The 230,686-nt window shown below is 37.4% G+C and carries 220 protein-coding genes and 5 pseudogenes (2 of these 225 only partly in view); 44 read left to right on the forward strand and 181 right to left on the reverse strand.

Going from position 1 to position 230,686, the window contains the following annotated elements; all coding sequences use genetic code 11:
• The 3 genes from IGM04_RS07045 to IGM04_RS07055 all read right to left on the reverse strand — a co-directional run.
• Positions 1-378, reverse strand: the start of a protein-coding gene (locus tag IGM04_RS07045) for a ribonuclease HII (protein ID WP_002357481.1). 390 nt of this gene lie to the left of the window's left edge; 378 of the gene's 768 nt are visible here — the first part of the coding sequence; its start codon is at positions 376-378; its stop codon lies off the left edge, out of view.
• A 1-nt stretch (position 379) separates the two neighbouring features.
• Positions 380-1,231, reverse strand: coding sequence for a ribosome biogenesis GTPase YlqF (ylqF, locus tag IGM04_RS07050; protein ID WP_002357480.1), 852 nt, complete (start codon positions 1,229-1,231; stop codon positions 380-382).
• A 275-nt stretch (positions 1,232-1,506) separates the two neighbouring features.
• On the reverse strand, positions 1,507-2,448 hold the full coding sequence (locus tag IGM04_RS07055) for a 2-dehydropantoate 2-reductase (RefSeq protein ID WP_086317905.1): 942 nt from the start codon (positions 2,446-2,448) through the stop codon (positions 1,507-1,509).
• A 176-nt stretch (positions 2,449-2,624) separates the two neighbouring features.
• On the opposite strand from IGM04_RS07055, the gene IGM04_RS07060 reads away from it, so the two are divergent.
• The gene (locus IGM04_RS07060) at positions 2,625-3,515 is read left to right on the forward strand and encodes a LysR family transcriptional regulator (protein WP_002357478.1); all 891 of its coding nucleotides are present in this window, start codon (positions 2,625-2,627) and stop codon (positions 3,513-3,515) included.
• Positions 3,516-3,523: 8 nt separating this feature from the next.
• Here IGM04_RS07060 and IGM04_RS07065 read toward each other — a convergent pair whose 3' ends face one another.
• From IGM04_RS07065 to ptb, 8 genes and pseudogenes are all read right to left on the reverse strand, one after another.
• The gene (locus IGM04_RS07065; protein ID WP_002384478.1) at positions 3,524-4,576 is read right to left on the reverse strand and encodes a PTS sugar transporter subunit IIC; all 1,053 of its coding nucleotides are present in this window, start codon (positions 4,574-4,576) and stop codon (positions 3,524-3,526) included.
• A gap of 143 nt (positions 4,577-4,719) precedes the next feature.
• A pseudogene (locus IGM04_RS07070) lies at positions 4,720-5,655 on the reverse strand (dihydrolipoamide acetyltransferase family protein); the annotation flags it as partial.
• Positions 5,656-5,847: 192 nt separating this feature from the next.
• A pseudogene (locus IGM04_RS07075) lies at positions 5,848-6,018 on the reverse strand (biotin/lipoyl-containing protein); the annotation flags it as partial.
• Positions 6,019-6,041: 23 nt separating this feature from the next.
• Positions 6,042-7,028 carry an alpha-ketoacid dehydrogenase subunit beta gene (locus IGM04_RS07080; RefSeq protein ID WP_002357475.1) on the reverse strand — a complete coding sequence of 329 codons (987 nt, stop codon included), beginning with the start codon at positions 7,026-7,028 and terminating at the stop codon, positions 6,042-6,044.
• 21 nt (positions 7,029-7,049) lie between these two features.
• Positions 7,050-8,042, reverse strand: coding sequence for a thiamine pyrophosphate-dependent dehydrogenase E1 component subunit alpha (locus IGM04_RS07085; RefSeq protein WP_086317906.1), 993 nt, complete (start codon positions 8,040-8,042; stop codon positions 7,050-7,052).
• A 10-nt stretch (positions 8,043-8,052) separates the two neighbouring features.
• Positions 8,053-9,462, reverse strand: a complete 1,410-nt coding sequence (lpdA, locus tag IGM04_RS07090) for a dihydrolipoyl dehydrogenase (protein ID WP_086317907.1) — start codon at positions 9,460-9,462, stop codon at positions 8,053-8,055.
• 5 nt (positions 9,463-9,467) lie between these two features.
• A complete protein-coding gene (gene buk, locus IGM04_RS07095) occupies positions 9,468-10,550 on the reverse strand; it encodes a butyrate kinase (protein ID WP_010710313.1) in 1,083 nt (360 codons plus the stop codon).
• A gap of 18 nt (positions 10,551-10,568) precedes the next feature.
• Positions 10,569-11,390 carry a branched-chain phosphotransacylase gene (ptb, locus tag IGM04_RS07100; protein ID WP_086317908.1) on the reverse strand — a complete coding sequence of 274 codons (822 nt, stop codon included), beginning with the start codon at positions 11,388-11,390 and terminating at the stop codon, positions 10,569-10,571.
• A 282-nt stretch (positions 11,391-11,672) separates the two neighbouring features.
• Between ptb and IGM04_RS07105 the strand changes: the two genes are divergently transcribed.
• Positions 11,673-12,707: a YdcF family protein gene (locus IGM04_RS07105; RefSeq protein ID WP_086317909.1), complete on the forward strand. Its 1,035-nt coding sequence runs from the start codon at positions 11,673-11,675 to the stop codon at positions 12,705-12,707.
• Between the two features lie 59 nt (positions 12,708-12,766).
• Here IGM04_RS07105 and IGM04_RS07110 read toward each other — a convergent pair whose 3' ends face one another.
• The gene (locus tag IGM04_RS07110) at positions 12,767-13,489 is read right to left on the reverse strand and encodes a TraX family protein (protein WP_086317910.1); all 723 of its coding nucleotides are present in this window, start codon (positions 13,487-13,489) and stop codon (positions 12,767-12,769) included.
• A gap of 104 nt (positions 13,490-13,593) precedes the next feature.
• Positions 13,594-14,346: a DUF7006 family protein gene (locus IGM04_RS07115; RefSeq protein WP_002382359.1), complete on the reverse strand. Its 753-nt coding sequence runs from the start codon at positions 14,344-14,346 to the stop codon at positions 13,594-13,596.
• 196 nt (positions 14,347-14,542) lie between these two features.
• Here IGM04_RS07115 and IGM04_RS07120 point away from each other — a divergent pair, with 196 nt between their 5' ends.
• The 4 genes from IGM04_RS07120 to IGM04_RS07135 all read left to right on the forward strand — a co-directional run bounded on the left by IGM04_RS07120 (position 14,543) and on the right by IGM04_RS07135 (position 17,482).
• Positions 14,543-15,337, forward strand: a complete 795-nt coding sequence (locus IGM04_RS07120; RefSeq protein WP_002364009.1) for an SDR family NAD(P)-dependent oxidoreductase — start codon at positions 14,543-14,545, stop codon at positions 15,335-15,337.
• Between the two features lie 128 nt (positions 15,338-15,465).
• Complete coding sequence (locus IGM04_RS07125) at positions 15,466-15,894, forward strand: MarR family winged helix-turn-helix transcriptional regulator (RefSeq protein ID WP_002366740.1); 429 nt, start codon at positions 15,466-15,468, stop codon at positions 15,892-15,894.
• 10 nt (positions 15,895-15,904) lie between these two features.
• The gene (locus IGM04_RS07130) at positions 15,905-16,867 is read left to right on the forward strand and encodes a ring-cleaving dioxygenase (RefSeq protein ID WP_033601946.1); all 963 of its coding nucleotides are present in this window, start codon (positions 15,905-15,907) and stop codon (positions 16,865-16,867) included.
• Between the two features lie 12 nt (positions 16,868-16,879).
• Entirely contained in the window at positions 16,880-17,482 is a 603-nt protein-coding gene (locus tag IGM04_RS07135; protein ID WP_002378362.1) for an alpha/beta hydrolase, read from the forward strand.
• Between the two features lie 79 nt (positions 17,483-17,561).
• On the opposite strand, the gene IGM04_RS07140 is transcribed toward IGM04_RS07135, so the two are convergent.
• The 14 genes from IGM04_RS07140 to IGM04_RS07205 form a co-directional block, all read right to left on the reverse strand.
• Positions 17,562-18,530, reverse strand: coding sequence for an NADP-dependent oxidoreductase (locus IGM04_RS07140; RefSeq protein ID WP_002415541.1), 969 nt, complete (start codon positions 18,528-18,530; stop codon positions 17,562-17,564).
• A 90-nt stretch (positions 18,531-18,620) separates the two neighbouring features.
• The gene (locus tag IGM04_RS07145) at positions 18,621-19,904 is read right to left on the reverse strand and encodes an ABC transporter permease (protein WP_002378364.1); all 1,284 of its coding nucleotides are present in this window, start codon (positions 19,902-19,904) and stop codon (positions 18,621-18,623) included.
• Positions 19,905-20,585 (reverse strand): ABC transporter ATP-binding protein, encoded by a 681-nt coding sequence (locus IGM04_RS07150; protein ID WP_002357457.1) that lies wholly within the window; start codon positions 20,583-20,585, stop codon positions 19,905-19,907.
• Positions 20,586-20,777: 192 nt separating this feature from the next.
• Complete coding sequence (locus IGM04_RS07155) at positions 20,778-21,509, reverse strand: hypothetical protein (protein ID WP_002398322.1); 732 nt, start codon at positions 21,507-21,509, stop codon at positions 20,778-20,780.
• A 1-nt stretch (position 21,510) separates the two neighbouring features.
• A complete protein-coding gene (locus IGM04_RS07160; RefSeq protein WP_002409464.1) occupies positions 21,511-22,365 on the reverse strand; it encodes an ATP-binding cassette domain-containing protein in 855 nt (284 codons plus the stop codon).
• The gene (locus IGM04_RS07165; RefSeq protein WP_002357453.1) at positions 22,362-22,730 is read right to left on the reverse strand and encodes a GntR family transcriptional regulator; all 369 of its coding nucleotides are present in this window, start codon (positions 22,728-22,730) and stop codon (positions 22,362-22,364) included. Before IGM04_RS07165 ends, IGM04_RS07160 begins: the two co-directional genes overlap by 4 nt.
• 148 nt (positions 22,731-22,878) lie before the next feature.
• Positions 22,879-23,334, reverse strand: coding sequence for a hypothetical protein (locus tag IGM04_RS07170; protein ID WP_016616862.1), 456 nt, complete (start codon positions 23,332-23,334; stop codon positions 22,879-22,881).
• Positions 23,335-23,448: 114 nt separating this feature from the next.
• Complete coding sequence (lepB, locus tag IGM04_RS07175; protein WP_002382369.1) at positions 23,449-24,003, reverse strand: signal peptidase I; 555 nt, start codon at positions 24,001-24,003, stop codon at positions 23,449-23,451.
• 18 nt (positions 24,004-24,021) lie between these two features.
• Positions 24,022-25,464 (reverse strand): S41 family peptidase, encoded by a 1,443-nt coding sequence (locus tag IGM04_RS07180; RefSeq protein ID WP_002378365.1) that lies wholly within the window; start codon positions 25,462-25,464, stop codon positions 24,022-24,024.
• 87 nt (positions 25,465-25,551) lie between these two features.
• Complete coding sequence (locus IGM04_RS07185) at positions 25,552-25,770, reverse strand: YozE family protein (protein WP_002357449.1); 219 nt, start codon at positions 25,768-25,770, stop codon at positions 25,552-25,554.
• A 5-nt stretch (positions 25,771-25,775) separates the two neighbouring features.
• A complete protein-coding gene (gene msrA, locus IGM04_RS07190; RefSeq protein ID WP_002357448.1) occupies positions 25,776-26,291 on the reverse strand; it encodes a peptide-methionine (S)-S-oxide reductase MsrA in 516 nt (171 codons plus the stop codon).
• Between the two features lie 16 nt (positions 26,292-26,307).
• On the reverse strand, positions 26,308-26,961 hold the full coding sequence (locus tag IGM04_RS07195) for a YpmS family protein (protein WP_002357446.1): 654 nt from the start codon (positions 26,959-26,961) through the stop codon (positions 26,308-26,310).
• Positions 26,954-27,853 carry an SGNH/GDSL hydrolase family protein gene (locus IGM04_RS07200; RefSeq protein WP_002371086.1) on the reverse strand — a complete coding sequence of 300 codons (900 nt, stop codon included), beginning with the start codon at positions 27,851-27,853 and terminating at the stop codon, positions 26,954-26,956. The genes IGM04_RS07195 and IGM04_RS07200 overlap by 8 nt, the downstream gene beginning before the upstream one ends.
• A gap of 103 nt (positions 27,854-27,956) precedes the next feature.
• Positions 27,957-28,799 carry a DegV family protein gene (locus IGM04_RS07205; protein WP_002357444.1) on the reverse strand — a complete coding sequence of 281 codons (843 nt, stop codon included), beginning with the start codon at positions 28,797-28,799 and terminating at the stop codon, positions 27,957-27,959.
• A gap of 131 nt (positions 28,800-28,930) precedes the next feature.
• On the opposite strand from IGM04_RS07205, the gene trhA reads away from it, so the two are divergent.
• Together trhA and IGM04_RS07215 are read left to right on the forward strand one after the other, a co-directional pair.
• Complete coding sequence (gene trhA / locus IGM04_RS07210; protein WP_002357443.1) at positions 28,931-29,584, forward strand: PAQR family membrane homeostasis protein TrhA; 654 nt, start codon at positions 28,931-28,933, stop codon at positions 29,582-29,584.
• Between the two features lie 193 nt (positions 29,585-29,777).
• Positions 29,778-29,975, forward strand: coding sequence for a hypothetical protein (locus IGM04_RS07215; protein ID WP_002360203.1), 198 nt, complete (start codon positions 29,778-29,780; stop codon positions 29,973-29,975).
• A 106-nt stretch (positions 29,976-30,081) separates the two neighbouring features.
• Here IGM04_RS07215 and IGM04_RS07220 read toward each other — a convergent pair whose 3' ends face one another.
• From IGM04_RS07220 to IGM04_RS07260, 9 genes are all read right to left on the reverse strand, one after another.
• Positions 30,082-30,594 (reverse strand): adenine phosphoribosyltransferase, encoded by a 513-nt coding sequence (locus tag IGM04_RS07220; RefSeq protein WP_002357441.1) that lies wholly within the window; start codon positions 30,592-30,594, stop codon positions 30,082-30,084.
• Between the two features lie 2 nt (positions 30,595-30,596).
• On the reverse strand, positions 30,597-32,909 hold the full coding sequence (recJ, locus tag IGM04_RS07225; protein ID WP_002409460.1) for a single-stranded-DNA-specific exonuclease RecJ: 2,313 nt from the start codon (positions 32,907-32,909) through the stop codon (positions 30,597-30,599).
• A 154-nt stretch (positions 32,910-33,063) separates the two neighbouring features.
• The gene (locus IGM04_RS07230) at positions 33,064-33,531 is read right to left on the reverse strand and encodes a LapA family protein (protein WP_002357439.1); all 468 of its coding nucleotides are present in this window, start codon (positions 33,529-33,531) and stop codon (positions 33,064-33,066) included.
• Positions 33,532-33,547: 16 nt separating this feature from the next.
• Positions 33,548-34,336, reverse strand: coding sequence for an SDR family NAD(P)-dependent oxidoreductase (locus tag IGM04_RS07235; protein WP_002364028.1), 789 nt, complete (start codon positions 34,334-34,336; stop codon positions 33,548-33,550).
• Positions 34,337-35,278 carry a ribonuclease Z gene (rnz, locus tag IGM04_RS07240; RefSeq protein ID WP_002360200.1) on the reverse strand — a complete coding sequence of 314 codons (942 nt, stop codon included), beginning with the start codon at positions 35,276-35,278 and terminating at the stop codon, positions 34,337-34,339.
• 214 nt (positions 35,279-35,492) lie between these two features.
• The gene (locus IGM04_RS07245) at positions 35,493-36,059 is read right to left on the reverse strand and encodes a hypothetical protein (RefSeq protein ID WP_002357436.1); all 567 of its coding nucleotides are present in this window, start codon (positions 36,057-36,059) and stop codon (positions 35,493-35,495) included.
• A 120-nt stretch (positions 36,060-36,179) separates the two neighbouring features.
• Entirely contained in the window at positions 36,180-36,425 is a 246-nt protein-coding gene (locus IGM04_RS07250) for a KH domain-containing protein (protein ID WP_002357435.1), read from the reverse strand.
• Positions 36,426-36,436: 11 nt separating this feature from the next.
• A complete protein-coding gene (gene rpsP, locus IGM04_RS07255; RefSeq protein WP_002357434.1) occupies positions 36,437-36,712 on the reverse strand; it encodes a 30S ribosomal protein S16 in 276 nt (91 codons plus the stop codon).
• Between the two features lie 146 nt (positions 36,713-36,858).
• Complete coding sequence (locus tag IGM04_RS07260) at positions 36,859-37,662, reverse strand: GNAT family N-acetyltransferase (RefSeq protein WP_179189122.1); 804 nt, start codon at positions 37,660-37,662, stop codon at positions 36,859-36,861.
• 141 nt (positions 37,663-37,803) lie between these two features.
• On the opposite strand from IGM04_RS07260, the gene IGM04_RS07265 reads away from it, so the two are divergent.
• Both IGM04_RS07265 and IGM04_RS07270 read left to right on the forward strand, forming a co-directional pair.
• Positions 37,804-38,358 carry an NADPH-dependent FMN reductase gene (locus IGM04_RS07265; protein WP_002357432.1) on the forward strand — a complete coding sequence of 185 codons (555 nt, stop codon included), beginning with the start codon at positions 37,804-37,806 and terminating at the stop codon, positions 38,356-38,358.
• A gap of 117 nt (positions 38,359-38,475) precedes the next feature.
• A complete protein-coding gene (locus tag IGM04_RS07270; protein ID WP_002377293.1) occupies positions 38,476-39,231 on the forward strand; it encodes a MerR family transcriptional regulator in 756 nt (251 codons plus the stop codon).
• A gap of 73 nt (positions 39,232-39,304) precedes the next feature.
• Here the strand turns inward: IGM04_RS07270 and ffh are convergent, their stop codons facing one another.
• The 3 genes from ffh to IGM04_RS07285 all read right to left on the reverse strand — a co-directional run bounded on the left by ffh (position 39,305) and on the right by IGM04_RS07285 (position 41,614).
• Entirely contained in the window at positions 39,305-40,723 is a 1,419-nt protein-coding gene (gene ffh / locus IGM04_RS07275; protein ID WP_002360194.1) for a signal recognition particle protein, read from the reverse strand.
• Between the two features lie 4 nt (positions 40,724-40,727).
• On the reverse strand, positions 40,728-41,066 hold the full coding sequence (locus IGM04_RS07280; RefSeq protein WP_002357429.1) for a putative DNA-binding protein: 339 nt from the start codon (positions 41,064-41,066) through the stop codon (positions 40,728-40,730).
• 83 nt (positions 41,067-41,149) lie between these two features.
• Positions 41,150-41,614, reverse strand: a complete 465-nt coding sequence (locus IGM04_RS07285; protein WP_086317911.1) for a DUF523 domain-containing protein — start codon at positions 41,612-41,614, stop codon at positions 41,150-41,152.
• A gap of 162 nt (positions 41,615-41,776) precedes the next feature.
• Between IGM04_RS07285 and IGM04_RS07290 the strand changes: the two genes are divergently transcribed.
• Both IGM04_RS07290 and pnpS read left to right on the forward strand, forming a co-directional pair.
• Positions 41,777-42,487 carry a response regulator transcription factor gene (locus IGM04_RS07290; RefSeq protein WP_002360193.1) on the forward strand — a complete coding sequence of 237 codons (711 nt, stop codon included), beginning with the start codon at positions 41,777-41,779 and terminating at the stop codon, positions 42,485-42,487.
• Positions 42,484-44,259 (forward strand): two-component system histidine kinase PnpS, encoded by a 1,776-nt coding sequence (pnpS, locus tag IGM04_RS07295; protein ID WP_086317912.1) that lies wholly within the window; start codon positions 42,484-42,486, stop codon positions 44,257-44,259. The genes IGM04_RS07290 and pnpS overlap by 4 nt, the downstream gene beginning before the upstream one ends.
• Before the next feature lie 40 nt (positions 44,260-44,299).
• Here the strand turns inward: pnpS and IGM04_RS07300 are convergent, their stop codons facing one another.
• The 4 genes from IGM04_RS07300 to IGM04_RS07315 all read right to left on the reverse strand — a co-directional run bounded on the left by IGM04_RS07300 (position 44,300) and on the right by IGM04_RS07315 (position 50,632).
• A complete protein-coding gene (locus IGM04_RS07300; protein WP_002374731.1) occupies positions 44,300-45,190 on the reverse strand; it encodes a phosphate ABC transporter substrate-binding protein PstS family protein in 891 nt (296 codons plus the stop codon).
• Positions 45,191-45,300: 110 nt separating this feature from the next.
• Positions 45,301-46,479: a pyridoxal phosphate-dependent aminotransferase gene (locus IGM04_RS07305; RefSeq protein ID WP_002365726.1), complete on the reverse strand. Its 1,179-nt coding sequence runs from the start codon at positions 46,477-46,479 to the stop codon at positions 45,301-45,303.
• 161 nt (positions 46,480-46,640) lie between these two features.
• Complete coding sequence (locus IGM04_RS07310) at positions 46,641-49,331, reverse strand: alpha-mannosidase (protein ID WP_086317913.1); 2,691 nt, start codon at positions 49,329-49,331, stop codon at positions 46,641-46,643.
• A gap of 11 nt (positions 49,332-49,342) precedes the next feature.
• Positions 49,343-50,632 carry a glycoside hydrolase family 125 protein gene (locus IGM04_RS07315; RefSeq protein WP_002357422.1) on the reverse strand — a complete coding sequence of 430 codons (1,290 nt, stop codon included), beginning with the start codon at positions 50,630-50,632 and terminating at the stop codon, positions 49,343-49,345.
• Between the two features lie 156 nt (positions 50,633-50,788).
• On the opposite strand from IGM04_RS07315, the gene IGM04_RS07320 reads away from it, so the two are divergent.
• Complete coding sequence (locus IGM04_RS07320; protein ID WP_002374726.1) at positions 50,789-51,835, forward strand: GntR family transcriptional regulator; 1,047 nt, start codon at positions 50,789-50,791, stop codon at positions 51,833-51,835.
• Positions 51,836-52,023: 188 nt separating this feature from the next.
• Here the strand turns inward: IGM04_RS07320 and IGM04_RS07325 are convergent, their stop codons facing one another.
• The 16 genes and pseudogenes from IGM04_RS07325 to IGM04_RS07400 form a co-directional block, all read right to left on the reverse strand.
• Positions 52,024-52,953, reverse strand: coding sequence for a LysR family transcriptional regulator (locus tag IGM04_RS07325; protein ID WP_002361904.1), 930 nt, complete (start codon positions 52,951-52,953; stop codon positions 52,024-52,026).
• A gap of 18 nt (positions 52,954-52,971) precedes the next feature.
• Entirely contained in the window at positions 52,972-53,685 is a 714-nt protein-coding gene (locus IGM04_RS07330; protein ID WP_370684186.1) for a carbonic anhydrase, read from the reverse strand.
• A gap of 182 nt (positions 53,686-53,867) precedes the next feature.
• Positions 53,868-54,500, reverse strand: coding sequence for an orotate phosphoribosyltransferase (gene pyrE / locus IGM04_RS07335; RefSeq protein ID WP_002357418.1), 633 nt, complete (start codon positions 54,498-54,500; stop codon positions 53,868-53,870).
• 1 nt (position 54,501) lies between these two features.
• On the reverse strand, positions 54,502-55,215 hold the full coding sequence (gene pyrF / locus IGM04_RS07340) for an orotidine-5'-phosphate decarboxylase (RefSeq protein ID WP_086317915.1): 714 nt from the start codon (positions 55,213-55,215) through the stop codon (positions 54,502-54,504).
• Complete coding sequence (locus IGM04_RS07345; protein ID WP_002369312.1) at positions 55,205-56,143, reverse strand: dihydroorotate dehydrogenase; 939 nt, start codon at positions 56,141-56,143, stop codon at positions 55,205-55,207. The genes pyrF and IGM04_RS07345 overlap by 11 nt, the downstream gene beginning before the upstream one ends.
• Positions 56,140-56,931 carry a dihydroorotate dehydrogenase electron transfer subunit gene (locus IGM04_RS07350; protein WP_002365731.1) on the reverse strand — a complete coding sequence of 264 codons (792 nt, stop codon included), beginning with the start codon at positions 56,929-56,931 and terminating at the stop codon, positions 56,140-56,142. The genes IGM04_RS07345 and IGM04_RS07350 overlap by 4 nt, the downstream gene beginning before the upstream one ends.
• 107 nt (positions 56,932-57,038) lie before the next feature.
• Positions 57,039-60,221, reverse strand: a complete 3,183-nt coding sequence (gene carB / locus IGM04_RS07355; RefSeq protein ID WP_002379494.1) for a carbamoyl-phosphate synthase large subunit — start codon at positions 60,219-60,221, stop codon at positions 57,039-57,041.
• A complete protein-coding gene (locus IGM04_RS07360; protein ID WP_002360175.1) occupies positions 60,221-61,300 on the reverse strand; it encodes a carbamoyl phosphate synthase small subunit in 1,080 nt (359 codons plus the stop codon). The genes carB and IGM04_RS07360 overlap by 1 nt, the downstream gene beginning before the upstream one ends.
• Positions 61,301-61,302: 2 nt before the next feature.
• Positions 61,303-62,586 carry a dihydroorotase gene (locus IGM04_RS07365; protein WP_002357412.1) on the reverse strand — a complete coding sequence of 428 codons (1,284 nt, stop codon included), beginning with the start codon at positions 62,584-62,586 and terminating at the stop codon, positions 61,303-61,305.
• Positions 62,587-62,594: 8 nt separating this feature from the next.
• Entirely contained in the window at positions 62,595-63,521 is a 927-nt protein-coding gene (locus tag IGM04_RS07370) for an aspartate carbamoyltransferase catalytic subunit (protein ID WP_002357411.1), read from the reverse strand.
• A 13-nt stretch (positions 63,522-63,534) separates the two neighbouring features.
• Positions 63,535-64,815 carry a solute carrier family 23 protein gene (locus IGM04_RS07375; protein WP_002357410.1) on the reverse strand — a complete coding sequence of 427 codons (1,281 nt, stop codon included), beginning with the start codon at positions 64,813-64,815 and terminating at the stop codon, positions 63,535-63,537.
• Positions 64,816-64,831: 16 nt separating this feature from the next.
• Positions 64,832-65,371 carry a bifunctional pyr operon transcriptional regulator/uracil phosphoribosyltransferase PyrR gene (pyrR, locus tag IGM04_RS07380; RefSeq protein ID WP_301280621.1) on the reverse strand — a complete coding sequence of 180 codons (540 nt, stop codon included), beginning with the start codon at positions 65,369-65,371 and terminating at the stop codon, positions 64,832-64,834.
• Positions 65,372-65,709: 338 nt separating this feature from the next.
• Entirely contained in the window at positions 65,710-66,615 is a 906-nt protein-coding gene (locus IGM04_RS07385) for an RluA family pseudouridine synthase (protein WP_086317916.1), read from the reverse strand.
• Positions 66,602-67,078: a signal peptidase II gene (gene lspA / locus IGM04_RS07390; RefSeq protein ID WP_002360174.1), complete on the reverse strand. Its 477-nt coding sequence runs from the start codon at positions 67,076-67,078 to the stop codon at positions 66,602-66,604. The genes IGM04_RS07385 and lspA overlap by 14 nt, the downstream gene beginning before the upstream one ends.
• A gap of 5 nt (positions 67,079-67,083) precedes the next feature.
• Positions 67,084-67,788, reverse strand: a pseudogene (locus IGM04_RS07395) (CBS domain-containing protein).
• A 104-nt stretch (positions 67,789-67,892) separates the two neighbouring features.
• Positions 67,893-69,563: a formate--tetrahydrofolate ligase gene (locus tag IGM04_RS07400; protein WP_010824697.1), complete on the reverse strand. Its 1,671-nt coding sequence runs from the start codon at positions 69,561-69,563 to the stop codon at positions 67,893-67,895.
• Positions 69,564-69,741: 178 nt separating this feature from the next.
• Between IGM04_RS07400 and IGM04_RS07405 the strand changes: the two genes are divergently transcribed.
• Positions 69,742-69,948 carry a cold-shock protein gene (locus tag IGM04_RS07405; RefSeq protein ID WP_002357404.1) on the forward strand — a complete coding sequence of 69 codons (207 nt, stop codon included), beginning with the start codon at positions 69,742-69,744 and terminating at the stop codon, positions 69,946-69,948.
• Positions 69,949-70,052: 104 nt separating this feature from the next.
• On the opposite strand, the gene IGM04_RS07410 is transcribed toward IGM04_RS07405, so the two are convergent.
• Positions 70,053-70,514, reverse strand: a complete 462-nt coding sequence (locus tag IGM04_RS07410) for an EbsA family protein (protein ID WP_002357403.1) — start codon at positions 70,512-70,514, stop codon at positions 70,053-70,055.
• Between the two features lie 99 nt (positions 70,515-70,613).
• On the opposite strand from IGM04_RS07410, the gene IGM04_RS07415 reads away from it, so the two are divergent.
• Complete coding sequence (locus IGM04_RS07415) at positions 70,614-71,021, forward strand: ribonuclease HI family protein (RefSeq protein WP_086317917.1); 408 nt, start codon at positions 70,614-70,616, stop codon at positions 71,019-71,021.
• 124 nt (positions 71,022-71,145) lie between these two features.
• Here IGM04_RS07415 and ybaK read toward each other — a convergent pair whose 3' ends face one another.
• The 10 genes and pseudogenes from ybaK to tyrS all read right to left on the reverse strand — a co-directional run bounded on the left by ybaK (position 71,146) and on the right by tyrS (position 80,197).
• Complete coding sequence (ybaK, locus tag IGM04_RS07420) at positions 71,146-71,661, reverse strand: Cys-tRNA(Pro) deacylase (protein WP_002397353.1); 516 nt, start codon at positions 71,659-71,661, stop codon at positions 71,146-71,148.
• Positions 71,658-72,419 (reverse strand): type I 3-dehydroquinate dehydratase, encoded by a 762-nt coding sequence (gene aroD / locus IGM04_RS07425; RefSeq protein WP_080113882.1) that lies wholly within the window; start codon positions 72,417-72,419, stop codon positions 71,658-71,660. Before aroD ends, ybaK begins: the two co-directional genes overlap by 4 nt.
• Positions 72,420-72,574: 155 nt before the next feature.
• Positions 72,575-74,359: an ABC transporter ATP-binding protein gene (locus tag IGM04_RS07430; RefSeq protein WP_033917925.1), complete on the reverse strand. Its 1,785-nt coding sequence runs from the start codon at positions 74,357-74,359 to the stop codon at positions 72,575-72,577.
• Positions 74,359-76,110 (reverse strand): ABC transporter ATP-binding protein, encoded by a 1,752-nt coding sequence (locus IGM04_RS07435; RefSeq protein WP_086317918.1) that lies wholly within the window; start codon positions 76,108-76,110, stop codon positions 74,359-74,361. The genes IGM04_RS07430 and IGM04_RS07435 overlap by 1 nt, the downstream gene beginning before the upstream one ends.
• Positions 76,111-76,307: 197 nt before the next feature.
• The gene (locus IGM04_RS07440; RefSeq protein ID WP_002357397.1) at positions 76,308-76,526 is read right to left on the reverse strand and encodes a YneF family protein; all 219 of its coding nucleotides are present in this window, start codon (positions 76,524-76,526) and stop codon (positions 76,308-76,310) included.
• A 193-nt stretch (positions 76,527-76,719) separates the two neighbouring features.
• Positions 76,720-77,613, reverse strand: coding sequence for a deoxyribonuclease IV (locus tag IGM04_RS07445; protein ID WP_002357396.1), 894 nt, complete (start codon positions 77,611-77,613; stop codon positions 76,720-76,722).
• Between the two features lie 10 nt (positions 77,614-77,623).
• Positions 77,624-78,091 carry a DUF1801 domain-containing protein gene (locus IGM04_RS07450; RefSeq protein ID WP_002369299.1) on the reverse strand — a complete coding sequence of 156 codons (468 nt, stop codon included), beginning with the start codon at positions 78,089-78,091 and terminating at the stop codon, positions 77,624-77,626.
• Positions 78,091-78,753, reverse strand: coding sequence for a YdeI/OmpD-associated family protein (locus tag IGM04_RS07455; RefSeq protein ID WP_002371904.1), 663 nt, complete (start codon positions 78,751-78,753; stop codon positions 78,091-78,093). Before IGM04_RS07455 ends, IGM04_RS07450 begins: the two co-directional genes overlap by 1 nt.
• Positions 78,750-78,930: pseudogene (locus IGM04_RS07460) on the reverse strand (hypothetical protein). Before IGM04_RS07460 ends, IGM04_RS07455 begins: the two are co-directional and overlap by 4 nt.
• A 4-nt stretch (positions 78,931-78,934) precedes the next feature.
• Entirely contained in the window at positions 78,935-80,197 is a 1,263-nt protein-coding gene (gene tyrS, locus IGM04_RS07465; RefSeq protein WP_002357324.1) for a tyrosine--tRNA ligase, read from the reverse strand.
• A gap of 184 nt (positions 80,198-80,381) precedes the next feature.
• Between tyrS and IGM04_RS07470 the strand changes: the two genes are divergently transcribed.
• Entirely contained in the window at positions 80,382-82,787 is a 2,406-nt protein-coding gene (locus IGM04_RS07470; RefSeq protein WP_086317919.1) for a transglycosylase domain-containing protein, read from the forward strand.
• Between the two features lie 104 nt (positions 82,788-82,891).
• Here the strand turns inward: IGM04_RS07470 and ccpA are convergent, their stop codons facing one another.
• Entirely contained in the window at positions 82,892-83,893 is a 1,002-nt protein-coding gene (gene ccpA / locus IGM04_RS07475; RefSeq protein WP_002357319.1) for a catabolite control protein A, read from the reverse strand.
• Between the two features lie 214 nt (positions 83,894-84,107).
• Here ccpA and IGM04_RS07480 point away from each other — a divergent pair, with 214 nt between their 5' ends.
• Positions 84,108-85,211: an aminopeptidase P family protein gene (locus IGM04_RS07480; RefSeq protein WP_002361926.1), complete on the forward strand. Its 1,104-nt coding sequence runs from the start codon at positions 84,108-84,110 to the stop codon at positions 85,209-85,211.
• 120 nt (positions 85,212-85,331) lie between these two features.
• Here the strand turns inward: IGM04_RS07480 and IGM04_RS07485 are convergent, their stop codons facing one another.
• The 6 genes from IGM04_RS07485 to hprK form a co-directional block, all read right to left on the reverse strand.
• On the reverse strand, positions 85,332-85,919 hold the full coding sequence (locus IGM04_RS07485; protein ID WP_002381831.1) for a YtxH domain-containing protein: 588 nt from the start codon (positions 85,917-85,919) through the stop codon (positions 85,332-85,334).
• A gap of 15 nt (positions 85,920-85,934) precedes the next feature.
• Positions 85,935-86,366, reverse strand: a complete 432-nt coding sequence (locus IGM04_RS07490) for a DUF948 domain-containing protein (RefSeq protein WP_002357316.1) — start codon at positions 86,364-86,366, stop codon at positions 85,935-85,937.
• A gap of 177 nt (positions 86,367-86,543) precedes the next feature.
• Positions 86,544-87,440: a UTP--glucose-1-phosphate uridylyltransferase GalU gene (gene galU, locus IGM04_RS07495; protein ID WP_002357314.1), complete on the reverse strand. Its 897-nt coding sequence runs from the start codon at positions 87,438-87,440 to the stop codon at positions 86,544-86,546.
• Between the two features lie 11 nt (positions 87,441-87,451).
• Positions 87,452-88,474: an NAD(P)H-dependent glycerol-3-phosphate dehydrogenase gene (locus tag IGM04_RS07500; RefSeq protein WP_086317920.1), complete on the reverse strand. Its 1,023-nt coding sequence runs from the start codon at positions 88,472-88,474 to the stop codon at positions 87,452-87,454.
• Between the two features lie 68 nt (positions 88,475-88,542).
• Positions 88,543-89,376 carry a prolipoprotein diacylglyceryl transferase gene (lgt, locus tag IGM04_RS07505; protein WP_002381830.1) on the reverse strand — a complete coding sequence of 278 codons (834 nt, stop codon included), beginning with the start codon at positions 89,374-89,376 and terminating at the stop codon, positions 88,543-88,545.
• Positions 89,377-89,393: 17 nt separating this feature from the next.
• Positions 89,394-90,329, reverse strand: a complete 936-nt coding sequence (gene hprK, locus IGM04_RS07510) for an HPr(Ser) kinase/phosphatase (protein WP_002357309.1) — start codon at positions 90,327-90,329, stop codon at positions 89,394-89,396.
• Between the two features lie 209 nt (positions 90,330-90,538).
• Here hprK and IGM04_RS07515 point away from each other — a divergent pair, with 209 nt between their 5' ends.
• The gene (locus tag IGM04_RS07515) at positions 90,539-91,501 is read left to right on the forward strand and encodes a GIY-YIG nuclease family protein (RefSeq protein WP_086317921.1); all 963 of its coding nucleotides are present in this window, start codon (positions 90,539-90,541) and stop codon (positions 91,499-91,501) included.
• A 34-nt stretch (positions 91,502-91,535) separates the two neighbouring features.
• On the opposite strand, the gene IGM04_RS07520 is transcribed toward IGM04_RS07515, so the two are convergent.
• The 19 genes and pseudogenes from IGM04_RS07520 to IGM04_RS07610 form a co-directional block, all read right to left on the reverse strand.
• A complete protein-coding gene (locus IGM04_RS07520) occupies positions 91,536-91,892 on the reverse strand; it encodes a phage holin family protein (protein ID WP_002357307.1) in 357 nt (118 codons plus the stop codon).
• Positions 91,892-92,215 (reverse strand): PspC domain-containing protein, encoded by a 324-nt coding sequence (locus tag IGM04_RS07525; RefSeq protein WP_002357306.1) that lies wholly within the window; start codon positions 92,213-92,215, stop codon positions 91,892-91,894. The genes IGM04_RS07520 and IGM04_RS07525 overlap by 1 nt, the downstream gene beginning before the upstream one ends.
• Before the next feature lie 74 nt (positions 92,216-92,289).
• On the reverse strand, positions 92,290-93,891 hold the full coding sequence (gene liaX / locus IGM04_RS07530) for a daptomycin-sensing surface protein LiaX (protein WP_002360155.1): 1,602 nt from the start codon (positions 93,889-93,891) through the stop codon (positions 92,290-92,292).
• A 208-nt stretch (positions 93,892-94,099) separates the two neighbouring features.
• Positions 94,100-94,777, reverse strand: a complete 678-nt coding sequence (gene phoU / locus IGM04_RS07535; RefSeq protein WP_002357304.1) for a phosphate signaling complex protein PhoU — start codon at positions 94,775-94,777, stop codon at positions 94,100-94,102.
• A gap of 14 nt (positions 94,778-94,791) precedes the next feature.
• Entirely contained in the window at positions 94,792-95,550 is a 759-nt protein-coding gene (gene pstB, locus IGM04_RS07540) for a phosphate ABC transporter ATP-binding protein PstB (protein WP_002357303.1), read from the reverse strand.
• Between the two features lie 10 nt (positions 95,551-95,560).
• The gene (gene pstB, locus IGM04_RS07545; protein WP_002357302.1) at positions 95,561-96,370 is read right to left on the reverse strand and encodes a phosphate ABC transporter ATP-binding protein PstB; all 810 of its coding nucleotides are present in this window, start codon (positions 96,368-96,370) and stop codon (positions 95,561-95,563) included.
• Positions 96,371-96,386: 16 nt separating this feature from the next.
• Positions 96,387-97,271 carry a phosphate ABC transporter permease PstA gene (pstA, locus tag IGM04_RS07550; RefSeq protein WP_002357300.1) on the reverse strand — a complete coding sequence of 295 codons (885 nt, stop codon included), beginning with the start codon at positions 97,269-97,271 and terminating at the stop codon, positions 96,387-96,389.
• A complete protein-coding gene (gene pstC / locus IGM04_RS07555) occupies positions 97,271-98,191 on the reverse strand; it encodes a phosphate ABC transporter permease subunit PstC (RefSeq protein WP_002357299.1) in 921 nt (306 codons plus the stop codon). The genes pstA and pstC overlap by 1 nt, the downstream gene beginning before the upstream one ends.
• A gap of 122 nt (positions 98,192-98,313) precedes the next feature.
• The gene (locus IGM04_RS07560; protein WP_002357298.1) at positions 98,314-99,168 is read right to left on the reverse strand and encodes a phosphate ABC transporter substrate-binding protein PstS; all 855 of its coding nucleotides are present in this window, start codon (positions 99,166-99,168) and stop codon (positions 98,314-98,316) included.
• A 175-nt stretch (positions 99,169-99,343) separates the two neighbouring features.
• The gene (gene ftsX, locus IGM04_RS07565) at positions 99,344-100,228 is read right to left on the reverse strand and encodes a permease-like cell division protein FtsX (protein WP_002364071.1); all 885 of its coding nucleotides are present in this window, start codon (positions 100,226-100,228) and stop codon (positions 99,344-99,346) included.
• Positions 100,221-100,907 carry a cell division ATP-binding protein FtsE gene (gene ftsE / locus IGM04_RS07570; protein ID WP_002361935.1) on the reverse strand — a complete coding sequence of 229 codons (687 nt, stop codon included), beginning with the start codon at positions 100,905-100,907 and terminating at the stop codon, positions 100,221-100,223. The genes ftsX and ftsE overlap by 8 nt, the downstream gene beginning before the upstream one ends.
• Before the next feature lie 105 nt (positions 100,908-101,012).
• A protein-coding gene (gene prfB, locus IGM04_RS07575; protein WP_100068981.1) for a peptide chain release factor 2 occupies positions 101,013-102,114 on the reverse strand; the annotation gives its coding sequence in 2 pieces (ribosomal slippage) (positions 101,013-102,041 and positions 102,043-102,114; 1,101 coding nt in all).
• 76 nt (positions 102,115-102,190) lie between these two features.
• The gene (secA, locus tag IGM04_RS07580) at positions 102,191-104,728 is read right to left on the reverse strand and encodes a preprotein translocase subunit SecA (RefSeq protein ID WP_002381826.1); all 2,538 of its coding nucleotides are present in this window, start codon (positions 104,726-104,728) and stop codon (positions 102,191-102,193) included.
• 255 nt (positions 104,729-104,983) lie between these two features.
• The gene (hpf, locus tag IGM04_RS07585; RefSeq protein ID WP_002357293.1) at positions 104,984-105,535 is read right to left on the reverse strand and encodes a ribosome hibernation-promoting factor, HPF/YfiA family; all 552 of its coding nucleotides are present in this window, start codon (positions 105,533-105,535) and stop codon (positions 104,984-104,986) included.
• 138 nt (positions 105,536-105,673) lie between these two features.
• A complete protein-coding gene (locus IGM04_RS07590) occupies positions 105,674-106,360 on the reverse strand; it encodes a ComF family protein (protein WP_086317922.1) in 687 nt (228 codons plus the stop codon).
• Positions 106,350-107,665, reverse strand: a pseudogene (locus IGM04_RS07595) (DEAD/DEAH box helicase). Before IGM04_RS07595 ends, IGM04_RS07590 begins: the two are co-directional and overlap by 11 nt.
• A gap of 176 nt (positions 107,666-107,841) precedes the next feature.
• Entirely contained in the window at positions 107,842-108,297 is a 456-nt protein-coding gene (tnpA, locus tag IGM04_RS07600) for an IS200/IS605 family transposase (protein WP_086317923.1), read from the reverse strand.
• Between the two features lie 202 nt (positions 108,298-108,499).
• Complete coding sequence (locus tag IGM04_RS07605) at positions 108,500-108,835, reverse strand: PTS sugar transporter subunit IIB (RefSeq protein WP_002360150.1); 336 nt, start codon at positions 108,833-108,835, stop codon at positions 108,500-108,502.
• Between the two features lie 120 nt (positions 108,836-108,955).
• Complete coding sequence (locus IGM04_RS07610; protein ID WP_002357286.1) at positions 108,956-109,243, reverse strand: DUF7662 domain-containing protein; 288 nt, start codon at positions 109,241-109,243, stop codon at positions 108,956-108,958.
• 142 nt (positions 109,244-109,385) lie between these two features.
• On the opposite strand from IGM04_RS07610, the gene IGM04_RS07615 reads away from it, so the two are divergent.
• The 4 genes from IGM04_RS07615 (at position 109,386) to IGM04_RS07630 (ending at position 111,786) form a co-directional block, all read left to right on the forward strand.
• Positions 109,386-110,048: a YigZ family protein gene (locus IGM04_RS07615; RefSeq protein WP_010708717.1), complete on the forward strand. Its 663-nt coding sequence runs from the start codon at positions 109,386-109,388 to the stop codon at positions 110,046-110,048.
• Positions 110,038-110,271 (forward strand): DUF2829 domain-containing protein, encoded by a 234-nt coding sequence (locus tag IGM04_RS07620; RefSeq protein WP_002357284.1) that lies wholly within the window; start codon positions 110,038-110,040, stop codon positions 110,269-110,271. Before IGM04_RS07615 ends, IGM04_RS07620 begins: the two co-directional genes overlap by 11 nt.
• 62 nt (positions 110,272-110,333) lie before the next feature.
• Complete coding sequence (locus tag IGM04_RS07625; RefSeq protein ID WP_179189123.1) at positions 110,334-111,119, forward strand: 3-oxoacyl-ACP reductase; 786 nt, start codon at positions 110,334-110,336, stop codon at positions 111,117-111,119.
• A 145-nt stretch (positions 111,120-111,264) separates the two neighbouring features.
• A complete protein-coding gene (locus IGM04_RS07630) occupies positions 111,265-111,786 on the forward strand; it encodes a QueT transporter family protein (RefSeq protein WP_086317925.1) in 522 nt (173 codons plus the stop codon).
• 39 nt (positions 111,787-111,825) lie between these two features.
• Here the strand turns inward: IGM04_RS07630 and IGM04_RS07635 are convergent, their stop codons facing one another.
• From IGM04_RS07635 to IGM04_RS07700, 14 genes are all read right to left on the reverse strand, one after another.
• A complete protein-coding gene (locus tag IGM04_RS07635; RefSeq protein WP_086317926.1) occupies positions 111,826-112,560 on the reverse strand; it encodes a TIM44-like domain-containing protein in 735 nt (244 codons plus the stop codon).
• A gap of 20 nt (positions 112,561-112,580) precedes the next feature.
• Entirely contained in the window at positions 112,581-112,910 is a 330-nt protein-coding gene (locus IGM04_RS07640) for a DUF1648 domain-containing protein (protein WP_010707503.1), read from the reverse strand.
• A 128-nt stretch (positions 112,911-113,038) separates the two neighbouring features.
• Positions 113,039-114,286, reverse strand: coding sequence for a phosphoribosylamine--glycine ligase (gene purD / locus IGM04_RS07645; RefSeq protein WP_086317927.1), 1,248 nt, complete (start codon positions 114,284-114,286; stop codon positions 113,039-113,041).
• A gap of 18 nt (positions 114,287-114,304) precedes the next feature.
• On the reverse strand, positions 114,305-115,891 hold the full coding sequence (purH, locus tag IGM04_RS07650) for a bifunctional phosphoribosylaminoimidazolecarboxamide formyltransferase/IMP cyclohydrolase (RefSeq protein WP_370684187.1): 1,587 nt from the start codon (positions 115,889-115,891) through the stop codon (positions 114,305-114,307).
• Positions 115,843-116,415: a phosphoribosylglycinamide formyltransferase gene (purN, locus tag IGM04_RS07655; protein ID WP_002381817.1), complete on the reverse strand. Its 573-nt coding sequence runs from the start codon at positions 116,413-116,415 to the stop codon at positions 115,843-115,845. Before purN ends, purH begins: the two co-directional genes overlap by 49 nt.
• Entirely contained in the window at positions 116,412-117,443 is a 1,032-nt protein-coding gene (gene purM, locus IGM04_RS07660; protein ID WP_086317929.1) for a phosphoribosylformylglycinamidine cyclo-ligase, read from the reverse strand. The genes purN and purM overlap by 4 nt, the downstream gene beginning before the upstream one ends.
• Before the next feature lie 34 nt (positions 117,444-117,477).
• The gene (gene purF / locus IGM04_RS07665; RefSeq protein WP_086317930.1) at positions 117,478-118,884 is read right to left on the reverse strand and encodes an amidophosphoribosyltransferase; all 1,407 of its coding nucleotides are present in this window, start codon (positions 118,882-118,884) and stop codon (positions 117,478-117,480) included.
• Positions 118,860-121,079 (reverse strand): phosphoribosylformylglycinamidine synthase subunit PurL, encoded by a 2,220-nt coding sequence (gene purL, locus IGM04_RS07670; protein ID WP_086317931.1) that lies wholly within the window; start codon positions 121,077-121,079, stop codon positions 118,860-118,862. Before purL ends, purF begins: the two co-directional genes overlap by 25 nt.
• Complete coding sequence (purQ, locus tag IGM04_RS07675; RefSeq protein ID WP_086317932.1) at positions 121,076-121,750, reverse strand: phosphoribosylformylglycinamidine synthase subunit PurQ; 675 nt, start codon at positions 121,748-121,750, stop codon at positions 121,076-121,078. Before purQ ends, purL begins: the two co-directional genes overlap by 4 nt.
• Positions 121,751-122,002 (reverse strand): phosphoribosylformylglycinamidine synthase subunit PurS, encoded by a 252-nt coding sequence (gene purS / locus IGM04_RS07680; protein ID WP_002357271.1) that lies wholly within the window; start codon positions 122,000-122,002, stop codon positions 121,751-121,753.
• 13 nt (positions 122,003-122,015) lie between these two features.
• Positions 122,016-122,729 carry a phosphoribosylaminoimidazolesuccinocarboxamide synthase gene (gene purC / locus IGM04_RS07685; RefSeq protein ID WP_010824718.1) on the reverse strand — a complete coding sequence of 238 codons (714 nt, stop codon included), beginning with the start codon at positions 122,727-122,729 and terminating at the stop codon, positions 122,016-122,018.
• Positions 122,730-122,880: 151 nt separating this feature from the next.
• Positions 122,881-124,005, reverse strand: a complete 1,125-nt coding sequence (gene purK / locus IGM04_RS07690; RefSeq protein WP_002399033.1) for a 5-(carboxyamino)imidazole ribonucleotide synthase — start codon at positions 124,003-124,005, stop codon at positions 122,881-122,883.
• Positions 123,998-124,486: a 5-(carboxyamino)imidazole ribonucleotide mutase gene (gene purE / locus IGM04_RS07695; RefSeq protein WP_086317933.1), complete on the reverse strand. Its 489-nt coding sequence runs from the start codon at positions 124,484-124,486 to the stop codon at positions 123,998-124,000. Before purE ends, purK begins: the two co-directional genes overlap by 8 nt.
• 173 nt (positions 124,487-124,659) lie before the next feature.
• The gene (locus tag IGM04_RS07700) at positions 124,660-125,526 is read right to left on the reverse strand and encodes an SPFH domain-containing protein (protein WP_002357267.1); all 867 of its coding nucleotides are present in this window, start codon (positions 125,524-125,526) and stop codon (positions 124,660-124,662) included.
• 149 nt (positions 125,527-125,675) lie between these two features.
• Between IGM04_RS07700 and IGM04_RS07705 the strand changes: the two genes are divergently transcribed.
• Entirely contained in the window at positions 125,676-126,551 is an 876-nt protein-coding gene (locus IGM04_RS07705; RefSeq protein WP_086317934.1) for an NAD(P)H-hydrate dehydratase, read from the forward strand.
• 97 nt (positions 126,552-126,648) lie between these two features.
• On the opposite strand, the gene IGM04_RS07710 is transcribed toward IGM04_RS07705, so the two are convergent.
• From IGM04_RS07710 to IGM04_RS07725, 4 genes are all read right to left on the reverse strand, one after another.
• Positions 126,649-128,289 (reverse strand): peptide ABC transporter substrate-binding protein, encoded by a 1,641-nt coding sequence (locus IGM04_RS07710; RefSeq protein ID WP_047648940.1) that lies wholly within the window; start codon positions 128,287-128,289, stop codon positions 126,649-126,651.
• 62 nt (positions 128,290-128,351) lie between these two features.
• Positions 128,352-128,672: a cupin domain-containing protein gene (locus tag IGM04_RS07715; protein WP_002365769.1), complete on the reverse strand. Its 321-nt coding sequence runs from the start codon at positions 128,670-128,672 to the stop codon at positions 128,352-128,354.
• 134 nt (positions 128,673-128,806) lie between these two features.
• Complete coding sequence (locus IGM04_RS07720) at positions 128,807-129,826, reverse strand: branched-chain amino acid aminotransferase (RefSeq protein WP_086317935.1); 1,020 nt, start codon at positions 129,824-129,826, stop codon at positions 128,807-128,809.
• A 190-nt stretch (positions 129,827-130,016) separates the two neighbouring features.
• On the reverse strand, positions 130,017-130,469 hold the full coding sequence (locus IGM04_RS07725) for a DUF2188 domain-containing protein (protein WP_010709492.1): 453 nt from the start codon (positions 130,467-130,469) through the stop codon (positions 130,017-130,019).
• A gap of 216 nt (positions 130,470-130,685) precedes the next feature.
• Here IGM04_RS07725 and IGM04_RS07730 point away from each other — a divergent pair, with 216 nt between their 5' ends.
• The gene (locus IGM04_RS07730) at positions 130,686-131,255 is read left to right on the forward strand and encodes a hypothetical protein (RefSeq protein WP_086317936.1); all 570 of its coding nucleotides are present in this window, start codon (positions 130,686-130,688) and stop codon (positions 131,253-131,255) included.
• A 46-nt stretch (positions 131,256-131,301) separates the two neighbouring features.
• On the opposite strand, the gene IGM04_RS07735 is transcribed toward IGM04_RS07730, so the two are convergent.
• The 17 genes from IGM04_RS07735 to IGM04_RS07815 form a co-directional block, all read right to left on the reverse strand.
• A complete protein-coding gene (locus IGM04_RS07735; protein WP_086317937.1) occupies positions 131,302-131,946 on the reverse strand; it encodes a DUF998 domain-containing protein in 645 nt (214 codons plus the stop codon).
• Between the two features lie 120 nt (positions 131,947-132,066).
• Complete coding sequence (locus IGM04_RS07740) at positions 132,067-133,221, reverse strand: AI-2E family transporter (RefSeq protein ID WP_002386882.1); 1,155 nt, start codon at positions 133,219-133,221, stop codon at positions 132,067-132,069.
• Between the two features lie 739 nt (positions 133,222-133,960).
• On the reverse strand, positions 133,961-137,935 hold the full coding sequence (locus IGM04_RS07745) for an endo-alpha-N-acetylgalactosaminidase family protein (RefSeq protein ID WP_086317938.1): 3,975 nt from the start codon (positions 137,933-137,935) through the stop codon (positions 133,961-133,963).
• A gap of 149 nt (positions 137,936-138,084) precedes the next feature.
• A complete protein-coding gene (locus tag IGM04_RS07750; protein WP_002407777.1) occupies positions 138,085-138,492 on the reverse strand; it encodes a PTS sugar transporter subunit IIA in 408 nt (135 codons plus the stop codon).
• A gap of 19 nt (positions 138,493-138,511) precedes the next feature.
• Entirely contained in the window at positions 138,512-139,321 is an 810-nt protein-coding gene (locus IGM04_RS07755) for a PTS system mannose/fructose/sorbose family transporter subunit IID (protein ID WP_002357254.1), read from the reverse strand.
• On the reverse strand, positions 139,308-140,207 hold the full coding sequence (locus IGM04_RS07760) for a PTS mannose/fructose/sorbose/N-acetylgalactosamine transporter subunit IIC (protein ID WP_002357253.1): 900 nt from the start codon (positions 140,205-140,207) through the stop codon (positions 139,308-139,310). The genes IGM04_RS07755 and IGM04_RS07760 overlap by 14 nt, the downstream gene beginning before the upstream one ends.
• Before the next feature lie 13 nt (positions 140,208-140,220).
• Positions 140,221-140,700, reverse strand: a complete 480-nt coding sequence (locus IGM04_RS07765; RefSeq protein WP_002361968.1) for a PTS system mannose/fructose/N-acetylgalactosamine-transporter subunit IIB — start codon at positions 140,698-140,700, stop codon at positions 140,221-140,223.
• Positions 140,697-142,511 (reverse strand): glycoside hydrolase family 35 protein, encoded by a 1,815-nt coding sequence (locus IGM04_RS07770; protein ID WP_179189124.1) that lies wholly within the window; start codon positions 142,509-142,511, stop codon positions 140,697-140,699. Before IGM04_RS07770 ends, IGM04_RS07765 begins: the two co-directional genes overlap by 4 nt.
• 32 nt (positions 142,512-142,543) lie before the next feature.
• Positions 142,544-143,485: a hexose kinase gene (locus IGM04_RS07775; protein WP_080005031.1), complete on the reverse strand. Its 942-nt coding sequence runs from the start codon at positions 143,483-143,485 to the stop codon at positions 142,544-142,546.
• A gap of 15 nt (positions 143,486-143,500) precedes the next feature.
• Positions 143,501-144,496, reverse strand: a complete 996-nt coding sequence (gene lacD, locus IGM04_RS07780; protein ID WP_002357245.1) for a tagatose-bisphosphate aldolase — start codon at positions 144,494-144,496, stop codon at positions 143,501-143,503.
• Positions 144,497-144,518: 22 nt separating this feature from the next.
• Positions 144,519-145,691 (reverse strand): SIS domain-containing protein, encoded by a 1,173-nt coding sequence (gene agaS / locus IGM04_RS07785; RefSeq protein ID WP_086317940.1) that lies wholly within the window; start codon positions 145,689-145,691, stop codon positions 144,519-144,521.
• Positions 145,692-145,702: 11 nt separating this feature from the next.
• A complete protein-coding gene (locus IGM04_RS07790; protein WP_002360115.1) occupies positions 145,703-146,434 on the reverse strand; it encodes a GntR family transcriptional regulator in 732 nt (243 codons plus the stop codon).
• Positions 146,435-146,819: 385 nt separating this feature from the next.
• Positions 146,820-147,722 (reverse strand): glycosyltransferase family 8 protein, encoded by a 903-nt coding sequence (locus tag IGM04_RS07795; protein ID WP_010710277.1) that lies wholly within the window; start codon positions 147,720-147,722, stop codon positions 146,820-146,822.
• Positions 147,712-148,557, reverse strand: a complete 846-nt coding sequence (locus tag IGM04_RS07800) for a glycosyltransferase family 8 protein (protein ID WP_033598422.1) — start codon at positions 148,555-148,557, stop codon at positions 147,712-147,714. The genes IGM04_RS07795 and IGM04_RS07800 overlap by 11 nt, the downstream gene beginning before the upstream one ends.
• 500 nt (positions 148,558-149,057) lie before the next feature.
• Positions 149,058-151,118, reverse strand: a complete 2,061-nt coding sequence (locus IGM04_RS07805) for an LTA synthase family protein (protein ID WP_002361977.1) — start codon at positions 151,116-151,118, stop codon at positions 149,058-149,060.
• 41 nt (positions 151,119-151,159) lie between these two features.
• Entirely contained in the window at positions 151,160-152,548 is a 1,389-nt protein-coding gene (locus IGM04_RS07810; protein WP_256924916.1) for an MFS transporter, read from the reverse strand.
• Positions 152,549-152,929: 381 nt separating this feature from the next.
• Positions 152,930-153,784 carry a LysR family transcriptional regulator gene (locus IGM04_RS07815; protein ID WP_002361978.1) on the reverse strand — a complete coding sequence of 285 codons (855 nt, stop codon included), beginning with the start codon at positions 153,782-153,784 and terminating at the stop codon, positions 152,930-152,932.
• A 391-nt stretch (positions 153,785-154,175) separates the two neighbouring features.
• Between IGM04_RS07815 and IGM04_RS07820 the strand changes: the two genes are divergently transcribed.
• Complete coding sequence (locus IGM04_RS07820) at positions 154,176-155,006, forward strand: MBL fold metallo-hydrolase (protein ID WP_002369253.1); 831 nt, start codon at positions 154,176-154,178, stop codon at positions 155,004-155,006.
• Between the two features lie 147 nt (positions 155,007-155,153).
• Here IGM04_RS07820 and sprE read toward each other — a convergent pair whose 3' ends face one another.
• From sprE to IGM04_RS07885, 13 genes are all read right to left on the reverse strand, one after another.
• Complete coding sequence (gene sprE, locus IGM04_RS07825; protein WP_086317942.1) at positions 155,154-156,008, reverse strand: serine proteinase SprE; 855 nt, start codon at positions 156,006-156,008, stop codon at positions 155,154-155,156.
• Positions 156,009-156,056: 48 nt separating this feature from the next.
• Positions 156,057-157,589, reverse strand: a complete 1,533-nt coding sequence (gelE, locus tag IGM04_RS07830) for a gelatinase GelE (protein WP_086317943.1) — start codon at positions 157,587-157,589, stop codon at positions 156,057-156,059.
• A gap of 234 nt (positions 157,590-157,823) precedes the next feature.
• Positions 157,824-159,167 carry a sensor histidine kinase FsrC gene (fsrC, locus tag IGM04_RS07835; protein ID WP_086317944.1) on the reverse strand — a complete coding sequence of 448 codons (1,344 nt, stop codon included), beginning with the start codon at positions 159,165-159,167 and terminating at the stop codon, positions 157,824-157,826.
• Positions 159,164-159,892 (reverse strand): quorum-sensing system protein FsrB, encoded by a 729-nt coding sequence (fsrB, locus tag IGM04_RS07840; RefSeq protein ID WP_002371940.1) that lies wholly within the window; start codon positions 159,890-159,892, stop codon positions 159,164-159,166. The genes fsrC and fsrB overlap by 4 nt, the downstream gene beginning before the upstream one ends.
• Before the next feature lie 88 nt (positions 159,893-159,980).
• Positions 159,981-160,712, reverse strand: a complete 732-nt coding sequence (fsrA, locus tag IGM04_RS07845; protein WP_073340375.1) for a response regulator transcription factor FsrA — start codon at positions 160,710-160,712, stop codon at positions 159,981-159,983.
• Between the two features lie 418 nt (positions 160,713-161,130).
• Complete coding sequence (locus IGM04_RS07850) at positions 161,131-163,080, reverse strand: amidase domain-containing protein (RefSeq protein WP_086317945.1); 1,950 nt, start codon at positions 163,078-163,080, stop codon at positions 161,131-161,133.
• Between the two features lie 81 nt (positions 163,081-163,161).
• Positions 163,162-168,789 (reverse strand): TIM-barrel domain-containing protein, encoded by a 5,628-nt coding sequence (locus tag IGM04_RS07855; protein ID WP_179189126.1) that lies wholly within the window; start codon positions 168,787-168,789, stop codon positions 163,162-163,164.
• 504 nt (positions 168,790-169,293) lie between these two features.
• Positions 169,294-169,689 carry a hypothetical protein gene (locus IGM04_RS07860; RefSeq protein ID WP_025192817.1) on the reverse strand — a complete coding sequence of 132 codons (396 nt, stop codon included), beginning with the start codon at positions 169,687-169,689 and terminating at the stop codon, positions 169,294-169,296.
• Between the two features lie 47 nt (positions 169,690-169,736).
• Positions 169,737-170,753, reverse strand: a complete 1,017-nt coding sequence (adhP, locus tag IGM04_RS07865) for an alcohol dehydrogenase AdhP (protein ID WP_086317947.1) — start codon at positions 170,751-170,753, stop codon at positions 169,737-169,739.
• Positions 170,754-170,961: 208 nt separating this feature from the next.
• Entirely contained in the window at positions 170,962-171,942 is a 981-nt protein-coding gene (locus IGM04_RS07870) for a DUF916 and DUF3324 domain-containing protein (protein ID WP_086317948.1), read from the reverse strand.
• A gap of 98 nt (positions 171,943-172,040) precedes the next feature.
• On the reverse strand, positions 172,041-172,592 hold the full coding sequence (locus IGM04_RS07875; protein WP_086317949.1) for a WxL domain-containing protein: 552 nt from the start codon (positions 172,590-172,592) through the stop codon (positions 172,041-172,043).
• Positions 172,585-172,944: a hypothetical protein gene (locus tag IGM04_RS07880; protein WP_002401395.1), complete on the reverse strand. Its 360-nt coding sequence runs from the start codon at positions 172,942-172,944 to the stop codon at positions 172,585-172,587. The genes IGM04_RS07875 and IGM04_RS07880 overlap by 8 nt, the downstream gene beginning before the upstream one ends.
• The gene (locus IGM04_RS07885) at positions 172,920-175,592 is read right to left on the reverse strand and encodes a bacterial Ig-like domain-containing protein (protein WP_086317950.1); all 2,673 of its coding nucleotides are present in this window, start codon (positions 175,590-175,592) and stop codon (positions 172,920-172,922) included. The genes IGM04_RS07880 and IGM04_RS07885 overlap by 25 nt, the downstream gene beginning before the upstream one ends.
• A gap of 227 nt (positions 175,593-175,819) precedes the next feature.
• Between IGM04_RS07885 and IGM04_RS07890 the strand changes: the two genes are divergently transcribed.
• Entirely contained in the window at positions 175,820-177,277 is a 1,458-nt protein-coding gene (locus IGM04_RS07890) for a helix-turn-helix domain-containing protein (RefSeq protein ID WP_002394536.1), read from the forward strand.
• Positions 177,278-177,385: 108 nt separating this feature from the next.
• Positions 177,386-179,308 (forward strand): FUSC family protein, encoded by a 1,923-nt coding sequence (locus IGM04_RS07895; RefSeq protein WP_086317951.1) that lies wholly within the window; start codon positions 177,386-177,388, stop codon positions 179,306-179,308.
• A gap of 184 nt (positions 179,309-179,492) precedes the next feature.
• Here the strand turns inward: IGM04_RS07895 and larE are convergent, their stop codons facing one another.
• From larE to IGM04_RS07920, 5 genes are all read right to left on the reverse strand, one after another.
• Entirely contained in the window at positions 179,493-180,329 is an 837-nt protein-coding gene (gene larE / locus IGM04_RS07900) for an ATP-dependent sacrificial sulfur transferase LarE (protein WP_085443893.1), read from the reverse strand.
• Between the two features lie 105 nt (positions 180,330-180,434).
• Positions 180,435-181,148, reverse strand: coding sequence for an ABC transporter ATP-binding protein (locus IGM04_RS07905; RefSeq protein ID WP_086317952.1), 714 nt, complete (start codon positions 181,146-181,148; stop codon positions 180,435-180,437).
• Between the two features lies 1 nt (position 181,149).
• Complete coding sequence (locus tag IGM04_RS07910) at positions 181,150-181,935, reverse strand: energy-coupling factor transporter transmembrane component T family protein (protein ID WP_010819448.1); 786 nt, start codon at positions 181,933-181,935, stop codon at positions 181,150-181,152.
• Positions 181,935-182,921, reverse strand: a complete 987-nt coding sequence (gene cbiM, locus IGM04_RS07915) for a cobalt transporter CbiM (RefSeq protein ID WP_002361997.1) — start codon at positions 182,919-182,921, stop codon at positions 181,935-181,937. Before cbiM ends, IGM04_RS07910 begins: the two co-directional genes overlap by 1 nt.
• An 18-nt stretch (positions 182,922-182,939) precedes the next feature.
• The gene (locus IGM04_RS07920) at positions 182,940-183,596 is read right to left on the reverse strand and encodes a Crp/Fnr family transcriptional regulator (RefSeq protein ID WP_010710262.1); all 657 of its coding nucleotides are present in this window, start codon (positions 183,594-183,596) and stop codon (positions 182,940-182,942) included.
• Between the two features lie 159 nt (positions 183,597-183,755).
• On the opposite strand from IGM04_RS07920, the gene larA reads away from it, so the two are divergent.
• From larA to larD, 4 genes are read left to right on the forward strand one after another with little or no spacing between them, the layout of a single operon-like run.
• Positions 183,756-185,030, forward strand: a complete 1,275-nt coding sequence (larA, locus tag IGM04_RS07925) for a nickel-dependent lactate racemase (protein WP_002361999.1) — start codon at positions 183,756-183,758, stop codon at positions 185,028-185,030.
• 37 nt (positions 185,031-185,067) lie between these two features.
• Positions 185,068-185,811: a nickel pincer cofactor biosynthesis protein LarB gene (gene larB, locus IGM04_RS07930; RefSeq protein WP_002379543.1), complete on the forward strand. Its 744-nt coding sequence runs from the start codon at positions 185,068-185,070 to the stop codon at positions 185,809-185,811.
• Positions 185,808-187,082 (forward strand): nickel pincer cofactor biosynthesis protein LarC, encoded by a 1,275-nt coding sequence (gene larC / locus IGM04_RS07935; protein ID WP_086317953.1) that lies wholly within the window; start codon positions 185,808-185,810, stop codon positions 187,080-187,082. Before larB ends, larC begins: the two co-directional genes overlap by 4 nt.
• A gap of 14 nt (positions 187,083-187,096) precedes the next feature.
• Positions 187,097-187,807 (forward strand): D/L-lactic acid transporter LarD, encoded by a 711-nt coding sequence (larD, locus tag IGM04_RS07940; RefSeq protein WP_086317954.1) that lies wholly within the window; start codon positions 187,097-187,099, stop codon positions 187,805-187,807.
• Positions 187,808-188,010: 203 nt separating this feature from the next.
• Here the strand turns inward: larD and IGM04_RS07945 are convergent, their stop codons facing one another.
• From IGM04_RS07945 to IGM04_RS07960, 4 genes are read right to left on the reverse strand one after another with little or no spacing between them, the layout of a single operon-like run.
• On the reverse strand, positions 188,011-188,880 hold the full coding sequence (locus IGM04_RS07945; RefSeq protein WP_002401402.1) for a PTS system mannose/fructose/sorbose family transporter subunit IID: 870 nt from the start codon (positions 188,878-188,880) through the stop codon (positions 188,011-188,013).
• A complete protein-coding gene (locus IGM04_RS07950; protein ID WP_002357194.1) occupies positions 188,855-189,706 on the reverse strand; it encodes a PTS mannose/fructose/sorbose/N-acetylgalactosamine transporter subunit IIC in 852 nt (283 codons plus the stop codon). Before IGM04_RS07950 ends, IGM04_RS07945 begins: the two co-directional genes overlap by 26 nt.
• A 33-nt stretch (positions 189,707-189,739) precedes the next feature.
• Complete coding sequence (locus IGM04_RS07955; protein ID WP_086317955.1) at positions 189,740-190,237, reverse strand: PTS system mannose/fructose/N-acetylgalactosamine-transporter subunit IIB; 498 nt, start codon at positions 190,235-190,237, stop codon at positions 189,740-189,742.
• Positions 190,238-190,251: 14 nt separating this feature from the next.
• The gene (locus tag IGM04_RS07960; RefSeq protein ID WP_086317956.1) at positions 190,252-190,683 is read right to left on the reverse strand and encodes a PTS sugar transporter subunit IIA; all 432 of its coding nucleotides are present in this window, start codon (positions 190,681-190,683) and stop codon (positions 190,252-190,254) included.
• Positions 190,684-191,263: 580 nt separating this feature from the next.
• Here IGM04_RS07960 and IGM04_RS07965 point away from each other — a divergent pair.
• On the forward strand, positions 191,264-191,551 hold the full coding sequence (locus tag IGM04_RS07965) for a hypothetical protein (protein WP_086317957.1): 288 nt from the start codon (positions 191,264-191,266) through the stop codon (positions 191,549-191,551).
• Between the two features lie 245 nt (positions 191,552-191,796).
• Here the strand turns inward: IGM04_RS07965 and lacB are convergent, their stop codons facing one another.
• Complete coding sequence (gene lacB / locus IGM04_RS07970; protein WP_002374591.1) at positions 191,797-192,312, reverse strand: galactose-6-phosphate isomerase subunit LacB; 516 nt, start codon at positions 192,310-192,312, stop codon at positions 191,797-191,799.
• A 25-nt stretch (positions 192,313-192,337) separates the two neighbouring features.
• Positions 192,338-192,766, reverse strand: a complete 429-nt coding sequence (gene lacA / locus IGM04_RS07975; protein WP_002357188.1) for a galactose-6-phosphate isomerase subunit LacA — start codon at positions 192,764-192,766, stop codon at positions 192,338-192,340.
• Positions 192,767-192,988: 222 nt separating this feature from the next.
• Between lacA and IGM04_RS07980 the strand changes: the two genes are divergently transcribed.
• The 3 genes from IGM04_RS07980 to IGM04_RS07990 all read left to right on the forward strand — a co-directional run bounded on the left by IGM04_RS07980 (position 192,989) and on the right by IGM04_RS07990 (position 195,285).
• Positions 192,989-193,483 carry a PTS sugar transporter subunit IIA gene (locus IGM04_RS07980; RefSeq protein WP_086317958.1) on the forward strand — a complete coding sequence of 165 codons (495 nt, stop codon included), beginning with the start codon at positions 192,989-192,991 and terminating at the stop codon, positions 193,481-193,483.
• 1 nt (position 193,484) lies between these two features.
• Positions 193,485-193,787: a PTS fructose transporter subunit IIB gene (locus IGM04_RS07985; RefSeq protein WP_002357185.1), complete on the forward strand. Its 303-nt coding sequence runs from the start codon at positions 193,485-193,487 to the stop codon at positions 193,785-193,787.
• A gap of 94 nt (positions 193,788-193,881) precedes the next feature.
• Positions 193,882-195,285 (forward strand): PTS galactitol transporter subunit IIC, encoded by a 1,404-nt coding sequence (locus tag IGM04_RS07990; RefSeq protein WP_002357183.1) that lies wholly within the window; start codon positions 193,882-193,884, stop codon positions 195,283-195,285.
• Positions 195,286-195,325: 40 nt separating this feature from the next.
• On the opposite strand, the gene IGM04_RS07995 is transcribed toward IGM04_RS07990, so the two are convergent.
• The 3 genes from IGM04_RS07995 to yqeK form a co-directional block, all read right to left on the reverse strand.
• On the reverse strand, positions 195,326-196,078 hold the full coding sequence (locus IGM04_RS07995; RefSeq protein WP_002369238.1) for a DeoR/GlpR family DNA-binding transcription regulator: 753 nt from the start codon (positions 196,076-196,078) through the stop codon (positions 195,326-195,328).
• A 335-nt stretch (positions 196,079-196,413) separates the two neighbouring features.
• A complete protein-coding gene (locus IGM04_RS08000; protein ID WP_086317959.1) occupies positions 196,414-197,406 on the reverse strand; it encodes a DUF4767 domain-containing protein in 993 nt (330 codons plus the stop codon).
• 90 nt (positions 197,407-197,496) lie between these two features.
• Entirely contained in the window at positions 197,497-198,075 is a 579-nt protein-coding gene (yqeK, locus tag IGM04_RS08005) for a bis(5'-nucleosyl)-tetraphosphatase (symmetrical) YqeK (RefSeq protein ID WP_179189128.1), read from the reverse strand.
• A 223-nt stretch (positions 198,076-198,298) separates the two neighbouring features.
• Here yqeK and IGM04_RS08010 point away from each other — a divergent pair, with 223 nt between their 5' ends.
• Entirely contained in the window at positions 198,299-199,204 is a 906-nt protein-coding gene (locus IGM04_RS08010; protein WP_002378417.1) for a polysaccharide deacetylase family protein, read from the forward strand.
• Between the two features lie 121 nt (positions 199,205-199,325).
• On the opposite strand, the gene rplS is transcribed toward IGM04_RS08010, so the two are convergent.
• The 4 genes from rplS to IGM04_RS08030 form a co-directional block, all read right to left on the reverse strand.
• The gene (gene rplS, locus IGM04_RS08015; protein ID WP_002357176.1) at positions 199,326-199,673 is read right to left on the reverse strand and encodes a 50S ribosomal protein L19; all 348 of its coding nucleotides are present in this window, start codon (positions 199,671-199,673) and stop codon (positions 199,326-199,328) included.
• Between the two features lie 143 nt (positions 199,674-199,816).
• Positions 199,817-200,557, reverse strand: coding sequence for a tRNA (guanosine(37)-N1)-methyltransferase TrmD (trmD, locus tag IGM04_RS08020; protein WP_002381776.1), 741 nt, complete (start codon positions 200,555-200,557; stop codon positions 199,817-199,819).
• Positions 200,547-201,071 (reverse strand): ribosome maturation factor RimM, encoded by a 525-nt coding sequence (gene rimM / locus IGM04_RS08025; RefSeq protein WP_002360070.1) that lies wholly within the window; start codon positions 201,069-201,071, stop codon positions 200,547-200,549. The genes trmD and rimM overlap by 11 nt, the downstream gene beginning before the upstream one ends.
• A gap of 107 nt (positions 201,072-201,178) precedes the next feature.
• Entirely contained in the window at positions 201,179-202,540 is a 1,362-nt protein-coding gene (locus IGM04_RS08030; RefSeq protein ID WP_002360069.1) for an Nramp family divalent metal transporter, read from the reverse strand.
• Between the two features lie 197 nt (positions 202,541-202,737).
• On the opposite strand from IGM04_RS08030, the gene IGM04_RS08035 reads away from it, so the two are divergent.
• From IGM04_RS08035 to IGM04_RS08045, 3 genes are all read left to right on the forward strand, one after another.
• Positions 202,738-203,112, forward strand: a complete 375-nt coding sequence (locus IGM04_RS08035) for a VOC family protein (RefSeq protein ID WP_002381774.1) — start codon at positions 202,738-202,740, stop codon at positions 203,110-203,112.
• A gap of 221 nt (positions 203,113-203,333) precedes the next feature.
• Positions 203,334-203,942 carry a TVP38/TMEM64 family protein gene (locus IGM04_RS08040; RefSeq protein WP_002383106.1) on the forward strand — a complete coding sequence of 203 codons (609 nt, stop codon included), beginning with the start codon at positions 203,334-203,336 and terminating at the stop codon, positions 203,940-203,942.
• A gap of 100 nt (positions 203,943-204,042) precedes the next feature.
• The gene (locus IGM04_RS08045; RefSeq protein ID WP_002364138.1) at positions 204,043-205,845 is read left to right on the forward strand and encodes a glycerophosphoryl diester phosphodiesterase membrane domain-containing protein; all 1,803 of its coding nucleotides are present in this window, start codon (positions 204,043-204,045) and stop codon (positions 205,843-205,845) included.
• A gap of 45 nt (positions 205,846-205,890) precedes the next feature.
• Here IGM04_RS08045 and IGM04_RS08050 read toward each other — a convergent pair whose 3' ends face one another.
• The 5 genes from IGM04_RS08050 to IGM04_RS08070 form a co-directional block, all read right to left on the reverse strand.
• Positions 205,891-206,577 (reverse strand): Bax inhibitor-1/YccA family protein, encoded by a 687-nt coding sequence (locus IGM04_RS08050; RefSeq protein ID WP_002360066.1) that lies wholly within the window; start codon positions 206,575-206,577, stop codon positions 205,891-205,893.
• Positions 206,570-207,055: a MaoC/PaaZ C-terminal domain-containing protein gene (locus IGM04_RS08055; protein WP_002357164.1), complete on the reverse strand. Its 486-nt coding sequence runs from the start codon at positions 207,053-207,055 to the stop codon at positions 206,570-206,572. Before IGM04_RS08055 ends, IGM04_RS08050 begins: the two co-directional genes overlap by 8 nt.
• A gap of 198 nt (positions 207,056-207,253) precedes the next feature.
• The gene (gene murC, locus IGM04_RS08060) at positions 207,254-208,591 is read right to left on the reverse strand and encodes a UDP-N-acetylmuramate--L-alanine ligase (protein WP_002357163.1); all 1,338 of its coding nucleotides are present in this window, start codon (positions 208,589-208,591) and stop codon (positions 207,254-207,256) included.
• Positions 208,592-208,745: 154 nt separating this feature from the next.
• Positions 208,746-209,699, reverse strand: coding sequence for a hypothetical protein (locus tag IGM04_RS08065; protein ID WP_002360064.1), 954 nt, complete (start codon positions 209,697-209,699; stop codon positions 208,746-208,748).
• Positions 209,700-209,816: 117 nt separating this feature from the next.
• Positions 209,817-210,776, reverse strand: a complete 960-nt coding sequence (locus tag IGM04_RS08070; protein ID WP_048941571.1) for an aromatic acid exporter family protein — start codon at positions 210,774-210,776, stop codon at positions 209,817-209,819.
• 102 nt (positions 210,777-210,878) lie between these two features.
• Here IGM04_RS08070 and IGM04_RS08075 point away from each other — a divergent pair, with 102 nt between their 5' ends.
• Positions 210,879-211,490, forward strand: a complete 612-nt coding sequence (locus tag IGM04_RS08075) for an FUSC family protein (protein WP_086317961.1) — start codon at positions 210,879-210,881, stop codon at positions 211,488-211,490.
• Positions 211,491-211,530: 40 nt separating this feature from the next.
• On the opposite strand, the gene IGM04_RS08080 is transcribed toward IGM04_RS08075, so the two are convergent.
• Together IGM04_RS08080 and yidD are read right to left on the reverse strand one after the other, a co-directional pair.
• Positions 211,531-212,412 carry an ROK family protein gene (locus IGM04_RS08080; RefSeq protein ID WP_002365792.1) on the reverse strand — a complete coding sequence of 294 codons (882 nt, stop codon included), beginning with the start codon at positions 212,410-212,412 and terminating at the stop codon, positions 211,531-211,533.
• Between the two features lie 2 nt (positions 212,413-212,414).
• On the reverse strand, positions 212,415-212,717 hold the full coding sequence (yidD, locus tag IGM04_RS08085; RefSeq protein ID WP_002357157.1) for a membrane protein insertion efficiency factor YidD: 303 nt from the start codon (positions 212,715-212,717) through the stop codon (positions 212,415-212,417).
• A gap of 177 nt (positions 212,718-212,894) precedes the next feature.
• On the opposite strand from yidD, the gene IGM04_RS08090 reads away from it, so the two are divergent.
• Positions 212,895-213,047 (forward strand): SPJ_0845 family protein, encoded by a 153-nt coding sequence (locus IGM04_RS08090; protein ID WP_002362024.1) that lies wholly within the window; start codon positions 212,895-212,897, stop codon positions 213,045-213,047.
• Positions 213,048-213,063: 16 nt separating this feature from the next.
• On the opposite strand, the gene yihA is transcribed toward IGM04_RS08090, so the two are convergent.
• Positions 213,064-213,645, reverse strand: a complete 582-nt coding sequence (gene yihA, locus IGM04_RS08095; RefSeq protein ID WP_002357155.1) for a ribosome biogenesis GTP-binding protein YihA/YsxC — start codon at positions 213,643-213,645, stop codon at positions 213,064-213,066.
• Between the two features lie 97 nt (positions 213,646-213,742).
• The gene (clpX, locus tag IGM04_RS08100) at positions 213,743-214,996 is read right to left on the reverse strand and encodes an ATP-dependent Clp protease ATP-binding subunit ClpX (protein ID WP_002357154.1); all 1,254 of its coding nucleotides are present in this window, start codon (positions 214,994-214,996) and stop codon (positions 213,743-213,745) included.
• Positions 214,997-215,187: 191 nt separating this feature from the next.
• Between clpX and IGM04_RS08105 the strand changes: the two genes are divergently transcribed.
• A complete protein-coding gene (locus IGM04_RS08105; RefSeq protein WP_086317962.1) occupies positions 215,188-216,216 on the forward strand; it encodes a lactonase family protein in 1,029 nt (342 codons plus the stop codon).
• Between the two features lie 90 nt (positions 216,217-216,306).
• On the opposite strand, the gene IGM04_RS08110 is transcribed toward IGM04_RS08105, so the two are convergent.
• From IGM04_RS08110 to rihC, 3 genes are read right to left on the reverse strand one after another with little or no spacing between them, the layout of a single operon-like run.
• Positions 216,307-216,783: a GNAT family N-acetyltransferase gene (locus tag IGM04_RS08110; RefSeq protein ID WP_086317963.1), complete on the reverse strand. Its 477-nt coding sequence runs from the start codon at positions 216,781-216,783 to the stop codon at positions 216,307-216,309.
• Positions 216,784-216,794: 11 nt separating this feature from the next.
• Positions 216,795-218,168 (reverse strand): C4-dicarboxylate transporter DcuC, encoded by a 1,374-nt coding sequence (dcuC, locus tag IGM04_RS08115; protein WP_002360057.1) that lies wholly within the window; start codon positions 218,166-218,168, stop codon positions 216,795-216,797.
• 16 nt (positions 218,169-218,184) lie between these two features.
• Positions 218,185-219,138, reverse strand: coding sequence for a ribonucleoside hydrolase RihC (gene rihC, locus IGM04_RS08120; RefSeq protein WP_025190406.1), 954 nt, complete (start codon positions 219,136-219,138; stop codon positions 218,185-218,187).
• A gap of 146 nt (positions 219,139-219,284) precedes the next feature.
• Here rihC and IGM04_RS08125 point away from each other — a divergent pair, with 146 nt between their 5' ends.
• Together IGM04_RS08125 and IGM04_RS08130 are read left to right on the forward strand one after the other, a co-directional pair.
• Positions 219,285-221,198 (forward strand): PfkB family carbohydrate kinase, encoded by a 1,914-nt coding sequence (locus IGM04_RS08125; RefSeq protein WP_010822941.1) that lies wholly within the window; start codon positions 219,285-219,287, stop codon positions 221,196-221,198.
• A gap of 118 nt (positions 221,199-221,316) precedes the next feature.
• The gene (locus IGM04_RS08130) at positions 221,317-222,825 is read left to right on the forward strand and encodes a helix-turn-helix domain-containing protein (protein WP_179189129.1); all 1,509 of its coding nucleotides are present in this window, start codon (positions 221,317-221,319) and stop codon (positions 222,823-222,825) included.
• Positions 222,826-223,127: 302 nt separating this feature from the next.
• Here IGM04_RS08130 and IGM04_RS08135 read toward each other — a convergent pair whose 3' ends face one another.
• The 7 genes from IGM04_RS08135 to IGM04_RS08165 form a co-directional block, all read right to left on the reverse strand.
• A complete protein-coding gene (locus tag IGM04_RS08135) occupies positions 223,128-223,973 on the reverse strand; it encodes a hypothetical protein (protein WP_010822943.1) in 846 nt (281 codons plus the stop codon).
• The gene (locus IGM04_RS08140; RefSeq protein WP_179189139.1) at positions 223,966-224,493 is read right to left on the reverse strand and encodes a 5-bromo-4-chloroindolyl phosphate hydrolysis family protein; all 528 of its coding nucleotides are present in this window, start codon (positions 224,491-224,493) and stop codon (positions 223,966-223,968) included. Before IGM04_RS08140 ends, IGM04_RS08135 begins: the two co-directional genes overlap by 8 nt.
• A gap of 286 nt (positions 224,494-224,779) precedes the next feature.
• Positions 224,780-225,499: an MIP/aquaporin family protein gene (locus IGM04_RS08145; protein ID WP_002357140.1), complete on the reverse strand. Its 720-nt coding sequence runs from the start codon at positions 225,497-225,499 to the stop codon at positions 224,780-224,782.
• A 7-nt stretch (positions 225,500-225,506) separates the two neighbouring features.
• Positions 225,507-227,336 carry a type 1 glycerol-3-phosphate oxidase gene (gene glpO / locus IGM04_RS08150; RefSeq protein WP_002384386.1) on the reverse strand — a complete coding sequence of 610 codons (1,830 nt, stop codon included), beginning with the start codon at positions 227,334-227,336 and terminating at the stop codon, positions 225,507-225,509.
• Positions 227,337-227,356: 20 nt separating this feature from the next.
• The gene (gene glpK / locus IGM04_RS08155) at positions 227,357-228,862 is read right to left on the reverse strand and encodes a glycerol kinase GlpK (protein WP_002357138.1); all 1,506 of its coding nucleotides are present in this window, start codon (positions 228,860-228,862) and stop codon (positions 227,357-227,359) included.
• A gap of 276 nt (positions 228,863-229,138) precedes the next feature.
• Complete coding sequence (locus tag IGM04_RS08160; RefSeq protein WP_002389313.1) at positions 229,139-230,605, reverse strand: helix-turn-helix domain-containing protein; 1,467 nt, start codon at positions 230,603-230,605, stop codon at positions 229,139-229,141.
• Positions 230,595-230,686 carry the 3' portion of an FAD-dependent oxidoreductase gene (locus IGM04_RS08165; RefSeq protein WP_086317965.1) on the reverse strand. Its footprint extends 1,243 nt past the window's final position, so the window shows 92 of its 1,335 coding nt (coding positions 1,244-1,335); its start codon lies beyond the right edge, outside the window; it ends in the stop codon at positions 230,595-230,597. The genes IGM04_RS08160 and IGM04_RS08165 overlap by 11 nt, the downstream gene beginning before the upstream one ends.

Genomic DNA, 230,686 nt, shown 5'->3' on the forward strand with positions numbered 1-230,686 from the left:
CTGTTCTTGAATCTGGTTATATAACGTTTCCCGTTTTTTAGCAGATAGTTTTTTTGAATCATTTAAGCCTAATAACTGACAATCTTTCGGTAAAATAACTGCAGCTGTCACAACAGGGCCAGCTAATGGTCCGCGGCCTACTTCATCAATTCCCGCAATTAAACGATGGCCTTTTTTATAGGCCGCTTCCTCAAATTGACTCATTTCTTTAAAAAGTTGCCACTCTTTTTCTTTGGCTAACTGGCGACGTTCCCATTGTTTGATCGCTTGTTGCACTCCTGAACGTTCATCTTCTCGCCAGCTTGCTAATCGTTCATCGGTTGCATCAGTGACAGTTAACAACGCTTCTTTGATTGCCTGAATCGACTCTTTTGCCATGTTATTCGTCTCCTAGTTCTTCCCAGCGGTCCAAAGTATACGTACCTAATTTTCCACTGCGAATTTCTAAAATAATCATTTCGCTGGCTCGATTATAATCATCTCTAAAACCACGTTTTTGGCTAATTAACATCAACTGTTCTGGGGCAGGTAAAAATAGCTCTTCCTCTGTTAAACCATATCGTTCCGTCAAACGTTGCGGATAAAAACGTGCAAAAAATTCTAATCCATAAATCGCCAAATCATCTAAATGCAATAATTGATCTTTTATAGCGCCAGTTAAAGCTAATTTTTTTCCAATTTCTTCATCTTCAAATTTTGGCCAGAGAATCCCTGGTGTATCCAGTAATTCCAATTGGGAACCAGAGCGTAACCATTGTTGTCCTTTTGTCACACCTGGCTTGTTCCCAGTTTGCGCAATTTTTTTTCCGACTAAACGGTTCATTAAGGTTGACTTACCAACATTGGGGATCCCAATACACATTGCGCGAATCGCACGCGGTTTCAAACCTTTCGCCTGTTCACGAGCCAATTTTTCTTTTAACGCTTCCTTGGCTGCTGGCACAATTTTATTGATTCCTTTATTTTGTTGGGCATTGATAACTAGGGTTTGGTACCCTTTCTTTTGAAAGTAATGTTGCCATTTTTTATTTTGGTCGTTATCTGCTAAGTCCCCTTTATTTAAAAGGACTAATCGTGGTTTTTGTTGGACAATTTGGTCCATCATTGGGTTACGGGAAGAAAGCGGTAACCGCGCATCAACTAGTTCAAATACAATATCGACATATTTGATTTTTTCCGAAACTTCTCTTCTTGCTTTGGCCATATGGCCGGGAAACCATTGAATGGTCATAATCTGTTCAAATCCCTTCTTTAACACATTGTTTCTTTGATTCAATTCTTCAACGAGTCCTGTGTTCCGCGTAGATTCTTGCGAAAAAACACCTTCTCTAGTTTAACATATTTTTCACGGATTTGATTTATTTTCTGTAGTGTTCTTTAAAAAACAAAAAAGCTGAGACAAACTCACTTTGGATTTTGTCTCAGCCTTGTACACTGGCAAAGTATAGAAAGAAGTAGGTCAAGCTCTTCTCAAGACCGACTCAAGAGTATTTCTGTTTTTACTTGTTATTTAGCATGAAGTAAATTTTCTTTACAATGAATTAACTCTGTTAAAAACTGACAGTACGGTGTAGCAATCCCATAGGCTTTCCCTTTGCGAACAATTGCTCCATTGATATAATCAATTTCGGTTAAACGATGATTGGTTATTAAGTCCTGATACATCGATGGATGGTGCAAACCAATTGTTTCTCGATTATAACACGAGCGGATTTGTTGAAGAACTGCTTGTTTATCTAACGTAACTTGTTCCACTTCAGCGACTGCTAAAAATTCATTAACTATTTGTTGAACAATTTGATCTGCTTGCTCTGTTTCGCCAAAGTCTGCCATATTACAATCCAACAAAGTACATAAACCATTCATTGTTCCATTTACGCAAGCCTTCTTATAAATGGATGATAAAATATTCTCAGAATAACGTGCACTTAAGCCAGCGTTATTTAATACCTTAATGACTGCTTCTACTGCTTGTTCACTTTGCGCTCCTAAATTTTGTAAATCAATCGAACCATTGCCAAATAATTTTACTTTGCCAGGTCCTTCTAACCCAGCGGTCCACATTGTGTTTCCTAATAAAATATTTTCGTAAGGCACGTATTTTTTGATAATATCTTCGTGACCAATTCCATTTAACAAGCATAAAACTTTCGTATTTTTATTAAGGAAATGTTCTAATGCTTCAAGCATTCCTTCCAGTTGCATTGCTTTTGTAAATAGGATAACTAAGTCTGCTGTAAAATCGATGCTTGCTACTTCTGTCTGAGGATAAATAGGAATTTTAGCGGTCATCACTTCGCCATTAAAATCAGCAACTAACCCGTTTTTTCTTATTGCTTCAATATGTTCTGGCCAACCATCAACAAAAATAACGTCATTTCCTGCTTGATGTAACATTAGTCCAAAGCGACTGCCCATAGCGCCAGCACCTGCGATAATAATCTTCATTTCTTTTCCTCCGTTCAATTTTTTATTTTTAGGTAAAAATCTGCTAAGAAAATCTCTATCTCTTACTTTTATAACCATAAAAAGGCAATACATATGTTATATTATAAGTGATCTATTTGTTATTTTTTATCCAAGCGCATTTATGTAAGCGTTTTTAAAAAGAAAGGGAGTTTCTGATGAATATTCAGCTTTTAAAGTACTTCATTGAAATTGTTAATACCCGCAGTTTATCGGCGGCCGCTCGCAATTTATTTGTCACCCAACCAACACTTTCTTTAGCATTGAAAAAAATGGAATCTGAGTTAGGCACAGCGTTGTTTGATCATTCTGATCAACCGTTTCAATTAACCGATACAGGTGTTTATTTATATGAACATGGCCAAGAAGTTGTTTTTCAATTCGATCAATTGGTAACAGATATTCGTGAAATGAACCAGAAACCAGTTAAAAAGCAATTGCGTTTAGGCTTAACTACTTTATTTGCTGTACAATTTATGAAAGAAATTTCACGATTTTTAACAACCCATCCACATGTGAATTTAATATTACAGCAAGATGGCTCGCCAAAATTACAAACGATGTTAGCAAATAAAGAAATTGATATGGGACTAATTTCTTTCCCAAATACCTTACCTGAAATTATTCATATTGAACCTTTAGAAACGACTACCAAAGGCTACCATGTTTATGTCGTGGTACCAGAATCAAATCCTCTCTCCCAATATGAAAAATTAACTTTTAAAGATTTGAAAGATCAACGATTTTCATCGTTAAGTGATAATTTTATGATTGGTCGCCTACTACTAGATCGGACTCGGAGCTTCGGTTATGAGCCGAATATCATTTTGCATAACGATGATTTACAAGTACTTCTTTATAGTTTACAAAAAAATAATTCGATTTGTTTGCTGCCGATTGAATATTATGAAGTGGGAAAAAGTCAGGGACTGAAATGGATTCCTTTAAAAGATAAGTTTGACTATTTCCCCATCGGCATTGCTTTGCGCCGCGATTTTAGTATGACAGAAGATGTTAGAGATTTTATCCAAATCATTAAAGAAAATTAATGGATAATCTAGCCTTGATAAGCAAAGACGACTTTACTATCATAAAGTTTCAACACTTTTTCAAATAAGAATTTTGAGAATAAACCCGCGACAATTGGAACAACAAACCAAGAAAAGAGTAAGGGTAAGATCCCTAAGCCCGCATCCAATGAAGCAAGTGGTCCCACGAGTCCAACCAAGCCAAATCCAGCCGATTGTGGGGTTCCTGAAATGTTGAATAGAACCACAGGAATTGCTGAAATAGTCGCTGTAAATAAACAAGGAATTAAAATAATTGGGTATTTAAATAAGTTAGGCATCATCATTTTCATACCGCCCAAAGAGACAGCCAGTGTCACTCCTGATTGGTTGACATTCCAAGAATTAATCACAAGAACAACAGTTGTGGCTGCAATTCCCATTGCAGCAGCACCTGCAGACAAGCCATTCAACTGAATCGCCAAACCGATTGCCACAGTAGTGATTGGTGAAATAATCAGTGCAGCAAATGAACAAGCAATTAAAATACTCATGATAATTGGCTGGAAATCAGTAAAATTGTTAATCACTTTCCCAATGGCAACCGTGATTTGTGTCACATATGGGTAAATCAACATGCCAAACAAGCCTGCACCTACTCCAACAACGATCGGTAAAGCAATGATTTCCACTGAACCGAATTTTTTATCGATGACTAATAAAAGTAAGACTGCAACAGAAGCGGTAATCATAATATTAATGATGTCACCAGTGCCTGCACCAATAAAGCCTTTCACTTCTGAATTAAATTTAATCACGCCAGAGCCAGCAAATGCTGCACCGCCAGCAATCATCATTTTCTGTGGCGTTAAGCCAAATTGAAAAGCAATCAGTCCACCAATAATTAAAGGGGTGGCTAGTTGGAAAATTTGCGCCGCATGAATAATCATTTCGATAATCTTGTATTCTGCAAAATATTTTAAAATGGCTCCTAATACAGCATTGGGAATTAAGGCGATAATGGTGCCGGAAGCTGTTCCAGCTAACACTTTGTTAAAAAATATTCTTGGGGTTAATTGAGCATCCAGTTTATCAGTGGGCATTTTCAACACTCCTATTGATTATTTTTGTTTTTTTAAAAAAAGTTTGAGAATGATTGAACTTTCTGTTAGATAAAGAGCGGCCTCAAAGAAGAGCGCTTATTTCTTTGAGGCGCTTTTTATTTAACTAAAGCAAGGAACGATTTTTAATATACATCCGTATCCGCATTATATTTCGCTAAATTATCTTTAACATCTCGCAAGAACTTACCTGCTTGTTGTCCATCTAAAATTCGATGATCAATAGAAAGACATAAGTTAACCATATCTGCCACTTTAAAGCCTCCATCTGCGGTTGGCACAAGGCGTTTATTAATTGACTCTACTTGTAATATCGCAGCTTGTGGATGGTTAATAATTCCCATCGATTGGACGGAACCTAGTGTTCCAGTATTATTAAGAGTAAAGGTCCCTCCTTGCATTTCTTTGCTTGCTAGCGTTCCTTGTCGGACTTCTTGTGCCAAGCGATTGATTTCTTTAGCTAGCCCTGCAATCGAATAGTTATCCGCTTGTTGAATCACTGGCACGTAAAGATGCTCGTCTGTCGTTACAGCTATGGATAAATTAACATCTTTATGATAAATAATTGAGCCATCATCCCAAGATGTATTGATTTTTGGATTTTTCTTTAACGCTTGAATGACTGCTTTGGCAAAAAATGGGAAGAAGCTTAGAGACAGGCCTTCTTGTTGTTTAAATTCATCTTTTAATGAATTTCTAAGTTGGACTAAGTTGGTCACATCCGCTTCCACCATTAACCAAGCGTGAGGGATTTCGTTGACACTTTGAACCATTTTTTTAGCAATTGCTTTACGTACAGGATCTGCAGAGACAATTTTATCTGTGGTTGTTTCAGTTGGACTAGCTGTTGCGGCGCTTTCATTTTGCGAAGCAACTGGCTCCTCTGAAATTGAAGGGCTAGTTCCTGGACTCACTGTTTTCTCAGGTGTTCTTGCCTGTGTTGGTGTAAAGTTTGTAACATCTTTTCTAGTAATTCGACCATCACGACCTGTCCCTGTAACTTGTGTTAAATCAATCTTTTTTTCTTGGGCAATTTTAAGGACTGCTGGGGAATAACGACCATTATTTTTTTGATGGGACGTCGCAGTGCTTGTTGTTTCAACCGTTTCATGTTCTTGTGCTTGTTCCGCACTTGCTTCTTTCACTGGTGCTAAAGTAGCTTCTTCTGTTTTTTCGGTTGTTTCTTCTGTCTCTAACGTCATCACCGCTGTTCCGATGGGCACATCTGTATCTAGAGAAATCAGAAATTCTTTTACTACACCATCAAAATCTGATGGGACTTCCGTGGTGACTTTATCAGAAACGACTTCCATTAAGGGATCATAGCGTTTCACTGAATCTCCTGGTTTAACTAACCATTGGACAATGGCTGCCTCTGTGACACTTTCGCCTAGATGAGGCATTTTGATTTCTTTTGTGGCCATTTATTTTTTCCTCCTTGCTTCAATTAAAATTCTGCTAATTCTTTCATTGCTGCTAATACTTGCTCTTCATTGATTAAAAATTCTCTTTCTAAAGGTAATGCATAAGGCATGCTTGGACAATCAGGTCCTGCAAGTCGTTGAATCGGTGCATCTAAATCAAAGAGAGCATCTTCTGAAATCATTGCTGCAATTTCACTCATCACGCTGCCTTCTTTATTGTCTTCTGTTACGAGTAAGACCTTCCCTGTTTTCTTAGCTGCAGCCACTAATGTTTCGCGATCTAAAGGATATAATGAGCGAACATCGACGATTTCGGCATCAATTCCTTCAGCGGCTAGTTTTTCCGCCGCAGCTAAAGCTAATTGCAAGGTCATGCCGTAACTAATCACGGTTAAATCACTACCCGTTCTAACGACATTGGCTTTGTCAATTGGTACGATATAATCATCTGCAGGCACTTCATCTTTTAGTAGACGATATAAACGCTTATGTTCGTAAAAAATGACTGGATCATCGGAACGAATCGCTGCTTTAATCATCCCTTTTGCATCATAAGGATTAGAGGGGGTCACAACTCTTAATCCTGGTTGTCCACAAAAAACTTTTTCTGTAGACTGAGAATGATACAGCCCACCACGAACACCGCCGCCATAAGGTGTCCGATAAACGATTGGCGCAGTCCAATCGCCTTTTGTTCTATAGCGCATTGTCCGAGCCTCTGATAACAATTGATTGGTTGCAGGCAAAATGTAATCCGCAAATTGAAATTCACCAATTGCGCGATAGCCCATTAAACCTAAGCCGACAGCTAAACCACCAATTAAGCCTTCTGTTAACGGTGTATTAAAACAACGCTCGTCACCGTATTTAGCAGCTAAACCCTTTGTTACACCGAACACGCCGCCTTTGTCGCCGCCGACATCTTCTCCAAAAATAACTACTTTTTCATCACGAGCCATTTCTTCAGAAATTCCTAAGTTAATTGCTTCTAAATAAGTCATCTCAGCCATTATATTTCTTCTCCTCTTCTCTTATTTTGCATATACTTCTTCTAAAATTGATGTCGGTACAGGATCTGGCATTGCTTCTGCTTCATCCGTTGCTTGATTGATTTCTGCACGAATTTCTTCATCAATTTTGGCAATGTCTTCGTCTGTTAAATAGCCCTCTTCTAATAATTGTTTTTCAAAAAGCTTCACTGCATCGTTTTTTTTCATCTCTTCAATTTCTTCTTTTGAACGATAAACAGATTGATCATCGTCAGCGGAATGAGAAGTCAAGCGCGAAACCATTAATTCAATCAATTTTGGTCCTTTTTTCCCGCGAGCCGCTTTTACTGCTTCTTTAAATGCTAGATAGACTTCAGTAAAATCACTACCATCAACGGTCACACCTTCAAAGCCATAAGCTTTTGCGCGATCGGCCATTCGTTTATTGGCATACTGTTCTTCAATTGGGACAGAAATCGCATATTCATTATTTTCAACAACAAAAATGACTGGTAATTTTTTTACGCCTGCAAAGTTCATAGCTTCTTGGACTTCTCCTTGATTGGCAGAGCCTTCCCCAGTGGTGGTCAATGCAACAAAATCAGCTTTTTGAAGTTGCGCTGCATAACCAACACCTGTCGCTAATGGCATTTGTGTACTTACTGTTGAAGAGAAGGAAACAATATTATGCTCTTTTGAACCATAATGATTCGGCATTTGACGACCATGGGAAGAAGGATCCGCTTCTTTTCCAAAAGAACTCATTAAAATATCTTTGGAGGTCATGCCCCAAACCAAGCACGCGGTCATATCACGATAATACGGTAAAAAATAATCTTTTTGAGGATCAAAAGCCATCGCCATCGCTACTTGTGCAACTTCTGCCCCTTGACCAGAAATATTGAAAGAGGTCTTACCAATTCTTGTTAATTGCCACAACCGTTCGTCTAAACGACGTCCTCTTAGTACTTCACGATATGCCTGAATCAATTCTTCTTTTGATAAACCCGATTTTTTAAGCGTTTTCATTTTCATCAACCTTTCTCTATTTGTGAATCGCTAAGCCATAAGTATCTAAGGCTGCTTCTTGCAATACTTCTGTCATTGTTGGATGCGCATGGATTGCTTCACCAATTTCAATGGGCGCGGCATCTAAATACATGGCAGTACTTGCTTCGGCAATTAAATCCGTGACATGTGGCCCAATCATAGAAACCCCTAATAAATCATCGGTCTTCTTGTCACGAATTACTTCTATAAAGCCATCTGTTTCTCCATAAACAAGTGATTTACCATTACCATTAAAATTAAAGGTGCCAATTACTACTTCTTTTTCTGCTGGTAAAGTTTCTCTAGTATAGCCGACACTTGCTATTTCAGGATTTGTATAAACACCTCGAGGCACGTTTGTATAATTTAAAGGTTCAACTGTCTCGCCTAAAAGATGCTGAACAGCTAACTCTCCTTCTTTCATAGCCACATGTGCTAGTTGGAGTGTATCGATACAATCACCAATCGCATAAATATGTCCTTCTGTAGTTTGATAAAATTCATTTACTTCAATGCCTTTGTCAGTATATTTCACTGAGGTATTCTGTAACCCTAACTTATTGATATTGGGCTGACGTCCAATTGCTACCATGACTTTGTTAACGGTGAGGGTTTCTTGTCCTGCAACTTCTACTTGAACCTTCTGTCCGGTAACTTTCGCTTCTTGGACTTTGCTACCTAATAAAATGCTAATTCCTCGTTGCTCTAAACGTTTCTTTAATTCTTTAGAAATTGTTGCACTCTCATTTATAAGTAAACGATCCAAAAATTCAATGATAGTTACGTTGACACCTAAACTATTTAATAAAGAAGCCCACTCGACACCAATAACGCCACCACCAATAATTGCAATTGATTCTGGTAATTCTTCTAATTCAAGCATCCCATCAGAAGATAAGATAAATTCTTCATCCAGTGGCAAATTAGGTAACGTTTTAGGACTAGAGCCTGTCGCAATAATGACATTTTTAGGAACGATAATTTCTTCTTCCCGTGTTGGATCATTAAACGTAACTGCCACTGCGCCAGAGACTGGTGAAAAAATAGAGGGACCTAAAATTGCACCTTCGCCTGCTAAAATTTTGATTTTATTTTTCTTGCATAAGCCTTCAACACCTTTGTGTAACTGCTCAATAATTCCTTCTTTCCGTTGTTGTATTTTAGAAAAATCAATGGACGCTGCCTCTGTTTCAATCCCAAAAGAAGCCGCTTGTTTTAAGGTATCAAAAACCTCTGCGCTTCTTAATAAAGCTTTTGTAGGGATACAGCCTTTGTGCAAACAAGTGCCACCTAATTTGTATTTTTCAACAATTGTGACGTTTAGCCCTTTTTGTGCAGCTCGAATTGCTGCTACATAGCCTCCTGTTCCGCCACCTAAAATCAGTAAATCTGTTTGTTCCGCCATTTTGATCACTCCTGCTCAATTTTTGCTTCACTATAATTTAAAGCTTGTTCTTCCCCTGTTAATACTCGATTGACGCCTTCATATAAAGCAGCCATCTCCATTTCACCTGGGTAAACCTTAATTGGTGCAATCCAAGTGATTTTTTGACTAATTTCTTGAACAACGGTTTGCGAGTAGGCTGCGCCCCCTGTTAAAATAATTGCATCAATTGTGCCTTCAAGAACTACGGCCATCTCGCCAATACTTTTTGCGATTTGGTAACACATTCCTTTTAAATAGTAATTTGCTGTTTGATCACCTGCAGCTATTTGTGCTTGGATATGCCGTAAATCTGTTTCACCTAGGTATGATTTAAGACCGCTATTCCCCGCAATTAGCTTTTTCACTTGGCTAATCGTCAACTCCTGTTCAAGTATCCATTGCGCAAATTCAACGAGCGGTAAGGCGCCACTGCGTTCAGGCGTATAAGGACCTTCACCATCAAGCCCATTTACCACATCCACCATGCGGCCTTTTTGATGCGCCCCCAAGCTAATGCCCCCACCTAAATGAACAACGATAAAATTGCTTTGCTCATATGTTTTCCCTAAATCCTCAGCGATTTTTCGAGCGACCGCTTTTTGATTTAAGGCGTGACCAACGCTACGCCGGTGAATGCCTTTTAATCCGGAAATCCTGGCTAATGGCTGTAGCTCATCTACAACAACAGGATCGACAATAAAGGCTGGCACGTGATATTTTTCTGCAAACTCATTAGCTAAAATCGCCCCTAAATTTGAAGCATGGGTATTAAAGCGTTCTGTCCGCAAGTCTTCTAGCATTTGTTGATCGACAAGATACGTACCGCCAGGAATAGGCTTAAGCAAACCACCACGCCCTACGACAGCGGCTAATTGTGTGATGTTATGTGTTTCTAAAAATTCCGCGATCATTTGTTTTCGAAATGGTGTTTGACTGACAACATTTTCAAAAGGTGCCAATTCTTGGACGCTATGTCTAAGCGTTTCTTCCGCCAAGCAATCATGATTAGCAAAAAGCGCTAACTTCGTGGAGGTCGATCCAGGATTAATAACCAATACTGTTTCCATTGTTTTCTGCTCCTTTTTTTAAACTTGTCTCATGGCAAATCTTAATGAATGAAATTTGCTTTCTGTCGAATCACTTCTAGATGTTAAAACGACTGGGACTTTTGTGCCAACAATCGTTCCTCCCACCTTTGCGTGCCCAAACAAGGTTAATGATTTGTATAAACAATTTCCAACATCAATAGTTGGGACCACTAAAATATCTGCATCCCCCATGATAGGACCGCTGTAACGTTTATGCGCAACCGCTTCTTCAGAGGTCGCTAAATCAAGCGAAAGTGGACCAAAAACCGTAGCCTCTTGTTGATCATTAAAATGTGCCGTGACTTCTTTTGCTAGAACAGACGAAGGCATTTTAGGATTGAAATTTTCCGCTGCGCTTAACAAAGCAATTTTCGGGCGGTGCAGTCCCAATTTTTGGGCGACTTCTTTAGCATTTTCAACAATTTCAATGAGTGTCGCTTGAGTGGGGGCGATATTCATCGCACAATCGGTTAACAAGAAGGTTTTCCCCGCAGTCAGCTCCACCATTGCTACATGGGAAAGAATTGGTTTATTCTTTAATTGATGCTCACTTTTCAATATTTCTTTTAGTAATGTGTGGGTCTGAATAATTCCTTTCAATAAAATTTGTGCTTGACCGGTTGCAACTAGACTGACAGCTTCCCGTGCTACCGCGGCCTCATCTGAGCAATGAACATATTTCCAGAGATTTTCAGTATCAAGATTTTCGTTTGTATCAAATACAATAAACTGCAATGGTTGCTCGGCTTCTTTTAGTGCTTTTTTAACTAGCTGTAAAATCTCTGGTTGTGAACCTCCTGCAATTGAAACAGTGATCATTTTCTCACCTCATTTTTTCTTCTTTACACTTTAAATCTACCTCAGTATGTAAGCGCATACAAATTGTTAATTTTTATGTCCTTATTAATATTTTTTATAGAGAAGGAAAAGCTTAGTAAATCAAGCTTTTCTTTCTCTAAACAATTGTTATCTAATTTACTTTTCATGAAAAAACTTCTTTTCTAAGAATGAAAGGAAAACTTATGCTTCGGCACAGCTGTTTATTTATGTCAGATCCTAAAGCATGTTATACTTTAGATACTTATTTTTAGGAGGAATTAAATGGCACTACTACTATTCTTTTTGTTTATCGCCCTACTAGGATTTGGTATATTAAAAATTAATAACCGCAGTATCCTCGGCGGTATCACTCTGGCTTCTGGCACCTTATTGTCATTAGTCACCTTACTATTTATCGGACTAGACAAAATTTATTTACATTTTAAGAATGGCGACCTCATTACCTTGGCCATTGCTTATCTATTAATTCCCGCTGTGTTTATCGGCATTTGCCTTTACTTTATTTTTAACTCACGTACGATGCAAACGAAAGAAGGCAAAAGTGTCACGGCTAAATTGTCGGCGGGCTTAGGGTTGAACTTATTAATTGCTTTACCAGCCTTGCTATATTTATTATCAGTTGGCACAGCGCAAATACCTTATGTGCTTTTTCTGTTCTTACTTTTTCTATTGTTAATGGATCTTTTGCTGACCTTTCTATTTGCTGCTTACGTCTTGTATTCATGGATGTACCAAATGATTCCTTTAAAAAAAGCGGTTGATTATATCATTGTTTTAGGTTCGGGAATTCGTAGCGAGGAAGTACCTCCACTTTTGAAGAGTCGGTTAGATAAAGGAATTGAATATTATGAAAAAAATCCCACCGCTAAATTTGTAGTCAGCGGTGGTCAAGGTCCTGACGAACCTGTGGCCGAAGCTTTCGCAATGAAAAAATATTTGCTTTCACAAAATATTCCTGCAGAAGTAATTTTGATGGAGGACCAATCCACAACCACTTATGAAAATATGTTGTTTTCTAAAGCAATCATTCAGGCAGATTGGCAAAAGATGCCGTCTGATTCTAAACAACCCTCTGTTATTTTTTCAACAAATAACTATCATGTCTTACGAGGAGCTATGTATGCCCATCGTGTCGGCTTAAAAGCTGAAGGTGTCGGGGCGCCAACTGCCTTATATTTTTTACCAACTGCTCTAATCCGAGAATACATTGCCTTACTGGTTCATGATAAGCGAATTGTGCTTTTTGTTTTTCTACTTGTCACTCTTCTTTTAGGAATCAGTATCTTACCCATCTAAAAAAATAGCGACTCACATTTTTGTGAGTCGCTGTTTTTATTTTTTTAATATAAAAAGGTTTAATGAACGTAATTGGCTATCAATGCAATCAGCCATAAATGAAGCGGATAGAATCCGTAAAATAAATATTTGAAAAATGGTGCTTTGCTCCCTCTCTCACCATTGTAAAGCGATATAAATGGTAACACAGTGATAAACATAAAATCAGAATTATAAGCTAACATTTCAATTGTCGTTGGCCAATCTCCCAACCATTGAAAACTTGTAACTAAGAAAAAGAGCGCTAATGCACCATATAAACAGTTCCGTAAGACAAGTCTCTTTCTGGCAAGATACGTAATCAACATAAAAGGTAACATCACAACGCCACCTTCAGCAAACATTGCTCCTATTCCTAAAATGGCTAATATACTAATCAATAAAACAATTTTTAAACTGATTTTTGGCATCTCTAGCATCGCTTTTGTCACAATTAACATACTGACACCAAGGGCTAAGGTGAAGAAAATATTGTCGTGAACAGCGACAGCTGGATTATTCACTAAATGATTTAGCAGCGTATTTCCAACAAACATGATTGCTGCCCAAATATACAAACGACCATTGTAGCGATAAACATTCCGTGTATAGTTGAACCCTTCTACAGCCATGTAACCAAAAAACACACCGACACAACGAGTAATTACATGAAAAATCAGTGCCCATTCTGGCGGAACAAAATAACTAATATGGTCAAGAACCATTAACCCCATCATCAATAACTTTAAGCGATTTGCGTTCATGAATCGTCTCCTTTATTTTTTCTACAGAAACTATCATATCTTTTTATATAACAGAAAACAACGAACATTCTTGTTAGATTCAACCATTCTTTTTGTCACTTTTGTTAAACTTGGTACCGCAAAGATAAATCTTCAAATAAATAATGTTGGTATTTAAATTGTTCAAAATGAATTTTTCGAATTTCTTGCTTAATGGCTGTTAAGCATTCATCGACCGTCATCAATGATTCTTCTTTCAGAAGCGCCTCTTCTATTAATAATTTGCATTGGCAGTCAATCAATAAAAGTTGACTATAGAATGTGTAAAATGTTTCTTTATTTAATTTTTCAATCAAATTTTTAGCTTGATTCTGCAGCTTTTGATAACATTTGGTCAATTTTTGATAATCCATTAAATCAACTAACTGACCTTGTTTTAACATGTTACTAAAGTCTAAATCCCAAAGCATTTCTTTAGTCGGCTGTTGCAATAAATAATACATAGAATGACTACTAATAATTTCAGTGGTCGGTTCTTCAATTGTTTCATAAAAAGTCACAAAATATTCTCGCTCAATCACAGTAATAATTTCTTCTTCTGAAAGCTCACAATCTTCTAAATTTTGATAGAATATCAATAATTTAATCCGTTCATCTATTTTATTCAGCGAAGCGACTAATTCAGGAAAAAGAACCGACTGACAATTCTCTACTAATTCTCTTGCCTTATTTTGTTCATTTTTATAAAAGTTGTATAACTTTTTCCGCTGTTTTAACGAGTTTAATAAGTTATCGGGTATATTCCAGTAATATTGTTTCTTCATAGCATTCCCACTCTTCTTTTTTATGTACAATTTTACAAAATTGGTCTTAGCCAATTTCGTCTCTAGTTATTCTATCAAAAAAGTGACGCTTTTTTACTGACAATAATTACTCGTTTTACGCCCAAAAAGTGAAAACTCAGCTGTTAAGTAATTATTGGGGCTTGTTTCCCTAGGGCCGAAAAAACTTTTTCCTTTTAAAAGTCCAGAAAAAGACCTACACTAGAGATAGACAAACGTTGGAGGGATTTAAATGGATTTACACTTAACGAATAAATTAGCATTAATTACTGGTTCAACCAAAGGAATTGGCAAAGCAATTGCGATTGAAATGGCTCGTGAAGGGACCGATGTCATTATCAATGGGCGCAATGAAGCCGAAGTAACTAAAGTTGTTAAAGAAATACAAACAATGTTTCCAGACACTCATCCTCAAGCAGGGACTGCCGATATTTCCATTGAAAGTCAACGAGCTACTTTGCTTGAAAAATTCCCTAAAGTCGACATTTTAGTGAACAATATGGGGATTTTTGAGCCAATGGAATACTGGGACATCGATGACGCCACTTGGGAAAAATTTTTTACTGTGAACGTGTTGTCAGGCAATGCATTAGCAAAAGCTTATCTACCTAAAATGCTTGCACAAGATTTTGGTCGCATTATTTTCATCGCTAGCGAAGAAGCGGTGATGCCTTCTGGCGAAATGCCCCAATATAGCATGACAAAAACGATGAATCTTTCCTTAGCTAAAAGTTTATCCAACTTAACTGTTGGCACACATGTCACCGTTAACACGGTTATGCCTGGCTCAACCCTTACCGAAGGTGTAGAAAAAATGTTGGAAGATATGTACGCTGATTCAGACATTCCCAAAGAGGATTGGGAAAAAGATTTCATGAAAAATCATCGTTCTCGTTCACAAATCCAACGGCTCATTCGACCAGAAGAAATTGGTCGTTTTGTTACCTTTGTGGCCAGCCCAGATTCTTCTTCTTTCTCAGGAGAAGCCTTAAGAATCGATGGCGGCTTAGTTCCAACAATCTTCTAAAATAAACAAAAAAGACAGCCAGCAAAAATTCACATTTTTTGCTGGCTGTCTTTTTAAGCATATTAATTGATTACTTACCAAAAGTAAGTTATATTTATCTCGAATTCGAAATAAAAAGAGGTGAAACAATGAACCAACAGCAAGAAGCTTTAAAAGCCTATATCGGTTTATTAAGAACCAGCCATCGACTAGAGCAACTTGCCAAGCAAGATGTCACTTGTTATGACTTAAACATTACAGAATTTTCAGTATTAGAGCTGTTACTCCATAAAGGTCCTCAGACCATCCAAAAAATTAAGGAGAAAATTTTAATCGCTAGCAGTAGCACCACTTATGTTATTGACCAATTACATAAAAAAGGCTATGTAACGCGCACCCCCAGTGAAAAAGACCGACGCATTACTTACGTTGAATTAACAGAAGCTGGAAAAACATTAATTGAAGAAATTTTCCCGACGCATGCAAAGCGAATTGCAGAAGCATTTGAACAACTCTCTTCCGAAGAATTAACACTTCTTCAAAAAACTTTACGAAAAATAACAAATGAAACGAAATGAGGAAATAATGATGAAAAAAGAAGATCAATTATTAGGAATCCACCACGTTACAGCTATGACAAGTGATGCAGAAAAAAACTATCACTTCTTTACAGATGTTTTAGGGATGCGTTTAGTCAAAAAAACAGTGAATCAAGATGATATCTATACTTACCACACCTATTTTGCCGATGATTTGGGTACACCAGGTACAACCATGACCTTTTTCGATTTTCCCAATAACCCTAAAGGATTAAAAGGAACCAATACAATTTCAAGAACAGGGTTCCGGGTTCCTTCAGATGCAGCTTTGACTTATTATGAAAATCGCTTCAATGAATTTGCTGTCAAACACACAGGTATTTCTGAAGAATTCGGGAAAAAGGTCCTTCGCTTTTGGGATTTTGATGATCAAGCGTATCAATTAATCTCTGATGAATTAAATCAGGGCGTTGCAGCGGGCATCCCTTGGAAAAAAGGACCTGTTCCAACAGAATTTGCGATTTATGGCTTAGGACCTGTCGAAATAGCTATTTCCTATTTTCATGAATTCAAAGAAGTCTTTGAAGAAATTCTAGGCTTTCACGTAGTGGCACAAGAAGGCAATCGCTATTTACTAGAAGTTGGCCAAGGTGGCAATGGTGCTCAAGTCATTTTGGTAGACGATGATACTAGCTCACAAGCGCAACAAGGATATGGTGAAGTACATCACGTTGCATTCCGCCTAGCGGATCGTAAATCACTTGGGACTTGGCAAGCGCTCTTTGATCATTTAGGCTTACAAAACTCTGGCTATGTCGATCGTTATTACTTTGAATCATTGTATGTTCGCATTGGACATATTTTAGTCGAATTAGCCACCGATGAACCAGGATTTATGGGGGACGAACCTTACGAAACATTAGGAGAAAAGTTATCTCTTGCGCCATTTTTAGAAAACCGTCGTGAGTATATTGAGAGTGTTATCAAGCCGTTCAATACAAAACGAGCCTAAGGAGGAAAAAACATGCATTCAATTTTTAAAAAAGGACATCTTGAAGCACCTGTCTTTGTGCTACTTCACGGTACAGGTGGTGATGAAACAGCTCTCCTACCAATTGCTCAAGAACTAAATAAACAAGCTACTGTGCTAAGTATTCGTGGTGATGTTTCAGAAAATGGAATGAATCGTTATTTTAAGCGCCTAGCGGAAGGTCATTATGACTTAGAAGATCTAGAAAAACGCGGCGAGGCGCTTCATAAGTTTATTCAACAAGCCGCTAACGAGCATCAATTTTCATTGGATAAAATTATTTTTATTGGCTATTCAAATGGGGCCAATATCGCTATTCAATTATTGCTTACTCACCCCGACAGCTACCATCAAGCTGTCCTCTATCATCCCATGTTTCCTGTTGAATTGACCAATCAACCAGACTTGACCGACACTTCTGTTTTATTATCTCTAGGAGAGCATGACCCGATTGTCCCACTTCCTGAGAGTATGCGTGTGATTCAACTATTTCAGAATCATGGAGCAACCGTACAAGAGGTTTGGACACAAAGTCATCAATTAACTTATCAAGAAATTAAGGAAACACAAACTTGGTTGGCACATCTGTCCTCTTAACAAAAAAGTGGGTCCTAAGTCGAAATGACTTAGGACCCACTTTTTCTATTTTAAGATAATTCACTGTCTGAGCTTCTTTTTATTCTGCCATTTGAACAACTATTTTACCAACTGCATGGTGCGTTTCACTGAGTGCATGTGCATCATAAATCCCTTGTCTAGAAAAAGGGAAAACTTCACCAATAATTGATTTCACTTTTCCAGCTGCCATCAAATCAGCAATTTTTTGTAATTGTTCTCCATTTGGTTGAAGCCAAATACTTTCAGCAGTAATATTTTTTTCGGCTGCCAATTGTTTATCTTCAATGCCCACAATTGAAACAAGACGACCTGTGTTTGGTTTTAAGACGTCAAAACTATTTTTTTGAACCTCACCACCCATTGTATCAAAAACCAAATCAACATCAGCTAATACCTCTGCAAAATTCGTTGTATGATAATCAATCACTTCATCTGCACCAATTTTTTTCAGTAAGGCATGATTTTTTGCGCTAGCGGTCGTGATGACATGTGCGCCCGCTTCTTTTGCTAGTTGAATCGCATAAGTACCGACCCCACCTGCACCAGCATGAATTAAAACAGTTTCTCCTTCTTTAAGGTGACCATGATCAAACAATGCTTGCCAAGCGGTTAAACCAGCCAACGGAACGGCAGCCGCTTCTTCAAAACTAATTGTTTCAGGGATTTTTGCTAATAAATGATCATCCACAATCGTTACTTCTGCATAGGTACCAAAACGAGTAGTTTCAGGACGAGCAAAAACTTTATCGCCAACTTGCCAATCCGTTACTTGACTCCCCACCTCTGTAATCACACCAGCGACATCCCAACCAAGAATAATCGGAAAGGACCAATCAAACATCTGTTTTAAATATCCTTCACGCAATTTCCAATCAATCGGATTAATTGATGTCGCGTATTCTTTTACCAACACTTGATGTTCCGATAATTTCGGTAGTGTTACTTCTGCTTCTTCAAGTACCTCTTTACTTCCGTACTGATTAATCACAACAGCTTTCATAAACCAACTTCCTCTCATTTGTTTCATTTTTCACACTTTTAGTATACGCCTATTGCCTTCTTTTTATATAAGAATATGCTTTAGTTAAATTGAGAGAAAGTGGCTGTTTTTAGTCTATTATTCATAACGTAAAGATTCAATTGGATCTAATTTTGCTGCTCTTCGAGCTGGTAAAGTTCCTGCTAAAAAAGCAATAAACATAATAACTAAGATAATCGTTAGTGAAGATGGCAATGAAAATTGAATTAATTTAAATCCTGTTAAAGCCTTTAAAAAAGAATCCGTTGCTAAACGATTAACTAAATTTCCAACCCCAACAGCTCCTAAAATGCCTAATATTGAGCCAAAAAAGCCAATTAAAGCCGCCTCAACACTAAAAATTGTAAAGACTTTCCCGTTGCTAAGTCCCATGGCTTTCATTAAACCAATTTCTCGCGTTCTTTCTTGGACAGACATATACAGCGTGTTAATAATGCCAAAGCTTGCAGCTAACAAGGCAATTGCACCAAACATGGTTAAAACGCCAGTGATTGCATTGATTATATTACGAATCATGCCAATTTCATCTTCGACAGTAGTCGCTAAATAGCCAGCTTTGTCTAAATCTTTTTTGATGTCCTTAATCTGCTCTGGCGTGCTGTCTTTTTTAACTTCAGCAATAATCATCGCGTATTGATTTTTTAAATGTTCTGGAAGATCTGCTTGATTGATTGAGACAACTTTATCAATCAATGCTTTATTCATCAACGAGAGCCCATTTTGAATGACACTGGCATTTCTAACGCCAACAATTTTTGCTTCAATAACTTGCTCTTGTCCTTTCAAGGAACTTGAGATACCTAATTGAACTGTTTCTCCCACGGCAGCTTTACTAGATGTATAGCCGAGCGCTTTTACATATTCTGGTGACAAATTAATTTCGAAGTCCTGGCTCGTTTGCGAAACTTTACGGCCAGCCGCTAAATCAATGGTCATCTCATCTAGCGCAGAAGTAGCTGAAAATACATATTTATACTTATCTGCTCCTTTTATATAATCGATAGCAACGGATTTCATTGGTTCCACTGATGTAACATCCGAGATTTTTTTAATCTTCTCAATATCTTTTTCAGCAAGCATACTTTGTTGTTGAATCGTACTGGTTTTTTTCTCTGGATTATATTTACTTGGTTCTGTTCCGTTACCAACATTCATCTCCATTTTTGGCTGAATAAATAGCTGATTTGCACCACCGACACTGCCGACTTGTTTGTCAATATAATCATTTACACCAATATTGACTCCTGTAGTTAAAGCTATGGTAAATGCTCCAATAAAGATTGCAATAATGGTCAATACGGTTCGACCTTTATTACGCATTAAATTGGTACTAGCTGATTTTAAAATATCTCTAAATTTCATTTACTCATCTCCTCCTACAATCAAGCCGTCTCGAACATGAACTTGCCGATCACAACGTGCTGCTAAGTCTGGATCATGTGTCACAATAATTAAGGTAATTCCTTTATTTTTATTTAAATCAAATAACAATTCTTCAATTTTCTTCCCAGTGGCAGAATCTAAATTCCCTGTAGGTTCATCTGCAAAAATAATTTGCGGATTATTAACTAAAGCACGCGCTATACATACCCGTTGTTTTTGGCCACCAGATAAATTATTCGCTTTATTTTGAACTTTATCTTCCAAACCGACTGCTTTTAACGCATCTAAAGCCATCTTTTTCCTCTTGCTACCGGAAATCCCACCAATTTTTAATGGTAAAAGAACATTATTTAAAACTGTATCCTTGGCATTCATAAAGAATTGTTGAAAAACAAAACCAAATTCTTCATTTCTCGTTTTATTCAGCACTTTCTTTCTAATACTAGTAACATTTTTACCATTTAAATAAATATCTCCTGAAGTTGGTTGATCTAACAATGCCAAAATGTGCATAAATGTTGATTTCCCAGAGCCACTTTTACCAATTATGGCCACAGATTCACCTTTTTCAACTTTTAAATCAACACCTTTTAACGCATCAAATTTTGTTTCGTTCTTTCCATAACTTTTTTTAATATTTTTTGCTTCAATTACCGCCATGTTACCCCTCCATTTTTCATTCTTTGTCGTTTACTTATTTACAAAGTTTTTTACTCTTTTCATACTCCTTTCTTCTCTTTCTATTTTGACGGAAGCCCTTTCCTTTGTCATGGTACTTCCGATGTATCTCTCAATTAAAACAATAAGAACATGTTCCAAATTCACCTCATTGAACATGTTCTTATTAATTAGTTATGCATTTACGCGTTTAATTTCACGATGTTTATTCAATAAATAGGCCAAGCCAAGATTAATACCAACAAAGCAACTGATTGTCAGAAGAAGTGGCAGGACAGTAAAACCAGTGGATTGATAACCAACCATTGTTTGCAAGACATGGAGCATTCTCAGGCGCATTGGTGCCCCCCCTAATTGTGCAATCGTGCCCAGTAAAATAGGAATCATTAATAACAGCAATAAAACAATGAGTTTTTTTACGCCATCTATCCGATCATTAAAGACACCTGCTAACAAGCCAAGTGAGCCACTAAGCATTAGTAAGATAAAAAAGAGCAACCACGACATGAAAAAGTTTCCTTGCGCATAGACATCAATTAATTTCATTGATAATTGAAAATGAGAAATGAAATTGCCGCTAAATACTTTAATCAGTACAAGTACAGCCAAGGATCCAACCAAAGATAAAATAGCATTACTTACAAAATTCACCAAAAAAATCGTCCAGCGGGAAAGCCCGTTTTGAATAAACAGTTTAAAATCTGTGTTTACCCCTAAAAATGATAGTATCCCCATAAAAACCAGACAAGGAATTACTGCATCAGAGCTGACAGTATTCACGTCGTTAGAAAAGAGCAACCCAATAAGAGGAAAAAGAATGCCGAACAAAGCATAAAAGCCAAAATAAATTGCTAAGGAACGGACTTGATAAATAACACGATACTGCAAAGCTGTTTTAAATTTCATTTTACTTTTCCTTCTTTCTATTGGTTAATTGTACAAAATATGTTTGTAAATTTAGCGGCGCAATTTGAACCTCTGCTTTTTCAGTCGGCAAGTCGCCGTACACGTAAGCCGTAACTGCTCCACCTAAAGTGTCCATGCCTAAGATTTCCAATGACTGAGTATAGCGCTCTACTTGTTCTTTCGGCCCAGAAACAATGCGACCGTTTTTCAAAATTGTTTCAATAGATTCTGCGCGAATCAATTTTCCTTGATCAATGATGATAATATCTTCTAATAAATTCGCAATTTCTTCAATCAAATGGGTGGAAATCACAAACGTACGGGGACGTTCTTGGTATGTCTCAATTAAATAAGTATAAAATAATTCCCGATGATTGGCGTCTAAACCTAAGACTGGCTCATCTAAAAAAATATACTCACAGGGGACGGATAGCGCCACTATTAGTTTAGCAATACTCCGATAACCAGTTGATAATTTTTTGAATGTCTTTTTACTATCTAAACCAAAATCGCTTAACATTTGTTCGGCCAAAGACCAGTCAAAGGATCCATAAAAACCTTCAGTCGTTTTAAAAATATCTTTAATTTTTAACTGAGGAGGAAACAAATTATCTTCACTCATTAAGTAAATATGAGTCAAAGCAGCCTCATTATCGGTCACTGTTTCTCCCGCCAATTTAACGGAACCTGAAGTGGCAAAACTTCGATTATTAATGATATTTAATAACGTACTTTTACCAGCCCCGTTTCTGCCTAAGAGCCCATAAATCGTTTCTTTTTCAAAAGTAATTGAAATATTATCTAGTGCTTTTTTTTGATGATATTTTTTACTTACTGATTCCACCCGCAAACTCATGCGTCATACCCTCTTTCAATTAGTTGTTTTAATTGTTCAGCTGTAATCCCTAATTTTTTAGCTTCTGCGACAACTTCTAAGACTTCTTTATTTAAAAATTCTTCTTTCCGTGCACTTCTTACTCTCTCTTGAGCGCCTGGTAAAACAAACATGCCAATCCCCCGTTTCTTTTCAATCAACTGTCGTTCTACTAATAAATTCATTCCTTTTAAAACGGTGGCTGGATTGATTTGATAACTTTTTGATATTTCTGTGGTTGAGGGAATTTGTTCGCCTTCTAAGTAAGCGCCATTAAAAATTCCTTCGGCAATCTGATCGGCTACTTGCTGAAATAAAGGCTTTTCCCCCGAAAAATTAAATTCCATTTTTACACCTCGCTTAAATGGTTAACTACTTATGTAACTAACTGTATACCCTAGAAATTCTTTTGTCAATAAAAAAACCATTGTTTCCAAAGAAATTTTTCTTTGAAAACAATGGCGATACTTTTGAGTTTATTAAATGATTTCGTTCTTATAGGGTTCCATTGTATAACAATTCATCGGTTGTTTCGTTGACAATTTTTAAGCGATTTTGTTTTTTTATCAAAATACTTTTATAGGTCGTTCCTGTAGCCTTTTCTTCCATCACAAGAATGCGTTTATACTCATTATCAGTGACTTTCTTAATCGTTGTTTGATTTAAGGACGGGATTTTTTCTTTTAGCGTTTTTTCTTCCGCCAGACCTTTTAAGATTTCTGATTCTGTAGTGGAACTTGTGGATTTACTAGAATCGCTTGATACACCTTCGTTATTAGACGCACTTTCAGATGACTTGCGACTTGATTCGGTTACTTTAGGCTGTGATGATTCACTGGTATTGGTTGAATTCATTTGGGTTTGGGTTTGGGTTTGGTTTCCACATGCACCAATCAGTAACCCAACACCTAAGATAGAACTTGCTAAAATTGTTTTTCTAATCATTTGCATGACCTCCTACATCTATCATTACTTTAACCTTAACATTTTTCAGCTAAGAGAACAATTTTTCAGATTAGAAAAGACCACTAGTCGTTATTTAAATAAACGAACTAGTGGTCTTACTTATTTAGGAATGATCTTCATATGAGTGAGTGGGTAATAAACAAATTGTGCTTTCCCTAAGATTTGATCTGCATGTATTGCACCAAAAGAACGACTGTCTTTAGACATACGGCGATTATCACCAAGCACAAAATAGCTATCTTTAGGTAATTTTTCTTGCATTAACAATTCTTTTGAATCAAAATTCGTAGTATAAGGCATCGTTTCATGATCTTTTTTTCTGTTTTTAGTTAAATACGGTTCAGCGATTGGCTGATTATTGACATATAATTGATCGTTTTCGTAACGCACAGCTTCTCCTGGTAAACCAATCACACGTTTAATCAGAATCGATCCTGTGTCTGTTTTAAAGACCACCACATCAAACCGTTTAATTGCGGAGAATTTTTCCATCACAATCATATCTCCTTGATTCAAGGTTTTTTGCATGGAATGGCCATCCACCCGAACAGGAATCAGGAAAAATCCTCTTAAAATAAAAACGGCTACGATTGCTGGTACTAAAATTTTCAGAAAGTACATTAAATACCCAACATAATCACGTTTCTTCTTCAACTTCGTGCCACCTTTTTTCTAGTTTTTTTGAATTTCTTTGACTGCTGTATCGTAGGCAGCGTCATTTTCAAGAATTAATTTACCTAAAGTGGCTTCAATTTTTGTGGCTGTTTCATTGTCGATTTCTCCAGTTACAGGCAAGCCATTTTTCTGTTGAAGATCGCTAACCGCTGCTTTTGTTTCTGCGGTGTAGTTTGCATTGTTTTCATCAACAGGATACGCTAATACAGCTAAAATAGCATTTAAGTTCTGAATATCTTCAGATTGATCTCCTTCTTTTAGCGTTTTATCGCGAGGAATCAATTTTAAATAGGCATACTCGGGGTAATCAGCTTTGATGGTTGGTTCAATTCCTTTTTCGTTGATCCATTCGCCTTTTGGTGTTAACCATTTTAAAACAGTCAATTTTATTTCGGTTTGGTCATTTAAATCCTTCACCGTTTGGACCGTTCCTTTGCCAAATGTTTTCGTTCCAATTAATGGGACATTCGCAGATTCATGCAGTGCTGCAGCAAAAATTTCGGATGCACTGGCACTATTGCCATCAATGATAACTGCAACAGGTTCTTTTACTTTAAAGCCGTCGTCTAATTCTTTGGAAGCAACTTCTTTCATCGTACGACCTTTTTTGTCTTCAAATTGAACAATTGTTTCGCCATTTTTTAAAAACATACTGGCCATTCGCTCTGCTTGATCTAGCAGTCCACCAGGATTTTGGCGTACATCAATTACAAAGGATTTAGCTCCTTTGTCACGTAAATTCGTGATTGTTTCTTTCAATTCTTGATATGTTTTTTTACCAAAGGACGTAATTTTAATCGAGCCAATTTGTGCATCTTTTTTGTCTAACTCACCTGTCACTGTTTTAACGGGAATTTTCCCACGTTTGATTAAGATATTTTTAGTTTCTCCCTCTCTTTGGATAGTCAATTCAACGGAAGTTCCTTTTTTACCTCGGACTTTTGAGACGACTTCTGCTAGTTTCATCCCTTTTGTAGCTGTACCATCAACTTTTTCAATAATATCGCCTTCTTTGATTCCCGCTTTTTCAGCTGGGGAATCTGCTACAGGGGCCTCTGCTACAACTGGTTCGCCATCTTTCATTGTCATAGTGGCACCAATTCCTTCAAAATCGCCAGATAAGCTTTCGTTTAAATCATTGGCAGCAGATTCATTTAGATAAGTTGAGTATGGATCTCCAATGGCTTCAGACATGCCTTTTAAGGCGCCTTCAACTAATTCATTTTTATCTACTTCACCTACATAATTGGTACTAATTTCATTATATAAATCCTGCACTTTGCTTAAATCAGCATTGGTAATTGCCCCTTCTTGACTCATCTTTTTAACACGATGATCAAAATAAATATAACTACTTCCTCCAGCTAAAAATGCGACACAGAGGAGCGAAATAATATATTGATAAAAAGGAACAGTTCGTTTGTTCTTCATAGATTTCATCTCATTTCTAACAAATTCGTCACTACTTTTGTTTACTATAACATGAATGAAAAAAGAGGAAAAGCTTTGTTTGCTTTTCCTCTGGATTTATTTATTGTTTTCAAGGTACTTTTCCCATAACTCATCAAAGATGTCCATGTTGCTTAAATAGTCAGCATTCATTTCTAAATAAGAAGAAAGTTCATGATAATCCTCGGTTTGTTTTGGAAACTGAATATCTTTGGCCGCTTCATTGGCAAAATCAGTTTCAGGATCTTTAGCCGGACCTTTTAATGTCATTAAGTAATGGTAAAAGCTTCGTCTCATGTAAATTAATCACTCCATTTTTCTTCAATAAATTCACTTCTACGTTGATGGGACAATCCATAACGCAAAGCGTCTTTTTTATAAAAGTCTTGATGGTATTCTTCAGCAGGATAAAATGGTGCTGCTGGTTCGATGGTGGTAACAATTGGTTCTGTAAAACGGCCGCTATTAGCTAGACGTTCTTTACTTTTCTCAGCAATTTCTTTTTGTTCTTGAGAACGATAAAAAATAACTGGCCGATAATTATCGCCGCGGTCTTGAAACTGACCGAAAGCATCAGTAGGATCTGTTTGTTGCCAATAAATATCCACTAATTGTTCGTAAGAAATAATCGCTGGATCAAAAGTGATTTCTACTGCTTCCGTATGGCCTGTTGTGTGTGTTAGAACCTGTTCATATGTTGGATTAGGCACGTGCCCACCTGTATAACCCGAAACAACTGAGATAATTCCTGGTTGTGTATCAAAAGGCTGCACCATACACCAGAAACAGCCGCCTGCAAAAATTGCTTTTTCTTCCATCTCTAACACTCCTTTTTTATTTCTCTTTTGGCAAGTATATATTCATCCGAATGTCATCGTCAACTAAATTAATCTTTTCTGCTCGAACAAATAGACCATTTTGCATTCTAAACTGATCTAAACGTAATAAAACAGTTTGATCATCTGGATTGATTTCAACCCATTTAGGTAGTTTGTAAGAACGTTTAGCAAATTTCAATACTTCTTTAATTGGCAAGCCTAACGTTCCTATAGATAAACTTTTTGCTTTTAATTGTACATTACCATTCGCCATCACGTAAGGATCAAAATATAAGTAAAAAGGAATGTCATGCCCTAACACCTGAAATGTTCCATTTAATAAAGCATCATTTTCTAAATAAAATTTATATTTAATCTCCGAACCTTTTTGAAAATCGGCTAAATAAAAGTCAATCAGTTTGTTCACTTGTTGTTTTTTTGACTGAATGGTGACGACTGGCTCGCCTTCTTTTTCAACAATTGCTGGTATTTTCTTTAAATCTGGTTCGCGAACTTGTGTTGCTCGAAATGTCACGAAAGCTACACTACCAATGACTAAACCCACTAGAACAAGAAAAGCGATTTTCCAGGGATTTCGTTTAAGATTGGTTGGTTGTGTCTTTTTAATTGATTTACTTGTTTTTGGCTTTTCTTCATTCATTTTATTCACTACCTTCTGATTTGGTTATCCATTCTTTCTCTGTCTTGACCATTTCATCCCGGACAGCTCCGGCCATAATTTGGTAGCCAAGATTATTCGGATGGAAGCGATCTTCTTCATATAACAAATTGTTTAAATCCTCTTTGCTAGCACTACTTCCTGTAGTTTCTGAGTCACCACCAGTTACGCCAACTTCATCGCCACGACCTTTATAGAGTAAATCATTGATAGGAATGAAATAGGCTCGTTTTTGCTCTTGAACCATTTCTTCGGTTGCTTGATTCCAGTTATCAACGATTTCTTGCATTTCTGTAATTTCGGAAAAGTTTAAGTAGAAGGGATTGTAAATTCCTAAGACATAAATAGGGGCCTTCTCGTTGTACTCTCGGATTTCTTCAAGTAGTCGTCTTACTCGGCGTTGATAGGCTTTTTGTGGACGATTGAACGAGCTGACTTTCAAGTCGAAAATATTACTACTAATTACTTTCATTAAGTCATTTCCACCAACCGTTAGCGTAATCACGTCCGCAGAGGCAAGGCCCTTTTGAATTTCAGGTTTCTCTTTGATTCGTTTTAAAATTTGATCACTACGATCCCCATTTTTCCCAAAATTGTCTGTTTGAACACCGTTTAAGTTGTAGTGTTCTTTTAAATCATCTGCCACAATAGGAACAAAACCTCCACTATTCGTCAAATCGCCAATTCCTTCAGTTAAAGAATCACCGATAGCTGTATAATGAATGACTTCTTTTTGATTTTTTTGAGCAGTTGTGGCCACTTTCTCTTGCTTTAATAGTGGCTTTGCTTTGGGGATGGTCACACTTAACAATGTAAAAACACCTAGCGCAATGAGGATAGGTGTTAAGACGGTCAGCAAAATATGCTGTGTTTGTTTTTTCATCTTCGTCACTTCCTTTTAAATAAACCAACAAGAAATTTTCCTTTTCTTGTTAGAAAGAGGTTGCGTCTACTCATTTAAGAGCGAGACCCAACCTCGTTATTTCTTAGTCTGTATAGTACATAATAGCAAAGGCATTTTTTCCTGTATGTGTTGCAATGACTGGATTCGTATGTAATACGGGAATATCCATGTCTTTAAAGATTGCTTGTAATCCTTCTTTGAATCCATTTGCTAGTTCTAGCCCATCCGCATGAGAAATGCCAATTTGTCGAACATTTGGAATCTTACTTAATTCTGATTTCAATTCGTCAAACCATTTATTAAACGTTTTAACGCCTCGGCCTTTCGCTACAGGAATCAATTCCGTATTTTCAAAGTCCATGACAACTTTCATATTAAAAATGTTTGATAATAATCCTGTTGTACGGCTGATTCGTCCACCTTTAACCAAATTATCTAATGTTGAAATGCCAATGTATAATTTAGTATTTTGTTTGACGCGTTCAATTTCAGCTAAAATTTCTGGAACACCCGCTCCCGCTTGTGCCAATTTTGCTGCTTGAATGACTTGGAAAGACAAACCTTGGTCTGTAAAATCACTATCAATCACCGTTACTTTACTTGATGATAAGTTACTAGCTTGACGGGCCGCTTCAACCGTTCCACTTAAGCCTTTTGTCATGTGAATCGAAATTACTTCACTGCCATCTTCACCTAAGCGATCATATAATTCTACAAATTCACCAATTGGTGGTTGACTGGTTTTGGGTAAGGCCTTCGCATTAGCCATCATGTCCATAAATTTTTCGCCTGGCAAATGATCATCATCTGGATAAACAACGCCATCAACCATAATTGATAAAGGCATCATATGGATATTTAATTCATCTCTAAGACTTTTTTCCATCGTACATGAAGAATCCGTTACGATTTTAACGTTTGTCATAAATTTATCACTCTTTCTTTAAAAGGAACCTGTTTTCATGGTAGAATACCATTAAACGGTTAATTATCTAGTTATAGTATAACAGACACTGCCGAATTTTTCATCAAATTAAAATAAAGGAAGTGAATTTATTGGAAAAAACGCATTTCTCAAAAAAATACCTAATCGTGAACGAAGTCTTAAATGCAGTTACACATGGCATAGGCGCAGGTTTAAGTATTGCTGGCTTAGTCATTTTACTTGTTAAAGGAGCTCGTTTAGGCTCACCGATTCACGTGGTATCTTATGCTATTTATGGCTCCATGTTGATTCTACTTTTTTTATCTTCAACGTTATTTCATAGTTTAATTTTTACAAGAGCCAAAAAGGTCTTTCAGGTCTTCGATCATAGTTCTATTTTCTTATTGATTGCTGGTAGCTATACGCCATTTTGCTTAATTAGTATTGGCGGTTGGTTAGGTTGGACCTTATTTAGTTTAGTCTGGTTAATCGCCATCGTCGGTATTGTCTATAAATCCCTCACGTTGCATAAACAAGAAACAGTGAAAAACATTTCAACGATTATTTATATTGTTTTAGGTTGGCTCTGTATCATCGCTGCTCGTCCGTTATATGAATCTCTTGGGTTTACAGGAACAGCGTTATTGGTCGCAGGGGGTGTGTCTTACACATTAGGTGCAGCCTTCTATTCATTGAAAAATGTGCGGTTTATGCATGTGGTTTGGCACTTGTTCGTCATGCTTGCAGCGATCCTCATGTATTTTTCTGTTCTCTTTTATACGTAATCGCAGCACAATAAGAACACGATGCTCAAAGCATCGTGTTCTTTTATTGCCCTAAATCTCTTTATTATAAAGGATTATTCCTCTTTTCGAATTATTTTAACATAAATTAGTAGAAAAGACTTTACAAAACGAACGTACATTCGTATAATAACAATACGAACACTCGTTCGAATCAAATGAAGAGGTGATACACATGGAAGCAATTCGTCGTGTTGGATTTTTATTTTTTGTATTGGTTATAGGTATTTTTTTGGGAACATTAGGATTACGTCTTGCTTTTATGATCGTGACGCCGTTATTTATTCTTTGGTTTATGTCATGGGATGAGAAGCGTTATACACGTACACGTAAACAACAGCAAGCAAGATACGTTTATCGTAAGTTCCCTTAATAAATAATAAAACGGTGTGTTCCCCCCAAGCTATGCTCCGTTTTTATAAATATGTCAAAGAAAGAGCGAAGGATTAAATTCCTTCGCTCTTTCTAATTAAATTAGATTAGTATTCCATTAAGGTAACAATATCGTAGCCATCAATTTTATCACGGCCATGTAAATCCATTAATTCAATTAGGAACGCACAACCAACCACAATACCACCTAATTGTTCGACTAATTCGATGGTTGCTTTAATTGTACCACCAGTTGCTAACAAGTCATCACAAATCAAAACACGTTGACCTGGTGTGATGGCATCTTTGTGCAACGTTAATGTATCTGAACCATATTCTAAGTCATAAGTCACTTCGATGGTTTCACGAGGAAGTTTTCCTTTTTTACGAACCGGAGCAAAGCCAACCCCTAGTTCATAAGCCACTGGACAGCCGACAATAAAGCCACGAGCTTCCGGTCCTACAACCATATCAATTCTTTTTTCTTTCGCGTAATCCACGATTTGTTTCGTTGCTTCACGGTAGGCATCCCCATTAGCCATTAATGGAGAAATGTCACGGAACACGATCCCTTTCTCAGGATAATCTGGAATGCTTGCAATGTAATCTCTTAAATCCATTTTTATTTGTCCTCCTCATTCCACAGCCATTGTTGTATTGTTTGACAATCACTGTAAAGTAGAAATTCTTCTGTTTTTATTTTTTTCAATCGTTGTTGGTACACTTGACTTTCAGTCAATGGTCGATTGTCGGGTTTCTCAATACTGTTTAAAACACCGCTTTCTATTGTAACAAATCCTAAGTCAAAAAACACCTGTATCATGAAAATTAATAATTTTTCTTGGATATTTAAGTAATTTGCCACCTTCGATAGCTGGGAACGTAGATTTACTTCTTTTTGCTGCAAAATAAATTTATACAATGTTGCAAATTGTTCACGTGAAGCCATACCGTTTAAATAAGCTTCTTCTGGTGAAATAAACATCATGTATATACGTTGTATCTCAGTTGCTTCAACAATTTCTTTAACCGTGATTGCTTCCACAGGACAGTCGACAAAAACCAGTTGTTCGATTTGATTTTGAGAAACAGCTTCCACCAATTCTTCTTGGTTTGACCAAACAATAATATTAGCGGTTGGATCTGAAATGAATTTTTGATTTTTTTCATCAAACAAAAGATAAGCTGTTGCTTCTGAAGGAATTGGTTTCGTTTGATTATTTTTGCCACGAAAATCAAATAATTGTCTTCCCAATACAGCAAAATCAGTCACCATTAATTGTGGTTTCTTACGACCATTCCATTCATTGATGGAAAGTTGGCCTGCCACATCGGCGGTTCCTTGTGCTAGTTCATCCGCTTGAGGCCCCATTTGAAAAGCAATTGCATCCAATTGTGCCCCTTCTTGATTCATTTGAAATTTCAGATGTGCATTATCTGCACCAATTTGCCGAATTTGCGTAGGCGTGATTTCCTTAAATACAAAAGTTGGCACAGTATTATCAGTCCCAAAAGGCGCCAAAATACGCAATTGATCAATAAAAGTAGTCGTTGCCTGCGAAACCGCTAAGCTCTCACTAATGAGCAACTCTTGTCCATTAGCCATATCAATTTGATTTTTTTCAATAAAGTGTGCCAAATGTTCTTGAACAAAAGGAATATTTTCAACAGGTAAAGTCATTCCCGCTGCCATATGATGCCCACCAAAATGAGTGAATTGCTCACGCACTTCGTTCAACGCCTCATAGAGATTCAATGCGCTAATGCTACGTCCAGAGCCTTTAGCGGTCGTACCAGATTCATCTATTGCTAAAATAATGGTTGGTTTCCCCGTTTCTTGCATAATGCGGCCCGCGACAATCCCTAAGACGCCTTCATGCCAGCCTTGTTTCGCTAAAATATGGACCGGCGCATTCGGGTCGATTAAATCCAGGGCTTCTTTGGCAATCGTCGTTACAATGTCTTTTCGTTCATTGTTTTGTTGATCAATATATTTAGCGATTTCCAGCGCTTGTTCTTCATCAAATGTAGTCATCAATTCAACACCTGGTGCAGCTTCCCCTAATCGACCTAATGCGTTTAAACGAGGTCCAATGGTAAAGCCAATTGATTCTTCTGAAATAGCTTCCTTTTTCACACCCGCTTCTTGTAATAAAACGTCTAAACCAATTCGATCACCAGTTTGAATCATTTGAAGGCCCATTTTGACAAACGTTCTATTTTCATCGGTTAATGAAACCAAGTCAGCAATTGTCCCAATTGCTACCAAATCTAATAACTCAATTGGCAATTCACCAAGTAACGCAGTAGCGACTTTGAAAGCCACACCAACACCAGCTAAATCTCCAAAAGGATAGTCTCCTTGCGGATGTCTAGGGTGGACAATCGCATAGGCTTCTGGTAATTGTTCAGGCAATTCATGATGGTCAGTAACGATTACATCTACTCCTTGTGCCATAGCGTAGTTAATTGCTTCATGTCCGGCTACACCATTATCAACGGTTACAATTAATTGGACTCCTTGTTCAATTTGTTCAGCAAATACGTCTTTATTAGGCCCATATCCATGAACAAAACGATTCGGTAGAAAGTACTGAACCATGCCACCGACTAATTCGATTGCTTCTTTCATAACCGTGGTACTAGTGATGCCATCTGCATCATAATCCCCATAGACAAGGATTTGTTCACCCGCTTCGACGGCTTGCTGGATGCGGGCTACCGCTTTCTCCATATCATGCATTAAGAACGGATCATAAATATCTTCGATAGTCGGATGTAGAAACTTACGTAATGCTTCTTCTGTCCGGATATTGCGGTGCCATAAAAGTTGGCCAATTAATGGATTAATTTCTTCTTTTTTTAATTGTTCTATAAATTCTACAGGTAATTCTGTCTTTGTCTGTAACTGCCATTGATAGTTTGATTTTTTCACGACGTCACTCCTAACCAAGTAATTATAGCAAAATTTTTCCAAAAACTAAAGAAAGCATTTTTTTAAATCTGAGAAAAAAACTGTGATATCTGTTAGATAAATAGCAGATATCACAGTTTTATTTTAAAAGAAACTTAGTGATAAAGTCTCTTCCTTATTTTTGTTCCTCTTCATTCACACGAGGTTTCACATAACGATCAATACGACTACCTGACACAGGCGTTGCGTCTACTTCTGTGTTTGATGTTTGTTCGTTGACCACTGGTTCTGCGACTTGTGGTGCTGCCGCTTGTTTGGCTTGCAAATCAGCCAATTGATTATCAAAAGAACGTTGAACTTTTTCCGTTTCTTCTTTGACTAATTTATCCATATCATTTTTATAAATATCCAACTCTTTTTGTACAGCTTTTAATTCCTTACGTTGGTTCCAAATGGTGGTTGTGGAGGTTAGTAACCCAACTAGTGCGCCAATAATTGCAGAACCTAAAATAATTAAGATTAACGGTCCACTAATTTTAGTAAAACCAAAGTTTACTGGAACAGCTTGATTATTTAAAACAGCAAAAATAACAACAATTAAGACCAACACAAGGCCCAAAATAACACGCCATTGATTTTTCATGACTTGATCGACTCCTTTATTTTTTATTTAAAATATTTCCCGCTATGAAATCTCCTAAATGTGGAAACAATGTATAAAAGCGGGCAGCTGCTTCCATGACAAACGGACGATTAATCTCACGTCGAGAAGTCCCCATACTCCCAACCACTTCTTTCGCTAATTTCGTAGGGTCTAAAACAATTTTATCCACCGCAGCTAGATAAGTGCCTGTCGGGTCCGCCTTATCAAAGAATTCTGTTTGGATTGGTCCTGGATTGACAGTCGTTACTGCTACACCCAACGGTTTCAATTCTAAACGTAAAGCATTTGAAAAACCTAACACAGCAAATTTCGTTGCAGAATAAACGGTTGATTTAGCTGTAGCCATCTTCCCAGCCATTGAAGCAACGTTGATAATATGTCCTTGCCCAGCTTCAATCATTTTAATAGCTACTTTTTGAGTAAACGTCATCATTCCTAGAACGTTGACATCAAACATTTGGCGTGCAACAGCCAAGTCAATTTCAACAAAATTTTCAAACAAGCCAAAACCAGCATTGTTGACTAAAACATCTATAGGACCAACTTCTGCTGAAATAGCTTCAACCACACGTTCAACGCTTTCTGGATCGGCAATATCTAATTGATAAGAAAATGCTTCTCGTCCGCTCAAAGCAGCACACTGCTCGCGAACTTTACCAATCAAATTAATTCTGCGGGCGCAGACAACGACGACCGCCCCTTGTTTAGCTGCTTCATAACAAATTTGTTCACCTAAACCAGCTGAACCTCCAGTTACGACAACGACTTTATTTGTTAAATCCATCTAAGCTCCTCCTTCATTGGCAAATGGAATCTCAATGATATCCATATCTTTTACGATTTTTGTATTGGGGAAAATTTCTTGGGCTTCTTCTTGAAGCTGATAGGCCTCTTTGGTTAAATAACGGGCACTAATATGCGTTAAGATAAGTTGTTTTACTTGCGCTTCTTTTGCAACTTCAGCTGCTTGTTGACTGGTTGAGTGGAAGTAGGCTTTTGCCATTTTTGCTTCGTGTTTATTAAACGTACTTTCATGGACTAAAACATCCGCTCGTCGTGCTAAGGTTACACTATTTTTAGTTTTGCGAGTGTCTCCTAAAATCGTCACGATTCGTCCAGGTTTACGCTCTCCCACAAACGCTTGTCCATTAATTTCCTGTCCATCAAAAACAATCGTTTCACCACGTTTGAGTTTGCCATACAATGGCCCAGAAGGAATCCCTAAAGCTTGAAGTTTCTCTACTTGTAATTCTCCTTCATGCGCTGCTTCCTCAATTCGATAGCCAAAGCTCGTGATGCCATGGTCCAAGATATTACAGCGAACAGTGAATTGTTTATCTTTAAAAATAACGTCATTTTCTTTCGTTAATTCAATAAATTTCAGTGGATAGGACAACCGCGATTGCGAGACCCGTAAAGAAGTCTTGACAAAATCAGCAATCCCAACTGGTCCATAGATTTCTAAAGGTTCTGTCCCGCCCTGAAAAGAACGACTACTTAACAAACCAGGTAAACCAAAAATATGATCCCCATGTAAATGTGTAATAAAAATCTTTTCAATTTTTCTTGGGCGAATACTACTTTTTAAAATTTGCAATTGAGTCCCTTCCCCACAATCGAAGAGCCAAACTGCATTTCGTTCATCTAATAATTTCAACGCAATCCCTGTGACATTGCGATGTTTTGCTGGCACACCAGCGCCTGTTCCTAAAAATTGTATTTCCATCTGCTACCATACTTTCTTTTAAACTTCCTTTTTATTTTAGAAGAAGTTTGCTCCTTTAGCAAATAATAATTTATCTATTTTCTCAAAGTTTTCTTCTTAGTTTACCGTATTTTACGATAAAATAACAAAAAATTAGCAAACTACCATAAAAAACCGTGATTTCTTAGTATTTTAAAAGACTGTTTCCCTTTATTCAGAAAACAGTCTTTGATCCTTATTCTTCTTTCGATGTCGCTTCTTTGTGTTGTTCTTTTTTTGCTTGCCACGATTGTTTCGCTTCATTTGCAACTTCGTTCGCATCGTTAATTTCTTGTTGGACTTCCTCTAAATCAAGCCGCGTGATTTCGCCACCTAAGTCAAACATAACCAATTGGTTGAGCGGACGGTTGTCTTCTTCTTCTGCAATTAATAACAATCCCGTTTGTCCTTCATCAATCTTTTGAATCACATGTTCAAAAACTGTTTGTGCTTCTTGAATTTCTTTGGCGTCTTTGCTTGCACCATACATACTTCCAGCAAACCAGCCAAAAAGAATGCCCAGAGGACCACCTAATATGCCTACTAGCATCCCAATCATGCTATCTTTTGATGTATGATTGTTGCCTGTAAAATCGATAAAATCATTGATTTTAAATTGATGCTGGCCATCATTAACATGCGTAACAACCGCCATTTGCTCACCTTTAAGCTGTCTTTCTGCCTGCATCTTTTTTATTTCGGAAAATGCTTGGTACGATTTACTTTCAATATCAAAGTTCATAATGATAATTCGTTTTGCCATACAAATCACTCCTTTATTCTGGATACATCTATTTTAGCAAGAAAGGCCTGTCTCTAGCAATGAAAACTTTTTGGTTATGTATAAAAAAAGAAGATAGCTAGGCTACCTCCTTGTTAATGCTTATTTACCATCAAGAATATTTAAACGGACCTTTTTCGGACCATCGATACGTACACTATAAACAATTGTCCGAATTGCTTTTGCAACACGCCCTTGTTTACCAATGATACGTCCAATATCTTCTTTGGCCACAGTCAAATTATACTCGAGGAAATCAGTTGATTCCTCAATTTCTAATGAGACTGCTTCAGGTTGACTGACTAACGGACGGACAATAGTTAAAATTAACTCTTTCACATCTGCCATATTCAATCACCTTATTTCTTAACGTTTTTAGCTTCATGATGTTTTTTCATAACGCCTTCTTTTGAAAGGATGTTACGAACTGTATCAGAAGGTTGCGCACCTTTAGATAACCAATCTAAAACTAAATCTTCTTTTAAAACTACTTCTGCAGGGTCTTTCAAAGGGTTGTAAGTACCTACAGTTTCGATGAAACGTCCATCACGAGGAGAACGAGAATCAGCTACTACAATACGGTAAAAAGGACTCTTTTTAGAACCCATACGTTTTAAACGAATTTTAACTGCCATTATTAAATACACCTCCATTAACTTAATCACAAGAGTTAGTTTAACAGATTAACAACAACCTGTAAAGAGTTTTTTCTTGACACCTTTACTTTTTTTCAATTTTTTTAGCCAATTTGCAGGAAAACAAACGAAATAATGAAGAATTTTTACAAAATTTGATAATAGTTGTACTGGTTTCTCACTTGAAAGCCTTCTGTTTGATAGAGATGAAGCGCTGCTTGATTTTCTGTTTCAACTTCTAAAAAAATAGTCGCTGAGGCTGAATTTTCTAAAATCATTCGGAGCGCAGACTGTAACACTTGACGGCCAAGACCGCGACCTCGTTGCGTTTTTGTCACAACAAAGCCATAAATCCCCCATTCGTTTTCAAAATGATCCAAACGTAGCGTGGCTAAAAGTTGATTGTTTTCTTTATAAATAAGTGTTCGTTGAAGGTCTTCCGGCAAAGGCGTACCTTCGAGTAACCTAGCCAAGGAATGCAAATCAGCCACTTGTGGTCGGAGAAGTGTCAGCTTCGCCAACGCCTGTGAGTAAGTTTCTCTTTGAAAAACCAGATACTGTTCTGAAAAAGCTGGCACAATTCCTTGTCTATTAAAATAATTCAGACCAACAGATTGCTTGTCGTCCATCACGAGAAAGACTTCTTTCATTCCCCACAAAGCTGCTTGCTTTTCGAGTTCTTGAACAAGTTCTTCAAAAAATGGCCCTACATTTGGCGCAACAATCGTCGCTTCCAAGGTTTCCCCATCAAAACAATACCCTACGATATATGCTTGAATGGTTTGTTCCTTCCTGTATAAACCATAATAAGTATAAGCTGATTCCTCAGGAAATGTTTGTTCCAATTTATAAAAAGTTCCTTGTTTAATCATTTCCTTGTTTCTTAATTCAGTCAATGTTTGTTTCTCCAACGGTGTTAACTGTCGGCGCCAATTTATTTTTTTATTCAAGCAGTTGCTCCTTTACTCATCCTTTTACTAGCTATTATACGTGAAGTTACGAAGTTCAACAATGTACAAGGATAAAACGTTTGCGCTTTTTTTGAAAAAGTACTATCATAAAGTAAGTAAAAGAAAAATGGAGGGATTTACATGACAAAAAAAATTGGTATTTTTGTAGGGAGTTTAAGAAAAGATTCATTTAACAAATTGGTAGCAAAAACAATGGCGGACTTATTTCCAGCTGATTTCGAACCTGTTTTTATTAACATTGGTGATTTAGAATTATACAATCAAGATTTGGATGATGAAGGAACCCCCACCGAAGCTTGGACAACATTCCGTGAAGAAGTTAAACAAGTAGATGGCGTAATGTTTGTAACACCAGAATATAACCGTTCAGTACCAGCTGTTTTAAAAAATGCATTGGATGTCGGTTCACGTCCGTATGGCGAAAGCGTTTGGGATAAAAAACCAGGACTTGTGGTGAGTGTTTCACCAGGTGCAATTAGCGGATTTGGTGCGAACCATCATTTAAGACAATCATTAGTCTTCTTAAATGTTCCAACTTTACAACAACCTGAAGCCTATATTGGCGGTATTACGAACTTAATTGGTGAAGATGGTAAAATTATTGATGGCACTGTTGGTTTCTTACAATCAATTGTAGATGCTTACGTGGATTTCTTTAATCGCTTAACTGCCTAATTGAATCAATCGAGAAAAAGTGAGGCAACTTTTTACAGGTTGTCTCACTTTTTCTATTTTTTTGCTTGACCCTCTCGTTACGTAAAGGTTTATGATAGATTTTGTCAGGAGGAATGAATGATGGAATATACAATTAAAAAAATGGCTTCACTATCTGGCGTCAGTGCACGGACGTTAAGATATTATGATGAAATTGGTCTTCTTCAACCAGCCAGAATTAATTCTTCTGGTTATCGAATTTACGGGCAAGCCGAGGTGAATCGTTTGCAACAAATTCTTTTTTACCGTGAATTGGATCTGAAACTAGATGAAATTAAAGAAATTTTGGAGCAACCTGACTTTAATGTTGAACAGGCTTTATACGAGCATCAACAAAAACTATTGGAAAAGCGCAATGAAATTGATCGTCTTTTAGCCTCTGTTCAACAAACCTTACACCATTACAAAGGAGAGATAAACATGTCAGATCAGCAAAAATTCGAAGCATTCAAACAACAACGAGTTCAAGAAAACGAAGAAAAATATGGTAAAGAGATTCGGGAAAAATATGGCAACGAAACGATTGAACAAGCCAACAAAAAATATTTAAACTTGACGGAAAAAGACATGCAAGCAATGCAGAACGTGGAAAAAGATTTATTTTCTAAGTTAGCCATGTATCAAAAATCACCCAAGTTGACTAGTCAACTTGCGCAAGAAATTTTCCAATTACACAAAGATTGGTTAATGTACTCTTGGTCAAGCTATTCGCCAGAAGCACACAAAGGGTTAGGCCTTATGTATGTTGGCGATGAACGATTTACGTCATATTATGAACAACACGGTGCTGGTTTTGCCGAAGCGTTAAACGCAATTATCCAAAACTACGCTTAAACAGAAAGTGCGCCATCAGTCTCTTCGACTGATGGCGCACTTCTGTTTCTTACGATAATTAACTAAAGCCTGTTTATCTTTTTTTCTTTTTCTTCTTTTTGTTTTTCTTCATCATACGATTCATGGCCATTTTACCTAACTTGCCTTTAACACCGCCACCTAGCATTTGATCCATACCAGGAATGTTCATATCCCCTTTGGACATTTGTTGCATCATTTTTTTGGATTCTTTAAATTGTTTAATCATACGATTGACTTCAACCACACTATTTCCTGAACCAGCTGCAATTCTGCGGCGGCGACTAGGATTTAATAGATCAGGATTTTCACGTTCTGCAGGGGTCATTGATAAGACCATCGCCCGTTTCCGTGCCACATCTTTTGGATCGACTTTGACATTTTCAATACCAGGCATGTTACTCATTCCAGGGATCATTTTTAATAAGTCTTCAATCGGTCCCATGCCCATAACTTGATCCAATTGCTCAATGAAATCGTTAAAGTCAAAACTGTTTTCTTTCATTTTTTGAGCAAGTTCTTCTGCTTTTTTCTCATCGTAATCTTGTTGCGCTTTTTCAATTAGCGTCAACATGTCCCCCATACCTAGGATACGACTCGACATACGATCGGGATGGAAAATTTCTAAATCGGTTAATTTTTCACCAGAACCGACAAATTTAATCGGAGCGCCCGTTACTGCCCGAATTGACAGCGCAGCCCCCCCACGAGTATCGCCGTCCATTTTGGTAATAACAACCCCAGTAATTCCAAGCTGTTCATTAAAACTATCTGCAACGTTGACAGCATCTTGCCCCGTCATCGCATCAACAACTAACAGAATTTCATTGGGATTAGCCAACTCTTTAATTTGTTTCAATTCGTCCATTAAAGCTTCGTCAATGTGTAAACGGCCGGCCGTATCAATTAAGACATAATCATTTTTCTTTTCTTTTGCTAATGCTAACCCTTGACGAACAATTTCCACTGGATTAGCATCTGTTCCCATATCAAAAACGGGAACTTCTAATTGTTGACCTAAAACCTTCAACTGATCAATCGCTGCTGGACGATAAACGTCACCAGCGATTAAAAGCGGACGAGCGTTTTCAGTTTTCATTAAGTGTTTGGCTAATTTACCAGTAAAAGTTGTTTTACCAGCCCCTTGTAACCCTGTCATCATAATCACTGTCGGGATTTTTGGAGATTTATTCAGTTCAACCGTTTCTGAACCTAACGTTTTCGTTAATTCTTCATCAACAATTTTTACAATTTGTTGGGCTGGTGATAAGCTTTCTAATACTTCGACTCCTACTGCCCGTTCTCTGACACGTTTTGTGAAATCTTTGACCACTTGTAAATTAACGTCGGCTTCTAATAAAGCCAAACGGATTTCTCGCATCATTTCTTTTACGTCGGCTTCGGAAACTTTTCCCTTACGACGGATTTTACTCATTGCCTGTTGTAGGCGGTTTGTTAAACTCTCAAAAGCCATAGTTTCATTCCTCTATTTCTTGAATTTGTTCAATATATTTTTTGATTTCACTATCTTTGGGATAAGTTTCTTGAACATACTGCTGTAGTTGTTCAAGATATTCTTTCCGTACAACATAGTTTGAATAAAGATGTAACTTTTTTTCGTATTCTTCTAAAATTTTTTCGGTTCGTTTAATGTTATCATAAACCGCTTGGCGACTAACCTCATATTCTTCCGCAATTTCTCCTAAAGAAAAGTCATCAGCATAGTAAAGCTCCATATAATTCATCTGCTTTTCCGTTAATAATGTCGAATAAAATTCAAATAACGCATTCATGCGGTTTGTTTTTTCCATTTCCATGAGCCGTGCTCCCATCTTCAATCCCTTATAGGTTACCGATTTCATAGGGAATAGTCAATCTTTTTTTACTAAGTTTTTACCTTTTAAAAAGAAATGTCCGCAAGTTGCCATGCTTCTTCAGAATAAACGGTCATTCCTTGTTGAATAAAATAAGCAGTTGCGACTCCAACTCCAGCTTTTTTAATGCCAGAAAATTGTCCATCATAAATCAGCTGGCTGCCACAGCTGGGACTTTTTTCTTTCAAAATCAAGGTTGTAATTTGTTGGGCTTTTAATTTTTGATACGCGCGTTGTGCCCCTGCTTTAAATGCCACAGTCACATCTTCCCCGTTATCCGTATATACATAAGCAGTATTCGCCCAAACATCAAAGCCATCCCCGCCAATGATTTCTGCTGGCGGACGTGGAATAGGCAACTCTCCTAAAACTTCGGGACAAATCATTATTGCTTTTCCATTAGTTATAAGTTGTTTTAACGCTTCTTGTTCTTGAGATTTTCCATCGTAACGGCAACAAATCCCACCTAAGCAACTACTAATACCAATCATTCGCTTCTCCTCATTTCATTTCTCTATTATACCATGAGTTGACTTTTCTCAAAAGTAGCATTCTCGCTTACTTTAAAGTACGTTCTTCCTCTAAAAATATGTTAAACTAACAATAGTGAAATATACACTTATTTTCAGAAATTTCTTGAAGGAGTTATGTAAATGAAAAAAGTTCTTGTCGTCGATGATGAACCATCGATTTTAACTTTGTTAACCTTTAATTTGGAAAAAGAAGGCTATCAGGTGACTACTTCCGAAGATGGTAAAAACGGCTTCGAATTAGCTTTGTCTAATCAATATGATTTTATAATTTTAGATGTAATGCTTCCTGGTATGGATGGCTTAGAAATTACCAAAGCACTTCGTCGAGAAAAAATTGACACGCCTATTTTGATTTTAACTGCCAAAGATGAACAAGTAGATAAAATCATCGGCTTAGAAATTGGGGCAGATGATTATTTAACAAAACCTTTTAGTCCCAGAGAAGTCCTAGCACGCATGAAAGCTATTTTTCGTCGTTTAAAACCTACCACGACCGAACCGCTTCAAGAGGACACACCTAAAGCTCCGCTTGTGATTGGCGAGATTCGTGTGGATGAACAAAATTATGAAGTCTTTGTGCGCAATCAGCCCATTGAACTAACACCGAAAGAATTTGAATTACTCGTTTACTTCATGAAACGCAAAGATCGGGTCATTAATCGGGAAACCTTGTTGGAACGAATTTGGCAATATGACTTCGCTGGACAAAGTCGCATCGTCGATGTCCACATTAGTCATTTACGTGATAAAATCGAGCCCGATCCCAAACGGCCCGTTTACTTAGTAACTGTCCGTGGCTTTGGCTACCGTTTTCAGGAGCCAAAACGATGAAAAAGAGACTGCGGATTGAATATTTTTTAGTTGCGGCAGTCATGCTTTTATTATTTGTCGGGAGTATTGCAGCGACCAATTTTTTCTTTCAAAAAGAAATGGTTGCTCAGCAAGAAACCTATTTAAGAAGAAAAAATACCCTTTTAACAGACCAGTTGCCCCCTTCCGTTTTCGAAAAAGGGCAACTGACAAACCAACAACAACTCCTTGTCACCCATGCGTTAGATGATGCAGAAGAACGGGTAACTTTGTTGCAAAAAAATGGTACCGTCTTTTTTGACAGCAGCCAAAATGAACCGCTAGAGTCGCACAAAAAACGACCTGAAATCGCTGCGGTTCTATCAGGAGCTGCCTATGGTTCAGCCTTACGAAAGAGTAAAACGTTAAATAAAGAACTTCTGTACGTTGCCACGCCTGTTTTAAAATCAGGAGAAATCGTTGGCATTATTCGGATTTCGGAACAAACTGCGCTATTTTCTAAAAATATCCAATCTTTTCGTCGCTATATTATCTTTACATTTGGCATCTTGTTCCTACTAATTACCTTGTTTATCTTTTTACTGTTACGGCAAAAAAATCAACCGCTAGTGACTGTCTTACCGATTCTGAAACGAATGCTTAAACATCCAGATGAAAATCGATCCATTATCCAGCAATCTTCTGAATGGAATGAACTTTACGAAACTATTAACCTACTGAGTCAACAAGTAAGTCAAACGTATAAAGCGTATACGTCTGCGGATGAGCAATTTCACGAACTTTTAGATGAGTTGATGATTGGTGTCTTTATCATTGATACGCAAGGACGGCTTCGTCTGTTGAACCCTAAAATGCAGGAAATGTTAGGACTCTCTGCTAAAAATATGCAAAGCAATTATCTCGAAGTGATTCAAGACTCCGATTTGATTCATTTAATCCATCAAGTCGTTGCTGAAAAAAACAGTTTACATCAAGAAATCACTGTGACACAAGGACCCACACCTTTACGATTAGATCTTTCTCTTCGTTACTTGGATGATCAAAGCGCCAATGATTATCAAGTGTTAGGAATTGCCTATGATTTAACGCGCGTTCGCCAACTAGAAAAAATGCAAAAAGATTTTGTATCAAACGTGTCTCATGAATTAAAAACGCCTGTCACTTCTCTTTTAGGCTTTACCGAGACACTCATAGACGGCGCCAAAGAAGATCCGGAAGTCCTTAATCAATTTTTGCACATCATGCAAAAAGATGCCCAGCGTCTGCAACAATTAATTCAAGAAATTTTAGAACTTTCTCGGGGCAGCGCAACAATTCCTTATGCAGAACAAGAAATTACTTTAGAAAAATTTATTACAGAAATTCTCGGTTCTTATCAGCAACAATTGGCAGCAAAACAGCTTAAAACAGTCGTTCATGGTCTGCCAGAGAGCCAGTTTTTCACCAAATACGAATTGTTTTATCCAATCGTGAAGAATCTAATTGAAAATGCCATTCAGTATTCCCAAGAAAATGGTCAGATTACTATTTCTTATGCTATTGAAAATCAGCAATTACGTTTATCTGTTCAAGATACTGGCATTGGCATTAGTCAAAAAGACCAAGAACGGATCTTTGAACGGTTCTATCGTGTCGATAAAGCACGTAGCCGTCATTCTGGTGGCACCGGTCTAGGTCTAGCTATTGTCCAAAATTACACAGAATTATTAGGCGGTAAAATCGCCATTGATAGTCACTTAGGCTTAGGGACCACTTTTACAATCACCTTGCCTTTAACAAAAAAAGAAGCCTAAAAAAACTCAGCCAATCCTGTTTATTGGCTGAGTTTTTTGTTTATTTTTCAGTTACTTTTCCATTTACATCACGTTCTACTTGCATATCTGTGATGGCTAAATAACCTAAGTCTTTGACAATTGTTTTTTGAACATCATCGGTGACCATATAGTCTAAGAAGGCTTTTACATCTTTATTAGGCTCCCCTTTTGTATACATATGTTCATAAGACCAGATTTTCCATGAATTGTCTTTCACGTGTTCTTCTTTTGGTTCAACACCATCAATGCTTAAGGCAACAGTGGAATCATCCATATAAGAAAAAGCTAAATAGCTGATTGCTCCTGGTGTTTGTTCAACAATTTTACGAACTGTTCCCGAAGAATCTTGTTCTTGTGATTGAACTGGTTTAGCTCCATCTAAGCCCCATTTTTCAAATGTTGCTCGGGTGCCACTTCCGTTTGCGCGATTTATTACGACGATTTCTTGATCTTTGCCGCCCACTTCTTTCCAGTTTTTGACTTTGCCAGTAAAGACATCAATCAATTGTTGCTTCGTTAAATTCTTCACGCCGACTTCTTTGTTGACCACTGGTCCCATACCGACCACGGCCACCCGATGATCGACTAATTTAGAGGCATCCACGCCATCTTTCTCTTCGGCAAACACATCGGAATTTCCAATGGTCACTGCGCCATCTGCAACTTGCGAAAGTCCTGTTCCGCTGCCGCCACCTTGGACAGAAACTGTATAATTGGGATGTTCTTGTGTAAATTGATCTTTCGCAGCATCTACTAACGGTTGTAAAGCGGTGGAACCAACAGCGACAATTTTAACTGGTTTGTTACTATCCGCTTCGCTGGATTTTTCAGTTGTGCCTCCTTGAGCTCCGCACCCAGTTAATAATAACCCTAGACTCAGCATAGTTGCTGCAATTACACGTTTTTTCATCTTTGCACTTCCTTTTCAATTAGTTACAAGTTTAGTCTACCAAGACTCTGTTAATTCTGTTTCAATTAAATGTAAATAAAAGGTAAAGGTGTGTAAAGAATCTATAAAGGCTAGTGCGTTACGCGTTGTGTCGCCATGTAATGTGCAATTCGTTCCATGGCCGTTGTTAATTTATCCATATCGGACGCATAACTAATTCGGACGTATCCTTCTGCTTCTGGGCCAAAAGAAATACCTGGAATCAACGCTACTGCTTCTTTTTGCGCTAAATCAATACAAAATTTCATAGAATCTTGTTCATAACCAGTAGGAATCTTAGCAAAAATATAAAAGGCCCCATTTGGACGCGCAACCTCAAACCCCAATTGAGTCATCTGTTCATAAACAAAATCGCGCCGTTTCCGATACTCTTCTTTCATAATTTCAGCATCATGCATTCCTTCGATTAAGGCACGAACAGCCGCTTTTTGAGACACTGTTGCAGCTGCAGTAACTAAATACTGATGGACTTTAATGATCTCCGCTGTTAAAATCGCTGGTGCAAAAATAAAGCCAATCCGCCAGCCTGTCATGGCATGTGATTTCGACAAACCGTTAATTAAAATCGTTTGGTCACGTAACATTTCAGCAATCGAAACATGACTCTCATCATAAGTTAACTCACTATAAATTTCATCACTAATCACAAAAATGTCGTATTTTTTTAGAACATCAGCAATTGCTTGCAGCTCTTGGCGGTTATAGGTGACACCAGTTGGGTTGCTAGGATAATTTAAAATAATTGCTTTGACTTGTTCCCCATGCTCGGCCATTGCCGCTTCAATCATTTCAGGGGTCAAGACAAAATCATTGTCTCGTGTATCCAAATATACCGGTTCCGCCCCCGCCAATGTAATAATTGGTTCATACCCTGGGTAAATAGGTGCTGGCAATAGCACTTTGTCACCTTGTTCTAAAATTGCTAATAACGAAGCTGAAATCGCTTCTGTTGCTCCAACTGTTACTAAAATTTCTGTCGCAGGCTGGTAAGTCAAATGGTACTTTTCTTTCATAAAATAAGCGGCTGCTTCACGAACATCTAACAAACCAGACATCCCTGTATAATGAGAAAAATTCGCATCAATTGCTTCTTTGGCTGCTTTTTTGACATGCTCAGGTGTGTTAAAATCCGGCTCTCCTAGCGTTAATTTTAAAATACCTTCAATTCCTGAGACTTGTTCGTCAAATTGACGAATTAAAGAAACAGCAATTTTATTTACTTGACGATTAAAACGATTGGTTAAATCCATTTAGCTTCACTCCTTCAGTTGACGTTATAGTAGCACAAATTGACCGTAAAATGAATGATTTTCTCATTGTTTCGCTAGATTTTTATTATAAATATCTCAAAAAAACGACAGAGAAGAAAATAGGAGAACTTTGTCCTTTTCAACAAAGTTCTCCTATTTATTTATTTTTCGAAACGCCATGTCCGAATTTCAAACGGACGTAATGGTGTATCAACTTCTATCGCTGGTGTCAACGGTTCTTCTAATACATTTGTTAAACAAGTCGCTGGTTGTGTCTCTTTGTGAAGTTCACAAGGAATATTTTGCGCTGTTAGATTAAAGCCACGAACGACTAAATGATTCGTTTGCTCTTGACGTTTAACGGCTGTCCAACCAATCGGTCCTTCTGCCGTTGTCAAATAAACATGGTTCGGTGCTAGTTTACCTTCATGACGCGCAGTAGTAGCTGCAGTAAAAGGAATTTGTGCACTATAGGCTTGTTGATACGTAGCAAAGCGTTCTTCTGGTTTTCCATGCAATGACAAACCATATTTAAAGGTATATTCTCCTTGGCATTGTGCTTCTGGTGTCGCAAAATAGCCCCAATCACCTAGTTCGCCAACACAACGAATTAATGTGACAGCAATGGTTCCATCTGCTAAGACTTCATACTCATTTAAGCCTTCATTGAAGATAGTCACGCCTTTGTTTTGGTCATGAACATTCACAAACGCTTGTTGGTGCTGCGGGTTTGTTGGATTTTCCCATGTGTCGCTTACTTGATTTGGTCGTGTCACGACTTCATAAATACTATCCGCTTCATGTGTTTCTGTGACCATGCCAGTTGGGAAAAGCACGCGTAAACGATGATCTTTGATTTGATTATTAATGGTTGTTTCAAAGAACAATTGGTTACTTTCTTTGATCATTGTAACCACTGTCGTTATTTCGAACGGGCGAAGCGTCGTTGAACGTTGTGCTTGGCGTTCTCTAAACTCACGAACAGCCTTTTGTTCTTCTTCTAATCGTTCATCTGCTGAAACTGGTAACATGACGGTTTGTTTAATTTGATAACTTGCTTTTACAGGGGAATTTTCTTTATTCGTAATTTCAGCCATTACATTTTCGGTTGTAATTCCTTGGTCTTCGGTCGGTTTGAAAAAGATATATTCATTCCCAATGTCGCCAGTATCTTCAAATGTTAACAATTTTGAAAATGTTTCTCCTGTTTTTTTGTCAGCAATGGTTAAGCTACCATTGTTTTCAATTTTCACTTGAATAAATTCGTTTTCCATTTCATTTGTTGCTGGTTGAGCCAAAAGACTTCCTTCAAAAGCTTTCGTTTCTCCTTGAATCAATGCAAAGCTATCCCAAGAGAATGGCGCCATTTCTTTGACAGATAATTCGACCGTTAAGTATTTGGCCATGTACGGTTGACGGAAAGCATCTTTAGGTAAATCGTAACCAAAACGAACATCTTCTTTGACAATACGGCTTGCAACGGCTTTTCCAGTTGGATCAATCACTTGATAATCTGGGGTGGCTTTTTGTTTTAATTCATGATAAAGATCTTCAGGTTTTCCTGTATAAAATGGCAATCGTTCAATCTCCACTTCCACAGTGACAACCTCCGTTTTCTGATAGCCACTAGTATTAAATAAAACAAACGGGTGCGCTTTTTCTGGGAAAACACTTGTATCAATTGCTTCTGTTAATTGTCGTGTTGCTTCATCTGCTAAGAAATGCCCGACATCATTGGCATTTTCAAAGCGAGTCATCATGCCTCGGTGAACCTCGTCGACAGAACAGCCACAAATACTATCGTGCGGATGGTTTTGAAGCAATGTTTTCCAAGCATAATCAAATTGGTCATGTGGGTAGTCGCCAGTTACTTCGTAAGCCATTGCTGCTAAAGGTTCTGCGATATTTTCTAATTGGCGTTGGACTTTTGTGTTCCACTGTTTTAAATAGACGCGAGCAGAAGAAGTATTGGCTAATGTGTACCAGCCATCCGTTTCTTGACTCGTTAATTCACCTGTTACTGTTCCTAAATCTTCTGGTAACTCCTCTTGAACAGCTTTCAAATAGTCATCGAAATTGGAATGAATAAATTCATATTCTGGGAATAGTTCATTGGCTAAAGCGATGGCCTTAGTAATATCTCTTTGTACCGGTTGGTGGTCGACCCCATTCATCATCAATAAATGGTTTGTGGAAGCGTAACGTTCCACATCAGCCAATTTTTGTTTCCAAAAAGCGATTGCCGCTTCTTTTTCTGAAGGAATTTCGTTCCCATTACTATACCAGTTAGCAAAAAGCAAGCCGAAAATTTTCGTTTGATCAGGACCTTCCCACCACATTTCAGAATATTGTGAGCTATAGTCGCTTTCTAAGACTTGGTTATCAAAGCCAATCGGTTTCACCCCGCGTCCAAAGGCAGCCGCAGGCAGATTTGCTAATTGCATCATTTGAGGCGTTTGACCCATATTCCCAAATGTATCCGGGAAGTAACCTAATTGAACTGGTGCTCCCCATTTTTGACTTTCTAAATGCCCAATCAGCATGTTTCGAACATTGGATTCAGAGCTAATTAAAAAGTCATCTTGTAAAATATAAAATGGTCCGATTTTTAGTTTGCCTGCTTGGACAGCTTTTTTTACGGCTTCTTTTTTCTCTGGGCGAACTTGTAAATAGTCGTCTAAGATAATCGTTTGTCCATCTAAATGGAAACTGTTAAACTCTGGATCATTTTCAATTAAATCTAATACATTATCCACTAATTCAATTAAGCGCATATGATGTTCTTCATAAGGAAGATACCATTCACGATCCCAATGACTATGGGAAACAATATAGACTTTTTTCTTTGTCATCACTTTTCCTCCTATTTTTCCACTCGGATGTCAAAATAATCCATAACTAATTCACAAAACATCATATTAGCCCATGAAAACCATTCTCTTGTATAATTTTCAGGATTATCTACGTCAAAACCTTCATGCATCAAATGAGTCCCCGCATCTGTGGCAACTAATAAATCTAAAATTCGTTCTTTTTCTGCTTTATCTTTGGTTGTCATTCCTTCCATTGCTAAAGCAATCGGCCACACGTAATTTTCTGGTGTATGCGAGCTACCAATCCCTTTCGCGTATTTGCCTTCATAGAAGTAAGGATTTTCTTTACTTAATAAGGTTTGACGCGTTGTTAAATATTGTTCATCCTCTGTTGAACAATAGCCAAGATATGGAGCTGCTACTAAATTGGGAACATTACTGTCATCCATCACGCTTGCATTGCCTAAGCCATCCACTTCATACGCGTAAATCGTTTCGTTATTTTGATTTTTTGTTCGTCCAAATGTTTGGATGCCTTCTTCAATCTCTTCTTGTAATTTTTTAGCAATCGCCACAATCGTAGCATCTTCTAAAACATCAGAGAAAATTTCTTGAATATAGCCTAAAATTACGACTGCAAACATATTAGAAGGAACTAAGTAACCATATTGGCAGGCATCATCACTAGGACGGAAGCCTGACCATGTCATCCCTGTTTTGCCAACTGGTGTTCCTTTCCCTGCTTCAACCAACGTATCTTCTTGACGCCACGTATCTCGTTCAAATAAATAAGGTGACTGTGCGTGATCTTGTTCTGTTGTGAAAACGTTGAGAATTTTTTTGACGCCTTCCACAAAATCTGAATTAAATTGTTCGGTCATCCCAGTATTTTTATAAAGTAAATAGGCTAATTGGACCGGGTAACATAATGAATCAATTTCATATTTCCGTTCCCAAATCCAGCCATTCATTTCTGTCTTATCAGTTTGATGGCCTGCATGATTATCTGTTTCATTAAACGCATTGGCATAAGGATCAATGCAAATATAACGAAACTGGCGTTTAACCAAACCAGCAATCATTTGAGCAAGGTCTTCGTCTTCTTTCGCAATCACTAAATAGGGACGAACTTGTGCTGTTGAGTCTCTCAACCACATTGCTGGAATATCGCCTGTTAATAAAAAGGTAGTACCATCTTCTTGACGTTTCACTGTTGTTAGTAAAGTATTGGCAAAGGCCGCCTGAAAGTTTTTTGCCCAATCTTGATGTGCTTCACCGCATTTTTCTGTAATTGTCTCCATAAATGTTGCTACGGATTTTGGAACTTCTGTATAAACCATTCTCGTCACCTCTTAAATTTGATATATCATTTCACATTTGAATTATAGCGTTTACATTTCACTTTGTCTAGTGATTTCGATCATTTTTTTCATTTTAAAACCAATTAATTTATGGTAAACTATAAATAAGATATATCTTATTGTGAGGTGAAATGAATGAAGCAACCATTATATCAACAAATTATTGATTATTTACAAAATGAAATTGATTCAGGGCGATTGCCTGTTGGAGCGCAAGTGCCTACCGAAAAAGAATTATCGGCTCAGTTTAACGTCAGTAGAATTACGTCCAAACGAGCGCTAACTGAGTTGGAAACGCAAGGCGTAATCCAACGTCACCAAGGAAAAGGAAGTTTTGTTCAAGCGCCAAAGCATCCTCTTCATACCTCTTTAAATAAAGTTCTTTTTTTATTGCCTTTTGCAGACGATTTATCAGTAGGAAATTTCTATAGCGGTTTGGCCCCTACTATTCAAGCAGCTGGTTTAGAAGTCTTTATGACCTCGCCTAATTTTTTGAGAGAGAAAAATGCTGCGGACATTGTGAATGAGTTTGCCGGGCTTGTCTATTATGCTGCTACTAGTAATGACTACCTCGACTTATTGTTTGAGTTGGCTTTGATGAATTTTCCAGTCGTTGTCTTGGATAAAAAGATCCATGATTTACCTTTTGCAACCATTCAATCAGACAACTTTGCTGGTGGTAAAACAGCAACCGAACGCTTAATTGGCTTAGGACATACAAAAATTGGATATATCCTTTCAGGAAGTCCAGCCCTACAATCCGTTCGGCAACGTTATTTAGGTTATCTCCAAGCTTTAAAAGAAGCCAATCTGGCGTTCCATACAGCAATCACAGAAACCAATCTCTTAGATGAACACAACTTTAAACAGTATTTTGAGGCGCACCAACTCACAGCCGTGGTCTGCGATAATGACTTCAGCGCGTTACATTGTTTACGAAACTGTAAAAACCTAGGTATTCATGTGCCAGAAGAATTATCGATTATTGGTTTTGACGATATTCAAGCAGCAGCATTTGTCGAACCGCCATTAACAACCATGGCGCAAGACTTTAAAGAAATGGGAAAACTAGCTGGTGAAGTGTTATTACAAACGATGCAACAAGACCTTCAAATCATAGAAGACATTCAAGTGCCTGTAACATTAATTGAAAGAGAAACCATTTCTACTGTTTCAAAATGAGCCAAAAAAGAAGAGCGTGGGACAAAAATCACTTTGGATTTTTGCTCCACGCTCAAAAACTGATAAACGGCGGGAACAGAAGCAACTCCTTCGGAAATAAGCCGAAATTCTCCAAAAATTAAAGAACAATTTTCGGAAATTCCTTCTTATTTCTCGGAGTTAAACACTTCTGTCCCGACCTCTTCTTTTTATTCCTTAGTGCTAAACGTTTTGGTATCTACCTCTTTTTTAAACAACGCTTTTAGTTCTTTGATAAAGTAGCGACCAATCGGACTGATTTCCCGATTTTTGGGAAAGAGTAAACAAATACGATTTTCCAAGGCTGGCGCCAATGGTACTAACCGAATTTCTTTCTTCGTAAAACCCGTTACGACACCTGAACCAGAAGCATAAGCATTGGTTTCTACCAACAAATTCATTAAAGTTCCACGATCCGTAGTATGAATGACCGATTCCTGTTCAGGAATTTCAACTAAATCTTCAGAAAAATAGGAAAAATTGCTTCCTTCTTGATTAAAGCGAACTTGTGGATAGGGAACTAATTCCTCTAAATGAATTTCTTTTTGCTTGGCTAAAGGATGATGATTTCCTAAAAAAATGTGTGTATTAAAAGTACTAATTACCTCGTAGGCTAGATTAGCTTGTTCTAAATACCGTTCAATACTGACACTATTTTGTTCATTTAAATAAATAATCCCCAACTCACTGTGAAATCCTTTGACGTCTTCAATTACTTTTAAGGTTGTGGTTTCAAAGACACGAAAATCTTTATATTGATCCCCATACTTTTTAAGAACTTTGGCAATTACCTCACCTAAAAAATCGTAATGTTGCGAAGAGATGGAGAATCGTTCGCTGGTCACTGTCTCGCGATAGCGATTTTCCAATAACTCCATTTGAACTAAGACTTTCTCTGCTTGTTCTAAAAAAACCATTCCTTCTTCTGTTAAAAAAGCGCCCTTATTGGTACGTAAAAAGAGGGAAATCCCTAGTTCTTCTTCTAATTCTCGAATACTATTTGACAAGCTAGGTTGTGTAATAAATAGTTTTTTGGCTGCTTCCCGAAAACTCCCATTGTTAGCTATGGCAGCAACATACTTCATTTGTTGAATATTCAACCCTTTTTCCTCCACACACTAATCATTTGAAAAATAAATCTTACGCCCATTCAACGGCTGAAGGGGCCGATTGTTAAAGGCCAACATACCTTCCTTGATCTTATTTAAAAAGGCTTGATCCATTTTTTGAATGGTATCAAATACAAACCATTTCACTGGACCCTTAGTTGGCGGTGTTGTTAACGAGCCTACATAATGGTAGTGTAGACGCTCCTCTGGTAAAAAGATTGACGGATTAAACCATTGTTGGTGCGTGCCGTTTTCCCAGTCCATCGGATGATTCGCTTCTGAAAAACGATTTTCTTCCTCAGTGATGGTAAACAGGCAACCAACAACTAAATTTTCGCCAGCATCATTCATATGAACCAAATGGAATTCTAGCGGATACTGCTTTCCCGACAGCAAATGTTCGCTAGGCATATGAAAATGGATATCGGTTAAATGATACGCAACATTTTCAAACATTACGTAACTTTCCGTATTTGGTGGTACAAAATGAAACGTATTTTTGAATTCCTTTTCAGTGAATTCTTCTTTTTTATAATAAAACGTAATCTGAGAATTTACTGTCTCAGCACTTTCTTTTTCTAAAGCAATTGGCGATTGATAAGCAAACTTAGCACCTTCTGCAAACCAGTCACATAGCGTATGCCAATGTTCTGGTCCATCGTTGCCTGTATAGCTCCATTCAACGTCCATATTTTTTATTTTTTTCATACACTCTTCCTTCATTTCCACATAGTAATCAGGTAAAACTCATGTTAAAACTCTATCCTAACATCTTTTCTACGTCAAACAAAAGAACTTAGATCATTACGCTCCTCGGCAAATGACCTAAGTTCTCCTACCGTTAAATCTGGTTACTGAAAATGACACTAAAAATCAGACGACAAGAACTATCTTTAGTTCAACGGTTATTTGCCCCAGTTTTCAGGATCTTTTTTCCATTCTTGTAATAAGGTAACATCTTTTTCTTCGATATAATTTGCTTCTAATGCAGCATCAATTAAAGTTGAATAATTGGTTAACGTTAGTAACGTCATCTGTTTATCTGCAAAATTTGCCGTTCCTTTGGGTAACTCATAAGTGAAGATTGCCGCAACGCCTAAAACCGTTGCTCCTTCACGTTCCGCCGCTTCTGCCGCTTCTAACACGCTACCGCCGGTTGAAATTAAATCTTCGATAACTACCATTTTTTGTCCTTCAGAAATTCGGCCTTCAATTTGATTCCCTTTGCCGTGATCTTTGGCTTTACTGCGGATATAAACCATTGGTAATCCTAAAATATCGGCTACCCATGCTGCATGTGGAATCCCTGCGGTAGCCGTCCCAGCAATCACTTCGACTTCTGGGAAAGTTTCTTTAATTTTTGCCGCTAAGCCTTCTGCAATTTCTTTACGCACAGCAGGATAACTCATCGTGATACGGTTATCACAATAAATCGGGCTTTTTATGCCACTAGCCCAGGTAAACGGCTCATTAGGGTTTAAAAATACCGCTTCAATATCTAATAAATCTTTGGCAATCTTTTTTGCTACTTTTGTCATGTTACTTTCCGCTCCAGTCTTTTTTGATTTCTTGATAGGCTTCATAAGGATTTTCTGCTTGGGTAATAGGTCGGCCAACAACGATATATGTGGACCCGATTTCTCGAGCATGTTGCGGCGTAACGACCCGTTGTTGGTCACCTACTGCACTTCCTGCTGGACGAATACCAGGTGTTAAGCAAATAAACGTCTGCTTGGTTGCTTCTTGAATACCACGTGCTTCTAATGCTGAACAAACCACGCCATCCAGCCCCGCTTTTTCCGCACATTTAGCATAATGAATGACACTTGTCTCTAAAGGAACGTTGATTAATTGATCATGGTGCATCTCTTCTTCACTAGTAGAAGTCAACTGGGTTACAGCAATTAACTCAGGAACCTTAGCGCCTGGCTGAGTCCCTTTGATTAGACCTTCCTTAGCTGCTTGCATCATTCGAACGCCCCCTGCTGCATGGACATTGGTAATGGCAACGCCTAATTTTGCTAAATTTGTCATCGCTTTTTCCACAGTATTCGGAATATCATGTAATTTTAAATCCAAGAAAACATCATGTCCTTGTTCTTTAAGCCAGTGAACAATCGCTGGTCCTTCTGCGTAAAAAAGTTCCATCCCCACTTTAACAAACAAGGCTTCTTCCTTAGGAAATTTTTCTAAAAAAACAGCCACTTCTTTTTGCGTGGGAAAATCTAACGCAATAATTGGTCTATCGTGCATTTTGCTGCCCCTCTCTCACTTCTTTAATTAATTGTTCCAACGATTCAATGCCTAGCTCTTCCATTCGCTTAGGTAATCCGTCAATCAACTTCGGACAAATGTATGGATCTGTAAAGTTGGCCGTACCAACACCGACAGCGCTAGCACCTGCCATGAACATTTCCAAGACATCATCCACTGTTTGAACACCGCCCATTCCAATAATTGGCAACTGAGAAACACTGGCGACTTGTCGGATTAAGCGAATAGCAACAGGTTTAATGGCTGGTCCAGATAGTCCACCAGTTTGATTGGCTAAAATAGGTTTTCTCGTTTTTAAATCAATGCGCATCCCGAGCAATGTATTAATCATAGAAAAACCGTCTGCGCCCCCTGCTTCAATTGCTTGGGCGATCGGCACAATGTCCGTTACGTTTGGTGATAGTTTAACATAAATCGGAACAGATGCGACTTTTTTGACTGCTTGTGTTAATTGAAAAGCAACCTCTGGATCTGTACCAAAAGCTATGCCACCATGTTTCACATTAGGACAGGAAATATTCAATTCAATTGCTTTGACGTTAGGCGCTTGCCCAATTTTTGCGCAAACAGCCACATAGTCCTCTTCGCAAGCACCTGCAACATTTGCGATAATTGGTAAGTTAGGGTATTTTTCTAATTTCGGTAATTTTTCTTGCATAACCACTTCTAAACCTGGATTCTGCAATCCAATGGCATTTAGCATACCACTGGGTGTTTCAGCTACACGTGGTGTGGGATTTCCATATCGTGCTTGGGGCGTTGTCGCCTTAATCATAATTGAACCTAATTGATCAAGGTCATAATAGTTAGCATATTCTTCCCCGAACCCAAAGCAACCACTGGCGGGAATAATTGGATTTTTTAATGTTAAACCTGGAATTGAAACGGCTAAAGGATTTTTCATCATAAGATAACCTCACTTGCTTTAAAAATCGGACCTTCATCACAGACCTTGACACTTTTTGCTCCAGTAGTGTCTCCTTTTTTATGGCAAACGCAGGCATAGCAAGCCCCAATTCCACAGGCCATCCGTTCTTCTAAAGAAAGGTAAACGTGTGGATGTGTTGGAAATAAAGAATCAATTGCTTTTAACATACCATTCGCACCACAAGCATACACTGCATCAGGGATCCGTCCTTTTGCTAACGCTTCTGACAATAAACGGCCCACGTTGCCATGAGCGCCAAACGAGCCGTCATCTGTGGCAAAATGTGTTTCTCCTAATGCCATAAATTCTTGTTGGTAATAAGCAACCTCTTTTGATGCATAACCAAGAAAATGAATCACTTTCACGCCTTTTTCATTGAGTTGTTTTGATAATTCATACAATGGGGGAATCCCGATTCCTCCGCCAACGATAAAAGCAGTTTGACCAGCTGCTACGGTAGTTATATCAAAGCCGTTTCCTAAAGGACCTAAAATATCTAATTGTTCACCAGCCTTCATGGTGGCAAACACTTCCGTTCCAGCGCCTTCGACTCGATAAATCAAACGACAGGTTTCGTTCGAATGATCAATTTGGTTGATGCTAATCGGTCGCCGCAAAAGTAAATCTGCACGCGGAACCTTGATATGCACAAACTGTCCAGGTCGTGTCATCTCTTTCACTAACTCGCCTTGTAAGTCTAACTGATAAATCCGTGGCGCTAACTGTTTTTGAGCTACAATGGTCATCATTTCTTGCTTTCTCTGCATCAGTATCCTTCACTCCTTTATTCTCTGATTCCCCTATAAATGATTTTCTATTTCTTCGTAAAAGAATCTGGAACAGTCCTCCTCAGACGATTGTTCCAGATTTTTGCTTAAATGGCTTCTGTCGTAAAGGCTCTTGATTCTAAAACTTTTAAAATCGCATTTGCTGTGTCAAGTGAGGTAAACAATGGAATCCCATGTTCGACTGCTTCCCGACGGATTGAAAACCCATCTTGGTTGGCACTGGAACGATTTTTATCCATGGTATTGATTACCACTTGTGCATTCCCATTACGAATGACATCCAGCACGGTTTCCCCTTCAGGATTAGAAATTTTCGTCACTTTCTTAACAGGCAACTGATGCTTCGCTAAAAAGTCAGCGGTTCCTTCCGTTGCGACTAAACTATAGCCAATTGCTGAAAAACGCTTAGCAATTTCTAACGCCTCTTCTTTTGTTTCATCAGCAATGGTGAAAAGTACAGCCCCATAACTTGGCAAATGCAAGCCAGATGCTTCAAAGGCTTTATACAAGGCTTTTTCTAAATAATAATCACTACCCATAACTTCCCCAGTTGATTTCATTTCAGGCCCTAAGTACGTATCTACTTTTTGTAGTTTCGTAAAGGAGAATACAGGGGCTTTCACATGAACTTGTTTACTTTCAGGATATAATCCATCTTGATATCCTAGGTCAGTCAGTTTCTCACCAAGAATCGCTTTTGTAGCAACTTGGGCCATCGGAATCCCTGTGATTTTACTTAAGAAAGGAACTGTTCGACTCGCACGAGGATTCACTTCAATCACATAAACACGATTTTCATGAATAACAAATTGAATATTCATCATGCCTACACAGTTTAAACCAAGTGCCAGTTTTTTTGTATAATCGGCAATCGTTGCTTGAATTTCTTGAGAAAGATACTGCGGTGGATAAACCGCCATTGAATCACCAGAATGAACGCCAGCTCGTTCAATATGTTCCATAATCCCTGGAATTAGTACTGTTTCACCATCACAAATGGCATCAACTTCACATTCCTGTCCCAATAAATAGCTATCAACCAAGACAGGATGTTCTGGAGAAGCTTTGACTGCGTGTCGCATATAATCTTCCAAATCCTTTTGATTTTCGACAATTTCCATTGCACGACCACCTAAAACATAACTTGGACGCACTAAAACGGGATAGCCGATACGATCAGCAATCACGACTGCTTCTTCTGCACTTGTGGCTGTATCTCCTGGTGGTTGAGGAATCGCTAACTCTTGCAAAGCTTGTTCAAATAAATCACGATTTTCCGCACGATCTAAATCTTCAATCGTTGTTCCAAGAATTTTAACGCCTTGTTTTGTGAGCGGCTCAGCTAAATTAATCGCTGTTTGTCCACCAAATTGGACGATCACGCCAATCGGATTTTCTAAATCAATCACATTCATGACGTCTTCTAAAGTTAATGGCTCAAAGTATAATTTATCAGAAACAGAGAAATCTGTTGAAACTGTTTCAGGATTACTATTCATAATAATTGCTTCATAACCAGCCGCTTGGATCGCTTTGACAGAATGAACGGTTGCATAATCAAACTCGACCCCTTGACCAATGCGAATGGGGCCAGAACCTAATACTAGTACAGAAGGCTTTTTCGAAACATTGCTTTCGTTTTCCACTTCATACGTGCTATAAAAATAAGGCGTGTGTGATTCAAACTCTGCAGCACACGTATCCACCATTTTATAGACGGGCACAATTTGATTGGCTCTGCGGAAGTCAGCGATGGCTTGTTCTGTTTGTCCCCAAAGTGCTGCGATTTTCCGATCAGAAAAACCATTTTGTTTGGCTTCTTTCAAAACAGCTACGTTGTCCACGTGACTTTCAAGGGCTGTTTCAATTTCGATAATGTGTAAAAGTTTATCCAAGAAGAATAAATCAATTTTCGTTAAACTTTGTAATTCTTCGATGCTATATCCTCTGCGAATGGCTTCTGATAAGTAGAACAATCGATCATCTTGCGCATGGACCATTTTCTTCGTTAATTCTAAATCACTGACATGACTTAGTTCTTCTAACTCGTTGTGATAAGCACCAATTTCTAAAGAACGAACTGCTTTTAATAAGGATTCTTCAATATTGCGGCCAATTGCCATGACTTCCCCGGTTGCTTTCATTTGCGTTCCTAGTTCTCGAGCACCTTTTTCAAATTTGTCAAAAGGCCAACGAGGAATTTTGGAAACAACATAGTCCAAAGCCGGTTCAAATTCGGCATAAGTGGTTCCAGTAACTGGATTTTTCATTTCATCTAATGTTAAACCAACAGCAATTTTTGCGGCTAACTTCGCAATGGGATACCCTGTGGCTTTACTAGCAAGTGCAGATGAGCGAGAAACACGAGGATTCACTTCAATCACATAATAATTAAAGCTATGCGGGTCCAAAGCTAATTGAACATTACAGCCACCTTCAATTTTTAATGCACGAATAATTTTCAAGGACGCATCTCGCAACATTTGGTATTCATAATCTGATAAGGTTTGACTCGGAGCAAAAACAATCGAATCCCCAGTGTGAATGCCGACAGGATCAAAGTTTTCCATGTTACAAACCACAATCGCATTATCAGCCGAATCACGCATCACTTCATATTCAATTTCTTTAAAACCAGCAATACTTTTTTCAATTAAACATTGTGTAACTGGTGATAATTTCAGACCGTTTTCGGCAATCTGACGGAGTTCTTCTTCCGTATCACACATGCCGCCGCCTGTTCCACCTAAGGTAAATGCGGGACGAACGATAATTGGATAGCCAATTCGTTTGGCAAAAGCCACGGCTTGTTCCACCGTATTGACAATTTCACTTTCTGGAATCGGTTGTTCTAATTCTTCCATCAATTGTTTAAATAAATCACGGTCTTCCGCTTGGTCAATCGCACTGAGCTTTGTTCCTAGCAATTCTACATTTAGCTCATCTAAAATTCCTGATTCCGATAATTCCATCGCCATATTTAATCCAGTTTGACCACCTAATGTTGGTAGAAGAGCATCAGGACGTTCTTTTCGCAAAATTCTTGAAACAAATTCTAAAGTAATCGGTTCGATATAAACATGATCCGCGATTTCCTTATCGGTCATGATAGTCGCTGGATTTGAGTTTACTAAGACAACTTCATACCCTTCTTCTTTTAGCGCTAAACAGGCTTGTGTGCCTGCATAGTCAAATTCTGCTGCTTGTCCAATAATGATTGGTCCTGAACCAATCACCATGATTTTCTTGATGTCCGTTCGTTTTGGCATTAGTTTTGCTCCTTCCATGCATCCATTAATTCCATAAATTCGTCAAATAAATGAAGACCATCGTGCGGTCCTGGAGCCGCATCTGGGTGATATTGCACAGTAAAAGCAGGATAATCTCGATGACGCACGCCTTCAACCGTTCCATCATTGACTTCCACGTGGGTCACAAGTAATTTTTCTGGATCAATTGTTGCTTCATCCACGGCATATCCGTGATTTTGTGAAGTGAAATCAATGCGTCCTGTTGCAATTTCTCGTACAGGATGATTCAAACCGCGATGTCCAAACTTCATCTTATACGTATCCGCACCATTTGCTAATGAAAATAACTGATGACCTAAGCAGATGCCGAAAATTGGAACTTTTCCTTGGATTGCTTGAATCATTTCAATAGCTTCAGGCACATCTTTGGGATCTCCAGGCCCATTTGTCAACATGACACCATCGGGACTTAATTCTAAAATCTCTTCGGCCGTTGTATTATAAGGCAACACAGTTAAGTTGCATTGCCGTTTTGATAATTCTCGCAAAATACTATGTTTCAACCCGAAATCAACGACGACTACATTACGCCCAATACCTGGACTCGGATAAGGCTTAGTGGTGGAGACTTGTGCCACTTGATTTTTCGGCATGACTGTCGCTTTTAATTGATCAAACGCATGCGGCAAATCATCCACGGCATCAATGATGCTCCCTTTCATTGTTCCAGCTGATCGTAACTTACGAGTCAGCGCACGCGTATCAATTCCTGAAATTCCCGGAATCCCTTTGCGCTTTAAAAATTCATCCAAGGTCATTTGTTGACGCCAATTTGAAGCAACCCGCGCATGCTCTTTAACAATGACACCTTTACAGGTTGGTGCAATGGATTCATAATCATCTCGGTTGACCCCGTAATTTCCAACTAATGGATACGTAAAAGTAATCATTTGTCCATTAAAACTTTGGTCAGTAATTGCTTCTTGGTAACCTGTCATGCCAGTAGTAAAAACAACTTCTCCTACTACATTGCCTTCTGCACCAAACGCTTTTCCTTCAAATACTGTTCCGTCTTCTAAAATCAATAACCTTTTCAAACCTACTGCGCCTCCTCCGACCAAGCTAATGCTCCGTCAACAAATGTCATAAGTGTCTTTCCTTTGACTGTCCACCCTGTAAATGGTGTATTGACAGCCATTGATTCAAATGCTTCTGCATCAATTGGTGCAGCTGTTGCTAAGTCAAAAACTGCAATATCTGCTGGTGCACCAATTGTTAGTGTTCCTGCGTTTAATCCAAAAATTTCTGCCGGTTTCACTGCCATCCAATCAATCACTTGTTCTAATGTGAAAATGCCTGTTTCGACAAAGTTCGTATAAATCAATTGGAAGGCCGTTTCACTACCGACAATACCAAAAGGTGCGTTTAAAAATGATTGTTGTTTTTCTTCTAAACCATGGGGCGCATGGTCGGTAGCAATACAGTCAATCGTGCCATCTAACAAGCCATCAATCAATGCTTGTCGATCTGCTAAACCACGTAATGGCGGGTTCATTTTCCAAAACCCTTCGTCACCAGGAATATCCTCATCGACTAAAATTAAATGGTGTGGCGAAACTTCGGCTGTTACGTGAATCCCTGCTTTTTTAGCATCTCGAATAACGCGCACGCTTTCTTCTGTTGAAACATGACAAACATGATAATGAACGCCTGTTTCTTTTGCTAAAGTAATATCCCGAGCAATTTGTGAAGCTTCCGTTGCACTTAAAATCCCTGGTAGGCCTAATTTCTTAGAAACTTCTCCTTCATGCATCACACCACCAAATAATAAAGATTCATCTTCCGTGTGCGCAACAAGCGCCATATTTAATGCAGCCGCTTCTTTCATGGCTAAGTACATCGTTCCTGCCGTCTGGACACCAACACCATCATTCGTAAATGCAAAGGCGCCCGCTTCTTTTAAGGCCTTCTGATTGGTTAAAACTTCACTCCGTAGCTCTTCTGTAATGGGGGCATATTGTAAAACTTTCACGACTGCATCTTTTTGAATTAAGTCGTAAACCTCACTTAATTTTTCAGCCGTATCTGGTACTGGATTCAAATTGGGCATTGCGCAAACCGTAGTAAAACCACCGCGAGCAGCAGCTTTACTACCCGTTTTAATCGTTTCTTTATACGTAAAGCCTGGTTCTCTAAAGTGAACATGCACATCCACCAAGCCTGGCGTGATTAGTTGCCCGTTCGCATCAAACACTTGCTCAAAATCTGCTTCGTCAAACGATTCCCCGATTGCGTGAATCACACCATTTTCTAGCCAAAGTGCTGCCTCAATCAATTGATTCTCTTTTTTGATGATTTTTCCATTCTTAATTAACGTCTTCATTTCTCCACCTAGGCCTTTCCATGTAAAATTGCTTCCAAAATTGCCATGCGCATAAAGACTCCGTTACTCATTTGCGCGACGATTCTTGATTGCAGACTTTCCACTAATTCATCTGCCAGTTCAACATCCCGATTGACTGGCGCTGGATGCATAATAATTGCGTGTTTCTGTAAACGAGTTGCCCGTTCGTTGGTTAAACCATATTCCAAATGATAGCCTTCTTTTGAAAAACTTTCCTTACCATCATGACGTTCGTGCTGCACGCGAAGTAACATCATCACATCGACTTTTTCAACAATTTCATCTAGCGGCACATATTGTCCATAGACATCAAACTGATGATCGTACCACTCTTCTGGACCTGAAAAATAAATTTCAGCGCCTAAACGGTTTAATAACTGCATATTTGATTTAGCAACGCGAGAATGTGTAATATCTCCCACAATCGCCACTTTCAAGCCTTCAAATCCACCAAATTCTTCATAAATGGTCATCAGATCCAATAAACATTGTGTAGGGTGTTGTCCACTCCCGTCCCCACCGTTAATAATAGAACATTGAATCGTTTTACTTTGAATCAATTCATCGTAATAATTTTCTTTACCATGACGAATGACTGCTACATCTACACCAATTGCCGACATCGTTAGTACTGTGTCGTATAACGTTTCTCCTTTTTGAACAGAACTTCTACTTGCTTCAAACTCAATCACTTCTAAGCCTAATTTTTTCTCAGCTACCTCAAAACTTTTATGTGTTCGAGTACTATTTTCAAAAAACAAGTTTGTTGCAAAATATTGACGTTCTTCTGGGTGCCATTTTGCCCCCTGTTTAAATTCTCCTGCGCGACGGATTAACCCCATGACTTCACGGTCGGTTAAGGCCTCAGCAGTTAAAAGATGTTTTAAACTAATTCGTTCAGATGTAATAATCATTCGTCCAGTCCTCCTACTGTTCTTCGCTACGTGCGTTTTCCGGTAAAATTAAATTCAAAACAATTCCTAAGACGGTTGCTAATGCCATTGAAGACAATTCAAAGGTTCCTACTTTGAAGACTAAGCCACCAATGCCGATGACTAAAATTACTGAAGCAATCAATAAATTCTTTTTCTTATCAAAATTAATCTTATTATCGATTAAGATTTTCAAACCACTTGCGGCAATCACACCGAACAAGACGAAACTAATTCCTGAAATAACTGGTCCTGGGATACTTAGAATCAAGGCACTTAATTTTCCAACAAATCCTAAAGCTACAGCGAACACCGCGGCTCCACCAATCACGAAGACACTGTGTACTCTTGTAATTGCCAGCACGCCGATATTTTCACCATAACTTGTAACTGGTGGTCCACCAACAAAACCTGCTACAATTTGCGCTAAGCCATCTCCCATTAAAGTTTTAGATAAGCCTGGGTCTTGGAAAAAGTTGCGCTTGGTTAATTTATTCAAGACCATTAAATGACCAATATGTTCTGTCATTGTTACAAAAGCAATTGGTGCCATTGTTGTAATGGCATTTAAATACAATTTCGGTTCATATTGAACAAAAGGTACTTCAAAATTCGGTAAAGCAAACCAAGCAGCTTCTTTAATAGGGGTTAAGTCAATAATTCCGAAAGCTAAAGCGACTAGGTACCCACTAACAATTCCCAAAAGAATTGGAATTAATCCCAGGAAGCCTTTGAAAAACATGTTGTAAAAAATGGTTAAGCCTAAAGTAATTAAGGCTACGGCAATATATTTAAAATCATAAACGTTGTTGTTATACATTGCGTTATTTGCGGCGTTAGCAGCCAAGCCTAAACCGATAACCATCACGACAGGTCCTACAACGATAGGCGGTAAAATTTTATCCAACCAGTCGGAACCAATTTTTTTAATGATTAATGAAACGATTAGGTATACCAAGCCGGTTGTCATAGCACCTTGGGCAATGGCTGGATAACCATCACTCTTCATTAACATCTGCATCGCTGCAATAAAAGCAAAGCTACTGCCAAGATAGGCGGGGATTTTTCCTTTTGTAGTAATCAGATAGACCATTGTTCCTAATCCTGAACTGACTAACGCAATCCCTGGGTCAATTCCCACTAAGATTGGTACTAAAACCGTTGCACCAAACATCGTAAATAAATGTTGTAAACTTAGGCCAACCCAGTGAAAAGCTTGCGGTCTGTCTTTAATATCTAAGACTGCATCCTCATTTCGAAATTCTTTTTCTGACAACGTTGTTCACTCCTTTTTATTCGTTTCCTTTACTGATCATAATACGATCTGCACCGTCGCGCTCTTCCATTTCCACAATAATTTCCTCAGTTTTTGATGTTGGAATATTTTTTCCTACATAATCGGCACGAATCGGTAGTTCCCGATGTCCACGATCTACTAAGACTGCTAAAGAGATTTTTCTCGGACGACCTAAATCCATAACAGCGTCCATCGCAGCACGAATGGTCCGGCCAGTGTACAAGACATCATCCACTAAAATAACTTCTTTACCTTCAATTGAGACTGGTACGTCAGAAGAATGTAATTCAGGTTCCTCCATATCTTTCACATCATCACGATACAAAGTAATATCTAATTCACCAACTGGCACGTCAATATCTTCTAATTGTTTTAAGCGTTCGGCTAGACGTTGTGCAATGTATATCCCACGCGTTTTAATTCCTACTAAAACAATGTCTTGAATTCCTTTGTTTCTTTCAATAATTTCATACGAGATTCGAGTAAGCGCTCGTTTCATTGTGACTGCGTCAACAACTTCTTTCTTTGGCATAATAATTTCCTCCTCATTTCTTTTTTATCTACGTCCTCGCTGTCTTGGGGTCAGCGATTCTTCCTTCAATTGAGCAGCTGAAAAATAAGTGGATTTTTATTGAAATTGTCCTGTTATTTTTTCCAACAAAAAATCCTCCTACCCGTATGAGGATAGGAGGATGTTGGTTACAGTTTAAAAAGGTACAAGGGTACCATGTAGCCCACACAACTTACTAACTAAGCGCACCTAGTGTTCTTTTGCATGATTCCTTCTTAGCCTCACGGGACTAAACTTAAAGGTTACAGTTATTTAGTTATTTTTCTTCTTAAAAAAGAGTTTACCTCTTCTTCAGAAAAAAATCAATGATTATTTCTTAATTGGTGTAAAGTTTTTTCAAAAACTTCTGGTAAAGGTGCTTCAAAGACTAATTGCTCACCTGTAGTAGGATGTGTAAAGCCTAATAACTTCGCATGTAAAAATTGTCCATTGCCAGGCAATGTTTTTTTCGGTCCATATAATGGATCTCCAGCTAATGGATAACCGATATATTTCATGTGAACACGGATTTGATGTGTCCGGCCTGTTTCTAGTTGTAATTCAACTAAGGTAAATGCATCAAAACGCTCTAAAACAGTAAAATGCGTGACTGCTTCTTTACCGCCTTCAATGACCGCTTGCATTTTGCGGTCAACCTTGGAACGACCAATAGGCGCATTTATCTCTGCCTTATCGTGAGGAATAACACCGTGGACCAAGGCAACGTATTTACGTAACGATGTTTTTTCTTTTAGCTGTTTCGCTAATGATTCATGGGCTTGATCATTTTTAGCCACCATCAATAGCCCCGAAGTATCTTTATCAATTCGATGAACAATTCCGGGTCGCACCACATCATTAATCGCCGATAAGTGATCCGCATGATGAAGTAACGCGTTCACTAATGTACCCTTGGGATGCCCTGCCGAAGGATGAACGACCATGCCTTGAGGTTTGTTGACAACAATCACATCATTGTCTTCATAAACAATGGTCAAAGGAATATCCTCTGCTACCATATCTAGAACTTCTGGTTCAGGAATTGTTACAACAATTTCATCGCCTGCTGTAACTTTGTAATTTGCGCGGACCGTTTCACCGTTAACTGTTACGTGTTTTTCTTTTAACCATTGTTGAATTTGCGAGCGGGAATGATTGGGTAAATGTTCACTTAATACTTTGTCAATCCGGCCTTTTTCTGTTTGAATCGTTACGTTAATTTGTTCCATTTTTGCCTTCCTTTGCTGCTTTTTCATCTAAAATCAAATAAATAAATATACAAATAACGCCGACCACTAACGTACTATCTGCAACATTAAAAATAGGAAAATTCATAAAATCCGTTTGGAGCATGTCCACCACGTAGCCTAAACGTACACGATCAATAAAATTCCCAATGGCACCTGCTAAGACAAAAGATAAACCTACAGAATACCAGATACTTTTTTTATAATTCTTAATTAATAAATAAATAATCACGACACTAACAATTACTGTGATGACATAAAAGAATATCATCTTTCCTTCTAATAAGCTCCAAGCAGCTCCGGTATTTCTTAAATGGGTCAGCGACAAAAATCCAGGAATGAATTCTTTTGTTTCACCCAAAGAAATGTTTTGGACCGTCAAATATTTGCTCCATTGGTCAAGCCCTACTAATAAGGCACTGATTAAAAAATATACTACTAACAATCGCGTCATTCCTTTTCTCTATGAATACTTGCTAAATCTCTTGGTCGAACAATGCCTACTAACTCACCATTAGGATGGCCACTTTTACTAATAAGCACAGCTTCTAAGCGTGGCTGCTCCCGAAACATTTGTTCAACTTCAAAAACGGTTGCTTCAATTGAAACAAATTGATAGTTGCTGCGTTTATAATTTGATGCCAACAATTCTCGCACCGTTCGGTTGGCAATGTGAACTTCGCCTTTGGTGCTCTCAATGGCAAACTATACACCAATCCCTCGAACCGTGATTAATCCTTTAAATACACCTTTTTCATAAATCGGAAATTGAGAATATTGTTTTTTTGCAATAATCGTTAATAACGTTTCTAAAGAAGTGGTGATTTCAAAAGCTGTAACACGTTTCGCAAATTTAGGCACTACTTTTTCTGGTTTTGTTAAAGCTTGTTCAATCGTTTCAATTCGTTGAACTGCCCATTCGTTTGGCTCTGCAATTACAAAATCATCAGCAATTCGCTCATGAACGATGGCATTTCTTAACTGAGCCATTTGAAGCAAATCCTCTTCAAATTGAGCAATCTGTCCTTTTTCTTTTCGGGAAAGACGTCTTGTCATTTCACTGAATCCCATGTTGACAGGATTGTTCAGTCTCTCTCTCATCCACTTTTCAATGCGATTAAAGTGTGCTAAAAATGTATCTGCTCGTTCCCCCATAGTCGTTGCTCCTTATAATAAACTACGCAATAAATTTCCGTCATCATTTTTTATTGAGCTACTTTCAAGTATATACTAAAAATAGGTCTCAGGAAAGAGCGGCTTTAAAAGAGACCGCTCGCTTGACCCGTTTCGTCCACATCCATATTTAACGCAGCAGGAACTTTCGGCAAGCCAGGCATCGTTAAAATATCACCCGTTAACGCCACGATAAACCCTGCACCGATTTTTGGAACTAGTTCACGAATCGTAATAGTAAATCCTTCTGGCCGTCCTAATTTTTGAGGATCGTCAGAAAGTGAATACTGTGTCTTCGCCATGCAGATTGGTAATTGATCCCAACCATTTTTTGTAAAGTCTGCGATTTGTTTTTGCGCTTTCGGAGAAAAAATCGCCTGTTCCCCGCCGTAAATCGTTTGTACAATGGCTTGAATTTTTTCTTCAATAGTTTGGCGAGGATTATATAAAGGTTGAAACTGTTTTGTATTGGCTTCAATCTCTGCTACTACTGTTTCCGCTAGATTCGTGCCACCTGCGCCACCTTGCGCCCAAACACTTGTTAACTCGACGGGCACGCCTAACGCTTGGCAAGCTTCTTTCAACAGTTGAATTTCCTTCTCTGTATCCTGTGTAAACTCATTAATTGCAACAACTACTGGTACATCATAACGTTGCATGTTTTGAATATGTTTTTCTAAGTTGGTAAAGCCTTTTTGTAACGCTGGTAAATTTTCTTCTGCTAACTGATCTTTCGCCAAACCGCCATGCATTTTCAACGCGCGAATCGTTGCCACAATCACAACGGCATCGGGTGCTTTTCCTAAAGAAGGTACTTTAATATCTAAAAATTTTTCGCCACCCAAGTCACCACCAAAACCCGCTTCTGTTACGACATAATCCCCTAGATGCAAAGCCGTTTTTGTCGCTAAAATACTGTTACATCCATGAGCGATATTGGCAAAAGGACCACCGTGAACAAAAGCTGGAGTTCCTTCAATCGTTTGAACTAAATTAGGTTTTAAGGCGTCTTTTAATAATAAAGTCAGGGCACCTGCCACGTTTAAATCTTTAACCGTCACCGGCTCTCTTTGGTCATTATAGGCGACAATAATCCGACTTAAGCGTTCTTTTAAGTCCGTTAAATTTTGCGCTAAACAAAGAATCGCCATAATTTCGCTTGCCACAGTAATATCGAAACCGTCTTCTCTTGGTACACCTTGGAAAGGACCGCCTAAACCAACAACGACCTGTCTGAGCGCACGATCATTTAGATCCACTGCCCGTTTCCAAATCACCCGCCGAGAATCAATCTTTAATTCATTTCCTTGCTGTAAATGATTATCTAGTAACGCAGCTAAGGCATTATTGGCTGTCGTAATCGCATGCATATCACCAGTAAAATGCAAATTGATTTCTTCCATTGGTAATACTTGTGCGTAACCGCCACCTGTTGCGCCACCTTTAATCCCCATCACAGGACCTAATGATGGTTCTCTTAGGGCAATAACTGTTTTTTTATTGATTTGATTTAATGCATCTCCTAAACCAATGGTCACGGTTGACTTTCCTTCTCCTGCTGGCGTTGGATTAATCGACGTAACGAGGATTAATTTACCTTCTGGTTGCGCTTCTAAGGATTGAAGCGTTGGAAAATCTATTTTCGCTTTGTATTTCCCATAAAGTTCTAGCGAATCTTCTGAAAGACCGATTGTTTCGGCAATCTCTTGAATAGGTTTTAATGTTGCTGCTTGTGCAATGTTAATATCTGTCTTCATAACGGACCCCTTTTCAATTCTTTATCGTCTTTGTGACACATTGTTTCTTTTAAATTATAGCTTGTATTGAATAGAATGGCTAGAATAACCTTTTTTAAACAACCCAACCATTGACGTTTGGTAGCCTTTTCTCGTATAATGAAAGTGTCTTTACAAATCTAAAAGGAGCGTGAATTGGATGCAAAAAGGAATTGTCAAATGGTTCGATAACAGAAAAGGTTATGGTTTTATCGTTTACAACGAAGAAGATGAGATTTTTGTCCACTTCACTGCTATAGAAGGTGACGGATTCAAATCACTTGATGAGAATCAATCTGTAGAGTTCGAGATAATGGAAGGCAATCGTGGGCTACAAGCAGCACATGTCAAAAAAATAGATAACTAAAAAAGCTGAACCATCAACGCTTTGCTCCAAAAAGTAAGTAAACGTAGCGTTTGTTTCAGCTGATTCTTTTAAGATTTTGAGAGTGGGTCACCAGTCGTTTCGACTTATGACTCACTCTTGTTTTTTTCTTCTTTTTTATGAAGGCCCAAAGAATGATCTTCTGCTACCTTCAATTCAGGCTTTTTTACCTTAAGTGCCTCAAGAAATAACGGAATCGTTTTCTTTTTCATTAAAAAGACTTTTGAGCCTTCCTTAAATTCTGAGGAAAAAATTTCGATGCTTTTTTCATTGTAGGTTACTTTTTCTATCTGAGAAAGCGGAAGTGCTTTTTTGCGAAACCACAAAACATCTCTGACAATTAAAGATGTTTCTGTCATGTTAAAAGACCGCGCAATTCCTAGATAAGCAAACACAAAAAATGGAACCATCACCAGATTACTAATCAAGTAAGGACCATTATTTTCCAATGCTAAAATTAAACTAATAAATAATATACAAAATGTGCAAGACCAGTAAATAATTGTTGATGCTAATTCTGGCTGCCAATAAAATTTCTGTTTTTTCATAAAGTGCCCTCACTACTTCTGGATCAACGCCGCTAAATTTAATATGTTATAATAGTAACATACTTTTTTTAAGAACAAAAAGAAATTAGGAGTAATTTTATGTTAAGAATTTATGTAGATGCTGCAACAAAAGGCAATCCAGGTGAATCTGGCGGCGGTATCGTTTACCTCACCGACCAATCGCGGCAACAATTGCATGTGCCTTTAGGCATTGTTAGTAATCACGAAGCCGAATTTAAAGTGCTGATTGAAGCTTTAAAACAAGCGATTGCCAATGAAGACAATCAACAAACCGTTCTTCTCCACTCAGATAGTAAAATTGTTGTCCAAACAATTGAAAAAAACTATGCTAAAAATGAAAAGTACCAGCCTTATTTAGCAGAATATCAACAACTAGAAAAGAATTTTCCTTTGCTCTTAATCAAATGGCTACCTGAAAGTCAAAACAAAGCGGCCGATATGCTTGCACGGCAAGCATTACAAAAATTTTATCCCAATATAAAGTAGCACTGTTTACTTAATACTTTTCCTTTATTAATTTGATAGTTAAGCGTGGAGCAAAAATCACTAGGGATTTTTGCTCCACGCTTAAAAACAGATAAACGGTTCTGTCTCGACTTCTTATAGCCACTTATTCTTTTGTCGTTATTTCCGCAAATTGCCCATTGGTTAGCGAAAGGATTGCTTCAGGCGCTAATTCAATTTGCATGCCACGTTTGCCTGCAGAAACAATAATTGCAGAATATTGTTGAGCTTCTTCAGCCAAATAGGTGGGAAATTGTTTTTTCATCCCAATTGGTGAACAGCCCCCACGAATATAGCCTGTGGTTGCTTCTAAATCTTTTAAGTGAAGCATTTCTACCTTTTTGTTGCCACTAGCTTTCGCTAATTTTTTCAAATCTAATTCTTGATTACCAGGAATGACAGCCACGACTGGACCTGTTTTATTACCTACTGTAACCAAGGTTTTAAAAATTCGCCCTTTGTCAATACCTAAACTTTCAGCGACACTTTCTGCACTTAAATGATCTTCACTCCAAGCGAATTCATATTCTTTATATGGTACTTTATGTTGTTCTACCATGCGCATCGCATTCGTTTTTTGTTGTGTTTTTTTCTTTGCCACTTTTTTCACCTTCTGAATCACTTGTTTTGTTCGAATGTCTTTAAATAATTTCTTAATACTTGTACGGATAGTTGGCCTGGTGCAGACGCTTGCTGGGCGGAGCCAAAAGTTAGTGCCGATCCGAACAGTTGACCTGTTACGCGACTAATCATCCCTAACTGTCCCATTGACATAGTAACGATTGGGACGGATGCATAATGGGTGTACATTTCATTGGTTGCTGAAAGTAACGTAAGTACATCTGTCGCATCTTGTGGCATCACAGCTATTTTACAAATATCCGCCTGACGCATTTGCATTTGGCGTAACCGCGCGACAATCTCCTCTTGCGACGGTGTTTTCTGAAAGTCGTGATTACAGAGAACAATTTTAATCCCCGCCTTTTTAGCTTCATGAATTAACGTATCTGCCGCCAGTGGATTCGTAAATAATTCAATATCCAATAAATCCAACGCACCCTTTTTCACTAATTCATGATACAAAGCAAAATAATTTTCCTCGGAAAAAGCCATTTCGCCACCTTCTTTTTGTGTACGAAAAGTTAACAATAACGGTTTTTGCCCCAACCGTTCCATCACTTGTTGTGAAAGATTACATACATCGGAAAAATCAGCGACATTTTCATAATAGTCTAAACGCCATTCCACCAAATCACAATCTAGTGTTTGGCTCGCCGTTGCTTCGGCCAAAATATCCTCGGCTGTTGGAGCAACAATGGGCACCACAATTTTGGGATTCCCTTCACCTATTCGCACATTTTTGACTATAACTGGCTTCACAGTTCCACCTAACTTCCTCGTTTGTTTTTCTCTCTTCATATCATACCATTTCTCTTTTTTTTTGCAATTTAAAGAGCTACAAAGACACCTAGAATTAGGAATTTCCTAACACTAAATGCCTTTGTTTGAGTTATTTAACTCTTTCTGTTGTTACGTTAAACTTCCGTACTTTGTAACTGATACATATCCGCATAAAGGCCACCTTCTGCCAGTAACGTTTCGTGCGTTCCTCGTTCTACAATCTGCCCTTTGTCTAAAACTAAAATCAAGTTTGCATCACGAATCGTCGAAAGGCGATGCGCAATCGCAATTGTCGTTCTCCCTTGACGCATTTTGGCTAATCCTTCTTGAATCAATCCTTCTGTTTCTGTATCAATATTAGCGGTTGCTTCATCTAAAACTAAAATTTTGGGATCAGTCACAATCGTTCGTGCAAACGAAATTAATTGACGTTGTCCGCTAGAATAACTCGCTCCTCGTTCAATGACTTTCGCATGATAGGTATTGGGTAACGTGTGAATAAATTTATCCGCCTGTACAAATTCCGCAGCCTGTTTAATTTGTTCATCTGTGATAGTTGGATTCAGTAAACGGATATTTCCAGCAATATCTCCATAAAACATGAAAGCGTCCTGTAATACTAAGCCCATCTTTTCCCGTAATTCTGTCATGGGAAAATCACGAATATCACGATCATCAATTAAAATCTGCCCTTCATAAAATTCATAGAAACGCATGAGTACATTAATAATTGAACTTTTACCACTTCCTGTATGACCGACTAAAGCGACGGTTTCCCCGGGATTTGCGACAAAGCTAATATTTTTCAATACTTCGTTTTTGCCGTCATAAGAAAAAGTAACATTGCGAAATTCAATTTTCCCGCGAATAATTTCCCCATTCGCACCTACTGATTGTTGCGGCGTTAATTCTTCCGTATCCATAATTTTCAAAATACGGCTACCTGCGACAATCCCATCTGTAAAGATACTTAGGAAGTCCATCATTTGTGTCATCGGATTAAAAAAAGCTTGGACATACGTTACAAAAGCATAAATCATCCCCGCTTCTACAGGAGAATGTAAAGCATCGATGCCAAACATAGTTAAGGCCAATGCAATCGCCAACGTATACAACAAATTAATGATGGGACTTAATAATAACGAATTCATACGAATCATTGCTACACGTGTTTTTAAATAATCATCATTGGTTTCCTCAAATTCTTTTTCCAAACGCTTTTCTTGGCGAAATTGTTGAATGATTTGCATACCAGAGATGTATTCATTTAGTTTGGTGTTTAATTGACTTAATTTTTCCCGCATACTGCGATATAATTTTGAACTAAATTTTTGGTAATACCAAATCACAACTAATAAAATTGGCAAGAAAATTAGACAATAAAATGAGATTTCTGGACTGAGTTGAAACATTGCAAAAAATGACGAGATTACGGCAAAAATTCCTGTAATCACCATTAAGAATACATACCAGAATTCAAACAATGTTTCTGTGTCATTTGTAACACGAGACACCGTCGAACCCGCTGGTGTTTGATCAAAATAACGCATACCTAAAGTGTGTAATTTTTCAAATAATTTCACTCGTATATATTGATACGTTTTTAAAGAAGCCATCGAATACAAATACCATTGGAAAAACCAAACAATACTTTTGACAATGACACCAAAAAAATAAATAGCAGCAAAAGTTAGAATCACTTGCATTGTAGCAGTTTTAGGCGTTAAATAATTATCCATAAAAACTTGAATGACTCTAGGCAAAAGAATATTGATAATTGATAAGCCAAATGCAAAGAGAATAGCTGTGTAAAACATGCGTCGAAACGGTTTGGCAAAACGAAACAAACGCTGAACAATCGTTAATTGTTCTTTCAGCGGTAACTCTCTGGACCATTCGGATTGATACTTTTCTTCCATTAACTCTCACTCCCTTCAATTTTCGCTTCTAATTGCTGTTTTTCCCACATCCGCTGATACCAACCCTTCTCAGCCAGTAACTCTGGATGCGTCCCCCGTTCAATAATTTTCCCTTCATCCAACACTAAGATTTCTTTTGCATGCATGACACTACTTAAACGATGCGCTGTAATAATAGTGGTTTTTTCTTGGCGCGTTTCTTTTAGATTTGATAAAATCGCCTCTTCAGTCTTCGCATCGACTGCAGATAAGGCATCGTCTAAAATTAACAATTCTGGTTCAACAATCAAGGCCCGTGCAATAGAAATCCGTTGTTTTTGTCCTCCAGAAAGCGAAACGCCACGTTCCCCAACCATTGTGTCATAGCCTTCAGGGAATGCTTTAATTTCTTGGTTAATAAATGCTAATGCTGCCGCTTGTTCAACTGCTGCTTGTTCCAAGTGTGGTTTAGCAAAACGAATGTTATCTCGTACCGTCATGGAAAAGAGAAAATGGTCCTGTGGCACGTAACCCATTGCACCCATCAATGCATCTAATGTGTAATTTTTAATGTCATGTTTTCCAAAGGAAATCGTTCCTTGGTATTGGTCATATTCACGCATCAACAACTTCAAAATAGTGGTTTTACCAGCGCCTGTTTTGCCAACAATCCCCAAGGTTTCTCCTTCTTGCAACGAAAATTGGATATTTTCCAATGCCACCGTCTCTTCTTTTGGATAAGAAAAAGAATCAATCTTCATTGAAATTGTTCCTTGCGCCATTGTTTTGATGGCATCTTTTCGTTCGATAATATGCGTTTTTTCATGTAATAATTCGTTCACACGATCGTAACTAGCATTCCCACGTTCTAACACATTAAATAAGCGCCCAATTGCAAACATTGGCCAAACTAGCATCCCAATATAGGCAATGAAAGAGACCAACTGACCTAAACTAATCGTTCCTTCCATGATGAAACGACCACCAATAATAATTGTCAAAACATAAGAAACACCAATAATCAGCGTAATAAACGGATCAAACAGTGCATCTAAAAAGTTCGTTCGTTTATTTTTGACGATAGCATCATCAATTTTCTCTGTAAAATCAGCAAGATCTTCTTTTTCTTGCCCAAATGTTTTAATGACTTTAATTCCAGTGATACTTTCTTGTGTTTTATCATTAATCGCTGAAAAAGCAGCTTGTGAATCTCGAAAGGCATCATGCAACTTAGAACCTAGAACTCGTGAGGTGACCGCTAATAAAGGCAGCGGTAATAAAGCAATTAATGTTAAGCGCCAATCGACAAATAGAACCATTGCGATAATCGTTGTTCCTCCCGTAATCACAGAGTCAGCAAATGTTAAAATCCCAGCTCCAGCCACATTTTGGATGGCATTTAAATCATTGGTTGCATGCGCCATCAAGTCACCTGTCCGATATTTCTGATAAAAGATGCTATCCATTTTTGTGAAATGATGAAATAATTGAGTCCGTAGCTCTTTTTCCAAACGAGCGGCACTCCCCCAAATATGCATCCGCCAAATATAGCGAAAAAGATATTGGGCAAGCCCAGCACCAATCAAGAGTACAATCCACACGATAATTTTCGTTAAGCGAATTTCTTTGTTAACGATTTCATCTACAACGACGCCAATAACTTTGGGCGGGACTAATTGAACAAGAGCGACCATCATTAATGAGAAAACCCCAATAATATAACTTTTTTTCTCTTGCTTAAAAAACCAGCCTAATTTTTTGAATATGGACATTCAGTTGTCCCTCCTTTTACTTTGTTGTTCTACGAAGACTACTTTCGAGCTAGAAGGTTTCTTCGTTATTGTTGTTTTTGATTAAACGTCTCGCTCTTTTCCTCCTAGATTATCCTATTCTCCCGCAAAACAACAAAAAAACGGACTGAAAATCAGCCCGTTTTTACACTTATTCATGATTACCTGAATAACCTTTACTATTTTCCTTGGTTTTTCATTTGTTGCATCATTTGTCTAACCTTTTTCTCTGACGGTTTTTGACCCATTGATGCCATCATCATGCGTAACATATCCTCATTAACGGGAGGATTTTTTTTGAAATAATCTTGCATATATTTGCGTGCAAGGAAAAAGCCCCCTGCAGCGCCTACTAATAAAGCGATTACTGCGATTAATACTACCCAACCTGTTGCCATTGAAACTCTCTCCTCTCCGTATAGTTTTGCTCTCAATGAATTATTTTACTAGAAATAGCAAAAAAAGAAAAGTTCTTTTTGCGGGATTTCTCTTAAATAATGAAAAAAGTCTGATTTTTTTGCAAAATAGTGATTAAAAGTCAAAAATATACGCTCTTAAATGTCAATAGGACCTTTAAGAGCGATTGTTGCTTTAGTTTTGTCCTTGAATTTTTTCTAATAATTCTGGATCAAATGTTTGATTTTTTAACATCGCAATTTCAAAGCCGTAAGGGGCCTTTTTATTTTTTTTGTCTTCTCCGACATAAGGTGTTTCTAAAATTTTTGGTAAAGCAGTTAATTTTTCATGGTGAACCACACCGTTTAAAGCTTCAAAACCAATAGTGCCAAAGCCAATATTGGCATGACGATCTTTATGTGAGCCCATAGGATTTTTAGAATCATTCACATGAATAACTTTTAAACGATCCAATCCGATAATTTTATCAAATTCAACTAATACGCCATCAAAATCATCTTTTACATTATAACCTGCATCATTAATGTGGCAAGTATCCAGAGTGACAGAAAGTTTATCATTCAGCGTAACTCCGTCAATAATCGCAGCTAGTTCGTCAAATGTACGGCCGATTTCGGTCCCTTTACCAGCCATTGTTTCTAAAGCGATTTGAGGGATTTGCTCTTTCCACAAGACTTCGTTTAGACCTTTAACAATTTGTTTGATGCCGGCTTCTGGACCTGCGCCAACATGCGCACCTGGGTGTAACGTGATTTGCGTTGCTCCCAACGCTTGTGCTCGCTCAATTTCTTGTCGCAAAAAGTCTACGGCAAAACCGAAATTTTCCGTTTTAATTGTATTGCCTAAATTAATAATATACGGGGCATGAACGACGATATTACTTAAATTGTGTTCCTTCATAAACGCTTGCCCAGCTTCAATATTCATTTCTTCAATCGGTTTCCGGCGCGTGTTTTGTGGCGCACCTGTATAAATCATAAAGGTTGTTGAGCCATAACTAGCCGCTTCCTCGGCAGAGCCTAATAGCATTTTCTTGCCACTCATACTAACGTGTGATCCTAATAACATGTGGTTCCTCCTAATAATTCTTCTTTTTCTTTTGGTAGTGTTGATACTGTTGCAGCCATTCTTCAAGCGTGATTTTTGTTACTAATTCGCCAATTAGTTCATAGGGTATTCGCTTCGGATTAGTGAAGCGAAGACAACTTTTCCCCATGTTTAGCTTTGTTGACACTTGTTCCTGATAGGCTTCTTGAAACCAACTTCGGACGGCTTCATTTCCCATTAATCCCATGTGATATAAAGCTACTTGCCTTTTAGTAGCGCCTAAGCTGATAAATGGTAACGGTTCATCACCACGGTTAAGATAGCCTTCTGGAAATACTGAAAGCGGCACAACAAAGGTTGGCATGCCATATTGCATTGTTAATTCAAATCCTGCTGGCAAATTTTGCGAAACGACATCTAATACTTGCTGATAAGCAATTCGCCAGTTTGGTTCAACTGTTTCGATGTATGCTGTAACTGTTTCAATTGACTGCGCCATTATTTCTTCCTTTGCTGATAAAGCGCTTTGGTTTTATAGCCTTCTTTTAAAATGACTAACATTTCAGTTTGCCGCTTTTTCCGTGTCTCCGCTCGCTTTGCACTAAATACATACCGCGCCCACTCTTTTTGATAACCAGGCGTTAATGCAGCGAATGTCGCTGCAGCAGCTGGTTCTGTTTGTACCAACGCTTCAATTTCTGGTAAATATTGAACATAATCCCCAACAGCAGAACTGGTCTGATTCTTCGCTGGCTTTTTAAGAACATTCTTCATGCCGACAACCGTAAAAGTCTCATCTAAACTAACCATGCGATTAAATTTTAAGGTTGAGCCTTTAATATACCCATCTGCCTCGTTTACTTGTAATGTTGGAAAAATTTCATCTCGGTGGACAAAGGTTGGATACATTTTATTGCCTTTTTTCGGATAAGCCACATATAACAACCCATTTTCTACTAAATGTTGACCTTCAATCACCATTGAAACAATCTCTTGAAATTCCGCCATCGTTTTCACAAATGCAAAAATCAGCTCAACTGGTTCTGAGGGTAATTGCTGCGCGGCTGAAGCAAATTCAGATAGATACTCTCCCTGTGGTCTATTTAAAATAACTAGTTGCTGATACTTCGTTAAGTTTAACTTTTCAACAATTGATTTCATAACCTACTCCTTATAGCGACTGCACTTTTTATTCTAGCATAGCACAAGTTATCTGTAATTGAATATGCCCAATAGTAAAAAAGAGTTTTTTTGTAACAGAATTAATCCCAATTTATCTTTTTTAAAAGCGAAAGCTTGGAACCTGTTGTCTAAACGACCTTCGTCCCAAGCTTTCATTTTTTTAGTATTTTAACAAGAAATATTTTTTCTTACCGCGACGAATCACAGTAAATTGTCCTTCGATTTTATCAGTTTCTGTCAATTCAGCTGCTAAATCTTGTCTACGTTCTCCATTGACGTAAATCGCTCCATTTTGAACATCTTCACGGGCTTGACGTTTGGATGGTTCTATTTTTGAGGTAACTAATAAGTCGACTAAACTTAATTGATCCTCTGGTTGCACCTCATACGTTGGTACATCTTTAAAGCCTTGTTTAATTTCTTCTGCTGTTAAGCTTTGGATATCCCCGCTGAATAAAGCTTCTGAAATTTTAACCGCTTGATGATAGGCTGCTTCACCGTGGACTAAAGTAGTCACTTCTTTGGCTAACGCTTTTTGCGCAGCACGTTGACCTGGGTTCGCTGTAAATTCTTCTTCAATTGTTGCAATTTCATCCAATGTTAAGAAAGTAAAGTATTTCAAGAATTTCACGACATCACGATCATCTGTGTTAATCCAGAATTGATAAAATTCATATGGCGAAGTTTTTTCCGCATCTAGCCAAACTGCGTTTCCTTCTGTTTTACCAAATTTGGTACCATCTGCTTTTGTAATTAAAGGCATAGTTAAGCCAAATCCTTGAACTTCTTGTTCTCGGCGTAATAATTCAATCCCTGAAGTAATGTTTCCCCATTGATCACTGCCGCCTAATTGCAATAAACAGCCTTCTGTTTCGTACAATTTCAAGAAATCATACGCTTGTAATAATTGATACGCAAATTCAGTATAAGAAATTCCTGTTTCGATTCGGCGTTTCACGCTTTCTTTACTCATCATATAGTTAATTGTAAAATTTTTTCCAACATCACGTAAGAAATCAATTAACGAAAGTTCTCCAAGCCAATCATAGTTATTTGCTAGAATCGCTGGATTTTTTTCATCTTCAAAATCGATAAAACGTGACAACTGGCCCTTAATACTTTCAGACCAAGCTTTCACTGTATCAAGTGTGTTTAAACTACGTTCTGCATCTTTGAATGATGGATCACCAATCATGCCTGTTCCGCCACCAACTAAAGCAATGGGCACATGACCATTTTGTTGGAAACGACGTAACATAAGAATTGGCAGTAGATGCCCGATGTGTAAACTGTCTGCCGTTGGATCAAAGCCGATATATAATTTAACAGATTCTTCATTTAATTGTTTTTGTAAGGCTTCTTCATCTGTGACTTGGTAGACCAACCCACGGGCTTTTAATTCTTCAAAAAAAGCTGAATTCATGATTTTCCTCCTATAGTAAAACATAATAATAGATCAAATTCCCCTATTCATAGTAACCGATTCTGTCACACTTGAAAAGTCAAAAAATGAGATTTCCCTATTTTCTCTTAAGTTTTTTCAACAAAAAATGGCAATTGGTGTAGAAACTATTCATAGAAGCTTTTTTTTGCTATAATAACACAGAATGTATCATTTTATTGAGGTGAAGCTTTTGAAAAATAATTCAAGTAACAATAAGCAAAAACCAACGACCTCTTCTGGCGGCAATGTCTTTTTACTTATTTTAAATGTCATTATTCGCGTTTTTCAGTCATTAGTGGTTTTTGGGGTTATTCTGATTGTCTTAGGTGGCTCTCTTGGCTTAGGTATTGGAATGGGCTATTTTGCTTTTCTAGTTGAAGATACACAGCCCCCAACGAAGGAAGAATTGCAAAAAGAAATCAGTGATATTACCGAAGTTTCAAAAATGACTTACGCAGATGGTACTCCGATTGCTAACATCAAATCAGATTTAATTCGGACACGAATTAATGGCGATCAAATGTCTCCATTGCTAAAAAAAGCCATTATTTCAACAGAAGATGAATATTTTGAAGAACATCATGGGGTGGTACCAAAAGCGCTAGTTCGAGCGTTGATTTCTGATGCGACAGGTATCGGCGGTTCTTCTGGTGGTTCAACATTGACTCAGCAATTGGTCAAGCAACAGATTTTAACTGACGAAACGACTTTTAAACGGAAAGCCAACGAAATTTTATTAGCTTTACGTATTGAAAAATACTTTTCTAAGGACGAAATCGTGACAACTTATCTAAATGTCTCCCCTTTTGGTCGTAATAACAAAGGTGAAAATATTGCAGGCGTGGAAGAAGCAGCCAAAGGACTCTTTGGTAAAAGTGCCAAGGACTTGAATCTTCCTCAAGCGGCCTTTATCGCAGGACTTCCCCAAAGTCCCATTGTTTACACGCCCTATACTAACACTGGTGCCTTGAAAGACGATTTGTCTTTAGGAATGAAGAGAAAAGATTTTGTTCTTTTCAGTATGTACCGAGAAAAAGCTATTTCACAAAAGGAATATGAAGAAGCCAAATCTTACGACTTGAAAAAAGACTTTTTACCAACTGAACAGGCCAATGTCAATACAGAAGGCTATCTATACTATACGGTGTTAGATAAAGCAGTTGAGATTGTCATGGATTTAGATATGAAAAAAGCTAAAGTTAATCGTGATGATTTAGATCAAGTTGGTTTAGATCAATATGAAGAACAAGCACGTCACGAAATCCAGTCGCAAGGCTATACAATCCAATCGACCATTGATCAGAATATTTACAACACGATGCAAACCGCTGTCGCAAATTATGGTTATTTGCTTGATGATGGCACTGCAGATGTCAATGGGAATACAATGATTGAAACTGGCAATATTTTAATGGATAACGCTACCGGTCGTATCCTTGGTTTTATCGGCGGCAGAAACTTCGATATTAATCAAAACAACCATGCCTTTAATGCCGATCGTCAAGTTGGTTCTACGATTAAACCAATTTCTGTCTATGGTCCTGCGATTGATCAAGGACTCATTGGTTCTGAAAGTCGTCTGGCCAACTACCCAACGACTTATGCTGATGGTCGTGAATTTGTGAACTCAACAACTGTGGATTTAAATCAATTCGTGACTGTTCGGAATGCCTTGAATTGGTCTTTCAATATCCCTGTCGTTCATGTTAATAATGAGCTAAGGAAAAAAATGGGTGATGATAATTTTTCTTATAATCACTACTTAAGTAAAATGAACTATCCAGCTTCAGATGCTTGGGCTTACGAATCTGCACCTTTGGGTCCAGTAGAAACAAATGTTGTAACTCAAACAAACGGTTTCCAAGCACTTGCTAACAAAGGCAAATATCAAAAAGCCTACATGATTGAAAAAATTACAGACAATAGCGGACATGTGGTCTACGAACACAAAGATGAAGGAACGCAAGTTTATTCACCGGCGACCGCTTCTATTATGAATGACTTGTTGCGTTCAGTGGTGGATTCTGCGAATACGACAAAATTCAAACCAACGTTAGCTGGCTTGAATCCTCATTTAGCCAGTGCTGATTGGGTCGGAAAAACTGGGACAACTGATGAGTTTAAAGATTCATGGCTGATTGTCTCTACTCCAACTGTGACACTAAGTTCTTGGACGGGACATGATCTACCAGCGCCAATGACGACGACCAGCGGCGACAATAACGGGAATTATATGGCGAACTTAGCTAATGCGCTGTACTATGCGAATCCAGAATTGTTTGGCATTGGTCAAAAATTTGAATTAGATCCAAGTGTCATTAAATCAAAAGTTTCTGAATTTACTGGTGAAAAGCCTGGCTCAATTACCTATAATGGTGCCAAGTTCAATACACCTGGCAAAACAACGACTTCATACTATGCCAAAGATGGTGCACCACAAAGTACCTATAAATTTGGGATCGGTGGAACAGACAGCAATTACGCTTCTTACTGGGGAAATCTTGCTCCACGTGCCACTACAAATAATAACAACAATAAAAACAACGATAATAAAAAGAATGATAATTAACTCGCTAAAATGAGCCAGAAAAATACGTTTTCTGGCTCATTTTCAGGTATCAAAAAAAGGCTAAACTAAGAGTTACCGCTCTTTGTTTAGCCTTTTAATTCAATTTATTTTGTTGAACCTTTTTGATCAATTCCATAAGGTAAAACAACTGTTTTTTCTTCAATTTCTTCTTTGTTCATTAGTTTTGTTAATAAGCGCATTGACACGGCACCGATATCATATAAAGGTTGTGTAATACTTGATAGACGTGGACGAGAGACTTCTGTAAGCAATGAGTTATTGCTTGTAATGATTTCAAATTCTTCTGGAACTTTCACACCAGCATCTAGCATCCCATCTAATAAACCAATCGCTAGCTCATCGTCTGTAACAAAGGCAGCAGTTGCCCCACTATTACGGACACGCTCAGCCAAATTAATACCTGCTTTAAATTTATATTCAGATTCAAAAACTAAGCCTTCATTATAAGACAAGCCATTTTCCGCTAAGGCTTCTTTGTAGCCTTTCATTCGGTTTTGACCATTAATTGGATCGATTAATGCACCACTAACAAAAGCAATTTTTTTGTTCCCATTTTTCGCTAAAGTCGCTGTTGCATCTTTCGTTGCTTCTGTGTAATCAATATTAACGCTACCGACTTGTTCATCTGGATCAATTGAACCTGCTAAGACAACAGGTGTTTTTGAACGTGAAAATTCACCACGAATATCATCTGTAATGCGATGACCCATAAAGATAATCCCATCTACTTGCTTGGCAAGTAAATTGTTCAATACAGTAACTTCTTTTTGATCGTCTCCATCTGAATTAGCTAAAATGATATTATATTTATACATTGTAGCCACATCGTCAATGCCACGTGCTAATGAAGCAAAAAATGCATTACTAACATCTGGAATAATAACACCCACTGTTGTCGTTTTTTTACTTGCTAAACCACGTGCGACTGCGTTAGGACGGTAATCTAAGCGATCAATCACTTCTAAGACTTTTTTACGCGTTGCTGGTTTTACATTGGGATTACCATTGACAACACGAGAAACAGTAGCCATAGATACATTTGCCTCTCTAGCAACATCATAAATTGTAATTGTTTGTTTTTCCATGTTTCTTCTCCTATAAATATGAATTTGTTCTCATTTTCTGAAAACACTGTTTACATTTCTTTCCTAGCCTAGAATATCAAAATTCTTCTATTTTTGCAACCGTTTTATCGTTTTTTCATGAAAATTTACTTTCCATTTCAAAAGGAACTTTTTGTCATTTCATGTTATGATAGTACTGTGATTCACTTCAGAATAAAAGAAAGAAGGATGTTTTATGAATCAAGAAAAAATTGCCGATTTAAAAAATTGGATGCACCAAGAAAAGATTGACTTCACTTATATTAGTGATCCTGGTCATATCGCTTACTTTTCTGGTTACGAAAGCGAACCTCATGAACGCGTGTTAGCTTTGTTTATCGCTGCGGACGACCAATCATTTTTATTTACACCTGCATTAGAAGTCGAAGATGCCGAAAAGAGTAGTTGGACTTATCCCGTTTATGGTTATTTAGATAGCGAAAATCCTTGGGAAAAAATTGCGGCTTTATTAAATAAACGGACACAAGGCACGCCACGCTTTGCTTTAGAAAAACAAGCTCTTTCTTTAGCTCGTTTTGATCAATTGAAAACCTATTTTCCAGCTAGCGATTTTTCGCATGATGTTACGCCTTTAATTGAAAAACTTCAATTAATTAAAACAGAACCTGAAATTCAACGTTTACTAGAAGCTGGTAGTTGGGCTGATGTCGCTTTTGAGATTGGCTTCAAAGCAATTCAAGCAGGCGTTGCGGAACAAGAAATTGTTGCAGAAATCGAGTATCAATTAAAACGTCAAGGTATTCGCTCAATGAGTTTTGATACGTTAGTCTTAACAGGAAAAAACGGAGCTAGTCCTCACGGGGTACCTGGCGAAACAAAAATTGAGCCCCATGACTTAGTGTTATTTGATTTAGGTGTCGTTCATAATGGCTATTGTAGTGATGCCACACGAACAGTCAGCTACTTGGAACCTTCTGATTTCCAAAAAGAAATTTATGGAATTGTTTTAGAAGCACAATTAGCAGCAACTGAAGCAGTGAAACCTGGTGTTACAGCAGGCGAATTAGATGATATTGCTCGAGGTGTAATCACAAAAGCTGGTTATGGTGAATACTTTAACCATCGCTTAGGCCATGGCATTGGAACCACTGTCCATGAATACCCATCGCTGGTTCATGGCAATGATTTAGTCATTGAAGAAGGTATGTGTTTCTCTATTGAGCCCGGTATTTACATTCCTGGAAAAGTAGGCGTTCGTATTGAAGATTGTTTACACGTAACAAAAACAGGCTCCGAACCATTCACTAAGACAACCAAAGAATTGCAAATTATTCAATAGCATAAAAATAAAATGAGGCCATCAGTCAACCGGACTGATGGCCTCATTTCTAAATTTTAAGGTAAGCCGCTGAACAAAAGCAACACGATCCGTTGCTAACTTTCATAAGCTAAACGCTTGTTACCCTTTAAATTCTTTTTTTACGTCTTTCGCTGCATCTTTAACATCTTCTTTTGCTTCTGCAGCTTTTTCAGGAACATCTTTGGTGGTTTCTTTTGCTTCATCGACACCAGCAGAAACAGTTTCTTTGGCCGCTGCCGCAGAATCTTTAACGTCAATATAGATATCTTCTGCTGCATCTTCGGCAATTTCACCTAAATCTTCTGCGTGATCTTGAGCATCGTCAGCTGCTTTTTTAAATTGATCAGATAAATCACCTGTTTGTTTTTTAAAGTTATCAAGCATGTCGCCAGAAACACCTTGTGCCTTATCTAATGAATCTTTTGTTTTTTCTTTGACAGAACCTGCCAAATCAGAGGCTTGATCTGATAAAACGCCGGCTTTTTGTTTTGCGATTTCTGTTAATTCTGTTCCTTTTTGAACAGCATAATCTGTGTAATCTTGCGCTTTGTTTTTTAAATCATCTGTTTGATTTGATAAATCATCACGTAATTCTTTACCTGATTTTGGTGCAAGTAATAATGCGGCAACGGCTGCTGCTGTTCCACCAATTACTGCTCCTAAGAAAAATCCGCCTTTTTTAGCCATAAAAATCTCCTCCAATTAGTTATTTGTTTTTTTATTTTTTGAACGCATTGCTCTAAAAGCAGAACCGCCTACTTTACTCACTAAACCAGCTTTCGCTGTGCCTTTCCCTACGGTTCCTACCTTTGTAATCAAATGTTTACTTGAGGTGTTCAATTCAGAGACACTTTCGCTTAAATCAGCAACGGCCGTAAACAACGGATCAATCGTTGCCACTTTTTGATTCACATCTGTTAATAGTTCATTGCTTTTAACAAGCAAGCCTTCCACTTGGCGACTCAATACATTCACATCGCTAGTCACGACTTTGATTGTTGTATTTGTTTCATCAATTGTATCTTCAATTTTTGAAACAACTTGAGAAACTTTATATAACACAAGTACTAAAAAGATGACTAAAACAACAAATGCTACCGCTGCAATTAAGGCAGCAATTTCCCCACCTGACATATCATTACTCCCCTCTGAAATTTTATTTATAATCTTAGGATAACACCAACTTATATTTTTCACAACTCATAAAGCTAAGAATGACAATTTATTTTATAAAATTCTCATGCCCTTTTCTTTAAGAAAATAAGCGTAAAATTTCCTTCTAACGAATTGAAATTTTACGCTTATTTTTATTTATTTTTCTTTTGGTTGCTCTTTTTTCGCTAATTGAGCACCTAAATTAATAATGTATTCTCGTAAATTATCTTTTACTTCTGGATGAGTCAAACCATATTCAATGCTTGTTTTCATAAACCCAAATTTATCGCCAACGTCGTAACGTTCTCCTTTAAACTCACGAGCAAAAACGCGTTGTGTTTTATTTAAAGTGTCAATCGCATCTGTTAACTGAATTTCGTTACCAGCTCCTGGTTTTTGATTTTCAAGTACATCAAAAATTTCAGGGGTTAATAAATAACGGCCGATAATCGCTAAATCACTTGGTGCTTCCTCGGGTTTTGGTTTTTCAACAAAATTCTCGACATTGTATAGTCCTTTTTCGATTTCTTTTTCTGGGTTGATAATACCATATTTTGAAGTATCTTCATGGGGTACTTTCATTACCGCAATTGTCGAAGCATGTGTTTGTTCGTAATCATCCATTAATTGTTTCGTTAATGGCACTTTATCTTCCATTAAATCGTCGCCTAACATCACGACAAAAGGTTCATTGCCAACAAATGCTTTCGCTTGTAAAACAGCGTGTCCTAAGCCTTTCGGATGGGATTGACGAATAAAATGTAAATTAACATCCGTTGTTTCTTCGACTAATTTCAATAAATCGGTTTTATTTTTTTCTTTTAAGTTATTTTCTAGTTCAACATTTGAATCGAAATGATCTTCAATCGGACGTTTGGCTTTGCCTGTCACAATTAAAATATCTTCGATTCCTGAAGCTAGTGCTTCTTCTACAATAAATTGAATCGTTGGTTTATCAACAATCGGCAACATTTCTTTTGCCATCGCTTTAGTAGCCGGCAAGAAACGTGTTCCTAACCCAGCTGCTGGAATAACTGCCTTTTTAACTTTCATCTTTTTTCCTCCTAAAAATCAAGTGTAAATTCGTTTTCGGTTTTGCCATCGCGCAACATGATTTCTTTTGCTGCTTGTTGTACATCTTCGTCATTGTACAAGACATTGTAGATTGTTTCTGTGATTGGCATTTCGACTTCTAATTGTTGTGCCAATTCATAGGCTGCTTTAGTTGTTGAAACACCTTCCACAATCATGCCCATGTTTTCTAAGACTTCATCTAACTTATGGCCTTTTCCTAATAAATTACCCGCACGCCAATTTCGAGAATGGACACTTGTACAAGTAACAATTAAATCCCCAACACCACTTAAACCAATAAATGTTAATGGGTTTGCTCCCATCGCAACCCCTAAACGACTAATTTCTGCTAAACCACGAGTCATAATTGCCGCTTTGGCATTATCACCAAAGCCTAAGCCATGAATCGCTCCGGCGCCCAAAGCAATAATATTTTTTAAGGCCGCCCCTGTTTCTACACCAATCACATCATCATTCGTATAAATTCTAAAGTAATCATTCATAAACAACTCTTGCACATACACAGCGTCTGCTAAATTTTCGCTTGCTGCTGTAATGGTTGTAATGTCATGAACAGCGACTTCTTCTGCATGGCTTGGACCAGATAAAACCACAATCCCTTGCCGTTTTTCTGCTGGAATCTCTTCCGCTATCACTTCTGAAATCCGCTTATGTGTAACTTGTTCGAGCCCTTTACTTGCATGAATAATAATTGGTTTTGTTTTTAAATGTTGGGCCACTTCTTGTGCTACTGAACGAATGGCTTTAGTTGGTACCACAAACAGTACCGCATCCACATCTACTAAAGCAGTAGCTAAATCAGTGGTTGCCTGAATTGAAGTAGGTAAGATTAATTCTGGTAAATAATGTTTGTTGGTATATTTTGTATTTATTTCATCGATTTGCTCTGGTTTATTTCCCCAAATACAGACCTCGTGTCCATTTTCGGCTAATACTTGAGCTAAAGCTGTCCCCCAGGAACCTGGACCTAAAACAGCGACTTTTTGTTTCATCGGTGAAACTCTCCTTTCGCTAAACAACGTTACTTCTTTAGTTTACCATATTCTTCGATCAAGTTGGATTAAGAAGTTGTTATTTTTTTCTTTTGTTTCTCCCGATTGTAAAATTTCAAATTGGGATTTCTTCTACGAACGATCACAATAACAATTGCTGCCACGAACATCACTAAAGACAACAATTGTGAGACACGAATGTTACTAAACGCATACAAACTGTCCATCCGTAACCCTTCGATGAAGAAGCGGCCGAAAGAATACCATATTATATAACCTAAAAAGACTTCGCCTTCTTTTAAAAAGTGTGGCTTTTTGCGTAATAACACTAAAACGATAAACCCTAAAACATTCCAGACAGATTCATATAAAAATGTTGGTTGATGATACGTTCCGTTGATATTCATGTTATCAATGATAAACGTTGGTAAATGGAGATTTTCTAAAAATTGTCTGGTGGTCGCTGGCCCATAGGCTTCATGATTCATAAAGTTGCCCCAACGACCAATTGCTTGCGCTAAAATCACACTTGGTGCGGCAATATCTAAAAAAGTCCATGTAGAAATGAAACGATGACGCGTAAAGAAAAACAGCGCCAGTCCCCCACCAATAAGACCACCATAAATCGCTAAGCCACCATTTCGAGTAAAGAAAATTTCAATCGGATTGTCTACATAATCTTGCCATTGAAAAGCGACGTAATACAAGCGCGCGCCAACAATTGCTGCAGGTAATCCCCAGAGCATAAAGTCAAAGACATCATCTTCTTTTAAACCAACACGAACGGCTTCACGACTACTTAGCCAAACAGCTAAAGCAATCCCTGAAACAATAATAATTGCATACCAATAGACGGGAATACCGAAAAGGCGAAATGCAATTGAATTTACTTGAGCTAACATCATCACATCTTCTCCTTCTATTCTCCTGAATTTTCTTCAATTAAACGGGTTAAGCGCTCTTCAAACGTTTTTGTTGCATCATAGCCCATTGTTTTCGCGCGGAAGTTCATTGCTGCTACTTCAATGATAATGGCCACATTTCGGCCGGTCTTAACAGGAATACGAATCTGAGGGACATCAACGTTAGCTATTTCAACCATTGCATCATCACTACCAAGACGATCATATTTCTTGTCTTTTTCCCATGCCTCTAAATAAACGACCAATTGAACTTGCATAAAGCCGCGGACCGCACTAGCTCCAAACAGGTTCATGACGTCAATAATTCCGATACCACGAATTTCAATTAAATGCTGCAAAATTTTTGGTGGCTCTCCAACCACGGTTAATTCATCTTGCTGATAAACATCGACACGATCGTCTGCGATTAGCCGATGTCCACGTTTAATAAGCTCTAAAGCTGTTTCACTTTTACCAATACCGCTATCTCCTTGAATCAAAACACCAAGTCCATAAACATCAACTAAAACCCCATGGACACTTGTCCGAACAGCTAAACGGCCATCTAAATAACTGGATAGTTCCCCTAGTAAACGGGAAGTTGAAATCGGTGAACGTAATACAGAAACCCCATTTTCTTTTGCTGCTGTAATTAATTCTTCGGGGATTTCTAGTCCTCTGGATACTATAAAGGCTGGAGTATCTTTCGCACATAAACGGCGCATCACTAATAAACGCTCTTCAGGCATCATTCGTTCTGCAAAGGTAATTTCTTTGCTCCCAAATAATTGTAAACGGTCATGGGAATAATAATTAAAATACCCAGTTAATTCTAAACCTGGCCGGGAAATTTCACCAGTTTTAATTGTTCTATTTAAGCTTTCTTCATCTCCGTAGACTACTTCTAAAGAAAGATTTTCTACCAGTTGATAAATCTTTACCACTTCTGTCATATCGAATGTCAGTCCTTTCTGCTACTTGTTATATTTTATCATTTAAAAATACAAGTTTCTAGCTATTCACTAGATAATTCCTAGAATTATCATATTTCAAAAAAATGAAACTATTTTTCAATGAAATTATCTATGCTATTTCTGTTACTTGACTATTTCAGAAAACTTTGTATACTTGAAGCCGATCCTTTTAAGAAAAGAGGAAACTTATGAAAGAATATTTAAAGGAAAAAGCCCATCAATTACCGTTAACGCCGGGTGTTTATTTAATGAAAGACGCAACCGACACAATTATTTATGTGGGTAAAGCCAAAAAATTAAAAAATCGCGTGTCAAGCTATTTTATTAATAGTAATCAACATTCTCGAAAGACGATGCGCTTAGTCAAACAAATTATAGACTTCGATGTTCTCCATACTGACACAGAATTGGATGCGCTCCTCCTAGAATGTCAACTGATTCAACAGTATCGACCGCGTTACAATCGCCAAATGAATGCTTATGAACAATATTCTTATGTATCGGTAGCCGTTAATGAGCGGCAATTAGAGATTAAACTCTTAAATATTCCCACTAAAGAGAACTGTTTTGGTCCTTATTCGATTCGTCGAAAATTAAACCGTTTAAAAATAATTTTGGATAGTATCTACGATCTCGTCCCAACCAACTATTGGCATCAAACCTTTCAAAAAGAGAGTGCCATTCCGACCGAACTATTTCAACAAGAATTGTTCGACTTTTTCCATAATCAAGGACGAGAACCAATCAAACGAATTGCTCAACAAATGCAAGAAGCTGCTGAAAAACAAGCCTTCGAAAAAGCGGCAAAACTCAAAGAAGATTGGCTCTTTCTGACGCGCTTTGCAAACCAAAATCAACGAATTAGTCAAGCTAACCAACGAGATTGGCAACTGATGTGGTTACCTTGTCAGAAAAAAATCAAATACTATTTAATTTACCAAGGCTTGGTGGTAGCAACACGTGTTGTAACTAAACAAACGTTTCAAAAATATTCACCGCTTGAACTAGCAAAAAAAATCATGCCCAAAAAATCACCGAAAACAATTGAGCATTACTCGAAGCAACAAGTTGATTTTTTAAACATTTTATATGGCTATGTCAGCCGCCATCCAGAATGTCACCTAGAAAATTTAACCATCGAAAAAGCCTGAAGGACGCATTTTATGCTACGTTCTTCAGGCTTTTTTATTCATATTTAGATAAATTGTGATCCGTAACGATCGTATTGACAATTGACATAATTACAGCCATTAGCACCGCTGCCCAAAAACTTGAGAAGCCAAAGTTCATTTCCCCCACAAAAAACGAGGTCATTTGTAAAATCGCTGCATTGACAACAAAGCTAAATAGACCAAACGTTAATAAAGTAAATGGGAGCGACAAGATTGTTAAGACTGGTTTCACCAACATATTTAGGATTGAGAGAACAAAGGCGGCAATAATTGCAGGCATTATGCCTCTCACATGAATCATGCCAGGAAAAACAACTGATAAAGAAATGAATGTCAGTGTATTAACAACCAATCGCTGAAAATATGTCATTAAAAGTCACTCCATTCGTCATCATCAATTTTTTCCGCTTCTTTACGTTGCTTTTTATTGGCAGCATAAGGATTTTCATTGCGAACATTTCTATTATAAGGATTTTGATGGCCGTAGCCGCGATCGCTTCCTGTTCTTCCAGAAGGGATCAAGACTGCTAAGGCAATGTATAAGAGAATGCCTGGAAATCCTGCTGAGAAAAAGCTGAGCAAGACATAAACGACACGAATAATTGTTGGGTCAATTCCTAGCCAATCAGCAATCCCAGCTAAGCTTCCTGTTAAAACCACGTTATTCGGAGATTTTGTTAGTTTTCTTTTCATATGTTTTCACCTCGTCTACTAAATTTTACACTAGAAAGGCTGATTCGTCAGCCCATCTAGCTTAAAATTATTAATTATTTATCCGTATCTTTTAGGAAAATACTTCCCGTTGTTGTAGAAGCATTAATTTGAGCCATTGATTCTTCCAGTACACGTCTAAAATGTAATTGTTGATTGCCGCGATCTTTCTTTTCACGAACAACTTCAATATCTGTTAAACGGCTGTTAATACTACCTAAATTCGTTTTCACTTGCCCTTCAACACCTAAGTCATTTGGCAAGGCCAATTTGATATTCCCATTTGCAGAGCTTGCTTCAACACGGCGAAGCGTTTTTTCTTTAGCTGTAATGCGGATATCTCCATTAATCAGAGAAACACTTAGACTTTCTGGTGCCGCGGAAATAGACACATCACCATTGACTGTTTCAATAATGTTATCTAAAATCGTTCCTTCTAGGACTTTAATTTCACCATTCACGCCTTCAATTTCTAACATAGTTGCATCAATTTTTTTAAACGTAATCGTCCCATTCGTTGATTTTGTGTAAACATCTTTCGCTGTTAACTCTTCTACTAAGACATTTCCGTTTAATAATTTAACAGATACATGATCGTAAGTGCGTTTTGGTAAATAGAACGTTAAATCTGCTTTCACCCGTTTGTTTGGCACTTGGAAAGAAATTGTTTCATCATCCACATCAATGTCACTTCGTTCTAAGAAAGCTTCCATTGGTGAATCTCCTGCCATTTTACCATATAATTTGATTTTTGCTTCGACTTTCACATCTTCTTGATCCCAAGTTTTGAAAACCACGGTACCATTTGCTACCTTGACATCAATTAAACTTGCTTGTGGATTTGGATAATTAAACTCATGTTCAAACTTAGTTGTTGCCACACCAGGAACTTTCATTTTAATGTCTTTCCATTCCACATTATCATTCATGGTATCACTGAAAGAATTAAATGTTTTTTTCAAGAATTCTCCCACTTGGCCGCCAACTTCGGCAACTTTGCCGCCGACTTGGTTAAAGGTATCTGTGGCTTGATCTTTCCACTCTTCAGAGAATTGAGAAGAAACTTTTTCTTTTGTATCATTCCATTGACCTTTCCATTGTTCTTTACGAATGTTTTTTAGTTCTTCTTCCAGTGCTGTTTTTTCAGTACTTTGAGTCGCTAATTTTTCTTCTAATTGTGCAAGTAAAACGTGCAAGTCTTTTCGTTGAACTTGTTCATCTTCTGTCAATGCATCTAATTCTTCTTTTGTATCTAATGTTCCAATTTCTTCTGCGACTTCTTTAATTTCTTCTTTGATGCCGGCAATTTCTGCGTTGACTTCGTCCAATTCAGCCGAAGCACGATTGGCTTTTGTTGCTAACTCATCAAGAATTCTTTCTAAGTTTTCACGATCTTTTTCTGCACTGTCCTGTGTATTTTCTTCAAACGAATCAACAGTAGGTCCTTCTGATTCGCCTTTTTCTAATGCATCCATTAAATCTGCAACTTGATCTTCTTTATTTGTTGTTCCAATATTTTGTGTATCAACTTTTTCAGCAGCTTTTTCGATTTGTTTTTCATCTTTTTCAGTTGCCATATTTTCTAATAAAATTAACGCTTCTTCTGACGTTAGAATACCTTTTTTCACTAATTCTAATACGCGTTCTCTTTCTTTCATGGATATTGCCTCCTTAGCAAATTTTTCACTCAATAGTGTTTTCCTTACATGCATTATTATGCCTTGTTTTTGATCATTTGTCATAGGACTTAAGAACGATTTCTTCTCATTAGTAAGGACTAGTTTTATAAAATCAGCTCATTTTACGCTAAAAAAACTAGGAATTGGTCTAAAAAAGGCCGTCTCCTAGTTTTTTTATTTGTTTTTCTTAAAATTGTTCGTCACGATTACTATTCAATTCGGTAATTTTACCAGTTGCCAAGTAAACAATCCACTCACAAATATTTGTGACATAGTCGCCAATTCTTTCCAAGTATTGTGCCACATGTAGATAATCAGTTCCGCTAATGACCGTTTCTGGATTAGCTTTCATTGCTTCTACGGCATGTTTGTAAATACTATCGAAATATTCATTAGTACGATCATCCATTTGTGCAATCATTCGTGCATCTTTTTGATCCGTTTTAACATAGGCGATTAAAACATTATCCACCATTTTTTTCACATAATCAGACATATCTGAAATTTCTTTTTCAATTTCAGGAATACGTGTTTCTCCTTTTAAGCGAATCGTTGATTTAGCAATTGAAACGGCATGGTCCGCCATTCTTTCTAAATCCGAACTAGCTTTCATAACAGTGATAATCATACGTAAGTCTGTTGTCACTGGTTGTTGTAACGCAATCATTTCAAAACTCTTTTTCTCAAGTTTGACTTCCATATCATTAATTTCAATATCGCGATCAATCACTTCTTGAGCCAATTTTTTATCATGATTAATATATGCCTTCACGGATTTATGGACGGCACTACTAACCATCATACCCATTTCATAAAATTGATTGTGCAGATTTAATAGTTCTTCTTCAAATTGTGTCCGTAACATTCTTTTTCCCCCTTTTAACCAAATTTACCAGAAATGTAATCTTCTGTTTGTTTTTCTTTTGGATTTAAAAATACTTTTTTCGTGTCATTAAATTCAATTAAATCACCTTGTAAAAAGAAGGCCGTTTTATCAGAGATCCGTGATGCTTGCGACATATTATGTGTCACCATAATCATGGTATATTTCTCTTTTAATGTTAACAGCATGTTTTCAATTTTACCACTAGAAACTGGGTCCAAGGCGCTAGTTGGTTCATCTAATAAAATAATATCTGGTTCCACAGCTAAAACACGAGCGATACAAACCCGCTGTTGTTGTCCACCAGAAAGTGAAAGTGCACTTTTGTGAAGTTTATCTTTGACATCCTCCCAAACGGCAGCAGCTTTCAAACTGGTTTCAACTGCTTCATCTAAGACTTGCTTGTCTTTGACTCCTTTTAGGCGCAAGCCATAAATCACATTTTCATAAACTGAAAATGGAAATGGATTAGGTTGTTGGAAAACCATGCCAATTTCTTTACGTAATTCAACGTTATCTGTTTTCGGTCCATAAATATCTTTTCCTTTATAGACGACACTTCCAGTAATAGTTACGTCTGGGATTAAATCATTCATACGATTCAAGCAACGTAAATACGTTGACTTCCCGCAACCAGAAGGACCAATCATGGCAGTTAATTCTCCTTGATTAAAAGTTAAATCAATGCCTTTCAATGCTTCTTTTTTCCCGTAATATAAATGTAAATCTTTTGATGAAATAATTTCTTTGCCCATCTTGCTCCTCCTAACCAAAATGTCCTGAAACGTAGTCTTCCGTTGCTTGAATTTTTGGTCGTGTAAAGATTTTTCTTGTATGGTCGTATTCAATGACTTTACCCATATAGAAGAAAGCTGTATAGTCACTAATCCGCGCCGCTTGTTGCATGTTATGTGTCACAATGATGATCGTGTAATCATCTTTTAAATTCACTAACGTTTCTTCAACCGTTCCTGTTGAAATCGGATCTAACGCGCTTGCCGGTTCATCTAACAACAGAATATCTGGTTTCATCGCAATTGCCCGAGCGATACACAAACGTTGTTGTTGCCCACCAGACAGAGCTAAGGCGCTTTTGTTTAAGTTATCTTTCACTTGATCCCAAAGTGCGGCTTGCTTCAAACTTGTTTCAACGATTTCATCTAATTTTTTCTTATCCTTTTCACCATGCTGTTTCAATGCGAATGTGATATTTTCATAGATAGATTTACTAAATGGATTGGGCCGCTGAAAAACCATGCCAATGCGTTTTCTCATTTCGTAGACGTCAACTTCTTTCGTATTGACATCGACATCTTTATACATAATTTTTCCAGTAACACGTGAATTGGCAATGCCATCGTTCATACGATTTAGCGAACGTAAATACGTGGATTTACCGCAACCAGAAGGTCCAATTAAGGCGGTTATTTTGTTCTTTTCAAATTGTAAATCAACACCTTTGATAGCTTCATTGTCCCCGTAAAAGACATGTAAGTCTTCCGTGTGTAACGCAATCGGGTCTTTTTGGCTATCTAGTTGAAGTAAATGGGTATCATTTAAATTGTATTCTTTCATGCTAATTCCCCTAACATTAAGCTGATGTCATTCTCTTATAAAGACGGTTGCCGATAAAACGAGCGCCGAAATTGAAAAGTAAAACTACTAAAATTAACACAGCGGAGGCACCTGCTGAGACCGCAGCGCCATCTGGCATCGTTCCTTCGGTATTAATTTTCCAAATATGCACAGCCAACGTTTCCGCTTGACGGAAAATACTAATCGGACTTGAAACGCTCAATGGATTCCAATTACTGAAATCTAAGGCAGGTGCGCTTTGTCCTGCTGTATAAATTAGCGCAGCGGCTTCACCGAAAATCCGACCAGAACTCAAAATAACACCTGTCAAAATTCCTGGTAACGCTTCTGGCAAAATAACTTTTTTAACTGTTTCCCAACGTGAAAGACCTAAGGCTAACCCCGCTTCACGCTGTGTATAATGAATGGCTTTCAAAGATTCCTCAACATTTCTAGTCAATAATGGTAAGTTAAAAAATGTTAATGCTAACGCACCTGATAAGATTGAAAAACCATATCCGATTTGTACAACGAAAATCAAGAAGCCGAACAGCCCCACAACAACGGAAGGCAATGAACTCAAAATTTCAATCGAGGTACGAATTAAATCAGTTAACCAATTCTTTTTCGCATATTCCGATAAGTAAATTCCAGCACCCAATGAAATTGGAATACTAATAATCATTGTAATCAATAGTAAATATAGTGAGTTGAAAAGCTGAATACCAATCCCACCACCAACTTGATAGGCTCTGGATGGTTGTGTTAAAAATTCCCACGAAATATGAGGAATTCCTCTAGCTAAAATGTAAATCAGTAAGGCCGCCAAAATTAAAACAATGACGCCAGATACGGCATATAAGATACCTGTTGCGATTTTATCTGCTTTTTTTGCATTCATTATTTTAAGGCTCCTCTCTTACCGATAATTCGGATAACAATGTTGAATAGTAAAGACATCAACAATAGAATCAAAGCTAAAGACCAAAGAACGTTGTTTTCAACTGTTCCCATAATTGTATTCCCAATCCCCATTGTCAAAATACTTGTTAGTGTCGAAGCTGGTGTTGTCAAACTAGTTGGCATCACAGCTGCATTTCCGATTACCATTTGGATTGCTAAGGCTTCACCAAACGCACGAGCCATACCAAAGACAACCGCAGTTAAAATACCAGGCACAGCTGCCCGCAAGACAACTTTATAAATCGTTTGCCAACGCGTAGCACCAAGCGCCAACGACGCTTCACGATAATGTCGAGGCACAGCTTTTAATGCATCTACGGTCATCGTAGTAACCGTTGGTAAAATCATAACAAATAGCACAAACGTACCAGCTAAAATACCGAAGCCAGTTCCGCCAAAGATTGAACGGACAAAAGGAACAATGACAGATAAACCAATAAATCCATAAACAACAGAGGGAATCCCTACAAGTAATTCAATAACTGGTTGTAAAAATTTCGCTCCTTTTTTAGGTGAAATTTCTGTCATAAAAACAGCCGCTCCAATCGCAAATGGCGTCGCAACAATCGCTGACAAAAACGTTACAATAAAAGAACCCGCAATCATTGGTAAAGCCCCAACCATGGGTTTACCGTCCGCGCCGATATCACTTGGGTTCCAGTTTGTTCCAAATAAGAAATCAAACACGTTAATCTTATCTTTAAAGAATGTAGCAAGTCCTTTACTTGCAACAAAATAGAAAATTGAAACAACCACTGCTACAATTAAGGCAATACATAGGAAACTAATAAATTTCCCTCGTTGCTCCATCTTGGCTCTTTTCGATTTTGTTAATAATTTTTTCTGTACATCTTCCAAGAATATTTCCTCCTCAAACAATCCAACTTTTACAGATAAAAATAGTGTACCTTTTTTACATCAATTTGTTTTTAATAACATGTAAATTTTATGTTAATTTTGTAAATTTTGTGTTAAGAGAATTATTTAATGACATTTCCTTGCCAATCCCGTTCAATTTCCATTTTCGAAACAGGAATATACCCTAATTGACCAATCACACGTTCTTGGATATCATCTGACAACATAAAGTCTAAAAACTCTTTGGTTAAATCACTTGGATTTTTACGAGTGTACATGTGTTCATAAGACCAAATAATCCATTTATTGTTCATTACATTTTCATCTGTTGGCTGAACACCATCAATGCTTAACGTAGCTACTTCATCAGTAACATATGAAAATGCGGTATAACTAATCGCTCCTGGTGTATCAGAAACAATGGAACGAACCATGCCGCTGGAATCTTGTTCTTGCGCACGAATGGCTGTTTTATCTCCCAAGACCCACTTTTCAAAAGTCGCGCGCGTACCACTACCGGCCGCTCTATTCAAAATAACAATTTTTTGGTCTTTCCCGCCAAGTTCTTTCCAGTTTGTTACTTCACCTAAAAAGATTTTCTTTAAATTTTCCATTGAGATATCTTTGACACCGACATTTTTGTTAACGATTGGTGTAATCCCAACGACAGCAACTTTATGATCAATTAAGTCTTCCGCTTTGATGCCCTTTTTCTCTTCTGCAAATAAATCAGAATTACCAATGTCTACCGCACCAGATTGGACTTGACTCAGACCTGTTCCGCTTCCGCCACCTTGGACATTAATAAATCTTCCCGGATTTTGGCTTTGATATTCCTCACTCGCTGTCTCTACTAATGGTTGTAAAGCTGATGAGCCTACCGCTGTGATGGATTCACCACGATCAATCCATTTTGCACATCCTGTCAAAGTAAGTATACTTGCCAAACCAATAAATAATAGCAATCTTTTTTTCATCGATTCATTATTCCTCCAATTAATTTCAATCTATTCTATTTTACCATTATATGTAGGACTTGAAAATTATAAGTTATCAATTTGTTGGTACAACTGAGAAAACTCTTAAATTAAATAACAAGTATTTTAAAACTAAAACAAAAAAAGCTCTCCATTTTGGAGAGCTTTTTTTCGTTTAAATTTTCAAGAAACGACGCATTGAAATAACTGAACCTAGTGATCCAATAATCATTCCTGTTGCAATCATTAATAGATTGACTTTCCAGATAAAATCTTCTGGACGAATTAATGAATAATTCGAGCGCAATAACTGCGGATTGAACATGTTATAAACTTGATGGTAGCCTAACGTCATAATGATGACTGGCACGATTGCGCCAATCAAGCCAATCCAGGCACCTTCTAAGAAAAACGGCCAACGAATGAAACTGTTTTTCGCTCCTACAAGACGCATAATTTGGATTTCTTTTTGACGAGATAAAATCGTAATCCGAATGGTATTGGAAATTAAGAACACTGCAACGAATAAAAGTAATGCAGCAGCTGCTAGGCCCCAAGTTCGAACGGTTTGAGCGATTTTAAAGATTTTGTCTGAGTTTACACCACCGTAATCGGCTTTAAAAACACTTGGGAATTTAGCTGCTTGTTTCGCAATATCTTTCGTGTCTTCTGGTGTTTTCGCACGGACATAATACACATCGTATAATGGGTTACTGTCGCCTTCGAAAAGATTCCAAGCATCCCCCATTTGTTCTTGGATTTTTTTCAATTGTTGATCTTTGTTTGAATAAGAAATATCTTCAACATTGTCTAATCCTTTAAGTTGTTTTTCTAATGTTTTCATTTCATTTTGTTTTGTACCAATATCGACAAAAACTGACACTGTCACGTTTTTTTCGATATCATCAGCAAGTTTCGTTGCATTAAAAATAACGCCCATAAAAATACCAACTAAAACTAATGTAATTGTAACCGCACTTGCTGAGGCAACAGTCATCCAACCGTTCCGTTTTAAACTTTTGATACTTTCAAATAAATGAGAAAAGAATGTTCTAATCATCGTAGCCGTATTCTCCTTCCACTTGGTCACGGATAATGCGACCATTTTCAATGGCAATAACACGGTGACGAATCGTATTTACAATTGTACTATTATGCGTTGCCATCACGACTGTTGTTCCTTGTGCGTTAATCCGGTCCAACAATTTCATGATTTCCCATGAATTCTCTGGATCTAAGTTCCCAGTTGGTTCATCGGCAATTAAAACTTTCGGTGTATTTACGATTGCTCGTGCAATGGATACCCGTTGCTGTTCCCCACCAGAAAGTTCACTTGGAAAAACACGTACCTTATGTTTTAGACCGACTAAATCTAAAACTTCCATCACGCGTTTTTTGATTTCGCGAGGACGTCGTCCGATAACTTGCATCGCATAGGCCACATTCTCATACACAGTTTTCTTCGGTAATAGTTTATAGTCTTGGAAAACGATGCCGATTTCACGACGTAAATAAGGAACTTCTTTATTTTTTATTTTCATTAAATCATGACCTGCAACTGTCAAATTACCTTTTGTTGCTTTTTCTTCACGATACATTAATCTAATAAAGGTTGATTTCCCTGCACCTGAGGGACCAACCACATAGACGAACTCGCCTTGGTCAATCTCTACTGAAATATTCCGAATCGCTGTTGTACCATTCGAATATTTCTTCATTACATCTTTCATTTCAATCATGGCGTTCTCTCCATCTCTTTTTTCTTCAATCCTACTCATTATAACATGTCAATATTGCAAACTTCTTGCATTAAGTTACATTTTTATTTCAATTTAATGAAGAGCTTAACTTAAGCGCTGTTTTAAGTAGGCATCAATGAAACCATCAAGGTCTCCATCCATCACAGCTTGTACATTGCCGGTTTCGTAATTTGTCCGATGGTCTTTGACCATTGAATACGGATGGAACACGTAAGAACGGATTTGTGAGCCCCAGCCAATTTCCATTTGTTCACCACGTAAACTTGCTGCTTCTTGGGCTTTCTTTTCCATTTCCAATTGATATAATTTGGCTTTTAACATACTCATTGCTTGCTCACGGTTTTTTAATTGAGAACGTTGTGCTTGGCTTGCGACAACGGTGCCTGTTGGAATATGTGTGATTCGAACAGCCGATTCTGTTTTATTAATATGTTGACCACCGGCACCACTTGCTCGATAGGTATCAATTTTTAAGTCATCTGGATTGATCGCAATCTCTATTGTATCGTCTAATTCAGGCATTACATCAACTGAACAAAACGAAGTATGACGGCGTTTGGCGGAATCAAAGGGCGAAATCCGCACAAGACGATGGACACCTTTTTCAGATTTTAGGTAGCCATAAGCATTGTAACCTTTGATTAATAAGGTGACACTTTTAATCCCTGCTTCATCTCCAGCTTGGTAATCCAACGTTTCAACTTGGAAACCGTGACTTTCTGCCCAACGTGTATACATTCGTAAAAGCATACTTCCCCAGTCTTGTGACTCAGTACCACCGGCACCAGGGTGTAATTCAATTAGGGCGTTATTATGATCATATGGCTCATTTAGTAGTAAGGATAGCTCATACGTTGTTAAACGTTCTTGCAAGAGATGAATTCTTTCTTCCAATTCTTCTTGAATCTCTGTATCATATTCTTCTTGTTGTAATTCAAACATCACCGTTAATTCGTCAAGTTCCTCAGAGAGCTGATGAAATTGTTGATATTTTTCTTTCAAACTATTGGTTTCGTTAATTAGCTTTTGAGCCGTTTCTGTGTTGTCCCAAAAACCAGGTTCTCCCATCCGATTTTCCGCCTCGGCAATGTCTTCTTCTAACTGGTCTAAGTCAAAGAGACCTCCTGAAGCTAGTAATTTTTTGTGTCATTTCGTCTAATAATGTACGAATTTCTGGGTTTTCCAAAATGATTCCTTCTTTCTCTTTATTGTAAAAAGAGCAAAGGCGGGACAAATTGCCCCACCCTGCGTTTTTTCTTTAATTAAGCGTTTCTTCCATGACAATTTTTGAATTTTTTGCCACTTCCGCATGGGCATAAATCATTACGGCCCACTTTTTTATCTACACGCACAGGTTGACGCTTCGCACTTGTGTTGCTTTGTGCAGCTGCATCTTGTTCTGTTTCTGGATGTTCCGCTTGTCCTTGGGCTACTTGCTCACGTTGGACATTTTGGCGAATTTCCGATTTCATGAATAAACGTGTTACTTCATATTCGATTGAACCCACCATATTGTTATACATAGAATAACCTTCTGTTTGATATTCTACTAATGGGTTGTTTTGACCGTACGCACGTAAGCCGACAGATTGGCGTAATTGATCCATTGCATCAATGTGATCTGTCCATTTAGTATCGACAACACGCAAGATGACTACTTTTTCAAATTCTAGCAATTGTTCTTGGCCATTCAATTGTTGAGATTTTTCTTCAAATACTTCTTGCGCACGTGCCACTAAGTAGTCTTTGATTTCTTCAGCTGATTTATTTTCTAAATCTTTTTTAGAAATCGTATCTTCATGGACAAGTGTTGAGGCTGCAAAATCGACAATCCCATCTAAATTCCATTCTTCTTTTTCTAATTGTGTATGGCTATCCACCACTCGGCCAATCGTCCGTTTTACCATGCCCATTAATACATCAGACAAGTCATTTTCTTCCATAATTACTTCTTGTCGTTGCGCATAAATAACTTCACGTTGCTCGCGCATCACGTCATCGTATTGTAAGACATTTTTACGTGTGTCATAGTTATTTCCTTCCACACGTTTTTGAGCAGATTCTACTTGGCGAGTAAACATTTTACTTTGAATAACTGCATCTTCTTCTTGCACATTCATTCGTTCTAAGAATGTTTTAATTCGTTCTGAACCAAAGCGTTTCATCAAGTCATCTTCTAAAGATAAATAAAATTGTGAAACCCCTGGATCCCCTTGACGTCCTGCACGTCCACGCAACTGATTATCAATACGACGTGACTCATGACGTTCTGTCCCGATAACTGCTAGACCACCTAGTTCAAGTACACCTAAGCCAAGTTTAATATCCGTTCCACGACCAGCCATATTTGTTGCAATTGTAACTGCGCCTTTTTGACCGGCGTTCATAATGATTTCGGCTTCTTTAAAGTGATTTTTCGCATTTAATACTTCATGAGGAATTTTAGCTGCGTTTAATTTATCAGAAAGTAATTCTGACGTTTCTACCGCAACAGTCCCCACCAACACTGGTTGTCCTTTGTGGTAACGTTCTTTAATATCTTCCACCACTGCATTAAATTTACTTTCTAAGGTTGGATAAAGTAAATCTGGACGATCGTCACGGATAATTGGACGATTGGTTGGAATTTGAATGACTTGAATATTGTAAATTTCACGGAATTCTTCTTCTTCTGTTTTAGCAGTACCAGTCATCCCGGCTAGTTTTTTGTACATCCGGAAGTAGTTTTGGAACGTAATCGTCGCCATTGTTTTTGTTTCATCTTCAATTTCGACGCCTTCTTTTGCTTCAATCGCTTGATGCAAGCCATCAGAATAACGACGACCATCCATGATACGACCAGTAAATTGGTCAACAATTAAGACTTTATTGTCTTGAACCACGTAATCAATGTCTAGTAACATGATATAGTTTGCCCGTAACGCTTGATCTAAATGGTGCGTTAATGCTGTATTTTCAATATCGTAAAGGTTATCCAATCCAAAAGTTTGTTCCGCTTTTTCAATCCCTGCTTCTGTTAAACCAATTGTTTTAGACTGAATATCAATTTTGTAATCTTCGTCTTCTTTTAAGCGTTTGACAAAATTATCGGCACGCGTATAGAGTGCTGTCGATTTTTCAGCTTGTCCAGAAATAATTAATGGGGTTCTTGCTTCATCAATTAAGATTGAATCCACTTCATCGACAATTGCATAGTTTAATGGACGTTGAACCATTTGGCTGCGATAAACAACCATGTTATCACGCAAATAGTCAAATCCTAATTCGTTATTTGTACTATAAGTGATATCACAGTTATACGCTTCACGTTTTTCATCAGAAGATTTAGAGTTAATGTTTAAGCCAACGCTTAAGCCTAAGAAATTATATAATTCTCCCATTTCGTTAGAGTCACGGGTTGCTAAGTATTCATTAACTGTAACAACGTGTACTCCTTCGCCAGATAGTGCATTCAAGTATACAGGCATTGTGGCAGTCAAGGTTTTCCCTTCACCTGTTCTCATTTCAGGAATGTTCCCGTCATGAAGCACAATCCCACCCATTAATTGGACACGGTATGGGAATAAACCTAGTACTCGTTTAGCAGCTTCACGGACAACCGCAAACGCTTCTGGTAATAGTTCGTCTAAGGTTTCCCCTTTTTGATAACGGGCTTTAAATTCATCTGTTTTTTCACGTAATTGTTCATCGCTTAGTTGTTCCATTGCACTTGCATGTGCATCAATTTTATCGGCGATTTTTTCTAATCGTCTTAATTCTTTTTTATCGTTTTCAATCATTTTTTTCAAAAAATTTGCCATTGGTATCTGTGTTCCTTTCAATTACCTCTTTTTATTTTTGTATCCTTTTTGTACAAGAAGCACAATCTATCCATTTTATTTTATCATTACTTGACGAGAAAGAAAACCATTTCTCTCTATTTTACAGACATTTTCCTTTAAAAGATGAACTTTTAAAGTTATTTTATGTATTTCTTTATTTTTTCTTTACTCCGTGCTTTAAAGATGTTTAAAGAGCTGAAATGCACGAAGGCATTTCAGCTCTTATTTTAAGCTTTAGTCTGTTTCAATCAAGCCATATTTGCCATCTTTACGACGGTAAACAATGCTTGTTCCATTTGTTTCAGCATCTTCAAAAATAAAGAAGTTGTGTCCTAACATGTTCATTTGTAAAACAGCTTCTTCACTGTCCATCGGTTTTAATGATAGACGTTTTGTACGAACGATGTCTAATTCTGAAGGTGTTTCTTCTGTTTCTTCACCAACTAAGAAGACAGCGGCTTTTGTATTGTTACGTCCTGTTTCACGAGATTTTCTGTTGATTTTTGTTTTAAATTTACGAATTTGTCGTTCTAATTTATCGACAACCAAATCAATACTTGCGTATAAATCAGGTGACGTTTCTTCAGCTCGTAAAACTAGATAAGGAAGAGGAATAGTAACCTCGACTTTGGCTGTTTTTTCAGTGTACACTTTCAAATTCACGTGAACCGTTGCTTCAGGTGAATCGCTGAAATATCTTTCTAATTTACCGACTTTTTTCTCAACATAGTCTCGAATCGCTTCGGTTACCTCGATATTTTCTCCACGTACATTATATCTAAACATAACAATTACCCCTTTCATCTACCAGTAAAGAAAAGATTAAAGGACCACTCTTTAATTCCCTTCTTCTTAATTTCATTATATCGAATAATCTGGGTTTTGCCAACAAAATAGTTATCAAATTTATGAATTCTTTTCTTTTTACCGCGCGAGAGTAAACGTATTCAAACTTTTAGGATAACAGTCATTGATATCAGCAGCTGCGTGGAAAAGAGTTCGTCCAGTGGTATAGATGTCATCCACCAAAATAACAGAACAATTTTTTAATTTTTTTTGGTTTTCTTTTTGGATGGCAAATGGTTGTTGCAACTGCATCCTTTCCTTTCTAGTTTTTTTAGATTGCGGAACATTTTCCTCTTTTCTAATTAAAAAAGGGCTGTACGGAACATCAGCCGCTTCTAGTAAGCCAATTACTTGGTTGAAGCCTCGTTCTTGCATTCGTTTTTCGGATAAGGGCACCGGAATAATATAGTCCGCAGATTGTTGCTGAAAGTAAAAGTTGATTTCCTCGTTAAAACACATTCTTAAGCGATAGTCTCCTTGAAATTTATAGCGTTCCATCCACTCTTGCATTCCTTCATCATAATGAAACAACGCTGCATTATGAAAAGAATACTCTGGATAAAGCAGCTGCCACCTTTGACAATCAAAACAATAGCGCTCTTGGCTGACGCGACTACAGCCAAAACAAGTGCCTGTCATTGGCAGTTTCTGGAACTTTGCTTGGCAGTGCTGGCAAAGTGAAGGCCTCGCCCATTTTTTAAAACGTAAGAGCATTTTTAATGTTATCTCCAAACGAATGGGGCTTGCGCAATTTTTACAATCCATCTAACATCCCTTGTTTGCTAGCCAAGCGATTCATTTGCTTTATTTGCCGAATTGCCTCTTTCATGTCTCTTGTTTCCCCATCATGTAAAAATAAAACTTCGCCGTAATTGAATTCTTGTCTTCGATCGACTCGGCCCGCAATTTGGACAAGTGTTGAAGAAGTGAAGACTCGATGATTGGCACCATAAACAATAACTGAGACTGCATCAAAAGTCACACCACGTTCTAAAATGGTTGTAGTGATCAAAATATCCGTTTTCTGCTGACGCATTGCTTGAACTTTTTCTAGGCGAAGCTCATCACTACCATAAACGGCGACAACTTCTTTGTCGGAAAATCGCTCAGCTATTAATGCATGCAATTGGTGAATTAATGAAATGCTTGGGCAAAATAGTAAAACTGAATTACGCACCAATAAACGTTTCAAATGATGTGCAATGATTTTAATATTTTTGCTAGAAAGACGTTGCCACGACTGAACCCAAAATCGGCGTGGCACAGGTAATGGCCTACGATGATATCTTGCTGGCAAAATACTGGCTGCTAACTTTTTTGCTGTAAAAGCTTCCGCAATTCTTTCGTAGGCGTTGCTGTTAAGTACACCAAACTACTTCTTTTTTTTCGTGCGTTACGCACTCCATAATAAAGATGTTCGTTATTAACAAAAGGAAAAGAGTCGACTTCATCAACGATAAGTAAATCAAACGCTTGATGGAATTTCAATAATTGATGGGTGGTGCAAATCACTAGTTTCGTATAACGATACGATTCTTGACTGTTTCCGTGGAGTAAAGCAATTGCTTCATGAGGAAAAACCGCTTGGATTCTGGGAAACAGTTCTAAGCAAACATCGACACGCGGCGAAGCCAGCGCAATCCGCCCCCCTTCTTGTAAGGTTTGGTGTAAAACAGCAAATAACATTTCTGTTTTGCCTGCACCTGTAACTGCCCACACTAAGCGATTCTCTCTTATTTTTGCTGTCTCACAAAGTTCAACCGAGATCGCTTGCTGTCCCTTTGTTAATTGTCCAGACCACTCAAAAAAGACAGTTCTTGGGCTATTGGGCCTTTCTGGTAAATGACAAAATTTTTGACAAGAAGTCACACGGTCTAATTGAATGCATGCATGACAGTAGTATGCATTTATCGCCAATCTGTTTTCTTTTTTGGATACGACTTCCCCGCACCGCTGACATTGAATTGTTAGGGGGGAACGCTCTAACATTGTTGGTAAATAAACCAGTTTTGTCTGTATTGAAGGTTCTGTTTCTTCAATAATTATTTTACGTCCATGCAAATCTTCCATGTTAACCACCTCAATTATAAAATACGCATTTCTCTAGCTTTTTTGCGAAAAGTAAATATCCACCCGCATAGCGGGTGGCTTTTTAATAGCCCTAGAAGGGCTCGCTACCTGCTGCTCCCTTTAAGGGAGCTTTTTTAGAGACCGCCAACCGCTACCTTTCTATTCTTATCTAGCTGTTACTTCCTAAATGGATCTTTATACTCTCTTTTGTTTATACTATCCCTTACTCGATCTTCTGCTTCTTGTTCTCGTATACACTTTGCTATCGTTTTTTGGTTCAGTCCTACAGTGCTCACATAATAACCTTTTGACCAAAAGGATCGATTTCCATAATTGTATTTTAAATTCGCATGACGTTCATGAATGATTACTGCACTTCTTCCTTTTAAGAAACCCATAAAACCTGATACACTCAACTTCGGTGGAATTCTTACCAACATATGGATATGGTCGGGCATTGCATGCGCTCCAATGATTTCGACTTCTTTCATCTCACACAATTTTCTTAGTATTTTCCCTATATCTCGCTTCAATTGACCATAGATTACTTTTCTTCTATATTTTGGTGTAAACACAAGATGATACTTACAATTCCAACGAGTATGTGCTAAACTTTTATCGTCGTTCGACATTCAAAAACTCCTTTCGATTTGATAACGGTTGGTAGCCTTTATCTATTATATCGAAAGGAGTTTTTATCGCTAAAGCTCTGACCTCCACGCGCAGTACGCGTGGTTTTTTTGTCGAAATCTCTTTAGAGATTTCAACTGACTAAAGTCATTAAAAAAGACAAGTTGCTTTTTCGAAAATTCTCGAAAAAAACAACTTGTTTTTTCACTCTTTTTTATCTGCTTGTGCTAACAAACCCAAGGCTTGTTCCAACACTTTTTCCCCGTTCATTAAGCCGTAATCAGACATGCTAATGACATCTGTTGGGATACCTTTTGGTGATAGACGCTTTTCAAAATCACTCTTCATATAACGAACTTGTGGACCTAACAATAACACATCGACTGGATTATTTTCTAAATTTGTTTCTGCTTCCGATGCAGAAGCCGCAAATATATGGGCATCTAAGCCTTGATTAAATGCTGCTTTTTGCATTTTTGTAACAAGTAAACTAGTACTCATTCCTGCGGAGCAAACTAACATAATTGTTTTTTTTGACATTTTAACAGCCCCTTTTACCTTTGCCTTTTTCAATTTTCAACATTATCTATTAAAAATATTATAGTGTAAAGTTAATTTTTGTCAATCATTCTTGTTTTTTAAAGCGGATACAATCCTAGTTTAAACGTACCATGCTGACTTCAGCAATTTATTAAATACCACATATTCTTTTTCCAAATTCACTTGAACTACTTGGTAACTCGCATTCAACCAACCATAAGCGCCCTTTTCTGGATGCTTATAATCGTTCGCCCACCAATCGACATCTGTCTTAGCAGTTTTTGGTAAACCAGAATGAGGGAATAACAATTCATCAAACTGAGTAAAGGTCAAAGTAACTTGGGAACCGCCATTCGTTTTCAAATAATGAGTAATTGTATCATATTTTTTCTGTCGTGTATGTACCATTTTCCAGCGCCTCCCTTTTCTCTATCATACCTTATTATAACGTTTTTTTCCAAAAAATCTCACAAAAAAGATGAGAGAAAAAGTTGCTATTCAGTTGATTCTTTTTTATACTGACTTTATTACGAGAGAAAAGGATACCCATATGTTAGAAAGCTATATTACAGTCAAACAAGATGGTTTCAGCGAGATTGAAATCAAGAAATCGCGGTTTATCTGTTCTGTAAAGCGCGTAACATCAGAAGAAGAAGCAAAAGCCTTTATCGCCGCAATAAAAAAAGAACATTGGAAAGCCAATCATAATTGTAGTGCTTTTGTGATCGGCGAAAAAAATGACATTCAGCGGAGCAGCGATGACGGCGAACCTAGTGGTACTGCTGGTGTTCCAATGCTGGAAGTCTTAAAGAAAAAAGAGTTAATCAATGTAGTGGCTGTTGTCACTCGTTATTTTGGCGGAATAAAATTAGGCACTGGTGGTTTAATCCGAGCATATAGTCATGCTCTTTCCCACACTTTAGATGAAATTGGTTTAGTCATTGGCAAATTGCAACAAGAACTATTGATTACGATCGCCTATCCTTTATTAGGAAAAGCCCAAGCCTTTTTGGAACATAGTCCCTACACGCTTAAAGAAACTATTTACACAGAGTCTATTCAGTTAATTTGTTTAGTAGATGAACAAGCAACAGAAACATTTATAGCTGAAATGACGGATCTACTTAACGGTCAGTTGACAATTGAAAAAGGTGCAACGAGCTATCATGAACTACCATTTAACGAAAAAGGAGCACAATCAAATGACATTTGAAGAAGTATTGCCACAGATTAAAGCAGGAAAAAAAGCCGTACGTAAAGGCTGGAGCGGTTTTGAACTTTTTATTGAATTACGTGATGAAATTGGCACCTCCGAAGGTGAATTTTTACAAGTTACCCCGTATTTTTTAATCAAAACTTCTGATGAAGGCTACAGCATGTTTTCACCAACACCTTGTGATGTCTTAGCAGAAGATTGGGTGATTGTTGAAGCATAATTATACACATAAGGTCTGGCAGATTACGGCGATTGCTCGTTCTTCCAGACCTTAATTTTTAAATGTTTAAAGGAGTTTTTCTTATGCCAAAAGAATTTGAAACAAAACGGGTGCTTGTAACCGGTGCAGCTTCAGGGATTGGCCAAGCACAAGCAATTGCCTTTGCTGAGCAAGGTGCTGAGGTTATTGGCATCGACCTAGACGAAACGGGGTTAAAACAGACAGCCGCACTGGTTAATCCAGATTCTACTAAGCCATTTACTTATTTTGTCGGTGATGTGTCTTCTCCCGCATTTGTGCAAGCCACGATGAAACAAATTGTGAAAGACAACGGCCAAATTGATATTTTATTAAATACGGCAGGTATTTTAGATGATTATCGTCCTTCTCTAGAAACTTCGGAAGCTTTATGGGATCAAATTTTAGCAACTAATTTAAAAAGTGTCTTTTTAGTGACCAATGCTCTATTACCTTATTTCCTCCAACAAAAAAAAGGAGTAATCGTTAATATGGCATCTATCGCTGGCTTAGTGGCCGGGGGCGGCGGCGCAGCGTACACTGCCTCCAAACACGCAATCATCGGGTATACAAAACAACTTTCCTACGATTATGCCAAATTAGGCATTCGAGCAAATGCGATTGCGCCAGGTGCCATCCAAACACCCATGAACGCAGCTGATTTTGCAGGAGAAGGTGAAATGGCTACTTGGGTAGCACGTGAAACACCTGCGGGCCGTTGGGCACAGCCACAAGAAGTAGCAAAACTTTCATTATTTCTAGCTAGTGATAACGCTGATTATATCCACGGCACAGTTATGACCATTGATGGTGGTTGGACCATGAAATAAAAAGACTTTACAGAGTGTCTGTTCTTCAGTAACATGTAACACAGTGAGGCAACTCACACCATAACACTTCAGTTGGCTTTGCTGCCCTTCCTTTGGTTATGGTTATCACTAAAACACGTCGTTGTTTTATAAAGGAGAATCTTAAATGAATCATCCATCAAACCCACAAACCAGTACGTGGTCAGCTACGGCGTTGGCTAAAATGGCGCTGGTTACCGCTTTGTATGTCGTTGTCACTGTACTTCTCGCTCCGCTTAGTTTTGGTCCGATACAGCTTCGTCTTGCCGAATTATTTAATTATTTAGGCGTTTTTAACAAGCGATATATTTGGTCCATTACACTAGGTGTTGCAATTGCCAACACCGCTTCGCCTCTTGGTATCATCGATATAGTCATCGGTAGCGCTGGAACGTGCACAGTCTTATGGATTGCCTATTTTGCGACAAAAAATCAGCAAAATTTATTGATTAAACTAATGCTGACGGCCATTCTTTTTGCTTTGTCCATGTTCACTGTCGCCGGACCCTTAACGTTCTTTTATCAGTTACCTTTTTGGTACACATGGTTGACCGTTGGACTTGGTGAACTTCTTTCAATGACAGTCGGCGGTATCCTGATTTACGTATTAAATAAAAAAATACAGCTTGTAAAACGCATCGAAGAATAAAAAAGCGCTTGGGATTTAAACCCCAAGCGCTTTTTAGCACTATCCTTTAGGTTGAATGAAGTCTGCTTGCCATTTTCCAAGAGATGGATTGTAATCAAAATACCAAAGTTGTGAAAAATATTGTTTTTGATGCTTGTATCCCGATAAAACACGACCGCTTTGAGTATCTTCCTCGTAGTCAATACAAGAAAAATGAAGCATCAGTGAAAAACTGGTTTCACTAATAGGATGATAATTCGAAGCTGGCGCTACTTTCACTTTTTTCACATGATTTCTGATGCCCGCTTGTTGATTTGCTTGTAATACTGCAAGATGTTTTTGATAAAGTTTTTCTGTATAGTTATCTTTGACCACAGACAAGTTTTCTTGATCCCACGCTTGTTGTATTTCTAAAAACGTTTGTTGTATTTCTTTTAAGAGTGCTTTTTTTTCTTTTGATGTTCCAGGTAATGCTGCCCACATTTCTTGAAAAGCGCCTTCATCGACTGGTTGATTTCTACGGCGTCTTTGCCAAATCATCGCGCCCCCAAAAAGAACAAAAAACACTGTTGAAATTAAGCCTTCCAGTGGCGTTGTGTTGCTGGTCCCGGTCTCGTTATGATGAACATAACTTCTTGATCCGTCACCGCCTGGCGAAAAACCATTCGAGGGATTACCCCCGCTAGGACTTTCTACACGTCCGCCGCCATAGCCACCAGCTACAGCCGCCGATTGATTAGGCCATAAACAAAAGGCCATGGCACAACCCACAAAAACTAAAATTAACTTTCTCATTTTCTCACCTTTCGACCCCTTCAAACCAACAAATGAATAAATAGACGCAGAATACTAAACAAAGCGCCAAGATTAACAATGATTAATAATACCTTCAGCCATCTGCCATATGGTTGTACTGATTGATAACTTCGTTGATAAATACTCAAGCCAAACAGGACCGCTGGCCACATAAATATACTAGATCTTGGGCCAAACGAATTACCCTCGCCCCAAAAATTCACATGAATGGGCACATGAGCTGGTAAATCAGGATAAACCACCGCACTTAATAACAGTAAACTGACTGCCAAGACACTTGTAACAATAAATAACCCCTGACTAACTTTTTCAATCTGCTTCTCTCTCATTAATTTAGCTTTCTCCTCTAGTTTAATGATGGATATACTTTCAGTTTATGCCTCCCTATCTGAATTTGCAATAAAAAAAAGACAAGGAAACATTCGATTAAATGTCCTTGCCTCTGTTTTTAAAAATCCTAAATCAAGCCTTTCACACCTATATCTTTTCGATAGTACATTCCAGGAAATGAGTAATTATCCAATGTTTGATAAACTTTTTTGCGGGCTTCTTCAAGAGTCGAAGCAGTTGCTTCTGCTAAAAAGATTCGTCCGCCAGCCGAAACCAGAGCCTGTTCTGAACGAGTTACCCCTGCATAATAGATGGTTTCACCAGACATTTCGGGCAATGGTAGATTTGTCTTGTATTGATTAGGATAGCCTTCTGCAGCTACAACAACACCAACACTCGCTAACTCATTCCATGCAATCGTTGGTTGCTCTTTCGCCAGCAATGAAGAAATTATTTCTGAAAGAGGACTCTCTAAACGTGCCAACACAACTTGTGTTTCTGGATCCCCAAATCGAGCATTAAATTCAATAACCTTGGGGCCAGTTGCTGTTTGGATTAAACCAGCATATAAAATCCCTTGAAACGGACGTTTTTCAGCCACCATTCCTTTAGCAGTCGGTTTCAGGACTTGGCTAATGGCTTGCTGAACCGCTTCTTCTGGGATCTGAGGCACTGGTGTGTAAGCGCCCATTCCCCCTGTATTCGGCCCAGCATCCCCATCGAAAATCCGCTTATGATCTTGAGCAATCACCATCGGATATACCTTCTCATTAGAAACAAAAGCCATTAAGGAAAATTCTTCTCCTTGCAAAAATTCTTCGATTACAACCGTTTGACCGCTTGCTCCAAATTGTTGGTCCTCCATCATCGCAACTAGCGCACGTTTTGCGGCTGCTTTTGTTTCGGCAACTACTACTCCTTTTCCAGCTGCCAAACCATCCGCCTTAATAACAATTGGTACTCCTTGCTGTTCAATATATTCTAAGGCAGGTGCCAAACGTCGAAAGACCCGATATTCCGCCGTTGGAATCTGGTATTTTTGCATAAAATCTTTCGCAAAACTTTTTGAACCTTCAATTATTGCAGTTGCTTTTGTCGGACCAAAAATCAGTAATCCCGCTGCTTGAAAGGCGTCTACAATCCCTTCAATTAATGGCGTTTCGGGTCCGACGAATGTCCAATCAATCTGATTATCCTTCGCAAATTGAATTAGTTCCGTTTGCTGCTCTTCACTGATAGGTACAGTCCGAATATTATCACCACTCATACCAGGATTACCTGGTGCACAATAAACAGTCTTGACTTTGTTTTCTTGCTGTAATTTTTTGGCGATTGCATGTTCACGACCACCACGCCCAATCACTAATATATTCATCGGTTTCTCCTTTAAAAATTAATGTTTGAAATGACGAGTCCCAGTAAAAATCATCGCAATGCCATAATGATTCGCTAGATCGATTGATGCTTGGTCTTTAATGCTCCCGCCTGGCTGAATAATTGCTTGAATACCATGTTGTGCAGCATATTCCACGCTATCTGCCATGGGGAAAAAGGCATCACTTGCTAAGACGGCTCCTTGTAATTTTCCAGCTGCTTGGGCTTGATCAACTGCAATTTTTACTGAACCAATTCGATTCATTTGACCAGCGCCAATCCCCACCGTTTGGCTTTCATTGGCTAAAACAATAGCGTTTGATTTTACATGCTTGACTGCTTTCCAAGCAAAGTTCAATGCGTCTCTTTCGGCTGGTGTGGGTTGGCGCTCTGTAACAACTTGCCATGCTTGGTCATTTTCAACAACTGTATCCTGTTCTTGAATTAATAACCCGCCCATAACAGAAACTAATTCCGCCGCTTTTTTTTCTTGAGCATGAAAATCTAACGTTAACAAACGAAGATTCTTTTTCTGAGATAACAATGCCAGAGCTTCTTCCTCAAAACTAGGCGCAATAATTATCTCTAAAAAGATTTGATGCATTTCAGCCGCAGTCGCTTGATCCACTGGACGATTCAAAACAACAATGCCACCAAAAATTGAAACTGGATCTGCTTCAAATGCCTGACGATAGGCTGCCAAAATCGTTTTTCCTGTTCCAATTCCACATGGGTTCATATGTTTAACAGCGACAACCGTAGGTTCTGTAAACTCGCTAGCAATCCGGAGCGCTGCATCAGCATCTCGAATATTGTTATATGACAGTTCTTTGCCATGAAGTTGTCGAGCGGAAGCAACGGATAATGATACAGGTACAACGGATTGATAAAAGGTGGCCTGTTGATGGCTATTTTCACCATAGCGCAATGTTTGCTTGCGTTCATAAGTAAGCGTCTGTTTCTCTGGTTCAGTTTCACCCACTTGCGTCGTTAAATAGTCAGCGATAAGCGCGTCATAAGCAGCGGTATGACGAAAGACTTTTGCTGCTAATCTTTTTCTGGTGGCTAACTGGCTAGTTCCAGTGCTGCTAATTTCACTTAATACCTGTTCATAATCACTAGGATCAACCACTGCTGTTACGTCTTGATAATTTTTTGCCGCTGAACGTAACATGCTAGGACCGCCAATATCAATCATTTCAATCGCTTCTGCTTCAGAGATCACTGGTTTTAAAATTGTTTCTTTAAATGGATAAAGATTCACTACTACAAGGTCAATAAATTGAATGCCTTGTTCAGTCAGTGCTTTTTGATGCGCTTGGTTTCCCCTTTTTGCCAAAAGTCCGCCATGGATATTCGGATGTAACGTTTTGACACGGCCATCTAACATTTCTGGAAAGCCAGTGATGTCGTCAATAGCAAGTGTCGGTACCCCCGCTTCTTCTAAGACAGTCCTTGTTCCCCCAGTGGAGATAATTTCAAAGCCATTTGCAACTAAGCCTGCTGCAAATGTTGTCACTCCTGTTTTGTCTGAAACGCTAATCAATGCTCTTTTGGTCATTTCATTGTCTCCTTTACAATTTGTGAAATTATTTTTGGGTACCATTCGTGCTCAAGAGCATGAATTTTCTCTGTTAATGTGTCCAATGTATCTTCAGTATCAATTTTGGTGGTTGTTTGGAAAATAATCGGTCCTGTATCAACCCCAGAGTCAACATAATGGATAGTGATTCCTGTTATTTTCACTCCATAATGAAATGCCTCTTCAATTCCGTGAAGACCTGGAAAACTAGGTAACAGAGAAGGATGAATATTGACGATTCTCTTTGGATAAGCCTCCAGTAAAGTCTTGCCGATAATTCTCAAATAACCAGCTAACACGATTAAATCGATCTGATGCTCTTTTAAATGTTTCAATACTTGTTCTTCATACTGCCCACGAGATGGAAAATCAGATGGTGAAAAGCAAACAACGGGAATCTTGCGTTTTTTGGCACGGGTCAATACATAGGCTTCAGGCTGGTCACAAAAGACTAAGCTCAACTGCCCTGCGATTTTTTTTTGGGAAAAAGCTGCAGCAATCGCCTCAAAATTGCTACCATTGCCAGATGCAAAAACAGCTATCTTCATAAGGCTTCCTTAAAAATAACGGCTTTCGTTTTCCTAGGTACCAAACGACCAATTTCAAAAGCTTCTGGCAAAAGCTCCTGAACTTTTTTAACATGCTCTGGACTCACCGCTAAAATCATCCCTAAGCCCATATTGAAAATTTCATACATTTCTTCAGGTGGAATTTCACCATATTTTTGAAGCAATTTAAAAATTGGTAGCACTGGCCAACTATTTAATTGAATCTCTGCAGCTAATGAGGAAGAAAACATTCTTGGTAGATTTTCTAAAAACCCGCCGCCAGTAATATGCGCAGCCCCATGCACGAGTCCTGCTTTTAACAATGGCAATAATTCCTTCACATAAATTTTTGTTGGTGTTAATAATTCTTCCCCTAACGTTTTGGGTGCCAATTCTGGAAGCTTGTCCGTTGTTTTAAACGAATGTTTCTTAAAAAAAACATTTCTTACTAAAGAGTAACCATTAGAATGAAGACCACTTGAAGGAAGACCAATCAAGAAATCGCCTTCTTTTACGTTACTTGGAGTCAAGAGTTGACTTTTCTCAGCAATACCCACGGCAAAACCAGCCACGTCATAAGCATCTGCTTCATACATATCAGGCATTTCAGCTGTTTCGCCCCCAATTAAGGCTGCATTCGCCTCACAACAGCCAGCCGCAACACCCGCAACAATTGCTTCAACTTTAGCTGGATTAACGGTCCCTAACGCTAAATAATCTAAAAAATATAACGGTTCGGCGCCTTGTGCGACGACATCATTGACACACATTGCTACACAATCAATTCCGATTGTCTCGTGTTTCTGTTCTTCAATTGCCAAGAGTAACTTTGTGCCTACGCCATCCGTTCCTGATACCAAAACTGGTTCTTTAAGCTTGTAACTACTTAAATCAAAACAACCACCAAAACCACCAAGCATGCCCAACGTTCCCGTCCGTTGTGTCTTTTGGCTATGCTTTTGAATTCGTTCCACTACTTCGTATCCTGCCTCAACATTTACGCCAGCTTTTGAATAGGCATTTTCCATGTCAATTCCTCCTAGTTTCTTTTTTCAAGGATGCTTAATATTGTTCTTCATAATCATACAAAGGAGTTGGATAGTCTCCATTAAAGTAAGCCATACACAGCCCAGAATAAGGAGCATCATAATTTAATTGAATCCCATCAATCAGCCCTGCTTCACTCAAAAAAGCCAGCGAATCTGCGCCAATCTGCTCTTTGATCTCTTCAATTGAATAGTTTGCCGCAATTAGTTCGTCCCGCGTCTGTATATCAATGCCATAAAAACACGGATATTTTAATGGTGGTGAAGCAATTCTGACATGAACTTCTTGCGCTTCTGCTTCTTTTAATAAATGAATAATGCGCCGAATAGTGGTCCCGCGAACAATCGAATCATCTACTAAAACGACTTTTTTTCCTTTGACCACGCCACGAACTGCCGATAGTTTCATACGGACACCTTGTTCTCTTAATTCTTGTGTCGGCTGGATGAATGTTCGAGCGACATATTGATTTTTTACTAAACCTAGTTCGTAAGGTATCTGTGCTTCTTCTGCATAGCCGCTAGCTGCAGACAATGACGAGTTCGGTACCCCAATTACCATATCAGCTGCGACTGGACTTTCGATCGCCAAGTTCTTTCCCATTCTTTTACGAGCTGTATGCACATTAACTCCAGCAATATTTGAATCTGGCCGTGCAAAATAAATATATTCCATTGCACAAATTGCCAGTTGGACTTCCGTAGTGAAAACCTCTATTTTCAAGCCTTCATCAGAAATGATGACTACTTCACCAGGCGCCACATCTTGAATAAAGCGAGCCCCAACTGTTTCTAATGCACACGTTTCGGATGCCACAACGTACGCCCCATTGTTCATTTGTCCGATGGAGAGAGGGCGAAAGCCGTTGGGATCCAGTGCAGCAATCATCATCGTTTCTGTTAATAAAAGATAAGCAAAGCCACCCTTAACCAAATTCAAGCTCTCTTTTAATTTATCGAGAAACGAGGCAGCAGTGCTTTTTCGAATCAAGTGCATTAAAATTTCAGTGTCTGAATTGGAATGAAAAATAGCGCCTTCTCTTTCTAGTTGTTTTCGTAAACGTTTGGCATTTGTCAAATTGCCATTGTGTGCTAACCCAATTTGACTATCATAAAATTTAAATAAAAATGGCTGAATATTATCCACGCTACCCGTACCAGCGGTTGCATAGCGTACATGACCAATAGCCGCCGTTCCTTCTAACGCATTCAGTTGTTCTTGCTTTTGGAATACTTCTGCTAATAAACCTAAATCACGGTGGCCATCTAATTTCCCAGAATTGTTCGCCACAATTCCCGCGCCTTCTTGGCCTCGATGCTGTAAGCTGTGTAAGCCAAAATAGGTCACTTGTGCCGCATCAGGATGACCCCAAATACCAAAAATACCACACTCTTCATTTAAGCTTTTTGCTTCATAAGACATGGAATCGCATCCTCCCATAAGGCTTTGGCTTCTTTTGTTGAACAATTGATCACATCATCTAACGCATGAATGACCAAACCAGTTTCAGTCACTTTCCCAATATGTTGAGCTTTTCTTCCGATAAGTGTTTCAAATGCTTCTTGATGCTGGGGACTAACTGAAAGAATAAAACGGGATTGCGTCTCCGCAAATAGATATTCTTTTTTTAATGGCAGTGTCACCTGTAACCCCAGTTCGTTGGCAAAAGCCGACTCGGCTAAAGCAACGGCAACGCCGCCTTCAGCGCAATCATGCGCGCTAGCAACTAGGCCTGCTTGAATTGCTTTTAAAACTAATTCTTGGTTTGCTTTTTCCTCTTTTAAATCAAATGAGCGTAATTGCCCTTCAATTCGACCCAGTTGCATTTTTTGAATTTCTGAGCCGTTAAAATCTGCGTGGGTTTCACCGATGAGATAAATTAAGTCATCCACTTGTTTAAACGCTTGTGTGGTAATTTGTGAAACATCTTCAATCACTCCCACCATGCCGATCATTGGCGTTGGATAAATGGCTTGACCATCTGTTTCATTGTAAAGAGAGACGTTACCAGAAATCACGGGTGTTCCTAGCTGACGGCAAGCTGCGGCGATTCCATCCGCCGACGTCCATAATTCCCAAAAACTTTCTGGTTTATCAGGGGAACCATAATTCAAACAATCAGTGATAGCCAAAGGTTGTGCTCCACTTGCTACAATATTACGAGCTGCTTCTGCAACCGCAATTTGCCCACCAATTTCAGGATTTAAATACAAATAACGGCTATTACAATCTGTCGTCATCGCTAAGGCTTTATTGGTGCCCCGCACTCTTAAAACAGCTGCATCACTTCCTGGTTGCACCACTGTATTCGTTTGTACTTGACTATCATAGGTTTCGTAAACTGATTTTTTTGATGCAATCGTTGGCTGTTGCAATAGGCGTTTTAATAATTCCGTGCTATTCGTAATTTCTGGAATGAAGGGCGCTAATTTTTTAAAAGCACGCATCCGTTCTGGTTCTTGATAGGCTTTCTGGTAAACAGGTGCTTCTTCTGCTAAAGCATCTACTGGTACATCTGCGACTATTTTGTCACTGTGAAAGACACGATACTGTCCATCATCCGTTACGGATCCAATCGCTACCGCTTCTAAGTCATACGTTTGAAACAATTCACAAACTTGCTGTTCTGCTCCTTTTTCCACACAGATTAACATCCGTTCTTGGGACTCAGACAAGAGCATTTCATAGGGGCTCATCTGCGTCTCTCTCTGCGGAACTTTATCCAGCTCTAGAATCAAGCCTGAACCTGCTTTTGATGCCATTTCAGCACTTGAAGAAACCAAGCCAGCCGCCCCCATATCTTGGATGCCGATTAAAATATCTTGATGATTTTTGATTAAATCAAGACAAGCTTCCAATAATAATTTTTCCATAAACGGATCGCCTACTTGTACCGCAGATCGTTGCTGTTCTTCACCTTCACTAAATTCTTCTGAAGCAAAGGTCGCACCATGAATTCCATCTCGTCCTGTTTTCGCACCTACGTAAAGAATGCTATTTCCGACGCCTTTTGCTTGGCCTTTTTGAATCTCATCATGACGAATCAATCCCACACACATAGCATTAACAAGTGGGTTTCCTTGATAACATGGCTCAAAAGCTATTTCACCGCCAACGGTTGGAATACCAATACAATTTCCATAACCGCTAATCCCCGCCACAACTTCTTGAAACAAATAACGTGTTCGTGCATCCGTCAGTTCGCCAAATCTTAACGAATCCAGTAAAGCAATCGGCCGCGCCCCCATACTGAAAATATCGCGAATAATTCCACCAACGCCTGTAGCTGCTCCTTCGTAAGGTTCTACTGCAGAAGGATGATTATGGCTCTCTGCTTTAAAAACAACAGCTAATCCGTCACCAATATCGACAATCCCAGCTCCTTCACCAGGACCTTGAAGCACTTGTGGCCCTTCCGTCGGAAACTTTTTTAAAACGGGCTTGGAATTTTTGTAAGAGCAATGTTCACTCCACATCACGGAAAATAAGCCAGTTTCTGTATAATTAGGTTCTCTTTGTAAAATGGTCTCAATCTGATGATATTCTTCATCTGTTAGTCCCCATTCTGCATACAACCGTGTCTCCTTGATTTCTTTTGGTGTTGGTTCATTCATCATTGGCTTAATTCCTTTCCAAAGTTTTTAATGATTGAAGCAAAAAAGCTGTGTCCATCTGTTGAACCTAACAATTCTTCCATCGCTCGTTCCGGATGAGGCATCATTCCTAGAACATTGCCCTGTTCATTACAAATACCAGCAATATTCGCAAGACTACCGTTCACCTTTTCTTGATACGTAAAAACAATTTGGTTCTTTTCTTTCAGCTCTTTCAACGTTTTTTCATCACAATAGTAATTCCCTTCGCCATGTGCTACTGGTAAATGTATCAAAATATTTTCAGGATACTCGCTTGTAAACTTTGTGTGCGTATTCACTTTCAATGGGACACTTTTACAAATAAAACGAAGCGAATCATTTCTTAACAACGTACCAGGAAGCAAGCCAATTTCTGTTAAAATTTGAAAGCCATTACAAGTACCAAAAACCATTTTGCCTTCTGTAGCAAAGCGAATCACCTCATTGATAATTGGCGAAAACCGAGCAATTGCACCACAACGTAAGTAATCGCCATAAGAAAAACCACCAGGCAATAACACGCCATCAAATTTTGCTAAAGAAGTGGCATCGTGTCGGACAAATTCTGCATCGACGCCCATCACCTCTTTGACAGCCCACAATAAGTCTGCATCACAATTGGATCCTGGAAAAACAATCACTGCCAATTTCATTTAAATTTCCTCCAAAGATAAAATTTCAAAACGATAGGATTCCATATTTACATTGGCTAATAGTTGATCACAAATTTGTTCAATTTTCTCTTCAATTGCTTCTGTCTGCTGGACGTGCATTTCAAAATACTTACCGACACGGATTTCGGCTACTTCTGTAAAACCAAGCCGATGGACTGCTTCCTTAACCGCTTCACCTTGGGGATCCAAAATTGATTCTTTATACGTAACATAGACTTTGACAAAATACATACGCGCTTCCTCCTCAATTAGCTGTTAGTAAACGTTGTAAAACTTCTTCATATACAGGAACTATTTCTCCTAATTCACGGCGATAAACATCTTTATCCAGATGTTCGTTTGTGTTTAAATCCCATAGACGACAGGTGTCTGGAGAAATTTCATCTGCCAGTAACAATTGATTGGCCTTCGTCCGACCAATCTCGATTTTAAAATCGATCAAACAAATATTGAGGCGTTGAAAGAGTTGACTAAGCGCCTGATTAATTTGTAAAGCCAATGCTTTGATTTCCACAATTTCAGCAGGAGTGGCTACTTTTAGAAATTGAATATGGTCTTCGTTAATAAAAGGATCATCCAGACGATCTTCTTTGTAATAAAATTCGATAATGGGCGTCACTAATTTAGTGCCCTCTTCAATCGCTAAACGCTTCGAAAAACTTCCTGCCGCATAATTACGTACGACAACTTCCAAAGGAATCATTTCTACGGCCTGAATTAATTGTTCGTGTTCAGATACTTTTTTGATAAAATGATTGGGAATCTTCTGTTGCTGTAAATGTTCAAAAATTAGACTAGTGATTTGATTATTCAAAGCGCCTTTCCCAAGAACTTTGTCTTTTTTTTGACCGTTTAAAGCTGTTGCTTGATCAAGATATTCCACAAAAAGAACCGCTGCATTTTCTGTTTGATACAAATTCTTCGCTTTTCCTGTATACACAAGTGCTTTCTTTTCCATTCTTTCCCTCTTCTCGTTAGCTTCATGAACCCTATTCTTTCTAAGTCAGCTGATTTACATCAGACAAAAACTTACATTAGTTACAAAAAAACAATAATCGTTCGTGTTTGTCGAATGTAAAAATAAAAAACTTTCTTGGAGCAAGCATTTATTAAGTTACATTCCAAATACCAACAGTCTCAATTTCCTTTAACGTTTCTGATAAGCAAGGTGTTGTAATGGTGACGTGGCCCATTTTTCTGCCAACTTTTGATTCGGCTTTTCCATAGTAATGGACTTGCCAAGTGGGTTTTGACGTGCATAACTGGTAGCTTTTTTCTAAGTGTTCGCCTAAGAGATTCACCATAACCACTGATTGAAGTAATTGGGGTAACCCAATGCCCCAATTGCTAATCCCTCGAATATGCGCATCAAATTGACTAAATGAGCAAGCTTCAATAGAGTAATGACCTGAGTTATGAGGCCGTGGCGCTAATTCATTGACGTACAACTCTTCTGAATCCGTTAAAAACATTTCGATAGCTAAAACCCCAGATAGATTTAATTCCTCAGCAATGTATTGCGCCAATTCCGCTGCTTTTTGTTGCACATTCTCAGAAATTCGTGCTGGCACAATTGATTCATGCAAGATATTCTTTCGATGAATGTTTTCAGATACAGGAAAGCTTTGGTAACCATGCTTATTCCCTGCAACGATGATTGAAAGTTCTTTAGTGAAAGGCACCCACTTTTCTAATTCACAAGTGGCGTTAGCTAATAATTTAGTCGCTTGGGAGAAATCCTCTTCGCATTTTAAGACGACTTGTCCTTTTCCATCGTATCCACCTTGAATAGTTTTTAAGACACATGGAAAACCAATCTTTTCTATTGCTTGTGGCAGCTCTTTCTGGCTTTTTACTTCCGCAAAAGGGGCAATCTTACAGCCAATCGATTGAAGAAACGTTTTTTCAAGCAATCGATTTTGAGTAATTTTTAACAATTCTGTTCCTTGTGGCAACTTTTCTAGTGGAATGGCCTTTTCTAGGGAGGCCACTTCAATATTTTCAAATTCATAAGTGATCACATCGCATAACTCTGCTAGTTCAGTTAAAGCAGATGTCTGATCAAAGGCTGCCACAATTTGACGGTCAGCTACTTGACCAGCTGGACTATTGAGCGTTGGGTCCAACACAATCATTTGGAAACCCATTTTTTTACCACTCATGACTAGCATTCGCCCTAACTGTCCTCCACCTATAATGCCAATAGTTGCTCCGACTTTTAAAGGTTTATTCAAGTTGTTCCCCACTTTCCATAACCGCTTTTTCCAATGATTGTCGTCTTGCTTGGATTCTTTCTGCTAACTGTAAATCATCAATACTTAGTATTTCTGCAGCTAATAACCCAGCATTGGTAGCACCTGCTGAGCCAATCGCAGTTGTTGCTACAGGAACTCCGCCTGGCATCTGCACAATAGACAACAGTGAATCAATACCGTTTAATGTTCGTGTTTTAACTGGAACACCAATGACAGGTAAGGTTGTCTTTGCAGCTACCATCCCTGGTAAATGGGCCGCTCCACCAGCGCCAGTGATAATAACCTTCAATCCTTTTGTTCGTGATTCCTCTGCAAAACGAAACATCAAATCAGGGGTCCTATGTGCTGATATCACTCGTTTTTCATAAGGAATTTTCAACTCTTCTAACACAAGACAAGCAGCTTTCATCGTTGCCCAGTCTGAGGTACTTCCCATAATCACAGCGACTAATGGTTTCATGAATATAATAACTCCTTCCGCCTTTTTTCACTGTTATTCTAACAATGAGAAAAAGAGATGTCAAAGAAAAACCGAAATATTATAAATTAAAATTATATAATGTTCGTGTTTACCAAAAAAAAGAGCCATCGGAAAGATGACTCTTTTTTGCTATTTTTAGCGTTGCTTCCTCTTTAAGAAGAAACGTCGCCTGTATTAATAACTGGTTGTGTGCCCTTATCAGTAATGATTGAGACTAGTAAATTATTAATAAGTTGTACTTTTCGTTCATCGGTAAAATTAATTTCTTGCCCTTCTTCAATCTGTTCTAAGGCCATTTGTGTCATGCTTACCGCACCTTCCACAATTGTTTGTCGGGCCGCTAAGATTGCTTTTGCTTGCTGTCTTTGCAACATGGAGCTAGCTATTTCAGTTGCATAAGCTAAATGATTCAACCGTGTTTCGATAACCTCTACACCAGCCACTGCTAAGCGTTCTTGCAATTCTTTGGTTAACTCCTCGGAAATTTGTTCGGTATTTCCTCGCAGAGTTACATCATTATCTGAAAAAGTGTCATAAGGATATTGTGTTGCTACATGCCGGATTGCCGTTTCGCTTTGAATTTCCACAAAGTCTTGATAATAATCGACATTAAATAACGCCTTAGCTGTATCGACTACCCGAAAAACGATGACCGCAGAGATTTCGATTGGATTCCCGTCAGAGTCATTGACTTTTAATAGAGAACTATTGAAATTTCGTACTTTCAAAGAAATGTTCATTTTTTGCGTAAATGGAATGGTAATAAACAACCCATTTTCTTTAATCGTGCCTAAGTAGCGACCAAAAAATAAAATAGCTTTCGCCTGGTTGGGACTAACAATGGTTAAGGAACTTAAAAATAAAATAGCCCCAACTAACAAAATAATACCTAAAACAACAAGAACACCATTGGTATGACTCGCTCCATAAATAAATAAACCAATTCCCGCAATTAAAATAACTAATAAGCTCGCAATTCCTACGTAGCCACTCATATAAAATGTTTTTTTCTCTTCCATCTGTTTCACTCTCCTAACTCATTTATCTGGTCCTTATTATACACCTCATTGCCTTCAATAGAGTAACTTTTAACATTAAATAAACTGATTTTTTCGGGGCTCTTGTAGTATACTGAGAACAAAGAAATCCCAAGAAAAGGAGTGATAGAATGCGCTATTTAAGCAAGGACATTTTAGAGGAAGTCATCACTCAACGCCCCTCCGACTCTTATAAAAGCAATTTTGGGCGTGTCGTATTAATCGGAGGAAACCGACAATATGGCGGAGCCATCATCATGAGTACCGAAGCGTGTATCAATAGTGGCGCTGGTCTCACCACTGTGATTACTGATGTTAAAAATCACGGGCCTTTACATGCAAGATGCCCAGAAGCGATGGTCGTGGGCTTTGAAGAAACAGTCCTTCTGACGAACGTCGTAGAGCAAGCGGATGTTATTTTAATTGGTCCAGGTTTAGGCTTAGATGCTACTGCACAACAAATATTAAAGATGGTACTCGCCCAACATCAAAAACAACAATGGTTAATTATCGATGGCTCAGCAATTACCCTGTTTAGCCAAGGCAATTTTTCCCTTACCTATCCTGAAAAAGTTGTTTTCACACCTCATCAAATGGAATGGCAACGTTTGAGTCACTTACCTATCGAGCAACAAACACTGGCAAATAACCAGCGCCAACAAGCAAAATTAGGCAGTACGATTGTTTTAAAAAGTCATTGCACCACAATTTTCCACGCAGGAGAACCTTTTCAAAATACAGGTGGCAACCCTGGGATGGCTACTGGCGGAACTGGGGATACCTTGGCTGGCATCATTGCTGGTTTTTTAGCTCAGTTTAAGCCGACAATTGAAACCATTGCTGGCGCCATCTACTTACACAGTCTCATTGGAGATGATTTGGCCAAAACTGACTATGTTGTTTTACCAACGAAGATTAGTCAAGCCTTGCCGACATATATGAAAAAATATGCCCAGCCCCACACTGCACCTGATTCTGAACTATTAGAACAGAAGCGTTCGAGATAAAACCCGAAAAGGCTAAATGGTGACAAATTTTGGGTTAAAAAGCAGGATTTAAGCCTGGGCCGAAAATCAAAAGCGATTTTCAGCCCAGGCTCTCTTTTTATTTTTCCTTATAAACATTTTTTAACGTTAATGGAGCGCCAAAGGTATGAAAATTCAAGCCTTTGACTTTATCATTTTGCAGGACTGTTTGTTCATTTTGGCTAAGTGGAATCATGCCAGCAGTCGTTTCAATCACTTCTTTTTCAGCTGCAATCAGTGTCGCCCATCTTTTTTCTGGCTCTAAGGCATAGGTTGTGGCTGCTTCATCTAATAATTTGTCATAGACAGGGTTCTGATAATTGCGATCATTGCCCTTGTATAAAGTCATCAGGGTAGAAATAGGGTCTTGATAGTCTGGTGTCCAGTAAATTAAGAATAAATCATAGTCACTTTCTCGCCCAAAGTTCAATGCAGCTTCAGTCGGCAATGCGGTTAGCTCTATTGTCAAACCAGGAAACAATTCTTGTAGCGAGCCTTGCAAACTTTCACCAATTTTTTTGTAAGAACCATCATCTGTTACCATCAATTCAACGTTAACCTTTTCTCCTAATTCTGCTTGTGCTTTTTTCCAATAACTTTGCGCTTTTTCTTTGTTATAAACCATTAAATTACCTGCTTCTTGACGAAAATCGAGACCCGTTGTGGGATTCGCCACAAAGCCTTCCGTAATCGCACCATGTAGCGCTTTAGAACCATCTGCAATAATATTATTGACTAGATTTTCTTTATCTATTCCTAAAGCCAACGCTTTACGCAGGTTTTCGTTTGCAAGCGGCGTTGCTTGCCCTTTCCGTTTTTGATTTAAGCGCAAATAGTTCATTGTCGCTGTTGGATACGAATGATACAACGTATTATTTTTATTCTGTTGCGCCAGTTCACCACTTAGTGTAGCCACATCTAATTGTCCATCTTCAAAAAGATTCAATGCAGTAGATGTTTCTTTGATAACCGTATAATTGATAATGTCTGAGCGCACGTTCTGGTGATCCCAATAGCGATTATTTTTTGCTAGTTGCCAGTCCATCTTTGTTTGCTGCCAATCTTTTACCACAAACGGGCCATTATAGACGACTTTATCGCTAGCAGTTCCATAGTCCGCACCAAATTGTTCGACTACTTTTTGATTTTGCGGGAAAAATGTAGGAAAAGCTAACAAGGACGTAAAGTACGGTTTTGGCTCTTTGAGCGTCACCTTTAATGTATAATCATCCACAGCTGTGACACCAAGTTCATTGGGTGCTAATTTTCCCGCTGAGATTTCTGCACCATTTTGAATTGTTTCAACGATGAGGAAGCTATAAACAAAGCCGTTTTTAGGATCAATCATTTTTTTCCAAGCATATTCAAAATCATGCGCTGTGACAGGATCATCGTTACTCCAAACCGCTTCTTTTCTCAAAGAAATCGTGTAGGTTTTTCCATCTTCTGAAATCGTCGGCAATGCTTTTGCTACGGCTGGTACCAATTGGTCTTGTTCATCTAAACTATATAACCCTTCAAACGCTGCTGTTTGGACAATAGCATCTGGAAAATCCAATAATACAGAGGTGTTGAGCGTTGTTAATTCCGAGGGTGACATCAGTTGAACGGCTTCTTTGGTATTTTTCTGTTTCTTTTTATTTTCATTTTTATTGGTACACCCAGCTAAAAATCCTACCAATAAAATACAAACCATTGTGATTTTTAAATACTTTTTCATCTTCTTTCTCCTATAACTCTTCATTTTTTTATGCTCTTACTTACAGAAAGACAGCTCCCCTTTTATTTTGTCCTTTCCACAAGCATCCAGACAACGACCGCTGGCTCCAACCCATCATTATAATTAATGTGCCCCTCACCAGCTTCAATTAATTGGGCTTGTCCAGCTTTTCCAACTAAGTCTTGACCATCTTCTAAAATCGTATGTGCTTCGCCAGAAATCACATAAGAATATTCATCCTGTTCATGGCGAGCATATCCAGCTAAAGGCCGTTTTTCACCAGGTTGTAATGTAATAATGCCCATTTGAACTTGTGCATTTGGTTGGTTTTCTTTATCAAAAAAAATCGTCATTTCTTCTGATTCTGCTGATTTAATAAGCAATAGCTTCCCCTCCTTTTTTAAATCTTGTATCTTCCATTATTCCTTTAAATAGTATTAAAGTCAATCTTTTTATAGAAAATTCTGAATATTCTACACAAAAAAAAGAGAGCATGAATTCTCTCTTTTTTGTCTCTTTAAACTTTTACAATCCAGCCTTCTGGCGCTTCTTTGTCACCAAACTGTATGCCAACCAATTCATCATATAGTTGTTTGGTCACTGGTCCAACTTCTGTTTCACTATAAAACACATGGAAATCTGTGCCATTTTGAATCCCTCCAATAGGAGAAATAATCGCCGCTGTGCCACAAGCACCCGCTTCGGAGAAGTCCGCTAATCGATCAATGTAAACGTCTCCTTCAAGCGCCGTCATCCCTAAACGTTCTTCTGCTAGCGTCAATAATGAATATTTAGTAATACTTGGTAAAATAGACGCTGATTTCGGCGTAATAAAAGTACCATCTTTGGTTATGCCAAAGAAATTGGCTGCACCAACTTCTTCAATTTTCGTATGCGTATACGGATCTAAATAAATGCAATCACTAAATTCTTTCTCATGTGCTTCTGCACCTGGTAAAAGACTAGCTGCATAATTGCCCCCCACTTTAGCGGCCCCAGTTCCTCGACCCGCTGCTCGATCATAGTCAGAAACAATAAAGTTGGTTGGTGCTAAACCATTTTTAAAATACGAACCAACCGGCACGCAAAAAATAGAAAAAATGTATTCTTTGGCGGGTGCTACGCCAATATTATCGCCGACACCAATCATATAAGGGCGAAGATACAACGTACCGCCCGTTCCATATGGCGGTAAATAAGCAAGGTTGGCTTTCACCACTTCTTGGCATGCAGAAACAAAGGTTTCTACTGGTACTTGTGGCATCAGTAGACGCGCACAACTTTTTTGTAACCGTTTGGCATTTTCATCTGGACGAAACAAATTGACAGAACCATCTGCACATTGATACGCTTTTAATCCTTCAAAACATTGTTGGCCATAATGTAAAGCAGGCGAACCTTCACTAATCGTTAACTGATTGTTATCTGTTAGCGTGCCTTCTTCCCACTTGCCATCTCGCCAATAACTAATATAACGAAAGGGCGTTTTAATGTAAGAAAATCCTAAATTATTCCAATCAAGATTGGCTTTTTCCATTGTCGTAGCACCTCAATTATTTTGATTTTTTATCTTAATTAGTGTAATTGTACCCACCAAAAACTAGAAAAGCAAGTCTTATTCTCATTCTTAACTTTTGTTATTTTTTCTTACTTGTCCATTTCTCCCTCGCAAAAAAACCTTGATAACCGTTTCTTGAATTGCAACGGAATATCAAGGTTTCGAAAAATTATTCAGTATATTCTTTGGTTTCTTGTAACGTACCATCTTGCTTATAGATTTTCAACTTTGTTTGCTTATTCCGAGCAATTTCTTGAGCTCGTTCAACCGCCTCTTGTTTGTGGGTAAATGTATTACTTGCTTTTTCAGCGCTGTCTGAAATCACCAACCATTGGCCGTCTTTATATTTAACGTTGACAGCCGCCGTTAATAATTTTCCCGCATGTTTATCCTGTTTATGCGAATCTTGTTTCGTAGGATTTGCTTCTTGTTCGAAGGCTTTTTTGTCTGCTGCACTTGCCTCTTGATACCATTTCTCCGCTTGACTAATCGCAATTGGAATGGCGCGATCATCAGGGTAGCCATCCGCAAGCAACGCATTGCCAATATCTATCGCTTTTTTCCGAATCAAAGGTGCTAAATTTTTCATTGATGTAGGATAATCATTCATATTCCAAGGCATCAAAATCTCCTCCTTAAATTCTGTCTATTACTAGCTTACTACAGAAAAGGAACATTTGAAAAAGAAATGATTACTTTGAATATTTCCTGAACATTCTTGAGAGAATAAGCCTAATTTCCCGTTGGCCAAACTTCTCAATCTTTGAGTGTATGATTACTCATTTCCCTTTGAATCAGTTATGATAAAGGAAGAAATAAATTTTTTGGAGGGATTTTTATGAAAATGTCTAAAGTACTCACCCCTGTTTTGACGGCAACTGCTGCTCTTGTGCTGCTTAGTGCTTGTTCATCTGATAAAAAAACAGATAGTAGTTCTAGTAGCAAAGAAACAGCTAATTCAAGTACAGAAGTAGTCTCTGGTGCTTCAATTAGTGCCAAGCCTGAAGAACTCGAAATGGCGTTAAGTGATAAAGGAAATTGGATTGTCGCAGCTACTGACAATGTCACTTTTGATAAAGAGGTAACAGTTGCTGGTACTTTCCATGATAAGGGGAAAGATTCCAACGATGTCTATCGCAAATTAGCGCTTTATTCTCAAGATGATAATAAAAAAATAACTGCTGAATATGAAATCACGGTTCCTAAACTAATCGTTTCTTCTGAAAATTTCAACATCGTTCACGGGACTGTCAAAGGTGATATTGAGGTGAAAGCAAATGGCTTTACTTTAAATGGTACCAAAGTTAATGGCAATATTACTTTTGATAAACAAGAATACAAAGATTCTGCTGACTTAGAAAAAGATGGTGCCACTGTTACTGGTGAAGTCACCGTAGCCAATAATTAAGTTCTTACCAGACAATTTTAACTAGTAAAAAACCAATGACGAATGTTCAATCAAATTTGTCATTGGTTTTAGTTTGTAAACACAGTGCCAGCATTGGTAGATAATTACAAAATGAACTCACTCTTTGCCATAAGCCTAAATAATTAAATGGTTTTACCTGTTGTAGTTGTGGAATCCTTGCTAAGCCATATAAGCCGGCTGCAAGCATACATAAAATAAACAAAAAGCCAAAAAGTTTTTTATTTTTTTGCGAACCGTATTTACTATAGATAATGGTTAAGACGCCTGATAACAACAAAAAGCCTGTATAACCGACTGCTGATCCTCCGTTATGAAGCGCGGCAGCAACTGTGCCAGCGCTTGAAGTGTCTACGCTGAAGAGCCCACTGAAAATACAATCAAATAAACCATAAGCGCCAATCATTGCCACTACTAACCAAGCACCTTTTTTCGTTTTTCTGGAAAAAATAGCATATATCCTAGGTAAACTTGCTAACATCAACATTCCCGCAATGATAGTTAACCGATTAAAGTTTTCCCTAACTGGACTATTCACATCACCTAATAAGCTAATTACTTCTGTCAATTGATTGTAACCTTGATCTTTGAATCCGACATAATAAGGTGTAAAAAAATCAAGTAAGACCCCTAAAACTAAAAAATAGCCGCCATATTTTTTTAAAAGCTGCATTTATTCACCTCAATTTTGATTTTCTATTTATTTTAAGTATAGCATATCAAAAATTCCAAATAATGAAACTTTCTGTTCCACTAAAAAACTTTTCGTCAACGCGAGACGAAAAGTTTTACTTTAGGATTCAATAGAATCTACAATCTTATCATTTTCTTTTGATTCATTTAGCCACTCCGAGACAATAATTTTAATGATTGCAGCAACAGGAACTGCTAAAAACATCCCTAAGACGCCGAAGTACGCTCCCCCAATCGTGATTGAAACAATAATTAAAATCGGATTGACATTTAGGGCATCTCCCATAATTCGAGGACCAATAATATTGCCGTCAATTTGTTGTAAAATTAATAAAACTAGTAACACCGTAATTGCTTGAGTAACACCACCTGTGAAAAGCGTAATCACACCAGCAACAATTGATGCAAAAATCGAACCAAAATAAGGAATCATATTACAAATACCTAATAAAATCCCCAAAGTCACAGCAAATTTCACATTCAAAATACTTAACAAAATCGTTGATGAAACGCCAATTATACAAGCATCAAGAAATTGGCAACTGATAAATTTATAGAAAATTTTATTCGTTGTATTTAACCAGGTTTGTGTTTGCTTGTACACTTTTTCAGACAGCAATTTGTGGGCAGCCTTTTCAACAAATGTCAAAATAGATTGCTTAAATACCAGCGCATAAATTGAGATAATCAACGTTAAAAATGCATTTAAAAAGAATGAGGAAACATTTTTAGTCAACGTTCCTAATGAAAATAACGCTTGTGTCCATTGATTTAAAAAACGTTCCGGCGACAAATCTTTAAGGACGCTATTTAAATATTTTTCAATCGCAGCTGTTTTTAAAATCCCTTTATCTTCTAAACTCATCACAAACTGAACCATGTGATCATAAAAAGTGGGTAAAGAGTTTGCTAAATCTACTAAATTACTAATGAGTAGCGGAACGATATAGTTTAATGTCAAAACAAAAATAAACAAAATAATCAGGTACAAAAGGAGTACGCTCAAGCCGTGTTTCGCTTTTTTAACGACTGGTAAAGGAACTCTTTCTAGTAATCCCTCGATTTTTTTCTGACTTCCACTCAATAAATAAGCAATCACAAACCCAGTAATGAATGGGGATAAGATGCCTAATAAACCCGAAACACTATGGACAAAGTGCTGATAATTCGTGATTAATAAATAGCCAACAATCAGCGCCATTACAAATAAAAAGCGGACAACCCAGTAATTCCAATCAACATTGTATTTCTTCAATCACTTCACCTCTAAATAAATTATGCCTATCATTGTAATTGTAAACGATTTGTGGCAAAAGGCAAGTTTGTCCATTCGTTCTTGATGAAATACACAAAGAAGCCTGACACTTAAAAAAATGTGTCTGTTTATTCTACAGTATAAAAATGAGGCACTAGACCTTGCTTCTTTTCATAAAAGAAGTAGAGCGTGGGACAAAAATCACTTTGGATTTTTGCTTCACGCTCAAAAACTGATAAACGGCGAGAACAGAAGCAACACTACGCGTTGCTCCGATCTCAACAACTTCTAAGGTGTTTTCTCGACATGCGTCTCGTCACAGTACAGCCTTCAAAAGAGCTACAGCTCTAAGAGTTGCGATGTTTCACTGTGAAGCATGAACAGATGAAATCATCGTACCTACTTGGTGAAGGTCCTTCGGAAATAAGCCGAAATTGTTGAGAATCACGAAGAACGTAGTGATTCGATGATGAACAATACCTACTTGGTCTCCAAAAATTAAAGAACACCGGGTCCTTCAATTCTAGCATGTTCCATGCTTAGAAATTGATGCGAACGAAACGGAGTGTAGTGTATCATGCAACATCAACTCGTTCCTCGTTGTGTTTTATGACAATTTTCGGAAATTTCTTCTTATTGCTGAGAAACACTATTTGCAAAGCAAATAGATGTTGAACAGTACCTACTTGGTTCTCGGAGTTAAGCACTTCTGTCCCGACCTCTTCTAGATAGACTAAATTTATTTTTTCGATTCCACTGTGACCGTAAAGTTATCCATAATGAAATCTTTATCGGCACCTGTTGTAAAAATACCAAACGTAGTGTTTCCTGAAGCATCCCCAATTATTTCTGCTTCATAATGCTTGGTTTGACCATCTGCTGCTGTCGAAGTCAACTCACCGACTGGCTTAAAGTCATTGTTATTTTTCAACTCCCCATTAATGGTCCCAGCAGTAAAGACATTTTCACCATCAGTTTGATAATCAAATTGGACCGTATATTTCTTGTTCGGTTCAAATTTAATATTTTGCGGAATTGTTTGAAGCATCAAACCTGCTCCTTGTTTATGGGCCTTCAAGGACCAGTTGCCTTCTAATACATCTGAAACAAGGTTTCCATTCCAACCATATTGTGTGTAAGGTTCATTTCTTTCTGATAAATGAATCCGTGGATCTTCTACACCACCAGCTGAGCCTTTAACAAACGGATATAACCCAACTGCTTGTGTGTCTTCAAAATCTTGCTTAATAACTGTTTGTTTGTCTGGGTTCATGATATCCGTTTGACGCTCAACAATTCGTAAATCATCAAATTTTGTAACGGAATTGCCTTTATCAACCGCTAACGTCACCGAGCCTTTTTTGGCATTATCTGGGATTTCAAAATCAATTCGCATATTTTGCATATACTGCGGATTTTTCCTGCTTGTATGGTTAATATCTGCCTGAATATAGTTTTGGGCAACCGAATTATTCACTGTCCGCGTATATTTTTTACCACCAATTTTAACAGTTACTGTGGCTTTGCGATCATGTGTTTCTGTGTTTAGATACAAACTATATTTTCCTGGTTTAGGAAGATTGATGTCTTGTTTGATTTCGGTTCTTTCTTTTTCTGAACTAAAGACATAATCACCGTTAGCATCTTTTTTAACCTCTCCATCACCTCGGAAAACTTTCCAGTTATTTTTCAAGGTATTGGCTTCATTAAATCCAGGATCTTTAAATGGTGTTCCTGTTCCAAATGTCATCGGTTCAATACTGTCAGGTTCAGCAATGACATACGGTGTATTAGCCTCGGCTTGGATGGTCACTTGGTTATTTGTAGTGGCAATTGCGCCTTTGTCAATACGCCCTTGATCTGTTAATTCATATAAATGTAAATTCGTTTTTCCTTGCATTTTCTTATCCAATGACCAAGTGCTGGTACCGCCTTTTGGATTCCAGTGATATAGTTTGTCTTGACCATTGACATTCCAAGGCAGTAGATACGCATCACCTTTTAGAACTTCTGTCTCATTTAACGTAATGCTTCTTGGCGAATTAGCATCTGCTTGAGTAACGGTCACTTTTTCAGCACCGTTCGCTAATTTAATCGTGCCATAGATTTGACCATCTTCTGCTGTTGTAGTTTCCCAGTTTGTAATTTGGTAATGTTGTAAGAACTTAGTTGGGACATTAATGGCAAAAGTTTTTTGGCGATAGGTATTAAAATTGGTTTTACCCACCCAACCTTCATAGGCTTCAAATTCAGCTCCACCTAACAAAGGGTTGTCGGAAATAATCCAAGTGTCTTTTTGATGATTCCGAATAAAACGAACGATTGTACTGTTAAAGCCTTTCGTTGTTGTACCGCCGTAATCTTTTTCTGCAGACCAATGGTTCCAAACCGAGTCATACTCTAAAGCATTCGGAAATTCATTGGTTGTAAACCAACCGAGTGAATTAATTTCTTTACTTAGTTGACGACTTGCCCAACCTGATTCGCCTTGGTTGCCCCAAACATCAACATAAATATAATCTAGATTCGGTGCTTTTTGTTTTAATTCTTTAAAGCGCTCATAGCGACGACCACTCAATGCATCGGGTCTTTGTTTAATAAAATAAGACGGATCTAACCAATCCCAGCCACGCTTCGTTGGATCAACTAATTCCTCATTAAATCCTTTTGCTTCTGGGTAAGACTCGGTGTCATTAATATGCACACCGAAAACGGCATTTAATTTATGGCCTTCATCAATTAATTGATTCAACGCTTGTTCCCCGCCAGGTCGCTGACCAATAGCACCGTAATCTGGATGCGCAGAATCATGTCCTTCATTTTGATACCCTTTTAGTAAATTCATTTGTCCTAATCCATCTGTTAAATTGTAAATGCGTTTTGATTCGTCTAACGTCACTAAGAATGGGTTTGTCGCCTGACTAGCAAAGTTAAAAGGAATCCGTTGGTTGACTAATTCAGGGACTTTTTCCGCGCCCATTGGGTTATTCATAATTGAACGGAACCCAATTGCCGCATCTTGCCAATCCACCCGATTGTCGTCGTTGCTATCTTTTGAGAATTTAACTTTCACTTCTGGCGTTTCTCCAGTTGTGTAATCTTCCGGTGCATCAAATGGTCGATAGGTCCATGCCCCACTTGACAAGGTTGTTACAAAACCAGTCGCTGCTTCTTTTGTTTGTTTATGGATTCGATTGTTGTCACTACCATCGACAGAGCCGTCTCCATAGGCGTTCGTCCAAAAACTTGCAGCATAATTCGCTGTATTTAAGAAACCGTACATATATTTTTTCGTTTCTTCTTGGCTTGTTGTAGTTAAATCTTGGATAGTATCACCATTTTTATTTCCGTTATTTGCATTTGTCCCAGTATTCATCACAACGCCAGCAAAAGTCGCCCCTTCATCTGTACTATTGACAGAAATCAAGCCTTGATTTGGAATTGAAATTGTGTGTATTTTGGTTCCTTCTTCACGAATATCTGAGAGTTTCATAGCTAATTCTTGGCCTTCGGAAACAGTCAATGTCGTTGTGAAACGCAGGCCAATTTCTGGGACAGCTACGTTATAAACGGCTTGATTTGCTTCACTCTTTTGTTTTTCAGCAGTTGCTTTATATGCTTTGCCATCAATCATTACTTGGTCAATTTTCTCGTGTTGGCCATTAAAAATCACTTGATTACTCTGAGGGTCTTCGTAACGAATAATTCGTGGAAATTGTGGGTCAACCACGGCTGTTAAATCTGCAGAAGAGATTTTTTCGCCTTTTTCAGCTTCATTGTCTTTAGCAACAACAATGCTGGCTTTTGCTTTGATGTTTGTATTTTCCAAAGTACCGTCGACTTCAAAAGTTCCTGGTTCTTTGTATGCATCAGGATCGATTTCATCCCAACGGACTGCTTCATTGGCTTCTTTACCAGTATTATAGGTCACTTTTACTTGTTTCGGTAATTTTGGTGCGACACCAATTTTTGTAAAAACTTTGACTGGCGCAATTTGGGTCACTTCTGGCACAATTTCCGGAATGCTATCTACGGGGCCATTTTTAAAATAGTCATAATTGACAATTTTTTTGTCGTACCACAAACGGACACCCACATGTCCGGCTTCTGTTGGAATTTTGTCTCCGTTGGCCAAAACAGGTTCTCCTTCGTAAATCAACGTGGTGTTAAGCCAGATAGTAATTTTTTCACCAACATAACGTACTTTCAACAAATAATTCGTATCTTCATTTAACGTTGGCCCAGAAATTGAATCATTCCACGAATTAGGGCTTTCAACTAACCATTTGCCATTCGCGTTATAGCCTACAAAAACCCAGCTATCTTTGGTATTACCACGAATAATCACACCCGTCCGACCGCTTCCATCAGTGTATTTAAACCTTGTTTCTACTTCACCATCAGCTAATTTAGGGGAATCTAAATTTAAAGATACGGCATTATTACCTGCTGCTGCATCTCGTGAAATCGCCAATGACTCTCCTGCTAATTCTCGATTTGTTTTACCAATCACATCTTGCCACTCACCAATTTTCCCTCCTGGAAAATCAGATTGCCACAATTTTTCTTCTGTTGCGGTAGGTTCCACCATTGATGAGCTTGTTTCAGTGCTACTGTTTGTTGTTTCTTCTGCAGACGTACTTAATGGTACTAAAATCGTTGCGCTTGCCAATAGTGTCAATGTACTAAATCGTTTTATTTTTCCATGTTTCATCTGATAAATCAGCCCCCTAACATTTTTGAACACGCTTTCATTATTAACAATTAAAGGGGCGTTCCAAAAATAAATTCTTTTATTTTTGGAACGTCCATCTCTAAATCATTCTCTTAAAAACTTTAATTACTTACGACAACAAGTCAGAATTATTCATCCTCATCATCTACTGCAACATTTAGCAGCAATTCGTTGACTTTCACAATACTTTCTGCTGATTCCTTAACATAGTCACCTTCGATCGCTAATAAACTTGCATTTACATAGCTGATAACCATCGGTAAATTCATCCCAGTATATAAGTCAAACGAAGCACCTTGCATAATTTTTTTCGATAAAATATTACAAGGTGTCCCCCCTAATAGATCAGCAAAGACAACAAAATCTTCTAGCGATTCCGTAATCGCTTCAAATTTTTCTAAAAAGTCAGCTTCACCTTCTTCTGGTAATAAAGTAACAGTGGAAATTGTTTCTTGCGGTCCCATAATCATCTCCGCACTTTTTTTCAATTCCTCGCAAAAACGGCCATGACTTACTAGAACTAAATGTTCACTCATCGATTTTCTCCTGTCTTACTTATTTTGAAATAACACCTAACGCAGACAATGCGACACAGACAATTAATACGATAAAAATGGCTTTAGTAGACGTCATATTCTTTTTACCTAGCATCCAATAAACGCCACCGACAATTCCTGCAGGAAGTAGACGTGGTAAAATCATATCCAAGTTATTTTGCATGTTAAGTGTTACATCCCCAATACTTGGTGCCCATGATAGTTTGACATTAACCATCGTTGCCACTAAAGCGCCAACCATGAAGACCCCTAGTAAAGTTGCAGCGTCTGTTAAGGCAGTTAAGCGGTGTTGCATAGTTGTTACCAAAGAAATTCCTTCGCGATACGCAAATTCCAATTGTTTCCAACGGAAGACCATCACGGCAATTTGAGCAACAATCCAGATAAAGATACCAGTTGGGTTGCCATTAATCGCCATGTTGGCAGCTAGCGCCCCAAAAATAGTTGGAATTAAAGCTGCGAAAATTGAATCCCCAATTGCTGCAAACGGTCCCATTAAACCAGTTTTCAAACCTGAAACTGTTTGTTTTCCAGCAATGCCTTCTTTTTCTTCAATGGCCAAATCGATCCCTGTAATAATCGTATTAAAGAAGTTTGAAGTATTGAAAAATTGCGTGTGTGTTTTCATCACTTCTTTTAATTCAGGCGTATCATCCCCATAAATTTTACGCAATTGTGGCAAAATCGTATACAAGTAACCTGATCCTTGCATTCTTTCGTAGTTCCAACCTAATTGGAAAGTAAACAAGCTTCTGCGATTAATTTGTTTAAAATCTTCTTTCGTCAATTTATAATTAGATTTCGTCATCTTCAATCTCTCCTTCGTCTGAATCATTCGCTGCATGTTCTTTTTTGGCTGCTGGCCCACTCGGAATCATTTGACCATTTTTGTAGCTAATTGCGGCTAAAGCGAAACCAATTAAAGCAACTGCTAACATTGGTAGTGCGTTAAATACACCACTGAAGTCTTTCACAACGCTCGCAACAGATGTTCCTAAAAGTTGCATGTTTGTAAAGATTGTTCCTAGTAAAGCAGTTACAGTGAAACCAAGAATTAAATAAGGGAAATGTTTTTTCACTGGTAAGTAACGTAGTAAAATTGCAAAACCGACCGCTGGTAAGACCGCCCCAGCAACAGACAAGCCATCACCTAACCATTTCAAATCGCCATTTAGGACAGATACAACTTTTTGTACTAAACCACCACCAAAAGCAAGTGCTAAGAAGACTGGAATCATTCGAGAAAGAGACCAAGGTAAGGCACCCATTAAGAAGTTACGTTCAATTCCTTTGTAGTTCATATCTTCGACCATTTTATCAATCCGATGTGCAAAGTAGGTATTCGCAAAACGAGCCAAAATGTCTAATTGAATCATTAAACTAGCAACTGGTACTGCAATAGCAGCGATTGCTTGTTCAGGGTTCATTCCTAAAGACACAGAAAATGCTGTGGCAAGAATCGTACCTGAGTTAGCATCAATTTTGGAGGCACCCCCGAAAGTCCCAACTCCTAATACAGTTAATTGCATACTTCCACCAATAATAAGTCCTGCTTTAATATCCCCCATCACTAATCCTGCAAAAAGACCTGCAAACACTGGCGCACTTAATGAAGAATAAATTTGTAATTCATCTAAAATTTGGTATCCTGCGTATAATGTTAATAATAAGATCTGCCACCATAAGATATTCATTTTTTGTTCCCTCCTATTTTGTTATCAAACTCATAAAGTCTTCCGCTTTGTCACTTGGCACCATTTGAGCAATCAGATGGACACCTTTAGCATTTAACTCTTTAAAAACCTCAATATCTTGATCGACCACATTGATTGACTTAGTAATCGACCGTGTTTCGTTTGTTTGTGACATGTTCCCAACATTGATTTCTTTAATCGGCACCCCAAGTTCTACTAGTTTTAATAAACGATCTGGTTTCCGTACCACAATTAGTAAACGTTGTGAGTCGTATTTTCCTGCTAAAATATTTTGAGCAGCTTTTTCAACTGGTAACACGCTTAGTTTCACGCCAGCTGGTGTTGCTAATTTCAAGCCACTTTTTTCAATGGCATTCCCTGCAACTTCATCATCAACGACCATAATTCTGGAAATATTCAATTTTGTCGCCCATAAATTTGCCACTTGTCCATGAATCAAACGTCCATCAATTCTTACGCCAATAATACTCATTGTAATCCCTCTTTCATTTCTTTATATAGTGGTTCTTTTACTAACTGAATTTCTGGTTGGTACGTTCCTTCCGTTTCAAAAATGACGATCTCATTTTGCCCTTCTTTTAATAATCCTTTGGGAATATATAAGGAAAGCGTCGGACCAACATTCCAGAAACGACCAAGATTGGTTTGGTTAACAAAAACAATTCCTTTGCCGAATTTAGAAACATCAATAAATGTATCTTTCACTTCTGCTAACTCCATATGATACTGGTAAAAGCTTGGTTGATCAGGTTGCCATTCTCTTGAATAGTCTACCTGTTCACAGCTTGTCATAGGTAAACAATATTGTTGCCATTGCGTCATAAAATGTAAATCTGCCATGACACCCGTTCGAATCCCTTTTTTCTGAGTATCTGCGAATAGTTTATGCCCGTAATTGACACGACCCATATTTTCTATTAAAACATCGATTTGATTATTCTCTTGCGGCAGTGTAACGTAAATATCTTCGCCAATTTCCGTTTGATATTGCGTTGCTTGATGTACCTGATTGACAAATAATTGCAGACGATCACGACCGTCAATCACTCTTAGCTTTTCTTCTGCAGCATCTTTTTCAATGCTTGTTCGGTAAAGAAGATAGCCTGTATTTTGTCCTAATTGTTCCATGGTTTGCGGATAAACGCTGACCACTGGCTGACTAATCGTTTCTAAAGTCGCAAACAAACTCACTTTGTTGGTTAAAGGAATTGCTGTTTGCGCAAAAGATTCTTTTACTAATGGCTCAGCTTGTGGTAACGCAGGGTACTCTTCGTGAAGCATTTTTTGTAACGCAAAATACTTTTCGGTTGGGTTCCCTTGTTCATCAAGTGGCGCATCATAATCATAGGAAGTGATTTGTGGTAAATCAATGGTTCCTCGTGCGGAGCAGCCATTCATAAACCCAAAATTGGTGCCGCCATGAAACATATATAAGTTGATACTGCCTAATGCTAATGCTTCTCTAACTGATTCAGCCAATTCTTGCGGATCTCGTTTAATAATTGGCTCTTTCCAACGATTAAACCAGCCATCCCAAAATTCCATACACATTAACGGCCATTTTTTACCATGTTCTTCAAAAAAGGCTTGCATCATACCGAAATTTTCTTTGGCTTTTGAGCCAAAATTCCCAGTTACTAAAATATCATCTTCAATCATGCTGCCTGCCCGCAATGTTGCGCGCCATGGCCCGTCAGAAGTAAAAAATGGTGCTGTCACGCCACGTGCAATCATCAAATCGCGAATCGCCCGTAAATACGCTTTTTCTTCGCCAAATGAACCATATTCGTTTTCGATTTGAATCATTAAAATATTGCCACCGTTAGCAAGTTGATGCGGAACAATTTTTTCCATTAAAACATCATAATATTCCGCAACATGCTTCAGATAGGTTGGATTATTCGAACGCATCCGTCCTGGTTCATTTAATAGCCAAGCTGGAAAACCGCCAAACTCCCATTCTGCACAAATATAAGGAGACGGCCGCACAATCGCATATAGTCCAAGTTCTTGTGCTAATTTTAAAAAGCGCTCCAAATCTAATATTCCCTCAAAATGAAATGTTCCTTTTTGCGGTTCATGTAAATTCCATGGTACATATGTCTCAACTGTATTGAAGCCTAAAGCTTTCAAGTTATAAAGTGAATGATGCCAATCTGAGGGATCTACACGAAAATAATGAATGGCGCCTGATAAAATTTTAAATGGTTGACCATTTAAAAGAAACTCCTCTTTAATTTCAAATCTGTCCACATTGCCACCCTTTCTAGTAAACGCTTTCAATTACTGGATAATTGCTAAATAAAGAAAGCTCTTTATTTAGCAATTTCAACTACTTGGATGTTCATAAGATGTTTCTTCACGTTCTCTACATCTACATGCCCAGTCATTCTTTCTTGGGCATTAGCCATTCCAGCCGCCATGCCCCATTTTAGCAGTTCGGCCGCTGGGGCATCCTTGGCTAGTCCATATGCAAGACCAGCAATGGTTGCATCTCCTGAACCAACAGGATTTTTAGCTTGAATCGTTGGAATTTTTACACGATAGAATTGATCGTGATGTTTGGCAATTGCACCATCTTTTCCTAAAGATATGACAATCCATTCAATTCCCGCAAACATTGGTTTTGTTAAAGCTGTTTGTACAGCTGCTAATGGATTTTCTGAAAAATCTTGCTCTAGCAATCCTTCTAGTTCCTCTAAATTAGGTTTAATTAAATACGGTTTCCATGATCCTTGAAGAACTTGCCTTAAACTATCACCAGAAGTATCTAGTAGTACTTTAACCTCTTGTGCGTGAGCTTTTTGAACTAATTCTTGATAAAAATCTGATGGTAATCCTTTCGCTAAACTGCCAGAAATTGTGACAATTTCTGCTTGCTTAATTAATTGATCGAAATTTTCAAGGAAGTTACTGATTTCTTCTGGGGAAACAGTTGGTCCAGCTTCTAAAATTTCAGTTTGATTCCCCTCGTGCAAAATCGCAATCGAATCACGTGTTTCTTCTTTGATTGACGTAAATGCTTGGGGGATGTTTGCTTTCTTTAACTCATTTGCAATAAACGCCCCATGAAAACCACCAAGAACGCCGGTAGCGATAACATCTCCACCTAAATCATGAATAACGCGAGTGACATTTAGTCCTTTGCCACCAGGGGTTTTGGTCACCTGACTGGTCCGATTAACGGTATCAAGCTTTAGATGATCTAATAGGTAGGAGATGTCAATTGACGGATTCATTGTTACTGTTACTATCACAGCTATGCCTCCCAATTACCCTTCGTTTACTTGAACTTTCGCATGCCAAGAGCTGGCGGTTGCTGCGATGACTTCATTTAAACTTTCAATGTTTTCTCGGCCTTCTGTTTTTAACCAATCACAAGCCGCAGTTTCTCCTGCTTCAACGAAAGGTTTCACGCCATTTTTCCACGTAGCACGGCCACATAAAACACCATTAAATGTTGAACCAGCTTCTTTAGCGAAACGTAGTGTTTCTTGGAATAGCTCTGTTGAGACACCGGCACTTAAAAAGATAAATGGTAAATCAGTGGCTTGACTTTGTTCTAAGAAATAATTCGCCGCTTCCTCTTTTGTATACGCTGTTTCAGCCGGCGCAAAACCTTCTACAAAATTCATATTAACTGGAACTTCCACTTTCAATACATCTACTTTATATTGGGGTTTAGAAAATTCTTTCATCATTTCATTCACTTTATGCGGTTTAACTTTTGCATATTCTAAAGAAGTCGCATCTGCTATTTGTGCATCATAAGAAACTAATTCTAAGTAAAATGGTAGGTCTTCTTCTGCACATTCACTTCCTAAGCGTTCAATGAATACATGTTTTTGATGATTGATTTCTGGATCCTCATCCACATCATAGTATAGTAAAAATTTAATCGCATCTGCGCCTTCTTCTTTCAAGCGTAAAACAGACCAATCTGCTAGTAAATCAGGCAATCGTCCCGGAGTTGTTGCATCATAGCCCGTTTTTTCATAAGCGAGTAACAATCCAGCCTCGGTATCGCGTGCTTTTGCAGCAGGCAATCCATATTCTGGATCCAATAAAATGGCAGACGCATAAGGTGTCAATTCTTTCGAGACTAATTCTTTAAACGTTTCAATTTGTGCATCAGTTGGCTCTACATCTAGCGCTTTGATCATTTTTTTCAAGGCACCTCGTTGATCAATGGCTAATGCGCTAATGATTCCTTCTTGGGTTGACAAACGATCCATTGCCGCTTTTTTTCCAGCTGTTAACGTAAGCATAGTTCCTCCTCCAAATGTTGTATTATTTATAGTCATAAATCGTTACGCCTTTAACCACACGATTCACTGTACCTGTCGGTGAAGGGGTATCAGGTTTATTTCCAACTTTAATAGATGTTAAAAGTGCGACTGTTTGGGCTACCATGATATCTGCTAATGCTAAATAGCCATCAGGTAATAGAGCAGTTTCTGCGGAATATTCAATAGTTGAACCTGAGAAATTACGTTTGCCAGGTTGAGCAATCGCAAAAACACTCGCCGCAATTTCGTCACCGTGAACTTCTTCTAAGATATCCAAGTCATAATCTCTTGTGTATGGTGTATTATTAACAAAACCAAACATTATTGTTTTTTCATTAATAAATGATTTTGGTCCATGACGGAAGCCCATAGAAGAGTCAAAAATTGTGGCAACTTTACCAGCTGTTAGTTCTAAGATTTTTAATTGCGCTTCTCTTGTCAAACCAGCTAAACTTCCAGAACCAACATAAACAATTCGTTCAAAATCAAGGTTAACAATTTCATTTAATTCTTCTTCACGGGATAGCACTTCTTCACCTAATTTAATTAGAGCGGTTACATAATCTTGTTTTTGCTCAAAAGCTGTTTGATCAAAGAGTAGTAATGTACCCAAGGTCATGCAAGAAAAGCTACCAGTCATCGCAAAACCACCATCATTGGAACGTGTTGGCATTAAGAATAAAAAGCTGTTTTCTTCTTTTTGGCTTATTTGTGCCAGTTGTCCTTCTTCGGCACAAGTAATCGCTAAATGATGAATTGTTTCAACCACTTGATTAGCTACTTCAACTGCCGCTAAACTTTCAGGACTATTTCCACTTCTTGCAAACGAAACTAACAATGTTGGTTCGTCTTTAATCAGATAATCTTCTGGTTTGGCCACAATATCCGTTGTCCCAATACTTTCGAATGAAAAGGCTTGTGTGTCGCCGTGTGCTCGGAGATAAGGTACAACCGTATCACCGACATATTGTGAAGTCCCTGCTCCTGTAAAAATTACTCTTGTGCGTTTTCCTTGCGCTTTGGCTTGGACTTCTTTTAAAAAGTTTTCCAAAGCTGTTTGATTTTCATGATAAAGTGTCACGGTTTCTTGCCAAAGCTCAGGTTGCTGACGAATTTCACGTGTCGTGATTTCCGCTCCTAGTTGTTCTAGTTCTTCTTTTTCTGCTGTAAACATACTTAACTCTCCTAACTATTCCGAATATGGCGTATCTGATAATGAAATTGGTCTGCTCGTGCCACACTCAACGTAAATTCAATAATTTCATTTTTCATGTTATATGTCTGGCGTGCTAAATGAAGGACTGGCGCTCCTTCTGGAATCATCAATAATTTGGCATCTTCTTTTGACGCAATGCTAGCGTATAATTCTTCATCAGCTAAACGAACGGTTTGCTTAAAATCTTCCGAAAATAGATCATATAATGGTTTGCTACGTAGTAATTGATCCGTGAGTGATAAGAAAAATTTCACAGGCAAGTATGTGTCTTCAACCATTAATGGCTCGTTATCAGCAATCCGCAACCGACTTAATTTAAAAACTGCCTCTCCTAACGAAAGATTCAAATGCTGACAAATAAATTTATCCGCTTCCAATTTTTCGAAGGATAATATACGGGTATGTGGTTTTCGACCCAGCCCTTTCATTTGTTCTGTAAAACTATATGCGCCAGCTAAATCAGCGGCCTCTTTTTTTATATCTGAAACAAATGTTCCTTTGCCATGACGACGATAGATGGAACCTCTATTTTCTAGTTCTTGTAGCGCTAACCGGACCGTCGTCCGACTCACTCCATATTGTGCAGTCAATTCACGTTCAGAGGGCAACTTGTCATGAGGAATCATGCATGTTTCGATTCGTTCCTGCAGCAAATCAACAAGTTGATGATACAAAGCTTTGTTTTTAAAGGCATTTTCCATAACTTTCTCCTTTACCCTAACTGGTTATAACCACAAACCAATAGTACGGTGGTTTTTTTTATTTTGTCAATAAAAAGTATTAATAAATATCTTCATACCGCTATAACCTTGAAATGATAACGTTTGCATTTTTTTATTTTTCTTTATTGTAATATTTTTTTCCTCAAGAAATCATTTTTTTATAAAAAACCATCCTTAAATATGATACCAGTTGCTGGTTTTATTTTAAATAGACAAAAAAGAGTATGAGACAAAAATCACTTTAGATTTTTGTCTCATACTCAAAATCTGAAAAACAGTTCGATCCCGACTTCTTCGTTTCTATTGTTTGGTTCTGGCAACAACTAACAAGTAACTAATTTTACGAAATCCATGACAATATTCATTATTGAGCATATTCAATCCTTCTGCTAATTTTCGTATAAGATAAATATTGATTGAATGTGTTGACACAACGAAAGGCCGTCCTATTCGCATATTGATCATAATAACGCTTGGTATACCACTGAAATTCTTTCGTCCAAGGTTTGACATGGCCAGTAAAGTGGATAATGGATGGTGCTCTTCTCGTTTCTTCATATTGTCTTTCTCCATAAATAGTCGGATGTTTTTTCGCTTTTGACAGAATATAACCTTGGGCATTCCACTTAGGATGCAACAGGGTCCAACGGTCGTGTAAAACCGCATTCAATGCATCTTGATCATGGAAACGTAATTTATCTGGATTTTCTTCAATAAATCTTAAGACTTTAGTGGTTACATCTAAATTCAACCATTTTTTAACATCGATTAGCAACAAGCCTGAGTTAAAATAACACATAGATTCTGCAGGAATCGCCATTTTTTCCAAACGTTGATGGAACCCTGCATCTTCAACAGCGGCGATGATATTTTCACCTAAATCAACTGTCCATAATTTTGCGACATCATCTAAGGCAATCATGTCACAATCCATATACAACAGCCGTTCGATCTGGCTTCCTCTAAACAGCTCTGGAATAGCAATCCTGTAGTAAGCTGTTTTGGGAATTCGTTCACTGGTTACAACATTTTTGAAAAAATGGGGGTTGATTTTTAAAAATGTTAACTCTGCATTGATTTGGGTATGTTTAATCGTAAAATACAGTAGTTGCTTGCTTTCAAAATTGATATTGTCATCAATCACATAAAAATGAACAGCTGCCGCTGAAGGACTATTTTCTAAAATTGAAACAAACATAGCAGCAAGATGCGGTACAAAGTTGGTATTGCAACAGGAGACAATCGCTAATTCTTTTCTATTTTCCATTTCTTGCACCTACTTTCTTTAATTTGTTTAGATAAAGAGCTGTATAAGGATGATTTTCTAACGTATTCCAAGGTTTATCGTGTCCAGTAAAATGAATAATCGCTGGCTCTTGATTTCCCGCTGCATATAATTTTTGGTAAGCCTCATTAGGCGCTTCATGACGATTAAAAACTAAAGACGTCTGCATATTCCATCTTGGTTCTAGAGCTAGCCAATCTTCATAAAGAACGGCGTTTAAAGCATCTTGGTCATGATAAACTATGCGGTCCCCATTTTCTTCTAGATACTGAATTGTTTTTTGAGTGATTGCTTTCTCGTTCCATCGGTCAATATCAATAATCATGACTCCTGAATTAAAATAATAATCGGAGGAATGGATGCCCAAACGTTTCAAGGCATATGCTTGACCAGGATCAATAACCGCGCCAATCGTTTGGTTCACTAATGGCGTATCATACAACTGGACAATATCATCTAAAACAAGCGTATCTGCATCTAAATAAAGAACCTTTTTATAGCTATATTTTTGTAAAAGTGACGGTAAAGAAATGCGTAAGTATGCGGTCGTTGTAATATGATCACTCACTAAAAAATTTTGATACACTTCTTTGTCTGCTGTTAGAAATTCAACAGTTGCATTTTGTGAGTTACTACTAACCGTTTCTCGGAGTGCTTTTTTGCTAGATAGCGACAGCCCATCATCAATCACATAAAAATGAACAGGTCTCTCCGCATGACAATTTTCTAAAACAGTTGTCATCATTACATTCAAATAAGGAGCATAATTTTCGTCTGAAGCTGTCACAATTGGCACAATCTTCTGATTTTTTCTCATCAAAACCACTCTCCTCTTTTATTTTTATAGCTAAGTTCCTATTCAGAATAGGCCCTGAAAAACTTACCTGCAAATCATATGCTCATTATTTTATAATATAATTATAATAAAAATATATTTTATGGCTATAAAATAATTTTGTTTTCCGTTAACAACTATTAAAAAAACAACATTTCTCTTACTTTATCCTCAAAAATACTATTTATTTAATACTTGTTTTACTAATTTTTTTATCTAAAAATTCGCCTGTTGTATTTTCTGTTGATGATAATTTTAAAATGTACAGCGAAACTTAATATAAATTCTAAACTGACTTCTTACTCAATAAAAGAGCGAAAGAGCCTGGGACAAAAATCACTTTGGATTTTTGTTCCAGGCTCAAAACCTGATAAATGGCGAGAACAGAACCAATTCCTTCGAAAATAAACGGTTCTGTCCTGACCTCCTTCACTTCATATATGATTCTCTTTCCCTTCCAAAAATTATCCTTCTTAAATGATCTATGGCGTAGTCGGATAATTTTGGACTGTCGTTTGATTGCCATTTTGACTAAACAAGCTGGTTGATTGTGCATTTTTTTGTTTTTCTACTTCTAAGACTTTGTTTTTTTCAAAAGCCACATCATAGTTGTAGTCCTTTGGTTGCACTTCTTGGAATCCTTGTGGTTTATAAAAACGTAAAAGGTTTTCCTGATTTAATTTGTCAGATAAACTTAACGATTTTTTCACCCAATCGTTATCTTTCGTGACTTCTGCTTTTAAATCTGCTGGAACTTGGTCTAATTTTTTTCCTTGATTATTGTAGATTTCCCCACCTAGATACGAAAATTGAGGCGTTACAAAATCGCCATTTCTAAAAGGAACCACTTGTTTATATTGAGGAGATAAAAGGTCCGTGCCAAAATGGATATAATTTTTATCATCGACACCTAAAAGATGGTACAGTGTCGGTAAAACGTCAATTTCCCCACCATATTCGTGCATGATTTTCCCTTGCGTATAGCCTGGCATGTAAAACATCAAAGGTACTCTTTGCAATTGCGCATTGTCATAGTTTGTCCACGTTTTTGGATCGCGGTTGAAAGCTTTACATAAGTCCTTGTTGTTCGCATCTGAAATACCGAAGTGGTCACCATAAATAACAAAAATAGAATGATTGTATAAACTTGTTGTTTGCAAGTAATGGAAAAATTGTTCTAGCGATTGATCCAAATAGTGCGCTGTTCGAACATAATCATCCACAATCGAATTGCCTGTGTTCAATTTAGGAAACGGGAAGTTTTGGTCATCCGTATAATAAGGGGTATGATTGGTCACAGTTAAAAACTTCGCATAGAATGGCTGCTGTAAATGTTCAAGCTCACTAGCTGATTCACGCAACAATTGTTTATCTAAAATACCGTAACCTAGCATTTTGTCATCTTTTGAAAAATATGACCGATCAAAAAAGTATTGATATCCTAAGTTTTTATACACATGGTCTCGATTCCAAAAACTCCCCACGTTTCCATGGAAAACAGCGGTTGTATAGCCTTTTTGTCCTAAAACTGCGGGAGCCGCTTCGAAAGTATTGTCTGATCCTAATTGTGTAAAAAGAGAGCCTTGCGGTAACCCGAATGTTCCTGTTTCCAACATATTCTCCGCATCACTCGTTTTTCCTTGCCCTACTTCATGAAAGAAATTATCAAAACTGATTGTCGCTTTGTTTTGATAGAGCTGATTTAAAAACGGTGTAACCTCTTGCCCTTGGACTTTCATATTAATCAAAAATTGTTGAAAACTTTCTAAATGAATCACAAATACATTTTTTCCTTTGGCAATCCCGGCATACTGCGGATTAAGCGGTAAATTGTTTTGCTTGGTAAATTTCATGATTTCAGGTAATTCGTTTGAACTAGCTTCTGCTCTTACCTCATTTGACATGGCTGTTTTGACACCATCGATGGCTGTGAATGCATCCAAGCCAAGATATTTTACAATATAATTACGGTCAAAAATTCTTTGAAGCAATTGAGGACGATCGGTTTCGCTTAAAAATAAGTTAACCGAAAAGAGCAAGACACTTAAACAACTAATTGAGATCGCCAATCTTCTGTTGATAGGTTTGGTCACAAAGACTTGATGATTCCGTCGCTGTTTAAAAGAGTAAAATACCAAAACGAGCAGCACTAAAGTATCTAGCCAATAAAAGACATCGTGGACCCTCATTAAGGCAAGTAAATCACCAGAAATTCCTTCTGAAACTTTTGAAAAGCCAAAAACAGATTGGATGGTAATAAAGTCAGTGAATTCACGATAAAAAATAATATTCAAATATAAAATTAATGTATTTAAAACATTTAAAAGAGTTAAGCTAAGCATAAATGTTTTATGCTTTTTAAAATACAAACTAAAGCCAAATAATAACAGCGTAGTAGCAACTGGATTGAACCATAAAATTTCTCGTTGGAGACTGCCCTTAACGCCTAATGAGAAATCTAGGTAATACGCCAGAATCGTTTTTGCCCAAAAGAGTAAAACAAAAAATAAAAAGAGTCCTAATCGGTTATTTATTTTTTTCATCTAAGTTTGTCTTCCTTTCCCTTCAAAAAAATCTTGATTTGTTAAAAATAAAACCTAACTCTGCGCAATGACTTTTTCGCTAGCGGAGAATTGGATAAATAACTTAAAAAGATAATCGCAATGGCGCAACATCCAAATAAAAGCCATACGTTTGTAAAAGGTGTTCGAGTAAGCGAACTAGTAATAGGCTTTGTAATTAAAAGACTTGGTAGCGCCACCCCTAAAGAATTGCCAATTTGCTTACATGTCACCGCAATGGCTGCTGCCGTTCCTGACTGAGAAAGTGGCATTCCTTCAATCGCTGTAATGGTAATCGGTGAATTTAACATCCCAAACCCAATGCCTAAAAAGATATAAATAATAAATAAAATAATCATAGGCGTTGTTTTAGTTACAAATAATTGTAAAAAGCTAACAGCCAACATTGAAATACCACAAAGCATAATAGGACGTTTCGTCCCTATTCTCCCTACCATTTCGCCGGCTCTCGGTGCAACAAGAAAACTAACAAAAGCCAAAGGAATGGTTGATAAGCCAGCTTCCAACGGGCTGAAGCCTCTCATCTCTTGCAAATATAGCGTGTTTAAAAATAAATAGCCGTTATATATGATAAAGCCAAAAATAGCTAAAAAAGAAGCCGATGTAAATGGAATAGATAAAAAGAAACGCGGGTTGATTAACGGATTGTCAATGTTATATTCATAAATAAAGAAAATGACAATGGCTAAACAGCCGATTATCCCAGTACTTAAAATATCTGGCGCGAAAAGCCCTTTTCTAGGTAGTCCGATAATGGAATAGATAGAACTAAATAGAAAAAGAATCATCAATGCTTGACCAACAAAATCATTTTTCGCCGGTTTCTCTACTTTTGACTCAGGTACAAACTTTTGTGTAAGGATGATTGCCGCAGCAATGATCGGTACATTTACAAAAAAGACATATCGCCAGCTAAAATAAGAAACAATCAGTCCGCCAATAATTGGGCCCATGCCTAAGGAAATCCCTGTAACAGAGCCCCACAAGCCAATTGCTTTCGCTCGTTCTAACTTTTCGGTAAATACCTGTGTAATAATAGACATTGCTACCGGATTTAACATAGAACCACCAATCCCTTGCAACATGCGAAACGCGATCAATTGCCCTGGGGTTTGCGAAATCCCACATAGGAAAGACGCTAAACCAAAACAGGCTAAGCCCAATTGAAGGACTCGTTTACGGCCAATTCGGTCTGCTGTAGACCCAGATAACAATAATAAGGATGCTACCATTAAAGTGTAGCCATCTGTTACCCACTGTAATGTAGACAGATTCGTGTGAAAATCACTTTGAATGGATGGTAACGCCACATTGACAACCGTAACATCCATGGTCACTACAAACAAACTCATGCAACAAGTATACAAAATAACTTTTTTTCTATCGATCATAAAAACAGTCCTTTCTAGCAACTACATAAAACAGGAAAAGCAACAATGACACTTAAACTTCTAACGACACAGTTATCGCAAGTACTCACGTATCAACAGTTCTTTATATTCCTTGCCATTTAGTTATTTTATACTTAAAAAAATAAATCTTTAGATAGCCAAACTATACACCAGAACCCCTTTAAATTGAACCGTAATAGATACGATTTATCGATTCTTAAGTTATTAAATAATTGAACATTCCGTTCAGAAATATCGAACAGCCCCATAATTGAGCATCTCTTTTAAACAATGAACAACAAAAATAGCCTTATCCGCAGCAGAAGTAAATCTAAGCGAATAAAGCTATTTTTGGTAACTATTCCAAAGTAATTTTAATGGCTAAGTCTCTAGCAACTTTTGTAAAGTTGCCTTGATTTGACCAGGTTGGACAAAAACCGAACTGGAAACATTTCGGTATAAATAAAATTTTTGTTTTCGTTCAATCGGTAAAAAGAAGAGTTTAGAATCAATTTCCTGCAGTTGTTCTTTCCGAAGAGAGATTACCGCATAAACTCCTTTACTTTTTTCAATGAGACGAGTAAGCATCAATGTATCGTAGCAACAAACAAGCGGACTTGTTAATTGCAACATTTCTAGCACACTCTTGGTAGCTTCTAAATGATCTAAGTGATGAGGCAAAAATAGAAATGGATAGTTGGTCAAACAGCTGAAGCCTTCTTCCTCAATTTCTTGTTTAATTTCTCTTGAAACACAAAGATACATTTTTAGTTCAATTAATTGTTCTTTCTTTAAAACTGGACTATTCACATCTGCAGAAGTAATCACAAAATCCAACTCATGATTCTCCAATTTATTCAATAACTCAAACGATGAACCATGGTAACATTCCCAAAAACGATTCAGTTGATCCTCATTTTCTGTCACTTTATACATCAAGGACGTATTTCCAAAACCTAAACGCATCACTGGATTCTCAATCATTTCATGCAAATTAAGTTTCATTTTCTTGGCCTCGTTTAAAATGATATATACAGATTGGACGATTTTATCACCATAGGAATTTAACGTCAAAGAATTCCCGTTACGGTCAAAAAGTAAATGGCCCAATTCACTTTCCAAATCTTTTAATGACGCACTTAAGGTTGATTTACTAACATGGAGTTCAGAGGCTGCTTTGGAAATACTATTATATTTTGCAATGGTATAAAAATATTCTAATTTTTCAATAGTCATCTTTTGTCATCCCTTTTATTCAAATTCATTTGCCCACGTAACCTGTTCAAAACACGCCTCACTCTTTATCAATAGCGTAGTTATTTTTGCTCTAATAAGCTATGTCCATCTTGTTATTTTTCTATAACTAATAGCAGATGGATATGAAAGTGCCTTTGGTAAAACTTTTTTTCGGAAATAGTACGAGCATTCGCAGTAAATTCAGCTTATTAACAAAGGCGTCTAGCTTTTTCTATTTTACGCAAATTTACTTAAGAAATTCCATTTCAATTCTTTTCTAAAAAAGGTAAGATGGACACAACAAATATTTCAGTTTCCATGCCCATTTACTTTAAGGTTCAGCGTTATCTACTAAGTATGAAGAATGTCAAAGAAAGGTTAGGTACTCCCAATGAAAATCAACTATTTAGGTACGGGTGCAGCAGAACGGATTCCAGGAATTTTTTGTAATTGTAAATTATGTAAGTACGCTCGAGAGAAAAAAGGACGAGAAATTCGTACACAAACTCAATTAATTATTGATGATGTCCTGCTGATTGATTTTCCAGGAGATTCTTATTTACACTTGTTGCAGTATGACTTGTGTTTTGCAGACTTTGACTCTTTACTAATCTCTCATTGGCATTCCGATCATTTTTACGGCGAGGATTTGGCTTATCGAATGTCTGGTTATGCATTAGATATTCCCAATCGTTTAACTGTTTACGGAAATGAAGCAGTTAAGACGTTTTATCAGCGCGCCTTTGATTTAGAAGGTCGTCAAGATGATACCCGATTACATTATCAGGTTATTCAGCCCTACAAATGTTTTACTATTGCGAACTATACGATTTATCCCCTTCCTGCACAACATGGAAATTTCAGTGAAGATTGTTTTATTTTCGTTATAGACGATGGTAAAGATGCTTTTTTATCCACCCATGATACAGGTTACTTTACGTCAGAAATGTTTGAATATCTTGAAAAGAGCCACTTACTTCTTAGTATTGTTTCTTTAGATTGTACTAGTCAAACAAACGAAACTGGCAATAGTCATATGAATTGGGAAGAAAATTTAAAATTAATTGCAGAATTAAAAGAAAGAAAACTCGTCACAGATAAAACGATTTACGTTGCCAACCATTTTTCTCACAATGGCGGCTTGTCTTATGCGGAGATGGCGGCTTTATCTCAAAAGCATGAAATCATTACGAGTTATGATGGTTTAGAAATACTAACTTAATCGGATTATTTGCCTTCTTTTCAGCACTATTATATGCTTTTAACCGATAATTACAAGGTACTTTTATCGTAACTTACACTATCTTAAAAAACAAAAATACTCGAGATTTCCCGTGATTCTGGAAATTCCGAGTATTTTTATGGTTCTTTACGCTGCTGGCACAGCGGATAAACGTTTATTTTCTTCTTCATTCACTCGATTGACAATAAAGTTATAATTCACTTCATTTAGTCTTTGACCATGGTTTCCTGTTTGCTTAATGCCACCATTGGAATGAACACCAACTACTTCAAACTGAGCATTATAGATTGGTGAACCAGATTGACCACCGGTTGTATCGATATCATAAAATAGTAATGGATTTTCTAAGTCTGTAAAGTTAGATGTAAACAAATCATTTTCATGAGACCATTGTGTGTGGTTTTTCTCACCTGGATAGCCTGATATTGTGACATGGGTATCTGAAGATTCAAACTTTTTCAAAGCAAATGGCGTTAAAATTTCTCCCAACTCTGGGCCATCTGGACGATCGTTTTGTTTGCCGACAGTCACTACCGCAATATCCGCATTCGGGGAAAAAGCTACATCAATCACTTTGAATTTGCCAAATGGTGTCGCACTGCCATCTCGACCTGGATAAAACCAAGCATCATCTTTGGCATTCGGATTTAATACTTTGGCATTCTTAAAACTTTCAGCCACATGATTATTGGTGACAATTGTATTAGTTCCAACAACAAAGCCTGTTCCTAAAGAAATATAGCCTGGTTTACTGGCAGGGGAAATGATTCTTCCGATTGACGCAAAAGGCGCTTCGGTTGTATCTGCCACTTCTTGTCTTCTGTCTTCAGGGTCCAGTAACGATCTTTTTTGTCGTGAATGACTTTCGGCAGGAACGATATACTCTTCTGCATTTGCAGACAAGCTAAAACCGGCGATCAAAGTTACTAAAATCAGAAACAAAAAACCAGCACTAATTTTTCGTATGGAGAACTTTTTCATAAGATTATGCCACTCCTTATCCATTTTTATTTAATTGGGGAATTTTTTTCATTCATTGACCAGAACATATTCACTTGGTTGGTTTACCTGAATGTCCTCTTTAGCTCCGATTCCAGCAGAGTTAAAGGCTGCTGACACCACTGAAGCTGCTTCATCGCCATATTGAACTTTTGCAGCAGCAAGCATCGCATCACGAGCATCACTGAATTGTGCTTTAGGTGTTAAGTAATTTACTAACGAGCTGTAGAAAATAGTCTGTGCTTTTTCAATGCCTAAGTTCTGGATAATGGTGTAACCAATCCGATTAATAATTCCACTATTATAATGAACACCGCCTTGATCATAATAAGGCGTTCCTTTATACCGTGCTCGATCGTCGTATTGAGCCATGGTTTCTGGTTGTCCGTGTTTACTTGGCGTTTGTAAATTTCGAATACCTGTTTTTCGGTCAACACTCTGAGTATCCGCACCAATTTCTGGATTAGATGCACCCGAAATAATATAACCCATCAAATCAGAATAAGATTCATTCAACGCACCTGATTGTCCTAAATATTCTAAACCGGCAGTATGTTCCGTCACACCATGTGTCATTTCATGACCAACTACATCTAAAGAGGAAGCATACGTTTTTCCTGTTGGTGTACTTGTTTCACCATAACGCATTGCTTTTCCATCCCAAAAAGCATTGTCATAAGCATCTGGATGTTGTTCATCAACAACTGACAAGATGGGCATCCCTCGATCATCAATACTGTGTCGTTGGAAATGATCTTCATAATATGTTTTTACAAATTTTCCATGCGTATAGGCGTCAACAGCATTCTGATTTAATGCTGCTAGTGATGGTGCTTGAATAATAGAATAATTATTTTTGCCATCAGCTACTGCATGGTAAACCCCTGTGTTATCCGTTCCGTGTAAAACAATTCCCGTATTGCTTTTTTCAACTGGTACATTAAACGTTACTTGAAAAGAGTTTTTTAACGTTACTTCACTACCGACATGTTCCGTTAAATCTTGTTTTTCCATAATTGTTCCATCTGTAGCGTTCACTTTATAAACCAATGATACGGGGTCACCAGTTGGTGAAGAAGTTACTCTGACTTTATAAAATAATTGCCCTTCATTATTTACACGTTTGTCAATAGCTAAAAAGACAAGATCTTTATTTTCCGGATTATCAGAAGCAATAATTTTTTTAACTCCTTCTTCACCGATTGCATCAACCGATTGAATTTTCACTACTTGATCAACTGGATTTCCTGTAACACTTGTTACTGCACCGTTTTTATCTAAATGAATAATCACATTATCTGAATCAACAGTAACGCCTTCCGTTTGCTTTTCTAACTTAAGATGCTTCATCCCCCACGCATCTTCTTTTCGATCTACAACCGTATATTGTTCAGCAGCTGCCTCAGAAATTGCCTCCTTTTCCAACTTCGATAAAACTGTTGAAACTTCACTTTCTGAATAAACTTGTTCTTCTGCTGCTACAAAAAGTGAAGAAAATAGACATGAACTTCCAACAAAGATGCCTGTACCTAAAATGTATAAAATTTTATTTCCCTTCATCAAACGATTAACTCCTTCCCCAGTTTCCTTTTATTTCTTTTCCCAACAAAAGTATTGCTTTATCTTCCCTAATCTTTCCCGTTAAACGACCGCTCCTTTCCCTGCGTAAATATTTGTTGCTATTTTCATTATAGACAACTGCCTAACCGGCACTATCTAAATTCCTTAATCAGCCGACATTTTTCCCTGTATTGCCCCTCATATCTCAATACCATAGCAAAAAAGTTGTTAACAAATTCATTCGTTAACAACTTTTTTACTATTATGATTTTTTTCAATAATTAAATGTTGAGTGACCGCTCCTTCATTGAAGGACGTTTGCAAATCAAATTGATCTGAAAAATCAACAATTTCTTTTACATATAACAATCCCCAACCGTGCTCTTCTGGGTTACTTTTAGAACTAAATTTGGTTTTCTTCATAACCCTAAAATCAAATTCGGCTTGGACACTATTTGTTATCACAAACTCTTGTGTTTCATTTTTATTGAAAATTGAGATAGCGAACATTTTCAATTCTGATTTTGCACTGTTTTCAATCGCGTTATCTAATAGAATAGCCAACAAACGAATCACAACCACTAAGTCGATTGATGTATCGAGAATAAATACTTCTGGCACATCAACAATCACTTTTAGTTTTGCTTGCTTTGCGGTATTAATTTTCATACTTATGAGTGCCTTAAGTTCCATATTTTTCAAACGATTTAACTTCATAAGTTCAAATTCTTCATTATCAATAATTTTTTTGGTTGGTGCAATCGTTTCTTCATAAATTCTTTTGATTTCCAGAATATCTTCGTATGAAATAGCAATTTGTAAACTATACAATAAATTTTTATAGTCATGACGAAACATCGCTAGCTCTTCGTTAATGGATTCTATTTTTTCAGTATAAATCGTTAAATTATTCAATAATTGAGTGTTGATACGTTGTTCTTCCAAATAAGCTTCAATGACTAAGCCAATCAGAATTAAAAATAAACCTACACTTATTAATAACTCCAATTTAGAACTATTTACCGTGACAAATCCTCGCATAAAGTCAGGTGAAATCTCTGGCGAAATCAAAAACACAAAAAGTAACAACAGAATCAACAATAAAAGTAAACAACCAAAAAAAATTCGGCTATTTTCTAACACACGATTTAATCTTAAAAAAACACTATTGGGAATTTTTAAAGCAATCCAGATATTTATAAGCAACAGAAGAACATTTGAGGCAATCCATAATAATTTATTTTGATAAATCTGTTGAAAAAAAACACTTAAAATCGTTTGCTCCGTGTAATTGATAAACGAAACCATAAGCAATGTAAAAACAGACAAAAATATCGCTTTAAAAATTGAGAACCTCTTTTTGTGAATGAGTAAAAATCCTGTAAAAATAACGACTGTCAGCGCATAAATCAACCAAGAGTAGCCCAACATTAATGCCGCAAACGAACAAAGATTAATGACAATAAGCAATGAAAGCAACGGTATTTTACATTCAATCTTGATCAATGTTACTCGTAAAAAGACAAAAACGATAAAGCTAGATACAAGCAAAACGTTAGTAGCTAATAACGACAAAATCATTTTTCAATATTCTTTTTAGGTTTTTCAGTTTGTCCCATCCATTGTCCAAATATATTGGGCGAATTTTGATTTAATCTAGGCTTAGTTCCCACACCATCACTAACTTTTGCAACTCTTTTTTCAATAACATTTTTAATTATTTTTTTACCAAATTTCATAAAAACACTTCCTTCAATTAAATTTTTTGTTACAGGGAGTATCATCAGACCTTGGATGACGAGACCGTAGAGTATTACTGAAGCAATCTTTTCTTTGACAAACAGACTACATAAAATAAGTAAACACACCCTTATAAGGCTTTGCTTTTTGAGCACGTTTAAATCAGATCGCTGAACAGGTTCGATTGCTGTTCCTTGTGGCGCATACCAATAAAATAATACAACTAAGAGGCAAATCAATAGAATTTTATAAATAAACGGTAAGCTCACAGAAGAATTTTTCAATACAAATGGTACGGCGACATAGATAACAATGCTTTCTAGACGACAGAGCCATTTAGTTTTTGCATGCCAGCCACCTGCGACAGGCCGTAAAAAAACCAGTACGACGTATACAATAAAGGTTTCGCTTAACGTCCCAAATAAAACTGATAAAATCAGAATCATCAGAAAATTAAATAAGCCAGAAAAATAAACGGTTAGATAATATTTTGTCCATTGTGTTTTTCCTGATTGATCTTCCTGATCCATATCCATAATATTTTTTAGAATCCAATCGATTAGCATATCGCCCTCCTCTTCAAGTATTGCACTAAATTATAACGAATATAGCGACTAATAGATAGATAATTCCTTAATTAGTCATTATCCCTCCCTAAGTAAGAAACAGCGCCTTAACCTGAGTATAATATCTTCTTGAGACTGGTACTTCCGTTCCGTCTCTCATAGTTAAAAGATGCGTTTTATAATTTAATTTTGACGCATATTTTTTATTAATGATGATTGATTGATGGACTCTAATCAAATCTGGATGCAGTTGTTCAATTTTTGATAACGTTCCATAAAATTCTCTTTTAAAATTTTTACCAACCATTGACACACGATGATCGTATTCCGTTTGAAAGAAATAAATATCATTAATATCCATTTTTATAGAAGACGCTTTTAAGTTAATGATAATATATTCACTTTTTGTCTTTATATTTTCTTTTTGTTGAATATATGCGTCGACACATGTTTCAACTTCTTTTTGGAAATCTAGAAAATCCACGTTCTTTTGAATAAATTGAAGAGCTGAAACCATATATTTGTAGGAGGTTAAAACTAATTCTGTGTGAGTAGAAATAAATACAATCAGACTTTCACTGTCTGTTTTTCTGATTTCTTTGGCAACCTCAAATCCTGCCTGGATATGATTGTTCATTTGAATATCTAGGAAAAAGATATTTAGTTGGGCGTCCTGGTGTGCCACTTGTAATAATTCATCTGAACGTGAAAATAAATGGATTGTTTCATTATAAATATTTCTTGAATGTAGGATATTTGTTACCAATGCTTCTAACGCTTTTGCTTGAATAATTTGGTCTTCTAATATATAAATAGCCATTTGTTCACTCATCCCTTTCTCAAGAAGATATAAAATTACACAACAAAAGACAAATGATTATAATGTTCAATCAATTTATACACCAATAAAAGAGATAAAAAATTGATTGTCTGTTAGTATATTCACATAAATTTAGTATAGCGATTTCAGTAGTTTCCTGCAAACAAAAACATAAAATAACAAAGTATAAAGAAAGAGTACTTTGGACTATTCATCTTTTGCTAACGAATCATGAGGACTATTGTCTCTTCGTTGATGAAAAACAAAGAATCAACCGCCAAACTGTTCTTATCATTTTATACATGACAAAATCAATTCATTGGTCGATTCTGGTTATTTTAATTTGTTAGTTCACACATGGATCATTGTGCTAACTTTTTACTTAAACATCCACACTTCTTCCTGTTGAATGAGTCGATTAAGCGCCAATGTAGGTCACGCCACTACTATAAGCAATTACATTAGGTAAGACACGATACGAAATCGTTTGATCATTGATGACATTGCTTTCAGAAATAATGATTCCATCAGAAGTGACCGCTTCAACAAAAGCAACATGTCCATATTGATTATCTGCGCCAGCAACTCCTGGTTGGAAACTAATCGCACGACCAGCTTTAGGCAATGAACTAACTTGATAGCCTAATGCACGTCCTTTTCTTCCCCAGTCACTGCCATTTCCCATAAATTCATCCAAAGAAGTGCCTAACTGTTTGAAACGATTATAGACATACCACGTACACTGGCCCACGGGATAGCTACCACTTCGATTATAATTGATCCCATCATAGACTGGAAAATGCATTTGTTGCTGTTCCGCTTCCGACAGCTTATTTTTAGATTGGATAATCAAACCGTCCACTGTTTTTGGTAAATCAAATTGCGTTAAGTTATAAACCGCAATTAACGAATTTAATTTATTATCGTATTGCTTGTCTGTTGCATATTTACCTGTTAAAAAACGCGTTGCTTGAAGGTAGTTTTTGGCTTCCGAACGCCACGCTGGTTTATAAAAATCTTGATTTCCGTCAATCCCTTGTCGGAGTAATTGAACATAATCTTGCAGTGAGTCATTATAGCCACCGTAATCGCGAAACCCAGCGGAAATTGTATAAAGTTGGCCCCTCTGATCAGCCTCTTTTGTTGAAAAGCTAACACTATTTCCTTGGAACGAACCTTTCACGCCAAAGAGATTATAATAAGGTTCTTTGGCTAGTTGACTTTCGCCAGAGCCACTTTCTAAAATAGCCTGAGCTATCATTACTGATGCAAAAACATCGTATTTTTCGCCAAGTTCTCTGGCTGTCTCACCAATTTTTTTAATAAACGCTGTGGTTTGTTCTGACTTCTGCATTTCAAATGACGCACCATATGTTGCTAAAACTTCTTTGCCATACTCCGTTAATGTGAACTCCTTAAAAGGATTAGTCACTACCAAGCGTATTTCCTCTTTTGAGTCTGGTTGTTGTTTGGCAGTATAGATATTCTCTAACTGAGCTATTACTTCTGGTTCCTCCTTAGAATCCGCTTCCGCTGCGGCAATTAAATATTTTCCTTGGCCAAGATAAACACCATTTTGAAGCGTTTTTCCTTCAGCTGTTTGCCAAAAAATCAGATCACCAGGTTCTGCCTCCTCTATAGAACGAACTTTACCAAATGTCATTTGTTCTTGCGGCGTACTGCCAATGTCTATTTTAAATAATTGTTGGTAAATTTTTTGGGCAAGGAAACTACTGGTCAATGCTTGCTCCGTCAAGTTAAATTCTTTTTTTGTTTTCCCAACGTGTCTTAATGCTTCAGCCACCACGACTGCCCGTTTCTTTTCGCCAAAAGACGACAACAGTGGAAGTTCGTAGCCTTTTAAATTTGAAGAAGCGATTTCATCTACTTTGAGGGACGGATCTAACGATACAGCCTGATTTTCTTCAACAACGTTATTGGTGGCTTCAGGAACTTGAATAGGTTCTTCAGGTTCTTGCTTGGTCACAGGAACTTGTGGTGGTTGCGATTGTTCAACAGGCTGCGTGATTTCTGATGATACCGTTGGCTCTGTAGGTTCTTTTTTTGTTTCAGAACTAGTATTTGTGGTTGTCGTTTCTGTCGTTGAATGACTCGTTGATTCGGTAGTCGTATCGGTAAAACTACTTGATTCAGATGACGAACTACTAGTGGATGTTGTCGATGTAGCAACAGTTGTTTCGGTTACTTTTTCTTCCGAAGTAATTGCCGTTTCCGAGGACAGAGCTGTTTGTAGCGAGCTACTTGGTAATTCTGCAGCCAACGTAACAACTGGAGCGACTTCCAAACTTAGAAGAACGAGAATACTTGTTAAAAAAAGTAGTTGATTCTTGATTTTCTTTCTTTTCATTCGTAAAAATCCTCTCCTATTACTTACTTGCGCATTTGCACACTGTTTTTGTACAAATGCGCCTTGTAAATTAATGATACGCTAATTTTGGTCTTTTTTATTTTTGAAGAATAATTTTCCTAAACCAATACTTACTATCAATAGAAAACCACTGATTGACCAGATTGGCGAAACAACTTCATTTGCTTTTGGCAAAGTACCAGAAGTGGTGGTTTTCGTTGTCGTTCCACCTGCTGCTGTGCCCTTTCCTGGACTGGTTACGCTACCAGTCCCGCTAACCGTGCCATGATTTCCATTGTTGCCTGTAGAGTTGCTACTGATTGGCTCTTCTGCCATTGCTTCAATGGCTTGTGATAAAATACTTAAACATTTGTCCACAGCTTCTTGCGTCGCATTTGGGTCCTCAACAAGTGCTTTTGCTTGTTTAATTGCTTCAGCTAAAGCTTCTTGCGATGCTTTTGTAAATTGTTTTCCTGCTTTAGGTTTCAATGTTTCTGCTTTTTGAAGCAGTTCTTTCAACTTTGTTTTATCCGTTTGAAGGACTTGTTCCTCTAAACTATCCAAAGCAGTTTTTACATTTTTTTCAGCAGTATCAATTTGTTCTTGCCGAGCATTTTTATCAGCTAAAATCCCTTCCGCTTGGTCAATTGCTTCAGTTAAGCGCGCTTTAGACTCGCTGGTAAATTCTTTTCCGGCAGATGGTTTGATTGCTTTTGCTTTGGCTATCATTGCCTCTAAGGCTTTTTTATCTGTAACTAACGCTTCTTCTTGTAACCCATCGATGGCACTAGTTAATTCAGCAACCGCTTCATCAATCATTTTTTGATTAGCTGCTGGGTTTTCCAATGTGTTTTTAGCTGCTAAAAGCGCTTTTTGTAAATCTTGTAACGAGGAGGCAGTAAATTGGTGCCCTTCACTTGGAGTGACTTGCTGCGCTCGTTTGACAACTTCTTGTAATTGGTCTTTATTTACAAGAGGTACTTCTTTTAATTGAGCCATTGCAGTTTCCAATGCGTTTAGAGCCTCTGAGACTTCTTCTTTTGTCGCCGTTTCTTTCGCTACGATTGCTTCAGCCGCTTGAATTGCTTCTTGCAATTGTTTTTCTGTTTCTTTTGTAAATTGGTATCCTTCTTCCGGCTTTTTTCCTTGGGCTTGAGCGATTCGTTCTTTTAAGGTTTCCTTATTAACGGCGACGGGTTGTTCTTTTAATTGTGCAATTGCTTCACGCAATGTTTTAGTCGCTTGGTCTATTTCTTCTTGAGTAACTTTTTCTTGAGCAAATACTTTTTGAGCTGCTGCTAATGACTCTTCGAGAACTTTTTTAGTTTCTTCGGTGAATTCTTGCCCATCACTTGGTTTCTTCGCCAGCCCCTCTTGAATTGCTTTTTCTAAATCAGCTTTATTCGCTACATCAGGCATTTTTTCCAACTGACTTGCAGCCTTTTCTAGGTTTTCCACAGCAGCAGAAACTTCTGTCTGTGTGGCTTGTTCATTGGCTAGAACAGCTACTGCCTCATCTAAGATTGGTTTAAAGATTGCCCAAGTTTCAGGCGTATATTCTTTTTCGACACGTGCTTGATTTAGCGTAATTAGCGCTTGTAATAACTCTTTATCTACTAGCTCTGTTGGCTTCACCGTTACAGAAAAATCTGAAAGTGTGGCTTGTTGGAATCCTTGGCCTACTAATAAGCCTTGACTCATATCAAATTGTAATGGCTGCTCAACAGTTGTCGCACGTTTTACGCGAGTTGTTTCTTTTAATTTAACTTTAAAGGTAACTAAGTCCATTGAACCATTTAACAATTGTTTATTTCCTTGATTACTAAGAACTAAATATAGATTCTCCACATCATTTGAATGTTTCCGATATTTAGAATAATTTTCCATTTGTTTTGTATTATTCGTGGTTGCAGGCTGACCGACAAGTTCAAATTTGCTAGAATCAAAGGACATTTTTGTGCTTAACGCATTAATGTTTTTTAAGTCTTGACCTTTAAGTGTAAAGGTTAATGTATCGCCAGGAAGATAGGTATCCTTGCCATTTTCATTAACCACAGCAAGGGATAAACCGCCCGCAATTTCTTCGACATCAGGTATCTCAATCCCACCATCTAATTGTCGTAAAACATAACTGATATCATAAGCATCAATTACCCCATTTTTATTTAAATCGCCTTTTTCAACATAGCCATTAAAGTCACTGTCCACCGATTCTAAGCCTGTATAGTTTCGATAACTCATTGCATCATTTTCATCAATCGTTCCATCGTTAGTAATGTCTCCATGTAAGATTCCTTCTGTTCCTGGTTGTTTGTAAAAGAGCATCTCACGACCTGAGCCAAAATTACCCACCGATTTTAATACCTTCATTTCAACAAAACGATACGCTTGGTCCTTCGTTTCAATGGTTTTTGTCAAAGCATCTTGCTTCCAGTTAATAGGTTCTGAAAACTCTGTCCAATTAGCTCCATCTTTCGACGTCCGATACTGGAGCTGCAAAATATTTCCGTTGCCGGCATTGTCTCTTGGCAAGTATTCAATTTTATCCATTTGATACTCCGCACCAAGATCAAATTTTAAAGTCAAGAAATTTCCATCACTTGGATTAGCGATGCCGGTTGACCAGTTCGTATGCCAACCTGTACTTAAGTCTTTATCTGTTAATTTCTTCAATTCTGCGCCTGGTTGTTCTGGTAAATTACTTGTTGCTTTGACTTGATTAATTGTTTCTTTATAGGGATCATCTTGTGTTTTTCCTTTAATCGGTTCACTCCATTCAGAGACCCCGTTTTTTCCAACAGCTCGAACTCGAAAAGTATGTTCGCTTAGGAAGGAAAATCCATCAAATGTTGCTGTATTCGTTTGAATATTTCCGAAAACAGTCCCGTCACGCTCTACTTCATAGCTTGTTGCCTCAGTTACTTGATCCCATTGAAGAGTCAAAGAAGATGGTGTTGTTTTTTCTTCATTGATTGCGACATTTGCCGGAATAGTTAACTGGTCATCGACCGTTGTATTTCCTCCGTCAACCGTTCCTTTATTAATGAAACCTTTTACAGTTATTTGAACATCTTTGGCGGTCACAGATTGTTTCGCTAGTTTTACTGATAACGCTGATTGGTTCAGTTTTTCTCCTGAAGCTTCAGAAAGATACTGATTCACTTGGAATTCTTTATCAAAATAATATAGATTTGTGCCAGCTAAAAATTCTTCTTTATTAGCTGCTTGTTTCAAGGTTACTTCTGTTCCCCCCACCATTGCTGTTACGCTTTCGGGCGCTTCTGAAGCTAGCAAATCAAGCGTGGTGCTTCGTTCATCAACAAAGCCTTTGTAACTTCCTTTTGTCGGTTCGATAGTAACGGTCAGATCCCCTTTTTCGTTTGATTTAGGGCCTTGACTATTTATTTTAGTCGTAGCTGATTGCCCAGCTTCATAACTAGTTGAAATTCCGTCATCTTCATACATATTAAAAGAAGTGGCGCCATTTGGATAAATCAAGAAAGATCGTTGATCTCGTTGGATTTCCTTTGGATTGTTGTTTGGATTCGTCATTGGGATAATACTGCCATCTTTGACGAAAACGGGCACCTTCCACAGCGGTGTTTTTACTCCATTTAAGACACGGCCACCTTGATATTTTTCGCCTGTAAATAAGTCAACCCAGATTTGTTTTTCATCTGGTAAATAGATTCCATCACGGATTGAATTTCCTGCCTCATCTTGATTGCCATTATAAATTGGGGCAACGAGTAAATTGGGTCCCCACATATATTGGTATTGAGAATCTTTTGTATATGCTGTTCCTTCATTAGGAAATTCTAAAGCCATGGCCCGTACCATTGGTAGTCCATCAACTGATTCCTCGGCGATACTGTAGTTATAAGGCATCATCATTGATTTTAATTTTAGATACGCTCGGTTCAAATCTGTGGCTTCTTGATCAAAAGCAAATGGCGTTTTCGGATTGGAGCCCCAGCCGTCCATATTTAGCTGTACTGGTGTAAAAGTTTTCCATTGGAAATCACGTATATTGACCTCTTTATTTTTTCCACCAAAAATTCCATCCATATCTGAACCAACATTTGGTTGGCCAGACAACGAAGTCCCGATATATGTTGGGATATGGAAGCGAATATATTCCCATTGACCACCCGTTTGATCGCCTGTCCAGATCCCAGCGTGCCGTTGGGTTCCGGCCCAACCATCTAATGAGACAATCATCGGACGAACTGCGCCATCTGTTTCTTTTACAAAAACATTCGCAGCATCTTCTACACCATTTAAGCCAAAGGAATACCCATACCCAACCCACGCCACGTCAGTTTTGAGAGCTTTAACACCAGCGACACTAACTTCTTTCGCAATATCCCGTTCTCCTTTTTTAGGATTTTTAGGATCCGCTGGATGGAGATTAGATTGGGTCCAGAGCCCCACTTCAACACCATTGGCTTGAGCATAATCAGTAAATTCTTTTAAGTTTTGTACATCGCCGTCCAATGAATCTGTTTGGCCATAGCCAGCACCGTAGCCGTCATTTGGCAAGAACCACCCTAATGGCATATCGTTTTTCTTATACCGATCAATGACTGCACGTGCAGAAAATTGATAATTCTCTTTTTCTCCATTTAAAGATTCTAACGTGCCATTTAAGTTTCCTAGATCGCCTGGTTGGTATTCTTTGTAAAAATTACCATCTTCAAACTTAACTGCTCCCGCGGTTCCTTCTGCTACTTTCACCCAATAGTCCCGATTATACGCGTTTAAATGTGCTTCATAGAACCCGTATTCTGGCATCAAAGCTGGTTTCCCGGTTAATTCATAGTAATCTTTTAAAATACCTGCTGAGGAATCATTAAAGAAATAAAAGGCATCAAAATCTGTTCCTTCGTGCGTTGTTGTGGTTGTTTGTGGATCATGACTTCCAAAATCATAGTTGCCAGGTTTCCATGTATTTCGAACAACGCCATACCCTGCAGTTGACCAATAAAATGGGTTAGGCGATGCTACTCCGCCATCTACCCAATTGTTCGTATTGACAATCTGGATAGCTGTTCCTTTATGCGTAAATCGACCATTTTGAGTTCCTCCGCCAAAATAATTTTCTTGACTACTTTGTTTTAACGTTTGTGTAGCTTTATCATTTTTAAAGGATAGCGGAGCGGTTTCTTCTAAAATGACTTGATTCTTTTTCTTGTCTAGAACCTTCATTAAATCGCTTTCTTTTTCGAATATAATTTTTAAACCATTATTTTCTAGAGTAAATTGGTTTCCTGAATCTGTGACGTTCGTTTGCTCAAAGGCTTGTGTGCCATAGTCGGCCATTGTTTTAGCTGTAATTTTCGCAACATGCTTTGGATCATTTGGCGTTGGATATTCTTCAAATTTACCAGTTGGATCTAGATGATAGCGAAAAAGATGGTCGTTTAAAATACTAATTTGTGCTTTTTTGCCAGAAGCATACGTAATGACAAAGTTTTTCTCCGCTTTTTCAATCGACACAATTGCTCCGACTGACGTTGCTGAATCAGCTACGTCTTCTTTTGCTGTTTGCTCTTGCGCATCAACCACTTGAGAATCCATCGTAACAAACGAATGGAACGCCAATACAGACGAACTCACTAATAAAAATGTCAACCAGTGCTTTTTACCGTAAATTTTTTTACCCTGATACTCTTTGTTCATTTTTTCCTCCTTAAAATTGCTCCCCATAGAATAGTTCCGACACAATTACTCACAAAATCCAAAACCCAACAAAGTTTTATCCAGATGAAAAGTCATAACGATTTTCTTAGTTTACTGAGACTGTTAGAAAGTCAGTTTCAGTAACCCCTTCATAAACACATCCTTTCAATAAATTATTAAATGAAAACAATCCATTTTCATCTTATATAAAAATTTTAGTACAGAATCACAATTTCCTGATGAATGCGTTTTCATTTATTGACTACCAATTTTTCACTTTTTTAATAACATAATTATCGTATGATGGTTTTTTTGTGTTTGTCAACGGTTAATTATAGCAGCCACCATTAACGAGTATTAACCCTTGATAAACCTGTTAATTCACTTATAATGATGATTTTATTGCGAAAATATCTACATCAGAAAAAGAAAGACTTTTTTCAAAAATCTAATACCTGTTGCTCAAATCTAGTCTATTTAAAAATAATCAACACCCTCCTGCTCAGCAAGAGGGTGTTAATTACTCGTTTTTTAGTGATTGATTTGGGTTGCTGGTGTGAAAAGCAAACTAATGATGATGCCAACTATCAGTACCGCTAGCAATATAAAAATTAACTTTCCAAACCGGTGATAGGGATTGATCGAAAGCCCAATCCCATAAACTTTCGGAACCCACAAAGGAGGCCTTGGATTATCTTTTTGATCTTTATAGGCTATCTTTAAAATCTGCCACGCAAAATACAACAATGGTAAAACCATAATTACCCCAACTATACCTAGCCATTTTGCTAATAAGTCACTAGTATGCAAAAGACTGATTGTCAGAATTGGTACAAACAAAAGAATAAAGCTAATTGTGGCTCCCACTTGTGCTTGCTTAAGCAGTCGTCTCTGACGGAGAGTAAGATTCGCAAACATTCCATCCATCCTTTCATGGTTTTCAGATTAAATCAACGAATCACTAAAAAACTAAATTAACTGCGAAAATCAATGACCATGCGCCCGCGAATTTTTCCTTGTTCCATTTCTTCAAAAATAGCATTAATTTCTTCTGGTTGGCGTGTTTGACAAACAGGAACAACTTTTCCTTCTGCACCGAATTTGAAAGCTTCTCTTAAATCTTGACGGGTTCCAACTAACGATCCGACTACGTGAATGCCATCAAGAACAAGACGTGGAATAGATAAATCCATTGTCTCAACAGGCAATCCAACGGCGACAACCGTTCCTCCCGCACGGACTGCATCGACTGCGCCATTAAATGCTGATTTAGCTACCGCAGTGACTACTGCTGCATGGACACCGCCAATTTCTTTTTGAAGTTGTGCAGCAAAATCAGGATCTTTAACTGGATTAATTAAAAGATCAGCACCCATTTCTTTCGCAAAAGCTAACTGATTATCATTCACATCAACAGCTACTACTTTTGCATTAAAGACATGCTTGGCATATTGTAAAGCTAGATTACCTAGCCCACCTAATCCTGAAATCATTAGCCATTGACCTGGACGAATCCCAGATTCTTTTATCGCTTTGTAGGTTGTTACCCCTGCACAAGTAATAGAGGAAGCTGGCTCTGATGCTAAATTTTCTGGCACTTTCACTGCATAACCGTCTGTGACGATGCATTCTTCGGCCATGGCACCATCAACTGTATATCCAGCATTTTTTACTGAACGACAAAGCGTTTCTCGACCAGAAGTACAGTATTCGCAATGCCCGCAGCCTTCATAAAACCATGCAACAGATGCACGATCACCAATTTTTAAACTAGTAACGTCTTTTCCAACCTCCGTCACAATCCCAATTCCTTCGTGACCTAAGGTACAACCGCTAACATCACCAAAATCTGCATTCTTAACGTGTAAATCCGTATGACAGACACCACAGACTTCCATTTTCAACCGCGCTTCATTATCTTTCAATGGACGCGATTCTTTTTCAACAATTTTTGTTGTTTTTCCTTTTGCTGCGACAATTGCTTTATACATGGTTCTTTCCTCCTTGTTTCTATTGTGAATCATTGAACAATAATAGTATAATACTACTTTCCAAAATAAGGAACACCAATGACTTGCGTAAATTAACGTTAATTTGACAATTTATCCTTGCTAGACAGCTATTCTTCCCTTATGTCATAGATAATTCATACTGGCATGATTTTTTCTGCATAATTGTCAACTATTTTAAAGGCAGGTTTTACAACTTCATTTTTCCCTTCTTTTTTCCCAAGATATAGCAGACGGTACCTAAAATAACTAGAATTAAAAAGGCCATGAGGTACTTAAGCCAGTGAAGGTTTTTGACTTTATGATCAACAGAACGCTTATTATACTGATCAGCTTGCTTTTTGTTTATCGTGAAATCTTTTGAGAACGTCCAGCTCCCCTCATGGTTTTTCAACTTAATGGTATAGGTATAGTCTCCAGGTTTAAACGAATCTTTCAGTAAAATAGGTAGGTCAAACCTTGTGTTTGGTGCAAAACTAAGATTATTTTTCTTTTCGTGAATGATCGTTTTGTTTGTTCCTTTTTCTTTAACAAAAAAATCTCCTTCGACTTTTGACAATAACTTCCGCTGTGGATTTTTAATTTCCATCGAAACAGTATTGTGGCGGTTAATTTGCCCAATTTTAACAGAACCACTTTCCAATTTTGCAGGTATGGTCTCTGCTGTTTCATTCACCCGAATAGCAATCGTATGCATATAAACATTTTGAATCCCACCCTTGCTTTGGTCCCCAGCTATCTCTACAGGTCGAATCGTCACTCCACCTAATAAAATTCCTGAGAATAACTTTTCTGGCATCGTTATTTGAAAATCAATCGTTTGTGATTGTTTACCGGGAACACTAATGTCCTTCCTATTGGGACTAATCAAATCACTAAGTACCAAACTCATCGATGGATCTTTTTCAAAGCTACTTTTTGTATAGTCAACTATCCCATTACTATTTGTTGTTGCTGTATTTACCTGAACTTTAAATTTTTGAGGGTTCGGCGTAGTATTGGTTATCGTTAATTTGAATGTATCTTTTTGTTTCGGAGTTAATGTCATATCAAAAAAATTACTGGTTTTGTTATTTTGAGTTGCTCCGAAAACGGGTGTGACTGTATACGCATTCGCATTGTCAATTGTTGCTGAACTATTGGTATTAGACGGCTCTGCCCAGGCACGCATCGCTCCACCTAAACAGAGAATAGTCAATATAAAAAGTATCTTTAAAATTCTTTTCAATTTATCTGCCTCGTTTTCTTACATCGTTTTATGTTAAATTCTTAGGCGGGTGCTCCATCGATGGCATTCCAGACGATGGTCCCAGAGTAGGTATTTGCAGCAATACTTTTAGGTATATTTAACGTTGCATTTAAATTGGCTGTCGTGACAGTGTCTGATAAACGGATATCACTTTTATCTAGCGAAATAATGGTTGAAGCATCTGTGGTTAAATCAACGCCCGTAAAGGTACCTTTTTCAGAAGATCCGTCAGGTTTTTTAGTGTCTAAATGAAGTGTCATTCCGTCTAAGCCAGTGACACCTTTTCCTTTATCTTCTAAATTCGCTGTCAGATACCAACCTGTATTCGTTGTCCCACGATTATCATTAATGATAAGTTGCGACTTGCTTTGATCTGGTTGCGTATGATCTTGGCCGTCTTTTGTCACCGTCCCAAAGTTAATTTGTGCTAATGGTGTAATGGTTAATCCGCCACCCAAAACCGACACATTCGCTGTGGTATTGGTATTATCAGCCGCATTCACAGTTTGTTGTCCAATTAAAAAGATCCCTGTTCCTAAAGTGATAGTTAAACCAATTATTTTTTTATTCATTATTTTTCCTCTTTTCTTTATAAAGTCCGACGATTAATGTACTTCCGAGTACCACGATTCCTAAAAGCGTCTCTTGAGACGTAATCTCGTTTGTTTTTGGTAAAAAATTAGGTTGTCCTCGTGAAGTTGGCATATCGTTAGTCTGAGGTATAAGCTCATTGGGATGTGGAACAATATCCTCACTCTCTTTCACTATTACCATGACTTTTGTGCCAGCTTGTGCGTCAGTTGTCTTGTCTTCAGCTTGTGCTTGAATTGGCAAACCGAGAATAAAGGCAACAAACAATAAATCATAGATAAACCATTTCACAGCTATTCCCTCTTCCCTTACGGTGTTGCTTCTAAGTTCCAAATTAACTGAGCTTCATATTTATCAGCAGGTGTGACTTTTGAAATAGTTAATGTGGGCAATAATTGTAATTTCGTCAAAACTTTTTTATTTTTGATAGATTGGTTACTTACACCAGCTACTAATTGTTGCTCATCGTTAACCATGATATTTTGCTCAGTTGTTACATAATCGACTGACTTTGGATTTAGCGTGAGATCAAGCCCTGCGTCTTTCCACGCTTGTGTTTTCTGATCATTTAAATTATAGGCTACTTCAAGCTGCCAGCCAGTTGTCCGATTAGGATCCCCCGTATCTTCAATGTTCATCTCACAACTTTTTAATGTCTGTGTTTGATCTTGGCCATTAAATTTTACGTTCTCAAAAGGCATTAGTTGTTCAGATAAGTGATAAAAGTCTAGACGATTAGAGTAATAGTAGGTCCAATCAACAGTAATACTTTTACTAAAACCTACTATTTTAGAGATATCATAAGTAATTTTATAGACGCCTGCTACTTCATCGTTTACCTGATCAGGCGTATAGCGAATCGTTATCTTACTATAAGGAATGGACTGTCCATCATTATCTGTTGCACTATCAAAAAGACGTTTTGGATCGAAGGGCGTCCCCACAGAAAAGCTGTCGTTATGTGCACCAATATGAGCTGAAGAGGGAATGACTTCTAGTGCAGTCTGCGCCTCTAATCCTAGGTAGTTATAATCAATTTCATATTTACCAACCACTTTTGTATCCACCGCATCTACTGGGACCTTTTGCTCTCCGTCCAGTTTATATATGGTGACACTTACGTCTCGAAAATCACCTTTTTTACCATCTGGTGTTTGTAAGCTAGTCACTTCACTTTCTGGTTGCCATTGAGTATATTGATAAATCGTATCTTGAGATTTAACTTTAATTTGCGCTTGATCAATGTGCACAGCTAAACTTTTCTCATTTGAGTAGCTTTTAGATGTATCATCAACATCAAGAATTCTAAATGTTAATGTGTAATCTCCTGAAGTTGGTAAAGCATCTGCTAAACAGTTAAAACTAACGCAATCATCTGTGACTGGTAAATTTTTTAAATCTTGCTCCCCAATTTTATGAAAATCAGTTTGGGCAGCACCTGAAATTTTTTCTTCAATCTGAACTTTTCTAGTTGTCGGAGCCTTAACGGTTAGTTCTACTGGTATCTTTTGTTGCGGGTGAAATGTTGTTTGACCTTTAACAAAAGCTGCCTTTTCTAAACTTGGCACTTGGTATGGATCTATTGTGACGCGCATATATGTTTTATCTGTGGGCTCTGAAGAATCCGTTCCTGGCGGGTTGACTAACGGCAGCCCACAACCATCTTTGCCACTAAATAAATAGGTTGTTAACCCGTTTTGTTGTTGTGAAGAGACATTCACATTGGCCTTAGGATCAACTGTGTGAGTATGAAAATTAACTACACGCGCAAACCGTTGAGCAACATACCCATCTGTCCAATTAAGCGGATTGTCTTGTCTTTGGTTCATCGTAAACTTTGGTGATAAAAAATCCCCTGGTAACATCGTTTTGCTTTCAGGTATTTCAGGATATTTAGAGGCATCTTGGGTATTGTAATTGGATAATGGATTGTCCTTATCACCGCTGTCCCATGGCGAGATATAAGAAGACCAAGTAGCCACTTTTCCGGTGATTCCAGTGATAATTTGATGATTCAAATTATTTGGATCTTGCTTTGCTGCTGCCGCTAAACTTGTCGCACGTAACCACATGTCTGCACTAGCCGTTACCATATTATGATTAACTGTATTCGTTGTATCTGAAAATCTACCCAATTCATACGTCCGGCCAAAAAAATCTGCCGATAACGAAAATTGATCACTCTCATTACCATCCGACAAAACATTTGATACAGGTAAGCGATGTTTCGTTAAACTTTTATTGAGGGAATAATCCTTCGAATCGCCATCTTTCATCAAAGTTGCCACATCTAAATCAAAATGAAGCTCAAATGTTATTTTAGTTTTATCAGGTTCATTACTCCAAATGTCATAAATTTTCCCAAGAGACAAATCAATAGAATCTCCACGTTCACAAAACATCACCTGATGCTCAGTATCAATCCCACTATAGTCTTGTTCGGGATCACCCCACCCTGGTGAACCATCTTCTGAAAAACCGTTAAACGTCCGCATTCCTTTTGTGTTGATGATTGATATTCGTGTATTTTTTTGTCCACTAATTGAATAAAAATTTTCTGGATTATCCGCATAAGCCTTGTCATAAGCCGCTTTAAAATTATCTGCACTTATATTTTCTGGTAAATGAAACATCAGACCATATTGCATCCCATCGGTATCGAAAGCAAGAGCAGTAATTTTTTGTGTATGAGAAGTGTCCACTGTTCCGTATAATTTTACGTGTAATTTTCCTCCAAATGATCCATCAGGACCACCACCATCGTCATGGCTTATCTCCATTCCATAAGGTAAATCAGTTCTCAAATCAATGGCTATCCCTCCCGCTTGATAGAGTGAAGCTGCCTCACATTCTTGAAAATGCACGCTCAAAAAACAAGAAATCGTTACCAATAGTAGACAAGAGTAAAAGAAATAAGCAATGCTTTTTTTTCTTTTGTAGGTTGGTATTTTCATTTTTAATTGTTCGTTGATTTTTTTCATTGCTTACTCACCTTGACCTTTTTTGGAATTAGAAACTAAATAATAATTATTCTAACTACTGCTAGCTTATCAACATTGAAATTGCTTTGCCACACACAATTAATGTATAAGGCTGTACATTAATTGTGATGGCCGCTTCTTATTGCGCTTGTGTTAACATATCAATACAAAAATTTAAAGAAAGTAGACTACAATGAACCTAAATTTTACTTTTGGAGGTCCATAACATGTTTCCATCCTACCTAACGAATGAGCTAGAAATTTTATTTTATATAGTGAAGCGAGCTCATACGTCATTAAATGAAATTTCTTCCAATTTAAAAATTTCAAAAAGAACGGTCAAGGAAAATCTGATAAAAATAAATCAAGAATTCGAGGATACTTATCAAATCCAACATTTTATTGTCTCTAACAATAATGGCATTGTTTGTGTAAATCCAGCGTACCGAAAAAGCGCGGTCGAATACGCCTACACGTTAAAACTCAATCTTTTAAAAAACAATGTACAATTTAATTATTGCGTACAATTGGTCACACATTCTTCCATTGATAAAAACGAATTAATTAAAGTTTTATATATTTCTGAACATTATCTGGTAAAAATCACGAAACAACTGAATAACTTTTTTAAAATTTTTGATATAGTAATCGTTAGTATTAAGGGTATTTATCAATTAACTGGCAATGAATTATCGATTCGAGTGTTTTCTTTCATTTTCCTACAAGATTCCTTTCAAGAATTGGCTTGGCCTTTCTCTAAAATAAGTCTTGAAGAAATAAAAAAAAGTCTACCCGATGAACTTCTTGAACGATCCTATAAAAATGTCCGAATGAAGAAAAGAGCGTTTTATATTTTATATGCGATATTTAAAACTAGAACAAGTGCACAAAACTTCTTAAAGATGCCGCACTCTAAAAACCTGCATTCTTTTTTTATTCTGATCAATCAATACAGTCATGTGACTTTATTTTTTCTTGAACACTCCTTCGCTGACATTCAATGCGAAACAAGAAAAACTGAAATTTTATACTTTAATTTTTTATCTCGCATTTTTATTCCTTATATCTTTTCGGAAAAGCAAACGAAACAAATAGAAAAATTATTTATAGAATCTAACCATCCTTATTGTGTCTTATCAAAAAAATTGTTTAAGCAAGTAGCCTACTTACTGACAAATCAGCATGATTATCAATACGTTTACTATCTTTCTATTTTTAATGCTTGGTACTTTTTAACGGAGGGCAATTATTATACTTTTTTAACACTTTATTTACCGCAGCCAGAAATTTGTACTCCGTCAGATGTGGCATACTTTAATCGAATAAAAGGAACGGTGGCAAAATTAGTTCACCAAGAAACGCATTTAGAGTTACTCAGTCAACTGCTTTACACATTGTCTGTGTCCGAAAAAAAAGTACAAGTGAGAATCTATTTACAAATTATCAAAGATTTTTATGCAAGTTATTTTATTAAAACACGGTTATCCTCCTTATATAATACAAACGCAATCTCTATTACCGAAGACTTCACAAATGCGGATATCATCATCACAGATTCCTTCGAAAAAGCTACTTCTAATCAAGATATTTTCTACTTAGATTCCATTGAAAATGAAGAAAGTTGGCATGAGCTTACAGAATTTATTCAACAAAAATATATGGCTAAACTTAATGTTGGCTTATAATTGTGAGTTTTCTTAAAAAGAGCAAATTTGAAAAAAAAATTTAGAGGTGTATACTAGCAGAGGAATAATTTTTTAGCTTTTAATAAATTTTTAAAGAAGGAATGTTTTGTGAAATTATCTATCAAAAAATTTTTTGAGGTCTTCTTAGAATCGTCTTGGGCGTATAGTCGTCCTATACTAACTTTTGATACAAGACAGAACTGGTTTGCCCTTGTTCTTAGTATCATTATTGCAAATGCTGTTGGTGCTGTTCTAACAATAGTCTTTCCTTTCGCTTTTGTTTTAGTAAATGTTGGTAGCTTTTTGGGCACTGTAATTTGTGTCTTACCACGACATAGCTCTCCACAAAGAAGTGCCATAGATGGTATTTTAATGATTTTTCTTGGTGCCAGTCTGGGGATACTTTTACAGTCGTCAAGTATATTCATTATTTTATTATTCGTCCTTGGTTTGTATTTTTCAGGGATTGTAAGAAACTTTAGTATTGGTCTGTATATTCGATGTCTCTTTGGGACCATTTCTTTACTAGCTGGTGCGCAATTAAAAGGCAATTTGTCTATTGGTCAAACTTTTGAAGGTCTGGGTGCAATAATTTTAGGTATGTCCATCCTTTGTTTGTTCTATTGTCTTTATTCTAAGCCGCAAAATAATGAAGCACGAAAATTAGTAGCCGATTTATATGAACAATTATATTTATTAGCACAAGGAAAACCCGCACGCTATGTCCATTTCAGAATAAAAGTACGCGAATCTGTTGAAACGATGCCATGGGTCAATCATCAAAAAACACCATGGATTTATCCCTTGGTTTCACAAGCAGATGCAATTGCAGGCTCGTTAGATTCAACCAATGCAGCTGAAAATCTTCCTGCTTTAAAAGCAATTCTACTCTTTTTAAAAGGAGAACAATTAACCCTGCCTCTTCAAGAATTTGCTTCAGCAAACACCGAAATAAAATCAGCAATCCTTTTGATACAAAACAAACAATCCTCTAAAAAAATCTCATTTAAATCTTTCTTACCCACAAAAGAAGGACTTGCAGAAGCCAAAGAGATCCTTCATTCTTACAAAGGCAGCTCTGCTAGATTCGCAATTCGTTTAGCTTTAACAGGTTTAGTTTGTCATTTTTGTTCGCTTATTCTTAATTACATGTACCCTTTGCCTTTAGCTAATCACGAATTCTGGGTAGTTATTTCTGGTTGTTTAATGGTTATGCCAGGTTATCATGGTACACTCGGCAAAATCACTTCAAGAACTATTGGTTCTATTTTAGGTGGTTGTTTAGGCATCTTTTTGTCTCAATTAATTGCTAACTTAACAAACCTAAATCCTTTATGGCCAATGCTATTGTCTTGTTTGCTAGTTATATTGTATGAAACCGTCCGTAAATTAAGTCAAGCATTTCTAATGCTAAGTGTGACCACTTGGTTAACTTTCACATTAGGTGGTAGTTCTGCAGGCTATACAAGAGTTTTTGATGTAATTATTGGTGCGTTGATTGCTTTTGTTATGTTTTTTATTTTCCCAACATGGCATAGTCAAGTATTACGTAAAAATATCAATAGTTGGTCAAAAACGATCAGCTCTATTTTGCTAGCGTTAATCAATGAAGAGACCACGTTACCAAGTGATGCTTGGGTACTAGCTTATCGAGTACAACGTAGAGTAAACTATTCTATTCAAGAAATTGTTCTTGAATCTCCTATTTATAGTAACGATGCCTCTGCTGAAAGCTTAATGCAACAAAAACAACTAAATGATCAACTGTTGGAAATGCAAACTGCTATGGAAGAGCTTCTTTTAGAACTTATGAAAACACAACACTACTTAAAAAAATTAACGCCAGTTAGGCCAGACACACTAAACACTGAGTTATTTAACTATTCACAGCAAATACTTTCACTCACGAATCCCAAAAATAAGCGACTAATCAACCAGTCCAAACAATCCATTTATTTTCCTCAAATTGAACAATCACTGGTAATCTTAAAAAATTCTACAGCTAATTTCTTTTTAGCAAATATCAAATGATTAAATAGACAAAAAGCCTAGGAAAAATTCAAAGGGAATTTTTCCTAGGCTTAAAAGTTGATAATCTACTGGCAGAGTAATCAATGAAAACAACCGACCTAATCGAGCAGAAAACTTGGTTTTTGTAACGGAATACCCCTGTCCTGACTCCGTTACACCGACTCAATTTTATAAACTTATCTGTCTAACATTCACAAAAAACTTTTTTTTCAGTTTCTGTGAGGATATCATTCATTCGGCCAGATTTAAATCCTTCTAAGTCAAAAGTTACATAATTAAATCCTTGTTTTTTAAGATAATCTGCAATTTTTTCTCTGTTTTCTAATAACAGAGAAAGTTTGTCTTCTGGAATTTCAATCCGTGCTAAATCATGATGTGCTCTGACACGGACAATTGGAAAACCTATTTCCCGTAAATATTTTTCACTAGCAAATACTTGATCAATAGCTGAGCGTGTTAACTTAATGCCATAAGGAATTCTTGAAGCAATGCTACATGAGGCAACTTTACTCCAATTGGAAATACCTGCGTCTTTAGCAAGTTGACGTATTTCGATTTTATATAATTTAGCTTGTTGTAGCGGACTGATGACCCCTTCTTGATCTCTTGCTCTTAATCCAGGACGAAAGTCAGTATTATCATCCATAATCATCCCATCGGCAAGAAGATCAAATCCCTCTTTCTGAATAGCCGAACGAATAGTTTTATATAATAATTTTTTACTGTAGAACCAGCTATTAGGGTTATTTGCAACGATTCTATCATCCGCTAATTCGCTCATTTCAAGGCCTAACACATTTGCTCCCAATCCATTAGCTAAATCGACCGCTTTATCAAACTCATCATCAGAAAATAATTCTGAATTTACAACAACCGCAAGTACATTTTCAGCACCTAAAGTGTCCAAAGCTTTTTTTAGCAAGTAAGAGCTATCAATTCCACCTGAATATGCAACAGCCAACTTATCCATTTTTTGTAATTCGCGAACTAAATTTTGTTCTTTCGTTTTCATGACAGACATTTAAACCATCTCCTATTGATTTTCTTTTACATAATTAATTATAGACATCTCCACATTAGAAAAAATCACGATTCATAGTATCAATTATTGTCAATATTTGTACACTTAATACCGTTTTAAATGTTTTAACAAGTTAGCATTGGCTTCTATCTCTTCCTTTGAGTACCTTGTGACAGCCGAATCAAACAATAAAATGGAATCAGCTTCCTCGCAAATACTCAAATAGTCATGGGTGGAAAGGATAATTGTTTTACCAAGTTGATGCAGATTTTTTATTATCTTTTTAAATAATTTTTCCGATTCTTTTGTCAACCCAGCAAACGGCTCATCTAATAAATACACGTCTGGATTCATTACTAACAGACTAGCAAAAGCCACTTTTTTCTTTTCTCCTCCCGACAATTGATAAGGCACTTGATTGCTTAAATGGGTAATTTTTAATAAATTCAAACAATCATTAATTCTTTTTGCTGTTTCATGCTCGGATAGTTGGAGCTGTCTAGGGCCAAATGCCAATTCGTCATAAACTGTCGCATTAAATAATTGTGTGTCCGTCTCTTGAAATAATATACCCAAATGAGCATAATACTTCTTTTTATGAATAGGGTCTTTTTTCCAGGCCGTTAATGATTGTTCCATAAAATAAATCGTTCCCTCGGAAGGTTTTAAAAAACCTGCGAGCAAATTTAAAAAAGTGGATTTTCCACTGCCGTTATCTCCCATCAAAACCAGATATTCTCCTCTGGCTATTTCCAAATTACAAGGCGAAAAAACAGGCTTCGTTTGATAGCGATAAACCAAATGATTTACTCGATACATATTAGTTCCTCCCTAAATAAAGCAACCCCCCGAAAAATAAAAGATAGGCAATACTAACCAAAAAATCTTTCGTTTTTAATGGTTGCTTTACTCGATAATATTGACCAGTATATCCTCTTGCTTCCATCACCATGTCCAACTTTTTCCCATACGTAAAAGATTTTAAAGAAATAAGACTGATTAAATTACTACCCGTACTCAACTGGATATTCCCACCAACTGCTCTAGCTTCTACAGCGGCAAGCAGTTGGATTAAGAGATTTCCAAAGAAAAAGATATATTTAATCGTAATATCTAATTGTAAAAGTATTATATTCGGAAAATGAAAGATTTTTAATGCTGCTATAAATTGATTCATGTTGGTTGTTTCCATATATTGACTAATCGCTATGGCTAAAAAAAACAAATGAACAATAAATAATAAACTAAATTGACCTAAAAAAAAGATCGGTAAATAGATAATCAGCGGCATCAAAATGAGGATACTAGCTTTTTTGACAATGTTTCGTAGAATAGTTGGTTTTTCAACTAAAAGTAACATGCCTAGGTAGATGCCTAAGAGCCACAAAACAAGAACTTTTTGTGTTGTGCTGATTAAAACAATTAGTAAAAAAGTACTGATCAGTTGAATTGCTGGGTGTATATCACTGAGAATAGTCTTATTGCGTTTCCCACTCACCTGAAATTTATTTAATAAAAAAAGGATTCCTTTTCGATTTTTAAGCATAAAGGTTTCTTTTTTATTAGGTTCAAAGGACGTGGAAGATTCTTTCATCCATTCAGGCATCAACTTTGCCTTCTTCCATTAAATAAACGAAAAATGAGTAAAAAAACGATTATGGCTGTTACGCCACTTAAAATATAGCCAAGTGCTAATGGCAGTCCTGGAATAAAGTAATCACTGAAAAGTGCATGAAATGAAAAACCATTCACCATACCTTTTGGTTGTACCGCAGGCAAATGATTCTGTTTTAAATTCTTGACTAATTCAGATAAATCCCATTCACCCCAAGCGGTGGCATGATCAATCAAACCTAATGGACATAAAATTACCATGACCAATAACAGTCTCTTTAATCGCAACAACGGAGTCCTTTTCTTCTTTTCTTCGATAAAAATTGCATCTTTTGACACACTTTTTACAAAATTATAGACACACACGGTGAAGAGACCTTCAACAATCCCTATTACTAACAGATGGACACTCATCATTGCTGGTATAGTTATAGAAAGACCATATGGGTTATAAAGTGGCGTACCATTCGCTTCATGGAATAGTAAGGGTTGGATACCTAATAATACAGAAGTAGAAAATGCCGCCACATTTACACCAAGATACCCAGCTAAGAAAAGACCCATTGTTTCAAATTTTTTTACACGCGTAACTAGCTTATAAACTCCATATCCCACGAATGGCATCACAAACGCCATAGAAAAGGCGTTTGCACCAAAAGCTAATATACCACCATCACCAAATAAACAAGCCTGTAATAGTAAAGCCACCGAAACAGACAGCGTCGCGGCCCAAGGTCCCATCAATAATGCGATGAGAACAGCCCCAACAGCGTGCGCAGTTGTTCCACCAGGTACTGGCAAATTAAACATCATTATTAAAAATGACAAGGAGGAGGAAATCCCTAACATGGTCCCTGTATCTTTTTTTAATTTAATTTGAACGTCAACTTTTTTTACCGCGCGGTACCAGACAGGTACCATAATCGCGCCCATCACTGCGCAAGTTTGTGGGCTTAAATAATTTTCTGGAATATGCATGTTCGTCAGACTCCTATCTTATCGATCAATATAATCAGCTAAATAACTTTGATCGTAAATCACAATTTTTTGTTTTTTGATATCGATGACTTTTTCCTCTTTTAAATCATGGATAATTCGGTTTACGCTATTTCTCGTTGAAATCCCGCAAAACCCCGCAATATCCTCATTAGTTACTTGAAAATCAATTAATATTCCTTCCTCTGTCTGTACACCAAACAAATCAATTAATTGGTAAATAAAAGTACAAACAGCCCCTTTCTTACCATTCATTGTCATATTCTGTAAGGAACTAATACTCTCCGATAATTTTGCTCGGTAGTAATCCCGTACATAATCTTGAAGAACAGCATCTTCTTTAACATATTCCCAAAATACAGTCCTTGGTATCCGATAAAAGCTAGCCTCTTCCGACTCAATGCGGATATTAAAAGGAGCAGATGTATAATTTGATACTTCATCACGTAACAATGAAATAATGTCAGGAGACACAATATACGACAGATTAAATTCTCTTCCATCCTTTAAAATAATACTCGTCTTAACGACCCCTTTCTTTAATACATAGGTGTACGCTTCCTCCAATCCATGATAAGCGAGATAAGTATGGCGTTTTTTTTTGATAATCGGTGTCTTCTTTCTATCTAAGAAAGCTGTAAGATAATCTGACTCCATAATTGTCACTCCTTTGACTAAGTTTCTGTTTGATTCGTTAACTATTATAAACACTCTCACCAACCTTTTGTTAGCAAATGTTACCCACAATAAGGACTGTGTGATTCCTAAATTTCATTATACTTAGTCTCGTAAAATATTACTTAGGAGATGATTGCTATGGTAGAAATTAACCTACCTTATGACAAGAAAATGATTACTGCAAGAATTCCCGATAAAAATTTTATTGGGCTTCTCGAATCAAAAGCTGAACATTTTTCAAATCCATATACTGAGAAAGAAACAGTCGAAAAATCGCTGGACAATCCTATTGGAAGCCTTCCATTAGAAGAATTAGCTAAGGGTAAAAAAGACATTGTCCTCATTAGTTCCGATCACACACGTCCCGTTCCTTCACATATTATCACCCCAATTATTTTGCGTAGAATTCGTTCAGTGAACAAAACAGCTAGAATCCGGATTTTAGTTGCTACAGGCTTTCATCGCCCTTCTACACGAGAAGAACTGATTAGCAAATATGGTAAAGCGATTGTAGAGAATGAAGAAATCGTTATGCATATCTCTACTGATGATTCCTCAATGGTCAAAATCGGTCAACTACCTTCAGGGGGCGATTGTATCATTAATCGCATTGCAGCAGAAGCAGATTTACTGCTGGCCGAAGGGTTTATTGAATCACACTTTTTTGCAGGATTTTCTGGTGGACGTAAATCTGTTTTACCTGGAATTGCTTCTTATAAAACCATCATGGCTAACCATTCTGGAGAATTTATTGATTCCTCCAACTCACGGACAGGAAATTTAACGGATAATCCGATTCATAATGACATGGTCTACGCTGCCGCTAAAGCGAATCTAGCTTTTATTGTTAATGTCGTTTTAGATGGTGACAAAAAAATTATTGGTTCCTTTGCAGGCGATATGGTTGAAGCGCATAAAGTTGGTTGTAACTTTGTAAAAGAAATTGCCCGTGTCAAAAAAATACCTTGCGACATTGCGGTTTCAACGAATGGCGGATTTCCACTTGATCAAAACATTTATCAAGCAGTTAAAGGGATGACCGCTGCAGAAGCAACCAATAAAGACGGCGGTGTCATTATTATGGTCGCTGGATGTCGTGATGGTCACGGTGGTGAAGGTTTTTATGAAAATATTGCCAATGTTAAAAATCCAAACGAATTTTTAGAAGCAGCCATCCATACACCACGATTAGAAACCGTGCCAGATCAATGGACTTCGCAAATTTTAGCGCGAATTTTAGTTCATCATCATATAATTTTTGTTTCAGATCTTGTTGATCCTGAGCTTATCACTTCGATGCATATGGAAATAGCAAAAACGTTTGATGAAGCATTAGAGCGAGCATTTGAAAGAGAAGGTCTAAATGCAAAAGTGACTGTGATTCGAGATGGCTTGTCTGTCATTGTAGAATAATGATCCTTGAGAAATCAGGAATAAGGAGCGTTGTATTATGCAACCGAAAGAAATTTTAGGAGCTTTTAAAGAGGGAAAATTATCTTTAGAAGAAGCAACAAACAAATTAAATGGCTTTTGCGAATTAGACTTTGCAAAAATTGATACGCAGCGCAAAGAAAGAACTGGGTATCCAGAAGTCGTTTATGGGGAAGGGAAAACAATTGAGCAACTCATCAAAATTATCAATAGCTTAAGAAAAGAAAACAATACAATCTTAGTTACTCGCGTTTCACAACAAAAAGCCCAGCCTTTAGAGTCGAACTTTCCTCATGGAACCTACTATGAACTTGCACGTTGTTTCGTTATCAACCAAATGGAGACTACAACAAAAAACTATATTGCGATAGTTACTGCTGGAACGTCAGACATGTCCGTTGCTGAAGAAGCAGCAATCACTGCAGAAACTTTCGGGAATCAAATAAAACGTATCTATGATGTAGGCGTTTCTGGCATTCATCGTTTGTTCGCTCACCTAGATGAGATTCAACAGGCTTCGGTGGTTATTGTGATTGCAGGCATGGAAGGCGCACTGGTGTCCGTGTTAGGCGGACTAGTTAGCGTGCCAGTGATTGCCGTCCCTACTAGCATAGGCTACGGCAGCAATTTCCAAGGACTGACTGCTCTTTTAGGAATGCTAAATAGTTGTTCCTCTGGCGTTAGTGTAGTCAACATAGATAACGGGTTTGGTGCCGCTTATAATGCAAGTATGATTAATCAAATAAAGGAGTCTTCACTATGAAAAGCTTATTTTTAGAACCATTTTCTGGTCTTAGTGGTGATATGTTAAATGGATTGTTGCTTGACTTAGGCGGGGATTTAAACAAACTGTTAATCGAATTAAAAAAACTTCCCATCGATGGGTTCACCATTCAAGCCCAACGAATTGCTAAAAGTTGTATTTACGGAACAGATTTCGATGTTCTCCTACAACATGGAAAAAAGGATTACGGTATAAAACACAGTCTCTCTCCTCACCACGAAAATGAACATCATGAAACGAAAGAACATGCACATCATCATAGCCATTCTAGAAATTTAAAAGATATTTATACATTAATTGAAAAAAGCGACTTGTCCAATTTTGTAAAAAAACATAGTAAAAATGTTTTCTATGACATTGCAAAAGCTGAAGCTGCTGTGCATCAACAAACAATTGACACTATTCATTTTCATGAAGTAGGAGCAATTGATTCAATTGTTGACATCGTTGGCTTTTTTATCCTATGGGAACAGTTAGAGATTGAACAAGTCTATTCAACGCCAATTACAGATGGAAGTGGTACTATCACAATTGCCCATGGAGTCATGCCAATACCAGTTCCTGCGGTGATGGAATTACGTAAAGAAACGAATTTAATCATTCAACAAGACTTTGAGATAAAAACTGAACTTGTCACACCGACTGGCTTAGCTATTTTTAAAGAACTTAGTCCTCTATTTGTCGCACCAGAACAACGATTAATTGAAAAAATAGGTTACGGATTTGGCAAACGGGAAACAGGCAAGTTCAATGCCCTCAGAGGATCAATCTTTACTGAAACACATAGTAAAAAAAAGAGGACAGAACACCATGACCAAGTCTTAAAAATTGAAACAAATATAGACAATCAAACACCTGAACAGTTAGGTTACGTAATGGATCTATTATTGGAACATGGTGCTCTAGATGTTTTTTTCACGCCCATTCATATGAAAAAAAACCGAAGTGCCATTCTATTAACGGTTTTAACAACAACAGAAGAAAAAGAATATTTTACAGAACTACTCTTTAAACATACTTCTACAATTGGTGTACGTTTTCAAACAATGGAACGTAGTGTGATGGACCGTTCTTTCAAAATCTTGGAAACACCTTTTGGTAAGGTCCATATTAAAAAAAATCATTATCATGGCCTATTGAAAGAGTCTATTGAATACCAAGATTGTGAACGAATTGCTAAACAATATAATTTTACAATCGAGGAAGTCTATCGCCTCGTCCAAACATTAAATAACAAAACTATTGATTAAAGGAGCTTTATCTTATGTTTCATCATATCTTATCAGAATTTATGGGAACTGCATTAATGATCGTATTTGGGGTAGGTGTTCACTGCGACGATGTCCTAAAACGAACAAAATACGCTGGTTCTGGTCACATGTTTGCAATCACTACTTGGGCTTTTGGAATCTCTGTTGTTCTGTTCGTCTTTGGCAGAGTCTGTATTAATCCAGCAATGGCCCTCGCTCAAGCTATTTTAGGAATGATTCCATGGTCTTACTTCATTCCCTATGTCATCGCTGAAATGTTAGGCGGCATTTGTGGCGCCGTCATTGTTTATATTATGTATGCTGATCATTTCAAGCTATCCGCCGATAGTGTCGATCCAATCGCCATTCGTAATATTTTTTCTACAAATCCGAACCAACGAAATTTACCAAGAAACTATTTTGTTGAAACTTTTGCAACGTTCATTTTTTTAACATCTATTTTAGCGATTGCACATTCCTACGAAACACAACTACCCATTGCTGTTGGTTTGCTTGTTTGGGCAATCGGCATGGGGCTAGGTGGTACTACAGGATTCGCAATGAATCAAGCACGTGATTTAGGTCCTCGTATCGCCTATCAACTTTTACCAATCAAAAATAAAACCAATAATGATTGGCAATATGGGTTGATTGTTCCCGGAACTGCACCGTTTTTAGGAGCCATTTTTGCGACACTTTTCGTAAAATTTTTCCTAAAATTCTAATAAACCAACTAAATTTCTAAAACAAAAAAATATATAAAATAGAAGCTAGTCTCTAAATTTCTTCTATTTTATATATTTTTATTTTAATCACAAGATTTTTTCTGTGTCTTAGAGAGTAAGAATTTAATTTATTAGCTTTTTCGTCATCGATTTTCTGCAAAAGCCAGTTTGCTCTAACAGTTAGAGTCCTTTTTGGTGATTGTTCAGTAAGTTAATCCTGGATTGAAAACACCTAATAAAACGCCAACGAGAGAAATAACAACTAAAATAAGCATCGTCCAAATAGCGGAAACATGTTTTTTGGACATTAACCACCAACAAAACAAGGTAACAAGTATCGTTAATAATCCTGGATAAATACTGTCAATTTTATCTTGCAGTTTAAGGAAAACTTTTCCGTCAGCACCTATTAATTTAAAAGAAGTAGTCACATTTACCCAAGATGCAAGGACCCCACCGACAACCATACTACCAACAACTCCGATAGCAACTCTAACGGCGGCTCCTTCTTTCCCAACTAAGAAACTTACTGCTTTATCGCCAAAATGATAGCCTCTAAAATACAAAAAGCGTTGGCCAAAATAGGAAATTAACGTCCAAACAATAATATAAAATATGGCACCAATTGGCGAACCGCCCGTGGACATTCCTAAGGAAATTCCTAACAAGATAGGAATTAAGGTACCATCAACTAATGAATCGCCAATCCCTGCAATTGGTCCCATTAATCCTGCCCTCATATCATTAATGGTTTCTCCATCAATTTCATTCTTACTTGCTCTAGCCTCTTCCATACTAGCAGTCACACCAACAATGACCGTTCCAAGCATTGGATTTGTGTTAAAAAAAGCTGTATATGCTTGAATGGCTTTCACTTGGTCTTCATGTTTTGGATAAAGTTTTTTGATAATAGGAAGCATTGAAGAAAGATAGCCGAAGGTTTGCATATGCTGTTGTGAAAAACAAGTTAACGCTCCCCAAAACCATAAATGAAAAGAATGCTTTAACGTTTTTTGGTCTAATTTATTTGCTTTCAACTCTTCCATCTCATATGTCCTCCTCTTCATCATCATTCGTCAGACTTCCTGTTGAATCAACCAGTTTAGTATTGTTTTTAATCAAAGCAATTTTATAAAAAATTACAGCAAAAAGAAGCGCAATAATCGTTATTGAGACTAAATTGAGTTTTAATGAAGCAGCTAATGTGAACCCTACAAAAAAAGGTACAAAATCAATGTTCTTATTAACAATTTGACGTAACAAAATTGCAATTCCCACACACGGAAGCATGCCACCTACAGTAAAAAGCGTTTTCATTGCAAGACCATCCATAGGTAATGCATCTCTCATTGCTGTAACAGCCGTAGCCCCAAAATAGGTTAAAATCACGGTTGGCAAAAAGGAAAAAAGTAGATGAGAAATCCACGGCCAACCAAAATTAATGGCATATAAATGATCAAGCTTGCCTTTTTTTATATCTTTCCAACCAAACGATTGCCAAACTAAATTTAACGCAGCAACAGAATAAAATAATACCGTTCCGATCGTTCCAACTAATGTGCCGACCGATTTAGCCAGGTCGGCTGCAGAGCCGCCAAGTGGATCTAACCCTTTGGTCGAAATCGCCACCATCGCCAAAGGAATCCCGATATATGAAATTGCCCGCACATCAGCAGACACTGTGCCTCCAGGTGTGACCAAAGCAATGTAAACTAATTGCATTGCTACGCCACAAGCGATTCCTAATTTTAAATCTCCTAAAATAATGCCACAAACTAATCCGCCGACTAAAGGACGCCCAATCGTATAATTTCCCACCGCTTGTCCAGCCATACAAGAATTTGAACACAGACAAGCAAATAGGCCTAAAATAGCCGCTTGTATCCAGTTGATTGTCATAATACTACTCTCCTCTTTTCAAAACTTCTAGAATCAGTAACCAAATTTAGCTTTAAAATGCGCCCAAGAACCAATTCGTTGATCAGGTAACAAGGCAAAATCCACTTTGTAACCAGCATTTTCAATTTCTTCAAAAGCCGCTGCTTCTTCTGCTGTAAAGGATTGGTTATCCCCTAATTTAATTGTCCCTTCGCGATCATTCCCCGGTCCAACATTAATCATTTTTACTTCACTTGGAACAAAATGCCAATCCACCAAAATTTTTTTCATATCCAAAGGGCTCTTTGTAATCAAAAAGTATTTTGACTTAGACGCTAATACTTTATCCTTTACATCAAAAAAATGCGCCATTGTCCAAATAAAGGTTTTTTTATCTTGTGCAGCTGCTTTATATGCCTCCTTTAAAATAGGGTTACTTGCTGCTTTGTCATTCACAGCTATAATGCCATCACAAGGCATTTCTTTAGTCCAACGTAAAGTAATTAAGCCATGAATCATTCGATCATCGATTCGAACAAAAGAAATTGACATGTTCATCTTCTCCTTTAGATATCCTCTTCAGTTACATCGTCTTCAGTTACAGTTAACTCTCTAATACCATGACAAGCATCTGCTACTATCATTTTTTTCAAATCAGATAATTCACTAGTTTCTTTCAATAGAAGCGCATTTAAAGCCATTGGAAAATTCACTCCTCCAACAATCAGAGAATTTTCTAGCATTTTTTGCTTATCTAATACTTTACAAATAGTAGCAAGTGGACTCCCGCCTACAATATCAGCCAAAACGATTAGCCTCGTTTCCTGCGGTAATTTTTCAACTTCACAAAGAAACCGATTACCAAAATTATCGGTAGATTCACCAGGTTGTAAGCCAAACACTCTGACTGTCTCTATCTCATCGCCAGCAAACATCCCTAATGAATTTTTTAACCCTCTAGCAAAATCGCCATGACTGACCAGAACTAAATAAGTCATTTCCTCTCACCTTTCTTAACATTTCCACTTCAAATTTTTTTAAATCACCTCTTTTTAAGAGTCCATAATACAACTTTTATAAAATGAAAATACTTGCTTCGTTCGCCTCACACTCCTTTGATAGCATGAATGTTTAACAACAGTACCTTTCTAAAATTAAAGTCATTCACTAAAAAAGTTCTAATGAATTTGGCTGTTGTAGCTTGATGACAAGGAACAATGACTTTCTTTATCCATAAAAACATTTAGTTGATTACGCTTAAAAAAATAAATAATATAGCAATTCCCAAAAAAGTTGCTTTTGAATAGTCCCTTTTCTAAATTTATTGATTCATTTTTTCAACTATTAGGTTAGCAAAGTCCCAACACACATTCCACCCACAATAGGTGTACATAGTTGTACATTATTCGGAGTTAATCAACTCATTTAAGCTATGGTAAAATAACTATATATCACTCCAATTTTCTAATTATATAGGTCATTCCAGGTCATCCTCTTTTGGATACAACAAAATGAACTTATATCGAATCTATGGTTTTATGCTCTTAATAAATTAAAAAGTAAAGTAGGGATATTTATATGTCAGCAAAAGAAAAAACGATGAAATATGGATTGGTAGGCCTCTTTTTGGGGATATTGTTATTAGCTCATCTAGATTTATTAGCTGAAAATCTTAGTTATCTTCTCTTAGGATTATTACTTTTACTTGTTGCATATCTAATCTTGGTAAAAAAATTTTATTTTTTCTCAAACTTGATTCCTAAAAATACTACTGATATAAATTTAGGTAAAAAATATGGTATGGCTTCTGGCATCGGCAGTTTAGTTATCGGGATTATTTTAATAATTCTGGGACTATTTTTATAGAAAAATAATTACTAAAATAAAACAAGCAGCGAAACCATAAAAAGTACACGAGTTCTTTTCTCGTGTACTTTTTATGGTTACCTGTATAGCCTTCAATTTGTTCCTTTGTTACTTCTTTTTCTTGATAATGCTCTTTACAGTGCTACGTTAAAACAGCAATAAAAATTAATGAAGGGGAATTTAACTCAAATACCAATGATTATTATTTAAGACCGCTTTCTCAAATAACCCTCATTGATTACGTACTAATCGTGATAGACTCCTCGTTGCCATTTATCTAAAAATTCATCGAAAAAGTGCGCATCTTGTTGTTCTGGATGTTGTTTTTCAACTTGATTAATTTTTTCAATTAGTTGTTCGTTGTCTTCTGTTGGATGATAGTGTGCTTCAATAAAGGCAGCAGCGATATCACAGATCAAGAATTCTCCTGTTATTTTCCCACCGAAACCAATAACATTTGCGTTCAATTCCTCTTTCGCATACAACGCTGTAGTCATATCGCGAACTAAAGCAGAACGGATACCCGGCACTTTGTTAACCGCATTGTTAATTCCAACGCCTGTTCCGCAAATACATATACCCAAATCAGCCTGATTGCTCATTACGGCTTCTCCCACTTTTTTTCCGAAAATAGGATAGTGAGTTCGAGTAAAATCATACGTGCCTACATCTAAAATTTCATATCCCTTTGCTTTCAAAAAATCAGAAACTGCTATTTTGGTATCCGTCACAATATGATCACAACCAATGGCAATTTTCATAAAAACGCTTCCTTTCTATTATTTGTTAAGCCATTTTATTTAACATATCTACACGTATTTGATGACGCCCGCCTGCATAATGACCTGTTAAGAATTCTTTTATTATGTTTTTGGCTAGTTCCGTTCCAACAATTTTTGCACCCACCGTGATCATCCGAGCATTGTTGTGTTCTCGCGCCATATATGCAGAACGCTCATCTGACAACTCAGCGACAATCATTCCTTTAATTTTAGCAGCAGTCATAAAACTACCTGCCCCATAACCATCAAAAACGATTCCTAAACTTTCAGTATCCTTTAAAACTTCATGAGCAACAGCAAGCGTTGCTTCTATAAAGTCTTCCGAAGCACTTTCACTTTTATCGATTACCTCAACTTTTTCTTGCAATAAATATTGTTTCATTTCTGCTTTTAATTTTATTCCATCTAAATCTGAACCAAGTATGACGCGCATTTTATTTTCCTCCTTACCTCGTGTATCTACTATTAAAATTCTGTCCCTTTCTTTAAACTCAAATCCCCTTCTCGAAAACATAATAAAACAATATCGAACTTTATTCAACATTTATTTTCTTTTTTGTTTATTATTGTTTAATATTGTGTTGACATCTTTTTGAAAGCGTTTTATATTATACTTGTAAATAAATAATAATATATTAAAGAAACGAGGGGTTCTATGGTTATTAAAACATCGATTTTTTCATTAGATACTACCTATATTTCAAACAAAAAAACACAAGAAGAAATTTTTGAAGAAGTTTATTTAGACTTGTTAAAAAAGAAATTAGTTACACCTGATTTTCTAACTAATTTATTGGAACGAGAACACAACTATCCGACTGGTTTAAGTTTAACACCGATTGATCCTGCACTACCGAATATCGCCATTCCGCATACCGAAAGTACCTTTGTACGGACGACAAGAATTATCCCGATTAAATTGAAACAATCCTTATCATTTCATAACATGATTATCCCAGATGAAACGCTCTCTGTTTCCTTTCTTTTCATGATTTTAAATGAAAACGGTATTGAACAAACGGGTCTTTTAGCGACTATCATGGATTTTATTAACACGACAGACCGTTCATCACTATTGGCTTTTTTTCAATTTGAAGATAAAGAAGAAGTTTATCGTTTTTTACAAAAAAATTTTAAAGGAGAGATTTAACATGATCAAAATTTTAGCTGCATGTGGGGCTGGGGTAAACTCTAGCCATCAAATCAAATCTGCATTAGAAACAGAATTATCTAAAAGAGGCTACCAAGTTTCTTGCGATGCCGTAATGATTAAAGATATTAATCAAGAGATGCTATCCCATTATGATATTTTCGCCCAAATCGCCAAAACAGATTTGGGTTTCCCAATCACGATTCCTGTAGTTGATGCAGGCGCAATTCTTTATCGAATTCCAGCAATGGCTGAACCTGTTTATCAACAAATGGAAAGTATCATTCACTCTTTAAACAAATGATTTCCTTTTTAGACTAATTACTTACGCTTCACTGTCAACAATAACAAAACTAAGATAAAAATTTTGTTATCTTAGCTTATGAAGGAGAAAATAAATGAATACGATTATTGACCTAGCAAATACAATTTTTAAACCTTTAATTGATTTAGGTGCTGCTCCTTTAATGACTATTGTTTTAACACTGATTGCCCTTTGTTTTAAGGTAAAACCCACTCGCGCATTAGAAGGTGGTCTTAAACTAGGAATTGCTTTAACTGGTATCAGTGCTATTATAGGAATTTTAACTACTGCTTTCTCAGATGCAATGGCCTCTTTCGTAGAACGTACAGGAATTTCTTTAAATATTACTGATGTTGGTTGGGCACCTTTAGCCACCATCACTTGGGGATCTCCTTACACCCTTTACTTTCTTTTAATTATGGTGATTGTCAATGTCATTATGTTAATTCTAAATAAAACAAACACATTAGATGTGGATATTTTCGACATTTGGCATCTATCGATTGTTGGTTTATTTGCTATTTTTTGTGGCGCAAACTTAATAATTGCAACAATCTTAGTTATTTTCATAGGTGTTTTAAAAATTATCAATTCTGACTTAATGAAACCAACGTTTAACGATTTACTTAATGCCCCAGATACCAATCCTATGACTACCACACATATGAACTATATGATGAACCCAATCATTATGGTTTTTGATAAAATTTTTGATAAGCTTTTTCCTTGGTTAGACAAATACGATTTTGACGCTGCCAAATTGAATAGTAAAATTGGCTTTTGGGGATCAAAATTTGCCATCGGGATTTACTTAGGGATTTTTGTGGGTCTTTTAGCTGGCCAAACACCCACGCAAATTTTTTCTCTATCCTTTACGGCTGCAGTCTGTTTGGAACTATTCTCTTTAATTGGAACTTGGTTTATCGCTGCAGTTGAGCCTTTATCCCAAGGGATTACTGATTTTGCTTCGAATAAATTAAAAGGGCGTACACTTAATATTGGTTTAGATTGGCCTTTCTTAGCTGGTCGTGCTGAAATCTGGGCAGCAGCTAACGTATTGGCTCCAATTATGCTATTAGAAGCCATTGTCCTACCTGGCAATAAACTTTTACCACTTGGCGGAATTATTGCAATGGGTGTAACCCCTGCTCTACTAGTAGTTACAAGAGGTAAACTCATCCGAATGATTATCATTGGAGCAATCGAATTACCTTTGTTCTTATGGTCTGGTACCCTAATTGCACCGTTCGTTACCGAAACCGCAAAAAAAGTTGGCGCTTTCCCAGCGGGTCTAAATAATAATACTTTAATTTCACATACTACCATGGAAGGGCCAATGGAAAAATTCTTAGGATACTTAGTCGGCAATGCATCACAAGGTCAACTCGAATTTATTTTATACGCATGTCTGGCGCTAGTCGCCTATCTACTGATTTTCATTTGGTATGCAAAACAAATGAAGAAGCGAAATATTATTTATGCTCAAAAAGCTCAATAAGGGAAACTAAAAAGAAGAGGTGCATCTGCACCTCTTCTTTTTAGTAAATCACCCTGACAACTTTTTCCAATACTTTAGATGTGTCAAATTTATCTTTATTTGTAACTACCGCTGTCACTTCTTCTAATTGATAAAAAGAATAAAAATCCTGTTTCTCTACTTTAGAAGTATCCATTAACAAATATTTTTCTATTGAGTTATCTAATGCAATTGCTTGTGTTTGTCCTTCTTCAATAGTCGCTGTCATAATTTTATTATCTTTTAACGCATTGCAACTAAAAAATGCTTTATGAAAATGCATTTCTTCTAATGCTTTATTAGCGATTTCACCAAAAAAAGATTTAGTTAAAAGTCGCATTTCTCCACCAACCAAATAAATGGTCAACGCATTCTTTTTTTTACTTAACGTTTCAAACACAGGCAAACAGTTTGTTACTACTCTTAAATGTTTAAATTCCATTGCCTCGGCCAAAAGTTCAATAGTTGTTCCTGGTCCTAGGAAGATAGTTTCTTCTTCGTGAATTAAACTTAATGCTTTTTGGACAATTTCTTTTTTTTCAACACTATTAATAATTTGTTTATCAGCATGAGACAATTCATGTGGACGATATGTATTTAAACTGCTAGCTCCTCCATGTACTCGTTTTAAACGCCCCGCTGCTTCTAATTCTGTCAAATCTCTACGAACAGTCATATCCGAAACATTTAATCGTTCCATAATTTCAGTAACTTTGATTGCCCCTTTTTGATCTACTAGAGAGACTATCGCATTTAATCTTTCTTCTTTTAGCATTTTCATCGCTCCATTGTTAGTATATCTTTTATTCTACGATAAAATACTTACTATGAATACTAAAACATTTCTCCATTTATTTTAACATGAACGACGATTCGTAAAAAAATGACGATTTAGCCTATCTTTATATAAACAGATATCACTTCAACGATTGATTCAGATCTATTTGAGCCTAGTCAAATAGAGATCTAGCATAAAAACTTCCCAGAAAAACATCCCCCACTCTGAGCACCTCTATCCAAAAAAATAGCACATAGGCAAAGGCAGGCTGCTTATAAAAAGGTAAGCAACCCGCCTTTGCCTATGTTTAAGTAAACGATGTATTTCCCCTATTACTGATTCAAAGTCCTTAAAACTTTATAATCACTGTTTTGCACGAGTAAAACGCTACTTGGGTTATCGGGATAAGAAGCATTGCCATCAAACGATACAACAACAGTATTCGTACCAACTTTCGTGAATTGTGTATATGAGCCCCCAGCACCGCCCACGTTGGCAAAATGTAATGTCAAAGTGTCGCCTTTTGTTTCTACCTCGCGCCAATTTGCCCGCTGATAGTTATGCCAGTCAATTTGAGTTGAAATTTCGTTTGCCGTGTTTTTATACATTCCTTCATAAAAATCAATCGCTTCCTCTTTTGAAGACCACGGATTGACTGAAATATTTGGGATTTGTTCTTTAGTAATTGACGGGGCACCTACAATTTTTTCAAAGCCAGCCCTCAACTCTGCGTTATCTGTTGCTCCAAAATATAGATAGCCATAAGGATCTCCTTGATTTTGCATCGTCACTAAAACTAAGGGCTGATTGTTAACGATGGTGAATAAATACAAATGCTTTTGCATTTCTGGTTGCGTTTCTGCATCAGAGTAAACAGCAACTAACGCATATCCATCCTTCACTTGTCCATTTTCAGACCATTCTAAATAAATGGGATGCTGACCAATCGCTGGTTGCATAGTAACATTTCCTACTAGACCATCAGGCGCTTGGACGCCATTAAAATTGATTGAATTTCCTGGTGTATATTCTTTATACGTTTGGTTCATCCGTTGCCCCCAATCAGCCATAAATTGTTGTAACTGTGCTTTTTTTTGCACAGACCACAACTGATTTTCAGCTTTACTAGAAGCAGAAGAATTACTTTGAGTCGTACTAGATTTTGACTCCGTGCTCATTTGACTTGCTTGGCTGTTGTTAACGGTAACAGGTGCTTTCATTTCTGATGTTGCTGTCGGCTTGCTTGCAGTGCTATCACCACTTTTGTTGGAAGAACATCCTGATAAAATACTCAATAAAAGACCTATCAAGATTATTTTTTTCATTGGGAATCCCTTCTTTCTGACAAGAATACTGTACTACTTTTCCACTTTTCTCACCAGCAAAACTCGACTAAAAACGGCTATATTTATTTGTTATTTAATTGTCAATTTAAGTTGATTGTAAGCATCCCATAACCAAGGATGCACAACTTTAATATCGTGTTTCAAAATATAATCGATATAGAAATATGCGGCATTTTTTAAAGAACAATTTAAAGCTTGTAATAAACCATCTAAGTATGGTGGCTTCCCTTCTTGATCCCACTTTATTTTATCAGCGACAAACAAAACTAAATCTATGTCCGAATAGTTTTTCTTCAGTGTTGTATGGCATTCAATAGCTGATAAAATTTCATTGTCTTCAATACCAAAATCCATTTTCGCAATAGACTTAGAAATTTTTTGATGAATTATCATTGGAAAGGCCATTTCTGCTTCGTTTAATTCAATCCCATATTTTTGTGCGACACTAATTCTCTGATTATTTGGATAAATCGCAGAGATATCGTGTAAATATCCTGCAATACTTACTTTTTCTGGACTAGTTAAATATTTTTCACCAAGTTGATAGGCATACTCTCCAACTTCCATACAATGATAATACGTCTTCTCACAGTTTTTACTCACTAAATATTGTTTAATTTCATTTTTCAACACCTGTTGATGATCCATTTCCACAGCCCTTTCTCATTCCGATTACTCTTCTAGATAAATAAAGTATACTCCTTTCATCCTCTAGCAACCTTTTATTTTTTATTAAATAAACAACTAACTAAATTGAAAAAATTGAAACTTTTTGGTCCTCAAATTCGTCTATAACTAATAGGACGTTCAATTTTGTATAACGTGGAGGTGTATTTTTTAACTTTTTCATTAACCAAAGAGGAGTGAAAGTATGCGACATAAGAAAAGAAAATTCAAAATAAACGGGTATGTATTATTTAGTGCGTTAATCCTCATTGTTCTTGTTTTCATTCAAACGTTCCTATTAACTCAACCCAAGATAACAAGTAAAAATGATGATACTACGCAGACATCGACTAAAAATTCAACTGCAAAAAAAGATTCCCCGACCAAGTTAGAAAAGGAATCAACACACATGACTATTTCATCAAAAAAATATGCTTACTCAGCAGACAAAATCAGAAAATATATAACTGGAGAAGAACCTTACAAAGGTGAAAAATTAGTATTCTTAACCTTTGATGATGGCGTTAATAATCAAATAACCCCACAAGTCCTAGATGCATTAAAAAAGTATAACGTCCACGCAACTTTTTTTCTTGTAGGAAATACCCTAACTTCCGAAAATCAAAAGATAGTGAAACGCGAAGTTGCAGAAGGACATTCAATAGGCTTTCATAGTTCAACTCATGATTATGCAACGTTATATCCAAACGGGATTGTCAACACTGAAGAAATACAAGCGGAAATAGCAACCATGGAGAACTCTCTTAAAAAAATATTGGGCGAAACATTTCAAACAACTCTCTGGCGATACCCAGGAGGTCATATGTCATGGGGAGGTACAGAAAAATCTGATGAATTATTCAAACAACTTGGCATCCATTGGATTGACTGGAATGCGATGGTTGGAGATGCGGAGCCGTTAGACAGACAGCCTACTACAGTCGCAGAAATGCTCGCTTTCCATCAACATTCACTTGAGGTCTATCCAGATTATAATATTAGAGTAGTCTTAATGCATGATTCAGTAGATAAGGAATTAACAAAACAAGCATTGCCACAATTAATAGAGTTTTATCAAGCAAATGGTTATCAATTTGGTGTCTTATATTAGAGCAACTAGGAACACTAAAGGAAGCATTTCTAGTCTTAGTCAATGTTGATTTTCCACTTAATTACACAAAAAAACACCCTCTTGCTGAGCAAGAGGGTGTTCGTTTGTCGAATAGTAAAGATTAACGACGGATTTCTTTGATACGAGCTGCTTTTCCGTGTAATGCGCGTAAGTAGTAAAGTTTTGCACGACGTACTTTACCGTAGCGAACCACTTCAATTTGAGCAACACGTGGTGTGTGTAATGGGAATGTACGTTCCACACCAACACCATTTGAAACTTTACGTACTGTGTAAGTTTCGCTGATTCCAGCACCACGGCGTTTAATTACAACACCTTCGAATAACTGGATACGTTCACGAGTACCTTCGACTACTTTCGCATGAACGCGAACAGTGTCACCAGGGCGGAACGCAGGAATATCCGTACGTAATTGTTCTTGTGTTAATTCTTGAATTAATGGATTCATTTTATCCTTCTCCTTATTCCCAAATATTCTTATGGTCACTTCTGCCACAGCGGAATATTGTAATAGTTAGAGCGCATTGCACTCACCAAATTAGTTTACCACAGACAAAATAAGCTGTAAAGATAATTTTCTTGAAAGTTCCCTTATTTTTGTTCTTCTTGTTTAATTTCTTCTAATAACTTCAACATTTCAGGCGTCATTTCTACTGATTCCAACATGTCAGGTCGACGCAAAAAGGTCCGTCGTAATGATTCTTTTAGTTGCCATTCTGCAATTAATTTATGGTTACCATTCGTTAGCACGGCAGGGACTTCCATATCGTTGAAAATAGCAGGTCTGGTATATTGTGGGTGCTCTAATAGGCCAGTGGAATGTGAATCCGTTTGTGCAGAAAGATTGTTACCTAAGACATCAGGTAATAAACGGACTGTCGCATCAATCATGACCATTGCGCCTAATTCGCCCCCTGTTAAAACGTAATCCCCCAATGAAACTTCATCTGTAACCATCGTGCGAATTCGCTCATCATAGCCTTCATAATGTCCACAAATAAAAACTAAATGTTCTTCTTGTGAAAATTCCTCGGCCATTTTTTGATTAAACGGTTTTCCTGCTGGATCTAATAAGATGACCCGTTTTGGTTGCTGGTTTGTCTCTTCTTCAATTGCCTTTAGGTTATCATAGATCGGTTGTACTTTTAAAAGCATCCCCGCGCCACCGCCATACGGATAATCATCGACCGTTTGGTGTTTGTTATCTGAAAAATCGCGAAAATTAGAGACATTCAATTCTAATAACTGCTTTTCCCGAGCTTTCCCAATAATTGATTCCCCCATTGGTCCTTCAAACATTCTAGGAAAAAGAGTTAATACATCAATTCTCATCGTCAATCAATCCTTCTGGAATGTCCACATCAATCCGTTGATTTTCGACATCGACTTTTGTAACAACGCCTTCAATATACGGTAAAAGTAAATCTTTTTTCTTTGGTCGTTGGACGACCCACACATCATTCGCACCAGGAGATAAAATTTCTTTAATTTTTCCCAGTTCACTACCGGTTTCATCATAAACAGTGGCACCAATGATTTGGTGATAATAAAATTCGTCCTCTGCCAACTCAGCGAGATTGTCTTTTGCAACTTTTAAAATACCGTCACGATATTTTTCAACATCGTTAATATTTGGATGTCCTTCAAAGCTTAAAATGTCAAAATTCTTATGCTTGCGGTGGGACTTCACGACCAATTCAATTGGTGCTTTTTTCTCTTGAAATAGCAGTAAGGTTGCTCCTTTTTGATAACGTTCTTCTGGAAAATCCGTTTTCGAAATGACCCGAACTTCTCCTTTGATTCCTTGTGTGTTCACAATTTTTCCTACATTTAAATAATCTGTCACGTGAAAGCCTCTCTTCCTTGTATTTCATCTTTCCTATTCTACCATTTCTTACGCGCAAATTCTATGAAAAAACAAAGGCCAACTTTTCCAGTCAGCCTTTGTTTTTATTAATTCGTTAAACCAGTTAATGTGCCATAAATTAAAAATAAATTCAATAACGTCAAGGCAATTGCAATAATCCAAGCTAAAAATTTCACCCACGCTGGATTCGCAAATTGGCCCATTAATTTTTTATCACTTGTATACATCGTTAAAGGAATAATCGACACTGGCAAAGCAATACTTAGGAAAACTTGCGTATAAAGTAACAAGTCTTCAACAGCCGTTTCGCTACCGCCATAAATAATGACACAGATAATGACTGGCACAATTGCTAACAAACGAGTTAACACTCGTCGTGCCCACAACGGCATTTTTAAATGGATAAAGCCTTCCATTACAATTTGTCCTGACAGCGTACCTGTAATCGTTGAATTTTGACCCGAAGCCAGTAAAGCAATTGCAAAAAGAATACTTAACACTGGGCTAGCAATATTACCAACAATATCTGGATTTTTCAGAGCATCAAATAAATCAACAAATTTACCTAATTCACTGTTGGTTCCATAAAATAATGCTCCTCCTAAAATTAACAACAAACAATTTACGACAAAAGCGACAGTTAATTGAATATTTGAATCCCAAGTAGTGAAACGAATTGCTTTGGCTTTCTCAGCATCATCGTTACGATCAAATTTCCGTGCTTGCGCAATGGAAGAATGCAAATATAAGTTATGAGGCATGACTGTCGCTCCAACGATCCCCAAGGCTAAAAATAACATGGATTTATCTGTCGCTATTTTTGTGTCTGGAATAAAACCTCGTAATACTTCACCAACATTTGGATCTGCTAATGCCACTTCATAAGCAAAAACAAAAAAGATGACTGCAATTAAACAAGAAACAATTGCTTCGATTTTGCGAAAGCCTAACTTTGTCAGTAGCAAAAGTAATAAAACATCAAACGTTGTTATCAACACACCAATTAATAATGGAAAACCAAATAATAATTGCAAAGCCACGGCACCACCAATTACCTCAGCGATATCTGTTGCCATTATGGCTAACTCCGTCACCACCCACAAGGCAACGCCCGTTCGTTTACTTGTATGCTCTCTAGTCGCTTGGGCTAAATCCATTCCTGTCACGATTCCTAAGCGCGCAGCCATACTTTGTAGTAACATGGCAACTAAACTAGAAAGCAAAATCACACTAAGTAACGTGTACTTATATTCCGCTCCGCCAGCAATTGACGTAATCCAATTTCCTGGATCCATATAACCAACAGCTACTAAAGCGCCAGGTCCGCTATAGGCTAACAAAGTTCGCCAAAAGCTAGCATTTTTAGGTACCTCGACGGTATTATTTATCTCTTCTAAACTAGGTCCATTTGCATAATTAAGCATTTTTTCCGTTTTCTTTTCTTTCATCCAACATCCCTCAATCTATCTTGTTCACACATTTCACTTTTAGGTACACCTAAAACTAGTTAACATAATTATAGTCTTCTTATTCTTCGTTGTAAACTGTTACATTCTAATTTTTTTAAGCACTTTCGCTATAAATCGTTTGGTTTTTACCAAAAAATCCCTTACACTTATTTTATCATAGATCGGAGGTTATGTGGATGAAGTTAGATATGGTCGGTATTATCGTCAACGATATGACACAAGCACTCTCTTTTTACCAAACGCTAGGTTTTAACGTGCTGGGAGAAGCTTCGCCCGATTACACAGAATTACAAAACAATGGCGTCAGGATTTCTTTAAATTCACTACAAATGATTACTGGTGTCTATGGGTTTGCGCCTAGCCAACAAGGCGATAAAATTGAACTTGCTTTTCTTTGTGAAACGGCCGCAGAAGTTGATAACACCGTAAAAAAAATGAGCCAAGCTGGTTACATTGTTTTTAAAGAACCTTGGAATGCACCTTGGGGCCAACGATACGCAATCATTAAAGACGTGGATGCAAATTTAATTTCACTCTTTGCCCCTCTATAATATTCCTAAAAGATGCGCCACTTTCGTTTCTTTAACTCTCTTTCGAAAGATCAGTGCAGAATGGGTCTTAAGTAGGATGTCTTTTCTGTCTCTTTTTTTGTATAATAAACTTATCAAATGATGTGTATCTTACAACTTTGTTCGTTTGCAGAAAGAACAAACGATGTTTTTTATTGATAAAAAGTTATATACTAAAAGTACGATGAGTATAACTAAAGGAGATGAGAAATGTGAGTGTTACCCTATCTAGAAAAATTGTTAATATTATTTCCATTTTGGGCATTGTTGCAACCATAATTGCAACCATCTATTTTATCCGATTAGGTGTCTTCAAGGACATCAATGCACTAAGAGGACTAGTAGGGCAATCTGTCATTCTCGGTCCGATTATTTTCATGTTAATTCAGATTATTCAAGTGGTTATTCCGATTATTCCTGGTGGTGTTAGCTGTGCTGCAGGGGTCTTGATTTTCGGGCCAACAATGGGCTTCGTCTATAATTACGTTGGTATTGCACTTGGCTCTATTATCATTTTCTTATTAGGTCGTAATTATGGGAAACCATTCATTATGAGCCTTGTCAGTGATAAAACATATAACAAGTATATCGGTTGGTTAGACAATGAAAAACGTTTTGAACGATTGTTTGCTTTAGCAATTTTCTTCCCGATTGCACCGGATGATGCGCTTTGTTTAATGGCCGGTTTAACAAAAATGTCTGTGAAAAAATTTACTCTGATTATTTTATTAGCAAAACCTGCTTCTATCTATTTATATAGTCTTGCGTTAATTTATGGCGGTACATTTTTAACTAGCTTACTGGGAATGTAAAATAAATAAAAAAGCGAACGGACTAAATCAAAACTCTGCCTGTGTCAGTTTGATTTAGTCCTTTTATTATGGAATTTTGGTAGAAACTGGGGGACTTTTGATGTTTAGTTATTTTAAAAATAGTATTGTGAATACGCTAGATTTTCTTAAAGGGACAACGGCGTATTTTCGCGATGTGCTCTTGATGCACGGATTTATGTTATTCGTTCTATTGCCTTTATTGACAAGTTTGTCCAAATTGGTACTCAAAGAAGGTGGGATTGATTATATTTCCTACGATAACTTAGGGGCAATTGCTACGCAACATCCCTATGTCCTTTTGACTTTTCTACTAATTGGGCTATTAATTTTACTGGCGCTCTTTTTTGAATTTACCTTTTTATTGCTTAGTGTCTATTTTATTAAGAAAAAGCAACCAATTACTCTAACGCAATTATTGCACGGCACCTTGCTTCAGATCAAAAAAGTTCGAGGAATTACCTTTCTGTTTTTCCTGGCATATTTCTTTTTGATTTTACCATTAAGTGGGTTAACCTTCCGCTCTTATTTATTAACAAGAGTTAAGATTCCAGCCTTTATCTTAGATTTTATTTTTGCAAATCGCGTCATTATTATTATTGGTTTCGTATTGTTAGAACTGATTATCTTATATTTAGCGATTCGACTTGCTTTTGCCCTTCCAGAGTTGATTTTACGTGATGTTGGTTTTCGTGAGTCTTTAAAACGTAGTTGGCAAATTACAAAGCGGCGCTTTTTCCAGATTTTAGGGCAGTTTATTATCATTGGAGGAACTGTTTTAGGGATTTTTACGGCTGGCTATTTCTTGATATTTTTAGGTCAAACCGCAGTCGAAACGTTTAAACCTGAGTGGTCTTTACCTAGCGCTGTCATCGCTATGACACTCCTTCAGGTTATGATGCTCTTAAACTTGGTGTTGTCTAGTGTTGCTATTTTTTACATTATTGTTGATGATATGGAGGATGAAGGGATTTTGCCTGACACGCCAGAATGGTTCACCCCGAAATCAGAGGTTCGGGTAGAATGGACCACCTTCAGAGTCGTTCTTTTTTGTTTGATTGCAATCATCTTCGGAATTGGTGTAGGCACCTATAATACGAATTACCTAAGTCATACACCTGACCGAAAACCGGTTACCATCTCCCATCGTGGTGTTAATGGTAACAATGGCGTTCAAAATACCTTGGACTCTCTGATCGAGACCAATAAGGCAAAACCTGATTATGTTGAAATGGATATTCAAGAAACCAAAGACCATCAATTTATTGTCATGCACGATTTTAATTTACGGGCGTTAACGGGCGTTAATAAACGACCGAATCAATTAACACTTAAAGAATTAACGAATATGAATGTCACAGAAAATGGTCAAACTGCTAAAATGGTTTCTTTTGATGATTATTTAGCCAAAGCCAATCAATTAAAACAACGTTTATTAATTGAAATCAAAACCACGCCTCAGGATAGCCCTGATTTAGTGCAGCGCTTTGTCAAACAATACCGTGAAAATATTTTAGAAAACGGTCATATCCTTCATACCTTAACCTATGATACGGCGATGGCCTTAAAGAAAGAAGAACCACGCTTTTATGTAGGCTACGTTATTCCTTTCAACATTGTGGGGCCGCCTAAAATGCCAGTTGACTTTTTTACTATGGAATACAGTACAATGAATCGTAACTTTGTAAATGCCGCTCATCATGATGGGAAAAAGGTTTATGCTTGGACAGCAAATGATGAAGATGTTATGACGCGAATGATTTTTTATGGCGTCGATGGTATCATTACCGATCAGCTCAGTCTACTGAATGAAACAATGAAAACCGATTTAGAAAATCCAACATACTCCGATAAACTGTTGAATTTCGCTATTGGAATGGGTTAAAAAAAGAGCCAATCTGCTGAGCAGATTGGCTCTTTTACGTTCATGTTAGTTGTTTTTACCAAAAATTCTTAAGAAAGCTAAGAATAAGTTGATGAAGTCAAGGTATAATTGTAATGCGAAGAAAACGGCCATCCCAGTACCTGCTTGATCACCTGTTTGCGCATAGACTTGGCGTATACGTTGGTTATCATAAGCAGTAATCCCTGAGAAAATTAGGACCATTAAAATGGAAATAAAGAATTCTACAGCATTACTGTGTAAAAGGAACATATTTAGCAACATCGCAATGATAATTCCGATTAAGGCACTATAAGCGGCATGACCAACTGCTGATAGGTCTTTCTTCGTAAAGACACCTACTAATGACATCGCGCCAAAGGTAGCTGCTGCACTTAAAAATGCGCCGGCCACTGTTCCACCAGTATACATTAATAACGTCACGGATAAAGTGACACCATTTAATAATGCATACGCAACAAATCCTGCAATCGCAATGGTTGGATTCTTCTGTGCTTTTGCGCCTAGATATAAAACTAAGCCAATTTCAACAAGCCAAATCATCCAAAAAGCTAAGCTTGATTTGAATAAAGTAGCTAGAACAGGTAAAAAGACAGTCGTCATTGCATAAGCCATGATTGCGCTAATACCAATTCCTAACGCTAAAAATCCGTAAATTTTGGCATAAAATTTATTCAAACCTGTGCCAGTTTGGATATACTCTTGATTATTCATAAGTTAAAGTCCCTTCTTTCTCTGTTAGTTCATCAATCGTCACTTGGGGTGGTTGAACCATCACCACTGCATCTAACACGCGATTTTCTTGCTCATTAACAGCCTCAACTGAAATGGTAATCACATCTTTCATTTTGTCGACTTTGATTACTTCTAATTGGAAAGTCAATGTTTCGTAATGAAAAACGGGTTCCACAAAGTTCACAGAGAAATTCACAACATGTGAACCTGGTCCTGGTAAATGTTTTGAAATCGCACTAGTGATAATTCCCATCAGCATAATTGATGGTACGATTGGTTTTTCATATTCTGTTTTTTGGGCATAATCATGTTGGATATATAAAGGATTCGCATCATTGGTCAAGCCCAAGTAAAGTAATAAGTCCTTGTCTTCAATTGACTCTGTCAAGGACAACGAATCTCCCTCTTCGATATCTTCGATGGTTTTGCCTAATTTTCTCGGTTTTCCGATATTCAAATTAGTACACCTCCGTTATTGATAAGATAATTGTACCAAAATGTACTTAAAAGGCAAGTTAAAAAGTAGTCTTTAAAGGATGTTTAAACAAAACCAACTTATCTGCCATGCTAGCATCCTAAAAACAAACAACGGAACAGGAGCAGCTTCTTATTTTTTGAAGCCAGATACCCCTGTCCCGATTTTATTTATGTTCTCTTATAAAACGTTTCTAGTTGTGTTACTTAGTAATGTTTCGTAGGCTTGTTCAAATTTCTGAACGTCGCCAGCGCCCATAAAGACAACCACTGCATTTTCAAAATCTAGTAAAGGCGACACATTATCTTCGGTAATTACTTGTCCACCTTTTTGAATTTTTTCACCTAAATCTTCAATGCGTACCTCGCCTTGTGTTTCACGCGCAGAGCCAAAAATATTACATAAGAATACTTCATCTGCTAAATCCAGTGCTTCAGCAAATTCATCCATTAAGGCAATTGTTCGTGTAAATGTATGTGGCTGGAAGACAGCAATAATTTCTTTGTCAGGATATTTTTGGCGGGCGCCATCAATCGTTGCTTTAATTTCAGCTGGATGGTGCGCATAATCATCAACAATAATCATGTCACTGACTTTTTTCTCGCTAAAACGACGTTTCACACCTTTAAAACTTAGCATTTCTTCTGCGACTTTTTGCATATCAAGTTTTTCAAAATAAGCCACAGCAATCACACCTAGCGCATTCATGATATTGTGATGGCCAAATGCTGGTAAGACAAAATGACCTACAAAATCATCCTTGTGATAAACATCAAAAGATGAGCCTTCCGTTGTTCGTTGAATATTTCGGGCTTGGATATCATCCTCTTCGCTGACGCCATAATAATAAACTGGCACTTCTGATTCTAACTGACGAAGATACTTATCATCACCATAAGCAAAAATTCCTTTTTTGACTTGATGAGCCATTGTTTGGAATGCTGAAAAAACGTCCTCAATGCTCTTGTAGTAATCTGGATGATCAAAATCGATATTCGTCATAATCGCATAATCTGGTGAATAAGCCAAGAAATGACGGCGATATTCACACGCTTCAAATGCAAAGAAATCAGCATCTGGTTCGCCGTGGCCAGTGCCATCACCTATTAAATAACTAGTTGGATTGATACCACTTAATACATGTGCTAGCAAACCAGTCGTACTTGTTTTCCCATGTGACCCTGTTACAGCAATGCTTGTGTACGGTTCGATAAAACGAGCAATGAAATCGTGGTAACGAATTACTTCTGCGCCTAATTCGATGGCGCGGGCGATTTCCTCATGGGTATCTGGAAAAGCATTTCCAGCAATAACAATCATGTCTTTATCAATATTATCTGCATTAAATGGTAAAATAGGGACACCTGATTTTTCAAGATCCCGTTGTGTAAAGAAATACTCTTCTACGTCTGATCCTTGAACGTTGTAGCCTTTTTGGTGTAAGACCAACGCTAATGAGCTCATGCCAGAACCTTTAATTCCGACAAAATGGTATAATTTGTTCTCTTGATTTCCCATTATAATCCTCTTCTCTGTCACTATATAAAACATACCTTTTTTAAAAAAATTTCAATCATACGAGATTCATTATCGTATAAAACAAAAAAATAATCAACTATTAAAACAGAATAAAAAACTTACATGTTTCAATTCCACATGCAAGTTTCATCTCTTAACTAAAATATTTACTGTTTTCTAATACAGAACTTGAATCTTCTAGCATCCCACTTAATGGTTTATCCAAGATGCCCTTTTTCTTTTCTTCTGTCACAGGTGCTTCCGGCTCCACTTGAGCATTTGCTTTAGCTAATTTTTTCCCATAGGCAGTTTGACTTTTAGCATTTTTCTTTGCGGCATTCAAACGGGAACGCGAACGTAAATCCAACGCATCTTCGCCAAAACGTTCTAAGTCTGGTTTGATTTGTTGATATTGTCGTCTAGTTAAAGGAATCTCAGGTTCTGAGGTTGGAATATTAAATTTCCGCACCGTTGGATCTTCTTCCGTATCTTTCACTTGAAAAGCCGTTGGTTCATCATCAAGAATGACATATGAACGCCGATCTTTTTTCATTGCTTTTAGCAACTCTTCTTCAGTAAAACTAGGTTCCTGTTCCTCAGGAATCACAGAAGCCGGGATATATTTAGGAACAAAATAAGAAGGTGTCGTTTTCTGCACTAATGGTGATGCGGCAGGTCTACTTGGTTTCGCTACGACTTCTTTTTTTTTATACGTTTGTGTCCAGCCATTTCCTTTTGGCGTCCCAAAAAGGCTATTATTTTTTTTCGTTGCTTGTTTATTTTTCGTTGCTTTACTAGCATGTTTTGTGTAGTCTGGCAAATTAGAACGATGACGTGCTAATTGCTCTTGTTGTGCTGCTGTTAATTGTTGTGTTTGTTTATTTGTAGTTGATTGATTCGTTGTTGGTTGTTGGACGGATGGTGTGCTTTGTCTGGTATCTTCGGCAGATGTTGCAGTTCTTCTGCTACCAGACATTGCTTTACCAATCAGATCATCTTGAAATAAGTTACGTTCATTATCTGTTGGTAATTTTACGCCCTGTTCATCATCATATGCTGGAAAACGGAAATGTTTTCTCTTCACTTGAGCATTATCCATTGCGGTCATTCCTTTTATTTTTCTTTCTCATTAGTTTAACACATTCTCAATGAATACTAAAGAACTTGCCTGAATTTTTAAGAGAACAAAAAAAGAAACCTCCGTTTAAAAAGGTTTCTTTTTTGTTTATTTATCTAGTTGTAATTTGGCAAAGTCCGCTTTGACTTGAATGAATGACTGAAACAATTGTAAAAACTGAAAGAGTCGCGCCCGATTTTCAAATTCACTTCTTGTTTGCGGCAATGGTTTTGTGCGATAGGTTTCATAAACGGTCTTAATTCGATTCATAATTTCTTGTCCATCATTATTCTCTGCAAATGTTTCTGCCGTATATTCCAACAATTGTTGAATATAGCGAACTTGTTGCGCATCAACAGTAATATCTTCTAATAATTCCAGCATGTTTTTTAGAATATTACTTTGCATTTTTCTCATCGCAAAGTACTCTAAATAGTACGTATTGGTAGATAGCAATTGATTCTCGGCATGATTTTTTGCCCACGTCTCGCCTGTGCGAATAAAGGTTTTTAAATCTGCACAATACATGACCAAATTTCGCTCTCCTGCAGCGTTGTTTAAATGTAGCGCCATTTCCCTTAAAATTTTACGAAACATTGTTTCAATGACTTCTTGGTCTTCTCTTAAACGTTTTTCTGTATCAGGCATATAAGAATTAGCTAATAACGCTAGTCCCACACCAATACTCATTAATAAAAACTCATTTCCAATAATCGCCCAAGAAAGATTTTTTTCGACTAAATAATGAGTTACCAAAACGGAACTCACAACAATCCCATCAGATAATTGAAAATACACAGCTGCTGGAATAAATAATAACAAAAAAATACCAAAAGCAATCGCTGTAAAACCTAAAAAAGTAAAACAAATATATGCTAAAATAGTTGCTAAAGCTAAGGATAACAAACGATAAATCCCTGTCATGACAGATGTTTTTTTCGTGCTAGTAACACTTAAAACCGAAATAATCCCTGCCGAAGGGGCATAAAGTAAGCCCAGTTTTTCCGCAATAATCATTGCTAATGCAGCGCTAATGGCTGTCTTGACTGTTCGTAAACCAATTTTCATGCATACTCCCCTTAAAAAATAATAATTCTTCACTTTTCTCTAGTAATTTTACCTCTATTTCGGTTATCATTAAAGAGAAAAGTTATTTAGGAGCGAATATTTATGATAGTGGGTCGATTTCGTTTAGGCATGCGAACGTTAAAAACAGCAATTGCTGTCATGCTGTGTATTCTTTTATTTCAATTTTTCCATCGTGGCTCACCTATGATTGCCTGTTTAGCAGCTGTTTTTTCATTAAGACAAGATTTAAATACCAGTTTGTCTTTTGGAAAATCGCGCATTATTGGAAACACATTGGGTGGCTTTTTAGCTTTGCTTTATGTATTAGCACAAGATTATTTTCCTAATCAACACTTAGTAGAATTACTGCTACTACCACTTTTAGTCATTATCGTCATCGTTTTTTCTGATGGGATTAATAACAATGCTGGAATCATTTCTGCAACTGCGACACTTTTAATGATTTCTTTAAGTATTCCGCAAAGCGATTCCTTTCAATATGCAATGGAACGTGTGTTGGATACATTCATTGGGACCTTTATAGCGATTGGTTTAAACGTCTTTTTACAGCCTAAGCCAGCAGAAGAAGCCCATGAAATTTCTGAAGATTTAGCTGAATTAGAAAAGAAAGAAAAAGAACTAGAAGCTTTACGCCAACAAGTTCAAGCGCGGATTGCTGCAGAAGAAAACACTGACGACAAGGCAAATAAATAAAGAAACAGCCGATTGAAGAGAACAACAATCGGCTGTTTCTTTATAGTTCCCAATTCGTTTTTGCTTGAAAGTTGGCGGCTGCGCCAATCAAGTTGGCATCATTTTGATAATGGCAGGTCACGATTTCTGGAACAAAATCTTTTAATTCAAAGGTTTGTAAATGCGTTAGCATCCGGCGATTAATCTCTGCTAATAAGCCTTCTTTAGCAGAAACACCGCCTCCAAGTACAATCATTTCAGGATCATAAGAAAACTGTAAGCCGAATAATCCTTGTGTTAAATAATCATAAAAATTATTGACTTCTTCGCGAGCAACCTCATCCCCTCGTTGTGCCAGTTCAAAAACTTCTTCTCCTGTCACCGCCTGTTTTTCGACTCCAATTCGTTCACAATAGCGCTGAGCCATTTTGACAGCTGTGCCAATTTCACTGAATGTTTGGCCATTACTTAAAAAGTTCAGTCCAAACTCGCCTCCATATAAATGAGCGCCTTTGTACAATTCACCATTGCGAAAAATCGCTCCGCCAATTCCTGTCCCAATAACGACAAAAAGCACTTCTTTTTTCCCTTTCGCCGCGCCTTCATATATCTCAGCTAAACCAGCACAATTCGCATCATTTTCGATAGTCACTGGTAAGCCAAACAACGCTTCTAATTCTTCATAAATGTTAAAATGATGAATATATGGAATGGCGGAAATCCCTAAAATCTGTTGACTTTTTTCGTCAACTACTCCAGGTGAACTAAAAGCAACACCACTAATCGACTCATTTCTTTTGTCTGCATAAACCGAATATAAATGCGCTTTCATTTCTTCCCAAGAGCCAGGTGTTGGAAAGCTCCCTTGATTAGTTAATTCTTTGCCTGTCCAAACGCCGTATTTCACGGAAGAACCGCCAAGATCAAATGCTAAAATTGCCATATTTATCCATCCTTTTCTACTTCTGTTTTCTTATTTCTTCGATACGTATACGGTCCATGATAGGTCTCATCAGGATTTTTCGTCAAGCGAAATTTCAACGGAACATAGTCAATGCCGCCTTTAACAAAAGGATGACATCGTAAAATCCGTGCTACTCCCATCGTTGTTCCTTTGACACTTCCATGTGTATGAATTGCATCAATCATATATTGTGAACACGTTGGGTAATAGCGACAACGTGCAGGCAATCCTGGAGAAATAAATCGTTGATAAAAACGAACACCGCCGATTAACGGATTTTTCATAAAGTGCCTTCTTTCTAACTAATTCTTACTAAAGAATAGCTTGTTTTTTCATGTTTGGCAAGTCTTAGTTACGAGAAATTACACCAGGTGCACCTATTACGAATTCTTACATTTCTGTTGCTATCCAAATGAAAAAAAACGTGCTACACTATAAAAAAAGGAATGGAGGCTTAGTAAATGGGATTAAAATTTGAACGTTCCAATGACTTAGATAAACTCTTCGATTCTTTCGCCGTTGATCCATTAAAGAAAGAAGTACCTCTTGAAGAACTAGCAAAACAACGACAAGAAGCAAAAAAAGAAGAAGCAAAAAAACAAGCAAAAGAATAATTTTGCTTGTTTTTTTCTATAGAAACTTTTCAATTGCTGTCCAAGCTGCTTCTTTTCCTTCTTTTGTTTCAGAAGAGAAAATAATAAAGTCATCTTGTTTATCAAAATTCAAGGCTTTTTTGATGACACTCTCGTGTTTGTTCCATTTGCCCCGCGGAATTTTGTCTGCCTTAGTTGCCACAATAATAACTGGCAAATCATAGTATTTCAAAAATTCATACATTTGGATATCATCTTGGGTCGGCGGATGACGTAAATCAATTAAAGAAACGACTGCACGTAATTGCTCACGTTGCGTGATATACGTTTCAATCATTTTTCCCCACTTTGCACGTTCTGTTTTAGAAACTTTGGCATAACCATAGCCAGGAACATCCACAAAGTGTAAGGCGTCCTCAATTAAATAAAAGTTTAGCGTTTGCGTTTTACCAGGTTTGCCTGAAGTTCTTGCTAAATTTTTACGATTAATCAAGGTATTAATAAAAGATGACTTCCCAACGTTCGAACGTCCAGCTAAAGCAATCTCCGGTAACTGAGATTCAGGATATTGTTTAGGGGATACCGCACTAATCACGATTTCTGCATTATGTACGTTCATTGTTTTCCTCCGTTCTTCTATTCAGTCTTTCATTCAAAAGCTTAACAAAAACAGCTCTTTCGGAGATCCGCCGAAAGAGCTGTTTTCAGCTTCAATCTTATACAGCTTCTTTATCTTTTTTGTTATAAATAATTGTTGGTTTACCGGTACCTTCAGCTGCCATTTTAGTAATGATAACTTTTTCAATACTTTCATCTGAAGGAACATCAAACATTACGTCCATCATAATTTCTTCAATGATTGAACGAAGTCCGCGTGCGCCAGTATTACGTTCAATAGCTTTGGCTGCGATGGCTTTTAATGCTTCTGGTTCAAATTCTAATTTAGTGTCATCAAGAGACAATAATTTTTGATATTGTTTCACCAAGGCATTCTTCGGTTCTGTTAAAATTCGAACTAAATCATCATTCGTTAATTTATCAAGCGCAGCCATTACAGGTAAGCGTCCAATAAATTCTGGAATTAAACCAAATTTCAATAAATCTTCTGGAATAATATGTTGCATGATGCTTTCTTCTTCATTTAAAGCAGAATTAGTTTTACCAAAACCAATAGTTTTTTCGCCTAAGCGGTTTTTAACAATGGTTTCAATTCCATCAAATGCTCCACCAACGATGAAGAGAACATTCGTTGTGTCAATTTGGATAAATTCTTGATGTGGATGTTTGCGGCCCCCTTGTGGTGGTACACTTGCAACTGTTCCTTCAAGAATTTTTAGTAAGGCTTGTTGAACACCCTCACCTGAAACATCTCGAGTAATCGAAACATTTTCACTCTTACGGGCAATTTTATCAATCTCATCAATATAGATAATGCCCTTTTCCGCACGTTCAACATTATAGTCAGCAGATTGTAGTAATTTTAAAAGGATATTTTCAACATCTTCCCCTACATAACCTGCTTCTGTTAAACTGGTCGCATCAGCGATTGCAAAAGGTACATTTAATGTTTTTGCTAACGTTTGAGCCAAGAAAGTTTTACCTGAACCTGTTGGTCCAATTAAACAAATGTTACTTTTTTGCAATTCAACGTCATCTTGAGTTGCAGCTGTTTCTGATTGATTCACACGTTTATAGTGATTGTAAACAGCAACAGAAAGTGTGCGTTTTGCACGTTCTTGTCCAATAACATATTCATTTAAAACATTTAAAATTTCTTGGGGTTTTGGCACATCCGTTAATTCTCGGACTGCTTCATCATAAAATTCTTCATCAATAATCTCTTTACATAGATCAATACATTCATTACAAATATAGACACCCGGACCAGCAACAATTTTTTTTACTTCTTCTTGTGTTTTCCCACAAAATGAACAACGAACGGTCCCGTTATTATCCGTATTGTCGTACATGTTCGTCACCCCTCTAAAAATCAAAAAATGACTGTCATCACAGTCTCTCATCATAATAGCACAAACCACTTTAAAATGCGAACATCTCAGATAGAAAGTTTTATTGTTCTTAGACTTCTTATGGTATACTACATTATATAAAAGCACTTTCATAAAAAGTGATTGTGTTGAAACAAATTGGAGGAATTGTGATGTTAGAACAAATTTTACTAGGTACCTATACTCGAAGAGCCAGCCAAGGCATTTATAAAATTGCATTAGATACGACACAAGGTCGTTTAACAGAAGCGACACTTTTGTTAGAAGAAACGAGTCCTACCTATCTTGCTCTGAGTCAAAAGGGCGAACTTTTTAGCGTCACTAGTGTTGACGGTGAAGGTGGCACTGCCGCTTATCAACCAGAAATGGACCATTTTAACTTATTGAATAAAGTAACTGAGGAAGGTGCGCCGCCATGTTATGTAGCTGTTGACGAAAACCGACAACTTGTCTATGCAGCAAATTATCACCAAGGTATCGTTCACGTGTATCGTATCTTAGAAGATGGTTCTTTGGAAGATGCTGACAAAGTGATTCATACAGAGCCAACTGGTCCTCATGAAAACCAAAACAATGCCCATGTTCATTACACAGATTTGACGCCTGATCAACGCTTAGTCGTCTGTGATCTAGGAACCGATCGTGTGTATACGTATAATGTTAGCTTAGATGGAAAGCTTTCTGAAATCGCTCAATTCGTGACTGAGCCAGGGACTGGTCCACGTCATTTAGTGTTCCATCCAACAAAATCATTGGCTTATTTATTTGGTGAATTAGATAGCACTGTTTCAGTTCTTTCATATGATGAAACAGATGGTTCTTTCACTGAATTACAAAAAGTTTCTACTTTATCTGCTGATTATGATGCGTTTAATGGTGGTGCTGCGATTCGTATTTCTTCTGATGGCCGTTTCCTTTATGCTTCAAACCGTGGCCATAACTCAATTGCTGTCTATGCTGTTTCAGAAAATGGCGAAGCGATTGAACGAATTCAATTAATTTCAACAGAAGGCGATATTCCGAGAGATTTTGATTTAGATCCTTCTGAAGATTTCATCGTTGTCGCTAATCAAGACTCTGATAACTTAACACTTTATCGTCGGAACCAAGAAACAGGCTTATTAGAAATGATTCAAAAAGATGTTGCTGTTCCCGAATGTGTTTGTGTTTTATTTGTATAATTAAGTTGACTATTTCCTTGGAAAATAACAGGAGTCAGATGCTAATTAATGTTTGCATCTGACTCCTGTTTTCTTATTTTAAACGATGGATTAGTTCTCCAATTCTTTAACGTATAAATAAAAAGAGCCAAAGTCTAAGCGATTCATTTGTAAAGATTCATGAATTTTTGTGAACCCTTTACTTTCGAAAAATCGAATCATTCTATGGTTTGTATGATTAGTTTGAGCATACATTTTACGTCTTCCTTCCCAGACTGCTCGTTTCTCCAATTCATGGAACAACAAACTGCCATAACCCTTGGCAATATAATTAGGCGAAGTTGCAAAGCGCTTTAACCAAACAAAGTCTTGTTCCTGCTCCATACATAACGTTGCCATTGAAAAAATCATTTCTTCGCGCACTAGCAAATATAATTGTTTTTTTGTAATGTCTTCTTGGATATCTCCTTGAGAAGGATAGTCCTTTGTCCACTGTGTAATGCCCACAACATCCATATATGCCTTTACTTCTGTTAAAAATTGAAGAATCATCGGTAACTCTTTCTCATCAGCCACTCTAATTTTCATTGTTTATTCTCTTAATAAGGTAACAATAGAATCGACAAGACAATCACACTAATAATGCCAATGATGGTCGGTACACTCGTCCGTTTTAAAATTCTGATGGGACTAACTCCTACTGTTGATGCGACAATCATGACAACTGCTGCTACAGGAGAAATCGTTCTAGTTAAATTCGCGATCATCTGCATTGGCAAGGAAATTAAAATACCATCAATCCCTGCTTTTTCGGCAATCCCAGGGATTAGTTCGATAACCGCATAAAACATTGCCAGACCACCACCGCTTAAAATTCCAAAAAGGGTCGTTGCACCGCTGAAAATTAAGGTCGTGACAATTCCTGCTGAACTTGACGCTTCGACAGATGCCATAATACTATCAATAATTCCTAACGTTTGAATCGCAGACGTGAATAATGAACCGCCTACGACAAGCATCACAACTTGACTAAACCCTTGCCCCATTCCTTTAAACATCTCGACAGCCGTATCTTGAACCTTTTTAAAAGATTTCAAGCGAAGCGTCTCAACCAATACAGCGATGAAGAAAGAAATAAATGTAAGAACAAAAATATCCATCGTTATTCCTTTAATAAACATTCCTGCGATTCCCACTCCAACAATTAATAATAGCGGTAATATTGGCAATATTGCATAAAATTTAGGAACATCAAATTCTTTTTGTTTGCTTAAGCCTTCTTCATTTAATGAGACATAGGCAGCCTCACCTTCTTTTTTATCGCAGTATTTTTGCCAGAAGTACTGTGCAACCGCAATGATTAATAACGATGGCAGCGAAATTTTGGCATTCCATACAACATAATTTAACACATCATAACCAAGGGTATTTGCGGCGATTACGTTATCCGCGCCTAAAGGTGTTGGCATGATAGTTGCCGTCATTGCAATCACACCTGCAGCAGTTAATGATGAAATCCCCATGCTGGCTAGCATCGGATATAATATAGACATTAAAATAATCGCTAAGCTTGATGCACTAGGAACTACTAGTGACATTAAATTTCCAATTAAAAAGACCACAGGAACAAATAACGATTTACGTTTAATCTTCATTAATGGTTTCACCAAAAAGTTGACAGCCATCTGATTGGCCCCGATTGCATTCATATAGCCTGAATAACCAAAAAGAATCATAATTACAATTCCTGCTGAACTCACTTGTGCAATAATTGTATCTTTAAACTTCAAGAAAATATCAAATAATCCAAAACCGGTTCCTTCCCCTGCAGGATAAATGGGATGGCCTAACATCCATGCACATGCAAGTAGAACAAGCGCACCAATAATTAAGCTGAGTGCGGGATGATAATTTTTTACAATCAAATAGGCTACAACAACTAAAACGACCAATACCAATAAACTTTCAATCATACTTATCCTCCTTCAGTTAATTAATCGCTTTCATTTTTTCGACAACCCATTTTTGAAAAGCTTCAACGTTTACATCTATACAGGCAACGGCATTCGTGTTTTTATGATACTTCATTTTTAAATCCGCAACAGTAGCTCCCGCAGCTGGACCTTCCAAAGCAACTTCAATGAACGTTTCAGTTGTCTCAAATAATTCTGGTGAAGTTAAATAGGCAATCGCACAGACATCATGCATTTTCAAACCTGTAGTTAAACTGCCGCCTCTATAATGACGGAAAAGACCATAAAACATTTCCCCCACTCTACCAAGCGCTCTGATAGCTGTTACTTCATGATTCGTTAACACAGCTTGACTTGTAACATCTAATCCTACCATTGTTAGCGGGACACCTGATTGGAAAACAATTTGTGCAGCGTGTGGATCGACATACGTATTAAATTCGGCACTTGTATTTGTATTTCCCCTTGCTAATGAGCCACCCATCATGACGATTTCTGCAATATTTTCTTTGACTTCTGGATAGAGGGTCAGTAACAAAGCAATATTCGTTAATGCAGCAATTGGAACAATGGTCAAAGGAACATCACTAGACAGAATTTCTTTTCGCATAGCTTCCACTGCATGAATATCTAAACACGTAGAGATAGGTTGCGGAAACTCAAAGCCATCCATGCCAGTCTCCCCATGAATCTCAGCAGAATCTTCCAATTGAATAAGTAACGGACAATTACACCCCTTGGCTACAGGAACCTTTTTCCCAAAAAAATCGACAAGTTTCAAGGCATTATTTGTTGTTTTTTCTACATCTACATTCCCTGCAACCGTCGTTATTAAGCGAACTTCTAGGTTAGGATGATTCAGTGCAATCGCTAAAGCTACAGCATCATCAATTCCTGGGTCCGTATCAATAATGATTGGTCTTTTCTTTGTATCCATTTTTCTTCCTCCATTCACATTTAGGAAAAACATTTCCGGAAACGTTTTCTTAATTTGAGATTAACAGCGCTTTCATTAAAAGTCAAGCAGAATTTCTAAATAATAAATAATTAGGCTTTTTCTTGACTTTCTGCTTTTAGAATGCTTACTATAAAAAAGAGTTCAGTGAAAGGACGAAAATGATGAATATTAAAGATATTGCAAAATTAGCTGGCGTTTCCGCTTCAACTGTATCCAAAATTATAAATAATAAAGATCAAACTATTAGTAAAGAAACCCGTGAGCGTGTCTTAAAAATCGTTCGAGATTACAACTACACACCTTACTCAGCAAATCTCGTCACAAATAGTACTACAAAAACCTTCGTGTTATTATTAAATAGCCATGAAACTTTTGAGGCTTGGGTTACGAGCTTTATTGATAAAGCTCAAGAAAATGGCTATAGCTGCTTAATTTTAAATAGTCACGGTAGTTTAGAACAAGAACTGAAAAATATTACCTCGCCAACTTTAAAACAAGCCAGTGGCATTATTTGGGACCCAATCAATGAAAACAGTAAACAATACGCGAAATTTATAGAAGAATTAACGATTCCTTACTATTTCGTCAATCACTCAACTAACGAATTACCTTCTCTAGCGGGTCTTTATGAAGAAGCTAGTTATGTTTTAACCCAAGAATTATTACAGAATAACCATAAAAAAATTAGTTATTTCGTCACTAACCCAAAATATAAAGAAGCAATTATTGCAGGCTATAAAAAAGCCTTGTTTGATGTCAATTTACCCTTTAGTAAAGAAAATATTTTAACTACTATCCCTGCTGATTTCAGTAATCAGCTTATCACAGATGGGATTACGGGTATCCTTACTGATGACTATACCCAGGCTGTTTTTTTGGAACAGCTTTTAAAGCAGAGCGGTTTGCGAACCCCCGATAATTACTCTTTACTCGCAATTAAGCGAAAAATTGATCGTTCATTTTTACCTGATCATATTTCTTCCGTCTTATTAGACACAGAGACGTTTGGCAGCCAGTTAGCCTTATTATTGCTTAACAAACGCAAAGAAAAAACAGCCTTGATTAATGAGGCTGAAAAATTGGTGCTAGATCACAAAAATACATTAGGCATGTCTAGTGTTAATCCACATAGCAAAATGATTGTAGTGGGTAGTTTAAACGTTGATAATTATCTGTATTCAACAAATTTACCACATAACGGCAAAACAAATTTTTTGTCTAGCTATGCTAAATTCCCCGGCGGAAAAGGATTAAATCAAGCTGTTGGCTTAACCAAACTGGGCCATCAGGCCACCTTAATTGGTTGTTTAGGCTCAGACACAGATGCGAATTACTTATATAAAGAATTAGAAAAATACCACGTTACGACAGATGGTATCACACGTATTCAAGATACTGAGACTGGTCAAGCTTATATTTATGTTGAGACAAGCGGCGACTCCATGATTTCAATCTTACCTGGTGCAAACACAGCGCTTACGCCTAAAAAAATCGCACAGCAAAAACACCTATTTATGGATGCCAGTTTTTGTCTCATTCAAACAGAAATTCCTTTGTCTGCTGTAGAGAAAGCTTGTGAAATCGCCCAACATTCAGGGGTACCGATTATTTTAAAGCCAGCTGCTATTCATCATATTCCAGTGAATATACTAGAAAAGGTTGATTTTTTCATTCCCAATGAAGATGAATTATTGGAACTTCAACCAGATACTGGTACATTAGAAGAGAAAGCGGCGTACTTCTTAGAAATGGGCGTAAAAAATGTCATTGTTACTTTAGGAAAAAAAGGCGTGTTATTAAAAACACCCCAAGTGTGCCACTATTTCCCTGCAACAGAAAATATAGCTGTGGATAGCACTGGTGCCAGTGACAGCTTTATCAGCGCGCTCGCCTCCTATCTTTCGAAAGGTTATCCGACTGAAGCAGCCATTCAAATAGCAATTCAGGCTGCAGGATTTTCAGTTTCTAAAGAAGGGGTGATTGATTCTTTAGTTGATCACGTCACTTTGGAAAATTATTTGATAAAAAAAGAACCCGCTCTTTTTGCTCATCGTAACACCTGTGTCGACTGACACAGGTGTTTTCCTGCTGAATATCTTGTTATTTTCTCATAAACCAATGAGAATTGTTCTTTTTTATTACAATTTATTAGGCGAACTATTATAATAAAAGAGAAGTTATTACTAAGGAGTGAGTCTCATCAAAACACAAGATGCCATAAAAACATTTTTACTTTCAAAGAAAACACAAAAAAAATTGGCTGTCTTTTTATACTTAGCAAAACAAACAAACCTTGATTTATCTAGTGTTGCCCGAAAATTCGATCTTTCTACTAAAAATTTATCAATTTATCTTCGTGAAATTCAAGAAGACTTAGCAACCCTTCCTGAAAATACCTTAGAGATTCAGATCCATCACGGAAAAATTTCATTACATACGACTTCCAATGATTTTCTTTCCCACTATTTTTTATTATTTAATTATTACTGTGTCCATTCTACTGACTTCATTCTTTTTCAAGCAATTATCAAAAAAGAAAACAATTCTGTCTGGAAAGTGAGTCAAGAAACTAATTTTAGCTCATCTTACATTTACAAACGGTTAAATAACATTAATAAACTATTTGGTTTGTATGGAATTTCCGTCCATTTTTCCCCCTCCGCGAGTAAAGTGATTACAGGTTCTGAATTTCAAGTCCTATATGCTTTTCTTGATGTCTACTGGACCATCTTTTTAAATACCTTAGCCTTACCACGTTATACCTCTACTTATTTTGAAGATATACTGACGCAACATATTAAACCAGAAATTCTTGAACGCTTGGAACACGCTTCTCTACTAAAATTAAATTTACTTTTACACATCGCAAAATATCGCTTTCCATATACTTGTGAAGATGATCTCCAAAAAGAATTTGAAGAACATCCTTATTTAAGGCTTTTCTCAGACTCAAAACAAACTATTTTTTGTTCCCAATCAAATTTTTCAGAAGATCAACAGCGGGTTGTAGATATCATTGCACCCATTGCCATTGATAATTTTGATTCAGCAAAACGAGCCAAAGATTTACTGGCTGCTCTAAATGAAATTTCTTGCCCAGAATATTTCTACGTTGATTCTTTATTAACCAATTTTTGCGAAGTTTTTCAAATTCCAAAAATGCGTGAATTTGATCGTCATTACTTCTTACTTATTTTATTTAAAAATATTATCTATAACCAATTATTTATTTCACAGCAACCAAATACCGCAATTCTAGATTTTTTAGTCAATAAAAATAGTACTTATCAAAAAGATTTACAGAAAGAAATTTATGCTTTTTATCAAAACTTTTCAGCGCATTCCCCTTATCAGTTAAGATTTAAGGATCAGGAGAACCCAATTTGGACAGGTGAATTGTTGTTACGAATTTATAAGCACTATAGTCCCCGCAAAAAAATTAAAATTGGTGTTGCATATTCTCGCGATTTTTACATTGCTAGCTTTATTATGATGAAAATCAAGCAAGCATTTAGTGAGGATATTATTTTTGAACGAACCGATTTTTCTAGTTGTGATATTGTGATTACTGACTATCCCTTATTTGATTTACCAAAAGAAATAGACCGAATTTACATTTTAGAAGAAGAATTAACCCGAGAAGATTGGGAACTAATTTTCAGTAAAATAAGTATCGCCATTTTTGATTTGCAATATTAAAACAAACATCAAGCGCCAACCTGTCTCACCAGCCATAATGAAAACAAGCAACCTACAAACCACTTCTGCCAGTTTTAGTCTGACAGAAAATAGTTTGTAGGTCGCTTGTATATTGCTGTTCTTTTCTATGTTACCTTCAAAGACAATCTAGTAACGTACTTCAGTCCTTAAAGTGCTACGCTTCCACCGCTGATCAGTTTTTAAGCCTGAGACGAAGATCCAAAGTGTTTTTTGTCTCAGGCTCTTACATTTTTTCAACAAAGGTATTGCTAGGCGCTACTTGAAGCTGAAAACTATTTTCTCTATCGAGATTCCTCATCAGTAGACTCAAATTTAAAACTTTTTTCTATAAAAGCGACTTCTTTTGCGTATGTTTTTACAAAAGAAGAATAGTCTTTGGAATCTTTGACCTTTTCCAATTGGTCAACAGAGACTTCTAATTCAAATCCTGTTCCATCTTTAAAGAGATAATATTTTGAGATGTCTGTATATCCTTGATTCCGTTTTAAAATATAGCCGGTTTGTACATCAGCAATTTTATCAATTGGATATGCTTTGATAAACTCTTTACTTGTATCTAAATAATCAGAAAGACTGTTGATAAGATTGCCAGAAAGGTACATACCTGCCGATGTATAATAGTCTCTTTTTTCATAAAAACTGATATTGCCTAGATATTTTGTATCTGGATACTCCTCTGTAGAAGGTAAAATTAAAAAGTTCTTTCCGCCACTGGTTTCAATATCGGCATCGCCGATAATTTCTATTTGGTAGCCTTGATTAAATAAAAGTTTATTTTCTTCTATTGTGACTTTTAGTGGTTTTTCTAAATCAACAGGTCCAGTTGTGGTAAGTCCAGCTTCTTTTAAAGGATAAACATCTTCTGATGAAGCGGAGTAATCCCAATAATCATCTTTCTCCGCAAGATCAATATATACTATAAAGCCAATTGCTACAGCAATGCCTATCCAAATAATTTTTTTGTTCTTTTTTTGTTTTTTCTTTTTTTTCGTCTGTGGTTTTACCACTTTTTTATTGGGGTTAGGAAGTTGCTTTACTGTGTCTGTTCTTGTGACAGGAAAAAACGACCATTTTGGCTTTTGAAAAAGCGCATCATATGTATCATAAAAATTCTTTTGTTTAGCCATTTTTTCTCTCCACTAATTTTTTTGATAAGGCAATTTCCTCAGATGCTTCGGAGACTAATTTTTCGTAATCATCTGTGATACTTTCCGACAACACTCTTATGGTACCTAAGATACCATTGGTTGCAAGTGTTATTTCTTCTGTTGACAATTTATCTTCTTTAATGCTTAAAAACCGTTCTGATGCTCGTAAAATCTCTGGTACCTTATGATATAAAAAATCACTAAAATGAGTAATTGCTTCAGGATACTTCACTAAGTGTTTAAAGATGCCCTTAGCGGAAGCAACACCCAGTTCTACTTGTTCAATTTTTTTTAAATTTCGTGACTTATTCGTTAGTTCGTTTAAATAAATAATTTGTTTTTTTAATTCGTCCATAATTCTTTGGTACATCTCTAGGTCACTGTCCGTTAGATGGTGCGTCGTTTGATATTTTTTTAGATTTTTTTTATAACGGAAATACGTACGACCATTTCTATAAATAACCCAACCAATGTACCCAGTCCCCACTAACAAAACCATTATCCCATTCAAATCATGCACTCCTTTTTAAATTAGTATATATTACTGAATAACACACTGTCCAGCTTAAAATTGACAAATAAGTATGAAATGTTACTCCCCCAATTACTTGTGCACTTTTATTGTATCATATAGGAAAATTGTTCTGTTCCGCATTTGGACAAATTGTCTAAATGTCTAAGGAAATCTTTTTTGGTTTAATATGTAGCAAAAAACACTTGCAAGAATTGATTACTTCTCACAAGCGTTTTTTATTGTCTAAAACAACTATTTACATTTCATTTTATTAAATAGTGAATAAATAAATTACTGCAGCTAATGAAGCACCTAAGATAGGTCCCACAATTGGCACCCAAGAATAAGCCCAATCAGAATCACCTTTTGTTTTCACAGGAATAATTTGGTGCGCTAAACGAGGTCCTAAATCACGTGCAGGGTTAATTGCATAACCTGTAGGTCCGCCTAATGATAGACCTAGTCCTAAGACCAAAATCCCAACAAGCATTGGGTTAATGCCAGCCGCTAAGTCGTTTTGAGAAAAGGCTAGTAAGCCAAAAACCAAGACAAATGTGCCGATAATTTCTGTTAAAACATTGGCTGGATAGTTACGGACAGCTGGACCAGTGGCGAAGGTTCCTAAAATAGCACCTTTGTCTTCTGTAATGTTCCAATGGGGTAAATAAGCTAACCAGACAACTAAACCACCAATAAAACCGCCTAGGACTTGAGCTACGATATAAGGTAAAACCATGCCCCATTCAAAGTTTCCAGTAATTGCCATCGCAACTGTTACAGCAGGATTTAAATGCGCTGGACTCATATACCCAGACATGTAAACAGCTAATGTAACAGCAGCGCCCCAACCTAAAGCAATAACGACCCAACCAGAAGCAAAGGCTTTGCTTTTCTTCAAGTTAACTGCGGCACAGACGCCATCCCCTAGTAAAACTAAAATCATCGTTCCGAAAAATTCACCGAATAATTGTGTCATCATCGAAGTTCCCATTTTTTCTTCACCCTACTTTCAAATTTTTTAAATCTGATTCTTCAATTACTTTTTCTAATGTTTCAATGTGTCGTGCTCTTTCTTCCGCTGTCCATTGATAATGCTGTGCCATTTCTTCAATGACTCCCGCTTTCACTTGGTCCAAACGATCACGCATAAATAATAAGTGGTTGGTCCGTCGCAATAAAAAGTCGACGGGTGTTAAAGCCATTTCTTCTTCCATCGCATAGTTTAAAGAGACAGTTTCTGTTAAGGTTAAACCAGGAATTACTTTGGCATCATCAATCATTTCAAAAACAGTTGGTACGTTGGAGCCATATAAATGAGCTAAGTATAGTGCATCCTTTTCACTTAACCCTTTAGATACGCCATGTTTTGCCAACGCTTCTAATTCTTCGTCTACCGTTGCAGGGTTCAATTTCCCGCCTGAAACTGGATAGTTTTTAGAATCTATTAAGGTGAATTCTTTCTGGTATTCTTCTGCTAAGATGGTTTGAATCATTTTCATCGCACCTTCTGCCATTTTACGATAATCTGTTAATTTCCCACCAGCCAAAGTGAGCAAGCCATCCGCTGATCTTTCCAATGAGCTGCCTCGAGAGACAGCTGAAGGATTGACTTTATTTTCCACCAAACTGTCTTCTAGATGGTTTAGGACTTCTTCAATTTCTCGTTTATCTGTTTGATTTTTTTGGTATCTGTCAACGACATCAATGACTTCATCAATACTTTTATCTGAAAGTTTGCCATTGTTTCCCCCATTATAATCTGAGCCACCGTTAGCAGAAATTAAAGGTCGTAAGCCAGCCCAGCTGGCTTCAATATCATCAATTGTCAATTGTACCTCTGGATAACGATTATTGACTACTTCCAATAGGTAATCCACATCACTTTGTTCTACTGTTGGATGTTGAAAGTCTCCATGGTAATCTGTATCCGTCGTCCCAAAATATGTTTTTTCTTCTCTTGGAACAACGAAGACCATGCGGCCATCTTGTTTACCTGTATCAAAATACGTTGGTTGAGGAACATTTAAACGGCTTTTGTCGACAACTAAATGAACCCCTTTCGTTGGACGCATTTGTGGTGTAAATGAATCGTTTTTGTCTAAGCCTCTTAATTTATCTGACCAAGGACCAGTAGTATTAATTAAAACATCTGCGTGAATCTCAAACTGTTCATCAGTTAGTAGGTCCTTTGCTTGAATACCAGTAATTTTCCCTTCATCATTGTATAAAAAGCCCACCGCTTGAACCCGACTCACAGCATGTGCCCCGTCAGCTACTGCTTGTTTAATATTTTCAATAACTAAACGAGCATCATTATTTCGGTAATCTAAATAAACACCGCCACCTTGTAGACCTTCACTTTTTAGTTGTGGCTCACGTGCCAAAACCTCGTCTTTTGTTAACAGATAGTTGGCGTACTTGGTACCTGTTACATCAGCTAACTGATCATATAAATCCATTGCTATTTTGACAGAAAATAGATTAAATGTTGCATTTGGCTCATCATAAATCGGCAATAACATGGGATCCGCTTTAGGGATGTGTGGCGCAATGGATTGAACGACGGCTCGTTCTTTCACTGTATCTGCCACCACCTCCACGTCAAACGTTTTCAAATAGCGGATACCACCATGAACTAATTTGGTTGATCGTGAAGAGGTGCCCTCTGCGAAATCCTGCATTTCAATTAACCCTGTCTTCATTTTAGCGGCACTGGCTTGCAGGGCAACGCCTGCGCCAGTAATGCCACCACCAATAATTAAGACATCTAAGTGTTGTGTTTTTAAAGCGTCGATTGATTGTCGGCGTGTTTCTATTGAGAAAGTCATAGAAAATTCCCCTTTTCCATTTACTTATTTTTACGTTTGAATTGTTGGGTAGCTGCTACTGCTTGTTGCCAACCTTCATATAAATCTTCTCGTTCTTCTTCCGCCATAATTGGTTCAAATTGTTGTCCTTCTTCTTGGAATGCTTTGATTTCTTCTAAGTCTTTCCAGAAGCCAACCGCTAAGCCCGCCAAGAAAGCTGCGCCTAAGGCCGTTGTTTCTAAGTTATGGGCTCTTTGAACAGCAGTGTTTAAAATATCTGCTTGGAATTGCATCAAGAAATCATTGTTTGCTGCTCCACCGTCTACTTTTAAGACGGGAATATCTATGCCTGTATCTTCTTTCATCGTGTCAATAATGTCACGAACTTGATACGCAACTGCTTGAAGTGTCGCTTTGACAAAATCTTCTCTCGTGGTACCGCGTGTTAATCCAAAGACAGCCCCACGCGCTTGTGAATCCCAATATGGTGCGCCCAAACCAGTGAATGCAGGAACTACATAAACTTCATTGTGCCCTGTTGACGCTTTGGCTACTGCTTCAGATTCAGCAGCCGTTTGCAACATTTTTAAGCCATCTCGTAACCATTGAATCGCTGAACCAGCCACGAAGATACTTCCTTCCAAGGCATAATATACTTTGCCGTTAATACCATAGCCAATAGTGGTAAGCAGATTATTTTTAGAAAGTTGAGGTTCTTCGCCAGTGTTCATGACAATAAATGAGCCTGTTCCATAGGTATTTTTAACCATCCCAGGTTCAAAGGCCATTTGACCAAATAAGGCGGCTTGTTGGTCACCAGCCATCCCAGCGATAGGAACTTCACTTCCGTAAAAATGGTAATTTTTTGTTAATCCATACACTTCAGAGTTCGAAACGACTTTCGGTAACATCACTCGTGGGATATTTAAAAGATCCAAAATTTCTTGATCCCAATCTAAATCATGGATATTAAACAACATCGTCCGACTTGCATTTGAATAATCAGTGACATGAGTATCTCCCGTTAATTTCCAAACGAGCCAAGTGTCAATTGTCCCAAACATCAATTCTCCATTTTCTGCACGTTCTTGCGCACCTTCTACGTGATCTAAGATCCAACGAACCTTCGTTGCTGAGAAATAAGCATCAATGATTAACCCAGTTTTTTCATGAATCATTTCGCTGTAGCCATCTTCTTTTAGTTGATCAGCAATAGGTGTCGTTTGGCGTGATTGCCAAACAATTGCGTTATAAATGGGTAACCCAGTTGCTTTGTCCCAAACAACGGTTGTTTCCCGTTGGTTTGTAATCCCAATTCCGGCAATATCCGTTGGTTTCACTCCTGACTCAATTAAAGAACCTGCAATAACGGATTGAACAGAATTCCAAATTTCATTGGCATTATGTTCCACCCAGCCTGCATTAGGAAAATATTGAGTAAATTCCTTTTGTGAACTACCAATTTTGTTTCCTTTTTTATCAAAAATAATTGCACGAGAACTAGTCGTTCCTTGATCAATCGCCATAATGTATTTTTCTTCTGCCATGATAATTCCTCCTAAACGTTTTTGAAATCGTTTTCTTTATGTCCCTATCTTACAAACAAAAGTATAACTAAACATGTCAAAAACTTTTTTTATTTTAAAAAAATTGAAAGGATTTCTACTAAAACCAACAAAGATAACGCTTTCAATAATGCTTTTATTATCTCTAATTTTTCAATAAAAAGAAACATTTTTGTTTAAAAAAGCCTAATTTTCGACTTTTAGTTGTAAAAAGGCTGGTGCGAGGATCAGAAAATTTCCGTCACACCAACCTTTTGTTTATTTCTCCCGCAAGGTGCGTATTTTCTTTTTTAATTGTTGCACATCATAGGTCGAACTTAATTCTGACAAAACATAGACTTCCGGTGTTCCTTGATAGCTCGTTTGCTGATAATTGGTCACAATTAAATCATATGTTTGTTCAGGCTGATACCTCTCCACCAGCGTGCCATTCATATTTTTAAGACTAAGCATTAATACTTGTGTTAACGCCGCTTGATAAAGAGCATCCATTGCTAAGTGAATTCCAATTTTTATTTCACCAATCATTTTAAATTCAATTAATGCCAACACGCTTAAATATTTGACCAGAGAAAGTTCATGCAAACTATCTCCTGGTTGATACGTTTCATCAAAACAAGCTAAAGCTTTTTCTAATAACGTTGTTGAAAAAGAAGCTAATTCCCGACTAGATAATTGCTGTTCTTTTTCCCAGATATGGGCCCGATCAAAAACTTCCAATTCTCCTTTAAAAAAATACAGTTTTCCATGAATTTGTGAAAAATAGTAAGCCATGGTTTTCTCAAGAGTAGGTTCAAATTTATGGGGCCGATAATACAAGACCACATTTTCCAAGATAAACGTATCAGCTAAAGAAACAGCGGAACGACGTCCCCGAATTAAGGAATATTCATCAAAAGCTGATTCTGGTAAGACCGACATTGTGATTAGAAAAACAAAATGAATCATGCTTTCTCCTTCGTCTAATTCTAATGAATAGCGACTAGAAAAACGGAAAAACAATTGTCGAACTTGCTTAAATAACGGATCTTCTTTAAAATCACTCATTTTCTTTCTCAATTGTTGATATTTTTTTGAAGTGACCGCTAGGCGCTTTTTCGTAATACTCAACCAAAGGCTAACTTTTAACGCATTATGTTCATTAAAAGTAAAACCTAAGCCAGTCTCAATCCCTTCAATTATCCGTTTATTTAACGGCGACATCGTTTTTTTCTGGTGTATTTCATAGGGAGTAATATACCAATACAACTGAAAGTAAAAGTAACGAATCTGCAATTCTTCTCCCTGTAGTTGTCCATTTTTTATTTGCAAATCAAAGGCGGCTAACAATTGATTGAGTTCCTTAATCTTTCGAAATAAAGAAGACTCACTAATCATAAATTTAGTCGTTAATTGAACAATAGAAAACTCTTTATTACGATATAAATAATCTAAAAGTTGAAATTTAAGAGACTCTTTTACAAATGCTTCAATTAAATGATTCAACGAAAAAAAATCCGATAAGGTGATTGATAGCTGTTGGCCATCATAAGTAAGCTGACAATCCTGTCCAAAAGGTTTCAAAAAATAATGTAAATCCTCTAAGTCTTTTTCAAAGGAGGCTTTTGTGACCGCTAAGAATGCTGTTAAATCAGAGACTGAGCAGGTGCCGCCTGCTAAGATGGTTTGTTGCACCGTTAATAATTGTCGCATCGCTTTCTTTTCTAATAACGTCTCAACTTTCATCGTTCTCTCTCCAATAAGCCGAAGCACCCATCAAATTTGTAATATCATAAATATTGGTTAAGGAAGGTTGATAAAAATAAT

Source organism: Enterococcus sp. DIV2385 (genome assembly GCF_051711925.1).
Lineage (GTDB): Bacteria > Bacillota > Bacilli > Lactobacillales > Enterococcaceae > Enterococcus > Enterococcus faecalis.

Bases quoted from the DNA above. Each gene is read 5' to 3' on its own strand.
- IGM04_RS07145 (WP_002378364.1), bottom strand. From the start codon at position 19,904: ATGAAATTTAGAGATATTTTAAAATCAGCTAGTACCAATTTAATGCGT.
- agaS (WP_086317940.1), bottom strand. From the start codon at position 145,691: ATGTTTACAGCAGAAAAAGAAGAACTAGAACAACTAGGAGCGGAAATC.
- IGM04_RS07055 (WP_086317905.1), bottom strand. From the start codon at position 2,448: ATGAAGATTATTATCGCAGGTGCTGGCGCTATGGGCAGTCGCTTTGGA.
- IGM04_RS07170 (WP_016616862.1), bottom strand. From the start codon at position 23,334: ATGCAAATGATTAGAAAAACAATTTTAGCAAGTTCTATCTTAGGTGTT.
- IGM04_RS07085 (WP_086317906.1), bottom strand. From the start codon at position 8,042: ATGAAAATGAAAACGCTTAAAAAATCGGGTTTATCAAAAGAAGAATTG.
- IGM04_RS08135 (WP_010822943.1), bottom strand. From the start codon at position 223,973: ATGGCTAAACAAAAGAATTTTTATGATACATATGATGCGCTTTTTCAA.
- IGM04_RS07315 (WP_002357422.1), bottom strand. From the start codon at position 50,632: ATGGTTTATACAGAAGTTCCAAAATCCGTAGCAACATTTATGGAGACA.
- ftsX (WP_002364071.1), bottom strand. From the start codon at position 100,228: ATGATTAGAACATTCTTTTCTCATTTATTTGAAAGTATCAAAAGTTTA.
- IGM04_RS07230 (WP_002357439.1), bottom strand. From the start codon at position 33,531: ATGAAAAATCAATGGCGTGTTATTTTGGGCCTTGTGTTGGTCTTAATT.
- IGM04_RS08065 (WP_002360064.1), bottom strand. From the start codon at position 209,699: ATGACCGCAATGGATAATGCTCAAGTGAAGAGAAAACATTTCCGTTTT.
- IGM04_RS07265 (WP_002357432.1), top strand. From the start codon at position 37,804: ATGACAAAAAAAATTGGTATTTTTGTAGGGAGTTTAAGAAAAGATTCA.
- msrA (WP_002357448.1), bottom strand. From the start codon at position 26,291: ATGGAAGAAAAAGCAATTTTTGCAGGCGGCTGTTTCTGGTGTATGGTG.
- pstB (WP_002357303.1), bottom strand. From the start codon at position 95,550: ATGGGCAAAGAAATTATTTCATCAAAAGATTTACATTTATATTACGGG.
- IGM04_RS08110 (WP_086317963.1), bottom strand. From the start codon at position 216,783: ATGAAAATTAGAGTGGCTGATGAGAAAGAGTTACCGATGATTCTTCAA.
- IGM04_RS07235 (WP_002364028.1), bottom strand. From the start codon at position 34,336: ATGGATTTAACAAATAAAGTCGTTGTCGTAACTGGAGGTTCAGCTGGT.
- larC (WP_086317953.1), top strand. From the start codon at position 185,808: ATGAAAAGCTTATTTTTAGAACCATTTTCTGGTCTTAGTGGTGATATG.
- carB (WP_002379494.1), bottom strand. From the start codon at position 60,221: ATGCCAAAACGAACGGACATCAAGAAAATCATGGTGATTGGTTCAGGA.
- IGM04_RS07455 (WP_002371904.1), bottom strand. From the start codon at position 78,753: ATGAAATCAATTGTTGAAAAGTTAAACTTAACGAAGTATCAGCAACTA.
- yihA (WP_002357155.1), bottom strand. From the start codon at position 213,645: ATGAACGTACATAATGCAGAAATCGTGATTAGTGCGGTATCCCCTAAA.
- IGM04_RS08010 (WP_002378417.1), top strand. From the start codon at position 198,299: ATGCGACATAAGAAAAGAAAATTCAAAATAAACGGGTATGTATTATTT.
- clpX (WP_002357154.1), bottom strand. From the start codon at position 214,996: ATGTACGACAATACGGATAATAACGGGACCGTTCGTTGTTCATTTTGT.
- IGM04_RS08090 (WP_002362024.1), top strand. From the start codon at position 212,895: ATGGGATTAAAATTTGAACGTTCCAATGACTTAGATAAACTCTTCGAT.
- IGM04_RS07635 (WP_086317926.1), bottom strand. From the start codon at position 112,560: ATGAGAAAGTTAATTTTAGTTTTTGTGGGTTGTGCCATGGCCTTTTGT.
- IGM04_RS07105 (WP_086317909.1), top strand. From the start codon at position 11,673: ATGGCACTACTACTATTCTTTTTGTTTATCGCCCTACTAGGATTTGGT.
- lacA (WP_002357188.1), bottom strand. From the start codon at position 192,766: ATGCGCGTCATACTTGGTTCAGATTTAGATGGAATAAAATTAAAAGCA.
- IGM04_RS07405 (WP_002357404.1), top strand. From the start codon at position 69,742: ATGCAAAAAGGAATTGTCAAATGGTTCGATAACAGAAAAGGTTATGGT.
- IGM04_RS07800 (WP_033598422.1), bottom strand. From the start codon at position 148,557: ATGAGAAAAAATCAGAAGATTGTGCCAATTGTGACAGCTTCAGACGAA.
- purM (WP_086317929.1), bottom strand. From the start codon at position 117,443: ATGGAAAATGCCTATTCAAAAGCTGGCGTAAATGTTGAGGCAGGATAC.
- IGM04_RS07820 (WP_002369253.1), top strand. From the start codon at position 154,176: ATGAAAATCAACTATTTAGGTACGGGTGCAGCAGAACGGATTCCAGGA.
- IGM04_RS07910 (WP_010819448.1), bottom strand. From the start codon at position 181,935: ATGCCTGAATGGATGAAAGAATCTTCCACGTCCTTTGAACCTAATAAA.
- IGM04_RS07905 (WP_086317952.1), bottom strand. From the start codon at position 181,148: ATGTATCGAGTAAATCATTTGGTTTATCGCTATCAAACGAAGCCTGTT.
- IGM04_RS07525 (WP_002357306.1), bottom strand. From the start codon at position 92,215: ATGAAAAGAAAACTAACAAAATCTCCGAATAACGTGGTTTTAACAGGA.
- IGM04_RS07415 (WP_086317917.1), top strand. From the start codon at position 70,614: ATGTTAAGAATTTATGTAGATGCTGCAACAAAAGGCAATCCAGGTGAA.
- purF (WP_086317930.1), bottom strand. From the start codon at position 118,884: ATGTCTTATGAAGCAAAAAGCTTAAATGAAGAGTGTGGTATTTTTGGT.
- IGM04_RS08070 (WP_048941571.1), bottom strand. From the start codon at position 210,776: ATGAAAATTGGTTTACGAACAGTCAAGACAGCCATTAGCGCTGCATTA.
- IGM04_RS07640 (WP_010707503.1), bottom strand. From the start codon at position 112,910: ATGAGAGAGAAGCAGATTGAAAAAGTTAGTCAGGGGTTATTTATTGTT.
- IGM04_RS07805 (WP_002361977.1), bottom strand. From the start codon at position 151,118: ATGAAAAAAATAAATAACCGATTAGGACTCTTTTTATTTTTTGTTTTA.
- tyrS (WP_002357324.1), bottom strand. From the start codon at position 80,197: ATGAATTCAGCTTTTTTTGAAGAATTAAAAGCCCGTGGGTTGGTCTAC.
- IGM04_RS07520 (WP_002357307.1), bottom strand. From the start codon at position 91,892: ATGACATATTTTCAGCGATTGGTTGTTAATACACTGACATTCATTTCT.
- trmD (WP_002381776.1), bottom strand. From the start codon at position 200,557: ATGAGAATTGATGTATTAACTCTTTTTCCTAGAATGTTTGAAGGACCA.
- IGM04_RS07860 (WP_025192817.1), bottom strand. From the start codon at position 169,689: ATGGATGGAATGTTTGCGAATCTTACTCTCCGTCAGAGACGACTGCTT.
- IGM04_RS07630 (WP_086317925.1), top strand. From the start codon at position 111,265: ATGAATCATCCATCAAACCCACAAACCAGTACGTGGTCAGCTACGGCG.
- IGM04_RS07755 (WP_002357254.1), bottom strand. From the start codon at position 139,321: ATGACGAAATCTAATTATAAATTGACGAAAGAAGATTTTAAACAAATT.
- ylqF (WP_002357480.1), bottom strand. From the start codon at position 1,231: ATGACCATTCAATGGTTTCCCGGCCATATGGCCAAAGCAAGAAGAGAA.
- IGM04_RS07765 (WP_002361968.1), bottom strand. From the start codon at position 140,700: ATGAGTATTATTGGCGTAAGAATTGATGGACGTTTGATTCATGGACAA.
- lgt (WP_002381830.1), bottom strand. From the start codon at position 89,376: ATGTTAGCTCAAGTAAATTCAATTGCATTTCGCCTTTTCGGTATTCCC.
- IGM04_RS07330 (WP_370684186.1), bottom strand. From the start codon at position 53,685: ATGAAGGAAGAGTGTATGAAAAAAATAAAAAATATGGACGTTGAATGG.
- larB (WP_002379543.1), top strand. From the start codon at position 185,068: ATGCAACCGAAAGAAATTTTAGGAGCTTTTAAAGAGGGAAAATTATCT.
- purL (WP_086317931.1), bottom strand. From the start codon at position 121,079: ATGATGAATGAACCAACACCAAAAGAAATCAAGGAGACACGGTTGTAT.
- IGM04_RS07790 (WP_002360115.1), bottom strand. From the start codon at position 146,434: ATGGAAAATGCCTTTAAAAACAAAGCTTTGTATCATCAACTTGTTGAT.
- IGM04_RS07440 (WP_002357397.1), bottom strand. From the start codon at position 76,526: ATGGCAACAGGTTGGGTAGTATTAATCGCAGTAATCGCTTTATTAGTA.
- IGM04_RS07515 (WP_086317921.1), top strand. From the start codon at position 90,539: ATGAAAGAATATTTAAAGGAAAAAGCCCATCAATTACCGTTAACGCCG.
- IGM04_RS07060 (WP_002357478.1), top strand. From the start codon at position 2,625: ATGAATATTCAGCTTTTAAAGTACTTCATTGAAATTGTTAATACCCGC.
- IGM04_RS07500 (WP_086317920.1), bottom strand. From the start codon at position 88,474: ATGAAACAAAAAGTCGCTGTTTTAGGTCCAGGTTCCTGGGGGACAGCT.
- IGM04_RS07385 (WP_086317916.1), bottom strand. From the start codon at position 66,615: ATGGAACAAATTAACGTAACGATTCAAACAGAAAAAGGCCGGATTGAC.
- hpf (WP_002357293.1), bottom strand. From the start codon at position 105,535: ATGTTTAGATATAATGTACGTGGAGAAAATATCGAGGTAACCGAAGCG.
- hprK (WP_002357309.1), bottom strand. From the start codon at position 90,329: ATGACAGAAGTGGTAAAGATTTATCAACTGGTAGAAAATCTTTCTTTA.
- IGM04_RS07065 (WP_002384478.1), bottom strand. From the start codon at position 4,576: ATGCCCACTGATAAACTGGATGCTCAATTAACCCCAAGAATATTTTTT.
- IGM04_RS07250 (WP_002357435.1), bottom strand. From the start codon at position 36,425: ATGGCAGATGTGAAAGAGTTAATTTTAACTATTGTCCGTCCGTTAGTC.
- IGM04_RS07725 (WP_010709492.1), bottom strand. From the start codon at position 130,469: ATGCCTTGGAATATGAATGATTATCCTACATCAATGAAAAATTTAGCA.
- IGM04_RS07110 (WP_086317910.1), bottom strand. From the start codon at position 13,489: ATGAACGCAAATCGCTTAAAGTTATTGATGATGGGGTTAATGGTTCTT.
- IGM04_RS07450 (WP_002369299.1), bottom strand. From the start codon at position 78,091: ATGGCGCAGTCAATTGAAACAGTTACAGCATACATCGAAACAGTTGAA.
- cbiM (WP_002361997.1), bottom strand. From the start codon at position 182,921: ATGCATATTCCAGAAAATTATTTAAGCCCACAAACTTGCGCAGTGATG.
- IGM04_RS07620 (WP_002357284.1), top strand. From the start codon at position 110,038: ATGACATTTGAAGAAGTATTGCCACAGATTAAAGCAGGAAAAAAAGCC.
- pnpS (WP_086317912.1), top strand. From the start codon at position 42,484: ATGAAAAAGAGACTGCGGATTGAATATTTTTTAGTTGCGGCAGTCATG.
- IGM04_RS07470 (WP_086317919.1), top strand. From the start codon at position 80,382: ATGTATCATTTTATTGAGGTGAAGCTTTTGAAAAATAATTCAAGTAAC.
- fsrA (WP_073340375.1), bottom strand. From the start codon at position 160,712: ATGGCTATTTATATATTAGAAGACCAAATTATTCAAGCAAAAGCGTTA.
- rnz (WP_002360200.1), bottom strand. From the start codon at position 35,278: ATGGAAATACAATTTTTAGGAACAGGCGCTGGTGTGCCAGCAAAACAT.
- IGM04_RS07810 (WP_256924916.1), bottom strand. From the start codon at position 152,548: ATGATCGATAGAAAAAAAGTTATTTTGTATACTTGTTGCATGAGTTTG.
- IGM04_RS07300 (WP_002374731.1), bottom strand. From the start codon at position 45,190: ATGAAAAAACGTGTAATTGCAGCAACTATGCTGAGTCTAGGGTTATTA.
- purQ (WP_086317932.1), bottom strand. From the start codon at position 121,750: ATGAAATTGGCAGTGATTGTTTTTCCAGGATCCAATTGTGATGCAGAC.
- yidD (WP_002357157.1), bottom strand. From the start codon at position 212,717: ATGAAAAATCCGTTAATCGGCGGTGTTCGTTTTTATCAACGATTTATT.
- IGM04_RS08160 (WP_002389313.1), bottom strand. From the start codon at position 230,605: ATGAAAGTTGAGACGTTATTAGAAAAGAAAGCGATGCGACAATTATTA.
- fsrC (WP_086317944.1), bottom strand. From the start codon at position 159,167: ATGATTTTGTCGTTATTAGCTACTAACGTTTTGCTTGTATCTAGCTTT.
- IGM04_RS07625 (WP_179189123.1), top strand. From the start codon at position 110,334: ATGTTTAAAGGAGTTTTTCTTATGCCAAAAGAATTTGAAACAAAACGG.
- IGM04_RS07615 (WP_010708717.1), top strand. From the start codon at position 109,386: ATGTTAGAAAGCTATATTACAGTCAAACAAGATGGTTTCAGCGAGATT.
- rpsP (WP_002357434.1), bottom strand. From the start codon at position 36,712: ATGGCAGTTAAAATTCGTTTAAAACGTATGGGTTCTAAAAAGAGTCCT.
- rihC (WP_025190406.1), bottom strand. From the start codon at position 219,138: ATGTTTTTCCTAAATGTGAATGGAGGAAGAAAAATGGATACAAAGAAA.
- ccpA (WP_002357319.1), bottom strand. From the start codon at position 83,893: ATGGAAAAACAAACAATTACAATTTATGATGTTGCTAGAGAGGCAAAT.
- IGM04_RS07795 (WP_010710277.1), bottom strand. From the start codon at position 147,722: ATGGAAAATAGAAAAGAATTAGCGATTGTCTCCTGTTGCAATACCAAC.
- IGM04_RS08125 (WP_010822941.1), top strand. From the start codon at position 219,285: ATGATGAATATTAAAGATATTGCAAAATTAGCTGGCGTTTCCGCTTCA.
- IGM04_RS07350 (WP_002365731.1), bottom strand. From the start codon at position 56,931: ATGCAGAGAAAGCAAGAAATGATGACCATTGTAGCTCAAAAACAGTTA.
- IGM04_RS07205 (WP_002357444.1), bottom strand. From the start codon at position 28,799: ATGACAAACGTTAAAATCGTAACGGATTCTTCATGTACGATGGAAAAA.
- IGM04_RS07855 (WP_179189126.1), bottom strand. From the start codon at position 168,789: ATGGGGAGCAATTTTAAGGAGGAAAAAATGAACAAAGAGTATCAGGGT.
- IGM04_RS07750 (WP_002407777.1), bottom strand. From the start codon at position 138,492: ATGAGTGAACATTTAGTTCTAGTAAGTCATGGCCGTTTTTGCGAGGAA.
- IGM04_RS07700 (WP_002357267.1), bottom strand. From the start codon at position 125,526: ATGGAAGAGAAAAAAACATTTTATATGAGTGGCTACGTAGGAATTGCG.
- IGM04_RS07270 (WP_002377293.1), top strand. From the start codon at position 38,476: ATGATGGAATATACAATTAAAAAAATGGCTTCACTATCTGGCGTCAGT.
- pyrF (WP_086317915.1), bottom strand. From the start codon at position 55,215: ATGCACGATAGACCAATTATTGCGTTAGATTTTCCCACGCAAAAAGAA.
- murC (WP_002357163.1), bottom strand. From the start codon at position 208,591: ATGGGAAATCAAGAGAACAAATTATACCATTTTGTCGGAATTAAAGGT.
- IGM04_RS07760 (WP_002357253.1), bottom strand. From the start codon at position 140,207: ATGAATATCTTATGGTGGCAGATCTTATTATTAACATTATACGCAGGA.
- larA (WP_002361999.1), top strand. From the start codon at position 183,756: ATGGTAGAAATTAACCTACCTTATGACAAGAAAATGATTACTGCAAGA.
- rplS (WP_002357176.1), bottom strand. From the start codon at position 199,673: ATGAATCCATTAATTCAAGAATTAACACAAGAACAATTACGTACGGAT.
- IGM04_RS07320 (WP_002374726.1), top strand. From the start codon at position 50,789: ATGAAGCAACCATTATATCAACAAATTATTGATTATTTACAAAATGAA.
- IGM04_RS08030 (WP_002360069.1), bottom strand. From the start codon at position 202,540: ATGAAAGAAAAGAAAACGGAAAAAATGCTTAATTATGCAAATGGACCT.
- pstB (WP_002357302.1), bottom strand. From the start codon at position 96,370: ATGAAAGAATACAATTTAAATGATACCCATTTACTTCAACTAGATAGC.
- larE (WP_085443893.1), bottom strand. From the start codon at position 180,329: ATGTCTGTCATGAAAACGAAAGAACAAAATTTAGTTCGCGAATTACAA.
- IGM04_RS07890 (WP_002394536.1), top strand. From the start codon at position 175,820: ATGTTTCCATCCTACCTAACGAATGAGCTAGAAATTTTATTTTATATA.
- secA (WP_002381826.1), bottom strand. From the start codon at position 104,728: ATGGCAAATTTTTTGAAAAAAATGATTGAAAACGATAAAAAAGAATTA.
- IGM04_RS07245 (WP_002357436.1), bottom strand. From the start codon at position 36,059: ATGGCAAAACGAATTATCATTATGAACTTTGATATTGAAAGTAAATCG.
- lpdA (WP_086317907.1), bottom strand. From the start codon at position 9,462: ATGGCGGAACAAACAGATTTACTGATTTTAGGTGGCGGAACAGGAGGC.
- ffh (WP_002360194.1), bottom strand. From the start codon at position 40,723: ATGGCTTTTGAGAGTTTAACAAACCGCCTACAACAGGCAATGAGTAAA.
- purD (WP_086317927.1), bottom strand. From the start codon at position 114,286: ATGAATATATTAGTGATTGGGCGTGGTGGTCGTGAACATGCAATCGCC.
- IGM04_RS07950 (WP_002357194.1), bottom strand. From the start codon at position 189,706: ATGACAATCAACTGGATACAAGCGGCTATTTTAGGCCTATTTGCTTGT.
- IGM04_RS08105 (WP_086317962.1), top strand. From the start codon at position 215,188: ATGTTAGAACAAATTTTACTAGGTACCTATACTCGAAGAGCCAGCCAA.
- IGM04_RS07885 (WP_086317950.1), bottom strand. From the start codon at position 175,592: ATGAAAAAAATCAACGAACAATTAAAAATGAAAATACCAACCTACAAA.
- IGM04_RS07280 (WP_002357429.1), bottom strand. From the start codon at position 41,066: ATGGAAATGGAAAAAACAAACCGCATGAATGCGTTATTTGAATTTTAT.
- IGM04_RS07745 (WP_086317938.1), bottom strand. From the start codon at position 137,935: ATGAAACATGGAAAAATAAAACGATTTAGTACATTGACACTATTGGCA.
- IGM04_RS07365 (WP_002357412.1), bottom strand. From the start codon at position 62,586: ATGAAGACGTTAATTAAGAATGGAAAAATCATCAAAAAAGAGAATCAA.
- IGM04_RS07285 (WP_086317911.1), bottom strand. From the start codon at position 41,614: ATGATTGGTATTAGTAGTTGCTTAGGTGGGATTTGTTGCCGTTACGAT.
- IGM04_RS07920 (WP_010710262.1), bottom strand. From the start codon at position 183,596: ATGGAGTCAGATTATCTTACAGCTTTCTTAGATAGAAAGAAGACACCG.
- glpO (WP_002384386.1), bottom strand. From the start codon at position 227,336: ATGACTTTCTCAATAGAAACACGCCGACAATCAATCGACGCTTTAAAA.
- IGM04_RS08145 (WP_002357140.1), bottom strand. From the start codon at position 225,499: ATGGGAACTTCGATGATGACACAATTATTCGGTGAATTTTTCGGAACG.
- IGM04_RS07710 (WP_047648940.1), bottom strand. From the start codon at position 128,289: ATGAAAAAGTATTTAAAAATCACAATGGTTTGTATTTTATTGGTAGGA.
- IGM04_RS07400 (WP_010824697.1), bottom strand. From the start codon at position 69,563: ATGAAGACAGATATTAACATTGCACAAGCAGCAACATTAAAACCTATT.
- IGM04_RS07220 (WP_002357441.1), bottom strand. From the start codon at position 30,594: ATGGATTTAAGAGATTACATTGCAAGCATTCCAGATTATCCTGAGAAA.
- IGM04_RS07160 (WP_002409464.1), bottom strand. From the start codon at position 22,365: ATGAGTTTGCGGGTGGAATCAGTAAGTAAAAAATATCATCAAAAAAAA.
- lacB (WP_002374591.1), bottom strand. From the start codon at position 192,312: ATGAAAATTGCCATTGGTTGTGATCATATTGTGACGGATACCAAAATA.
- lacD (WP_002357245.1), bottom strand. From the start codon at position 144,496: ATGCTTACGTTAACAGCTGGAAAAAAAGCGGCAATGGATCGTTTGTCA.
- IGM04_RS07215 (WP_002360203.1), top strand. From the start codon at position 29,778: ATGGAAGCAATTCGTCGTGTTGGATTTTTATTTTTTGTATTGGTTATA.
- IGM04_RS07130 (WP_033601946.1), top strand. From the start codon at position 15,905: ATGAAAAAAGAAGATCAATTATTAGGAATCCACCACGTTACAGCTATG.
- IGM04_RS07960 (WP_086317956.1), bottom strand. From the start codon at position 190,683: ATGACTTATTTAGTTCTGGTCAGTCATGGCGATTTTGCTAGAGGGTTA.
- buk (WP_010710313.1), bottom strand. From the start codon at position 10,550: ATGGAAACAGTATTGGTTATTAATCCTGGATCGACCTCCACGAAGTTA.
- IGM04_RS08035 (WP_002381774.1), top strand. From the start codon at position 202,738: ATGAAGTTAGATATGGTCGGTATTATCGTCAACGATATGACACAAGCA.
- IGM04_RS07290 (WP_002360193.1), top strand. From the start codon at position 41,777: ATGAAAAAAGTTCTTGTCGTCGATGATGAACCATCGATTTTAACTTTG.
- IGM04_RS08050 (WP_002360066.1), bottom strand. From the start codon at position 206,577: ATGAATAATCAAGAGTATATCCAAACTGGCACAGGTTTGAATAAATTT.
- IGM04_RS07430 (WP_033917925.1), bottom strand. From the start codon at position 74,359: ATGGAAGAAAAGTATCAATCCGAATGGTCCAGAGAGTTACCGCTGAAA.
- purH (WP_370684187.1), bottom strand. From the start codon at position 115,891: ATGGTACCCAAAAATAATTTCACAAATTGTAAAGGAGACAATGAAATG.
- IGM04_RS07445 (WP_002357396.1), bottom strand. From the start codon at position 77,613: ATGTTATTAGGATCACACGTTAGTATGAGTGGCAAGAAAATGCTATTA.
- pyrE (WP_002357418.1), bottom strand. From the start codon at position 54,500: ATGACAAAAGTAGCAAAAAAGATTGCCAAAGATTTATTAGATATTGAA.
- larD (WP_086317954.1), top strand. From the start codon at position 187,097: ATGTTTCATCATATCTTATCAGAATTTATGGGAACTGCATTAATGATC.
- IGM04_RS07985 (WP_002357185.1), top strand. From the start codon at position 193,485: ATGATCAAAATTTTAGCTGCATGTGGGGCTGGGGTAAACTCTAGCCAT.
- purN (WP_002381817.1), bottom strand. From the start codon at position 116,415: ATGAAGATAGCTGTTTTTGCATCTGGCAATGGTAGCAATTTTGAGGCG.
- IGM04_RS07720 (WP_086317935.1), bottom strand. From the start codon at position 129,826: ATGGAAAAAGCCAATCTTGATTGGAATAATTTAGGATTTTCTTACATT.
- IGM04_RS07140 (WP_002415541.1), bottom strand. From the start codon at position 18,530: ATGAAACAAATGAGAGGAAGTTGGTTTATGAAAGCTGTTGTGATTAAT.
- IGM04_RS07560 (WP_002357298.1), bottom strand. From the start codon at position 99,168: ATGAAAAAAAGATTGCTATTATTTATTGGTTTGGCAAGTATACTTACT.
- liaX (WP_002360155.1), bottom strand. From the start codon at position 93,891: ATGAAAGAAAGAGAACGCGTATTAGAATTAGTGAAAAAAGGTATTCTA.
- IGM04_RS07180 (WP_002378365.1), bottom strand. From the start codon at position 25,464: ATGAAATCTATGAAGAACAAACGAACTGTTCCTTTTTATCAATATATT.
- IGM04_RS07165 (WP_002357453.1), bottom strand. From the start codon at position 22,730: ATGGAATTTAATTTTTCGGGGGAAAAGCCTTTATTTCAGCAAGTAGCC.
- IGM04_RS07410 (WP_002357403.1), bottom strand. From the start codon at position 70,514: ATGAAAAAACAGAAATTTTATTGGCAGCCAGAATTAGCATCAACAATT.
- IGM04_RS07705 (WP_086317934.1), top strand. From the start codon at position 125,676: ATGCGCTATTTAAGCAAGGACATTTTAGAGGAAGTCATCACTCAACGC.
- adhP (WP_086317947.1), bottom strand. From the start codon at position 170,753: ATGTATAAAGCAATTGTCGCAGCAAAAGGAAAAACAACAAAAATTGTT.
- yqeK (WP_179189128.1), bottom strand. From the start codon at position 198,075: ATGGATCATCAACAGGTGTTGAAAAATGAAATTAAACAATATTTAGTG.
- IGM04_RS08140 (WP_179189139.1), bottom strand. From the start codon at position 224,493: ATGGTTTTGTTAGTGGGGACTGGGTACATTGGTTGGGTTATTTATAGA.
- tnpA (WP_086317923.1), bottom strand. From the start codon at position 108,297: ATGTCGAACGACGATAAAAGTTTAGCACATACTCGTTGGAATTGTAAG.
- IGM04_RS07345 (WP_002369312.1), bottom strand. From the start codon at position 56,143: ATGATGAAAAATCCTTTAGCCGTTTCAATTCCAGGTTTAACATTAAAA.
- IGM04_RS07435 (WP_086317918.1), bottom strand. From the start codon at position 76,110: ATGTCCATATTCAAAAAATTAGGCTGGTTTTTTAAGCAAGAGAAAAAA.
- dcuC (WP_002360057.1), bottom strand. From the start codon at position 218,168: ATGATTGAAAGTTTATTGGTATTGGTCGTTTTAGTTGTTGTAGCCTAT.
- IGM04_RS08045 (WP_002364138.1), top strand. From the start codon at position 204,043: ATGTTTAGTTATTTTAAAAATAGTATTGTGAATACGCTAGATTTTCTT.
- IGM04_RS07305 (WP_002365726.1), bottom strand. From the start codon at position 46,479: ATGGATTTAACCAATCGTTTTAATCGTCAAGTAAATAAAATTGCTGTT.
- IGM04_RS07965 (WP_086317957.1), top strand. From the start codon at position 191,264: ATGTCAGCAAAAGAAAAAACGATGAAATATGGATTGGTAGGCCTCTTT.
- IGM04_RS07850 (WP_086317945.1), bottom strand. From the start codon at position 163,080: ATGAAAAGAAAGAAAATCAAGAATCAACTACTTTTTTTAACAAGTATT.
- IGM04_RS08080 (WP_002365792.1), bottom strand. From the start codon at position 212,412: ATGGCAATTTTAGCATTTGATCTTGGCGGTTCTTCCGTGAAATACGGC.
- IGM04_RS07310 (WP_086317913.1), bottom strand. From the start codon at position 49,331: ATGACAAAGAAAAAAGTCTATATTGTTTCCCATAGTCATTGGGATCGT.
- IGM04_RS07480 (WP_002361926.1), top strand. From the start codon at position 84,108: ATGAATCAAGAAAAAATTGCCGATTTAAAAAATTGGATGCACCAAGAA.
- IGM04_RS07870 (WP_086317948.1), bottom strand. From the start codon at position 171,942: ATGCGTGCCTGGGCAGAGCCGTCTAATACCAATAGTTCAGCAACAATT.
- glpK (WP_002357138.1), bottom strand. From the start codon at position 228,862: ATGGCAGAAGAAAAATACATTATGGCGATTGATCAAGGAACGACTAGT.
- phoU (WP_002357304.1), bottom strand. From the start codon at position 94,777: ATGTTACGGACACAATTTGAAGAAGAACTATTAAATCTGCACAATCAA.
- IGM04_RS07185 (WP_002357449.1), bottom strand. From the start codon at position 25,770: ATGAGACGAAGCTTTTACCATTACTTAATGACATTAAAAGGTCCGGCT.
- ftsE (WP_002361935.1), bottom strand. From the start codon at position 100,907: ATGATTGAAATGAAAGATGTAATGAAGAAATATTCGAATGGTACAACA.
- IGM04_RS07200 (WP_002371086.1), bottom strand. From the start codon at position 27,853: ATGAAAAAACAAACACAGCATATTTTGCTGACCGTCTTAACACCTATC.
- IGM04_RS07150 (WP_002357457.1), bottom strand. From the start codon at position 20,585: ATGGCGGTAATTGAAGCAAAAAATATTAAAAAAAGTTATGGAAAGAAC.
- IGM04_RS07080 (WP_002357475.1), bottom strand. From the start codon at position 7,028: ATGGCTGAGATGACTTATTTAGAAGCAATTAACTTAGGAATTTCTGAA.
- ptb (WP_086317908.1), bottom strand. From the start codon at position 11,390: ATGATCACTGTTTCAATTGCAGGAGGTTCACAACCAGAGATTTTACAG.
- sprE (WP_086317942.1), bottom strand. From the start codon at position 156,008: ATGAAAAAGTTCTCCATACGAAAAATTAGTGCTGGTTTTTTGTTTCTG.
- IGM04_RS07995 (WP_002369238.1), bottom strand. From the start codon at position 196,078: ATGCTAAAAGAAGAAAGATTAAATGCGATAGTCTCTCTAGTAGATCAA.
- purC (WP_010824718.1), bottom strand. From the start codon at position 122,729: ATGGAAAAGAAAGCACTTGTGTATACAGGAAAAGCGAAGAATTTGTAT.
- IGM04_RS07990 (WP_002357183.1), top strand. From the start codon at position 193,882: ATGAATACGATTATTGACCTAGCAAATACAATTTTTAAACCTTTAATT.
- pstA (WP_002357300.1), bottom strand. From the start codon at position 97,271: ATGAATGCAAAAAAAGCAGATAAAATCGCAACAGGTATCTTATATGCC.
- fsrB (WP_002371940.1), bottom strand. From the start codon at position 159,892: ATGCTAATCGATTGGATTCTAAAAAATATTATGGATATGGATCAGGAA.
- IGM04_RS07730 (WP_086317936.1), top strand. From the start codon at position 130,686: ATGAAAATGTCTAAAGTACTCACCCCTGTTTTGACGGCAACTGCTGCT.
- IGM04_RS07590 (WP_086317922.1), bottom strand. From the start codon at position 106,360: ATGGATTGTAAAAATTGCGCAAGCCCCATTCGTTTGGAGATAACATTA.
- purS (WP_002357271.1), bottom strand. From the start codon at position 122,002: ATGTATTTTGTCAAAGTCTATGTTACGTATAAAGAATCAATTTTGGAT.
- IGM04_RS07155 (WP_002398322.1), bottom strand. From the start codon at position 21,509: ATGAAATTTAAAACAGCTTTGCAGTATCGTGTTATTTATCAAGTCCGT.
- IGM04_RS07135 (WP_002378362.1), top strand. From the start codon at position 16,880: ATGCATTCAATTTTTAAAAAAGGACATCTTGAAGCACCTGTCTTTGTG.
- IGM04_RS07815 (WP_002361978.1), bottom strand. From the start codon at position 153,784: ATGACTATTGAAAAATTAGAATATTTTTATACCATTGCAAAATATAAT.
- IGM04_RS07955 (WP_086317955.1), bottom strand. From the start codon at position 190,237: ATGTCAATTTCTTTTGTTCGAATCGATGATCGAATGATTCATGGCTTA.
- galU (WP_002357314.1), bottom strand. From the start codon at position 87,440: ATGAAAGTTAAAAAGGCAGTTATTCCAGCAGCTGGGTTAGGAACACGT.
- IGM04_RS07980 (WP_086317958.1), top strand. From the start codon at position 192,989: ATGGTTATTAAAACATCGATTTTTTCATTAGATACTACCTATATTTCA.
- IGM04_RS07120 (WP_002364009.1), top strand. From the start codon at position 14,543: ATGGATTTACACTTAACGAATAAATTAGCATTAATTACTGGTTCAACC.
- IGM04_RS07605 (WP_002360150.1), bottom strand. From the start codon at position 108,835: ATGTCAAAAAAAACAATTATGTTAGTTTGCTCCGCAGGAATGAGTACT.
- IGM04_RS07485 (WP_002381831.1), bottom strand. From the start codon at position 85,919: ATGGCTAAAAAAGGCGGATTTTTCTTAGGAGCAGTAATTGGTGGAACA.
- purE (WP_086317933.1), bottom strand. From the start codon at position 124,486: ATGAAACCATTAGTCGCTGTGATTATGGGAAGTACCTCAGACTGGGCA.
- IGM04_RS07735 (WP_086317937.1), bottom strand. From the start codon at position 131,946: ATGCAGCTTTTAAAAAAATATGGCGGCTATTTTTTAGTTTTAGGGGTC.
- IGM04_RS07490 (WP_002357316.1), bottom strand. From the start codon at position 86,366: ATGTCAGGTGGGGAAATTGCTGCCTTAATTGCAGCGGTAGCATTTGTT.
- IGM04_RS08075 (WP_086317961.1), top strand. From the start codon at position 210,879: ATGATAGTGGGTCGATTTCGTTTAGGCATGCGAACGTTAAAAACAGCA.
- IGM04_RS07610 (WP_002357286.1), bottom strand. From the start codon at position 109,243: ATGGTACATACACGACAGAAAAAATATGATACAATTACTCATTATTTG.
- IGM04_RS08040 (WP_002383106.1), top strand. From the start codon at position 203,334: ATGAGAAATGTGAGTGTTACCCTATCTAGAAAAATTGTTAATATTATT.
- IGM04_RS07875 (WP_086317949.1), bottom strand. From the start codon at position 172,592: ATGAATAAAAAAATAATTGGTTTAACTATCACTTTAGGAACAGGGATC.
- IGM04_RS07945 (WP_002401402.1), bottom strand. From the start codon at position 188,880: ATGATGATGAAGAGGAGGACATATGAGATGGAAGAGTTGAAAGCAAAT.
- IGM04_RS08000 (WP_086317959.1), bottom strand. From the start codon at position 197,406: ATGAAAAAAATAATCTTGATAGGTCTTTTATTGAGTATTTTATCAGGA.
- IGM04_RS07370 (WP_002357411.1), bottom strand. From the start codon at position 63,521: ATGATTATTACATCTGAACGAATTAGTTTAAAACATCTTTTAACTGCT.
- IGM04_RS07125 (WP_002366740.1), top strand. From the start codon at position 15,466: ATGAACCAACAGCAAGAAGCTTTAAAAGCCTATATCGGTTTATTAAGA.